This is a genomic window from Burkholderia sp. AW49-1 (assembly GCF_053427845.1).
Genome location: NZ_JBSAXF010000003.1, coordinates 1 through 227,027, shown reverse-complemented (window position 1 = coordinate 227,027; position 227,027 = coordinate 1). Strand labels below are relative to the sequence as shown.

The 227,027-nt window shown below is 67.3% G+C and carries 219 protein-coding genes and 5 pseudogenes (1 of these 224 running past the window's edge); 110 read left to right on the top strand and 114 right to left on the bottom strand.

The genetic code is table 11. The features are described from left to right. Positions 1-906 carry the 5' portion of a DHA2 family efflux MFS transporter permease subunit gene (locus tag ACV22W_RS07660; protein ID WP_448018625.1) on the bottom strand. 684 nt of this gene lie to the left of the window's left edge, so only the first 906 of its 1,590 coding nucleotides appear in the window; the start codon lies at positions 904-906; its stop codon lies off the left edge, out of view. Positions 907-991: 85 nt separating this feature from the next. Beyond that, a complete protein-coding gene (locus tag ACV22W_RS07655; protein ID WP_448018624.1) occupies positions 992-2,386 on the bottom strand; it encodes an HlyD family secretion protein in 1,395 nt (464 codons plus the stop codon). A 614-nt stretch (positions 2,387-3,000) separates the two neighbouring features. Here ACV22W_RS07655 and ACV22W_RS07650 point away from each other — a divergent pair. Next, positions 3,001-3,909: a manganese catalase family protein gene (locus ACV22W_RS07650; protein ID WP_448018623.1), complete on the top strand. Its 909-nt coding sequence runs from the start codon at positions 3,001-3,003 to the stop codon at positions 3,907-3,909. Between the two features lie 133 nt (positions 3,910-4,042). Next, positions 4,043-4,519, top strand: a complete 477-nt coding sequence (locus ACV22W_RS07645) for an NUDIX hydrolase (protein WP_448018737.1) — start codon at positions 4,043-4,045, stop codon at positions 4,517-4,519. On the opposite strand, the gene ACV22W_RS07640 is transcribed toward ACV22W_RS07645, so the two are convergent. From ACV22W_RS07640 to ACV22W_RS07610, 7 genes are all read right to left on the bottom strand, one after another. Beyond that, the gene (locus tag ACV22W_RS07640; protein ID WP_448018622.1) at positions 4,494-4,979 is read right to left on the bottom strand and encodes a DUF1641 domain-containing protein; all 486 of its coding nucleotides are present in this window, start codon (positions 4,977-4,979) and stop codon (positions 4,494-4,496) included. The two genes, ACV22W_RS07645 and ACV22W_RS07640, sit on opposite strands and share 26 nt — an antisense overlap. Before the next feature lie 122 nt (positions 4,980-5,101). Next, positions 5,102-5,584: a BON domain-containing protein gene (locus ACV22W_RS07635; RefSeq protein WP_448018621.1), complete on the bottom strand. Its 483-nt coding sequence runs from the start codon at positions 5,582-5,584 to the stop codon at positions 5,102-5,104. 505 nt (positions 5,585-6,089) lie between these two features. Beyond that, positions 6,090-6,488 (bottom strand): CopM family metallochaperone, encoded by a 399-nt coding sequence (gene copM / locus ACV22W_RS07630; protein ID WP_448018620.1) that lies wholly within the window; start codon positions 6,486-6,488, stop codon positions 6,090-6,092. A 61-nt stretch (positions 6,489-6,549) separates the two neighbouring features. Continuing rightward, positions 6,550-8,220, bottom strand: a complete 1,671-nt coding sequence (locus ACV22W_RS07625) for a GMC family oxidoreductase (RefSeq protein ID WP_448018619.1) — start codon at positions 8,218-8,220, stop codon at positions 6,550-6,552. Then, positions 8,210-8,869, bottom strand: coding sequence for a gluconate 2-dehydrogenase subunit 3 family protein (locus tag ACV22W_RS07620; RefSeq protein ID WP_448018618.1), 660 nt, complete (start codon positions 8,867-8,869; stop codon positions 8,210-8,212). Before ACV22W_RS07620 ends, ACV22W_RS07625 begins: the two co-directional genes overlap by 11 nt. Beyond that, the gene (locus ACV22W_RS07615; RefSeq protein WP_448018617.1) at positions 8,866-9,717 is read right to left on the bottom strand and encodes a hypothetical protein; all 852 of its coding nucleotides are present in this window, start codon (positions 9,715-9,717) and stop codon (positions 8,866-8,868) included. Before ACV22W_RS07615 ends, ACV22W_RS07620 begins: the two co-directional genes overlap by 4 nt. 44 nt (positions 9,718-9,761) lie before the next feature. Then, positions 9,762-10,862 carry an enolase C-terminal domain-like protein gene (locus tag ACV22W_RS07610; protein ID WP_448018616.1) on the bottom strand — a complete coding sequence of 367 codons (1,101 nt, stop codon included), beginning with the start codon at positions 10,860-10,862 and terminating at the stop codon, positions 9,762-9,764. Between the two features lie 162 nt (positions 10,863-11,024). Here ACV22W_RS07610 and ACV22W_RS07605 point away from each other — a divergent pair, with 162 nt between their 5' ends. Then, positions 11,025-12,851 carry a thiamine pyrophosphate-requiring protein gene (locus ACV22W_RS07605; protein WP_448018615.1) on the top strand — a complete coding sequence of 609 codons (1,827 nt, stop codon included), beginning with the start codon at positions 11,025-11,027 and terminating at the stop codon, positions 12,849-12,851. An 81-nt stretch (positions 12,852-12,932) separates the two neighbouring features. Here the strand turns inward: ACV22W_RS07605 and ACV22W_RS07600 are convergent, their stop codons facing one another. Then, on the bottom strand, positions 12,933-14,711 hold the full coding sequence (locus ACV22W_RS07600) for a glycoside hydrolase family 15 protein (protein WP_448018614.1): 1,779 nt from the start codon (positions 14,709-14,711) through the stop codon (positions 12,933-12,935). Positions 14,712-14,716: 5 nt separating this feature from the next. After that, the gene (locus ACV22W_RS07595) at positions 14,717-15,700 is read right to left on the bottom strand and encodes an SDR family oxidoreductase (RefSeq protein WP_448018613.1); all 984 of its coding nucleotides are present in this window, start codon (positions 15,698-15,700) and stop codon (positions 14,717-14,719) included. A gap of 271 nt (positions 15,701-15,971) precedes the next feature. Here ACV22W_RS07595 and coxB point away from each other — a divergent pair, with 271 nt between their 5' ends. Genes coxB through ACV22W_RS07575 form a run of 4 tightly spaced genes read left to right on the top strand, consistent with a single transcriptional unit; the run spans position 15,972 to position 21,673 of the window. Then, complete coding sequence (gene coxB, locus ACV22W_RS07590) at positions 15,972-17,018, top strand: cytochrome c oxidase subunit II (protein WP_448018612.1); 1,047 nt, start codon at positions 15,972-15,974, stop codon at positions 17,016-17,018. A 13-nt stretch (positions 17,019-17,031) separates the two neighbouring features. Beyond that, positions 17,032-19,668: a cytochrome c oxidase subunit I gene (gene ctaD / locus ACV22W_RS07585; RefSeq protein ID WP_448018611.1), complete on the top strand. Its 2,637-nt coding sequence runs from the start codon at positions 17,032-17,034 to the stop codon at positions 19,666-19,668. Next, positions 19,665-20,066, top strand: coding sequence for a cytochrome C oxidase subunit I (locus tag ACV22W_RS07580; RefSeq protein WP_448018610.1), 402 nt, complete (start codon positions 19,665-19,667; stop codon positions 20,064-20,066). The genes ctaD and ACV22W_RS07580 overlap by 4 nt, the downstream gene beginning before the upstream one ends. Continuing rightward, positions 20,057-21,673 (top strand): cytochrome c, encoded by a 1,617-nt coding sequence (locus tag ACV22W_RS07575; protein ID WP_448018609.1) that lies wholly within the window; start codon positions 20,057-20,059, stop codon positions 21,671-21,673. The genes ACV22W_RS07580 and ACV22W_RS07575 overlap by 10 nt, the downstream gene beginning before the upstream one ends. 73 nt (positions 21,674-21,746) lie before the next feature. Here the strand turns inward: ACV22W_RS07575 and ACV22W_RS07570 are convergent, their stop codons facing one another. From ACV22W_RS07570 to ACV22W_RS07530, 9 genes are all read right to left on the bottom strand, one after another. Further along, the gene (locus ACV22W_RS07570; RefSeq protein ID WP_448018736.1) at positions 21,747-22,145 is read right to left on the bottom strand and encodes a RidA family protein; all 399 of its coding nucleotides are present in this window, start codon (positions 22,143-22,145) and stop codon (positions 21,747-21,749) included. A 116-nt stretch (positions 22,146-22,261) separates the two neighbouring features. Then, the gene (gene benD / locus ACV22W_RS07565; protein ID WP_448018608.1) at positions 22,262-23,038 is read right to left on the bottom strand and encodes a benzoate diol dehydrogenase BenD; all 777 of its coding nucleotides are present in this window, start codon (positions 23,036-23,038) and stop codon (positions 22,262-22,264) included. Continuing rightward, positions 23,035-24,057 carry a benzoate 1,2-dioxygenase electron transfer component BenC gene (gene benC / locus ACV22W_RS07560; RefSeq protein WP_448018607.1) on the bottom strand — a complete coding sequence of 341 codons (1,023 nt, stop codon included), beginning with the start codon at positions 24,055-24,057 and terminating at the stop codon, positions 23,035-23,037. Before benC ends, benD begins: the two co-directional genes overlap by 4 nt. A 39-nt stretch (positions 24,058-24,096) precedes the next feature. Then, the gene (gene benB, locus ACV22W_RS07555) at positions 24,097-24,585 is read right to left on the bottom strand and encodes a benzoate 1,2-dioxygenase small subunit (RefSeq protein WP_448018606.1); all 489 of its coding nucleotides are present in this window, start codon (positions 24,583-24,585) and stop codon (positions 24,097-24,099) included. After that, positions 24,582-25,940 (bottom strand): Rieske 2Fe-2S domain-containing protein, encoded by a 1,359-nt coding sequence (locus ACV22W_RS07550; RefSeq protein WP_448018605.1) that lies wholly within the window; start codon positions 25,938-25,940, stop codon positions 24,582-24,584. Before ACV22W_RS07550 ends, benB begins: the two co-directional genes overlap by 4 nt. Before the next feature lie 116 nt (positions 25,941-26,056). Then, a complete protein-coding gene (gene catA / locus ACV22W_RS07545; RefSeq protein ID WP_448018604.1) occupies positions 26,057-27,001 on the bottom strand; it encodes a catechol 1,2-dioxygenase in 945 nt (314 codons plus the stop codon). Between the two features lie 73 nt (positions 27,002-27,074). Next, on the bottom strand, positions 27,075-27,365 hold the full coding sequence (gene catC, locus ACV22W_RS07540; protein ID WP_448018603.1) for a muconolactone Delta-isomerase: 291 nt from the start codon (positions 27,363-27,365) through the stop codon (positions 27,075-27,077). Positions 27,366-27,410: 45 nt separating this feature from the next. Next, positions 27,411-28,547, bottom strand: a complete 1,137-nt coding sequence (locus ACV22W_RS07535) for a muconate/chloromuconate family cycloisomerase (protein WP_448018602.1) — start codon at positions 28,545-28,547, stop codon at positions 27,411-27,413. 521 nt (positions 28,548-29,068) lie between these two features. Continuing rightward, positions 29,069-30,253: a sugar transporter gene (locus ACV22W_RS07530; RefSeq protein WP_448018601.1), complete on the bottom strand. Its 1,185-nt coding sequence runs from the start codon at positions 30,251-30,253 to the stop codon at positions 29,069-29,071. 201 nt (positions 30,254-30,454) lie between these two features. On the opposite strand from ACV22W_RS07530, the gene ACV22W_RS07525 reads away from it, so the two are divergent. Beyond that, a complete protein-coding gene (locus tag ACV22W_RS07525) occupies positions 30,455-31,129 on the top strand; it encodes an HAD family hydrolase (RefSeq protein WP_448018600.1) in 675 nt (224 codons plus the stop codon). Positions 31,130-31,230: 101 nt separating this feature from the next. On the opposite strand, the gene ACV22W_RS07520 is transcribed toward ACV22W_RS07525, so the two are convergent. Then, the gene (locus tag ACV22W_RS07520) at positions 31,231-31,473 is read right to left on the bottom strand and encodes a DUF6566 family protein (protein ID WP_448018599.1); all 243 of its coding nucleotides are present in this window, start codon (positions 31,471-31,473) and stop codon (positions 31,231-31,233) included. Between the two features lie 179 nt (positions 31,474-31,652). On the opposite strand from ACV22W_RS07520, the gene ACV22W_RS07515 reads away from it, so the two are divergent. The 5 genes from ACV22W_RS07515 to ACV22W_RS07495 all read left to right on the top strand — a co-directional run bounded on the left by ACV22W_RS07515 (position 31,653) and on the right by ACV22W_RS07495 (position 36,496). Further along, the gene (locus ACV22W_RS07515; protein WP_448018598.1) at positions 31,653-32,348 is read left to right on the top strand and encodes an MgtC/SapB family protein; all 696 of its coding nucleotides are present in this window, start codon (positions 31,653-31,655) and stop codon (positions 32,346-32,348) included. Next, positions 32,345-32,683 (top strand): hypothetical protein, encoded by a 339-nt coding sequence (locus ACV22W_RS07510; RefSeq protein ID WP_448018597.1) that lies wholly within the window; start codon positions 32,345-32,347, stop codon positions 32,681-32,683. The genes ACV22W_RS07515 and ACV22W_RS07510 overlap by 4 nt, the downstream gene beginning before the upstream one ends. After that, positions 32,680-34,899 carry a VTT domain-containing protein gene (locus ACV22W_RS07505; RefSeq protein WP_448018596.1) on the top strand — a complete coding sequence of 740 codons (2,220 nt, stop codon included), beginning with the start codon at positions 32,680-32,682 and terminating at the stop codon, positions 34,897-34,899. The genes ACV22W_RS07510 and ACV22W_RS07505 overlap by 4 nt, the downstream gene beginning before the upstream one ends. Then, positions 34,890-35,657, top strand: coding sequence for an endonuclease/exonuclease/phosphatase family protein (locus ACV22W_RS07500; protein ID WP_448018595.1), 768 nt, complete (start codon positions 34,890-34,892; stop codon positions 35,655-35,657). Before ACV22W_RS07505 ends, ACV22W_RS07500 begins: the two co-directional genes overlap by 10 nt. A 350-nt stretch (positions 35,658-36,007) precedes the next feature. Then, positions 36,008-36,496, top strand: coding sequence for a phage protein NinX family protein (locus ACV22W_RS07495; RefSeq protein ID WP_448018594.1), 489 nt, complete (start codon positions 36,008-36,010; stop codon positions 36,494-36,496). Positions 36,497-37,037: 541 nt separating this feature from the next. Here the strand turns inward: ACV22W_RS07495 and ACV22W_RS07490 are convergent. From ACV22W_RS07490 to ACV22W_RS07435, 12 genes are all read right to left on the bottom strand, one after another. Then, positions 37,038-37,409 carry a Mor transcription activator family protein gene (locus ACV22W_RS07490; protein ID WP_448018593.1) on the bottom strand — a complete coding sequence of 124 codons (372 nt, stop codon included), beginning with the start codon at positions 37,407-37,409 and terminating at the stop codon, positions 37,038-37,040. Next, positions 37,406-37,846, bottom strand: a complete 441-nt coding sequence (locus ACV22W_RS07485; protein ID WP_448018592.1) for a gp16 family protein — start codon at positions 37,844-37,846, stop codon at positions 37,406-37,408. Before ACV22W_RS07485 ends, ACV22W_RS07490 begins: the two co-directional genes overlap by 4 nt. Then, positions 37,830-38,171 carry a DUF2528 family protein gene (locus ACV22W_RS07480; RefSeq protein ID WP_234461145.1) on the bottom strand — a complete coding sequence of 114 codons (342 nt, stop codon included), beginning with the start codon at positions 38,169-38,171 and terminating at the stop codon, positions 37,830-37,832. The genes ACV22W_RS07485 and ACV22W_RS07480 overlap by 17 nt, the downstream gene beginning before the upstream one ends. A gap of 92 nt (positions 38,172-38,263) precedes the next feature. Next, positions 38,264-38,536, bottom strand: a complete 273-nt coding sequence (locus ACV22W_RS07475; RefSeq protein WP_448018591.1) for an HU family DNA-binding protein — start codon at positions 38,534-38,536, stop codon at positions 38,264-38,266. Positions 38,537-38,599: 63 nt separating this feature from the next. Further along, entirely contained in the window at positions 38,600-39,217 is a 618-nt protein-coding gene (locus tag ACV22W_RS07470; protein ID WP_200524650.1) for a DUF3164 family protein, read from the bottom strand. Positions 39,218-39,340: 123 nt separating this feature from the next. Then, the gene (locus ACV22W_RS07465; protein WP_448018590.1) at positions 39,341-39,550 is read right to left on the bottom strand and encodes a hypothetical protein; all 210 of its coding nucleotides are present in this window, start codon (positions 39,548-39,550) and stop codon (positions 39,341-39,343) included. After that, positions 39,547-39,876: a hypothetical protein gene (locus ACV22W_RS07460; protein ID WP_448018589.1), complete on the bottom strand. Its 330-nt coding sequence runs from the start codon at positions 39,874-39,876 to the stop codon at positions 39,547-39,549. Before ACV22W_RS07460 ends, ACV22W_RS07465 begins: the two co-directional genes overlap by 4 nt. 1 nt (position 39,877) lies before the next feature. After that, the gene (locus ACV22W_RS07455) at positions 39,878-41,092 is read right to left on the bottom strand and encodes an AAA family ATPase (protein ID WP_448018588.1); all 1,215 of its coding nucleotides are present in this window, start codon (positions 41,090-41,092) and stop codon (positions 39,878-39,880) included. Then, positions 41,089-42,888 (bottom strand): DDE-type integrase/transposase/recombinase, encoded by a 1,800-nt coding sequence (locus ACV22W_RS07450; protein WP_448018587.1) that lies wholly within the window; start codon positions 42,886-42,888, stop codon positions 41,089-41,091. The genes ACV22W_RS07455 and ACV22W_RS07450 overlap by 4 nt, the downstream gene beginning before the upstream one ends. A 16-nt stretch (positions 42,889-42,904) precedes the next feature. Beyond that, positions 42,905-43,840 (bottom strand): DUF3102 domain-containing protein, encoded by a 936-nt coding sequence (locus ACV22W_RS07445; protein ID WP_448018586.1) that lies wholly within the window; start codon positions 43,838-43,840, stop codon positions 42,905-42,907. A 13-nt stretch (positions 43,841-43,853) separates the two neighbouring features. Further along, positions 43,854-44,159 carry a helix-turn-helix domain-containing protein gene (locus tag ACV22W_RS07440; protein WP_205785098.1) on the bottom strand — a complete coding sequence of 102 codons (306 nt, stop codon included), beginning with the start codon at positions 44,157-44,159 and terminating at the stop codon, positions 43,854-43,856. Then, positions 44,156-44,635, bottom strand: a complete 480-nt coding sequence (locus ACV22W_RS07435) for a hypothetical protein (RefSeq protein ID WP_325097147.1) — start codon at positions 44,633-44,635, stop codon at positions 44,156-44,158. The genes ACV22W_RS07440 and ACV22W_RS07435 overlap by 4 nt, the downstream gene beginning before the upstream one ends. A gap of 120 nt (positions 44,636-44,755) precedes the next feature. Between ACV22W_RS07435 and ACV22W_RS07430 the strand changes: the two genes are divergently transcribed. Further along, on the top strand, positions 44,756-44,992 hold the full coding sequence (locus ACV22W_RS07430) for a hypothetical protein (protein ID WP_448018585.1): 237 nt from the start codon (positions 44,756-44,758) through the stop codon (positions 44,990-44,992). A gap of 48 nt (positions 44,993-45,040) precedes the next feature. On the opposite strand, the gene ACV22W_RS07425 is transcribed toward ACV22W_RS07430, so the two are convergent. Further along, entirely contained in the window at positions 45,041-45,286 is a 246-nt protein-coding gene (locus tag ACV22W_RS07425; RefSeq protein WP_325097149.1) for a DNA-binding protein, read from the bottom strand. 93 nt (positions 45,287-45,379) lie between these two features. Between ACV22W_RS07425 and ACV22W_RS07420 the strand changes: the two are divergent. From ACV22W_RS07420 to treY, 46 genes and pseudogenes are all read left to right on the top strand, one after another. Then, positions 45,380-45,571 (top strand): annotated as a pseudogene (locus ACV22W_RS07420) (helix-turn-helix domain-containing protein); the annotation flags it as partial. Between the two features lie 42 nt (positions 45,572-45,613). Continuing rightward, complete coding sequence (locus ACV22W_RS07415; protein ID WP_325097150.1) at positions 45,614-45,811, top strand: hypothetical protein; 198 nt, start codon at positions 45,614-45,616, stop codon at positions 45,809-45,811. A 3-nt stretch (positions 45,812-45,814) separates the two neighbouring features. Then, positions 45,815-46,648 carry a hypothetical protein gene (locus tag ACV22W_RS07410; RefSeq protein WP_448018584.1) on the top strand — a complete coding sequence of 278 codons (834 nt, stop codon included), beginning with the start codon at positions 45,815-45,817 and terminating at the stop codon, positions 46,646-46,648. Between the two features lie 65 nt (positions 46,649-46,713). Further along, positions 46,714-47,235 (top strand): hypothetical protein, encoded by a 522-nt coding sequence (locus tag ACV22W_RS07405; protein WP_325097152.1) that lies wholly within the window; start codon positions 46,714-46,716, stop codon positions 47,233-47,235. Positions 47,236-47,261: 26 nt separating this feature from the next. Further along, positions 47,262-47,525, top strand: a complete 264-nt coding sequence (locus tag ACV22W_RS07400) for a hypothetical protein (protein WP_325097153.1) — start codon at positions 47,262-47,264, stop codon at positions 47,523-47,525. 66 nt (positions 47,526-47,591) lie between these two features. After that, positions 47,592-47,939, top strand: coding sequence for a putative holin (locus ACV22W_RS07395; RefSeq protein WP_060340152.1), 348 nt, complete (start codon positions 47,592-47,594; stop codon positions 47,937-47,939). Positions 47,940-47,941: 2 nt separating this feature from the next. Next, complete coding sequence (locus ACV22W_RS07390; protein ID WP_448018583.1) at positions 47,942-48,553, top strand: transglycosylase SLT domain-containing protein; 612 nt, start codon at positions 47,942-47,944, stop codon at positions 48,551-48,553. Continuing rightward, positions 48,550-49,149, top strand: a complete 600-nt coding sequence (locus tag ACV22W_RS07385; protein ID WP_448018735.1) for a hypothetical protein — start codon at positions 48,550-48,552, stop codon at positions 49,147-49,149. Before ACV22W_RS07390 ends, ACV22W_RS07385 begins: the two co-directional genes overlap by 4 nt. Next, positions 49,146-49,484, top strand: coding sequence for a hypothetical protein (locus tag ACV22W_RS07380; RefSeq protein WP_200524630.1), 339 nt, complete (start codon positions 49,146-49,148; stop codon positions 49,482-49,484). Before ACV22W_RS07385 ends, ACV22W_RS07380 begins: the two co-directional genes overlap by 4 nt. Beyond that, the gene (locus tag ACV22W_RS07375; protein WP_006485389.1) at positions 49,481-49,813 is read left to right on the top strand and encodes a hypothetical protein; all 333 of its coding nucleotides are present in this window, start codon (positions 49,481-49,483) and stop codon (positions 49,811-49,813) included. Before ACV22W_RS07380 ends, ACV22W_RS07375 begins: the two co-directional genes overlap by 4 nt. A gap of 1 nt (position 49,814) precedes the next feature. Further along, positions 49,815-50,360 carry a DUF3486 family protein gene (locus ACV22W_RS07370; protein ID WP_059598248.1) on the top strand — a complete coding sequence of 182 codons (546 nt, stop codon included), beginning with the start codon at positions 49,815-49,817 and terminating at the stop codon, positions 50,358-50,360. Beyond that, entirely contained in the window at positions 50,357-51,859 is a 1,503-nt protein-coding gene (locus tag ACV22W_RS07365; protein WP_448018582.1) for a terminase large subunit domain-containing protein, read from the top strand. The genes ACV22W_RS07370 and ACV22W_RS07365 overlap by 4 nt, the downstream gene beginning before the upstream one ends. Next, a complete protein-coding gene (locus ACV22W_RS07360; protein ID WP_448018581.1) occupies positions 51,856-53,331 on the top strand; it encodes a DUF935 domain-containing protein in 1,476 nt (491 codons plus the stop codon). The genes ACV22W_RS07365 and ACV22W_RS07360 overlap by 4 nt, the downstream gene beginning before the upstream one ends. Continuing rightward, positions 53,324-54,160 (top strand): phage head morphogenesis protein, encoded by an 837-nt coding sequence (locus tag ACV22W_RS07355; protein WP_325097159.1) that lies wholly within the window; start codon positions 53,324-53,326, stop codon positions 54,158-54,160. Before ACV22W_RS07360 ends, ACV22W_RS07355 begins: the two co-directional genes overlap by 8 nt. Further along, positions 54,157-54,684: a phage virion morphogenesis protein gene (locus tag ACV22W_RS07350; protein ID WP_448018580.1), complete on the top strand. Its 528-nt coding sequence runs from the start codon at positions 54,157-54,159 to the stop codon at positions 54,682-54,684. Before ACV22W_RS07355 ends, ACV22W_RS07350 begins: the two co-directional genes overlap by 4 nt. A 213-nt stretch (positions 54,685-54,897) precedes the next feature. Continuing rightward, the gene (locus ACV22W_RS07345; protein WP_448018579.1) at positions 54,898-56,016 is read left to right on the top strand and encodes a peptidase; all 1,119 of its coding nucleotides are present in this window, start codon (positions 54,898-54,900) and stop codon (positions 56,014-56,016) included. A gap of 45 nt (positions 56,017-56,061) precedes the next feature. Beyond that, complete coding sequence (locus ACV22W_RS07340) at positions 56,062-56,985, top strand: major capsid protein (RefSeq protein WP_325097162.1); 924 nt, start codon at positions 56,062-56,064, stop codon at positions 56,983-56,985. 74 nt (positions 56,986-57,059) lie between these two features. After that, positions 57,060-57,392: a DUF2190 family protein gene (locus ACV22W_RS07335; RefSeq protein ID WP_325097163.1), complete on the top strand. Its 333-nt coding sequence runs from the start codon at positions 57,060-57,062 to the stop codon at positions 57,390-57,392. A gap of 1 nt (position 57,393) precedes the next feature. Then, positions 57,394-57,846, top strand: coding sequence for a gp436 family protein (locus ACV22W_RS07330; protein WP_448018578.1), 453 nt, complete (start codon positions 57,394-57,396; stop codon positions 57,844-57,846). Next, the gene (locus ACV22W_RS07325) at positions 57,846-58,310 is read left to right on the top strand and encodes a Gp37 family protein (protein ID WP_325097165.1); all 465 of its coding nucleotides are present in this window, start codon (positions 57,846-57,848) and stop codon (positions 58,308-58,310) included. Before ACV22W_RS07330 ends, ACV22W_RS07325 begins: the two co-directional genes overlap by 1 nt. Next, the gene (locus ACV22W_RS07320) at positions 58,307-58,552 is read left to right on the top strand and encodes a hypothetical protein (RefSeq protein ID WP_448018577.1); all 246 of its coding nucleotides are present in this window, start codon (positions 58,307-58,309) and stop codon (positions 58,550-58,552) included. Before ACV22W_RS07325 ends, ACV22W_RS07320 begins: the two co-directional genes overlap by 4 nt. A 3-nt stretch (positions 58,553-58,555) precedes the next feature. Continuing rightward, a complete protein-coding gene (locus ACV22W_RS07315) occupies positions 58,556-59,989 on the top strand; it encodes a phage tail sheath subtilisin-like domain-containing protein (protein ID WP_448018576.1) in 1,434 nt (477 codons plus the stop codon). A 2-nt stretch (positions 59,990-59,991) separates the two neighbouring features. Continuing rightward, positions 59,992-60,516: a phage major tail tube protein gene (locus tag ACV22W_RS07310; protein WP_325097168.1), complete on the top strand. Its 525-nt coding sequence runs from the start codon at positions 59,992-59,994 to the stop codon at positions 60,514-60,516. A 124-nt stretch (positions 60,517-60,640) separates the two neighbouring features. Continuing rightward, positions 60,641-60,967: a phage tail assembly protein gene (locus ACV22W_RS07305; RefSeq protein ID WP_325097169.1), complete on the top strand. Its 327-nt coding sequence runs from the start codon at positions 60,641-60,643 to the stop codon at positions 60,965-60,967. Further along, a complete protein-coding gene (locus tag ACV22W_RS07300; protein WP_448018575.1) occupies positions 60,939-61,088 on the top strand; it encodes a hypothetical protein in 150 nt (49 codons plus the stop codon). Before ACV22W_RS07305 ends, ACV22W_RS07300 begins: the two co-directional genes overlap by 29 nt. A gap of 9 nt (positions 61,089-61,097) precedes the next feature. Continuing rightward, positions 61,098-63,710 (top strand): phage tail tape measure protein, encoded by a 2,613-nt coding sequence (locus ACV22W_RS07295; protein WP_448018574.1) that lies wholly within the window; start codon positions 61,098-61,100, stop codon positions 63,708-63,710. Position 63,711: 1 nt separating this feature from the next. Next, positions 63,712-64,602 carry a phage tail protein gene (locus tag ACV22W_RS07290; RefSeq protein WP_448018573.1) on the top strand — a complete coding sequence of 297 codons (891 nt, stop codon included), beginning with the start codon at positions 63,712-63,714 and terminating at the stop codon, positions 64,600-64,602. Next, positions 64,602-64,811 carry a tail protein X gene (locus tag ACV22W_RS07285; RefSeq protein ID WP_448018572.1) on the top strand — a complete coding sequence of 70 codons (210 nt, stop codon included), beginning with the start codon at positions 64,602-64,604 and terminating at the stop codon, positions 64,809-64,811. The genes ACV22W_RS07290 and ACV22W_RS07285 overlap by 1 nt, the downstream gene beginning before the upstream one ends. Further along, complete coding sequence (locus ACV22W_RS07280; RefSeq protein WP_325097173.1) at positions 64,799-66,004, top strand: phage late control D family protein; 1,206 nt, start codon at positions 64,799-64,801, stop codon at positions 66,002-66,004. Before ACV22W_RS07285 ends, ACV22W_RS07280 begins: the two co-directional genes overlap by 13 nt. Continuing rightward, entirely contained in the window at positions 66,001-66,603 is a 603-nt protein-coding gene (locus tag ACV22W_RS07275; protein WP_448018571.1) for a phage baseplate assembly protein V, read from the top strand. Before ACV22W_RS07280 ends, ACV22W_RS07275 begins: the two co-directional genes overlap by 4 nt. Before the next feature lie 53 nt (positions 66,604-66,656). Further along, complete coding sequence (locus ACV22W_RS07270; RefSeq protein ID WP_448018570.1) at positions 66,657-67,010, top strand: GPW/gp25 family protein; 354 nt, start codon at positions 66,657-66,659, stop codon at positions 67,008-67,010. Continuing rightward, the gene (locus ACV22W_RS07265; RefSeq protein WP_325097176.1) at positions 67,007-68,158 is read left to right on the top strand and encodes a baseplate assembly protein; all 1,152 of its coding nucleotides are present in this window, start codon (positions 67,007-67,009) and stop codon (positions 68,156-68,158) included. The genes ACV22W_RS07270 and ACV22W_RS07265 overlap by 4 nt, the downstream gene beginning before the upstream one ends. Further along, on the top strand, positions 68,151-68,729 hold the full coding sequence (locus tag ACV22W_RS07260; protein WP_448018569.1) for a phage tail protein I: 579 nt from the start codon (positions 68,151-68,153) through the stop codon (positions 68,727-68,729). Before ACV22W_RS07265 ends, ACV22W_RS07260 begins: the two co-directional genes overlap by 8 nt. Continuing rightward, positions 68,729-69,817, top strand: coding sequence for a gp53-like domain-containing protein (locus ACV22W_RS07255; RefSeq protein WP_448018568.1), 1,089 nt, complete (start codon positions 68,729-68,731; stop codon positions 69,815-69,817). Before ACV22W_RS07260 ends, ACV22W_RS07255 begins: the two co-directional genes overlap by 1 nt. A gap of 2 nt (positions 69,818-69,819) precedes the next feature. Beyond that, the gene (locus tag ACV22W_RS07250) at positions 69,820-70,263 is read left to right on the top strand and encodes a phage tail assembly chaperone (protein ID WP_448018567.1); all 444 of its coding nucleotides are present in this window, start codon (positions 69,820-69,822) and stop codon (positions 70,261-70,263) included. Positions 70,264-70,399: 136 nt separating this feature from the next. After that, on the top strand, positions 70,400-70,648 hold the full coding sequence (locus ACV22W_RS07245) for a Com family DNA-binding transcriptional regulator (RefSeq protein ID WP_448018566.1): 249 nt from the start codon (positions 70,400-70,402) through the stop codon (positions 70,646-70,648). Next, positions 70,590-70,769 (top strand): hypothetical protein, encoded by a 180-nt coding sequence (locus ACV22W_RS07240; protein WP_448018565.1) that lies wholly within the window; start codon positions 70,590-70,592, stop codon positions 70,767-70,769. The genes ACV22W_RS07245 and ACV22W_RS07240 overlap by 59 nt, the downstream gene beginning before the upstream one ends. Next, complete coding sequence (locus ACV22W_RS07235) at positions 70,766-71,893, top strand: GNAT family N-acetyltransferase (protein WP_448018564.1); 1,128 nt, start codon at positions 70,766-70,768, stop codon at positions 71,891-71,893. The genes ACV22W_RS07240 and ACV22W_RS07235 overlap by 4 nt, the downstream gene beginning before the upstream one ends. Next, complete coding sequence (locus ACV22W_RS07230; protein ID WP_448018563.1) at positions 71,884-72,495, top strand: formyltransferase family protein; 612 nt, start codon at positions 71,884-71,886, stop codon at positions 72,493-72,495. The genes ACV22W_RS07235 and ACV22W_RS07230 overlap by 10 nt, the downstream gene beginning before the upstream one ends. A gap of 257 nt (positions 72,496-72,752) precedes the next feature. Next, positions 72,753-76,145, top strand: coding sequence for a maltotransferase domain-containing protein (locus ACV22W_RS07225; protein WP_448018562.1), 3,393 nt, complete (start codon positions 72,753-72,755; stop codon positions 76,143-76,145). Then, entirely contained in the window at positions 76,145-79,555 is a 3,411-nt protein-coding gene (gene treS, locus ACV22W_RS07220; RefSeq protein ID WP_448018734.1) for a maltose alpha-D-glucosyltransferase, read from the top strand. The genes ACV22W_RS07225 and treS overlap by 1 nt, the downstream gene beginning before the upstream one ends. Then, entirely contained in the window at positions 79,552-81,753 is a 2,202-nt protein-coding gene (gene glgB, locus ACV22W_RS07215; RefSeq protein ID WP_448018561.1) for a 1,4-alpha-glucan branching protein GlgB, read from the top strand. The genes treS and glgB overlap by 4 nt, the downstream gene beginning before the upstream one ends. A 32-nt stretch (positions 81,754-81,785) precedes the next feature. Further along, complete coding sequence (glgX, locus tag ACV22W_RS07210; RefSeq protein ID WP_448018560.1) at positions 81,786-83,900, top strand: glycogen debranching protein GlgX; 2,115 nt, start codon at positions 81,786-81,788, stop codon at positions 83,898-83,900. Between the two features lie 9 nt (positions 83,901-83,909). Beyond that, a complete protein-coding gene (gene treZ, locus ACV22W_RS07205) occupies positions 83,910-85,781 on the top strand; it encodes a malto-oligosyltrehalose trehalohydrolase (protein WP_448018559.1) in 1,872 nt (623 codons plus the stop codon). Next, positions 85,778-88,033 (top strand): 4-alpha-glucanotransferase, encoded by a 2,256-nt coding sequence (gene malQ, locus ACV22W_RS07200; RefSeq protein WP_448018558.1) that lies wholly within the window; start codon positions 85,778-85,780, stop codon positions 88,031-88,033. Before treZ ends, malQ begins: the two co-directional genes overlap by 4 nt. Further along, positions 88,030-90,804, top strand: coding sequence for a malto-oligosyltrehalose synthase (treY, locus tag ACV22W_RS07195; RefSeq protein ID WP_448018557.1), 2,775 nt, complete (start codon positions 88,030-88,032; stop codon positions 90,802-90,804). Before malQ ends, treY begins: the two co-directional genes overlap by 4 nt. Before the next feature lie 69 nt (positions 90,805-90,873). Here the strand turns inward: treY and arsH are convergent, their stop codons facing one another. The 5 genes from arsH to ACV22W_RS07170 all read right to left on the bottom strand — a co-directional run bounded on the left by arsH (position 90,874) and on the right by ACV22W_RS07170 (position 93,982). Next, positions 90,874-91,596, bottom strand: coding sequence for an arsenical resistance protein ArsH (gene arsH / locus ACV22W_RS07190; RefSeq protein WP_448018556.1), 723 nt, complete (start codon positions 91,594-91,596; stop codon positions 90,874-90,876). 20 nt (positions 91,597-91,616) lie between these two features. Continuing rightward, on the bottom strand, positions 91,617-92,687 hold the full coding sequence (arsB, locus tag ACV22W_RS07185; RefSeq protein WP_448018555.1) for an ACR3 family arsenite efflux transporter: 1,071 nt from the start codon (positions 92,685-92,687) through the stop codon (positions 91,617-91,619). Between the two features lie 66 nt (positions 92,688-92,753). Further along, positions 92,754-93,248 (bottom strand): arsenate reductase ArsC, encoded by a 495-nt coding sequence (locus ACV22W_RS07180; RefSeq protein WP_448018554.1) that lies wholly within the window; start codon positions 93,246-93,248, stop codon positions 92,754-92,756. A gap of 23 nt (positions 93,249-93,271) precedes the next feature. Continuing rightward, positions 93,272-93,607 (bottom strand): ArsR/SmtB family transcription factor, encoded by a 336-nt coding sequence (locus ACV22W_RS07175; RefSeq protein WP_059816985.1) that lies wholly within the window; start codon positions 93,605-93,607, stop codon positions 93,272-93,274. A gap of 123 nt (positions 93,608-93,730) precedes the next feature. Then, positions 93,731-93,982: a hypothetical protein gene (locus ACV22W_RS07170; protein WP_448018553.1), complete on the bottom strand. Its 252-nt coding sequence runs from the start codon at positions 93,980-93,982 to the stop codon at positions 93,731-93,733. Between the two features lie 117 nt (positions 93,983-94,099). On the opposite strand from ACV22W_RS07170, the gene ACV22W_RS07165 reads away from it, so the two are divergent. After that, complete coding sequence (locus ACV22W_RS07165) at positions 94,100-95,350, top strand: phosphatidylserine decarboxylase family protein (protein ID WP_448018552.1); 1,251 nt, start codon at positions 94,100-94,102, stop codon at positions 95,348-95,350. 41 nt (positions 95,351-95,391) lie between these two features. Here ACV22W_RS07165 and ACV22W_RS07160 read toward each other — a convergent pair whose 3' ends face one another. The 5 genes from ACV22W_RS07160 to ACV22W_RS07140 form a co-directional block, all read right to left on the bottom strand. After that, entirely contained in the window at positions 95,392-95,616 is a 225-nt protein-coding gene (locus tag ACV22W_RS07160) for a hypothetical protein (protein WP_448018551.1), read from the bottom strand. Between the two features lie 264 nt (positions 95,617-95,880). After that, positions 95,881-96,222, bottom strand: a complete 342-nt coding sequence (locus ACV22W_RS07155) for a DUF1488 domain-containing protein (protein ID WP_448018550.1) — start codon at positions 96,220-96,222, stop codon at positions 95,881-95,883. A 3-nt stretch (positions 96,223-96,225) separates the two neighbouring features. Then, positions 96,226-96,774 (bottom strand): type 1 glutamine amidotransferase domain-containing protein, encoded by a 549-nt coding sequence (locus ACV22W_RS07150; protein ID WP_448018549.1) that lies wholly within the window; start codon positions 96,772-96,774, stop codon positions 96,226-96,228. A 288-nt stretch (positions 96,775-97,062) separates the two neighbouring features. Further along, entirely contained in the window at positions 97,063-97,428 is a 366-nt protein-coding gene (locus tag ACV22W_RS07145) for a DUF3022 domain-containing protein (RefSeq protein WP_448018548.1), read from the bottom strand. Positions 97,429-97,517: 89 nt separating this feature from the next. Then, on the bottom strand, positions 97,518-97,949 hold the full coding sequence (locus ACV22W_RS07140; protein WP_448018547.1) for a hypothetical protein: 432 nt from the start codon (positions 97,947-97,949) through the stop codon (positions 97,518-97,520). A gap of 144 nt (positions 97,950-98,093) precedes the next feature. Between ACV22W_RS07140 and ACV22W_RS07135 the strand changes: the two genes are divergently transcribed. Together ACV22W_RS07135 and ACV22W_RS07130 are read left to right on the top strand one after the other, a co-directional pair. Continuing rightward, positions 98,094-98,450, top strand: coding sequence for a DUF3175 domain-containing protein (locus tag ACV22W_RS07135; protein WP_448018546.1), 357 nt, complete (start codon positions 98,094-98,096; stop codon positions 98,448-98,450). Positions 98,451-98,492: 42 nt separating this feature from the next. Further along, on the top strand, positions 98,493-99,815 hold the full coding sequence (locus ACV22W_RS07130; protein WP_448018545.1) for a cation:proton antiporter: 1,323 nt from the start codon (positions 98,493-98,495) through the stop codon (positions 99,813-99,815). Between the two features lie 14 nt (positions 99,816-99,829). On the opposite strand, the gene ligD is transcribed toward ACV22W_RS07130, so the two are convergent. The 10 genes from ligD to ACV22W_RS07080 form a co-directional block, all read right to left on the bottom strand. After that, positions 99,830-102,643, bottom strand: a complete 2,814-nt coding sequence (gene ligD / locus ACV22W_RS07125; RefSeq protein ID WP_448018544.1) for a DNA ligase D — start codon at positions 102,641-102,643, stop codon at positions 99,830-99,832. A 24-nt stretch (positions 102,644-102,667) separates the two neighbouring features. Continuing rightward, the gene (ku, locus tag ACV22W_RS07120; RefSeq protein ID WP_448018543.1) at positions 102,668-103,693 is read right to left on the bottom strand and encodes a non-homologous end joining protein Ku; all 1,026 of its coding nucleotides are present in this window, start codon (positions 103,691-103,693) and stop codon (positions 102,668-102,670) included. Between the two features lie 219 nt (positions 103,694-103,912). Beyond that, positions 103,913-104,299 (bottom strand): DUF3022 domain-containing protein, encoded by a 387-nt coding sequence (locus tag ACV22W_RS07115; RefSeq protein WP_448018542.1) that lies wholly within the window; start codon positions 104,297-104,299, stop codon positions 103,913-103,915. Continuing rightward, positions 104,296-104,457, bottom strand: coding sequence for a DUF1328 family protein (locus tag ACV22W_RS07110; protein ID WP_006767422.1), 162 nt, complete (start codon positions 104,455-104,457; stop codon positions 104,296-104,298). The genes ACV22W_RS07115 and ACV22W_RS07110 overlap by 4 nt, the downstream gene beginning before the upstream one ends. A gap of 54 nt (positions 104,458-104,511) precedes the next feature. Further along, the gene (locus ACV22W_RS07105; RefSeq protein WP_059536983.1) at positions 104,512-104,700 is read right to left on the bottom strand and encodes a DUF3008 family protein; all 189 of its coding nucleotides are present in this window, start codon (positions 104,698-104,700) and stop codon (positions 104,512-104,514) included. Between the two features lie 71 nt (positions 104,701-104,771). Further along, positions 104,772-106,205, bottom strand: a complete 1,434-nt coding sequence (locus ACV22W_RS07100; RefSeq protein ID WP_448018541.1) for an RNA polymerase factor sigma-54 — start codon at positions 106,203-106,205, stop codon at positions 104,772-104,774. A gap of 225 nt (positions 106,206-106,430) precedes the next feature. Next, positions 106,431-106,742: a hypothetical protein gene (locus ACV22W_RS07095; RefSeq protein WP_448018540.1), complete on the bottom strand. Its 312-nt coding sequence runs from the start codon at positions 106,740-106,742 to the stop codon at positions 106,431-106,433. Positions 106,743-106,792: 50 nt separating this feature from the next. Next, positions 106,793-107,104, bottom strand: coding sequence for a hypothetical protein (locus tag ACV22W_RS07090; RefSeq protein ID WP_448018539.1), 312 nt, complete (start codon positions 107,102-107,104; stop codon positions 106,793-106,795). Positions 107,105-107,121: 17 nt separating this feature from the next. Continuing rightward, positions 107,122-107,376: a hypothetical protein gene (locus tag ACV22W_RS07085; protein ID WP_448018538.1), complete on the bottom strand. Its 255-nt coding sequence runs from the start codon at positions 107,374-107,376 to the stop codon at positions 107,122-107,124. A 201-nt stretch (positions 107,377-107,577) separates the two neighbouring features. Next, positions 107,578-107,880: a hypothetical protein gene (locus ACV22W_RS07080; RefSeq protein WP_448018537.1), complete on the bottom strand. Its 303-nt coding sequence runs from the start codon at positions 107,878-107,880 to the stop codon at positions 107,578-107,580. A gap of 154 nt (positions 107,881-108,034) precedes the next feature. On the opposite strand from ACV22W_RS07080, the gene ACV22W_RS07075 reads away from it, so the two are divergent. From ACV22W_RS07075 to ACV22W_RS07065, 3 genes are all read left to right on the top strand, one after another. Then, positions 108,035-108,289 carry a hypothetical protein gene (locus ACV22W_RS07075; RefSeq protein WP_448018536.1) on the top strand — a complete coding sequence of 85 codons (255 nt, stop codon included), beginning with the start codon at positions 108,035-108,037 and terminating at the stop codon, positions 108,287-108,289. A gap of 88 nt (positions 108,290-108,377) precedes the next feature. Next, a complete protein-coding gene (locus ACV22W_RS07070) occupies positions 108,378-108,809 on the top strand; it encodes a CBS domain-containing protein (protein WP_059537001.1) in 432 nt (143 codons plus the stop codon). Positions 108,810-108,900: 91 nt separating this feature from the next. Then, a complete protein-coding gene (locus ACV22W_RS07065) occupies positions 108,901-109,383 on the top strand; it encodes a PRC-barrel domain-containing protein (protein ID WP_059537005.1) in 483 nt (160 codons plus the stop codon). A 58-nt stretch (positions 109,384-109,441) separates the two neighbouring features. On the opposite strand, the gene ACV22W_RS07060 is transcribed toward ACV22W_RS07065, so the two are convergent. Together ACV22W_RS07060 and ACV22W_RS07055 are read right to left on the bottom strand one after the other, a co-directional pair. After that, complete coding sequence (locus ACV22W_RS07060; protein WP_448018535.1) at positions 109,442-110,320, bottom strand: SDR family oxidoreductase; 879 nt, start codon at positions 110,318-110,320, stop codon at positions 109,442-109,444. A 19-nt stretch (positions 110,321-110,339) separates the two neighbouring features. Then, positions 110,340-111,056 (bottom strand): GNAT family N-acetyltransferase, encoded by a 717-nt coding sequence (locus ACV22W_RS07055; RefSeq protein WP_448018534.1) that lies wholly within the window; start codon positions 111,054-111,056, stop codon positions 110,340-110,342. Positions 111,057-111,168: 112 nt separating this feature from the next. Here ACV22W_RS07055 and ACV22W_RS07050 point away from each other — a divergent pair, with 112 nt between their 5' ends. Beyond that, on the top strand, positions 111,169-112,131 hold the full coding sequence (locus tag ACV22W_RS07050; protein ID WP_448018533.1) for a GlxA family transcriptional regulator: 963 nt from the start codon (positions 111,169-111,171) through the stop codon (positions 112,129-112,131). 135 nt (positions 112,132-112,266) lie between these two features. On the opposite strand, the gene ACV22W_RS07045 is transcribed toward ACV22W_RS07050, so the two are convergent. After that, complete coding sequence (locus tag ACV22W_RS07045; RefSeq protein ID WP_448018532.1) at positions 112,267-113,199, bottom strand: LysR family transcriptional regulator; 933 nt, start codon at positions 113,197-113,199, stop codon at positions 112,267-112,269. A 210-nt stretch (positions 113,200-113,409) separates the two neighbouring features. Here ACV22W_RS07045 and ACV22W_RS07040 point away from each other — a divergent pair, with 210 nt between their 5' ends. The 5 genes from ACV22W_RS07040 (at position 113,410) to ACV22W_RS07020 (ending at position 118,460) form a co-directional block, all read left to right on the top strand. Continuing rightward, positions 113,410-114,276, top strand: a complete 867-nt coding sequence (locus tag ACV22W_RS07040; RefSeq protein WP_448018531.1) for an NmrA family NAD(P)-binding protein — start codon at positions 113,410-113,412, stop codon at positions 114,274-114,276. 218 nt (positions 114,277-114,494) lie between these two features. After that, complete coding sequence (locus tag ACV22W_RS07035; RefSeq protein ID WP_448018530.1) at positions 114,495-114,902, top strand: MAPEG family protein; 408 nt, start codon at positions 114,495-114,497, stop codon at positions 114,900-114,902. 45 nt (positions 114,903-114,947) lie between these two features. After that, positions 114,948-115,886 (top strand): PLP-dependent cysteine synthase family protein, encoded by a 939-nt coding sequence (locus ACV22W_RS07030; protein WP_448018529.1) that lies wholly within the window; start codon positions 114,948-114,950, stop codon positions 115,884-115,886. A gap of 444 nt (positions 115,887-116,330) precedes the next feature. Continuing rightward, positions 116,331-117,626: a tricarballylate/proton symporter TcuC gene (gene tcuC, locus ACV22W_RS07025; protein ID WP_448018528.1), complete on the top strand. Its 1,296-nt coding sequence runs from the start codon at positions 116,331-116,333 to the stop codon at positions 117,624-117,626. 51 nt (positions 117,627-117,677) lie between these two features. Beyond that, a complete protein-coding gene (locus ACV22W_RS07020; protein WP_448018733.1) occupies positions 117,678-118,460 on the top strand; it encodes a substrate-binding domain-containing protein in 783 nt (260 codons plus the stop codon). 24 nt (positions 118,461-118,484) lie between these two features. Here ACV22W_RS07020 and dctA read toward each other — a convergent pair whose 3' ends face one another. Together dctA and ACV22W_RS07010 are read right to left on the bottom strand one after the other, a co-directional pair. Continuing rightward, positions 118,485-119,807 (bottom strand): C4-dicarboxylate transporter DctA, encoded by a 1,323-nt coding sequence (gene dctA / locus ACV22W_RS07015; RefSeq protein ID WP_448018527.1) that lies wholly within the window; start codon positions 119,805-119,807, stop codon positions 118,485-118,487. Between the two features lie 43 nt (positions 119,808-119,850). Then, positions 119,851-120,774 carry a LysR family transcriptional regulator gene (locus ACV22W_RS07010; RefSeq protein WP_448018526.1) on the bottom strand — a complete coding sequence of 308 codons (924 nt, stop codon included), beginning with the start codon at positions 120,772-120,774 and terminating at the stop codon, positions 119,851-119,853. Positions 120,775-121,240: 466 nt separating this feature from the next. Here ACV22W_RS07010 and ACV22W_RS07005 point away from each other — a divergent pair, with 466 nt between their 5' ends. Beyond that, complete coding sequence (locus tag ACV22W_RS07005) at positions 121,241-121,888, top strand: UdgX family uracil-DNA binding protein (RefSeq protein ID WP_448018525.1); 648 nt, start codon at positions 121,241-121,243, stop codon at positions 121,886-121,888. Continuing rightward, complete coding sequence (locus ACV22W_RS07000) at positions 121,885-123,192, top strand: NRAMP family divalent metal transporter (protein ID WP_448018524.1); 1,308 nt, start codon at positions 121,885-121,887, stop codon at positions 123,190-123,192. Before ACV22W_RS07005 ends, ACV22W_RS07000 begins: the two co-directional genes overlap by 4 nt. 127 nt (positions 123,193-123,319) lie before the next feature. Here ACV22W_RS07000 and ACV22W_RS06995 read toward each other — a convergent pair whose 3' ends face one another. The 7 genes from ACV22W_RS06995 to ACV22W_RS06965 all read right to left on the bottom strand — a co-directional run bounded on the left by ACV22W_RS06995 (position 123,320) and on the right by ACV22W_RS06965 (position 128,028). After that, entirely contained in the window at positions 123,320-123,931 is a 612-nt protein-coding gene (locus ACV22W_RS06995) for a hypothetical protein (RefSeq protein WP_448018523.1), read from the bottom strand. Between the two features lie 59 nt (positions 123,932-123,990). Next, positions 123,991-124,602, bottom strand: a complete 612-nt coding sequence (locus tag ACV22W_RS06990) for a DUF4142 domain-containing protein (RefSeq protein ID WP_448018522.1) — start codon at positions 124,600-124,602, stop codon at positions 123,991-123,993. 28 nt (positions 124,603-124,630) lie between these two features. Continuing rightward, the gene (locus ACV22W_RS06985) at positions 124,631-125,488 is read right to left on the bottom strand and encodes an SDR family oxidoreductase (protein WP_448018521.1); all 858 of its coding nucleotides are present in this window, start codon (positions 125,486-125,488) and stop codon (positions 124,631-124,633) included. Between the two features lie 100 nt (positions 125,489-125,588). Continuing rightward, entirely contained in the window at positions 125,589-126,155 is a 567-nt protein-coding gene (locus ACV22W_RS06980; protein ID WP_448018520.1) for a hypothetical protein, read from the bottom strand. A gap of 67 nt (positions 126,156-126,222) precedes the next feature. Then, complete coding sequence (locus tag ACV22W_RS06975) at positions 126,223-126,522, bottom strand: DUF2795 domain-containing protein (RefSeq protein ID WP_448018519.1); 300 nt, start codon at positions 126,520-126,522, stop codon at positions 126,223-126,225. A gap of 46 nt (positions 126,523-126,568) precedes the next feature. Further along, on the bottom strand, positions 126,569-127,597 hold the full coding sequence (locus ACV22W_RS06970) for an SDR family oxidoreductase (RefSeq protein WP_448018518.1): 1,029 nt from the start codon (positions 127,595-127,597) through the stop codon (positions 126,569-126,571). Positions 127,598-127,623: 26 nt separating this feature from the next. Continuing rightward, positions 127,624-128,028 carry a BON domain-containing protein gene (locus ACV22W_RS06965; protein ID WP_448018517.1) on the bottom strand — a complete coding sequence of 135 codons (405 nt, stop codon included), beginning with the start codon at positions 128,026-128,028 and terminating at the stop codon, positions 127,624-127,626. Positions 128,029-128,271: 243 nt separating this feature from the next. Here ACV22W_RS06965 and ACV22W_RS06960 point away from each other — a divergent pair, with 243 nt between their 5' ends. Together ACV22W_RS06960 and ACV22W_RS06955 are read left to right on the top strand one after the other, a co-directional pair. Continuing rightward, entirely contained in the window at positions 128,272-129,585 is a 1,314-nt protein-coding gene (locus ACV22W_RS06960; protein ID WP_448018516.1) for a glycosyltransferase family 4 protein, read from the top strand. After that, complete coding sequence (locus ACV22W_RS06955) at positions 129,585-130,628, top strand: UDP-glucuronic acid decarboxylase family protein (RefSeq protein ID WP_448018732.1); 1,044 nt, start codon at positions 129,585-129,587, stop codon at positions 130,626-130,628. Before ACV22W_RS06960 ends, ACV22W_RS06955 begins: the two co-directional genes overlap by 1 nt. Before the next feature lie 41 nt (positions 130,629-130,669). Here ACV22W_RS06955 and ACV22W_RS06950 read toward each other — a convergent pair whose 3' ends face one another. Then, positions 130,670-132,973: a hybrid sensor histidine kinase/response regulator gene (locus tag ACV22W_RS06950; protein WP_448018515.1), complete on the bottom strand. Its 2,304-nt coding sequence runs from the start codon at positions 132,971-132,973 to the stop codon at positions 130,670-130,672. Between the two features lie 103 nt (positions 132,974-133,076). Here ACV22W_RS06950 and ACV22W_RS06945 point away from each other — a divergent pair, with 103 nt between their 5' ends. Together ACV22W_RS06945 and ACV22W_RS06940 are read left to right on the top strand one after the other, a co-directional pair. Continuing rightward, positions 133,077-133,784, top strand: coding sequence for a PIG-L family deacetylase (locus ACV22W_RS06945; protein ID WP_448018514.1), 708 nt, complete (start codon positions 133,077-133,079; stop codon positions 133,782-133,784). Further along, positions 133,763-134,686: a glycosyltransferase family 2 protein gene (locus tag ACV22W_RS06940; RefSeq protein WP_448018513.1), complete on the top strand. Its 924-nt coding sequence runs from the start codon at positions 133,763-133,765 to the stop codon at positions 134,684-134,686. Before ACV22W_RS06945 ends, ACV22W_RS06940 begins: the two co-directional genes overlap by 22 nt. A gap of 16 nt (positions 134,687-134,702) precedes the next feature. Here ACV22W_RS06940 and ACV22W_RS06935 read toward each other — a convergent pair whose 3' ends face one another. Further along, complete coding sequence (locus tag ACV22W_RS06935) at positions 134,703-136,070, bottom strand: sigma-54-dependent transcriptional regulator (protein ID WP_448018512.1); 1,368 nt, start codon at positions 136,068-136,070, stop codon at positions 134,703-134,705. Between the two features lie 350 nt (positions 136,071-136,420). Between ACV22W_RS06935 and ACV22W_RS06930 the strand changes: the two genes are divergently transcribed. Beyond that, positions 136,421-137,476, top strand: a complete 1,056-nt coding sequence (locus ACV22W_RS06930; protein ID WP_448018511.1) for a sigma-54 interaction domain-containing protein — start codon at positions 136,421-136,423, stop codon at positions 137,474-137,476. 26 nt (positions 137,477-137,502) lie between these two features. Here ACV22W_RS06930 and ACV22W_RS06925 read toward each other — a convergent pair whose 3' ends face one another. The 11 genes from ACV22W_RS06925 to ACV22W_RS06875 form a co-directional block, all read right to left on the bottom strand. Continuing rightward, the gene (locus tag ACV22W_RS06925) at positions 137,503-138,453 is read right to left on the bottom strand and encodes a glycosyltransferase (RefSeq protein ID WP_448018510.1); all 951 of its coding nucleotides are present in this window, start codon (positions 138,451-138,453) and stop codon (positions 137,503-137,505) included. Then, positions 138,443-139,519: a glycosyltransferase family 9 protein gene (locus tag ACV22W_RS06920; RefSeq protein WP_448018509.1), complete on the bottom strand. Its 1,077-nt coding sequence runs from the start codon at positions 139,517-139,519 to the stop codon at positions 138,443-138,445. The genes ACV22W_RS06925 and ACV22W_RS06920 overlap by 11 nt, the downstream gene beginning before the upstream one ends. Next, a complete protein-coding gene (locus ACV22W_RS06915) occupies positions 139,516-140,517 on the bottom strand; it encodes a glycosyltransferase family 2 protein (RefSeq protein WP_448018508.1) in 1,002 nt (333 codons plus the stop codon). Before ACV22W_RS06915 ends, ACV22W_RS06920 begins: the two co-directional genes overlap by 4 nt. Continuing rightward, positions 140,514-142,259, bottom strand: a complete 1,746-nt coding sequence (locus tag ACV22W_RS06910) for a carbamoyltransferase family protein (protein ID WP_448018507.1) — start codon at positions 142,257-142,259, stop codon at positions 140,514-140,516. The genes ACV22W_RS06915 and ACV22W_RS06910 overlap by 4 nt, the downstream gene beginning before the upstream one ends. Positions 142,260-142,262: 3 nt before the next feature. After that, positions 142,263-143,465 carry a glycosyltransferase family 9 protein gene (locus ACV22W_RS06905; RefSeq protein WP_448018506.1) on the bottom strand — a complete coding sequence of 401 codons (1,203 nt, stop codon included), beginning with the start codon at positions 143,463-143,465 and terminating at the stop codon, positions 142,263-142,265. Beyond that, positions 143,462-144,073, bottom strand: coding sequence for a D-glycero-alpha-D-manno-heptose-1,7-bisphosphate 7-phosphatase (locus tag ACV22W_RS06900; protein ID WP_448018505.1), 612 nt, complete (start codon positions 144,071-144,073; stop codon positions 143,462-143,464). Before ACV22W_RS06900 ends, ACV22W_RS06905 begins: the two co-directional genes overlap by 4 nt. Then, positions 144,064-144,816, bottom strand: coding sequence for an SDR family oxidoreductase (locus ACV22W_RS06895; protein WP_448018504.1), 753 nt, complete (start codon positions 144,814-144,816; stop codon positions 144,064-144,066). The genes ACV22W_RS06900 and ACV22W_RS06895 overlap by 10 nt, the downstream gene beginning before the upstream one ends. 177 nt (positions 144,817-144,993) lie before the next feature. Then, the gene (locus tag ACV22W_RS06890) at positions 144,994-145,521 is read right to left on the bottom strand and encodes a hypothetical protein (RefSeq protein ID WP_448018503.1); all 528 of its coding nucleotides are present in this window, start codon (positions 145,519-145,521) and stop codon (positions 144,994-144,996) included. Continuing rightward, positions 145,463-148,279: an ABC transporter transmembrane domain-containing protein gene (locus tag ACV22W_RS06885; protein ID WP_448018502.1), complete on the bottom strand. Its 2,817-nt coding sequence runs from the start codon at positions 148,277-148,279 to the stop codon at positions 145,463-145,465. The genes ACV22W_RS06890 and ACV22W_RS06885 overlap by 59 nt, the downstream gene beginning before the upstream one ends. 46 nt (positions 148,280-148,325) lie before the next feature. After that, positions 148,326-149,198, bottom strand: coding sequence for a BON domain-containing protein (locus ACV22W_RS06880; protein WP_448018501.1), 873 nt, complete (start codon positions 149,196-149,198; stop codon positions 148,326-148,328). A 302-nt stretch (positions 149,199-149,500) separates the two neighbouring features. Continuing rightward, positions 149,501-149,866, bottom strand: coding sequence for a chemotaxis protein (locus ACV22W_RS06875; protein ID WP_448018500.1), 366 nt, complete (start codon positions 149,864-149,866; stop codon positions 149,501-149,503). Positions 149,867-150,168: 302 nt separating this feature from the next. Here ACV22W_RS06875 and ACV22W_RS06870 point away from each other — a divergent pair, with 302 nt between their 5' ends. After that, positions 150,169-151,758 (top strand): PAS domain-containing hybrid sensor histidine kinase/response regulator, encoded by a 1,590-nt coding sequence (locus ACV22W_RS06870; RefSeq protein WP_448018499.1) that lies wholly within the window; start codon positions 150,169-150,171, stop codon positions 151,756-151,758. A 4-nt stretch (positions 151,759-151,762) separates the two neighbouring features. Here ACV22W_RS06870 and ACV22W_RS06865 read toward each other — a convergent pair whose 3' ends face one another. The 5 genes from ACV22W_RS06865 to ACV22W_RS06845 form a co-directional block, all read right to left on the bottom strand. Next, positions 151,763-152,095: a four-helix bundle copper-binding protein gene (locus ACV22W_RS06865; RefSeq protein WP_448018498.1), complete on the bottom strand. Its 333-nt coding sequence runs from the start codon at positions 152,093-152,095 to the stop codon at positions 151,763-151,765. A 29-nt stretch (positions 152,096-152,124) separates the two neighbouring features. Next, positions 152,125-153,330, bottom strand: coding sequence for a zinc-dependent alcohol dehydrogenase (locus ACV22W_RS06860; RefSeq protein WP_448018497.1), 1,206 nt, complete (start codon positions 153,328-153,330; stop codon positions 152,125-152,127). 262 nt (positions 153,331-153,592) lie between these two features. Next, positions 153,593-155,128 carry an FAD-dependent oxidoreductase gene (locus ACV22W_RS06855; RefSeq protein ID WP_448018496.1) on the bottom strand — a complete coding sequence of 512 codons (1,536 nt, stop codon included), beginning with the start codon at positions 155,126-155,128 and terminating at the stop codon, positions 153,593-153,595. Between the two features lie 297 nt (positions 155,129-155,425). After that, positions 155,426-155,878 carry a phosphate-starvation-inducible protein PsiE gene (locus ACV22W_RS06850; RefSeq protein WP_448018495.1) on the bottom strand — a complete coding sequence of 151 codons (453 nt, stop codon included), beginning with the start codon at positions 155,876-155,878 and terminating at the stop codon, positions 155,426-155,428. Beyond that, positions 155,875-156,087 (bottom strand): hypothetical protein, encoded by a 213-nt coding sequence (locus ACV22W_RS06845; RefSeq protein ID WP_448018494.1) that lies wholly within the window; start codon positions 156,085-156,087, stop codon positions 155,875-155,877. The genes ACV22W_RS06850 and ACV22W_RS06845 overlap by 4 nt, the downstream gene beginning before the upstream one ends. A gap of 410 nt (positions 156,088-156,497) precedes the next feature. Here ACV22W_RS06845 and ACV22W_RS06840 point away from each other — a divergent pair, with 410 nt between their 5' ends. From ACV22W_RS06840 to ACV22W_RS06825, 4 genes are all read left to right on the top strand, one after another. Beyond that, on the top strand, positions 156,498-157,571 hold the full coding sequence (locus ACV22W_RS06840) for a Dyp-type peroxidase (RefSeq protein ID WP_448018493.1): 1,074 nt from the start codon (positions 156,498-156,500) through the stop codon (positions 157,569-157,571). Further along, positions 157,564-158,379, top strand: a complete 816-nt coding sequence (locus ACV22W_RS06835; RefSeq protein ID WP_223963448.1) for a family 1 encapsulin nanocompartment shell protein — start codon at positions 157,564-157,566, stop codon at positions 158,377-158,379. Before ACV22W_RS06840 ends, ACV22W_RS06835 begins: the two co-directional genes overlap by 8 nt. A gap of 100 nt (positions 158,380-158,479) precedes the next feature. Continuing rightward, complete coding sequence (locus ACV22W_RS06830) at positions 158,480-158,749, top strand: hypothetical protein (protein ID WP_059537134.1); 270 nt, start codon at positions 158,480-158,482, stop codon at positions 158,747-158,749. 492 nt (positions 158,750-159,241) lie between these two features. Beyond that, on the top strand, positions 159,242-161,521 hold the full coding sequence (locus ACV22W_RS06825; protein WP_448018492.1) for an FdhF/YdeP family oxidoreductase: 2,280 nt from the start codon (positions 159,242-159,244) through the stop codon (positions 161,519-161,521). Between the two features lie 145 nt (positions 161,522-161,666). Here ACV22W_RS06825 and ACV22W_RS06820 read toward each other — a convergent pair whose 3' ends face one another. Further along, the gene (locus ACV22W_RS06820; protein WP_448018491.1) at positions 161,667-163,088 is read right to left on the bottom strand and encodes a purine-cytosine permease family protein; all 1,422 of its coding nucleotides are present in this window, start codon (positions 163,086-163,088) and stop codon (positions 161,667-161,669) included. Between the two features lie 325 nt (positions 163,089-163,413). Between ACV22W_RS06820 and ACV22W_RS06815 the strand changes: the two genes are divergently transcribed. Further along, complete coding sequence (locus ACV22W_RS06815; RefSeq protein WP_448018490.1) at positions 163,414-164,337, top strand: LysR family transcriptional regulator; 924 nt, start codon at positions 163,414-163,416, stop codon at positions 164,335-164,337. Positions 164,338-164,403: 66 nt separating this feature from the next. Here the strand turns inward: ACV22W_RS06815 and argE are convergent, their stop codons facing one another. The 4 genes from argE to ACV22W_RS06795 form a co-directional block, all read right to left on the bottom strand. Then, positions 164,404-165,567, bottom strand: coding sequence for an acetylornithine deacetylase (gene argE, locus ACV22W_RS06810; RefSeq protein ID WP_448018489.1), 1,164 nt, complete (start codon positions 165,565-165,567; stop codon positions 164,404-164,406). Continuing rightward, positions 165,560-166,237: a DUF1028 domain-containing protein gene (locus ACV22W_RS06805; RefSeq protein ID WP_448018488.1), complete on the bottom strand. Its 678-nt coding sequence runs from the start codon at positions 166,235-166,237 to the stop codon at positions 165,560-165,562. The genes argE and ACV22W_RS06805 overlap by 8 nt, the downstream gene beginning before the upstream one ends. A gap of 8 nt (positions 166,238-166,245) precedes the next feature. Continuing rightward, positions 166,246-166,683 (bottom strand): RidA family protein, encoded by a 438-nt coding sequence (locus ACV22W_RS06800; protein WP_448018487.1) that lies wholly within the window; start codon positions 166,681-166,683, stop codon positions 166,246-166,248. Between the two features lie 125 nt (positions 166,684-166,808). Then, positions 166,809-168,155, bottom strand: coding sequence for a flavin-containing monooxygenase (locus ACV22W_RS06795; protein ID WP_448018486.1), 1,347 nt, complete (start codon positions 168,153-168,155; stop codon positions 166,809-166,811). 500 nt (positions 168,156-168,655) lie between these two features. On the opposite strand from ACV22W_RS06795, the gene ACV22W_RS06790 reads away from it, so the two are divergent. Both ACV22W_RS06790 and trpS read left to right on the top strand, forming a co-directional pair. Continuing rightward, entirely contained in the window at positions 168,656-168,826 is a 171-nt protein-coding gene (locus tag ACV22W_RS06790) for a hypothetical protein (RefSeq protein WP_448018746.1), read from the top strand. A gap of 209 nt (positions 168,827-169,035) precedes the next feature. Next, on the top strand, positions 169,036-170,049 hold the full coding sequence (gene trpS, locus ACV22W_RS06785; RefSeq protein ID WP_448018485.1) for a tryptophan--tRNA ligase: 1,014 nt from the start codon (positions 169,036-169,038) through the stop codon (positions 170,047-170,049). Between the two features lie 119 nt (positions 170,050-170,168). Here the strand turns inward: trpS and ACV22W_RS06780 are convergent, their stop codons facing one another. From ACV22W_RS06780 to ACV22W_RS06765, 4 genes are all read right to left on the bottom strand, one after another. Further along, complete coding sequence (locus tag ACV22W_RS06780) at positions 170,169-170,582, bottom strand: VOC family protein (protein ID WP_448018484.1); 414 nt, start codon at positions 170,580-170,582, stop codon at positions 170,169-170,171. 90 nt (positions 170,583-170,672) lie between these two features. After that, positions 170,673-171,593, bottom strand: a complete 921-nt coding sequence (locus tag ACV22W_RS06775) for a bestrophin family protein (RefSeq protein WP_448018483.1) — start codon at positions 171,591-171,593, stop codon at positions 170,673-170,675. A 176-nt stretch (positions 171,594-171,769) separates the two neighbouring features. Further along, positions 171,770-172,777, bottom strand: a complete 1,008-nt coding sequence (cydB, locus tag ACV22W_RS06770) for a cytochrome d ubiquinol oxidase subunit II (RefSeq protein ID WP_448018482.1) — start codon at positions 172,775-172,777, stop codon at positions 171,770-171,772. Between the two features lie 3 nt (positions 172,778-172,780). Then, positions 172,781-174,181 (bottom strand): cytochrome ubiquinol oxidase subunit I, encoded by a 1,401-nt coding sequence (locus ACV22W_RS06765; protein ID WP_448018481.1) that lies wholly within the window; start codon positions 174,179-174,181, stop codon positions 172,781-172,783. A 409-nt stretch (positions 174,182-174,590) separates the two neighbouring features. Here ACV22W_RS06765 and fdhD point away from each other — a divergent pair, with 409 nt between their 5' ends. From fdhD to moaD, 5 genes are all read left to right on the top strand, one after another. Next, the gene (gene fdhD, locus ACV22W_RS06760) at positions 174,591-175,460 is read left to right on the top strand and encodes a formate dehydrogenase accessory sulfurtransferase FdhD (RefSeq protein ID WP_448018480.1); all 870 of its coding nucleotides are present in this window, start codon (positions 174,591-174,593) and stop codon (positions 175,458-175,460) included. Next, positions 175,460-176,674 carry a molybdopterin molybdotransferase MoeA gene (locus ACV22W_RS06755; protein WP_448018479.1) on the top strand — a complete coding sequence of 405 codons (1,215 nt, stop codon included), beginning with the start codon at positions 175,460-175,462 and terminating at the stop codon, positions 176,672-176,674. Before fdhD ends, ACV22W_RS06755 begins: the two co-directional genes overlap by 1 nt. Positions 176,675-176,876: 202 nt before the next feature. Beyond that, a complete protein-coding gene (gene moaA, locus ACV22W_RS06750; protein ID WP_448018478.1) occupies positions 176,877-177,995 on the top strand; it encodes a GTP 3',8-cyclase MoaA in 1,119 nt (372 codons plus the stop codon). A gap of 46 nt (positions 177,996-178,041) precedes the next feature. Then, positions 178,042-178,605, top strand: coding sequence for a molybdenum cofactor biosynthesis protein MoaE (locus ACV22W_RS06745; protein WP_448018477.1), 564 nt, complete (start codon positions 178,042-178,044; stop codon positions 178,603-178,605). A gap of 61 nt (positions 178,606-178,666) precedes the next feature. Then, the gene (moaD, locus tag ACV22W_RS06740) at positions 178,667-178,924 is read left to right on the top strand and encodes a molybdopterin converting factor subunit 1 (RefSeq protein ID WP_448018476.1); all 258 of its coding nucleotides are present in this window, start codon (positions 178,667-178,669) and stop codon (positions 178,922-178,924) included. A 58-nt stretch (positions 178,925-178,982) separates the two neighbouring features. Here moaD and ACV22W_RS06735 read toward each other — a convergent pair whose 3' ends face one another. Then, positions 178,983-179,645, bottom strand: a complete 663-nt coding sequence (locus ACV22W_RS06735; protein WP_448018475.1) for a glutathione S-transferase family protein — start codon at positions 179,643-179,645, stop codon at positions 178,983-178,985. A gap of 169 nt (positions 179,646-179,814) precedes the next feature. On the opposite strand from ACV22W_RS06735, the gene ACV22W_RS06730 reads away from it, so the two are divergent. The 9 genes and pseudogenes from ACV22W_RS06730 (at position 179,815) to ACV22W_RS06690 (ending at position 189,952) form a co-directional block, all read left to right on the top strand. Further along, positions 179,815-180,780 (top strand): helix-turn-helix transcriptional regulator, encoded by a 966-nt coding sequence (locus ACV22W_RS06730; protein ID WP_448018474.1) that lies wholly within the window; start codon positions 179,815-179,817, stop codon positions 180,778-180,780. Positions 180,781-180,821: 41 nt separating this feature from the next. Then, positions 180,822-181,121: a hypothetical protein gene (locus ACV22W_RS06725; protein ID WP_448018473.1), complete on the top strand. Its 300-nt coding sequence runs from the start codon at positions 180,822-180,824 to the stop codon at positions 181,119-181,121. Between the two features lie 339 nt (positions 181,122-181,460). Next, a complete protein-coding gene (gene acnB, locus ACV22W_RS06720) occupies positions 181,461-184,046 on the top strand; it encodes a bifunctional aconitate hydratase 2/2-methylisocitrate dehydratase (protein WP_448018472.1) in 2,586 nt (861 codons plus the stop codon). 335 nt (positions 184,047-184,381) lie between these two features. After that, positions 184,382-184,504, top strand: a pseudogene (locus ACV22W_RS06715) (IS3 family transposase); the annotation flags it as partial. 217 nt (positions 184,505-184,721) lie between these two features. Then, positions 184,722-185,504: a hypothetical protein gene (locus ACV22W_RS06710; protein ID WP_448018471.1), complete on the top strand. Its 783-nt coding sequence runs from the start codon at positions 184,722-184,724 to the stop codon at positions 185,502-185,504. A gap of 701 nt (positions 185,505-186,205) precedes the next feature. Continuing rightward, complete coding sequence (locus ACV22W_RS06705; RefSeq protein ID WP_448018470.1) at positions 186,206-187,093, top strand: hypothetical protein; 888 nt, start codon at positions 186,206-186,208, stop codon at positions 187,091-187,093. Positions 187,094-187,434: 341 nt separating this feature from the next. Further along, positions 187,435-188,031: a TetR/AcrR family transcriptional regulator gene (locus ACV22W_RS06700; protein WP_448018469.1), complete on the top strand. Its 597-nt coding sequence runs from the start codon at positions 187,435-187,437 to the stop codon at positions 188,029-188,031. Between the two features lie 50 nt (positions 188,032-188,081). Further along, positions 188,082-189,563 (top strand): annotated as a pseudogene (locus ACV22W_RS06695) (MFS transporter). An 80-nt stretch (positions 189,564-189,643) separates the two neighbouring features. Beyond that, positions 189,644-189,952, top strand: coding sequence for an EthD family reductase (locus tag ACV22W_RS06690; RefSeq protein ID WP_448018468.1), 309 nt, complete (start codon positions 189,644-189,646; stop codon positions 189,950-189,952). Positions 189,953-190,024: 72 nt separating this feature from the next. Here ACV22W_RS06690 and ACV22W_RS06685 read toward each other — a convergent pair. The 3 genes and pseudogenes from ACV22W_RS06685 to ACV22W_RS06675 form a co-directional block, all read right to left on the bottom strand. Next, positions 190,025-190,468, bottom strand: a pseudogene (locus tag ACV22W_RS06685) (response regulator transcription factor); the annotation flags it as partial. Next, positions 190,414-191,838: an aminotransferase-like domain-containing protein gene (locus tag ACV22W_RS06680; RefSeq protein WP_448018467.1), complete on the bottom strand. Its 1,425-nt coding sequence runs from the start codon at positions 191,836-191,838 to the stop codon at positions 190,414-190,416. The gene ACV22W_RS06680 and the pseudogene ACV22W_RS06685, both read right to left, overlap by 55 nt. A 682-nt stretch (positions 191,839-192,520) precedes the next feature. Continuing rightward, positions 192,521-193,933: an aminotransferase-like domain-containing protein gene (locus tag ACV22W_RS06675; RefSeq protein WP_448018466.1), complete on the bottom strand. Its 1,413-nt coding sequence runs from the start codon at positions 193,931-193,933 to the stop codon at positions 192,521-192,523. A gap of 231 nt (positions 193,934-194,164) precedes the next feature. Between ACV22W_RS06675 and ACV22W_RS06670 the strand changes: the two genes are divergently transcribed. After that, a complete protein-coding gene (locus ACV22W_RS06670; RefSeq protein ID WP_448018465.1) occupies positions 194,165-195,394 on the top strand; it encodes an NAD(P)/FAD-dependent oxidoreductase in 1,230 nt (409 codons plus the stop codon). Between the two features lie 36 nt (positions 195,395-195,430). After that, on the top strand, positions 195,431-196,579 hold the full coding sequence (locus ACV22W_RS06665; protein WP_448018464.1) for a branched-chain amino acid ABC transporter substrate-binding protein: 1,149 nt from the start codon (positions 195,431-195,433) through the stop codon (positions 196,577-196,579). A gap of 31 nt (positions 196,580-196,610) precedes the next feature. On the opposite strand, the gene ACV22W_RS06660 is transcribed toward ACV22W_RS06665, so the two are convergent. The 11 genes from ACV22W_RS06660 to ACV22W_RS06610 all read right to left on the bottom strand — a co-directional run bounded on the left by ACV22W_RS06660 (position 196,611) and on the right by ACV22W_RS06610 (position 210,113). Next, positions 196,611-197,522, bottom strand: a complete 912-nt coding sequence (locus ACV22W_RS06660) for a hypothetical protein (protein WP_448018463.1) — start codon at positions 197,520-197,522, stop codon at positions 196,611-196,613. Between the two features lie 60 nt (positions 197,523-197,582). Beyond that, positions 197,583-197,906, bottom strand: a complete 324-nt coding sequence (locus ACV22W_RS06655; RefSeq protein ID WP_448018462.1) for a TfoX/Sxy family protein — start codon at positions 197,904-197,906, stop codon at positions 197,583-197,585. 90 nt (positions 197,907-197,996) lie between these two features. Then, on the bottom strand, positions 197,997-199,733 hold the full coding sequence (locus tag ACV22W_RS06650) for a phage integrase family protein (protein WP_448018461.1): 1,737 nt from the start codon (positions 199,731-199,733) through the stop codon (positions 197,997-197,999). 98 nt (positions 199,734-199,831) lie between these two features. Then, positions 199,832-201,097: an MFS transporter gene (locus tag ACV22W_RS06645; RefSeq protein WP_448018460.1), complete on the bottom strand. Its 1,266-nt coding sequence runs from the start codon at positions 201,095-201,097 to the stop codon at positions 199,832-199,834. A 15-nt stretch (positions 201,098-201,112) separates the two neighbouring features. Next, positions 201,113-201,901 carry a peptidylprolyl isomerase gene (locus tag ACV22W_RS06640; RefSeq protein WP_448018459.1) on the bottom strand — a complete coding sequence of 263 codons (789 nt, stop codon included), beginning with the start codon at positions 201,899-201,901 and terminating at the stop codon, positions 201,113-201,115. Between the two features lie 9 nt (positions 201,902-201,910). Then, on the bottom strand, positions 201,911-202,594 hold the full coding sequence (gene narI, locus ACV22W_RS06635; RefSeq protein ID WP_448018458.1) for a respiratory nitrate reductase subunit gamma: 684 nt from the start codon (positions 202,592-202,594) through the stop codon (positions 201,911-201,913). Between the two features lie 24 nt (positions 202,595-202,618). Continuing rightward, positions 202,619-203,314 carry a nitrate reductase molybdenum cofactor assembly chaperone gene (narJ, locus tag ACV22W_RS06630; RefSeq protein ID WP_448018457.1) on the bottom strand — a complete coding sequence of 232 codons (696 nt, stop codon included), beginning with the start codon at positions 203,312-203,314 and terminating at the stop codon, positions 202,619-202,621. After that, entirely contained in the window at positions 203,311-204,840 is a 1,530-nt protein-coding gene (narH, locus tag ACV22W_RS06625) for a nitrate reductase subunit beta (RefSeq protein ID WP_448018456.1), read from the bottom strand. The genes narJ and narH overlap by 4 nt, the downstream gene beginning before the upstream one ends. Beyond that, positions 204,837-208,616: a nitrate reductase subunit alpha gene (locus ACV22W_RS06620; protein ID WP_448018455.1), complete on the bottom strand. Its 3,780-nt coding sequence runs from the start codon at positions 208,614-208,616 to the stop codon at positions 204,837-204,839. Before ACV22W_RS06620 ends, narH begins: the two co-directional genes overlap by 4 nt. Before the next feature lie 810 nt (positions 208,617-209,426). Continuing rightward, the gene (locus tag ACV22W_RS06615) at positions 209,427-209,618 is read right to left on the bottom strand and encodes a DUF2964 family protein (protein WP_059537270.1); all 192 of its coding nucleotides are present in this window, start codon (positions 209,616-209,618) and stop codon (positions 209,427-209,429) included. A gap of 15 nt (positions 209,619-209,633) precedes the next feature. Next, positions 209,634-210,113 (bottom strand): universal stress protein, encoded by a 480-nt coding sequence (locus tag ACV22W_RS06610; protein ID WP_448018454.1) that lies wholly within the window; start codon positions 210,111-210,113, stop codon positions 209,634-209,636. A gap of 265 nt (positions 210,114-210,378) precedes the next feature. On the opposite strand from ACV22W_RS06610, the gene ACV22W_RS06605 reads away from it, so the two are divergent. Next, positions 210,379-211,140 (top strand): 2-keto-4-pentenoate hydratase, encoded by a 762-nt coding sequence (locus tag ACV22W_RS06605; RefSeq protein WP_448018453.1) that lies wholly within the window; start codon positions 210,379-210,381, stop codon positions 211,138-211,140. A 136-nt stretch (positions 211,141-211,276) separates the two neighbouring features. Further along, positions 211,277-212,683 (top strand): 3-deoxy-D-arabino-heptulosonate 7-phosphate synthase, encoded by a 1,407-nt coding sequence (locus tag ACV22W_RS06600; RefSeq protein ID WP_448018452.1) that lies wholly within the window; start codon positions 211,277-211,279, stop codon positions 212,681-212,683. 177 nt (positions 212,684-212,860) lie between these two features. Here the strand turns inward: ACV22W_RS06600 and ACV22W_RS06595 are convergent, their stop codons facing one another. Continuing rightward, positions 212,861-213,697, bottom strand: a complete 837-nt coding sequence (locus ACV22W_RS06595; protein WP_448018451.1) for an alpha/beta fold hydrolase — start codon at positions 213,695-213,697, stop codon at positions 212,861-212,863. Positions 213,698-213,964: 267 nt separating this feature from the next. After that, positions 213,965-214,798, bottom strand: coding sequence for an oxidoreductase (locus ACV22W_RS06590; RefSeq protein WP_448018450.1), 834 nt, complete (start codon positions 214,796-214,798; stop codon positions 213,965-213,967). A 94-nt stretch (positions 214,799-214,892) separates the two neighbouring features. Between ACV22W_RS06590 and ACV22W_RS06585 the strand changes: the two genes are divergently transcribed. From ACV22W_RS06585 to fucP, 3 genes are all read left to right on the top strand, one after another. After that, complete coding sequence (locus tag ACV22W_RS06585; RefSeq protein ID WP_448018449.1) at positions 214,893-215,864, top strand: AraC family transcriptional regulator; 972 nt, start codon at positions 214,893-214,895, stop codon at positions 215,862-215,864. 432 nt (positions 215,865-216,296) lie between these two features. Further along, complete coding sequence (gene rbsK, locus ACV22W_RS06580) at positions 216,297-217,223, top strand: ribokinase (RefSeq protein WP_448018448.1); 927 nt, start codon at positions 216,297-216,299, stop codon at positions 217,221-217,223. 43 nt (positions 217,224-217,266) lie between these two features. Continuing rightward, positions 217,267-218,640 carry an L-fucose:H+ symporter permease gene (gene fucP / locus ACV22W_RS06575; RefSeq protein ID WP_448018447.1) on the top strand — a complete coding sequence of 458 codons (1,374 nt, stop codon included), beginning with the start codon at positions 217,267-217,269 and terminating at the stop codon, positions 218,638-218,640. Positions 218,641-218,678: 38 nt separating this feature from the next. Here the strand turns inward: fucP and deoR are convergent, their stop codons facing one another. Continuing rightward, positions 218,679-219,449 (bottom strand): DNA-binding transcriptional repressor DeoR, encoded by a 771-nt coding sequence (gene deoR / locus ACV22W_RS06570; RefSeq protein WP_448018446.1) that lies wholly within the window; start codon positions 219,447-219,449, stop codon positions 218,679-218,681. Between the two features lie 146 nt (positions 219,450-219,595). Here deoR and deoC point away from each other — a divergent pair, with 146 nt between their 5' ends. After that, on the top strand, positions 219,596-220,276 hold the full coding sequence (gene deoC / locus ACV22W_RS06565; protein ID WP_448018445.1) for a deoxyribose-phosphate aldolase: 681 nt from the start codon (positions 219,596-219,598) through the stop codon (positions 220,274-220,276). 135 nt (positions 220,277-220,411) lie between these two features. Here deoC and ACV22W_RS06560 read toward each other — a convergent pair whose 3' ends face one another. Continuing rightward, positions 220,412-223,933 (bottom strand): pyruvate carboxylase, encoded by a 3,522-nt coding sequence (locus ACV22W_RS06560; protein WP_448018444.1) that lies wholly within the window; start codon positions 223,931-223,933, stop codon positions 220,412-220,414. 772 nt (positions 223,934-224,705) lie between these two features. On the opposite strand from ACV22W_RS06560, the pseudogene ACV22W_RS06555 reads away from it, so the two are divergent. After that, a pseudogene (locus ACV22W_RS06555) lies at positions 224,706-224,822 on the top strand (TetR/AcrR family transcriptional regulator); the annotation flags it as partial. Between the two features lie 69 nt (positions 224,823-224,891). On the opposite strand, the gene ACV22W_RS06550 reads toward ACV22W_RS06555, so the two are convergent. Together ACV22W_RS06550 and bktB are read right to left on the bottom strand one after the other, a co-directional pair. Then, on the bottom strand, positions 224,892-225,746 hold the full coding sequence (locus ACV22W_RS06550; RefSeq protein ID WP_448018443.1) for a 3-hydroxybutyryl-CoA dehydrogenase: 855 nt from the start codon (positions 225,744-225,746) through the stop codon (positions 224,892-224,894). A gap of 39 nt (positions 225,747-225,785) precedes the next feature. After that, positions 225,786-226,979, bottom strand: coding sequence for a beta-ketothiolase BktB (gene bktB / locus ACV22W_RS06545; protein WP_448018442.1), 1,194 nt, complete (start codon positions 226,977-226,979; stop codon positions 225,786-225,788). Positions 226,980-227,027: the final 48 nt, after the last annotated feature.

The following is a 227,027-nucleotide window of genomic DNA, read 5'->3' as shown; positions in this document are numbered from 1 at the left end:
CACGATCACCGCGCTGCCGTACAGCACGGCCGCGAACGTCGCGATCGTCACGCAGCCGAGTGCGAAATTGCGGTCGCGCAGGCACGACAGATCGACCACCGGTTTCCTTGCGCGCAGCAGCCACATCGTCGCGCCGATCAACCCGAGTGCGGACAGCGCCGCGAAGATGCGGATGAAGTTCGAGCCGAACCAGTCGTCGTCTTCGCCACGGTCGAGCATGACCTGCAGGCAGCCGAGCCCGATCGCGATCAGCCCGATGCCGATGTAGTCGACGGAAATGCCGCGCTCGGCACCACGACGCCACGGCGGATCCTCGACGAGCTGCATCACCGCGAGCACGGTCAACGCGCCGATCGGCACGTTGAGCAGGAACACCCAACGCCATGAGAAATGATCGGTGATCCAGCCGCCGAGTGTCGGCCCGAGCACCGGCGCGACGACGATCGCGATCGCCGAGATCGAGAACGCGCGGTTGCGCTGTTCGGGAGGAAACGTGTCGAGGATGATCGATTGCTGGTTCGGCTGCAGCCCGCCGCCGAACAGCCCCTGCAGCACGCGGAACACGATCAGTTCGCCGAGATTGGTCGCGACGCCGCACAGGAACGAGCATACGGTGAATGCGGCGATACACAGCACGAAGTAGCGCTTGCGGCCGAGCAGCCGCCCGAAGAACCCCGAAATCGGCAGCACGATGCCGTTCGCGACGAGATACGACGTGAGCGTCCAGGTCGCCTCGTCGTAGCTCGCGGACATCGTGCCGGCGATATGCGGCAGCGCGACGTTCACGATCGTCGTGTCGAGCACTTCCATGAACGCGGCGAGCGTGACGACGATCGCGACGACCCACGGGTTCGCGGCCGGCCGCCATGCACCGGACGATACCGGTCGGTCCGGCGGCCGGTTCATCGGCCGGCCCCGCGTGACGAGACGAGCGTATGGATGTCGTGCATCGGATCGCTCCGGTGATGGCGGGCCATCGCGCGGCGGCCGGTCATTTAAGGTGCACGGTCGGTTCGGCCGACAAGCCGAGACCGAGCGGCGGATTGCGCGGCGGCGGACCGTCGAGGACGATCTTCACGGGCACGCGCTGCACGATCTTCACGAAGTTGCCGGTCGCATTCTCGGCCGGGAATGCGGAGAAATGCGCGCCGCTGCCGAGCTGGATGCTGTCGACGTGGCCGTGCAGATCGAGATCGGGATACGCGTCGACCGACACGTCGACGCGATCGCCGATACGCATCCGCTCCAGTTGCGACTCCTTGAAGTTCGCGGTGATCCAGATACGCGGCGTGACGATCGAAAAGATCGACGTACCCGCCTGCAGGTATGAGCCCAGTTGCACGTTCCTGCGCGTGACCCAGCCGTCGGACGATGCTCGCAGTTCGCAGTACGACAGATTCAGGTCGGCCGTGTCGAGTTGCGCACGCGCCTGGAGCACCTGCTGGCGGCGCTCCTCGACGGCCGTTTCGGCTTGCCGGATCTGTTGCGGCACGAGGCTCGCGGTACGCGCCTGCGCCTGGGCCATCGCGACGTTCGCATCGGCGCTCGCACGCTGCGCGTCGGCCGCGTCGATCGCCTGCTGCGACGTCGCACGCGCATCGACCGCGCGTTGCCGTTCCTGCGCGGCGAGCGCCTGACGGTACGCGGCTTCCGCCGATTCGATCTGTGCGCGGGCCTGCCGGTACTGCGCCGGAAACTGGACATGCGCGATGTCGAGCTGCACGCGCGATGCATCGAGCTGGGCCTGCGCCAGTCCGAGCTGCGCGCGCGCCGCGTCGACCTGTGCGCGATAGTCGCGCGGATCGATCTCGACGAGCACGTCGCCGCGATGCACGTACGTGTTGTCGTCGACCGCGAGCCGCGTCACGTAACCGGAGACGTGGGGCGCTATGGCCACCGCATTGCCGTCGGTGTACGCATCGTCGGTGCTTACCTGGTCGCGCGTCGCGAGCCACCAGACGATCCCCGCGATCACCAGCACGAACAGCACCGCGCCGAGGATGATCAGCGGCTTCCTGCCGGGCCGCTTGCGCGCGCCTTCGCCATTGTCGCCATCGCCGCCGGTGCGGCCGCCGCGATCGTCGCGCGGATGACCGTCGCCTCCGCCGCCGCCCGGTGCATCGGTGTTTCGCTCGTCATGGCGACGTTGCCCGACGCTGCCGCCGTTGCCTGCGTCGGCGTTGCCGTCGCCCGCGCGGTAGACGGTCGGGCGCGCAAACGCGGTCGATGCGCCGGACATGGCCCGTGCCGCGTCCGGTGCTGGACACAGTGTCGAAAAACGTACCGGCCCCGTCCGACTGCCGTATCGTCCCGCCATGAACGTGCGCCGGAACGCGACGCGCAATCGCTCATGGACGGGCATCGGGAACAGGGTCGCATCGGGCATGAAATATCGCTCCGGGCAGCGTCCGCGTGCGGTATTGCACGCGCCGGCCTCAAGCGCGCAGGCAAGCAAGCGGCGCGCCCGGCGCTCACGCAGCTTGCCGGATGCAGCCGGCACGAGCGATGCGTGGCAATCGCAATCCGATCACCATGACAGGCAACCCGATGAAACGATCGTCTTCGCTCGACACCGATTCGCAAGGACAGGACCGCGGCGACAGCACGCCTGGCCCGGAAGGCAAGCGACGCGGCACGGACACGGCGCCGCCACGCAGCGCGCGCGATCCCGCAGAAGGCAAGCCGCAAGCGCCCGATGAGCGCCGGCCAGCGCCGTTGCCCGACGCGTCAGCGCGCCGCGACACGCGCTAGCCGGGCATCGTCCATGCCGTCCGGCCGCGCAGAAATGACAACGCGTTGAAAAATCGCGGGCGCACGCGTCGCGCCCGACATGACCCGACATGACCAATGCACGGCAGCAATGTCGCCATGCGCCCGCGAGCATCGGGCCTCTCTCCCCGAAGCGTGCGGAACGCGGCCTCGCTTCGCCGCACCACCGCGGGCGCGCCTCGTGCTCGGCCTCCGTCGCAGGTGTCGTTCATTTCTCAACACGGAGGTTTCATGTTCATCCACAACGCACGGCTTCAGTACACGGTGCGCGTCGGTGCGCCGAATCCGGGGCTCGCCAACCTGCTGCTGGAACAGTTCGGCGGCCCCCAGGGCGAACTCGCCGCCGCGATGCGCTATTTCACGCAGGCGATCACCGAAGAGGATCCCGGCCGCACGGACATGCTGCTCGACATCGCGACCGAGGAACTGAGCCATCTCGAAGTCATCGGCTCGATGGCCGCGATGCTGAACCGGGGCGCGAAGGGCGAGCTCGCCGAAGCCGTCGACGAACAGGTCGAGCTCTACCGCAAGCTGCACGGCGCGGGTAACGACAGTCACGTGACGCAGGTGCTGTACGGCTCAGGCGCGCCGCTGACCAATTCGGGCGGCGTGCCGTGGTCGGCCGCGTACATCGACACGATCGGCGAACCGACGGCCGACCTGCGCTCGAACATCGCGGCCGAAGCGCGCGCGAAGATCATCTACGAGCGGCTCATCAACGTGACGGACGATCCGGGCATCCGCGACGCACTGGGTTTCCTGATGACGCGCGAGGTCTCGCACCAGGTGTCGTTCGAGAAGGCGCTGTACGCGATCACCGGCAATTTCCCGCCGGGCAAGCTTCCGCCGAAGCCCCCGTTCGACCGCGTGTACTTCCGGATGCAGGATGGCGAGCCGGTGCCGGGCCCGTGGAATCGCGGCGACTCGCTCGCGGTTCGGCGCGGCGAGCCGGCCGTCGACGGCGGCGACGGCGCCGCGAAGGGTGCAGTGGAGCCGCAGCAGTCGCAGGCGCTCGAAGCGATGGCGCGGCGACTCGCGTCCGACCCGCGCTGCGATCCGGTGACGGGAGCCGAGCTTGGCGCAGGCGCGCCGCGCGACAGCCCGGCGCCGCCGGGCAACGTCCCACCGGCCAAACGCTGAGCGGCACCGGCGTATTCGCAGCGTGCGCATCGGGTCGCCTGCGTCGCATCCGCGAAGATACGGCGATGCGGCGCGGGCACGCCCGTTGCTCGATGGGGTCATGGACCGCACCCTTACTCGTCACTCGCTGGACATGACACTTCCCGATCCGGCCGACTTCCCGGTGCGCGCGGTGCCGCTCGCGCCGCTTGCGAAGGAGCGCGCGACGATCGTGTGCCATCGCAATGATCGGGTATTGCTGGTCGCGCGCCGCTCGTCGTCGCGCTGGACGCTGCCGGGCGGCGTGATCCGGCGCGGCGAATCGGCGCTCGACGCCGCGCGTCGCGAATTACAGGAGGAAACGGGACTCGCCGATCTCGAGCTCGCGTATTTCTTCTTCGTGGACGGCAGCGTGAAGCGTCATCACGTCTTCGCCGCGCGCATGCCGCCCGGTCGCCATGCGTACCCCGGCCACGAGATCGCGCTATGCCGCTGGGTCGGCTTCGACGCGGTCGCGCGCTGGCCGGCGAGCACGCCGACGCAGCGCATCGTGCATCAGCTCTCGGCGCTTTGCGGGCAGCCCGGCCGGCCCACGCTCGCCACGGTCACGCGCCGGTCGGCCGCTCGCTGACCGACGGGCTCGCCGGATTGTGCGGCGCGCGCGCGAGCCCTTGGGCGAACACCTTCAACGCTTCGAGCAGCGGCGTCAGCGCATCCCACAGCGCTTCGTCGTGCAGCAGCCGGTACGCGCCGCGCACGCCGGGCGCGACGTGCTCGTGCTCGTCCGGCTTCCACGCGCCGACGTGATGCAGTGCATCGGCGGCCGCGAACACGGCCCTGCCGAACTGCTCCGGCGGGATGCGCGACAGCGCCATCAGCAGCGCGGCGAGATTCTGCACGCCACTTTGCATGCCGGGCTTGTCGAACGCGTCGACGAACGTCTCGGCCATCTGCGCATTCGCGCTGACGACTTCGTTCGCGAAACGCAGGAAGCCATGGCGGTGGAGGCTGCCCAGCAGGCTTTCGAGCGCGTGGTGCGCATCGGGCTCCGGTGGCGGAGGCGTCGTGGCGGAAATCGGGCGATCGGACATCAGCTGTTCTCCGGATGAGGCGCGGCGTGGCCGACGTGGAGACAGCCGCGCGCGCGCCGAATTCGTGTCGTGCGTCGTTTACCGCGTTTGCCGGGCCCGTCGGCGCGCGGCCGATGGCGGCGTCAGTGCATCTGGCCGCCGGGCGGCACCTTGTATTCACTGCGCGCGCCCATCGCGTCCTCGACGGTGTGCACGCCGCGCAGCGCGGCCACACCGTCGACGACAGCATGCCGTTCCGCTTCGTCCACCTGCCCGCTCAGGCGCACATGCCCGTGCTCGACGGTCACGTCGACGTCGCGCGGATGCCCGACCAGATGGCCCAGCGCGGCACGCACGCGTTCGGTGACCTGAGCGTCGTTCGCGTCGCCCGCGAGCCAGTCGGCACGCAGTCCCGCGATCGCGCCGCGCCCATGGTCGGCCGCGCGCTTGGCCTGCGCATTCGCGTAGTCGACCACGCCGTGCCGGCTTGCGGCGGCCTTGTCCCGCACGTACGCGCGGCGCCGCCGGCCGGATGCCGGATCGAGGAAGTACATCGCCGCCGCGCCGCACGCAACGGCCACCGCGAGATTCAACAACGGATTGATCGAGCGAGTTCTGGAAGTCATGAGAGCACCATAGTCGATACCCGGAACCGCCGGGCTTCGTCGCCCCCGCAGCATGTGCCGTTCCTCGCGGTGCCGGCGCCGCCGCGGCGCTGCGCACCCGCCCGTGCGACATCCGGAGCGCTTGACCCACGCTGCAACCGTGCGATCGAAATGACAAGTGCTTGAAAATTCCGCGTTCGCTGAACGCCGTCGGCAACCGGAACGCCGAGCGTGAAAGCTGGTGGGCATCGTTGACGGGGCGGGAATGACGCGGTACGGGATCCGGCCGCCCGCTGCAAGCGCAGTCAATGCATGAGCGTCGGGCGACACGGCGCCGTTGCGTCGCGCGCGCATCCGTGTCGTGGGCGGGAATGCGATTGACCGTTAGTTGCGATCTAGAGATCGCACATCCGGGTCTCGCCCGCCCGATTGCGGCGCCCATCGTCGGTCATGCCCGCGCCTTGGCGCGCACGTGCTGCGTCGCCGCTCAACTGCCGATATCGGTGGCCCTGATGATGGCCCGCACTCACGGCTTCGCGCCATGTTCCTTCTGCCAGCGCTCCATCAACGCGATCTCGTCGCGCTGCGCGGCGACGATGCGCGTCGCGAGTTGCCGCAGCGTGGGGTCCTTGCCGTACTTCAGCTCGACCTGCGCCATGTCGATCGCTCCCTGGTGATGCGGCGCCATATGCGACACGAAATCGCGATCGGCGTCGCCGGTGTATCGCGCGCCCTCCATCGCATCCATCATCTTGCTATCCGCGCGCTTGTACGCCTGTGTCGACGTGTCGGGCACGTGCGCGGTGTCGGGCGGGCGCAGTTGGCCCCAGGCCGGCGATACGGCTGCGGCCGCGGAGACGGCCAGCAGCACGCACGCGGCGCAGTGCCGGGTCGCGCGGGCCGGGCGGCGAATGAAAACGTCCATGTCGTGACTCCTGGATGATTGAACGGCAGGTGCATGGCGGGAAACCGTATGGCGGAAGGCCCTACCGCCACCGTGCGCGCGCATGCGCGTCGCCGCGCGCGACGAGCGCGCGGATGCGATCGGCCGTGCGGCAGGCGATCGCCTGGATCGTCAGCGACGGATTCACGCCGCCGACGGTCGGAAACACCGAACCGTCGCAGACCCACAGGTTCGGGATGTCCCAGCTGCGGCAGTCGGCATCGACGACGCTCGTCGCCGGGTCGTCGCCCATCCGCGCGGTGCCCGCGAGATGACAGGTATCGTCCTGCTCGTGCCAGATGTCGCGCGCACCGGCGGCTTCCAGCGAACGTCCCATCTGCGCGAATGCGTGACGCATCATCCGGCGGTCGTTGTCGTCGTACGAATAGGTGACACGCGCGATCGGCAGCCCGAACGCGTCGCGCTCGTCGGCGAGCGTCACGCGGTTGTCGGCGCGCGGCAGCGTCTCGCCGACGATCTTCAGTCCGGCCTGGAAGTTGTAGCGCGCCATTTCGCGCTTCAGCGCGTCACCCCACAACCCGCGCCCGGCGAGCTTGCGCGCCCATTCGATCGGCAGCGGCCCCTGGCTCATCCAGCAGTAGCCGCCGAAGAAATCCTTGCCTTCGTCCGCGTAGTTCCAGTGCTCGGTGATCGACAGCGACGGCGGCCCCTTGTACCAGCGCACCTCGTCGTCCATCGTTCCCCACGATGCCTGGTTCAGTTGCGCCATCATGTAGCGGCCCACGAGGCCCGAGCTGTTCGCGAGCCCTTGCGGATGGCGTCCGGTCGCCGACAGCAGCAGCAACCGCGGCGTCTCGATCGCGTAACCCGCGACCACGACGTTGCGCGCGCGCTGGAAATGCGTGCGCCCGTCGCGCCGGTAGTGCACGCCCGTCACGCGGTCGCCTTGCGCCTCGATCCGCAATGCCATCGCGAGATCGCGCACTTCGGCGCCGGCCGCGACCGCGCGCGGAATCCACGTGACGAGCGCGCTCTGCTTCGCGTTCGTCGCGCAACCGGTAATGCAGAAGCCGCGATACACGCACGGATGTGCGCGGCCGCGCGGCGCGGACAGCGTCGCGAGCGGCGTCGGCGTCCAGTCGATGCCGAGTGCCTCCGCGCCGCGCGCGAGCACGAGCGCGGCCGCGTTGAGTTCGTGCGCACGATACGGATAGCGCGGGCGCGGCGGGCCCCACGGGTAGCGCACCGGCCCGCTGATCTTCAGCGCCTGCTCGACCTCGCGGTAGTAGCGCCACATCTCGCGCCAGTCGAGCGGCCAGTCGACGCCGTAGCCCAGCGCCGTGCGCGAGCGGAACCACTCGGGCCGAAAGCGCAACGACACCATCGCGAAGTGGACGGTGCTGCCGCCCACCGCGCGGCCGCTGTTGTTGGTGCCGAGCGTCAGCGGATCGGCGCCGTCGCAGATCCGCTCGTCGGTCCAGAACAGCTTGTGCTGGTGCGACTCGTCCGATGCGAATTCCTCGAGCGGCCGCCACCATGCGCCCGCATCGAGCGCGACGACCGAAAAGCCGTGTTCGGCGAGCCGGCACGCGAGCGTGCCGCCGCCGGCCCCAGTGCCGACGATCACGAAATCAACCGGCTCGTCGTCGCGGAACATCCGCATCGGCGACCAGCCGCCGACACGCAGCGGATCGGGTGCGCGACCGTCGCGGCCGCGCGGCTCGCTGGCGGACAGCGGATCGTCAGCGGCCATCCCGATCGCCCTCCCCGTCCACGCGCGCTTCCCACGGGTCGCGCCGGTTGAAATCCATCCGCACGTAGCCGCGCGGGCTCGCCGGCCCGCCGAAGCCGATCTCGTTCCATGCGAACGGGTGGCTGTAGTACGCGCCGCAGAGGTCCATCAGCACGCGCTTCGCGAAAAACGTGCGTGGATCCATCCCGGCCCACGCCGATTCGACCTGCCGGTCGATCATGCCGTGCTGGATCGCACGCAGCAGCGCATCGGCCGCGTTCCCGTCGAGCGACGCGAACGGGCGATCGTGCGCATGGCGCGCCATCGCGTCGAGCGCGGCGAGCCCCGTATGCCACGCGGCACGCAGCGGCGGCAGACGCGCATCGCGATAGCCGTCGCCTTCGTCGGCCGCGAGCCGTGCATCGATCAGCGCGGCGGTCGGCACCGTGCAGGCGCCGCCTTGCTGCTGCGGCACGATGCGCGCGCACAGCGCGTCGAGCGTCGCGAACCGCGTGGCATCGAGATGGCGCGGCGCGGTCGCGGCGACGCGCAGCCGTGCGTCGATCGCGCGGCGCGTCGCGTCGTTCCACGATGGCGTGTCGCGCTTGGCCATCACGTCGTATCCGGAATAGCGCGGCAGCGCGACGGCCTTGTCGTTCGCCGGTTTCATCGCGCCTCCCGTTCGGCGAGCGCCGTCGCGGCGAGACCGGCGATCGCGAGCGCGGTGAAGCTCGGCGGCGCCGGCAGCGGCGGCCCCGACAGCAGGTTCTGCGACCAGTTGCGCCAGCCGCCCATCTGGCGTGAGATGCCGCGCGCATGAAACGCGACGCCGACGAAGCCGAGCACGGCCGTCGCGCGCATCGACCAGCGGCAGAAACGCCGGTCGCCGATCGGCGGCGACAGTGCGAGGTGCGCGGCCGTCAGCGCGGCCACGGGCGGCACGACGAGCGGCATGAACATCGCGCGATGCTGGAACGCGCCGCGAAAATGCAGCAACCCGACTTCGCCGAGCGTGCCGACGAGCCCCGCGGCGACCAGGCCGGCCAGTGCACGGCCGGCCGGCAACCCGGCGAGGCGCGGGGCGTCGGCCGGGCACGCGCGCAGCCGTTCCCCGGCCGCGCCGAGCATGCCCGACAGCAGCAGTGCGAACGGAGCGCCGAGCGGCGCACCGTAGAACAGGTTGTGCCAGCTGAACCCGCCCGGCCGCTTCGTCACGTTGTACGCATGGAACGCCGCCCCGGCGATGCCCACGGCGGCCGACGCCACGTGCACCGCGTCGCGCAGCCGGTGGCGTTCGGGCGTGTCGTCGGCGTGGCCGTGCACGCTCGCGAGCACCGACAACGTCGACGCCACCAGCGGCGCGATCATCGCGCGGTTGTGGATCGTGCCGCGATAGTGCTCGACGCCACTGTCGGCGAGCACCGAGCCGGCGAGCAGCAGCGCGCTGCGGTTCAGCAGCCGCGCGGCATCGGCCAGCAACGTGTCGTGTTCGGCCGCGCGCAGTCGGGCGTGTCGCATCGGTCCTCCTTGTTCGTGATGGTTGTCCCGAGCTTCGGATTCGTTCAGATCGCGAAATCCGCCACGTCGGCCGCACGCAATTCGAGGCCGAGCCCGGGACGCCCGGCGTCGATCTCCAGCGCGCCATCGACGAGCGTCGGCGCACCGTCGAACATCATCCGTTCGATCCGCACGTGATCGTGGAACCACTCGACATGACGCATGCGCGGCGCGACGCAGCCGACGTGCCGGTGCAGCGCCGGCGCGCAGTGGGCGGACAGGTCGACGTGATGCGCATCGGCCAGCGCGGCCGCCGCGAGAAAACCGCTGACGCCGCCGCAGCGCGTCGCGTCGGCCTGCAGCACGTCGACTGCGCGGCCTTCGAGCAGGCGCCGGAAATCGTCGGGCGTGTACGCATACTCGCCGGCCGCGACATCGACCCGCGCGCCGACGTGCTCGCGCACGAATCGCAGGCCGTCCACGTCGTCGCTGCTGACCGGCTCCTCGAACCAGCGTATTGCGCAATCGGCCACCGATTCCGCGAACGCGAGCGCGGTGCGCGCCGCATACGCGCCATTCGCATCGACGAACAGGTCGACGTCGGCGCCGAGCGCATCGCGCGCCGCTCGCACACGCGACGGATCGCGCGCGTCCTGCATGCCGATCTTGATCTTGCACGCGCGGATGCGTTCACCGCGCCAGCCGTCGAGCTGCGCGGCGAGCGTCGCGTCGTCGTAGGTCGTGAAGCCGCCGCTGCCGTACACGGGCACGCGGTCGCGCAGGCGGCCGAGCAGGAGCGCGAGCGGCACGCCGGCGAGCTTCGCCTTTGCGTCCCACAGCGCGATGTCGAGCGCGGATATCGCGGTCGCCGCGACGCCGGCCCGCCCGACGTTGCGCACCGCGCGCCACAACGCGTCGACGGCAGCCGGGATGTCGACGAGCGGCCGGTTTCGCAACACGTTCGCCAGCAGCGACATCGCGAGCGGCGCCGCGCTCGCGTCGGTGTACGTATAGCCGAGCCCCGTCACGGGCCCCGCGTCGATCTCGACGACGACGATCGTCGTCCCGTGCCATGCATGGGTGCCGTCGGCCTCGGGCCGGTCGGTCGGTATCCGGTACGCGCGGGCGCGCACGCCGTCGATCGTCGGTACCGCGGAAAGTGCCATCGTTGCGCTCCGGATTGCCTGGCCTTTTGCCTGCAGCGCCTGCGTGCAACGCCCGTGCCCGATGCGGCCGCGCGGCACACGCCTTGCGCGACGCCCGGCAGCGCCGCGCACGACGATCGCATGCGCGGCTCATCGGCTCTTCCCGAACCAAGGAGAAACGGCATGGCGACAGTGGCGGATTTCATCGTCGAACGGCTGTACGACTGGGGCGTGCGCCGCGTGTACGGCTACCCGGGCGACGGCATAAACGGCTTCTTCGGCGCGCTCGGCCGGACCGGGGGCAAGATCGAATTCATCCAGGCGCGCCACGAGGAGATGGCGGCCTTCATGGCGTCGGCACATGCAAAATTTACAGGCGAGCTCGGCGTGTGCGTCGCGACCTCGGGCCCCGGCGCCTCGCACCTCGTGACCGGCCTGTACGACGCGCGGCTCGACCACATGCCGGTGCTCGCGATCGTCGGTCAGCAGGCGCGCGCGGCGCTCGGCGGCCACTACCAGCAGGAAGTCGACCTGCCGGCGCTTTACAAGGACGTTGCGGGCGCATTCGTCCAGCTTGCCGTCGTGCCGGGCCAGGTGCGCCATCTGGTCGACCGCGCGGTGCGCATCGCGCTCGGCGCGCGCACGGTGACCGCGCTGGTGCTGCCGAACGACCTGCAGGAGCTCGACTACGCGCCGCCGAAGCGCGCGCACGGCACGGTGCACTCTGGGGTCGGCTACACGGCGCCGAAGGTGGTGCCGTATGCCGACGACCTGCAGCGCGCGGCCGACGTGCTCAATGCCGGCAAGAAGGTCGCGATGCTGGTCGGCGCGGGCGCGCTGCGCGCGACCGACGAGGTGATCGCGGTGGCCGACCGGCTCGGCGCAGGCGCCGCGAAGGCGCTGCTCGGCAAGGCCGCGCTGCCGGACGACCTGCCGTGGGTCACGGGCTCCATCGGGCTGCTCGGCACGAAGCCGAGCGACGAACTGATGACCGAATGCGACACGCTGCTCGTCGTCGGCTCGGGCTTCCCGTACTCGGAATTCCTGCCGAAGGAAGGCCAGGCGCGCGGCGTGCAGATCGACCTGAAGGCCGACATGCTGAGCCTGCGCTACCCGATGGAGGTCAACCTCGTCGGCGACAGCGCCGAGACGTTGCGCGCGCTGCTGCCGCTGCTGAAGGAACGGCACGATACGGGCTGGCGCGACCAGATCGCGAAATGGAACGCGGACTGGCACGAAACGCTGGCCGCGCGCGCGGCCGCGAAGGCGAGCCCGGGGCGCGGCGTGAATCCGCAGCGCGCATTCACCGAGCTGTCGCCACGGTTGCCCGACGACGTGATCCTGACGAGCGATTCGGGCTCCTGCGCGAACTGGTATGCGCGCGACCTGATGATGCGGCGCGGGATGATGGGTTCGCTGTCGGGCGGGCTCGCGTCGATGGGCGCGGCCGTGCCGTACGCGATCGCCGCGAAGTTCGCGTATCCGGTGCGCCCGGTGATCGCGATGGTCGGCGACGGCGCGATGCAGATGAACAACATGGCCGAGCTGATCACGGTCGCGAAATACTGGCGGCAATGGCCCGACCCGCGCTGGATCTGCATGGTGCTGAACAACGAGGACCTGAACCAGGTGACGTGGGAACAGCGCGTAATGGAAGGCGATCCGAAGCTCGACGCATCGCAGCAGATACCGAACGTGCCGTACTACCGCTTCGCGACGCTGCTCGGGCTGAAAGGCATCTACGTCGACGATCCGGAACAGCTCGGCGCCGCGTGGGACGAGGCACTCGCGTCGGACCGCCCGGTCGTGCTCGAGGTCAAGAGCGATCCGGAAGTGCCGCCGCTGCCGCCGCACGTGACGCTGCAGCAGGCGAAGCATTTTGCCGAAACGTTGGTGAAGGGCGACCCGCGCGAAGCGAACGTGATCGTCGAGACCGCACGGCAGGTACTGTCGGCCGTGCTGCCGGGCAACGGCGAGCGCGGTGGCAAAGGAGGCAGACACGAGTCGTAGCACATGAGTGGCGAGACGGTACGGAGCATGCGTGCACGCATCGTGTCGCTGCGCCCGTCGTGCGCGGTGCGGTGCGGCACGTCAGCCTGTATCGACGTCGTCGCGCCCGTCGCCCTGCAGCGCGAGCGCCGTGTTGACCAGCCCGACCTGCGCAAGCGTGAACGGAAAATTCCCGCACATGCGCCGCGCCTTCACGTCGTACTCCTCCGACAGCAGCCCGACGTCATTGCGCAGGCCCAGCAGCCGCTCGAACAGCGCGTGCGCGTCGGCGTCGCGGCCCTGCATCCGGTATACCTGCGCGAGCCAGAAGCCGGCCGAGACGAACGCACCCTCGTTGCCTTCGCAACCATCCTTGAAACGCGGCGGCCGGTAACGGAACGGCAGGCCGTCCTCGACCAGCTCGCGCTCGATCGCTGCCACCGTCGCCGCGACGCGCGGATCCGATGCATCGAGCATCCCCGTCAGCGGAATCAGCAGCAGGCTCACGTCGAGCCCGTCGCCGTCGTAGCGGTCGACGAAGCGGCCGAGTTTCGGGTGGTAGCCGCGCGCCAGCACGTCCGCATGCACGGCATCGGCCCAACGGCGCCACTCGTCGAGCGGCGCGTGATGGCCGAACGCGCGCGCGGAGCGATACGCGCTTTCGACGGCCGCCCACACCATCACCTTCGACGACGTGAACGGATGGCGGCCGTTGCGCACTTCCCAGATCCCCTCGTCCGGCTCGCGCCAGATCGTCGCGAGATGGTCGAGCAGCCGCCGCTCGAGCGTCCACGCATCGTCGTCGGGCGGCAGCCCGTGCCGGCGCGCCTGATACAGCGCGGCCAGCACTTCACCGTAGACGTCCAGCTGCAGTTGTTCGGCCGCCGCGTTGCCGAAGCGCACCGGCCGCGCGCCTTCGTAACCGGCCAGGTGCGCGGCTTCCCATTCGTCCGCGCGCCGGCCGCCGTCGGCCGCGTACAGCACCTGCAATTGCGCCGGGTGATCGGCGATCGCGCGCACCAGCCAATCTCGCCAGCGCGCAGCCTCCTCGCGGTAGCCGCAGCGCACCAGCGCGCGCAGCGTGAAGCTCGCGTCGCGCAGCCAGCAGAACCGGTAATCCCAGTTACGCACGCCGCCGAAGCGTTCGGGCAGCGAGCTCGTCGGCGCCGCGACGATGCCACCGGTGCGCACGCTCGACAGCAGCTTCACCGTGATCAGTGCGCGTTCGATCGCGTCGCGATACGGGCCTTGCGCCGCATTGCACTTCGACCAGACGCGCCAGAACGCCTGCGTGTCGCGCAGCGACGCGTACGGATCCGGCACCGACGGTGGCCGGTCGTACGAACGCGCGTAGCTGATGCAGAAATCCGCGCGCTCGCCCGCGGCGATTCGCTGCGTGCCGACGAGCCGGTCGTCCCGCACGTCGAGGTGCACGTCGGTATCGAGCCACATCGCGTCGCCGCCCGTCATCATTCGCCAGCGCCGGCCGAGACGGCGGCACCAGGGCAACGCGTGGCCGTAGTCGAAGCGCACGCCGAGATCGACGTCGAGCTCGACCGTGCCGCGCTCGCCGCGCACGCTGCGGATGACGCACGGATCGGGCGCATCCCAGCTCATCCAGTCGATCATGGCGACACAGCCCGACGACGTCTCGAACGTCGTTTCGAGCACCGCGGTGCCCGGCAGGTAGCGGCGCGTCACGCGCGCATCCGGCTCGCGCGGCGCGATACGGAAACGGCCGTTGTCGGGCGTGCCGACGAGGGCGGCAAAGCACGGCGGCGAGTCGAAGTCCGGCCAGCACAGCCAGTCGATGCTGCCGTCGAGCCCGACGAGCGCGGCGCTACGGCCATCGCCGATCAGCGCGTAATCCTCGATCCGCATCGCGCTCACCGGTTCAGCTTGCGCGCGGCGACGAAACCCGCCGCGAGCACCGCGCATATCGCGCCGAACGCCAGCGCGCGCGACGCGCCGAGCCCGGCCTCGGCCCCGCTGCGGTGCGCTTCCGAACCGAAGGCGCCGCGCGTCGCATGGTGGCCCGGCAGGGTGTGCCACAGGTTCGATTCGCGCGGGCCGGCCGGCGCCTCGCGTTGCTGGCCGCGCACGGCCGTATGCGCAAGATAGCGGTCGAAGCAGCCGGGCGCGAGGCCGTTGGCGACGATCGCGGCGAGCGACGACCAGCCGACCCAGCGCTCGCGGCACGGATGGCGCGCGGCCTGCACGATCGCGTCGGCCGCCACTTCCGGCGCATAGACGGGTGCGACCGGGCGCGGTGCATGCGGCAACGCGGATTCGGCCCAGTCGAACTGCGGCGTATCGATCGCGGGCAGTTGCACCATCGTCACGCGCACGCGGCTGCGCGCATGCAGCAGCTCACAGCGCAGCGCATCGGTGAAGCCGCGAATCGCATGTTTCGCGCCGCAGTATGGTGCCTGCAGCGGAATCGACCGGTACGCGAGCGCGGAGCCCACCTGCACGATCGTGCCCCGATTGCGCGCCGCCATCCGCGCGAGCGCCGCGCGCGTGCCGTACACGCAGCCGAGATAGGTGACCTCGGTCACGCGTGCGTAGTCTTCCGGTGCGATCTCGTCGAACGGAGCGAACACGGTCACCATCGCATTGTTGACCCACACGTCGAGGGGGCCGAGTTCGTTCTCGATGCGCCCGGCGGCGGCGTCGAGCGCGGCGGCATCGCTGACGTCGACGGCGATCGGCAGCGCCTCGACGCCATAGGCGCGCACTTCGCACGCTGTGTCGTGCAGCGCACGCGGATCGCGCGCGAGCAGCGCGACGTTCGCGCCGCGCCGCGCAAACGCATGGGCGGTCGCGCGGCCTACGCCGGCGCTCGCACCCGTGATCGCGACGGTCTTCACGGTCGATTCCTCCGGTTTTTCTCGCGGTGGGCGGCACGCAGCCGGGACATACCCCGAGCGGCCTGCCGGAACACGATCGCCGTAGCAAGCGATGTGCCGCGCACCGTGCCGCGGGCGCGCCGTGAACCGTCGCCAAATTTACAAGCCGGCTGTAACGCGCAGCACGTTGCACGCGCAACGCCCGGACAGCGATGCTGACGCGGCGCACGCACGGGAATTGCTCCGCCGCGAACGACTGTCGTCACGCCGCCGAATCCAGCAAGGAGTCGTGTTGCCCATCCCGACGCTCGAGAAAGCACGTCGTATCGTTCGTATCGCCGCGACCGCGTGCCTCGTCGCCCCCGTCGCCTCGGGCGCGGCCAGCGAACCCGACGCACCGGCCGGGCCGCTGCCGCTCGCTTACGTCGCACATGCGGCGGGCCCGGCTGCCCGGCCGGTATTCGTGCTCGGCTGGGCGCTGGTCGCGCTGTGCACGTTCGTGTGCATCGCGATCGCGGTGCTGCTGCTGATCGCGATGTTTCGCCGCCGCACGCTTGCAGGCGGCGGCCACGACAGCGGGCTGGCGATCGTCACGTTCGGCTCCGCGGTCTCGATCGTGCTGCTGTTCGGCGCGTTGGTGTACATGCTGCGCGTGCTCGGCGCGGTGGCGTCGCCGCCGCATCCGCCCGCGCTCACGATCGTCGTGACCGCGCACGACTGGTGGTGGGCCGTCCGCTATCCGGACGACGCGAGCGGCACCGCGTTCGTCACCGCGAACGAAATCCATATCCCGGTCGGCGAACCCGTCGCGGTCGAACTGAAAAGCGCGGACGTGATCCATGCGTTCTGGGTCCCGCAACTGGCCGGCAAGACGCAGACGATTCCCGGCCAGACGAATCACCAGTGGCTGCAGGCCGACCGGCCGGGCGTGTACCGCGGACAGTGCTCGCAGTACTGCGGTGCGCAGCACGCGCACATGGCGTTCGAGGTCGTGGCCGAGCCGCCCGACGCGTTTCGCGCGTGGCTCGCCGCGCAGCGGCGGCCGGCGCCCGCGCCCGCCGTCGGCGCCGAGCGGCGCGGCCGGCAGGTATTCGACACGCGCTGCGCGGGTTGCCACGCGGTGCGCGGCACCGACGCGGCCGGCGACGCGGGCCCCGACCTGTCGCATCTCGGGTCGCGCCGGCTGCTCGCGGCCGGCACGCTCGACAACACGCCCGACAACCTGCGGCGCTGGATCGCACATGCGCAGCAGATCAAGCCGCAGACGCTGATGCCGTCGTTCGCGCTCACGCCGCGCGACGCCGACGATCTCGCCGCCTATCTCGCAACGCTGCACTGAACGGAGGATGACGATGGCCGTTGCCCGCGACACGCCCGCTCCGCTCAGCCGCGTGCCCGACCTCGGCGAAGCACCGCCGGGCTCCACGCACGAGCGCGAACTGGCCGCGCTATGGGAATCGGAGCCCGGCTGGCGCGGCTGGCTCGGCACGGTCGACCACAAGCGCATCGGGCTGCGCTACATCGTCACCGCGTTCGCGTTCCTGCTGCTCGGCGGCGCCGAGGCGCTCGTGATGCGCATCCAGCTCGCGCGGCCGAATGCGACGGTGCTCACGCCCGCGCAGTACGACTCGCTGTTCACGATGCACGGCGTCACGATGATTTTCCTGTACGCGCTGCCGGTGCTGTCCGGCTTCGCGAACTACCTGTGGCCGCTGATGCTCGGCTCGCGCGACATGGCGTTCCCGCGACTGAACGCGTTCTCGTACTGGGCGTTCCTGTTCGCCGGCCTGTTCCTGTATGCGAGCTTTCCGCTCGGCGCCGTGCCGGACGGCGGCTGGTTCAACTACGTGCCGCTCACGTCGCTCGATTACAGTGCCGGTGCGAACATCGACATCTACGCGCTCGGCATGATCCTGCTCGGCATCTCGACGACCGGCGGCGCCGCGAACTTCGTCGTCACGCTGCTGCGGATGCGCGCGCACGGGATGTCGATCGACCGGCTGCCGATCATCGTGTGGGGCACGCTCACCGCATCGGTGGCAAACCTTGTCGCGGTGCCGTCCGTCAGCCTCGCGTTCCTGCTGCTGTGGCTCGACCGCAATGCCGGCACGCACTTCTTCGACGTCGCGAACGGCGGGCGGCCGCTGTTGTGGCAGCACCTGTTCTGGATGTTCGCGCACCCGTGGGTGTACGTGGTCGTGTTGCCCGCGATGGGGATCGTGTCGGACGCGCTGCCGACTTTCTGCCGGCGGCCGCTCGTCGCGTACGAGGCCGTCGCGGTATCCACGGTGGCGACGATGCTGATCGGCTTCGAGGTGTGGGTCCATCACATGTTCGCGACCGGCATCGCGCCGCTCGCGCTCGCGTTCTTCGGCGCGGCGAGCATGCTGATCTCGGTCCCGAGTGCGGTCGCGGTGTTCGCGTGGCTCGCGACGATCTGGACGGGCCGTCCGGTGTTCCGCACGCCGTTCCTGTATTTCGCGGGCTTCGTGCTGATGTTCGTGATCGGCGGCGTATCCGGCGTGATGACGGCCGCGGTGCCGCTCGACTGGCAGCTGACCGATACGTATTTCGTCGTCGCGCACCTGCACTATGTGCTGCTCGGCATCAACGTCTTCCCCGTGCTCGGCGGCGTCGCGTACTGGTTCCCGAAATTCACCGGGCGGATGATGAACGAAGGCCTCGGCAAGCTGACGTTCTGGATCGTGCTGGTCGGCTTCAACCTCGGCTTCTTCCCGATGCACGTCTCCGGGCTGCTCGGGATGCCGCGCCGCATCTACACCTATCCGTCCGGGATGGGCTGGGACACGTCGAACCTGCTGACGACGATCGGCTCGTTCGTGTTCGGCATCGGAATCGTGATGTTCGTCGTCAACGCGCTCGTCAGCGCGCGGCGCGGCGCGCGCGCCAGCGAGAATCCGTGGGGCGCGGCCGGGCTCGAATGGTCGGTCGCGTCGCCGACACCCGTATACAACTTCGCGGTGCTGCCGCTCGTCGCGTCGCGGCACCCGCTGTGGGAAACGCGCGAGGATCCGATGCGCACCAGCCTGCGCGTCGGCTACCGGCTCGCCGACGGGCGCGAGGCGCTCGCGGTCACGCCGCTCGCGGCGAAACCGAGTGCGATCCTGAAGATGCCCGAGGACAGCTGCGTACCGTTCGTGCTCGCGCTGCTCGCGACCGCCGTGTTCGCTGCGATGCTGGCGCGCTCGCCGACGCTCGTGTGCGCGGCCGTCGCCGGTTGCGCGATCGGGACCGCCGTGTGGCTGTGGCCGCGTCGCACGCTCGGGCAGCGTGCGCACCTGCCGGCCCGCGATACCACCCAGGCGCCTGCAACGGCCGGCCTGCATCCGGCCGAACCGCGCTCGGCGACTGCGCCGTCCGGTGCGCCGGTCGCGTGCGTCGAACCGCTGCCGGTGGGCAGTTGCGGCGAACGCGCGGGCGGCTGGTGGGGTGTCATCATGCTGATCGTGACCGAGGCCGGACTGTTCGGCTACTTGCTGTTCTGCTATTTCTACCTGCAGTCGCAGTCGGCCGCGCCATGGCCGCCCGAAGGGATGCCGAAGATCGGGCTGGCGGCCGGCAACACCGTCGTGCTGCTGTCGAGCAGCGTATTCGTGTGGCTCGCCGAGCGCGCGGTGCGGGCCGACCGGCGCCTGCGCGCGGCGGCCGCGCTAGCAATCGCGCTGCTGCTCGGCGTCGCGTTCGCGCTCGTCCAGCTGCACGAGTGGCGCGACCATCCGTACGGACCGACCGCGCACCTTTACGGCAGCCTGTACTTCACGATCACCGGCTTCCACCTCGCGCACGTGGCGGCCGGTCTCGTCATCCTCGCGCTGCTCGCCGGGTGGACCGCCGCCGGTTTCTTCGGCCGCGAACGGCGCGTCGCGCTGACGGTCGGCGGGCTCTACTGGCACTTCGTCGACATCGTCTGGTTGTTCATCTTCACCGCACTGTACGTCTCGCCGTACTGGCTCAGGAGCGCGGGATGAACGGAGCGCGACGCTCATGGACACCCTTGCTCGCGATCGCGGCCGGCCTGATCGGCGCGCCCGCGCTGTGGTTCGCGCAGATGCTGGCATCCGAGACGCTCGCGTCGACCGCATGCTATCCGCTCGGCGTCGCGCAGGCGGTGCCGCGCTGGGCGCACGTGGGCGTGTGGCTCGCGCTGATCGCCGCATGCGCGTTCGCGCTGGCGACGGCGTTCGCCGCCTGGCTCGTGCGCACGTGGCAACGCCGGCACGATGCGAACGTGCTGGCCGCGACGCGCGACGACAGCACGCGGTTCCTCGCGCGCTGCGGGATGCTCGCCGCGCTCGGGTTCGTGATCGGTCTCGTGTTCACCGGAATCGTCACCGCTTTCGTGGGGCCGTGCAGTCCATGGCGCTGATCTCGTTCGCGTCGTTCGTCGCTTCACGCCGCCGCACGGGCGTCGCGCTCGCCGTGTGCGCCGCGCTAGGCGCATGCGACATGCAGCAGGACGAACACGCGGCGCCCGCCGGCGATCCAGCCGAAGCCGCGTCTCCGGCGGAGGCGCCCGAGCCTGCGTCGGGCTGGCGTTTCGTGCGGCTACGCGCGCCGGCAGCCGATGCCGGCGCGTCGATGTCGGACCGGGTGAACCGCGATCCGCGGCTGGCGCAGCGGCGAGACACGGCGGCCGCCCAGGTTTCGGCTACGCCGTCGGACGCTTCATCGGCTTCGCTCCCGGCGTCGGCGTTGTCCACATCACCCGCATCATCCGCGTCGGCAGCTTCCGCCGCCCGCCGCCCGGTGGTTGCCGCCGCGGCCGCAAGCGCCGATGCCGCGACGATCGCGCGCGGCCGCTATCTCGCGCTCGCCGGCGACTGTGCCGCCTGCCACGATGCCGCCGACCACACGCCGTACGCCGGCGGCCAGCCGGTCAATTCGCCGTTCGGGCCGATCTATGCTCCGAACATCACGCCGGATCCCGTGCACGGGATCGGCAACGACACGCTGCGCCAGTTCGACGACGCGTTGCGGCGCGGCGTGCGCGCGGACGGCAGCCGGCTGTATCCTGCGATGCCCTACCCGTCGTTCGCGCGCTTGTCCGACGACGACGTGCGCGCGTTGTATGCATATTTCATGCGTGGCGTCGCGCCGTCGGCGAACGCGGTAATAATCACGCGGCTGCCGTTTCCGTTCGACCAACGCTGGGCGCTCGGGCTGTGGAGCGTGGCGTTCGCGAACCGCGACCGGTTCGCGCCGCAGTCGTCGCGATCGGCGGAATGGAATCGCGGCGCTTATCTCGTGCAGGGGCTCGGCCACTGCGGCGCATGCCACACGCCGCGCGGCCCGGCTTACAACGAGCGCGGCTACGACGAACGCAGCCCGACGTTCCTCACCGGCGGCATCAACGATCACTGGTTCGCACCGAACCTCACCGGCGCGGACGCGGACGGCCTCGGCCGCTGGACGGCCGACGATCTCGCCGCGTTCCTGCGCAGCGGCCACGCGGTGCGCGGCGCGGTGTTCGGCGCGATGGCGCCCGTCGTCGGCGAAAGCACCGCGCTGCTGACGGATACGGATCGTCACGCGATCGCCGTGTACCTCAAATCGTTGCCCGCGCAGCCGACCGCCGCGACGAATCCGCTCGGCATCGGCGTGCCGCGGCTGACCGCGGCAGGGCCGCGCCCGGAAGGCGGCCAGCAAGCGCCGGGGGCCGGCGTATATGCGGGATTCTGTGCGCGTTGCCACGGCGCGGAAGGCGCGGGGGTGCCCGATCGCGGGCCGCCGCTCGCCGGCAATTCGGCCGCGCTCGCCGCCGATCCGACCAGCGCGATCCGGATCGTCGTCGAAGGCGCGCGGCCGGCGCCCGGCACGCACGGACCGGTGCAGCGGATGCCGGAGATGCGCGGCGCGCTGACGAGCGGCGAGATCGCCGCGGTGGTCAGCTATGTGCGCGGCGCGTGGGGAAATCGCGCCGCGCCGGTGTCGGAGCAGGACGTGAGGCGGTTGCGCGCGGCGATCCGGCGGTAGACGGGCCGGACGTCAGCATCCGACGCGTGCGGCATGCGGTGGGACGGCGTCGTCTCGCCAGCGGCGGCCGCGACTATCCCTGCAGCACGGCAACCGCCTTGATTTCGACGATATAACCGGGCGCCCCGCCGAGCATGTGCGCGCCGACCGCGGTCCACGCGGGCCGCGGATGCGCATGGAAATAACGGTCGCGCATCGCCATGAACAGGGGCAGGTCGCGCATGTCGGTATGGAACGTCGTCAGGTCGACCACATCGTCGAGCGATGCGCCGGCCGCCTCGAGCACGACCTTGAGGTTCTCGAACGCCTGCACGATCTGCGCTTCGCGTTCCTCCACCAGTTGCATCGCCGCGTCGCGACCGATCTGGCCGGACACGTACACGGTATCGCCCACCTTGATCGCCGGTGCATAGCCGATCTTTTCGTACACGGCTTCCATTCCGGCGGGGATGATCGCTTCGCGTTGCCGCATGAGTGCCTCCGTGGCCGGGCTTTCCGTGCCGGCCGGTTGTTCGATGGTCATCGCGCGCACGCCTGACCCTAGCACGCGCATGTCTGAAGCTGCGCGTGAACGGGCACCCCCGCCGCTCAACCCGTGTCGCCGCCCGCGACCGGCAGCACCGTGCCGGTGATGTAACTCGCCTCGTCCGACGCGAGGAACAGGATCGGTGCGATCTGTTCATCGAGCGTGCCGTAACGCTTGAAGAACGTCGAATCGGTCACCTGCCGCACCGCTTCGGCCATCCACGCCTGTTCCCGCGCGTTGTCGCCGGCCGCATTGCGCGGCACGCGGCGCGGCGGCGCCGTGGTGCCGCCCGGCGCGGTCGCGACCACGCGGATGCCGTGCTCCGCGTATTCCATCGCGAGCGCCGCCGTCAGCGCATTGACACCGCCTTTCGCGGCCGAATACGGCACGCGGCGAATGCCGCGCGTCGCGTTCGACGACACGTTGACGATCGTGCCGCCGCCCCCGGCCAGCAAGTGCGGCAGCACCGCGTGGCAACTGTAGAGCGTCGGCATCAGCGAGCGGCGGATTTCCGCGTCGATCTGCTCGGGCTCGAACTCGGCGAACGGCCGCATCCGGATCGCGCCGCCGACACCGTTGATCAGCACGTCGATCCGGCCGAACGTCGCGACCGCGTACGCCATCGCCGCACGTGCGCCGTCGTAGGTCTCGAGATCCGCAACGAATCCGGCCGTGTTGCCGCCCGGCGCCTCGGCGGCCACCTCCGCCACGAAGTCCGCGCGATCGACGAACAGCACGCGGCCGCCCTCTGCCGCCGCGCGCAGCGCGACGCCGCGGCCGATGCCCTGCGCCGCGCCGGTGACGACGACGACCTTTCCGGAGAATCGTTGCATGATCATGCCGCCTTTGCCGTCACGTTCGGGGTGAACTTCTCGTAGTGGAAGCTGTTCGGCTTCACGCCTGCGTCGTCGAAATACTGGCGCACCGCGTCGACCATCGGCGGCGGTCCGCACAGGTAGACGTCCACGTCGCCGTCGTTCAGCGCATCGGCCGGAATGTGCTGCGTGACCCAGCCCTTGCGCGGATGGCTCGACGCCGCATCGGCAACGACCGTCGCAAAGCTGAAGTTCGGCAGCTTCGCCGCATACGCTTCGATCGCGTCGACCAGCACCAGGTCGAGATCGCGCGTCACGCCGTAGATCAGATGCACCTTCTGCTGCGAGCCGTTGCGTGCGAGCACCTCGAGCATCGACAGGAATGGCGCGAGGCCCGTGCCGCCCGCGAGGAACAGCAGCGGCCGCGCCACTTCGCGCAGGTAGAAGCTGCCGAGCGGCCCGTTCAGTTCGAGCGTGTCGCCGGGTTTCGCCGATTCGAGCCACGTGCTCATCACGCCGCCTGGAATCTTCTTGATCAGGAATCCGATCTTCGTGTCGCCCGGCGCGGACGAGAACGAATACGACCGGTGCTGGCCGCTGCCCGGCACGCCGATGTTCACGTACTGGCCGGGCAGGAACACGGGAGCGGCCGCATCGACGTCGAGTTCGAGCACGATCGCCGCGTCGTGGTGCGGCTCGACCTTCGTCACGGTCGCGGCGAACGCGCTGTGCCCCGTCTTGCACGCGACCGACGAGCTCGGCACCGCGATCACGCAATCGCTTTGCGGCACCATCTGGCACGTCAGCACGAGGCCGCCGTCCTTCTCGTCCTCGGTGAGCGCGTCGTCGATGTAATCGTCGCCGAGGTCATAGCTGCCGCTCTCCGCGCGGCACTTGCAGGTGCCGCACACGCCGTCGGAACAGTCCATCGGCAGGTTGATCTTCGCGCGGAACGCGGCGTCGAGCACCTTCTCTCCGGCCTTGCAGTCGATGAAGCGGGTGACCCCGTCCTCGAAGTTCAGTGCAATCTTGTAGGTGGACATGACATCGTCTCCCTGTGTTACGTATCGAATCGATCGGCGTCAGACGTGGTATACGTCGAGCACCTGCCGGATGTAGTCGTTCTTCAGCACGATCTTCTTGTTCGAGATCAGCCATGCGTCGCCCGAGCGGCGCAACGTGACGAACATCGTGCCGAAGAAGTGATCGGTCACGCGGTAGCGGTGGTTCAGCGTGTGGAAGTTGTAGCGCACGTCCACCTCGCCGTCGCGCTCGGCCAGCACCTCGACGTTCGTCACGTTGTGGCTGGTGCGCGGCTCGGGCGTCGACGCGCCGCTGCGCTCGGTCTTGATCCGGAACACGCGATCCTCGAGGCCGCCGCGATCCGCGTAGTACATCAGCGAGATCTGGCTGCGCGGATCGTCGGTGGGCCGGTCGTCGTCGTCCCACGCGGGCATCCAGTACGTGACGTCTTCCGTGTAGCAGGTCAACCACTCGTCCCACTCGCGGTCGTCGAGCAGGCGCGCTTCGCGATACAGCGCCGCGCAGATGGTCTGGTAATCGATGTTCATGCTTGCACCTCCCCGCGTTCCTTCTTCAGTGCATCGCGCATCACGTGCACCCAGTGTTCGTGCTGGCACACGAACAGCCCTTCGTCCTCGCTGCGCTCGCCCGACATGCGCGGGTTCAGCCCCATCCTTTTCGCGTTCTCGTCCGGCCCGTCGATCCACAGCGGCGCGCCGCGCGACAGGTCGTTCCACATCGCCGTGATGCCCGCATAGCCGGCCTGGCACGCGCGGAACTCCTCGAGGTCGTCCGCCGTGCCCATTCCGGTCACGTTGAAGAAGTCCTCGTACTGGCGAATGCGCGTCGTGCGGTCGGCTTCGCTCTCGCCCTTCGGCGCGAAACAGAAGATGCTGACTTCGGTCTTGTCGACGCCGAGCGGACGCACCACGCGGATCTGCGTGCTGAACTGGTCCATCAGGAACACGTTCGGGTACACGCACAGGTTGCGCGTCTGGTTCACGATGAAGTCGGCCTGCACGTCACCGACGCGCGCCTTGATCTCGTCGCGGTGCTGGTACACGGGCCGCACCTCGGGGTTCATCGTCTTGGTCCACAGCAGGATGTGGCCGTTGTCGAAGCCGTACACGCCCGCGACCGACTTGCTCCAGCTGTTCGCGTCGACGGCCTTGGTGCCGTCTTCCTTGCGGCGGCCCATCGTGGCCGCGTAGTTCCAGTGCACGGTGCTCACGTGATAGCCGTCGCAGCCGTTCTCCATCTGCATCTTCCAGTTGCCTTCGTAGATGTAGGAGGAGTTGCCGCGCAGCACTTCGAGCCCGTTCGGCGCCTGGTCGACGATCTGGTCGATGATCACGCGCGCCTCGCCGAGATAGTCCTCGAGCGGCTGCACGTCGTCGCGGAGGCTGCCGAACAGGAAGCCGCGATAGTTCTGGAAGCGCGCGACCTTCTTCAGGTCGTGCGAGCCGTGCGTGTTGAACTGCACCGGATACTCGGTCGTCTTCTCGTCCTTCACCTTCAGCAGCTTGCCGGTGTTCGAGAAGGTCCAGCCGTGGAACGGGCACGTGAAGCTGCCCTTGTTGCCGTGCTTGCGGCGGCACAGCATCGCGCCCTTGTGCGCGCACGCATTGATCACCGCGTGCAGCTCGCCCGTCTTGTCGCGTGTGATGACGATCGGCTGGCGGCCGATCCACGTCGTGTAGTAATCGTTGTTGTTCGGGATCTGGCTTTCGTGCGCGAGGTACACCCAGTTGCCCTCGAAGATGTGCTTCATCTCGAGCTCGTACAGCGCCTCGTCCGTGAAGATGTCGCGGCGGCAGCGGAAAACGCCGGCCTCCTTGTCGTCCTGCACGGCGGTGGCGAGCAGGTGGTCCAGTTCGGTGGTGTGGTCGATCGTGGCGGACATGTTGGTTCCTCCTGTGCGCGTGCCGGGTCCTGCAAGCACGCTCGCATCGGTATCGATTGAATCTCGCGGGGACCCGGCCGGGGGCGGCGCAGCCGCGCCGCCGTGCCGTCGGGCGGTTATGCCGTGGCGGAAGCGCGCAGGCGTTCGACGATCTGGTTGTCCTTGCCCTCGACGCGCGGCGTCAGGGCGAAGTTGAACTCGATGTCCTGGTAGGCGTCGGCCTTCAGCCCGAGCGCGGCGCCGCCGGTCTTGCCGGTGACGGGCGGAATCAGCTCCTCGCGTGTCGCATACGCGAAGTCGTCCCAGATCAGCGGGTCGCCGTCGATGTTGAACTGCGTCGTCAGCTTGCGGTGGCCGTCGCTGGTCACGAAGAAATGCACGTGCGCCGGGCGGTTGCCGTGACGGCCGAGGCGGTCGAGCAGCTGCTGCGTCGCGCCCTGCGGCGGGCAGCCGTAGCCGACCGGCATCAGCGTGCGGAATTCGTACTTGCCGTCCGCGCCCGTCTTCACCGCGCCGCGCAGGTTGAAATCGCTCTGCGCGCCGGTCGGGTCGAAGTGCGAGTAGAAGCCGTGCGAGTTCGCGTGCCAGCACTCGACCAGCGCGCCGGCCACCGGCCTGCCGTCGAGCCCCGTGACCGTGCCGTGGATCACGAGCGGGCCCGCGCCTTCGTCGGCGTCGATGTCGATCTTCGCGACGCCGTCGCGCACCGGCGCGCCGCCGACGTACAGCGGGCCTTCGATCGTGCGCGGCGTGCCGCCGTCGAGCCCGATCGCCTCGTCCTCCGCGTCCATCCGGATGTCGAGAAACTTCTCGAGACCGAGGCCGGCCGCGAGCAGCGCCGCCTCGCCGTCCTGACCGAGCTTGTTCAGGTAGTTCACGCCGGCCCACACTTCGTCGGGCGTGATGTCGAGATCGTCGATCGCCTTGAACAGGTCGCCGAGCAGCCGCAGCACGACCTGCTGCGTGCGCGCGTCGCCGCCGTTGGTGCCGTTGGCGCCCGCGTTCGACGCGGCCTTCAGCAGATCCTGCACTTCCTTGGTTTCGAATACTTTGACGCTCATGATGGTGTCTCCACGTGTATTTTGGGGAAAGGTGACCCGGTGCCCGCCGTTGCGGAAGAGGCGGCTCCGTGGCTCAAACGTCGCCGTCGTATACCGACGACGGGTGGCGACACAACGGCGTCACCGAAATCTTCATGTACGGGAACAGCGGCAGGCCGGTCAGGATCTCGTGCAGCTCGGCGTTGCCGGACACGTCGAACACGCTGTAGTTCGCGTATTCGCCGGCGATGCGCCAGATGTGGCGCCACTTGCCGCTGCGCTGCAGGTCTTGCGAATACGCCTTCTCGCGGGTCTTGATCTCGTCGGCCACGCCGGCCGGCATGTCGGCCGGGAGATTGACGTCCATGCGTACGTGGAAAAGCATCGTGATGTCCTGGTGCGTGATCGGGTTGTCGAGGGTTGCCGCGGGTCAGCGGGAGATTTTCGTCAGCCCGTCGCGGGTGAAACGCGCGACCTTCGCTTCGTCCAGCTCGATGCCGAGGCCCGGGCCGCTCGGCACGGTCAGTTCGAAATCGCTGTAGTCGAGCGGGGTCGTGAGAATCTCTTCGGTAATCAGTAGCGGTCCGAACAGTTCGGTGCCCCACTGCAGGTTCGCGAAGCTCGCGAACAGATGCGCGGACGCGACCGTGCTGAACGCGCCTTCGAGCATCGTGCCGCCGTACAGCTCGATGCCGGCCGCGTCCGCGATCGCCGCGACGCGCTGCGCCGCGAAGAGGCCGCCGTTCTGCTCGATCTTGATCGCGAACACGTCCGCGCCGTGATGCTTCGCGATCTCGAACGCGCTGTCCGGCCCCTGCAGGATTTCGTCGGCCATCAGCGCGACCGGGAAGCGGCGCATCAGCCGTTCGAGCGCCGCGGCCGACGCGACCGGCTGCTCGACCAGTTCGCAGCCGGCATCGGCGAGCGACGGAATCGCGCGCGCGGCCTGCGTTTCGCTCCACGCCATGTTCACGTCGACGCGCACCGATGCGCGCTCGCCGACCGCCCGCTTGATCTCGGCCACGTGCCGGATGTCCGCGTCGAGCGCCTTCGCACCGATCTTCAGCTTGAACACGTTGTGGCGGCGCAGGTCGAGCATCCGCTCGGCTTCGGCGATATCGGTCGCCGTGTTGCCCGATGCGAGCGTCCACGCGACCGGCAGGCGATCGCGCCGGCGGCCGCCGAGCAACTCGCTGACCGGGACGCCGAGGCGCTTGCCGTGCGCATCGAGCAGCGCGGTTTCGAGCGCGCTCTTCGCGAAGTGATTGACCTTCGCGAGCTTGCCGAGGAATGCCATCAGCGCCTGGATGCGCGTCGCATCCTTGCCGACGATGGCCGGCGCGAGGTATGCGTCGATCGCGAGTTTCATCGCTTCCGGGCTTTCCGGGCCGTAGGCCATCCCGGCGATCGTCGTGCCTTCGCCGGTGCCCGTCACCCCGTCGCTGCAGGTCACCTTCACCAGCATCAGCGTCTGGCCGTGCATCGTGGCGACCGACAGCTTGTGCGGACGGATCGTCGGCAGGTCGACGAGGCGGGTTTCAATGCGTTCGATGGTGACGGGAGACATGGGGCACGCTGCGTGTGGGGAGTTCATGGAACGGATTTATACGCGGCGGCGAAATGGACCGTCCAATACTTTTGGTCTCGCTTTTTCATACCTGACAGGTATTGGAATTCGCTGTCGATCGCGAAATATTGCATCGCGCCATACCCGTTTTGTCTGGTTGGCGGGGCTGCAAGGCTTGATGGAAGGAGCGGGACAGGTTTCCGGGGCGCCGCCTGGCGAGCGGTGAAATGCGGGGGGCTGGCGACAGGCGAGGTCGACGGAAATCGAGCCCCGGGCCGACGGGATCAGGGTTTTCCTGATGGGAATGCGGTGTGGCCGGCCGCCCGTGTTCCGCACGAAGGCGGCGCGATCCGGCCACGCCCCCGGGGCCAGATCAGTGCGGTGGCAAAAAACGCCTGAAGCGCTTCCACAAGGTCTTCGATGTCTGATGATCGCCAGCCACGCGGGCGGCCAGAAAGCCTCGCGCAAAGGCCGCGCCCGGCGCGGCATTCGGCATGCCGTGCGACGACGCCGACGGCGGACTACGCCACCGCCCGCCGCTCGTGAAGCCGCAACGCGGCCCATGCGACGCCGGCGGAGAAGATGCCGACCACCCCGCCGAACGTGCCGATCCACGGCAGGCCGAAATCCCCGGCGATATGGTTGCCGAGCAGCGCGCCGGCGCCGATGCCGACGTTGTACAGCCCGGAAAAGATCGACACAGCGAGATCGGTCGCCTCGGGCGCGAGCTTCAGCACCCACGCCTGCATCGCGAGTCCGAAGCAGACGATCGCGCCGCCCCACACCAGCGTATGAACCGACAGCGTGACGATGTTCAGCGCGCTCGGGAACAGGATCAGCAGACACGCCGACAGCGCGATGATCGACGCGAGCAGGAAGTCCGCCGGCCGCTCCGGAAACACGCGGTTGAAGCAGACCGCGGCCGGCATGCCGGCGACGCCGAACAGGATCAGCACATAGGTAATCCGGCTGCTGCTCGCATGATTGACGCTCTGCACGAACGGCTCGATGTACGTGTACGACGTGAAATGCGCGGACACGACCAGCACGGTGATCGCATACAGCGATACCAGCGCCGGCTTCCTGAGAAACATGCCGATGCTGGACAGCGAGCCGGCGCCCTGGCTCGGCAGCGCCGGCAGCGTCATGCGCAGCATCAGCAGCGCGACGGCTGCCGCGCCGCCGATCACGAGGAACGTCACGCGCCACCCGAGCGCCTCGCCGATCACGCGCCCGAGCGGAATGCCGGCGACCATCGCGATCGCCGAGCCCATCGCGAGCAGGCTCAACGCGCGGCTTTTCCGGTCGCTCGGCGCGAGCCGCACGGCCAGCGGGACGGAAATCGACCAGAACACCGCATGCGCGCACGCGATGCCGAGCCGGCCGATCATCAGCACCGTGAAATTCCACGCGACGCCGGTGACGACGTGGCTGCCGATGAACACCAGCAGCGCGCAGCTCAGCAGCTTGCGCCGCTCGACGTGACGCGTGACGAACGTCAACGGCAGCGACACGACCGCGACGGCCCACGCGTAGATCGTCAGCATCAGGCCGACGTCGGTCGGCTGCATCCGCAGGCTGTCGCCGATCGCGCTCAGCAGCGCGACGGGCACGAATTCGGTGGTGTTGAAGATGAAGGCAGTGAGTGCCAGGGCCAGGACGCCCCACCACGACTGTTCGGAACTGACGGCGTCCGGAGTTGCCATACGGGAATTCGACGAGGGTTGGGGGCGCGTGCGGCGCGGGCAGCCGGCCCGGCGCATCGGCGCGATTGTACCAGCGGCAAATGACACGCCGCCGCCGGCCGCGCCGCCGGGACACGGCGATGACACGGCCGCGCGCCGATAATGCGTCGAAGGACTTTTCGCGGACGATTCGCCCGAATTTCATTGGGCCAGGAGATTCACATGCGCATTGAAACGTCGTTTCTGTTCGATCTCGACGGCACGCTCGTCGACAGCGTCTACCAGCACGTGCTCGCGTGGAAGGAGGCGCTCGATGCGGAGGGCATCGAGCTGTCGGTGTGGCGCATCCACCGCAAGATCGGGATGAGCGGCGGCCTGTTCCTGAACCAGCTGCTGCGCGAGACGGCCGGCGACATCGACGCCGAGCGCGTCGAACGGCTCGCGCGGCTGCATGCGTCCGCGTACCAGCGGCTGCGCGCGCAGGTCCGGCCGCTGCCTGGCGCGCGCGAGCTGCTGGCCGCGCTGTCGAACGCGGGCATCCGCTGGGCGATCGCGACCAGCGGGCGGATGGAAACGGCCGCCATCAACCTCGAGGCGCTCGGCGTCGATCCGGCGAAGAACGTGGTCGTCACGCGCGATCAGGTCAAGTATGCGAAGCCGGACCCCGATCTGTTCCTGACGGCCGCCGCGAAGCTGAACGTGCCGATCGAGCATACGGTGGTGGTCGGCGACAGCATCTGGGACATGCTCGCCGCGAGCCGCTGTCGCGCGCTGGGCGTCGGGCTGCTGTCGGGCGGTTACGGCAGCGACGAGCTGGAACGCGCGGGCGCGCTGCGCGTGTATGACGATCCGGCGGATTTGCTGTGGCACCTCGACGAGATCGCGGCGCGGCCGTAATGCCGGCATCGTCCGCCTGACCCGCGGCGTCCGGCGTCCGGCGACTTCTTCGTCGGCGTGTCGCCCCGGTGCACGCGACCGGCCGCGCCGGTCGGGTCGGATCAATCGTCGTCCACGCGCTTGTCGACCAGATAACGCCCTCGCTCGACGCCCGCGCGCAGCGCCTCGTCCTCGGTCTTCCATTCCGGGCCGACCGGCTCGGGCACGTAGAGCTCGATGCGCGCGCCGTCGACATACACCTGCACTTCGTCATCCCACGCGCCGCGCGCGTTGCGCCGCGCCCAGACGCGAATCTCGTGGCCGCGATACGGGTCGCGCACCTGTGCGTCCTGTTGATGCTCCATGCTGGCCCCCTGTGCTTATCTGCGATGGCGATGCAAAAAATGCGCGCCGCACGATCGCCGCGCGCGCCGTCGGCCCCGTGCGCACAAGCCGTGCCCGCTGTCCGGCAGCCCGGCACGCACCTTGCGTCCCTTTTGCGCACGGACCGCTCCGGAACGCCACACAAAAAAGGGAGGCCACGATGATCGGCCATTTGGAACTCCTCGGACGCCTGCTGCTCGCCGCGCTGCTCGGCAGCGTGGTCGGGCTCGAACGCGAACGGCTCAACTGGGCCGCCGGCCTGCGCACGCACATGCTGGTATGCGTCGGCTCGGCGCTCGTGATGCTCGTCTCCACCTTCGGCTTCGAAGACGTGCGCGGGCAAAACGGCGTCGTGCTCGATCCTTCGCGGGTCGCGGCGCAGGTGGTCTCGGGCATCGGCTTTCTCGGCGCCGGCTCGATCCTGCTGCGCGGCGAAGTCGTGCGCGGGCTGACGACGGCGGCGAGCCTCTGGGCGGTGGCCGGCGTCGGCCTCGCGGCGGGCGGCGGCATGTACGTCGGGTCGATCGGCGCGACGGCGATCGTGCTCGCGATCCTCGCGGGCGTGAAGCCGATCGAGCGCCGCTTCATCGCGCAGCGGCAGCAGCGCACGCTGCGGCTCGTCGTCGAGCGCGGCGGCCTGACGCTCGGCACGCTGCACGACACGCTCGGCACCGGCCGCGTGCGCGTGAAGCAGTTCATCGTCCAGCAGTCCGACGACGATCCGGATACCGACGACATCTCGGTGTCGTTCTCGCGCACGAGCGGCGCGGAATTTGCGGCGATCTGCGAAGCGCTGCAAGGCATCGCCGGCGTGCGGACCTGCAGTCCCGACACCTCGCCAAGGAGTTTCGCGTGACCCAGACCGAACTGCTCTCCTACCTCGTGACGAGTCAGCTGGCCGCGCGCATGCGCGGCGGCACCTGGCTCACGACCAGCCAGGTGGTCGGCGCGCTGCGCGCATGGCTCGCATGCCGTCACGCCGAATGCGGCTGGCTCGACCGGATCCGGATCGCGAACGCGTCCACCACGATCGCGCAAGGCATCTACGAGATCGCGGCCGCGTACGGCGACCCCGACAGCGGCGAGCGCATCCGGATCGACGCCGATTCGCCGGAACTGCTGGCGCTGCGCGCACGTTGCGACGCGTTGCTGCAACGTATCGACGGCGCCCCGGACGTCGATGCCCGATGATCGTGCCGGACCGCATGCCGCGCGCCGCATTCGCGACGGCGGCCCGCGACGACGCGGTTGCCGCCCCCTCGCACACGAACGAGCCGGCAAGACACGGGCTGCTCGAATGCGGGCGCAACTGCGACACGATCCGCGACGCGGACCGCTTCGCGATGCTGGTGGACGGCGACGCATATTTCGCGACGCTGCGCGCCGCGCTGCGGCGAGCGCGCCACACCGTCTTCATCGTCGGCTGGGACGTAGATAGCCAGATGCAGCTGTCACCCGCCGACGCCAGTGACGGCCTGCCCGATACGCTCGCCGCATTCCTGCACGCGCTCGCGGCCGCGCGGCACAACCTGCGCATCTACGTGCTCGCGTGGGACTTCGCGATGATCTACGCGCTGGAGCGCGACTGGCCACCCGTCTATCGTGCGGCGTGGCGGGCGCACCGCGGCATCCGCTTCCGGCTCGACGACACGCATCCGCGCGGCGCGTCGCATCACCAGAAGCTCGTCGTGATCGACGACCGGCTCGCCTTCGTCGGCGGGCTCGACCTGACGCGCGAACGCTGGGATACGCCCGCGCACGCGGCCGACGACCCGCGCCGGCGCGATGCACGCGGGATGCCGTACGGGCCGTTTCACGATGTGCAGGCGATGTTCGACGGCGAGGCGGCCGCCGCGATCGGCGAGCAGGCACGCTCGCGCTGGCTCAATGCTTGCGGACGTCCGATCGCGATCCGCGCGCAGCGGCACCTCGAGCGTGACGAAGACGACGATCCGTGGCCGCCCGGCGCGCGCGTCGACATGCGCGACGTGCGGCTCGGCATCGCGTATACGGCGCCGGGCCACCGCGGTCGCGAGCCCGTGCTGCAGGTGCGCGCGCTGGTCGAGGATACGATCCGCGCCGCGCGCCGCCACCTGTACATCGAAAACCAGTATTTCACCGCGACGGTGGTGCGCGAAACGCTGTCCGCGCGGCTGGCCGACGCGCACGGGCCGGACGTGACGGTCGTCGCGCCGCGCATGCAGAGCGGCTGGCTGCAGGAAGCGACGATGGGCGTGCTGCGTGCGCGGCTGCACGCAACACTCCAGTCCGCCGACCGCTTCGGCCGCTACCGGCTGCTGTATCCGCATGTCGACGGCCTCGGCGACACGTGCGTGAACGTGCACAGCAAGATCCAGATCGTCGACGACGAATGCATCGTGATCGGCAGCGCGAACCTCAACAACCGGTCGATGGTGCTCGACACCGAATGCTGCATCGCGCTCGTCGCGGCCGGCGAGGCGCACATCCGTGCCGCGATCGCCGGGCTGCGCGACCGCCTGCTGGCGGAACATCTCGACACGACGCCGGCGGCAGTGGCCGCTGCGTTCGCGGAAGCCGGCCGGCCGAACGCCGCGCTCGACCTGTTGCGCGCGAAACCGGGCCGCACGCTGCGCACGCTCGACCCGGCGGTGGCGCCGCAGCTCGACGCGCTGGTGCCGGTCAGCGCGCGGCTCGACCCCGAGCAGCCGATCGAGCCGGACCGGTTCGTCCGCGAATTCGTGCCGCGCGAACAGCACCGCTCGCTGACCGCGCGCTTTTTCGTGCTCGGCGCGGCCGTGCTGTTGATCGCCGCACTCGCGCTCGCGTGGCGCTTCTCGCCGCTCGGCAAGGCGCTGAACGTCGCGTCGCTCGCGCAAGCGGCCGCCCACGCCGCGCAACTGCCGGGCGCACCCGCGCTGCTGCTGGCCGGCTACGTGGCCGCGGCCACGCTGTCGGTGCCGATCACGCTGCTGATCACCGTCACGGGCCTCGTGTTCGGCGCGTGGCCGGGTTTCGCGTATGCGTCCGTAGGCACGATGGCGGCCGCCGCCGCGACCTACGGAATCGGCCGCTGGCTCGGACGCGACGCGGTGCGCCGGCTCGCCGGCGCGCGCGCGAACCGGCTCAGCGAACACATCGGCCGGCGCGGCGTGGTCGCGATGGCCGTGCTGCGGCTGCTGCCGGTCGCGCCGTTTACGATCGTGAACCTGGTTGCCGGCGCATCGCACATCGGCCTGCGCGACTTCCTGGTCGGCACCGCGATCGGCATGCTGCCCGGCATCGTGCTGACCGTCACGTTCGCGCACCAGCTGACTGCCGCGTTCAGCCATCCCGGGCCACGCGCGTTCGCGTGGCTCGCGGCGATCGGCGTCGCGTTGGTCGGCGTGTCGGTGCTGCTCGTCAGGGTGCTGCGACGATGGCGCTGAGCCGGCAGCCGGCCCCGCCGCCGGACGTCGTCACGTCGGACGGCCCGCCCGCCGCCGCGCCCGGTGGTCGCGACCTGCGGATCGCGACGTACAACATCCGCGGCGGCTACGGCGCATGGCCCGCGCGCGCGGCCGACCAGATCGCGGCAGTCATCCACGAACTCGACGCCGACGTGATCGCACTGCAGGAAGTGCCGCTCGGCGGGTCGCGCGCACCCGACGTGCTCGCGCACCTGCGCGACGCGACCGGCATGCACGCGGCGGCCGGTCCGACCATCGATACGCCGGAGCGCCGCTACGGCAACGCCGTGCTGTCGCGCTGCCCGATCCGCTCGGCACGCACGCTCGACCTGTCGTTCCACCAGCGCGAACCGCGTGGCGCGCTCGATGCGGACATCGACTGCGGCGCGGGCACGCTGCGCGTGGTCGCGACCCATCTCGGGCTGTCGGCGAACGAACGCAGCGCGCAGGTGCAGCGGCTGCTCGCCGCGTTCGACACCGGCACGATGCCGGTGATCCTGATGGGCGACATCAACGAATGGTTCGTGCGCGGCCGCGCGTTGCAGACGCTGGTCACGCGGTTTCGCCGCGCGCCGGCGCCGCGCACGTTCCCGACGCTGTGCCCGATGTTCTCGCTCGACCGGATCTGGATCCATCCGGGCGAGTTGCTGGGCGACGTGACCGTGCATCGCAGCATGCTGGCCCGGCATGCGTCGGATCACTACCCGCTCGTCGCGCGTATGCGCTTGACGTCCTAGAGCCTGTTCACGCTAATAACTGGCTTGCGCTGGCCCCCAGAAGGGCCGAGCGCAAGGAATGCGACGAAGCGAATACTCGACGTATTCGCAAGGAGCATGACGCAGCGATCGGCCCTTCTGGGGGCCAGCCCCACGAATGAATTTTTTCGGAACAGGGGAACGAGCGTTGCCGGCCGCATTGCGGCGTCGCACGTCGCTTGTTTGGCTCGGCCAAACGGCGCTCCGTGCTCCTTGCACTACGACCGGCAAGGCACGTTCGCAAGCCCGTTATTAGCGTGAACAGGCCCTAGCCTGGCACGCCGCTTGCGCACGGATCCCACCGCGCTGACGAACCCTGACGGAGCTTGCCCATGCGAACCGACGAACTCGCCGGAACGGCCCTCGACTACTGGTGCGCGCGCGCGTTGTGCGTGGACGACGAAGATACGCTGTGCTTCACGGCCGTCGAGCCGCAACTGATCGTGACCGCCGCGTGCGATGCGTTGCGGCGCCTCGACGCGCAATTCGCGCCGTCGGCGTCGTGGGCCGACGCAGGCGCGGTGCTCGATCGCGTCGGCGACCTGCGCATCGCGCGGCGCGGCGACGGCCTCGAATGCGACGCATGCTTCATCGACGGCCCGTCGACCTGCGCGGCGCGCGCGCCCGACCTGCGCACCGCGCTGCTGCGCGCATTCGTACGGGCGCGCTTCGGCAACGACGTCGATACCCCACCGTCATTCGCGCACCGGATCGAGCATGGCGCGCCGGTGCGTTACGACCCCGGGGAACCGCTTCCCGAAGCGGACGACGATCCGGCCACCGGCGACAGTTCGGACATCCGCTCAATACCGCGCATGTGACGGCATCGAACGCCGGCGCCGCCGCGCACGTGATGCAGCGACCGTACAGCGTTCATGTAAAAACGACAGGGGTATCGCACCCTGCGTCCCGCACGCACGTTGCCGCGCGGGGCGCGGCGCCGCGGGCACGCGGTTTGCGGCGCACGGCCGTTACCGTTCGCCGCCGCCCGCCCACGCTGAAGAGAGGTGAGATATTTCCAAGGGAGAACGCGCGATATTTCCGGTATGACGCGGGATGGGACGGGATCACACGGAACGGCGCTTGCAAACCACTTGCGTAGGTTGAAACAGAAATATATCTCTCTGGGGCAAGGCCCGCGAGGGCCGCGTCAGGCCGAAGGCAAGGCTCGCGAGGAGACAGTGGTCAACGGTGGAACCGCGTAGCGGTTGTCCCCGCCCTTGTGGTGGGGGCAACACCGTTGTCCACTGGCGGACGCGGGATTTACGACGACACTTGCGGACCGATCCTGCGGCACTACATCGACGGCTGCGGAGAAGTCTGAGGGGCGGCTACCTACCTGTCAAGGCAGCCTCCTCAGGCTCAATCGGTAGAAGTGGGGCTTGCAAACAGGTCGCGTTGACGAGCGGCGGTCTCCTCGCGCCGGACCGCCTTGATGATCTTGTAAATCCACTGGAGTGACACACCGAACTTCCGCGCCAGCTCGGCATGGTTGTCGCCGCGGAATTCGTCGAAAATCTGCCGATCGCGCTGAGACAGCCGGTACGACACGCCCATCGGAAAATAGATGTTCTGGCCGCCCCAGTGGCCGGCCATGCGATCGGCGATCTCGCGCCCGAGCTGGTTCGCCTGGTCGGCGCCGATATCGGCCAGCTCGATCAGGGCCTGGGCGACCTGCAGAGACAGGTCGACCAGCAGTTCCGGCCCTTTACTTTTGAACGTTTCGTCCTTCATACGGCCTCCGTCGTCCTGTCACGCCATTTTTTGAGGTGCTCAATTACACGGGATGCCTGGGCGGAACTGAGCCATTCGAGCGCGTCGACGTGCGTCATGCGCTTTACGAAAGCGCCAAGCGCTTCCTCAGACCGGTTCTGCACGACGCCCCGATCCGCCAGCTCAATCCAGATGCCGCGGATCATCTTCGATTGCTCGTCGTCCGCCTGACCGCGCACGCTCTTTTTGGAACGCACCTTAAAGCCGCAGCGCTTCAGGTGTTCCAAAACCCTTTCCAGTTCTGGAACGGTCAGGTTGGCGGCGGATTCCTTCTTTCCAATCTGCATCAGGACAGCACGGTAGCTGTCGTCGGGCATCGCAAGATCACGCTTTGCGACGTGAATCAGGCGGATGAGCTTTTGCCGAGCCTGAGGCCCGCGATCAGATTTCGAGTACATCGATGTCGTCCGCTTCGAAGGAAAATTCGTCGTATTCAACGACGCGCAGGCCGCTCGATCCATCTACCGGCGGGAACCCCTCGATGCGACCGGCGTTAAACGCATCCTTCGGAGAAATTTCCTCAACGGTGGCCGCGAAGAAGCGCGCAGCAAACAGCTTCAGAAACGCCTGGAGCGGGCCGTGCCGCTCGATGTCTGCATCACCCTCGGACCAGAATCGAACCAGCTCGCAGAGCTTCTCTTCGGTCAGGATGTTGTGATCCACATCCACCACGATCTCGTAGCTGAAGTCGTGCGTCAGCACGTATTTTTTAATGTTCGTCATGTCGTCCCTCGCCGTGCGATTGCTTTGTGTCCTGGTCGATCGCCGCACGGGTCGACGCCCATCGCATCAGGCGTCGCCGCGCAGCTCGACGATTACTTGACGGCGTCCTTCAACCCCTTGCCGGCCTTGAACTTCGGTGCTTTCGACGCAGGGATCTTGATTTCCTCGCCCGTCGCAGAGTTTCGCCCGGTGCGGGCTGCCCGCGCGCCGACGCTGAACACGCCGAATCCCGTCAGCGTCACCGTGTCGCCCTTGCGCAGCGACTTCGTAATGCCTTCGAGAACGGCTTCCAGCGCAAAGCCGGAGTCGGCTTTCGTCAGGCCCGTTTCCGCTGCCACGTGATTGATCAGGTCCGATTTGTTCATAAATGCTCCGTATGGTGGATACCGCGAGTCGCTCGCGGCCGGCGAAATTGCTCGGTGTCGCGGTTACGCGTTCGCGATGTCGAGCGGAATCTGTACGTATTGATCGGTGTCACCGACGCGCTCGTAGACGCGGACATACGATTTGCTGCCGATCACCTGGAGCGCCTCGCCGATCGCTCGCATCGCTTCCAGCCAGCGAGGATCGGTAATGTCCAGTCGGCGCAGCGCGAGCACGCGCCCGGTGTTGATCTGGCCTTCCTTGTCGGTCGCAAACGCCTGCGTCACGATCGCCTGTATCTCGGGGCGCGCATCCAGGGTCCAGTCACGAAGACACTCGTCGATCATGGATTTGGCTGCCTGCAGGCGTTCATCGAACGCGATGCGGTCCTGGATGGCGCGCTGGATGCGATAGCGGCCGTCGAACGAGTACAGCGTGACGTTGCCCTTCTTGCCACCAACTTTCGAACCGTATTCCTCCGCGGAAAGGTCGATAAAGGCGGAGATATCGCCGAAAATCCGGGCCTTCAGGTCGACGAGTCCCTTCGATCTCGCTTTGGCTTCGTCGGCCAGCTCGCGTACTAGGCGATCACGCTCGCGGTCGATCGGTTTGATCATGGTTTCGGGAATCAGGCAGCCTTTCGCGTCCTGCCAGTAACCGTTCGGAATCTGTTTCTGTTCCATGTGTTGCTCCAATTCGGTTGGTAAATGAAGGCTCGTCAGCGAGTCCACCAGCGACGTATTTCCTTGCGGCAGAGGCAGACGAGAAAGATGATTCCGATGACGATAACGACGGTGTCGCTCATATCAGGAAGCGAGTTTCATGGTCAGCACGTTCAGCCGTTCGTTCGCGTAGCGGATGGTCAGACCCGGATCGATCTGACCGAAGTCGGCGCGATGCTTCATACCCGCCAGATAGCCTTGCAACAGACTGATAGCGCTTGTGCTACTGGCGAGCTGGTCGACGAAATCAAGCTCGGCTTTGGTTGACCAGCCATGAACATGTTCGGTATTCATGCGGCGACCTCCCATGTCACGCGGACGCTCATGAAAATGACGTGGGCGAACTGCCGATTGCCAAGTCGCTGGATAGAGACACCGCCCGCACGCTCCCGCAGTACGTCGGACGACTTCGCGAGGTACGGACCGATCTGGATCGTCGGCCGGCCGCCGTCGTGGGGCGCAATCTCTTCGGTCACCACCCGGTATCCCAGGCCACGCAGCGCCCGCGCGCAAGCGTTGAGCAACGTGAGACGCGAGACGCACTCCGCGTCAAAAACCCGCGTGCCGTCAGGCAGCAGACTCCGCGGTGCGGGCGGGTTCATTTGCACAATCGCGCCCATGTCAGACCCCCTTGATCACGTCCGCAGTGACAACCGGCACGCCCAGGCCCGCGGCGAGGTTCATCGCGGCCGTCAGGAGGTTCCCAACCGCGAGCGGGTACAGCAGCGACACCGTTTCGGCACGATCGCGTCGCGTGCTGGTCATCGTGAGCCGAGCGCGCAGCGCGTCGACGCCGCTGGCGTCGATCACGTCGCCGATCGGCTTGTCGAGGCGGCCGAACTTGAACCGGAGGTATTCGTCCAGGCGCGGGCCGTCGAGCGGGGCCAGCTCGACCATTTCGCATCGCTGCACGACTTCCCGGACGTCCTGGTTGCGCTCGGACAGCTTGACCTTCAGCTCCGGCTGGCCGATCAGGATGATGGACAGCAGCTTCTTAAAGCCCATCTCCAACTCGAAGAAGCGCTTCAGGTGCTTGAGCGTCGCGATCGGCAGCGCGTGCGCCTCGTCGATCACGAGGCAATGCTGGTAGCCCGCCGCGTGGCTTTCCTTCAGCGCCTTGTGGAGCTGCGCGAAGCGGGCTTCCGGGCTGCTCTTGACCTTCTCCAGCGGGGCCACGGCGGCCATGATCGCCTCCGCGATGTGCGTCGCCTTCAGCGTCTTGCCTTTCTGGTCGTTGTCCTCCATCGCCAGAACGTACGGCTTGATGACGATGATCGGATGGCTCTCGCGCATCACGCGGTCTTCGAGGTCGCGCATCAGCGTCGTCTTGCCGCCGCCCGATTCCGCGACGACGGCCAGGAGTCCGCCATGCTTCGCGGTCTGGAACATTGCCTCGCGCACGTAGCGAATATCAGGGCTGACGAACATGTCTTCGTGCGACTGAATGTCATCCGCGAACGGGTCACGGAACAGGCCGAAGTGCTTACGTGTGGCTGGTGCGAGAACCTGTTTGCGCAGTAACATGGATTCCTCCTGGTTGAGATCGGTATTGCTGTTCGGCTGGGAGACCGGGTGGCCCGTCGTATCCGCCAAGACATCGGTCGGGTCACCCACCTTTTGCACTTCATCAAAAACACCTGAGCCCGCGTCCGACACCCCTTTGTTCTCCAGGTAGTCGAGAATTCGCTCCCGCAGGTCGAGGTCGTCGAGGCTGCGCGGCCATACGCCGTGATTCACGATTTGAGCGACCGCCGCCTGCGACAGATTCAGGTGTTCCGCAAGTTCGGCCTGCTTGATTGAGGCGCGTTGCAGAACGCTTTTCAGGACCAACATCATTGACCTCCTGCCGCTGCACGAACGAGCTGCAGCGGTTGCTGTTGACCCGCACGCGGGCCGGTAAGCTCGGCGACGATCGCGTCGAGCTGCTCTTGAGGTACGCCGTCCGGATAGCGCTGTTGCAGCCAGCGGAATCGGTCGGCGCTCCAGTCGACACCGGCAGCTTCGACAGCCGCCTTTATCTGCTTTGCCGCCTCGATTAGCGAAAGCGGCGCCAGTTCGATGCGCGGCGCAACGAGGTCGTGTTCCGTGCCGCGGCGCGGCAGGTACGTCGGAAGATCGGCTTCGTCGAGGTGCTTGTACGGGTCCAGCCGGCCGCCGAACGGCAGTTCCTTCGCCTTGCGGGCTGCTTCCGCGTCCGCACGTGTGGCGGCACCCGTGACGATCTGCTCGATCTCGGCGACCGCGTGCTGCGCGGGCGTATCGGCGTGCCGACGGTAGGTTTCGCCGATCAGCGCAGCGCTTTCGGCAAAGCCGAGTTCATTGCGCACAACGACCGGTACAACGTAGTACGTCTCGTGCCCGTCCTCGCCGGTCATGACGACCTGGGCGGCATCGCCGCGCCAAGGGTTGCGCGTGATCATCAGCTTCTCGCCGACCATGACGCCCGGCACCGACGACACGTCGTATTCGTCGCCACGGAACGACACACGCAGCTTCGGCGTGACCTTGCGGCTTTCCGGCGCAGCGACGGCCAGCTCGCGGCAGACGTCGAGCGACGGGGCCTTGATCAGCTGCTGGGCAGTGATCCGCATCCACACCTGACTGCGGGTCGCGCCATGGCGGCTATGGGTCGCGGTCGCGTTGAAGTGCATCCGCCAGCGCTTGGCGAGCGCGTTCAACTCGTCGAGGCTTGTCACCGGCTGGAACTTTAGGCCCGGCTCGAACTTGCGTTCGATGATGTTCCGCGCGTTCTCCACCTGCCCGGTAGCGCGCGCGTTGCCGACCTTGTGCACGACCAGCTCGATGCCAAGCGACCGGCACAGGTTGCGCGTCATCGCGGCCGTGTTAGCGGAACCGGCGTCGAGCATCAGGATGCGCGGCACACCATGCAGAAGGTCGGCGCCGCCGCGTTCCTGCATCGCGTTGATCAAGGTCGCGCAGAGGTTCTCGCCGGATTCGGCACCCATCACGTACTCGGTGTAAATCCAACCGCTCGCGTGGTCGGTGATTTCGTAGCTCCACACGCGATCGGCGGCGATGCGGGCGAGGTTGCGCGGCTTGTTCTTGTAGAACTCGGCGTGATCCATCACACGCAACCCGTTCGCGCGCTGATCGACGGCCGGCTTCAGGTAGTACAGAACGCACAGGCTCGCGTCGATCTGCCACACATGGTTGGGATGCTCGCTTGCCAGCTCGGTCACCGGGGCCGGCGCAAGCAATTGGTCCGGATGCACGCCGTACACTCGCAACGCACGCTGAATGGTGCTTTCCGACAGCGGCCGCAGTTCGCCCGTGGACTCGTCGAGGTACTCGGCACGGATCATCCCGTTCGCCCGCAGCGTTTCTACCGCGTCGGCGACGGAATACAGGCGCTTGCCGTTCTTCCGGGTCGACTCCATGAGCAACGCGGAAATGGTCATTGCCTCGGCGCGCGTCAACGCGCTCTGGCCGGCGTCAGCACGGCGCTTGCGCTGCGGGGTCACGGTGGCTTCCTTGAGTTTGCGCATCAGGGTTGCGATGGAAAGGCCCAGCTCGCGGCAGGCAGCGTCGTAGATCGCACGTTTGTTGCCGTGACCCGCTGCACGCGCGGCGTGCGCGATAGCCACAATGCGTTCGTTCAAGACGGCACTCATCGTCGCGAGCTCCGGGTCATTGGGTGATGTGGGCGCCGTCCGCCGATGAACCGGCGGCGGTATCACGCAGCCATTCGGGGACGTCCTCGCCGTCCGCCGCGGCCTTCACATCGAACTCGCTTCGAAGCTGGTTGAGCGACAGTTGGATTTGACCGAGCACGCCGGCCATGAAGTCGTCGTGGGGCATGCTGTGCGCCTCGGTGTGTTGCACCAGTGTCTCGAACGCCGAGCGCAGATTGCCGCGAATGATCGACTCGGCCTCGAAGGCGATCGCGCTGGTCTCCTTGCGGATTTCAGCGCCTTCCTCGTCGGGGGCGACCGGCTTGACGCGCTTTTGCTTTCCGCTCAGCTTCGCCGCGAGCTCGTCGAGCTTGCTGTTCTTGTCCGACAGCAGCCGCGATTGAGCATCAGCGTTTTCATGCGCTTCCCGAAGCGCGGCGCGCAGTTCGCGGCTAGTCATGCGGTCGATGTCATCGAGCGTCATGCCGGCGACGGTGCCGCCGTCCGCGAGCGCTGCGAGATCATCGTCGTCTTCAGCGACCAATTCGAAGAGTTTGGTTTTCCCCAAAACCGACAGCGCTGTCGCTTTTGTCTGAAGCGCCGGCGACAAATACTTCACTGCTGCCTTCATCATGCGCTGAGCCGCACGCTCATGAATTCCGAGGGCGTTTTCGACGATCACCACGAATTCCCCATGCGGCTCATTCTCTTTCAGGAGAATCAAGCGCTTTCCCGCTTCGAGCATGGCCTCAGCCGATTGAGCCATGTAGAAACGGGCCTCGTTCACGACTCGATTGCGCTCATAAGGCAGGCCGTCGCCGAATTGCTCGGCGACTATCGCCGACCGAGCCGCTAACGCGTTCGCGGCTTCGGCCATCGCAGGCAGACCGGGAGTCTGCTCGTCCGTCACAACAACAGCCTGCGGCTGCACATTCGAGGGTTTCCGTGCCATGTGCTGCTACTCCTTATCGAGGGGTGGCCAACCGAGTGGCCAGTTCATCAAGGCGATTCCGGGCAGCGTCGAGGCTGCGCGCGATCGCCATTGCGTGTTGTGCGAATCGAACCGAAGGCCGGATTCGCCCGGTCTCCGGGATGCGCTCGGCGAATCCCATCGCCTCCAGCGTCGCGACGTAGCGCGTGATGTTCGACGGTGACAGGCTCGTAGCCTTGGCGAGTTCGCCCGGTGTCAGTCCGTGCGCGAAATGGCCGAGCAGGACATTCAGAACTTCCAGCACCTTCTCGGCGGACTTCGTGGTTGCGTTCGCAGTCATTCAGCGGTCCCAAGGTCGAGTTCGGGCTGTACGTGCCGTTCGACGTTGCCGCGATGCCAAGCGAGCCCTTCCATGGCGCTCTGGATAATCGCGATCGTTTCGTCCGCGTTGGCGGCACCTGCATAGAAATCGAGCAGTTGCCCGACAGCGGCGTTGAGCGTGCGCTGCAGGACCTGCATGTCCTCGGCCGTGGCATCGCGACCGGTCGGGATGTCGATGATCAGACGGCCGGCGCTGGCCGCCACCCAGCGGGTGACAAAATCGGCGCCGCATGCTTCTTCGAACGGCCGAACCAGCGCGATCGGCATGCGCCCCGACTGGAACCACTTATAGAGGGTCCAGTGGTCAGCGAGCCCCATGTGCTCCGCGATGCGCTCGACGCTCAGGTTGCGGCGGTCGCGCGCATGCTCCTTACAAAGCTCAAGCGCGTGCCGGAGGCTATGCGGCTGAATGCGTTTCCAGTTGCGGCGGCTCATTTGGAACCTCCGCCCGCTGCGTTGTTAAACGGGTTCCAAACAAAATCCCGTTTTGCAGCTATGCAACGGCTTTGCGACTCGTAGAATCGAAAGCAGTTAATCTTCTGGTGATAAAGTTCCATGACGGACTCGAATTTCGAAGAACTGGCGGCTCGGACCGACGCAATCGGACAGACGGTTTTGCGGCTTATCGCGCAGCTCGAGGTAGACGATCGGCTCGACGGTCCGCGGTTTTCGCAGACTTTGCGGCGCGTCGCGGCTGCCCGGAGTCGTGAGCCGGAGCCGGTACACGTCCGTTGCGGCGAGGTGATGCAGCAACTGGCCCGGATGCTTGACGAGGCGCGAGCCCGCCGATGACGGGGGCGTGGACAGGAAACCCCAGGGCGTCGGTGCACATGCTCTGCCTCACGCAGCGACGCGGTGGTGGCGGATCGGCGCTAGCGCTTTTGCCGGATCCGAACAGATCTCGCCGGCCTTGATGCCGAGCTTGACGGCGATCTCGTGCGCTTGCCCGCGGACGCACTTCTTCCGGCCGCCCAGGACTTCGAAAACGAGATTGGGAGAGAATTTGTTGGCGATCGCCCACTGGGTGATCGAGATACCTTTCGATTGAAGCTCTGCGCGGGCTTCAGCGGCGGTACGCAGTTTCATAAACGCTCCGGTTAAGGGGCCGTCGGCGCTGCATTCGGTGCCGACTAGGTTGCCGTTCGTGGTGGGACGGTGTGAGTGAAGTATGGGACATAAATGTCCCATTTGCAAGGGGCTTGTGTGTCTCAAACTGTCGGGGATCGGATCAAGGCAATCCGCGGTGCTCGCGGGGTTTCCGAGTTCGCCGCCGAATTGGGCGTAAATCGAAAGACGGTGACTCGGTGGGAGGCCGATGAGGCGCTCCCAGACGGTGGATCGCTGCTTGTGCTACGGACACGTTTTGGAGCGGACCCTGGGTGGGTTCTTTCCGGAACGGGGGAAAGCCCAAGCGTGTCTACGCTGACGCCTGAGGAGCAATTGCTGCTTTCCAGATACCGTAGCAGCCCAGCGGAGCTACGCGATGCTGCATTGCGCGTGTTGCTCGGCGGCGGTGCTGAAAAGCCAGGGAAATTTGCTGGTTCGATGCAGGTGTTTCATCACGCTCCAACCGGGGACATTGCCGGGCGTGATATCAAGAAGAAAAGGTGAGTTGTGGAAACAGACGAGGCCAAGCAGGAATTTCACGGGGCGGTCGGTGATGTTGCCGGCCGTGATGTTGTCAACCATAACTACAGTCAAGGTCGGCTGCTCACTAAAACCGAGCGCGCCGATCTAAACAAACTCGTCCGGCAACTAGAAATCGAGTTCGGGACACCGGGCTGGCAAACCTGGAAGTTTCTCCACCGCACTATCGGCGTGGAGAACATTGAAACCATGTGCCTGATTCACCGCGATCCCGCCGAGACGATTCTTGGGCTGTTGCTTGATCGCGCCAAGCTGCTGCAGGCAAGCGCGAACCATGACCCTGTCGCAAAGAGCTTGATCGAACAGCTGGAAGAAAAGGCCAGCACACTTGCTGACTTGGAGACGCGGTTCAAAAAGCAAGCTGAGGCAATGCGGATCCTGCGGTCGGAGCTGACTAAGGCAGAAGGCAAAGCGAACAAGAACTTTGACAGTGCATCTCGATTGACAAATGCGACTGAGGAGCTCCAGAAGAAGCTCGAGACCAGTCAAGGACGAAATCGGGAGCTGTCAACATCCCTTGAGCAGACGAAGCAACGCCTTGCGGCGGGACGGCGAAATCTCGCCGTTCTCGCGGTGGCACTGGTGGTTGCCATGACGTGCGGCGCTATTATCTGGCGCAAAGCAAATACCTTGACGGCGGCGCTTGAGTTATTGGAGTCCAAACAATGTATGTATTCAGGAAAGCCCTACGCGATCGGCAGCGTCATCGATAACGCCAACGCGCCAGATATCGAGTGTATTGCTGATCCGAAGGGGGGGCTGCCAAGCTGGCGGCGGATCGAAAGTCCACGCAGAAGGTAACGAGGGTCACGGGTTGAGTGCGCGCCCGTGTTGGCGGCGATTTTTAAAAAAGAGGAACAACAAAAATGAAAAAGATGGCCATCAGTATGGTCACGGCACTACTCCTTTCCGCCTGCGGCGACGAACCGCCCAAGACGGTTAAGGATATCGATAGCAGTATCGTCAGCGCGGCCGAGGTTAAGGACGGTGGCAAGACCGTACTGCGAATCGTCTGGAAGCTGGCTGGTATGTCTGCGGGAGCTGACATGTCGAGCGCCGCGCTGGGTATTGAGCGGGTCATCAAAGGGATAGTCACGTATTTCCCTAACCAGCATGCAGACGAAGTTCGCATTGTTTTGAATGCCGGGATGGTGGACCGCTATGGCAACCAAAGCCGTGCCGATCTCTACGAGATTCCGTTTGAGATGAGCGAAATCCGTAAAATCAACTTTGACTCCGGCAGCTTCAGCCATTGGGCTCTCCTCAATCTGAGCGGGCAGCCCAAGTTGCTGCATCCGACTGGAATGGAGTTAATCGCGGCGTATTGCAAGGAGGAAAACAATGCCAAATATGCCGACGAATTTTGCCTGAGAGGACAGCGACTCTGACGGACGTCTTGGCGCTCGAACCTGCGATGAACTATGCTGGATGTCTCTTCGCCGAGGGACAAGGTATGCTCATCCACCCTGTAATTGCCGCGTTCGAACGCCAAGCCAAAATCCTCGACGTGACAGGCGATCGGGAAGACGCGGACGATGCAATCGCGTTGCTTGCCGGATGGATTGACCTGTCGCTTGAGCGCCTGACCGAAGCCGACGTCAGCGCCCTCGTAAGGGTCGGCGGGCTGTTGTATCGCGATGGCCTGAATCGCAGAAACGCCCCGCAGACTGACCGCTAAAGCGGATTAAAAGACCTCCCCGTGTATGCCGTCCAAGATGACGGCATATCCACTACGGGAGGTCATATGCCCTTCATCAAGCGCTTTCCGCGGCTGACGAGCTGGCTCGTCGCCGCGATCATCCTCGTTGCAGCCATCGCGCTTTTCTCGCCGCAGCAACTGCCCGTCGCACTCTACAAACTGAGTCTCGTCAGCCTCGCGGCCGTCGTCGCGTACTGGCTCGATCGCGGGCTTTTCCCGTACGCGCGCCCGGACAGCTATCTCGAACATGACTGGCGATACGGCTCGTTCGAGGTGGCAGGCGAAGCGGACTATCGCGTCGTCGCAGGCTACGAGCTGGTGTTCGCTGCGGCCATGCTTCGCCGCGCGGTGATCGTTCTCGGCGTCGTGGTTGGCGTCGCGCTGGGCCTCTGATCATGCGCGTGCTGATCGCCTTTCTCGTCGCGCTGCTCGGCGCCGCCGCGCCGGCGGCCGCGCAAGTGCCCGCCGAGGCGCTGGCGTACCGTGCCGAGCTGACGCGCAACGCACGCGCCGTCTGGGGCATGGATGCGCCGGTCTCGTCGTTCGCGGCGCAAATCCATCAGGAAAGCCGCTGGCGCGCGGACGCCGTCAGCGTCGTCGGTGCGCGCGGGATGTCTCAATTCATGCCGTCGACCGTCGATTGGATCGCCGGCGCCTATCCGGCCGAGCTGGGCGAGGCGCAGCCGTTCAACCCGTCCTGGTCGATTCGTGCGCTCGTGCGGTACGACCGGCACCTCTGGGAGCGCATCACGGCCGCCGGCGCGTGTGAGCACATGGCGATGACGCTGTCGGCCTATAACGGCGGCCTGGGCTGGGTCTATCGCGATCGGCGCGTAACGGCTGCCGGCGGTGCGGACCGGCAGCGGTGGTTCGGCCATGTCGAGCGCTTTAATGCCGGTCGGCACGCGGCCGCCTTCCGTGAGAACCGCGGCTACCCGCGCGTGATCCTGCGCACGTTTGAGCCGCGTTACGTGAAGGCCGGATTCGGGCCGGGAGCGTGTTCATGAACTTTCCTGTCCTGCTTTCACGCGGCCGGTGTGTCGCGGCGGCAGCCGGCGCCGCCGCGATCGGTGCACTGGCGGCTGGCGCGGTCGCTTTCTTCGGCGGTTACCACGCCGGGGCACTTGCCGGCGACGCGAAGGTCGCGAAGCTCGAACGCCAATACGCGGACGGCGCACGCGACGCCGTCGAACAAGCGCGCATCAAGGAACGCGCGGAGACGCAGCGCGCGGCGGCGCTCGCCGGCGACCTGTTCGCCGAGAAAGCCCGGCACGCGCTCGAATCCGACGAACTGAAACGGAGAATTGCCAGTGTCACGAGCCAATACCGCCCGGCGCCGGATGCGCCTCTTCAGGATTTGCCTCGCTGCGTGTTCACTGCCGGCTTTGTCGGCGTGTGGAACGCCGCCGCCGGCGCCGATGGTGTGCCCGCGACCGGTGCTGCCGCCGGAGCTGTTGCGCCGGCCGGTGCCGATGGCGCCCTTGATTCCGGGGTACGCCAGGACGACATCCTCGCCCACCACGTCGACGCCAGCCGCCGCAGCCGCGACATCGAATCGCAACTGAACAAGCTGATCGACTACATCGAGGGAGAAAAGCAGTGACGTTACAGGTGGAATTCTGGCAACTGGTGTCGATGCTCGCGACGTTCATCGGCCTTCTGATCGGGGCCGGCAAGGTATTGCTCGTGCAGGTCGAGCGTCACCAGTCCGAGCGCGATCAGAACCAAGAAAAGCAAATTAAGGCGGTGCTTGAGCAGATCAGCCGGCAGGCGGACAACACGGCGCGCCTGGAGCGCGATTTTCTGCGATTCCAGGCGGATCTACCGCTGCAATACGTGCGCCGCGAAGACTACGTGCGCAACCAGACCGTCATCGAAGCGAAGCTCGACGCGATCGCGCTCAGATTCGAAAACTTACAACTCCGGGGAAATCAATGACGCCCACCAATCCGCTGGGAATCGACCACGCCAAGGTGCGCCGCGAATCGCTGCGCTGGTATCTGATTCTGGCGCTGTACAACGCGCGGCCCGAGGAAGTCGTCGAGGACGTGATCCAGATGACGATGCGCTCGATCTTCGCCGACATCACGGCACTCGAAGTGCGCAAGGAACTCGACTACCTCGCCGATCGCGTGCTGGTGAAGCTGCGCAAGGAACCGTCCGGCCGCTGGTGGGGCGACCTCACGCGCTACGGCGTCGACATCGCCGAGTACACGATCGATTGCGAGCCGGGCATCGCGCGGCCGGCCAAGTACTGGAGCCAGTGACATGGGGCGCAGCAGCGGCGTGCAACGCCTGCCGAAGGCCGTGCGCGAATGGCTCGAAAGCGCGCTCGTCGAGGGCAACTTCACGGGCTACCAGGAGCTGGAGCAAACGCTTCGTGACAAGGGCTACCAGATCAGCAAGTCGGCGATCCACCGGTATGGGCAGCGTATCGAGCGGCGCTTCGCTGCGATCAAGGCGAGCACGGAGGCCGCGCGCATCCTGACCGAAGGCGCGGCCGACGACCAGGACGCACGCTCCGAGGCCGTCATCGCGCTCGTGCAGACGGAAATGTTCGAGTCCATCGTCAACCTGCAGGAAGCGACCGACGAAGACGCTGATCCGGGCGAGCGCATTGCGTTGCTGTCCAAGGCCGCGAAGAACATCGCGACGCTGGCCCGCGCGAGCGTGAACCAGAAGAAGTTCCGCCTGGAGGTCCAGGCGCGAGCGGAAGCGGCTGCGGCGGCCGTCGACAAGGTCGTCAAGAGCGGTGGCCTGTCGGACGACGCGGCTGACGCGATCCGTCGTCAGATTCTGGGGATTGCCGGATGACGATCGTCGACACCCGTGCGGATCGCGCGCCCGCCGTCCTGCTGCCGTATCAACAGAAATGGGCCGCCGACACGTCGCCCGTCAAGGTCTGCGAGAAGTCGCGGCGCGTTGGCCTGTCGTGGGGCGAAGCGGCCGATTCCGCGTTGCTGGCGGCCAGCCAGCGCGGCATGGACGTTTGGTACGTCGGTTACAACAAGGACATGGCGCAGGAGTTCATCCGGGACTGCGCCGATTGGGCCAAGTTCTACAGCCTCGCGGCCGACGAGATCGAAGAAACCGAAGAGGTGTTTCAGGACAAGGACGGCGACAAGTCGATCCTCGCGTTCGTGATCCGCTTCGCATCGGGCTTCCGCGTGACGGCGCTGTCGTCGCGTCCATCGAACCTGCGCGGCAAGCAAGGCCGCGTGATCATCGACGAAGCTGCGTTCCACGAGCAGCTCGGCGAGCTGCTGAAGGCGGCGATGGCGCTCTTGATGTGGGGTGGTCAAGTCCACATCATTTCGACGCATGACGGCGTCGACAACGCGTTCAACGAGCTGGTCACGGACGTCCGTTCTGGCAAGAAGCCGTACAGCCTGCATCGAATCACGTTCGCGGATGCGGTTCAGGACGGGCTCTACCAGCGGATCTGTTTGCGCAAGGGCGAAGCCTGGACGACCGAAGGCGAAGCCAAGTGGGTCAAGGATATTCGTGCGTCGTACGGCGCCGATGCCGAGGAGGAACTCGATTGCGTGCCGAAGAACAGCGGCGGCGCATGGCTTTCGCGCGCGCTGATCGAGTCGCGCATGTCGCCCGATACGCCGGTGTTGCGCTGGGCCTGCAAACAGGGTTTCGAGGTGCTTCCCGATCACATCCGCGCAGCCGAATGCCGCGATTGGCTCGAAGCGACGCTCGGCCCGCTGCTCGCGGCGCTCCCGGCCGACGCCCGCTCGTACAACGGCGAGGACTTCGGACGGACTGGCGACCTGACGGTCCACGTGCCGCTGATCGAACAGCAAAACCTCGTTCGCCGCGTGCCGTTCATCGTCGAGCTGCGCAACGTGCCGTTTCGGCAGCAGGAGCAGATCGCCTTCTACCTGCTCGATCGGCTTCCGCGCTTCACGGGCGGCGCCTTCGACGCGCGCGGCAACGGCCAGTACCTCGCCGAAATCGCGATGCAGCGCTACGGCGCATCGCGTATCCAGCAAGTGATGCTGTCCGAGTCCTGGTATCGCGAGCACATGCCGCCCGTGAAGGCCGCATTCGAAGACGGCACGCTCGACGGCCTTCCGAAGGATGCCGACGTTCTCGCGGACCTGCGCGCCGTGCAAGTCATCAAGGGCGTGCCGCGCATCCCGGATGTCCGTACGACCGGCCAGGACGACGGCAAGCGCCACGGCGACGCCGCTGTTGCGGTCGCGCTGGCGTATTACGCGAGCCGTGAACTGAACAAGGGGCCGGTGACCGCCAAGTCGCGGCGGCGCCGCTCCAGCGTCCGAATGACAGAGGGTTACGCATGAGCAAGGGTTTGTGGGTCAGCCCCACCGAGTTTGTTACGTTCGGCGAGCCGGACAAGTCGCTGTCGTCGCAGATCGCGACGCGTGCGCGGAGCATTGATTTCTTCGCGCTCGGCATGTACCTGCCGAATCCGGACCCGGTGCTCAAGGCGCTGGGTAAGGATATTCGCGTCTACCGCGAGCTGCGCGCGGACGCGCATGTCGGCGGCTGTGTGCGTCGCCGCAAGGCGGCCGTGAAGGCGCTCGAATGGGGCCTCGACCGAGGCAAGGCGAAGAGCCGCGTCGCGAAGTCGATCGCCGACGTCTTCGCGGACCTCGACCTGTCCCGGATCGCGACCGAGATGCTGGACGCCGTCCTGTACGGCTATCAGCCGATGGAAATCACCTGGGGCAAGGTCGGCAACTACATCGTGCCGGTCGACGTCGTCGGCAAGCCCGCCGACTGGTTCGTCTACGACCCGGAAAACCAGCTCCGCTTTCGGAGCAAGGAACACTGGGTCCAGGGCGAAGAGCTGCCGGCGCGCAAGTTCCTGGTACCGCGCCAGGAAGCGACGTATCTGAATCCGTACGGCTTCCCGGACCTGTCGATGTGCTTCTGGCCGACGACGTTCAAGAAAGGCGGCCTCAAATTCTGGGTGCAGTTCACCGAGAAGTACGGTTCGCCGATGCTGGTCGGCAAGCATCCGCGCAGCGCGTCCGATGGCGAAAAGAACCTGCTGCTCGACTGCCTTGAAGACATGGTGCAGGACGCGGTCGCCGTCATCCCGGACGATTCCAGTATCGAGATCAAGGAAGCGGCCGGCAAGACCGGTAGCGCCGACGTCTACGAACGCCTGCTGCACTTCTGCCGCGGCGAGGTGTCGATTGCCTTGCTCGGGCAGAACCAGACCACCGAGGCGACGTCGACCCGCGCATCCGCGCAGGCCGGGCTTGAGGTGACGGGCGACATTCGCGACGGCGACAAGGCAGTCGTCTGCGAGGCGATGAACATGCTGATCCGCTGGATTTGCGACCTGAACTTTGACGGCGCCGATCGGCCTGTCTTCGACATGTGGGAACAGGAGCAGGTCGACGAGATCCAGGCAGGCCGCGATGAGAAGCTCACGCGCGCCGGCGCGCGCTTTACTCCGGCGTATTTCAAGCGGGCGTACAACCTGCAGGACGGCGACCTGGACGAACGGCCGCTGCCGGTGTCGGCCATCGACGCCGTGGCTGCCGCATCCTTCGCGGAGTTCGAAGCGCCCGACCAGGACGCGCTCGACGCCGCGCTGAACGCATTGTCCGCCCGCGACCTGAATGCTGATGCACAGGCGCTGGTCGCGCCGCTTTTAAAGCGGATTGCGAACGGCGCGAGCGCCGACGAGCTGCTCGGCATGCTGGCCGAGCTGTATCCGAGCCTCGACGCGGACGCGCTCCAGGAACGTCTTGCCCGTGCGATCTTCGTCGCGAATCTCTGGGGACGTCTCCATGCCTGAAGCGGTTGATCTCGGCTACTGCATGAAGCTGCCGCCGAAGAAGGCGATCGAGTACTTGCGCAGCAAGGGTTACGAGATCACCTGGGATTGGGAAGAGCTTTGGCAGGACGCCCAGGCGAAAGCGTTCACGGTCGCCAAGGTCACGCGCCTGGACATCCTGCAGGACATTCGCAACGCGGTCGAAACCGCAATCAGCGAAGGCAAGACGCTGCGATGGTTCACGAAGGAGCTGACGCCGGTCCTGCAATCCAAGGGCTGGTGGGGAAAGCAGGAACACGTCGACCAGGAGACCGGCGAGATCACCCAGGTTCAGCTCGGCAGCCCGTGGCGCCTGCAGACCATCTACCGGACGAACCTGCAGACCGCCTACATGGCCGGCCGCTACGCCGAGCAAATGGCGAACGTCGACGATCGGCCGTACTGGATGTACGTCGCGATCCTCGACAGCCGCACGCGCCCGAGCCATCGGGCAATGAACGGCAAGGTGTTCCGTTACGACGATCCGTTCTGGCAGTCGTTCTATCCGCCGAACGGCTGGGGCTGCCGGTGCCGCGTGGTGGCGCTGTCGCACGACGAGATCATCGTGCGCGGCATCAAGGTCGAGGCGGCCGGCGACCGCCTCGGCAAGACGCTCAAGTTGGTCAACGAGAAGACCGGCGAGATGCGCGAGGTCGCGACGTTCCGCACCGTCGACCCGGTCACGCGCCGCGAAATCGTCGTGTCGCCGGACGTCGGCTGGAGCTACAACCCCGGCGCCGCGGCGTGGCAGCCTGACCTGTCTCGATACACGGGTGATCTCGGCACGATCGCCAGGAGGGAATTGCAGTGAGCGATTTCGTGAATTTCCAGATTGACGACTCGGCCCTGCGCACGCGCCTGCTCCAGCTTGAGCAGGCCGGCCATCAGAAGGCCGGCGCGATGCGCAAGATCGCGCAGGCGTTGGTGTCGGTCACCGAGGAAAACTTCGCAGCCCAGGGGCGGCCGCGCTGGCAGGCGCTGTCGGAAGCGACGATTCACATGCGCGTCGGCGGCAAGAAGGCGTACAAGAAAAACGGCGAGCTGACCTCGGCCGCGTCGCGCCGCAAGGCCGGGCTGGTCATCCTGCAGGACAGCGGGCAAATGGCCGCGAGCGTCTCGACCGATCACGACGACGATTCGGCCGTCATTGGCAGCAACAAGGAGTACGCCGCGATTCAGCAGTTCGGTGGACAAGCCGGTCGCGGATTGAACGTCACGATTCCCGCCCGGCCGTGGTTGCCGGTCACGGCCGATGGTGAGCTGCAACGTGAAGCGGTTGAGCCGGTGCTCAACACGATCCTGCGCCACTTGATGGACGCAGCGAACCGCCGCTAACCTGCCGACGATCGATCGGCCGCTGCGCGCCTCCGGACCACCCGAGGCGCGCAACGATAGCCACAGCGCCCTGACGCTGGCCCGTAAAGTTTTATAAAGGCTTTATGGGTTTGGTTCGAACCTGCCGCGCTCCCCGCATCGCGCGTATCGCTCCGGCGCAATCGTAAAGCCGATTAAAAGACCCGTTCCGTTCGCCGCCCGATGATGGGCGCCATGAACGCGAAACCACTCCACATTTTCCGGGCAGGCACGCAGACCGACATGAGCGGTCGCGTGCTTGATTTCGCCGAAACGGATCTCGCCGCGACGGCTGCTGCATACGACCCGAAGGTCCACGAAGCGCCGATCGTCATCGGCCATCCGCGCGACAACGCGCCGGCGTGGGGCTGGGTTGCATCGCTCTCCGCGGCGGCCGGCAACCTGCAGGCCGAACCCACACAGGTCGATCCCGCATTCGCCGAACTCGTCGGCGCCGGGCGCTACAAGAAGATCAGCGCCAGCTTCTACCACCCCGACTCGCCGCATAACCCGGTGCCGGGCGTCTATTACCTCCGTCACGTCGGCTTCCTCGGTGCGCAGCCGCCGGCCCTCAAGGGCCTGCGCGACGTCAATTTCAGCGACGGCAACGAAGGCGTCGTCGAGTTCAGCGACTGGGGCCAAGAACTCAATGCGGGCCTCTGGCGCAGCCTGCGCGAATGGCTGCTGACGCAATTCGGCCGGGACACGGCTGACCAAGTCATCCCCGATTGGCAAATCGAGTCGATCCGCGAAGTCGCGCGACAAGACGATGCACCGACCAGCGCATTCGCCGAGCGCGGCGCTGCAACCGTACCCACCACCACGAAGCAGGAGAAAGACGCAGTGACCCCTGAGCAAAAGGCCGCACTGGAGGCCGAAAACAACCAGCTCAAGCAGCAGCTCGCCGACGCGCAGGCGCGTGAGCGCAAGGCGGCGGACGACCGCCGCCACGGCGAGCACGTGTCGTATGCCGAGCAGCTCGTCAAGGGCGGCACGCTCGCCCCGAAGCACAAGGATGCAGTCGTCGCATTTCTCGACTTCACGGCACGTGAGCCGTTCGAGTTCGGCGAAGGCGATGCGAAGCAGCCGCTGGCGAGCGCATTCCGCTCGTTCCTCGGCGACCTGCCGAAGGTCGTCGAATTCGGCGAGCACGCAACGCGTGAGCGCGCTGGTGTGACGACGACGGGCGTCGACACCGTCGAGTACGGCGAGAACGTCGATCCGAAGCGCGCCGAGCTGGACGGCCGCATTCGCGCATACATGCGCGAGCACAAGGTCGACTACGCGGCGGCCGCAAACGCGGTGATCCGCTAACAACCGGCGAAAGCCACTGCAAAGGCCATTGAGCCAGGAGAAATGATGGGACGTCTCTCGAAACTGCGAATCGTCGACCCCGTGCTGACGAATCTCGCGATCGGCTACACGAACGCCGAATTCATCGGCCAGAGCCTGATGCCGGTCGTCGAAGTGGAAAAGGAAGGCGGCAAGATTCCGAAGTTCGGTAAGGAATCGTTCCGCCTCTACAAGACGGAACGTGCGCTGCGTGCGCGGTCGAACCGCATGAACCCGGAAGACATCGGCAGTGTCGACATCGTGCTCGACGAACACGATCTCGAGTATCCGATCGACTATCGCGAAGATCAGGAATCGGCGTTCCCCCTGGAACAGGCCGCCGTCCAGACCGCGACCGAGGCGATCCAGTTGCGCCGCGAAAAAATGGTCGCGGACCTCGCGCAGAACCCGAACAGCTACGCGGGGGGCAACAAGAAGCAACTCAGCGCGACCGAGAAGTTCACCGCGGCCAACAGCGATCCGGTCGGCGTCATCGAGGACGGCAAGGAAGCGATCCGCACGAAAATCGGCCGCCGGCCGAACACGATGGTGATCGGCGCGTCGGCCTACAAGACGCTGAAGGCCCACCCGCAGCTCATCGAGAAGATCAAATACTCGATGAAAGGCATCGTGACCGTCGACCTGCTGAAGGAAATCTTCGAGGTCGAGAACATCGCGGTCGGCGAGGCCATCTACGCCGACGACAAGGACCGCTTCACGGACATCTGGGGCGCCAACATCGTGCTCGCCTATGTGCCGCTGCAGCGCGGCGGCCAACAGCGCACGCCGTACGAGCCGTCCTACGGCTACACGCTGCGCAAGAAAGGCAATCCGGTCGTCGACACGCGCATCGAAGACGGCAAGCTCGAACTGGTGCGGAGCACGGACATCTTCCGGCCGTACCTGCTCGGCGCGGACGCTGGCTACCTGATCTCGGGCATCAACGGCTGATCGCTCGCGGCACCGAATCCCGTACTGACCACGTCTCGCCTTCGGGCGAGACCCACCCGAACGGAACATGACTCATGAAAACGCATCAACCGATCCTTACCACGTCCGTTACCGCTGTCGCCGGCCTGAACCGCTTCCAGTTCGTCGGCTTCGATGGTGGCGTGTGCGCAGCCGGCGCGAAGGCGCTCGGCGTTGCCGAAACGACCGCCGATGTCGGCGAGCAAGCGCCGGTCAACCTGCTCGGCGTCATCCTGGTCATGGCCGGCGCGCCGGTCGACGAGCATGCCGAGGTCGAGTCGGACGCAGCCGGTCAAGCCATTCCGAAGGCGACCGGCGCATCGAACGGCTACGCGCTCGATGCGGCGACGGCCGCCGGCGACGTCATCCGCATCCTGCGGGGCATTTGACGTGCGTTATTGCACGCTCGCCAACCTGAAGCTGGCCGTGCCCGAACGGACGCTCATTGAGCTGACGAACGACACGACCACCGACTACGGCGCACCGGCGCCGACGACGATCAATACCGACATCGTCGAAAGCGCCGTGCGCCAGGCGGAGGAAATCGTCGACGCCCACTTGCGCGGCCGCTACAACCTGCCGCTCTCGCCGGTGCCGACGGTCATCAAGGATGTCACGGTCAATCTGGCCCGGCACTGGCTGTATGCCCGGCGACCGGAAGGCGCCGCACTGCCGGACACCGTATCGCAGACCTTCAAGGCGTCGATGCACATGCTGGAGAAGATCCGGGACAACAAGCTGACGATCGGCGATCCGAGCGGCACGGCGACGCCCGAACCCGGCGAGATGAAGGTACGCGCGCGCCGTCGCGAGTTCGGCTCGGACCTGCTGGAGCGCTACTGATGGCGACGACGCTTGAAATGGTCGACGCCGTCGTAATGAGGCTGCGCACCAAGCTGCCGGCGCTAGTGACCGAGTACTTCCCGGAGCGCCCGGACGATTACCGGCTCAACCATGCGATCGGCGCGTTGCTGGTCAGCTATCCGGGCAGCCAGTACGACACGACTGTGGACACCGACATGGTTGTTCAGCCGCGGCGGGTGAAGTTCGCAGTCGCGATCGTGCTGCGCCAGCTCAACGGCCGTGGCGGTGCGATCGACGTGCTCGATCACGTTCGTACCGCGCTGGTGGGCTTCCGCCCGCCGGACTGCAAAAAGCTCGCGGCGGTCAGCGACAAGTTCCTTGGTGAGTCGGCCGGCTTGTGGCAGTACGTGATCGAGTTTTCGGCGGGTGCCGTGATTGTCGAGGACGCGGAGCCGAACGACGGACCGCTGTTGACGCAAGTTACCTACGAGGAGGAATCGTGAAATACCAGTACAGCGGACCTACCAGCGGCGCCACGCTGCAGGACGGCAAAGACGTCCAGGAAGTGATGCTTCATACGGGCGCAGAAGTCGAGCTGCCCGAGGACCACGAGTACACGGCGACGCTGCTCGCGATGGGCTACCTGAAGCCGGCCGCAGCGCCGTCGACCAAGCCCGCGCGCCCCAGTGTGCCGGAAGATCAACCGAAGACCACGGCAAACGCCGTGGCCGTCAAGGGAGCGTGAGCGATGGCCGCAAACTATTTGCATGGCGTCGAGACCATCGAAAAGGAAACCGGCTCGCGGCCCGTCAAGGTCGTGAAGTCGGCCGTCATCGGCCTGATCGGCACCGCGCCGATCGGGCCGGTCAATACGCCGGTGCAGTCGCTGTCCGACGTCGACGCCGCCCAGTTCGGGCCGCAGCTCACGGGTTTCACGATCCCGCAAGCGCTCGACGCGGTCTACGACTACGGCAGCGGCACGGTGATCGTGATCAACGTGCTCGATCCGGCGGTACACAAGAGCAACGCGCCGAGTGAGCCCGTCACGTTCGACGCGGCAACCGGCCGCGCAAAGCTCGCGCATCCGGCCGCGGCGAATCTGGTGCTGAAGAACGATTCGGGCAGTGCGACGTACGCTGAAGGGACCGATTACGCCGTCGACCTGATCAACGGCATCATCACGCGGATCAAAACCGGCACGATTCCGGCTGGTGCGACGGCGGCCAAGGCGACGTACGACTACGCGGACCCGACGAAGGTCACGGCCGCGGACATCATCGGCGCCGTGAACGCGGCCGGCATGCGTACTGGGATGAAGGCGCTGAAGGATACGTACAACCTGTACGGCTATTTCTCGAAGATCCTGATCGCGCCGGCGTACTGCACACAAAACTCCGTCTCGGTCGAGCTGGAGGCGATGGCCGTCCAGCTCGGGGCGATCGCTTACATCGATGCGCCGATCGGCACGACGCTCGCGCAGGCGCTGGCCGGCCGAGGGCCGGCGGGCACGATCAATTTCAACACGTCCAGCGACCGCGTACGCCTCTGCTATCCGCACGTGAAGGTCTACGACGCCGCGACCAACGCGGAACGCCTGGAGCCGCTCTCGTCGCGCGCCGCGGGCCTGCGAGCACGCGTTGACCTGGACAAGGGCTACTGGTGGTCCAGCTCGAATCAGCAGCTCGTCGGCGTCACGGGCGTTGAGCGGCCGTTGTCGGCAATGATCGACGATCCGCAATCGGACGTGAACATGCTCAACGAACAGGGCATCACGACCGTGTTCAGCTCGTACGGCTCGGGCTTGCGCCTGTGGGGCAACCGGTCTGCTGCATGGCCGACCGTGACGCACATGCGCAACTTCGAGAACGTGCGGCGCACCGGCGACGTCATCAACGAATCGCTGCGGTATTTCAGCCTGCAATTCACCGACGCGCCGATCGATCAAGGGTTGATCGACTCGCTCGTCGAGTCGGTGAATGGCTTCGGCCGGAAGCTGATCGGCGACGGTGCGCTGCTCGGCTTCAAGGCATGGTTCGATCCGGCCCGCAACCCGAAGGAGGAACTCGCGGCCGGCCATCTTCTCATCAACTACAAGTACACGGTGCCGCCGCCGCTCGAACGCCTGACGTACGAGACCGAGATCACCTCGGAGTACTTGCTCACCCTGAAGGGAGGTAACTGATCATGGCGGGTGGCGTCACAATCAACCGGATCACGAACGCCAACGTGTATCTGAGCAACAATTCGATGCTCGGCAAGGCGGAAGAAATCAAGCTGCCGGACGTCCAGGCGATCATGGCCGAGCACAAGGCGCTCGGCATGATCGGCAAGGTCGAACTGCCGGGCGGCCTGGACAAGCTCGAAGGCGAGATCAAGTGGAACTCGCTTTATGCCGATGTGGCCAAGGCGATGGCGAATCCGTTCAAGGCCGTTGCGCTGCAATGCCGCTCGAACATCGAGACGTACGGCGCCCAGGGCCGCGTGCGGGAAGTCAGCCTCGTGACGTACCTGACCGTGAGCTTCAAGAAAAACCCGCTCGGTACGTTCAAGCAGCACGAGAACGCGGACTTCAGCTCGGCGTTCGGTGCGACCTACATCAAGCAGGTCATCGACGGCGAGGAAGTGCTGGAGCTGGACTATCTGGCGAACATCTTCCGCGTCGGCGGCGAAGATATGCTGGCCGACTTCCGCGCCAACATCGGCGGCTAACCCAACACCTCCGCAGTCGTTGTCGTTTTGGCCCGCTTCGGCGGGCTTCTTTTTTGGTACTGCGTTAAAAGCGCCTTCGCGCGCGCGAATCGACAATGTGTGCTCTACCACCACGGAGCACATCGTGAAAATCCCCCTCAAATTCCCCGTCAAACTCGCCACCGGCCAGACGCTCACCGAGCTGACGCTCAATCGCGGCAAACGGAAAGACATGGCCGCCGCCGCGAAGTACAGCACCGATGCCGGCGACCAGGAGGACTTTCTGCTCGCCCGCTTGACCGGTCTCACTGTCGAGGATCTCGGCGAGCTCGATCTGGCTGACTCAAAGCAGCTCATGGATGCCTTTCGCAGCATGGTTGAGGGAGGGGATTCCGCCCACGATGCGCTCGCGGCAGGCGCAGCCAGCTCGAACTCCGGAGCCGATGGACACAGTGCTTCGGCCGCTGGATGAGGTGTTGCTGCTGGCGTTGAAGATGCAGCCGTCCGAGATCGCAGAACTCGAAATGGACGACTACTGGCATTGGGTCGACGCTGCGGAACGTGAGATCAAGCGTCGCACGGACGCGCAATAGGCGAAGAGTATGGCAAGCAACTTCTTTATTGGCGTACGGATCGGCGCGACGCTACTCGGTAGCTTCGGCGCAGCATTTTCTAGCACCCGAACGACGCTGAACGGCCTCGGCCGCGTCGCTGATGATCTGCGGGCGAGGCATACCCGGCTGGGCGATGTGATGGCACGAGCCATGGCCCATCCGATGCGCAACATCGCCCAGTTGCGAAGCCAGTACGAGCGTCTCGGTCGGACTATTGATCAGCTCAACGCGAGACAGGCCGCGCTCGCGACCCGCCTCGCACGAGGCGCCGCGTTGCGCGATCAACGTCAGGCGCTTGGTGCTGACATGATCGGTACCTACGCAACTGCGGCCGCGACCGCCGCGCCGGTCATCGGGGCGGTCAGACGCGCAGCAAATTTTGAGGCTGGCCTGCGCGACATCGCGATCACCGGCAACCTGACGCGCGACGAAGAATTCCGGATCGGCGAAACGATCCGGCGCGCGGCACTTACGACGAGCCAAGGGCATAGCGCCATTTTGGAAGGCGTCGGCACGTTGGTTGCCGCTGGTATGGACGCACGGGAAGCCGGTCAAAAGTCTAGCCTGCTGGGCCGCGTTGCAACGGCTACGAACGCGGACATGAAGGATCTGGCCGGCATGGTCTATTCATTCTCGGAGACGCTGGGAATAAAGGGCGACGCAGGGTTGAAAGAGGCGTTCAACCGCGCCGCATACGGCGGCAAGCTCGGCCGGTTCGAGCTGAAGGATATGGCGAAAGCGCTTCCCGCTCTTACAGCTTCGTTTGCGTCCAAGGGGATCAAGGGCCAAGACGCGCTGACGCAGATCATCGCCAGCCTTGAAGTCGGCCGAGAAGGCGCCGGTACTGGCGACGAGGCGGTGACCAACTTGACGAACTGGCTGTCGCACATGAACTCACAGTCGACCATCACGGCCTACCAAAAGGCCGGCGTCGACTACCAGAAGTCGATGTCTAACCTCGTCGCCGGCGGCTATTCGAGCTATGAGGGTTCGCTGCAGATCGCGCAGAAGTTCATCGCCTCGCGTGGCGACGCCTTCATGAAGCAATGGAAAGCCGCCGGCGCCAAAGGCGATGAAGAGGCGCAGCGCAAGCTGATGGAGAGTTTCGGGTTGAACGAGGTGTTCCAGGACATCCAGACCATCAATCACCTGCTCGCGATGCGCCAGGGCTGGGACAAGTATCAGCAGAACAAGAAGGAAATGGGTAGCGCGCAGGCACTGAACACCATCGACCAGGACTACGCGCGCCGCGCGGAACTGGCGACAGTCGCGTGGGCCCGCTTCAAGACCCAGATCGCCGATCTCGGGATCACGGTCGGCAATGCGCTTCTCCCATCCCTCACAAACTTGATGAACTCGATGACACCCCTCATCGAGCGAGTCTCCCATTTCGCTTCGGCCAATCCCGGGGTGATCAAAGGCATCGTCGGATTCGCGGCCGCAATAATCGGCATGAAGATGGCGACGCTCGCCGCTGGCTGGGCGCTGAACTTCTTCGTCAAGTCGCCAATCAATTCGGTAGCCACAGCGCTGACCACTGTTGGCGCGAAGTGGACGCTGATGAAAGCACTGTGGATTGGCGGTGGCTCGCGCCTCTCATCGGTGTTTCAGCTTTTCGGGTTGAGCACAGGTGCAGCGGGCAAGCTCGCCGCGTGGCTCGGTCGAGTCGGGGGCATGTTCATGCGACTTGGCCGTGGCGCGCTGGTGGTCGGCCGCATCCTCCTTCCCTTCGGTCAGGGCATGTTGATGACGATCGTCGGCCCGCTGCGCTTGCTCACCCAGGGCGGGATGTGGCTCGGTCGTGTCCTGGGCGGCCAGCTCGTGAACGGCCTCATGATGGCCGGTCGCGCGGTGCTCTGGCTCGGCCGCGCGCTGATGCTCAATCCGATCGGCATTGCGATTACTGCGATCGCGGTCGGCGCGTACCTCATCTACCGCTACTGGACGCCGATCAAGCAATTCTTCGGGGGCATCTGGAATTCGATTCGTACCGCGTTCGCGGGCGGAATCGGTAGCGTGATGCGCCTGATCATCAACTGGTCGCCGCTCGGCCTGTTTTATCGCGCATTCGCGGGCGTGCTTGGGTGGTTCGGCGTTCGACTCCCGAAAACCTTCACCGATTTCGGCTCGCACCTGATCGACGGCCTGGTCAACGGCATTCGTAATCGCTTCACCTCCGCGAAAAACACGCTGGTCGAGTTCGGCAGCAACGTGAAGGCGTGGTTCGCGAACACGCTGGGGATTAAGTCGCCGTCCCGTGTGTTCATGGGCTTTGGCGACAACATCGCCCAAGGCGCCGCGATCGGCATCGGCCGCTCGTCGGCGATCGCCGCGCGCGCGGCCGCCGGCATGGCGACGCAGGCCGCGGCCGCGGCTTCCCTGCAGCGCATCAATGCGGCGCGCGGAGGTGCACCGGCCGGCGCATCGGTAGCCGGCTCTGGGATCACGGTTCATTTCTCACCGACGATTACGGTCCAGGGCGGCTCGCCTGATGGTGTGAAGGATCAGGTCAAGCAAGGGCTCAACCTGTCGTTGCGCGACCTGGAGCGCATGCTCGACGACCTGCTCGCGAAGCGCGAGCGACGCGCGTACAGGAGCTGACGTGTTTGCAATTCTGGGTGATATCGAATTCGACCTGATCGGATACTTCGACGGGTTCGACGCGACCTTTGGCGCAGACTACGCCGAGCACGCGCTTATCCAGGGCAAGCCGCGGCTGCAGCGCATGGGTGACAAGCTCGACGAGATCCGGATCGCGCTGTCGTTTCACTATTGGTACTGCGACCCGGAAGCCGAGCTGGCAAAGCTGCGCGCGTCGGTGAGCGCGAAACAGGCGATGGCACTCGTTTTCGGCAATGGCGACTACAAGGGCTGGTTTGTGCTGACCGAGGTTCAATCTACCAGCAAGCAGACCGACACGTCCGGCACCGTGCTGTCCCTCGACGCGACGATCACCCTGCGCGAGTTCGTCGGCGACAAGAAGAACCCGCTCAAGCCGCAGGCCGTACAACCCAAGGTGCCGCCGGCGGCTGCGCAGGCGGTTTCCAGCGTCACATCGGCGGTGGCCACCGCGCGAGGCACGATCCAGCAAGCAGTGACCTGGGGGAATCAGGCGCAGTCCGCGATGCGGGTGGCGGTCGATGCGGTCAAGGTCGTCCAGAAGCTGAAAGACGATCCGTTCTCCGCGTTGAGTCGCTCGTCGGGCGTGCTGACCAACATCAAGCAAGCGGCCGATCCGCTGGCGAAGCTTTCGCCGGCGCTGGCGTCTCTGACCGACCAGATTCCCGAGGCGGCCGGCATCCTGCGCGCGAGCAATACCGCGCTGGATGCAGTCCGATCGGCGCAAGGCGGCTTGGCGAACGCGACGATCGGGACGATTACCGGCGCGATTGATCGGGCCGCCGGGCAGCTCGCTACGGCGACCGGCGCACTGAGTTCCGCCGCGCCGGGTCTGAGCAAACTGGCCGCGCAAGTCGCGACGCGGAGGATTTGATGTTTTTGACCCACATCACAACCGAAGGCGAACGGTGGGACCAGATCGCTTACCGCTATTACGGCAACCCATTCGCCTACGAGCGAATCATCGCCGCGAACCCGGACGTGCCGATCACGCCGGTCCTCGCGAGCGGCATTGCGCTATCGATTCCAGTCGTAGCGGCCGACGACGTACCCGATGAGGAACTTCCGCCGTGGATGCGGTGATCGATACCCCGACGTCGGTCGCCGACGTCCCCGAGCCCGTTTTCACGCTCGTGTACGAGCAGAAGAACATCACGAACGACATCGCGCCCTACGTGGTGTCGGTGTCGTATACCGACTTTCTGTCCGGCCAGTCCGACGAGATCGAAGTCGTGCTCGAAGACACGGACGGACGTTGGCTTGACGCGTGGTATCCGGGGAAAGGCGACGCGCTGACGCTGAAGATCGGCTACACGGGCGCGCCGTTGCTCGCGTGCGGCCGCTTCGAGATCGACGAGATTGGCTTCGACGAACCACCGTCGACCGTGACGATCCGAGGGCTCGGTACGGGCGTGAAGGCGTCGGTGCGGAGCCGCAAGGCAAAGGCGTACGAGCACACGACGCTTGCAACGATCGCAGCGCGCATCGCCAAGCGGAATCACCTGACGCTCACCGGCCGCATTCGAGACATCCGAATCGATCGTGTCACGCAGTATCAGGAGCAGGACGTGGCGTTCCTGACGCGGCTCGCGCGCGAGTACGGGTATGCGTTCAAAATTTCGGGCAGCAAGCTCATTTTCAGCGAACTCGCCGACCTGAGAGGATCGGACTCCGTCCTGCAGTTCAAGCGCGCCGACCTGAAGTCGATTCGCTTGCGCGACAAGATCAAAGACGTCTACGCGCAGGCCAAGGTCGGCTATCACAACCCGAAGACGAAGAAGCTCGTCGTCTACGGCGTGACTGGCGATTCCGTGGGCGTCGTCGGCCAGTCTGAGGCGGCTGCGGGTAAGCGGAAACAGTCCGGGCAGTCGACGAGCGGCGACACACTACGGCTGTCCACGCGCGCCGGCTCGAAGGCAACGCTGCAGACGAAGGCACGTGCGGCGCTTGACCAGGCGAACCTCAAGCAAACAGGTGGATCGGTCGAGATGACCGGCGACACGAAGTTGGCGGCCGGCGCATCGATCGAGCTGCTCGAACTCGGGAAGCTGTCCGGCAAATACCTGATCGAATCGGCGCGGCATCGTCTCGATCGCGGCGGCGGCTACCAAACCGAAGTCGAGCTGAAGCGCTCGGCGCTCGCCGTCCAGGCCGGCAAAGGCGGCGGCACGGCGAAAAAATCCACCAAAGGGCTCCAGGTCTACGGCGTCACTGCAAAGGGCGACGTCGGAGTCGTTGGAACCACGCCCGTTGCAGCGAAAGGCAAGAAGAAATGAACGACACACTCGACGAGTTCGGCGCGACGATCAAATTCGGTACGGTCAGCGCCTCGAAGCCCGGTTTCGCGCGCGTGCGGCTGACCGACCTCGGCAATATGCGCACCATGTGGTTGCCGATCGCGTACCCGAAGACGCTGGAGGATCAGGTTTGCTGGACCTACGATAACGGCGAGCAGGTCGCCGTGCTGCTCGACAGCCGCGGCGAGGACGGCGTCATCGTGGGCGCCGTCTACTCCGATGCCGACCGGCCGCCGGTGAGCGACCCGAACAAGTTCATCGTGCGCTTCAAGGACGGCGCGATGCTCGAATACGACCGCGCGACTCACACGCTGACGTGCTCGGGCATGCAGACGGTAGTCGTCGACTCGAAGTCAGAGATCCTGCTGCGCGCCGGCGACAAGGTGACCGTCGACACGCCGGAGGCCGAGTTCACGCGCAACGTCACGATCAAGGGCAAGCTGACCTACCAGGGCGGCATGGCCGGCTCTGGCGGCGATGGCGCGACGCTGTCGGGCAATATGAAAATCGACGGCAATGTCGATGCCACTGGCACGATCATGGACACCGGCGGCAACTCGAATCACCACAGCCACTGAGCTTTTAGCCGGCTTTAATATCCTCCCGACTGGTCGCGCGGCACCATTGCCGCATGACCCAGCTCTCCGAAATCACCTCCGTTCACTGGCAGCCGGCTCTCAACCGCGATGGCGTGGTTGAGGGCGTGGACGATATCGATCAGGCGATCCGTCTAATTCTCGGGACGCCCCAGGGCAGCGATCCGCATCGCCCTGAGTTCGGTTCCAAGCTCTACCTATACCTCGACATGCCGATCGACCGCGCCACGCCGCACGTCGTGCGTGAGTCGGTCGACGCGATCCGCCGCTGGGAGCCGCGCTGCGAAGTCGTGCGCGTCATCCCGTCGATCGCGGAATCGCGCGAAACGATTCGCGTGCAATGGCGGCTTGCTGACGGGGTCATCCGCGAGACGGAGGTACCGCGATGACGCTCGACGAGCCGGATTTCATCGCCCGCGATCCTGAGATCATTACGGCCGAGATCGTGGCCGACTACGAGGCGCGCACCGGGAAAACGCTGTATCCCGCGCAGGTTGAGCGCGTCATGATCGACATCATCGCGTACCGCGAAACCCTCGTTCGCGTCGGCGTGCAGGAGGCCGCGAAACAGAACCTCGTCGCGTTCGCCCGCGCCCCCATGATTGACTACCTTGGCGAGCTGGTCGGCGTGAGCCGGCTGCCGGCGCAGCCCGCGAAGACAACGCTGCGGTTTTCGGTCGACGCCCCGCTGCCGTCGAATCTCCTGATCGCCGCCGGCACGCGTGTCGAGACGAGCGATGGCGCCGTTTCGTTCACGACCGACGTCGACGCGACGCTCGTCGCCGGCCAGTTGTCGATCGACGCGGCCGCGACCTGCGAGACGGCTGGGGCGATCGGCAACGGCTGGCAACCGGGTCAACTCGGCGCACTGGTCGATGACCTGGGCGACGTCGACGTGACGGTCGCCAACATCAAGGTCAGCGCGGACGGGTATGAAGAGGAAGACACTGACCGGCTGCGCGAGCGAATCAAGCTGGCCCCTGAAGCCTTCAGTACGGCCGGGTCGCGGCTTGCCTACGTGTTTCACGCAAAGAGCGCGCACCAATCGATCGTCGACGTCGGCATCATCAAACCGGTGATGGAAATGCGTGACGGGCGGCTCGTCTCGGTCAACGGCGTACCGCCGGGCTGTGTCCAGGTCTACCCGCTGGTCGACACCGGCCTGCCAAGCGACGCGATTATCCAGCTCGTTGAGGATTACTTGGACGATGAGCGCAAGCGACCGCTGACCGACTACGTCGACGTCCGGCCGCCGACGCCGGTCGACTACGCGATCGACGTCCGATTGACGCTGTACAAGGACGCCGACGCCGATACGGCCGTCGAGCTCGCACGTACGGCGGCGCAGACGTACCGTGACGGCCGAGCGGCCGGCTTGGGGCGCGACATCGTCCCGCGTCAACTCAGTGCCGCCGTGCAGGTCCAAGGCGTGTACGACGTCGATCTACCCGGCCTCGAGCTACGCGTGCTGAGCGCCAGCGAATGGGCGCGTTGTACGAGCGTGAGCGTCGTGCCGACCGGGGTGGCAAATGGCTGATCTGTTACCGCCGGTGCTGGCAAAAGACAAGCGCTTCAAGGCGCTCGCGCAGCTGGTCGAGCGGCTCGACAACGTCGACCTGTCGCCGCTTCTGGTCTATCTGATCGACGGCGTCGACCCGTCTGCACTGCCGTTCCTTGCCGACCAGTTTTCCGTCATGGGCGAAGACGGCTGGAATCTCGCCGAGTCGGACGATGCAAAACGTGCGCTCATCAAGGGCGCGATCGAGCTGCACCGCTACAAGGGCACGCCGTGGGCGGTTCGCGAAGTCATTCGTCGTCTGGGCTTCGGCGAGGTCGAGCTGGTCGAGGGTATCTCGCGCGTGTACTACGACGGCAAGCGCCGTTACAACGGCTGGATGGTGCACGGCGATCCCGGATTGTGGGCCGTCTACCGGGTGATCTTGCTCGATCGAGCGATCACGAATGATCAAGCGGCGTTGCTGCGTACGACGCTCGACGCGTTCGCACCGGCGCGCTGCGTGCTGGCAAGCCTTGAATACCGGGGCGTGCCGGTACGTTACAACGGCGCCGCCCGCTACGACGCGCAATACAACCACGGGAGCAGTTAATGGCCAAACTCGTCGAATCTTCCCAATGGGAGGAAGACCTTTACCAAATCGAAACGTCAGACCCGGTCGAAGGCGGGCCGGACGGTGTTTCCAACAGGCAGGGGAAGCAGCTCGGCGGCCGCACGCGCTACCTGAAGCAACAGGTCGAGCAATCGCAGTCCGGTCTTACGCAGCACGTCGCCGCTGCTGATCCGCATCCGCAGTACGCAACAAAAGCTGACGTCGCGCAGGAACTCGGCAATCTGGTCGGGCAGGCACCGGAGACCCTCGATACGATCAACGAGATCGCGCAGGCGCTCGGGAAGGATCCGAATTTCGCGACGACCATCACGAATCAGTTGGCGCTGAAAGCGCCGATCGACTCGCCGGTCTTCACCGGTACGCCGAAGGGGCCGACGCCGCCGCAGTTTGACAGCAGCACGAAGCTGGCGACGATGGCTGCGCTGCAGCGTGCACTCGGCAGCGCGTCGAGCATGAAGACAGTCGGCGCTCCGGCCATTATCGATTTGACGTATGCGGGGGCCGATGTTGTCTTGTACGGCAATGCCGGCCCATTCACCCAGTCGCTTCCCGCCGTCAGCACTTACCAACCCGGGGTAGGAATGCGCTTTTATAACGCGTCTGCCTTTCCGGTCACGATCCAGACGGCTGGGGGCGACAAGTTTTCGGCGTTGGGCGGCACGGTGGCATCAATCGTGGTGGGAGCCGGGGACAGCCTTGCCATCGCCGCATACGGAACGAGCAATTGGGAGGTAATGGGCGGATCAGCCGCCTTGCAGTGGAGCTCGCTGTTTAGCTCGTCGGTTGTGGCCAGCGGTTATCAGAAGCTGCCGAGCGGACTGATTATTCAATGGGGGCAATCGACAACAAATTCGTCCGGGGCGGTGACGGTTACGTTTCCGCTCACGTTCCCGAATAGCTGCCTTCAGTTTGTTGGAACGCCGACCGCTTCGTCGGCAAGCAACTATCTTGTCACCTGCGGCACGCCGTCTGCGTCCAACATTTCTGTATTCGGGACGGGAGCCGGTGCGGGGTCAATGCCAGTCGCCGCAGGTATTGGATTTCGATGGATCGCAGTGGGGTACTGATCATGGGACAAAAACAAGCAGCGTACGACGCCAAAGGCGGCATCATTGCCTTCTACGACACGGTGGACAGCCCGGCCCCTCAAGGCGAATCTGTCATCGACATTACTGATGTGCAATGGCTTGCGCTTATCGACGCGCAGGCGGTGGGCAAATGTCTTATCGTCGACAGTGCCGGGAAACCCGCCGCGATCGACCCGCCGCCTCCGACGCGCGCAGAGATCGCCAATGCCAAGCGCGCAGACCGCGACGCAGCTCTTGCCCGGACCGACTGGCTTGTTGCCCGACATCAAGACGAAAAACTGATCGGCGACGGGACCACGATGACGGCGGAGCAGTTTGCCGCGCTCGTGAAATACCGGCAGGCGCTGCGTGATTTTACCGACGCACAGGGATGGCCGAACATCGACCTGCCGACGGCTCCGTTGTTTGTCACCTCGGCGACGTAAAAGACGGGGCGGCCGTCACAGGTGTTGGAGCACCGTTGACGGCCGCCGCATCACTGCCAGTGCCAGTGAATTAGCCAAGGCCCCGCCACCTTCCGGAAGGCGAGGCCATTCTATCTTATGGAAAGGGCTTTCACATATGGCAAACAATCAGCCTGGGCCGGCATCGTATTCGGTTGCCGGCGCACTCGATATCAGATGCGGCCAGTGTCGCCGCAAACTGGCTTCAGGCCGGTATATCGAGTTGAGCATCAAATGCCCCCGCTGCGGGGCGATTAACCATCTGAGGGCCGCGAGCCCCGAACCAGCGCGCCATCGAGCGCCCAAACATGTGGAACTTAGTAATGGGCGCGAAAACACATCCCCCGGCCAAACAGCCGGGCCGTAACGGCTACAAATACAAGGCGCAGTTTGGAATCGTCGTCACCTGTCGCGACGAAGCCGAGCAGCAGGCGACCTATCAAGCGCTGCGTAAGCTGGGTTACAAGCTGAAGGTGGTCTGCGTATGAAAATCGCCGTACACCATCGCTGCGCAAACTCTGCGTCATACCGCTCGGCACGCGTCAAGTCGCTATTCAACGTTGACGACGGCTCTCGCTTCGACCTTGAGGCGGATCTGTCGATCGACGACGCTGATTGGCAAATCGGCGTGATTGTCGGTCCGTCCGGCTCCGGCAAAACGAGCATCGGCAAAGCAATCGGGCCGATTTATACGCCGCAGTGGCCGGCGCGCCGCCCGATCGTCGACGCTATCGCGCCGCGCGCCTCATTCGACGCCGTCACGGGCGCGTTGTCGGCCGTGGGTCTCGGGAGCGTGCCAACGTGGTTGCGGCCGTTTGCCGTGCTCTCCAACGGCGAGCAGTTTCGAGCCACGCTCGCGCGGCTCATATGCGAAGCCCCGGAGCTCGCGGTCGTCGACGAGTTTTCGTCCGTTGTCGATCGACAGATTGCCCGCGTCGGCGCCGGCGCGTTCGCCAAGGCATGGCGCCGCACGCGGGGGCGCGTCGTGCTGCTGTCGTGCCACTACGACATTCTCGAATGGGTGCAGCCGGACTGGGTCTTTGACACCGGTACCGGCCAATTCGAACGGGGGCGTCTTCGGCAGAGACCGCCGATCGACCTGGACATCCAACAGACCGACTGGCGTTACTGGCCACTGTTTGAGCCGCATCACTATCTGAAGCTGCCGCGCATGATCGCCGCGACGAACTACGTCGGATGGATCGGTGGCGAGCCGGTCGCGCATGTCGCCGTGACGACGCGCCAAGGGATGATCGAGGCGCGGGCCTGCCGCCTTGTGGTTATGCCGGAGTGGCAAGGCGCAGGGGTCGGTATGAGGTTCCTAAACGCCGTGTGCGAAGCGTGGGCGCGGGGACAAAACCGATACGGGCTAAAGCTGCGCTCGCTGTTCCATACCAGCCACCCAGGGCTTGCGGCCGCGTTGCGCCGCGACCAGAAGTGGACGCAGGTGTCCGCATGCCTCGTCGGTGACAACCGCCGACGTTCGATCGAGTCGATGTCGGCAAGCATGGCGCGGGCCGGCCGCTCGGAGAAGGCAACGAGCGGCTACGGCGGGCATTTCCGCGCGGTACAGGGCTTCCGCTACCTCGGGGAGGACGCAGCATGCGCTTGATGATCGTCGGGCAAAAATGGCTCGGGGCCGAGCTGCTAAAGCAATGCGTCGCCGCGGGTCACGAGGTGACGTCCGTGGCGGCGCCGGCCGCCGACGGCGAGGAATACGACCGGTTGTATTCGGCGGCGCAGCAGCTCGGCGTGCCGGCGTCTATCGTCGGCCGGCAACTCGACCCGTCGTCAGTGCCGGAGGGCGTTGACCTGATCCTTGCGGCGCACGCGCACGCTTTCGTGCCGCGCGCCGCTAGAGATCGCGCCCGATTCGGGGCGCTGGGCTATCACCCGTCGTTGTTACCTCGTCACCGCGGCCGCGACGCGGTCCGCTGGGCGATCCACATGCGGGAGGCCGTCACTGGCGGGACCGTGTATTGGATGGACGATGGGGCCGATACTGGCCCGATTGCCGCGCAAGAGTGGTGTCACATCCGATCGGATGACACGCCGGCGACGCTCTGGCGCAGGGAGCTTGGTCCGATGGGCTTGAGGCTGTTTGCGGCGGCTCTGGCCATGCTCGAACGGGGCGAATGCCCGCGGCTGGAGCAGGATCCGGCGCTCGCGACATGGGAGCCGGCAATTCATTCGAAGCCGCTGGCCGCCAGTTAGGCGATAATCGACCGCTCACACGGTGTCGGCTTCGTGCGGTTAGGTGTCCCGCAAGGCCCTGCTGACGATAGCCCGCCCCCCCGAGTGCCAGCCGGCCGCGTATGCGGTGTATGGGGATGGTCGATACTCGTGTGAGCCTTTCCGCCGACTTGCTGGCAAACGTGCAATTCTTTTCCACCAATCGCAAGACAAACCGACCCGAATTTATCGCGCGGCGACGCGCTCAAATATCGCGCCGCGCTTCACCACGCCATGCCATGAACGTCACGCCCCCCTTTGCCCCACACCTCTACTTCTGCGACGCCCGCCTCGTCGGTCCGCTCGATGCGTGGCCCGACACGTTCGCCCACATCGCGGGCATGGGTTTCGACCACGTGCTGATCGGCGGCTTCTGGGCCGCCAGCGTCGCGGGTTTTCCGCGTCATGTCGCCGACTTCCACCGGCCGGCCGCGACGTTCGCGACGCGCGCCGGCGCACTCGAGACGTTCTCGCGGCTCGCGCAGATCGCGCACGGCCACGGGCTGCGCGTGATGCTCGAAGTGATACCGGACCGCATCGCGCGCGACAACCCGCTGCGCGCCGAGCATCCGGACTGGTACGTCGAGCGCTCGCACGACGACGCGCTGATCGATCCGCGTCGCGCCGCGCATGAACTCGACGTCGCGCATGCACAGGTCGGCGAGGACGCGACACACGACGCGCTCGCCGCGTGGTGGTGCGCGCATCTCGCCGCGTTCGCGGACGCCGGCGCGGCCGGCTTCCTGATCGACGCGCCGCATCATCTGCCGGCCGCGTGGTGGCCCGGCTGGCGCGCGGCGCTGCGTCGCGCGCGCCCGGACGTCGCCGTGCTGGCCGGCGTGCCCGGTCATGCACGCGACGCGCTCGCGCAATTCGAGGCGGCCGGCTTCGACGCGGTGTTCTCATCGGTACGCTGGTGGGATCTGCGCTCGCCGTGGTTCGCGGACGAACACCGGCTGCTGCGGCGCATCGGCTCGCCGATCGCGTTTCCCGACGCCTACGACGGCCCGCGTCTCGCCGACGACTGGCACGACGCGCCGGACGAGGCGGTCGCCCGCGCGTATCACCGCGCGCTGTGGACCGCGGCGGCGGTCGGCACCGGCTGGCTCGTGCCGATGGGCTTCGAGCGCGGCGTCACGCTGCCGCTGATGGCGCGCGACGCGGACGCCACGCGCTATCGCGCCGCGTTCGACGATGCGCGCTTCGACCTGTCCGGCGCGATCGCCGACGCGAACGCATGGCGCCGCGCGACGCCGCTCGCGGCCGAGCGCGGCGAAATCGCGCAACTGAGCGCGCCCGGCGCAGCCGCGACCGCGCTGTTGCGCGGCACTGGCCCGTCGCTCGAGCACGACGACGCGGCACTGCTGATCGTGCTGAATCCCGATCTCGATGCCGAAGCGCCGGTCGATCCCGCCACGATCCTGCCCGGCGTGCCGGGCGGCTTCACGCACGTCGCGACACCGGACGGACCGCATCGGCATGCGCTCGTCGCGCTGCCCGCCTTCACGCTCGAACCCGGCGGTCATGCGTTGCTCGACGCGTCGCACGCACCGCCCGCGACCACGCGCGCCGATGCCGCCGACGAGCGCACCGCGCTGTCCGCCGCACTCGCGGCCGACCGGATCGCGATCGAGCGCGTCGAGCCGGCCGTGGACGGCGGCCGCTTCGCGATCAAGCGCGTGATCGGCGAAACGCTGGTTGTGCACGCATCGATCTTCTCGGACGGTCACGCGCATCTCGCGGCCGCGCTGCAATGGCGCGCGGACGACGAGGACGACTGGCGCGAAGTGCCGTTCGTCGCGGAGCCGAACGATCGCTGGCACGCGCGCATCGCGCTCGACCGGCTCGGCCGCCATGCGTTCCGCGTGATCGCGTGGCGCGACGACTGGGCGTCGCTCGCCACCGACATCGCGAAGAAACACGCGGCCGGCCAGGACGTGACGCTGGAAGTGCGCGAGGCACAGCTGCTGCTCGCCACCGCGCTCAAGCTTGCCGCGCCCGCCGATCCGCGCGCGGTCCGGCAAATGGAGCAGCTCGCGGCCGACTTCAAGGACGCGTCGCACGAACACCGGCTTGCACTGATCGGCGACCCCGCGCTGGCCGACGCATACGCGGCGCTGCGCTACCGCCCGTTCGCCACGCACGACAAGACCGTCTATCCGGTCGAGGTCGAGCGCCGTGCCGCGCGCTTCTCGAGCTGGTATGAGATGTTCCCGCGCTCGGCGAGCAACGATCCGCACCGGCACGGCACGTTCGACGACGTGATCGCGCAGTTGCCGCGCATCCGCGACATGGGCTTCGACGTGCTGTATTTCCCGCCGATCCATCCGATCGGCACGACCGCGCGCAAGGGCCGCAACAACACGCTGAAGGCCGGCCCGGACGACGTCGGCAGCCCCTATGCGATCGGCTCGCCCGACGGCGGCCACACGGCCGTGCATCCGCAGCTCGGCACCCTCGCGTCGTTCCGCACGCTGGTCGATGCGGCGCGCGCGCAAGGACTGGAGATCGCGCTGGACTTCGCGATCCAGTGCTCGCCCGACCATCCGTGGCTCGCCGCGCATCCGGGCTGGTTCGCATGGCGGCCCGACGGCTCGCTGCGCTTCGCGGAAAATCCGCCGAAGCGCTACCAGGACATCGTGAATCCCGACTTCTACGCGCAGGATGCACTGCCCGACCTGTGGCTCGCGCTGCGCGACGCGGTGCTGTTCTGGGTCGACGCGGGCGTGCGGATTTTCCGCGTCGACAATCCGCACACGAAGCCGCTGCCGTTCTGGGCATGGATGATCGCCGACGTGCGCGGCAAGCATCCGGATGTCGTGTTCCTGTCGGAGGCGTTCACGCGGCCGGGGATGATGTACCGGCTCGCGAAGGTCGGCTTCTCGCAGTCGTACACATATTTCACGTGGCGCGAGACGAAGCGCGAGTTCATCGATTACCTGACCGAGCTGACGGCCGGCCCGCCCCGCGAGTTCTTCCGGCCGAACTTCTTCGTGAACACGCCCGACATCAATCCGCGCCACCTGCAGAACGCGCCGCGCTCGCAGTTCGTGATCCGCGCGGCGCTCGCGGCGACGCTCGCCGGCTCGTGGGGCCTGTATTCGGGCTTCGAGATCGGCGAATCGGCGCCGCTGCCCGACAGCGAGGAATACGCGGACGCGGAGAAATACGAGCTGCGCGCGCGCGACTGGAACAAGGCCGCGCACATCGGCGCCGAAATCGCGCGGCTGAACCGCGCGCGACGCGAGCATCCGGCACTGCAGACCCACCTCGGCCTCACGTTCGCCGACGCGGACAACGACCAGGTGCTCGTGTTCGTGAAGGCGACGCCCGCGCACGACAGCGTCGTCGCGGTCGCGATCAGCCTCGACCCGTGGCATCCGCAGGCCGCGAACTTCACGCTCGACGCGTCGCTGTGGCGCGGCTTCGGGCTCGTCGACGGCGAACCGCTCGACGCGCTCGAACAGGACGCCGCGCATGCCGAAACCTGGCGCGGGCATCGCCAGTACGTGTCGCTCGACCCGCACGTGCGGCCGTATGCGATCTGGCGGCTCTCGCCGTCTCCCGGCGCCGCGCGAGCGGCGGCGCCCGAGCCGGGCGACGCCCGACATCCTTCCGGAGCACACGCATGATGAAACGCGAAGACTCCCTCGACGACGTGCGCCGCGCGCAGTTCCCGTCGCTCGCACCGGCCGGCACGCCGCGCCGGCGCCGGTCGCGGCGCCGCGCGCCCGCGCTCTGCGCGGATGATCCGCTGTGGTACAAGGACGCGATCATCTATCAGGTGCACGTGAAGTCGTTCTACGACTCGAACAACGACGGGATCGGCGACTTCCCCGGCCTGATCATGAAGCTCGACTACATCGCCGAGCTGGGTGTCGACACGATCTGGCTGCTGCCGTTCTACCCGTCGCCGCGCCGCGACGACGGCTACGACATCGCGGATTATCGCGACGTGCACCCCGACTACGGCACGCTGGCCGACGTGCGGCGCTTCATCCGCGAAGCGCACGCGCGCGGCATCCGCGTGATCACCGAACTGGTGATCAACCACACGTCGGACCAGCATCCATGGTTCCAGCGGGCACGGCGCGCGAAGCCCGGTTCGATGCATCGCGACTACTACGTGTGGTCCGACACCGACACGAAATACACCGGCACGCGGATCATCTTCCTCGATACCGAAACGTCGAACTGGACGCACGACCCGATCGCCGGCCAGTATTACTGGCACCGCTTCTACTCGCACCAGCCGGACCTGAACTTCGACAACCCGGCCGTCGTGCGCGAGGTGCTCCAGGTGATGCGCTTCTGGCTCGATCTCGGCATCGACGGGATGCGGCTCGACGCGGTGCCGTACCTGGTCGAGCGCGAAGGCACCAACAACGAGAACCTGCCGGAGACGCACGCGATCCTGAAGCGCATCCGCGCGACGATCGACGCCGAGTATCCGAACCGGATGCTGCTCGCGGAAGCGAACCAGTGGCCGGAAGACGTGCAGGAATACTTCGGCCGCGAGGACGAATGCCACATGGCGTTCCACTTCCCGCTGATGCCGCGCATCTACATGTCGATCGCGAGCGAGGATCGCTTCCCGATCGTCGACATCATGCGGCAAACGCCGGCGCTCGCGCCGAGCAACCAGTGGGCCGTGTTCCTGCGCAATCACGACGAACTGACGCTCGAGATGGTGACCGATTCCGAGCGCGACCTGCTGTGGCAGACCTATGCGTCCGACCGGCGCGCGCGTATCAACCTCGGCATCCGGCGCCGTCTCGCGCCGCTGATGGAGCGCGACCGGCGCCGCATCGAGCTGATCAACTCGCTGCTGCTGTCGATGCCCGGCACGCCGGTGATCTACTACGGCGACGAACTCGGGATGGGCGACAACATCCACCTGGGCGACCGCGACGGCGTGCGCACGCCGATGCAATGGTCGTCGGACCGCAACGGCGGCTTCTCGCGCGCGGACCCGGAACTGCTGGTGCTGCCGCCCGTGATGGGCTCGCTGTACGGCTACGACGCGGTCAACGTCGAGGCGCAGACGCGCGACCCGCATTCGCTACTGAACTGGACGCGGCGCATCCTGTCGACGCGCCGCGCGACGCAATCGTTCGGGCGCGGCACGATCCGCTTCCTGCGGCCGGAGAACCGCAAGGTGCTCGCGTACCTGCGCGAACTCGAAGGCCACGAGACGGTGCTGTGCGTCGCGAACCTGTCGCGCTCGTCGCAGGCGGTCGAACTCGACCTGTCCGAATTCGCGGGCCGCGTGCCGATCGAGATGACGTCGGACTCGCCGTTTCCGCCGATCGGGCAGCTCACTTACCTGCTCACCTTTCCACCGTACGGGTTCCTGTGGTTCGTGCTGTCCGAGCACGGCCGCGAGCCGTCGTGGCGGCAGCCGCACGCGGAGCCGCTGCCCGAATACGTGACGATCGTGATGCGGCGCGGCGACGTGCGGCCCGACGTCGGGCAGCTGCATACGCTCGCGCACGATGCGCTCGCGTCGTGGCTCGCGAGGCGGCGCTGGTTCGCGTCGAAGGACCGCAAGATCGGCGATGCGTGGCTGAATGTCGTCACACCGATGCCGGACGAGCCGTTCCAGTATGCGGAGGCATGGGTGTCCGCGAGCGATGGCGGCGTCGAACGCTACGTCGTGCCGCTGGCTGCCGCATGGGGCGGCGAGACGTCGCATCCGCTGTTCGCGCAACTCGCGCTCGCGCGCGTGCGGCGCGGCCATACGGTCGGCTACCTGACCGACGCGTTCGCGCTGCCCGCGTTCGCGCGCGGGATGCTGCGCAAGCTGCGCGACGGCGCGACGGTGCCGACGTCCGACGGCGGCCGCCTCGACTTCCTGCCCGAACATGCGCTCGCCGCGCTCGATCCCGGCGACGCCGCGGAGGTGCGCTGGCTCGCGGCCGAGCAGAGCAACAGCTCGCTCGTGATCGGCGACCAGATCGTGCTGAAGCTCGTGCGCAAGGTCGCGCACGGCATCCATCCGGAAGCGGAGATGAGCCGCCACCTGACGCGGATCGGCTATGCGAACACCGCGACGCTCGCCGGCGAAGTCGTGCACGTCGATCCGGACGGCTCGCCGCATACGGTCGCGATCCTGCAGCGCTACGTCGACAACCAGGGCGATGCGTGGACGCGTTCGTTCGACTTCCTGAAACGCGCGGTCGACGAGCTCGCGCTGCCCGCCGTCGCAGACGGCGAAGCGGCCGAGCCCGACGAGGAACCGGACGCGCTGCTCGGCTACGCGGCGTTCGCGGGTATCGTCGGCACGCGGCTCGGCCAGCTGCACGTCGCGCTCGCGCAGCCGTCGGACGACCCGGCCTTCACGCCGGAGCGCGCGACGCCCGAACACGTCGACGGCTGGTGCCTCGACGCGATCGCGTCGTTCAGGCACGCACTCGACGTGCTGGCCACGCGACTCGATGCGCTCGATCCGGCCATGCGCGCGGCCGCCGATACGCTGCTCGCGTCGCGCGACGCCGCCGTACAGGCGCTCGGCGAACTGGTGCCGCGCACGCTCGACGCGCGATGCACGCGGATTCACGGCGATTTCCATCTCGGCCAGGTGCTCGACGTGCAGGGCGACGCGCTGCTGATCGACTTCGAGGGCGAGCCCGCGCGGCCGCTCGAGCGGCGTCGCGCGAAGTCGCATCCGCTGCGCGACGTGGCTGGCTTCCTGCGCTCGCTGTCGTACGTGAGCGCGACCGCTCAGTTCGCGATCGAAAAGGCGCCGCCGCAGGCGGCCGGCCGCAAGCGTGCGCTGTTCGACCGCTTCGGGCAGGCCGCCGCCGACCGCTTCGTCGAATGCTATCGCGCGGCCGCCGACCAGGCGCCCGAACGCTTCGTCGACCCGCGCTACGCCGATCGCCTGCTCGCGCTGTTCCTGATCGACAAGGCGTCGTACGAACTCTGCTACGAGGCCGCGAACCGGCCCGACTGGCTCGGCGTGCCGGTCGGCGGGCTCGCCGCGCTCGTCGAACGCCTGCTCGACGCGGACGGCACACCCGACAACGGAGGCACCCGATGACCGACACGCTGTTCGACCGCCGCGATATCGATGCGCTGCTCGCCGGCCGCCATCCGGACCCGTTCGCGTGCCTCGGCCCGCACGGGGATGCCGGGCGGATCGTCGTGCGCGCGCTGCTGCCCGGCGCGCGGCGCGTGCGTGCGGTGACGCCCGACGGCGACGAACTCGGCACGCTCGCGTGCGTCAACGACGCCGGCTGTTTCGCTGGGACGCTCGCGCACGACGGCCATTACCGGCTTGCGATCGACTGGCCCGACACGCGCCAGGTGACCGACGACGCCTATGCGTTCGGCATGCTGCTCGACGACGCGGCGCTCGCGCGTTTCGCGGCCGGCGACCCGGCCGCCGTGCTCGACTGCCTCGGCGCGACGCCCGCGCGCATCGATGGCGTCGACGGCGTGCGCTTCGCGGTATGGGCGCCGAACGCGCAACGCGTGTCGGTGGTCGGCGACTTCAACACATGGGACGGCCGTCGGCATCCGATGCGGCTGCGCCGGCCGTGGGGCGTCTGGGAGCTGTTCGTGCCGGGCATCGGCGCCGGCGAGCATTACAAATACGAGCTGTGCGCGAGCGACGGACGCGTGCTGCCGCACAAGGCCGATCCATGCGCGCGCGCGACCGAGGCGCCGCCGCGCACGGCGTCCATCGTCGCCGACACGGCGGCGCTCGACGCGTTCGCGTGGCACGACGACGGCTGGCTGCACGCGCGGCCGCACGCGGACCGCCGCTTCCGCATCCCGTGGTCGATCTACGAGGTGCACGCGGAATCGTGGCAGCGCGTGCCCGAGGAAATGGACCGCAGCGCGACCTGGGACGAGCTCGCCGAGCGGCTGATCCCGTACGTGCACGGCATGGGCTTCACGCATGTCGAATTCATGCCGATTTCCGAGTATCCGTTCGGCGGCTCGTGGGGCTACCAGCCGCTCGCGCAGTTCGCGCCGTCCGCGCGCTTCGGGCCGGTCGACGGCTTCGCGCGCTTCGTCGACCGCGCGCATGCGGCCGGCATCGGCGTGATCGTCGACTGGGTGCCCGCGCACTTCCCGAACGACCCGCACGGTCTCGCTCAGTTCGACGGCAGCGCGCTGTACGAGCACGCCGATCCGCGCGAAGGCATGCATCCCGACTGGAACACCTGCGTGTTCAACCTCGGGCGCAACGAGGTCGGCGCGTTCCTAGTCGCGTCGGCGCTCGCGTGGGCACGGCGCTATCACGTCGACGGAATCCGCGTCGACGCCGTCGCGTCGATGCTGTACCGCGACTATTCACGCAAGGAAGGCGAATGGGTGCCGAACGTGCATGGCGGGCGCGAGAATCTCGAATCCGTCGCGTTCCTGCGCACGCTGAACGACACGCTGCACGGCGCGCTCGCGCCGCAGGGCGTCGTCACCTTCGCGGAGGAATCGACCGCGTGGCCGGGCGTCACCGCGTCGACCGGCGACGGCGGGCTCGGCTTCGACTTCAAGTGGAACATGGGCTGGATGCACGACACGCTCGCGTATCTGCGCGAGGATCCGATCCATCGCCGCTATCACCACGACCGGATGACGTTCGGGCTCGTCTATGCGTTCTCCGAGCGCTTCGTGCTGCCGCTGTCGCACGACGAGGTCGTGCACGGCAAGGGCTCGCTCGCCGCGAAGATGCCCGGCGACGCGTGGCAGCGGCTCGCCACGCTGCGCGCGTACTTCGGCTTCATGTGGGCGCATCCCGGCAAGAAGCTTCTGTTCATGGGCAGCGAATTCGCGCAATGGGCCGAGTTCGCGCACGACGCGACGCCGCACTGGGACCTGCTCGACGCGCCCGCACATCGCGGCGTGCAACGGCTCGTGCGCGACCTGAACCGCGTGTACGCGGCCGAACCGGCGCTGCATGCGCTCGACTGCCACGCGGAAGGCTTCGCGTGGCTGATCGGCGACGATCGCGACAACAGCGTGTTCGCGTTCGCGCGCCGTGACGATGTCGGCCGCCTCGTGGTCGCGGTCAGCAACTTCACACCGGTGCCGCGCGCCGGCTATCGCATCGGGCTGCCCGCGCCCGGCCAGTGGCGCGAACTGATGAACACCGATGCGGCCGTGTACGGCGGCACCAATGCCGGCAACGACGGCGCCGTGTGGGCGGAAGCCGTGCCCGCGCACGGCGAGTCGTGGTCGGCCGCGTTGCGCCTGCCGCCGCTCGCGACCGTATGGCTGAGTCCGGCCTGACGCCCGGCGACCTCGACACGGAGACCCTTCCCATGCCGACCGCCCTGCCATCCCGACTCGAACCCGGCCGCGCCTATCCGCTCGGTGCGACCTGGGACGGTCTCGGCACCAACTTCGCGGTGTTTTCCGCGCACGCGCAGCGTATCCAGCTGTGCGTGTTCGACCCGACCGGCCGCAAGGAACTCGCGCGGCTCGACCTGCCCGAATGCACCGACGAGGTGTGGCACGGCTACCTGCCGAACGCGCATCCGGGCACCGTGTACGGCTTTCGCGCGGACGGCCCGTACCAGCCGCAGCACGGCCACCGCTTCAATCCGACCAAGCTGCTGCTCGACCCGTACGCACGCAAGCTGGTCGGTCATTTCCGCTGGTCCGACGCGCTGTTCGGCTATCGCGTGCATTCGAACCGCGCGGACCTGTCGATGGACCGCCGCGACTCCGCGCCCGCGATGCCGAAGGCCGTGGTCGTCGACGAGGCGTTCGACTGGCGCACCGACCGGCGTCCGGACGTGCCGTGGCGCAGCACCGTGATCTACGAGGCCCACGTGCGCGGCGCGTCGATGCGTCGCGCCGGGCTGCGCGCGCCGGAGCGCGGCACCTTCGCATCGCTCGCGCATCCGGCGTTCATCGATCACCTGCTGTCGATCGGCGTGACCACCGTGGAGCTGCTGCCCGTGCACGCGTTCCTGCAGCAGCGCGCGCTCGTGAACCGCGGACTGCGCAACTACTGGGGCTACGACACGGCCGCGTTCTTCGCGCCGGAGCCGTCGTATCTGTCGACGCGGCGGCTCGACGAAATGCGCATCGCGATCCGGCAGCTGCACGCGGCCGGCATCGAGGTCGTGCTCGACGTCGTCTACAACCACACGTGCGAAGGCAACGAGCTCGGCCCCACGCTGTCGTGGCGCGGCCTCGACAATGCGAGCTACTACCGGCTCCGGCCGGACGACCCGCGTTACCACGTCGACGAGACCGGCTGCGGCAACACCTTGAACATGTCGCACCCGCGCGTCGTGCAGATGGTGATGGACTCGCTGCGCTACTGGGCCACCGCGTTCAACATCGACGGCTTCCGTTTCGATCTCGGCGTGACGCTCGGCCGCGAGGATCACGGCTTCGAGCCGGGCGCGGGATTCTTCGACGCGCTGCGGCAGGACCCGGTGCTCGCGCAGCGCAAGCTGATCACCGAACCGTGGGACCTCGGGCCCGGCGGCTATCAGCTCGGCCGCCACCCGCCCGGCTTCGCCGAATGGAACGACCGCTTTCGCGACACCGTGCGGCGCTTCTGGCGCGGCGACGCCGGGCAACGCCCCGAACTCGCCGCGCGGCTCGCGGGCTCGGCCGACCTGTTCAATCATCAACGGCGCCATACGTGGGCATCGGTGAACTTCGTCACCGCGCACGACGGCTTCACGCTCGCCGATCTCGTGTCGTATGCGCACAAGCACAACGACGCGAACGGAGAAGACAACCGCGACGGCCGCGACGACAACTGCAGCGCGAACTGGGGCGTCGAAGGCGCGACCGACGATGCGTCGATCCGCGACCTGCGCGTGCGCGTCGCGCGCTCGATGCTCGCGACGCTGTTCACCGCGCTCGGCACGCCGATGATCGTCGCCGGTGACGAATTCGGCCGCACGCAGCACGGCAACAACAACGCGTATTGCCAGGATAACGAACTGTCCTGGCTCGACTGGGACCTTGCACGCAGCGACGACGGCGTGCAGATGATGCGTTTCGTATCGCGACTCGCCGCGTTGCGGCGCATGTATCCGGTGATGTCCGCGCCGCGCTATCCGTCCGGCGACCGCGAGGGCGCGCCCGGCATGCACGAGATCGACTGGTTCGACGAACGCGGCGGCGCGATGAGCGTGCCGGCGTGGGAGGACGGCGAGCGCCGCGCGCTGACGATGCGCCGTGTCGGCACCGGCCGCACGGGGCGCACCGAGGCCTTGCTCGTGATGCTGAATGCATCGACCCACGCCATCACGTTCAAGCTGCCCGCGCCCGTGCTCGACTACCGCGTGCTGCTCGACACCGCGACACCCGACGCCGGCCCGCGCTCGTGGCCGGAGGCCGGCCTCGACGTGGCCGCGCACGCCGCCGTGATCGCGGTCGCGGCCGTGCCGCACGCCCAGCCCTCGTGAGGAAACGCCATGACGTCACGTATCGCCCATCCGCCCGGCACGCATGCATTCGCGTCGTCGTTCGGCGCGGCCTGCATCGACACTACCCACACGCGCTTCCGCCTGTGGGCGCCCGCGAGCCGCACGGCCTCGGTCGAACTGCACGGCGAGCAGCGCGTCCCGATGCCGGCCGTCGGCGACGGCTGGTTCGAGGTCGTCGCACCATACGGCCCCGGCACGCTTTACCGCTTCCTGCTCGACGACGGTCTCGCCGTGCCCGATCCCGCGTCGCGCTTCCAGCCCGATGGCGTGCATGGCCCGAGCCAGGTCGTCGACCCGACCGCATACCGCTGGCGCAACGATGCGTGGCGTGGCCGGCCGTGGCACGAGACGGTGCTGTACGAACTGCACGTCGGCGCGTGCGGCGGCTATGCGAACGTCGAGCGACGCCTGCGGGAGATCGCCGCGCTCGGCGTGACCGCGATCGAGCTGATGCCCGTCAACGCATTCCCCGGCGCCCGCAACTGGGGGTACGACGGCGTGCTGCCGTTCGCGCCCGACGCGTCGTACGGACGGCCCGAGGAGCTGAAGGCGCTCGTCGATGCGGCGCACGGGCTCGGGCTGCAGGTGTTGCTCGACGTCGTGTACAACCATTTCGGCCCCGAAGGCAACATGCTGCCGCGCTATGCGCCGGAATTCTTCCGTGCGGACAGGCAGACCGCGTGGGGGCCCGCGATCGACTTCTCGCGGGCGCAGACGAGCGCATTCTTCATCGACAACGCGCTGTACTGGCTCGACGAATTCCGTTTCGACGGCCTGCGCATCGACGCCGCGCATGCGATCGACGACGACGCGTGGCTGCGCGCGCTCGCGCGCCGCGTGCGCGCGTATGCGGGTGACGCGCGTCACGTGCACCTGGTGCTCGAGAACGAACGCAATGCGGCGAGCCTGCTCGGGCCCGACGTCTTCGACGCGCAGTGGAACGACGATTTCCACAACAGCGCGCACGTGCTGCTGACCGGCGAGCGCGACGGCTATTACCGCGCGTACGCCGATGCGCCGCTGCGCCATCTCGCGCGCACCCTCGGCGAAGGGTTCGCGTACCAGGGCGAGCCGTCGCCGCTGCACGACGGCTCGCCGCGCGGCGAGCCGAGCGCGCACCTGCCGCCGACCGCGTTCGTCTCGTTCCTGCAGAACCACGACCAGATCGGCAACCGCGCGTTCGGCGAACGGCTGCGCGCGCTCGCGAACGACGACGCGGTACGCGCGGCCACCGCCCTGATGCTGCTCGCGCCGCAGATTCCGCTGCTGTTCATGGGCGAGGAAGACGGCAGCACGCAGCCGTTCCAGTTCTTCACCGACTATCGCGGCGCGCTCGCCGACGCGGTGCGCGAAGGCCGGCGCCGCGAGTTCGCCGCGTTTCCCGCATTCGCCGATCCCGCGCATCGCGACGCGATTCCCGATCCGAACGACGTCGGCACCTTCGTGCGCTCGTCGCCCGGCCATGCCGGTGAGGACGCATGGCCCGACGCCGACGCGTGGCGGTGTTTCTATCGCAGCGCGCTGACCGTGCGCGCGGCGCTCGTGACGCCGCACCTGCCGGGCACCCGCGCGCTCGGCGTCGAACTGCTGGCCTGCAACGGCGACGGCGCTGCGGAGGCGCTCGTCGCACGCTGGCGGCTCGGCGACGGCAGCACGCTGACGATCGCGTTCAATCCCGGCTCGCACGACGCGATGCTGCCCGCGCTGCCGGTCGGCAAGATCGTGTTCGAGACGCCGCCGCGCGCGCGCGACCGGCTGGCCGACGCGCGGCTGCCCGCGTGCACCTGCATCGCGTGGCGCGACGGCGCGGTGAACCACGATGCGCTGAGCCACCGCTCGAACGGGCATACGCGGCCATGACGACCGACGTCGCGATCGCCGATCTCGCGCGTGCGGCCGGGCTGGAGCCCGACTGGGTCGATTCGGGCGGCGTCGCCCGGCGAGTGGACGACGACGCGCTCGTCGCGCTCGTCGATGCACTCGGCTGGCCGTGCGGCACGCCGATCGAGCGGGTCGACAGCGCGGCGGCGCTCGCCGACGCGCACGACGCGACGCCGCGCGTCGTGACCGGCGACGCCGGCGTGCCGCTCACGCTGCCGCGCGATGTCGCACCGCCCGGCGCGCGCTTCCGGATTTCACTCGAATCGGGCGGACACGTCGACGGGCGCGTGACCGGCGCGGGCGAACACGGCACGCTGCCGCCGCTCGCGGTGCCCGGTTATCACGCGCTCGACATCGGCGAGCAGCGGATCGGCCTTGCGATCGCGCCGCCGCGGACCCGGCCGTTCGATGCCCGCGACGACGCGCCGGACACGCGGCGCCGCTGGGGCATCGCGGCCCAGATCTACAGCCTGCGCCGCCCGGGCGACGACGCCGCGGGCGACTACACCGCGCTCGCCGGCCTCGCCACGCGCGCGGCGCGGCACGGCGCGCACGCGGTCGCGACCAGTCCGACGCATGCCGGGTATCCGGCGCTGCCCGAACGCGACAGTCCGTATTCGCCGTCGTCGCGGCGCTGGCACAACGTCGCGTATCTCGACTGCGATGCGGTGCCGGGGGCCGACATCGTGCGGCGAACGCGCGGTGCGGCGCCGGACATCGCCAACGCGGGCGACACGCCGCTGATCGACTGGCCGCACGTGCTGCCGCTGAAGCTGCGTCGGTTGCGCGCGTGCTTCGACGCGTGGCGCGCGAACGGCGAGCCGTCGCGCGACGCGTTCGAGCGGTTCCGCGCGACAGGCGGTGCGGCGCTCGACGCGCATACGCGCTTCGACGCGCTGCAGGCGTTCTGCATCGAACACGGGATCGGCGCGGACTGGCGGCAATGGCCCGCGCAATGGCGGACGCCGGCGTCGGCCGAGGTCGACGCCTTCGCCCATGCGCATGCCGAGTCGATCGCGTTCCATACGTTCTTGCAATGGTGCGCGTCGGACGCGCTCGGCAACGCGCAGCATGCGGCGCGCGATGCGGGGATGGCGATCGGGCTGATCGCCGATCTCGCGGTGGGCTCCGACCAGGCCGGCAGCGATGCGTGGGCGCATGGCACGACGTTGCTGCGCGGCGTGTCGGTCGGCGCGCCGCCCGACCTGTTCAATGCGGACGGCCAGGCCTGGGGCGTGACGACGTGGACACCCGCCGCACTGCGCGCGAACGGCTTCGCGCCGTTCTTCGAGCTGCTGCGCGCGGCCTTCGCGCATGCGGGCGGGATCCGCATCGATCACGTGCTCGGCTTCGCGCGGATGTGGATCGTGCCGGAGGGCCGCTCGCCGCGCGACGGTGCGTACCTGCGCTATCCGGTCGACGATCTCGTCCGGCTGGTCGCGCTGGAGGCGGCACGGCATCGCGCGGTCGCGATCGGCGAAGATCTCGGCACGGTGCCGACAGGTTTTCGCGAGCGGCTTGGCGCGCAGGGCATCGCGGGGATGCGCGTGCTGTGGTTCGAACGTGAAGCCGATCGCGCGTTTCGGCCGCCGTCGGCGTGGGATCGCGACACGATCGCAATGACGTCGACGCATGATCTGCCGACGGTGGCCGGCTGGTGGCGTGGCGTCGATCTCGAATGGCGGCGGGTCGTGGCCGGGGTGGATGCGGATGCCGCTGCGGCCGAGCGTGGACGCAACGACGGCGACGACATCGGTCGCGCCGCGGCCGCACTGGGCTCGGGCCGCGACGAACGGAACGATCCGGTCATGCGTGACGATACGCCGGCCACGGATGGCAGCCACGGCGCGCCCTCCGCGCGGAACACTGCGTCGCCCGCTCCAGACCTCACGGCCGCCCGGGCCGAACGCACCGCCGACCGCGCGATGCTGTGGCGCGCGTTGCAACGAGCGGGCTGCGCACCGGCGAGCGACCCGATCCCGCCCGCCGATACGCCACCCGTCGACGCCGTCCTCGCGTACGTCGCGCGCAGCCCGTCGCCGCTCGCGATCGTGCCGCTCGAGGATCTGCTCGCGCTGCCCGAGCAGCCGAACCTCCCCGGCCCGCCACGCGGCCATCCGAACTGGCTGCGCCGGCTGCCGCGCACGGTCGACGCGCTGTTCGATGCAGACGTGCGCACGCGAATCGCGGCGATCGAGCGCGCACGCCATGCATCGGAGGACGACGCATGACCCCGCGCGCGACCCTGCGATTGCAGTTGCACGCAGGCCTCACGTTCGACGACGCGGCCGCACACGCGGACTATTTCGCGCGGCTCGGCGTGAGCCACCTGTACCTGTCGCCGATCACGACGGCCGAGCCCGGCTCGACGCACGGCTACGACACCGTCGACCATCGCGCGATCAGTGCGGAACTCGGCGGCGACGCCGGTTTCCGCCGGCTCGTCGACGCGTTGCGTGCGCGCGGCCTCGGCGTGATCGTCGATATCGTGCCGAACCACATGGGTGTCGGCGGCGCATCGAACGACTGGTGGAACGACGTGCTCGAATGGGGGCAGGCGAGCCCGTATGCACGCTACTTCGACATCGTCTGGCATCCGCCCGATGCGGCGCTCGACGGCAAAGTGCTGCTGCCGTGCCTTGGCGCGCCGTACGGCGACGCGCTCGCGGCCGGCGACATCACGCTCGGCGCCGATCCGTCGACCGGGCGCTTCTTCATCGCATGCCCGGGCAGGAGGTTGCCGGTCGCCGCCGCAACTTATGCAGAAATTTTGCGCATCGCCAATCGCGCGGACCTCAACGCACTCGCCGAACGTTTCGCTTCCGCGGCGATGCGCGGCAGCGCGCGCCTCGCGGATGCGCATACTGCGCTGCGCGACTACGCCGCCACCCACGGCCCGCATGCGTTCGACGCGATCCTGCGCGGCGCCGATCCGCGCCGCGCGCGCTCGCGCGCGTGCCTGCACCGGCTGCTCGAACGCCAGCATTACCGGCTCGCATGGTGGCGCACGGCCGCCGACGAACTGAACTGGCGGCGTTTCTTCGACATCGCGACGCTCGCGGCCGTGCGCGTCGAGGACGAAGCGGTGTTCGACGCGGTGCACGCGCTGCCATTGGAACTTCATGCGGCCGGCTTCATCGACGGGCTGCGCGTCGATCACGTCGACGGCCTCGCCGACCCGCGCGCGTATTGCCGGCGCCTGCATGCGCGGCTCGCCGCGCAGCGCGACGAACGGCCGTATGTCGTCGTCGAGAAGATTCTCGCGCCGGGCGAGACGCTGCGCGAGGACTGGCGCGTCGACGGCACGACCGGCTACGACTTCATGAACGACGTAGCCGCACTGCTGCATGACCCGGCCGGCGCCGCGCCGCTCGCCGCGCACTGGGCAGCCGTGTCGGGATCGGCGCGCTCGTTCGCTCGGGAAGCGGTGGCCGGCAAGCGGCGCGTGCTGACTCGGCAGCTGGCGGGCGAGCATGAACGCGTCGCGCTGGCGTTGCACCGCGTCGCCCGCGCCGCGCCCGCCACGCGCGACATCAGCAGGATCGCGATCCATCGGGTACTGGGCGAGCTCGCCGTGCATCTGCCCGTGTACCGGATGTACCCGACCCTCGGCGAAGAGCCGGCCGCCTCCGATCGTCGCGTGCTGGCGCGCGCGTACGACGCGGCCTGTGCGGCGATCGATCCGTCCGACCGCTACGCGCTCGATCGCGTCGCCGGCTGGCTCGGGCTGCCCGGCACGCGCGTGCCGCGCGCGGATGCCGCGGCGCTGCACGCGGCGCGTGTCGCGTTCGCGCAGCTCACCGCGCCGCTTGCCGCGAAGGGCGTCGAGGACACGGCCAACTATCGCTACGGACGGCTGCTGTCGCGCAACGAAGTCGGCGCCGATGCCGGCGAGTTCAGCCTGTCGCGCGGCGCGTTCCACGCACGCAACCGGCGTCGCGCGCGCACCGTGCCGCATACGCTCGTCGCGACCGCGACGCACGATCACAAGCGCGGCGAGGATGCGCGCGCGCGGCTCGCGGTGTTGAGCGAAGTGCCGGACCTGTGGCGCGCGATGTCGCTCGACTGGTCCGCATTGAACCAGTCTCGGCGCGGCGCCGCGCATCGCGACCTTGCCTGGACGCCGGGGCCTTCCGCGGAGGCGATGCTGTACCAGACGCTCGTCGGCTGCTGGCCGCCGGGGCTCGCACCCGACGACGCGGCCGGACTCGCGGCGCTCACGGAACGCGTGGTGCGATGGCAGACGAAGGCGCTGCGCGAGGCGAAACGGCATACGGACTGGCTCGCGCCGGACGCGGGCTACGAGCGCGCTTGCGAGGCATTCGTCCGCGCGATCATGACGCCGCACTGCACGGGCGATTTCGTGCACCGACTGCATGCGTTCGTCGCGCGAATCGCGCCGGCCGGCGTCGTCAACGGTCTCGCGCAGGCGACGTTGCGGATGGCGTCGCCGGGCGTGCCCGATCTGTATCAAGGTACCGAGTCATGGGATCACTCGCTCGTCGATCCGGACAACCGGCGCGACGTGCCGTTTGAGAAGCTGGCGGCCGAGCGGGTCGACGAGCCGGTCGCCGCGTACCTGCGCGACTGGCCCGATGCGCGGGTAAAGCGCGCGCTCGTCGAGCGGATGCTCGCGTTGCGCACGCGCTGGCCGAGGACGTTTACAGATGGCGCGTACGTGCCGCTGCGCGTGCGCGGAAAACTCGGGCGGCATGCGGTGGCCTTCGCGCGTCGCGACGAGGCTGCGACGGTCGTGGTCGCGGTGACGCGGCTTGCGTGCCGCCTACTCGGCGAAGCACCGGAGTTGCCGCGCGTGGAACCGCGGGAATGGGGCGATACGGCAGTAGTCGTGCCGCACGGCGCCGGCGAGCGGTGGATCGATTGGCTGAGCGACGGAAGCGAAGTCGCGGCGCCGGACGGCGTGATCCGGCTCGATCGCTGTCTGGCCGCATTGCCGGTTGCGGTGCTGGTGGCCATCGATACGAAGGGCCCGCGAACGTAATCGGTTTTCTGCGAAGGCGGCCAGCGCCTCGAGGCCCCCTTCTCACCGCGCTCCAGTTACCCGTAAGGTTCAGATCGCCCGCTGATTCACCCGATTCGACAATGCCTCCGCGCTCTCCTTGCGCTCGCTGTACCGGTCGACCAGATACGGACCGATGTCGCGCGTCAGCAGCGTGAACTTCACCAGTTCCTCCATCACGTCGACCACGCGATCGAAATAGGCCGACGGCTTCATCCGCCCCGCTTCGTCGAATTCCATGAACGCCTTGGCTACCGACGACTGGTTCGGGATCGTCAGCATGCGCATCCAGCGCCCGAGCACGCGCATCTGATTCACCGCGTTGAACGACTGCGAGCCGCCGCTGACCTGCATCACCGCGAGCGTCTTGCCCTGCGTCGGCCGCACGGCGCCGACCGTCAGTGGAATCCAGTCGATCTGCGACTTCATGATGCCGGTCATCGCGCCGTGCCGTTCCGGCGAGCACCACACCATCCCTTCCGACCACTGCACCAGTTCACGCAGCTCGACGACTTTCGGGTGGCTCTCCGGCGCATCGTCGGGCAACGGCAGGCCGCTCGGATTGAACACGCGCACCTCGGCACCCATCGCCGTGAGCAGACGCTCGGCCTCCTCGACCAGCAGGCGGCTGAACGAACGCTCGCGCAACGAACCGTACAGCAGCAGGAAACGCGGCGGATGCGTGGACGGCGACGCCGGCCGCAAGCGGCTTGCGTCCGGCACGCGGAAGAGTTCGGGGTCGAGTTGCGGCAGGTCGGTCAGGCGGTCGGTCATGGATGGATTCCGTGGTTGGCTCATGCGCGCTCGTACCAGCCCTTCGACCGGTTCACGATGCGCACCACCAGCAGCATGACCGGCACCTCGATCAGCACGCCGACAACGGTCGCGAGCGCCGCGCCGGAGTGAAAACCGAACAGGCTGATCGCGGCCGCGACGGCGAGCTCGAAGAAATTGGATGCGCCGATCAGCGCGGACGGGCACGCGACGTTGTGCTTCTCGCCCACCGCGCGGTTGAGCCAGTACGCGAGCGCCGCGTTGAAGAACACCTGGATCAGGATCGGCACCGCGAGCAGCGCGATCACCAGCGGCTGCTTGAGGATCGCCTCGCCCTGGAACGCGAACAGGAGCACGAGCGTCGCGAGCAGCGCGGCGATCGACCACGGGCCGATCCTCGCCATCGCGGCATCGAACGCCGCCTGCCCGCTCCGCAGCAGCCGCTTGCGCCAGAGCTGCGCGAGGATCACCGGAATCACGATGTAGAGCAGCACCGACGTGAGCAGCGTCGCCCACGGCACGGTAATCGCGGACATCCCCAGCAGCAGCCCGACCAGCGGCGCGAACGCGATCATCATGATGCTGTCGTTCAACGCGACTTGCGACAGCGTGAACAGCGGATCGCCGCCCGTGAGCCGGCTCCACACGAACACCATTGCCGTGCACGGCGCGGCGGCCAGCAGGATCAGGCCGGCGACGTAGCTGTCGAGCTGGTCCGCCGGCAGCATCGGCGCGAACAGCTGGCGGATGAACAGCCAGCCGAGGAAAGCCATCGAGAACGGCTTGACGAGCCAGTTCACGGCGAGCGTGACGCCGATCCCCTTCACGTGCTGCCGCACTTCATGCAGCGCGCCGAAGTCGACCTTCACGAGCATCGGGATGATCATCACCCAGATCAGCAACCCGACCGGCAGGTTCACCTGCGCGTACTCGATCCGGCCGATCCGCTGGAACAGGCCGGGCAGCACCTGGCCGAGCGCGATGCCGGCGACGATGCACAGCGCGACCCAGAGCGTCAGGTAGCGTTCGAAAAAATTGATCGCCGGCTTCGCGGCGGCGTCGCAAGGCGGGAGGGTGTTGGACGTATTCATCGGACAGGATTCGATGCTGGAAAAATGCACGGCGCACACGAGTTCGCGCGCGCCCCGTGCGGGCGCTCAGTTCCGCGAGATGTCGGTCAATGCCGCCTGGAGTTCGGCGTCGCTCATCCGGTCGAGCGGCAACGCCAGCAGTTGCAGCATCCGGTAACCGATCGCCTCGCGCGTCAGTTCGAACGCGAGCCGCTTGCCTGCATCGCCGCCCTCGGCGTTCGACGGATCGGCGTAGCCCCAGTGAACTTTCACCGGGCTGCCGGGCCAGTACGGGCAAGCCTCCGCAGCCGCGCTATCGCATACCGTGATGACGACGCGCATCCGCGGCGCGCCGTCGCCGACGAATTCGTCCCAGCGCTTGCTGCGGTATCCGCCGACGTCGACGCCGGCGCGCGTCAGCGCGTCGAGCGCGAACGGATTGAGCCGGCCGCTCGGCGCGCTGCCGGCGCTGTAGGCGCGCACGTCGCGGCCGAGTTTCGCGGCCCAGTGATTGAGCATGCCCTCCGCGAGCACGCTGCGGGCGGAGTTGTGGGTGCAGAGGATCAGGACGTTGGTGGTCATCGGGGGGGGGGCGGGAGGTGTGCTTACGTTGGGTCGGAGCAGGCGGTCGAACAGGCGGAGGCCGGCGTGCACGGATTGCCACCGCAGCAGTTCTCGGTCAGGTAGCCGATCAGCCCGTTCATCGTCGCGAAGTTCGCGCAATAGAACACGAAGCGGCCTTCCTGGCGGCTCGTGACGAGTTGCGCGTGGGCCAGTTCCTTCAGATGAAACGACAGCGACGATGGCGGCACGTCGAGCAGCGTCGCGATTTGCCCGGCAGGCAGGCCCGACGGGCCGGCCTGCACGAGCGCGCGGAATACGGCAAGGCGCGACTCGTGCGCGAGGGCCGACAGGGCGGCGATGGTCTGGTTCGTTTCCATTTTTCGATAATACTTGAAATATGGAAACGATGATACAGCGCGACTCTCACGATGGCTCACGATCACTCGCGACCGATCGCCAGCGCCCGACGCGACCGGCGCACGAGCAACAAGCGCTCGAGGTCACGACCACTCTTCCGGCGGCATCGCCCCGCTGTCGTCCTCCCAATGCGCTTCGGCGGCCTCGTGACCGCTGCTCGGCGCGACCGGGCCATTCCCGCCGCTGCGTTCGGCCCGCCGAGTATCCTGACGTGACGTCGATGCGCGCACCCGTGCCCGTGTGCGGGTCGGCGCCACGGTCCGCTGTTCGCCGCCGCGGCGCTCGTCGGTCTGCGCCGCATCGTTCGTCTGTCGCACATTCGAAGCTGCGTTCATGTGTCCTCTCCTGAGTCGGTGAAAGCATCCGTCGCCCGAGCGCAGCAATTTCGATGCCGCGCACCGGGCAAGCGCCTTGCTATCTGCGTTCGTATCGCAACCTTGCCGGAGGTGACCATGCCGACCGATCCCAGCCCGTCGCCCGTCACACGGCATCGCCTCGGCGAATGGATGGCCCGCGAGGAATCGCACATGGCCGCGTATCGCGAAGCAATCGCGAACGACGCACGCGCGCATGCGGGCGAACGGCTGCGCACGCCGGCCGTGCAGGAACTGGCGCGGCTGTTCGACGACGACGCGGTGCTGCGCATGTGCCTTACCCGCGCGATCGACGAGGCACGCGAAGCGGGCCGCACGCTCGGCTACGCATCGATCGGCGAACTGATGACGGTGATCGATCACCTGATGACCTACACGCCGCCGTTCAGCGAAACGAGCCTGATCGTATGCCCGCTGAATGCGTTCCTCGACTGGCCGATGTGCATGCCGTCGGGCCACGCGGCGTTTCGCGATGCGACGGTCAACGCGCACCTGAAGCAGGTGCTGAACGTGTGGTGCGACTTCCTCGGCGGCCCGCATTCGCGCACGCATCTCGACACGTCGCCACCCGACGGCTGGTTCTGCGCGGAAGCGCGCAAGCGCCTCGGCCTGTCGCAGTTCCAGTATCGCGAAGACCAGCCACACTGGGGCTTCCACTCGTGGAACGACTTCTTCACGCGACGCTTTCGCGCGGGCGCGCGGCCGGTCGCGGCGCCGGACGATGCGCACGTGATCGTCAGCGCGTGCGAGGCCGCGCCGTATCACACCGCTTCGAACGTGAAGATCCGCGACACGTTCTGGGTCAAGGGCCAGCCTTATTCGCTGCGCGACATCTTCACGCCCTCGCGGCTGGCGCTCGCCGAACGGTTCGTCGGCGGCGATCTGTATCAGGCGTATCTGAGCGCATACAACTATCACCGCTGGCACGCGCCGGTGCGCGGCACCGTCACGCATGCGTACCGGGTCGACGGCACCTACTATTCCGTCGCCGAGGCGGAAGGCCCGGACCCGGCCGGCCTCAACGACTCGCAGGGCTACATGACGGCCGTCGCCGCGCGCGCGATCGTCGCGATCGACTGCGACGATCCCGGGATCGGGACCGTCGCGGCCGTGTTCGTCGGAATGGGTGACGTCTCGTCCTGCATCGTCGAAGTCGTACCGGGGCAGCGGGTCGACAAGGGCGACGAGATCGGCTATTTCCAGTACGGCGGCTCGACCTGTTGCCTGCTGTTCGAGACCGGCGTGATCGACCACTTCCCGTCCGCGCCGCCGTTCGACGGCGATGCACCGGTCGTGCAGGTCAACGCGCCGGTGGCGATCGCCCGCTGAACCGTGCGCCGGCCACGCGAACGGGCGTCACGCATCGCGTGTCACGCGTCGTGACCGCCGGCATCGCGGCCGTCGTGCCGCTGCACGCACCGGACGACGATCAGCCCGTCGTCGGTCAGCGCGGGGCGGCGTGTGCCCGATGCGTCCGGACGCAAGACGATCAACTGTCGTTCGACCAGCGCGACGATGTCGTCGCGGTCGGTCTGGATCTGTTCCGGTGCGCGATGCACCAGGAACAGCGCGGCGAATTCATGGGCGGTCAGCATGCTTGGTTCCCCGTTGACGGCTTCCCGCGATGCAGCGGCGGCATCGCGGCGACGCACGGCGCGAAACGTGCGCCGGCGACGAGGGAAGCATGCAGGGAGCGTGCCAGGCGGGGGGACGCGGCCGCCCCCCGTGCGCGAGGGGCGCGCGGCGCGATGTGTCACCGCGAACCGCGTGACGGCCGCTGCAAAGTTTTCAACGACGTGTAAGCGAGGACACGCGCGCTACGCCAGCCGGCCCGCGCCGGCATCCCGCAGCCGCGCGGATCAGGACTTCCTCGAACGGAACAGCCCGGCCCTCGCCGTTTTGCCCGCCGCCTTGTCGCGCACGCGGAAATAGCCGCTGTGCAGTTCCACGCCGCCCTTGCCGTCCGCGAGCACTTCCTCGCACGCGGCCTCGATGCGCGCGCGGCCGCGCTCGAACGCGTCGCGCAGGTCCGCTTCGAGCGCGGAGCGCGCGCCGAAATGGTCCTCGAGCGCTTCGACCGTGATCGCGCACGTGAGCGGCTTCCCGTCGACCTCGACGACGAAACGCATCTGCAGCGCCGCGCCGTCGAACTCGGGTGGCGCGTCGGTCAGCGTCACGTGATGGACGGAATCGGCCGCCATCGCTCAGCCTCCCCGCGACGCGAGACACTGCACCAGCGCGCCGTTGAATGCGGGCAAATCGTCGGGCTTGCGGCTCGTGATCAGGTTGCCGTCGCACACGACCTGTTGGTCGACCCACTTGCCGCCCGCGTTGCGGATGTCGTCCTGCAGGCTCGGCCAGCTCGTCATCGTGCGGCCGTCCACCAGCCCGGACGATACGAGCAGCCAGCCGCCGTGACAGATCGCGGCGATCGGCTTGCCCGCACCGACCGCGGCCGTCACGAATTCGCGCGCGGCCGGCAGCATCCGGATCGCGTCGCCGTTGACGACGCCGCCCGGCAGCACGACCGCGTCGTAGTCGCCTTCGCGCGCATCGTCGAAGGTACGGTCGACCTTCACGCGCTCGCCCTTGTCGACGTGCCTGAGCCCCTGGATCTCGCCGCGCTTCTGCGAAATCACGTCGACCTGCGCGCCTTCGGCCGCGAGCGCGCGCTGCGGCTCGACGAGTTCGGCTTCCTCGAAGCCGTCGACCGCGAGTATCGCCACCTTGCAATGGTCCAGCTTGCCGATCATGGAGCGCCCCCTTGTTGATGTTGCGGCACCGGTCGTGCCATGCCCGTCGCGCAGCAATCTGCGTGCCGCGCATGGGACCGCCACCGCGCGCGCCACCGCATCCATGGGGCGCGACCCGCAATCGCCGATTGGCCGCACGCGCGCGCGCCGCCGCGTGACGCGTGGGGGCCGACGTCACGCCGCGCCATGCGGCGTCTGCAAAGATTTCAACGCGATGTAACGCGAGTGCCGCCCGGCGCCGTCATGCACGGCCGCTCCCGTGCGCGGGTCACATCTGGCTCGAAGCGCTCATTGCAGATGACGCGCCGCATCGAGCATCGCGTCGGTCAGCTCGACCGTCAGCGTCAGGTCTTCAGTGACGTCGGGCAGCGTGTCGAGCGTGGCCTGCACGGCATCGTGCAGCATCGCGTGCACGCGCATCCGCGCGCCGTCGTCGAGATCCGCATAGCGCTCCATCGTGTCGCAGTCGAGTGCGAGCACCACGGCGTGCCGCGCGGTATCGGGCGGCGCATCGGACGCCGGCGCCCAGGCCGCATGAAACGTGATCCTGCCGGTCTCGATGTCGAGATGCACCGTCGTATCGAGATCGTCGGTATCGACCGCGTCGGTGTCCAGTTCGTCGCGGTCGAGCGAGATCCGGGAATTCGATTGCATGATGTCCTCCTGCGTGGTGGCGGTGCCGGCCCCGCGGCCGACGCCCGCCATCGCGCCGCGCCGGTCGCACCGGCGCGACACCGTGATCGTCAATAGCCGCTGGAACCCGCGCCGCCCGTACCGCCCGTACCGCCCGTACCGCCTGCGCCGCCGCCCGCACCCGTCGCGCCCGCCCCCGCGCTTCCGCCGCCATTGGAGCCGCCCGTGCTGCCGCTGCCGCCGGTGCCGGCACCGCTCGGGCCGCCCGGCTTGGTGCGCACATGCGGGCGCGCGTGCGAACGCATGGCGCGCGGCTCCTGCATGCGGGTCGCGGGCGGCGGCGCCGCCGTATTGCCGTTCGACATGCTGCCGCCGGTGCCCTGTGCCGATGTGTCCGGTGGCGACAGGATCGGCGCGCCGGTGCCCTCGTCGGAACGCTGCGAATTCTGTGCCCACGCGGCCGGTGCGGCCGCGACGAGTGCGAAGGCCGCGCACGCAAGGATCCGGCGCGCGCCAGATTTCGATTCGAATACTGGCTTCATGGAACGTTCTCCCTCAATGGAATGGCTCTGTTGTGGAATTTCCTGCGTCCCTGGTTCAGCAAGGCACGTGCCGTCGGCGACGCGCGGCACGCGATTTGCGCATTCCACGACCAGCCCCATCCCGATCCCGTACGGAGCCCTGTCATGCCTTCAGCTTCCGCTTCCCGTCCGCACGGCAAACGCGCGACGCGCCGCCCGGGCCGTGGACGCAGCAACGATCCGCATCACCGCAAACGCTGGTCCGCCGACGTCATGAAAAAGAGCGATGCACTGGACATCGAACCCGAGATCTTCAAGTCCGACGATCCGGGCGAGATCGCGGCGTCGCTCAAGCGCTCGGCCGAACACAGCCGCCGCCGCAAGGCGCCGCCGTTCCAGTCGGCGATGTCGATGCTCAACTTCTATCTGAACCGCGCAGGCCGCAACCTGCCGAAAACGCGCCGCGCGACCCTCGAACGCGCGAAGCGGAAACTGCGCGAGGCGTTCGGTCGCAAGCCCTGACGCGCCGCACCCGCTCCGTATCGACCCTTTCCACCTGCACGCATGCATGAAACGCTGTGGTACCTGATCGTCGGCGCGGTGCTGATGGGCATGGGCGTCGCGACCTCGGCGCTGCGTCACCTGCCGTGCAGCAGCGCGATGATCTATCTCGCACTCGGCGTCGCGCTGGGCCCGTCCGGCGCCGGGCTCCTGCATCTCGACATCGAACGCGACGCGTCGCTGTTGCGCGAGATCGTCGAGGTCGCGCTGCTGGTGTCGCTGTTCGCGATCGGGCTGAGGCTGCGCGTGCCGCTGTCCGACACGTTGTGGCTCGTGCCCTGCCGGCTCGGCTTGCTCGCGATGATCGTCACCGTGCCGCTGCTCGCCGGCTGCGCGGTGCTGACGCTCGGGCTCGGCTGGGGCCCCGCGCTGCTGCTCGCGGCGATCCTCGCGCCGACCGACCCGGTGCTCGCGCACGAAGTGCAGGTACACGATCCAGGCGACCGCGACCTGGTGCGCTTCGCGCTGTCCGGCGAAGGCGGGCTGAACGACGGCATCGCGCTGCCGTTCGCGCTCGCGGGCCTCGCGCTGTGCGGCGCGCCCGACACGCCGCACGCGCGGCCGGCGCTGACGGGCGCGTTCGCGCTGGCCACGCTATGGGGCATCGCGGGCGCGGCCGCGATCGGCGGCGTGCTCGGCGCGGCCGCCACCAAGGCGATCGGCTGGCTGCGCACCCGGCACGCGCAGGCGCTCGGCTTCGAAGGCTTCTTCGCGCTCGCGCTGATCGTGCTGTCGTTCGGTGCCGCGCAGCTCGCGAACACCTTCGGTTTCATCGCGACGTTCGCCGCGGGCGTCTCGATGCGCCGTGTCGAGCATCGCGCGAGCGGCGACCGGCGCCCGCGCGAAGTGATCGGCCGGATCGATTCGGAAGACGTGGTCGCGACCGAGAAGCATCCGGAGAAGGTGCACGCGTTCATGACCGAATCGGTGCTGGACTTCACGATCGAGCTCGAACGGATCGCCGAGGCGCTCATCATGACGATGATCGGCAGCGTGCTCGCGACGCTGTCGGCACCGCTCATGACGTGGGGCGCTATCGCGCTCGCCCTCGTGCTGTTCGTCGCCGTGCGGCCGCTCGCCGTGCTGCTGTCGCTGACCGGCTCGCACGCGACCCACGCGCAGCGGCGGCTGATGGCCTGGTTCGGGATACGCGGGATCGGCTCGTTCTATTACCTGCTGTTCGCGCTCGAACACGGGCCATCCAGCGCGGTGCGCCCGCTCGCGGCGCCGGTGCTGGCCGTCGTGTCGGCGTCGGTGATCGCGCACGGCGTATCCGCGACCCCGCTGATGGACTGGTATTACCGCCTGCAGCAGCGCCGGCGCTGACCGCGCCGGCGACGTCACGACCCGTCGAGTCGCGCGCGCATCTGCGCGGAGATGCGCTGCCGCGTGTCGTCGTAGCCTTCCCACGGATCGCGCTGGAGCCGGTCGAGCCGTTCGTGCAGCGTGGCGATCGTCCATTGCGCGCCGCCCGTCGTATCGGGCACCTCGTCCCAGCGCAGCGGCACCGACACGCCCATCCCGGGCCGCGCACGCGCCGAGTACGCCGCGATCGTGCTCGCACCGCGGCCGTTGCGCAGGTAATCGATGAAGATCTTGCCGCGACGATGACGCGGGCCCATCGTCGCGGTGAAACGGTCGGGCAGCGCGCTCGCGACGTGTTGCGCGACGGCGCGCGAGAAGTCCTTCACGTCGTCCCATCCGAGGTGCCGCGTGATCGGCACGACCACATGCAGCCCCTTGCCGCCGCTCGTCTTGCAGAACGACGCGAGCCCCAGCTCGTCGAGCAGTCCGCGCACCAGTTGCGCGGCCTCGATCATCGCGCTCCACGGCAGCGCGGGATCGGGATCGAGGTCGAACACGATCCGGTCGGGCCGCTCGATGTTCGACGCGTGCGCGTTCCACGTATGCAGTTCGATCGTGCCCATCTGCGCGGCGCCGAGCAGCGCGTCGACGCTGTCGAGCGACAGCAGCGGACCGTGCCCCGGATCGAGCCCGGCATGTTGCGTGACGAACGGAATCTCGCGGCGTTCCGCGTGCTTCTGGAAGAACAGCTCGCCGGCGATGTCGCCGGGCGCGCGCACGAGCGACACGGGTCGCCCCTTCAGGTCCGGCAACAGCCACGGCGCGACCCATTGCCAGTAATGCGCGAGATCGATCTTGCGCGTGCCGCTTCGCGGGTCGAGCACGCGGTCGGGATGGGTGATGCGCACGCGGCCGAGCTGATCCGGGCCGGCATCGGTGCCCGCCGTGCGGGTGGATGACCGTGAACGCGCGTGGTGTTCGCGGCCATTCGCTTCATGATCCGCGTGCGACGCGTGCTTGCGGAGATGTTTGTCGTCGTGCGTGGTTCGCTGTCGATCCATCGTCATCTCCGTTTTTGCATTTTCCGTCTGTTTCGGCACTTCGCGGACGATCTGCGTGGCCGGCTTGTCTTCGCGCAGCGCGATGAACGCGGCCTGCCGCACGATGCCGTCGCCGGTCCACTCCGCGAACTCGCATTCGGCGACGAGCGTCGGCTCGATCCAGTGCACGCGCGTGCGCGAGCGTTCGCGCGGCGGTGGATCGAACGGCGCTGTGTCGCGTTCGTGCTTGCGCAGGATCGCGGCAAGCCGGTCGAGCATGCGGGCGTCGAAGCCGGTGCCGACGCGGCCGACATAGCGCAGCGGTGTCGGCCCGCGCCGCCGCTTGCCGGCCGGCGCCGGTTCGTGCACGCCGAGCAGCAGCGCGCCGAAGCCGTGGCGGCTGCCCGACGGCTCGGTATAGCCGCCGATCACGAACTCCTGCCGACGCCGGCATTTGAGCTTGATCCACGCAGGCGAACGTCCGGCCCGGTAGCGCGAGTCCGCGCGCTTGCCGATCAGCCCTTCCAGGCCGGTATCGCATGCGCTCGCGATCAGCGACGCGACGTCGTCGCCGAGATCCGGCGAAAAGCGCAGTCGCGCGGGGTCGCTGTCGGCCAGCAGCGGTTCGAGCAGCGCACGGCGTGTGGTGAGCGGCGCGTCGCGCAGGTCGTAACCGTCAAGACACGGCAGATCGAATACGAACAGCGTGACTGCATCCGAGCGCCCCGCGCCGAGGGCGTTCTGCAGCGCCTGGAAATCGGGGAGGCCGTGCGCGCCGAGCACGACGGCCTCACCGTCGAGCCATGCGTCGTCGACGTCGAGCGCGGCAAGCGCATCGCGTTGCACGCGCAGCTTCGCGGTCCAGTCGCGGCCTTCGCGCGTCATCAGCTTCACATGCCGGCGTGTGCCCTTGCCCGCGATACGCGCGAGGATCCGGTAGCCGTCGAACTTCAGTTCGTAGCGCCAGTCGCCCTCGGCGGGCGGCCCGTCGACCAGCGTCGCGAGTTGCGGCGCGACGCGCTCCGGCAGCGGCGCGCGCACCGCGCCTTCGATCCCGGACGGATCGGCGGGCGTGCGGTCATGATCGTCGTGGTCGTCATGCCGCGTGCCCCGTCCATCGCGTTTTCCGGCCTTGTCGCCGCGGCCGCGCGGCGTCCGGCGCGCATGCTTCGGGCCGTCGGACGATTCCGCGCGCGCCGCAGACGCCGCGCCATCATGCACACTCCCCGGCCGCTCGCCGACGACGTCGAATTCGTCCGCGTCGCGCGCGTCGTCGTCGCGCTCCTTGATCAGCAGCCACTGCTCCTGTCGCCCCTGCTGGCGCCCGCTGCGCACGAGCGCCCAGCCGCCGTGCAGCTTTTCGCCGTCGAGCCGGAACGTGAGCTTGCCCGCGCGATAACCGTCACGTGCCTGCGCGAGGCCGCCGTCGGGCGTCCACGTGCCTTCGTCCCATACGACGACCGACCCCGCGCCGTAATGCCCGGCTGGAATCTCGCCTTCGAACGACGCATATTCGAGCGGATGATCCTCGACATGCACGGCGAGACGCTTCACCGACGGATCGAAGCTCGGCCCCTTCGGCACGGCCCACGACTTCAGCGTGCCGTCGAGTTCGAGCCTGAAATCGTAGTGCAAGCGCCGCGCATGATGCTCCTGGATCACGAAGCGCAGCGGATGGCCGGTGCCCGCGCGCGTGCGCCGGGCAGGTGCTGCATCCGCCTTCGCATGCCGACGTCCGCGCGCGCCTTCCGGTTCCGGCGTCGCGTCGAAGTGGCGTTTGCGACGATAGGGATCGAGCTTGCCGGGCATCGCATCACCTCGCTTCGCGCGGCGTCATGCGGCGTGCTTGCGGCGCGCGGTGGCTTTCTTCACCGCATGCTCGCCGTGCGCGGCACGTTTCGCGGCCGGCCGTTTCGCCGCCGCGGTTTTCGTGGCCGCGTCCTTCACCGCGGTTTTCGAAGCCGGTTTGTGGCGCCCGCCGCCGCGCGACGACGACGATGCCTCATCCGTATTCGCGTCCTCGTCGTCGCCCGCGTCGCGCAAATCCGCCGCACGCGCTCCGCCACCGCCCTTCAGGCTGCGTTTCAGCAACTCGGTGAGGTCGACCACGTTGGTCGCCGCCCGGCTCGTCTGCGCCGGCCGTTCCTCGATCTCCTCGATCTTGCCCGCGCGCACCTTGCGCTCGACCAGCTCGAGGATGTCGTCGCGGAACGTGTCGTGATACTCGTCGGGCATCCACTTGCCGGCCATGTCGTCGATCAGCTTCTTCGCCATGCCGAGTTCGCGCGCGGTCACGCCCGCGCCCTTCGCGTCGCCCGCCGGCACCGACAGTTCGCCGAGCGGCCGCAATTCCTCCTGCCAGCGCAGCGTGTCGAGCGCGAGCAGCGGCCCGACCGGAATCAGCGCACCGAGATGCTGCCGGTCGCGCATGACGACGAGCGCAATGCCGATCTTGCCGCTGTCCTTCAACGCGTCGCGCAGCAGCGCATAGACCTTCTCGCCCTTGCGGTCCGGCACGAGGTAGTACGGCGTGTCGAGATAGAGGAACGACACCGCGTCCTCGTCGACGAAGGTCAGGATGTCGACGGTCTGCGTGGATTCCGGGTTCGCCGCGCGGATTTCGTCGTCGGTCAGCACGACGTAGCGTTCCTTCTCGTATTCGTAGCCGCGCACGATGTCCTCACGCGTGACTTCCTTGCCGGTGCGCTTGTTGATCTGCCGGTAGCCGACCGGATCCATCGAGCGCTTGTCGAGCAGACGGAACGACGGCTTCACGGTGCGCGTCGCGGGAAACAGCTGCACGGGCACATGAACGAGCCCGAAGCTGATCGCGCCTTTCCAAATCATCCGCGGTGCCATGCTGTCCTCCTTGCCGCTTGCACGCTCGTCCGGCGAATCGGCTCTCCCGTGCGACGCTTCGCACGCCGGCGCGCACGTCCTTGTACCGGCCCGCTGAAGGACGGCGGCGTGCCGCGCCGCGTCGTGGCGCACCCGGCGCCGTCACGGGAAAACGGGCGGGCCGCGCGGCGCCTGCCGTGACCGCCCGCTGCGGTGTTGCGGTGAGCGGCTGCCGCGCCGTCAGGGCGCGCGCAGCGCGCGATCGAGTTCGTCGCGCGTCACGTCGAGCGCGACGCTGCATTCGATCTCGGCGTCCTCGACGCGCGGTTTCTGTTCATCGACCGCGCGCCGCGCCATGTCGCACACATGGGTCCGGACGCGCAACCGGTCAGCCGTACCGAGCGATGCATAGCGCGTGAGCACGTCGGGATCGAAACGCAGGTCGACCGCGCAGCGCCATTGACGTGCGTCGTCATCGGACGGCACCCGCACCCACGACACCTGGATCGTCAGTCGCCCGGACGCGTCGTCCGCATGCACGACGAGCGTGGACTGCGACGGGAATCCGTTCGCGAGCGCATGTTCGAGTTCCGCGATGCGCTGCGAACGGTCGGGGGCGATCGTCATCGGCGCACGACTCCCAGCAGCAGCGTGACCAGAAAGATCACGACGAAGATGTAGAACAGGATCTTCGCGATCTCGGCCGCGCCTGCCGCGATGCCGCCGAAGCCGAACACGGCGGCGATGATCGCGATGATGAAGAAGATGATGGCGTATCGAAGCATGAATGCCTCCTGGAGTCCTGAATAACGGCGATCGTCGGCGCTGGTCGCCACCGATCAAGAATCGTGCTTGTGCCTGGGTTTGCCGTGCGCCGGCGTCGAGGCCATTTTTTCGAGTTCCTTCTCGCTCATCGACTTGGCCATCGACTTCGCAGGCGGCTTCAGGTCCTTCATCTTGGTGTCGCCGCGCTTGGCCGACAAGGCGGCCCCCGCGGCACGCTGCTGGGCCTGGGATTTGGCTGGCATGGCTTTTCCTCCTCTCGGTGGTGCGCGCGGACATCGCGATTGGCGAGCCGCACGCGGTTCGGACGGTATCGTCATGCGGCGTCGCGCCGACGCAGTTCAGCGGGCGGAATCTTCATCGCCTGGCGATACTTGGTCACCGTCCGACGCGCAAGAAGGATGCCGCGCCCCGCGAGGTTCTGCGCGAGCGCGACGTCCGACAGCGGATCGGTGTGGCGCTCGGCCGCGATCATGTCGCGGATCAGCACCTTCGCGGCCGACGCCGAGCACACACCCTTGCCGGCTGCTTCCAGCTTGCGCGGGAAGAAATGCTTGAACTCGAACGTGCCGTGCGGCGTTGCCATGTACTTGTTGCCCGTCGCGCGCGACACGGTCGATTCGTGCAGGTCGAGCGCCTCGGCGATGTCGCGCAGCACCAGCGGCTTCATCGCGATCTCGCCGTAGCGGAAGAAATCGCGCTGCCGCTCGACGATGCATTCGCCGACACGCTGGATCGTATCGAAGCGCTTCTGCACGTTGCGGATCAGCCAGCGCGCTTCCTGCAACTGCTGGCCGAGCGGCGAATCGCGCTCGCCGCTCGACTGCGCGAACAAGGTTGCATAGCGCTCGTGCAGCCGCGCGCGCGGCAGCACGGCCGGATTGATCGTCACGATCCATTCGTCGCGCACCTGGCGCACGATCACGTCGGGAATCACGTAGTCGCCGCGTGTGCTGCCGTAGTGATTGCCGGGACGCGGATCGAGCGTGCGCACCAGCGCGCAAGCGGCCTGCATCGTCGACTGGCTGCAGCCCAGGCGTCGCTGGATTTCCGCCGTCTCGCGCCGCGCGAGCCGTTCGAGGTGCTCACGCGCGATCGCTTTCGCCTCCGCGAGCGCCGGCGTGCCGGCCGGGATCGCATCGAGTTGCAGCACCAGGCATTCGGACACCGAGCGTGCGGCGATACCCGGACGGTCCAGCATCTGCACGAGCCGCAGCGCGACCGCGAGATCCTGTTCCGACAGCAGCAGCGCGGGATCGGCGGCGACCAGCAGCTCGGCCAGTTCCTGACGCAGATAGCCGTCCTCGTCGAGCGCATCGATCACGATGCGCGCCGCCTCGCGGTCGCGCTTGTTCAGCGGATAAAGGCGCAGTGCATCGTGCAATTGCTGGTGCAGCGACGGCTCGGCCGCCATCCACTCGCCGGGCGACAGGTCGCTCGCGTCGTCGGCCTGGCGGCTCGTGCCGCGCGGCGCCGGAGCGGCCGTATACGACACCTCGCCGTCAGGCGGACGCACGTCCTCGCGCTCGGGCGGCGGCTCGGGCGGTGCGGCTTCGGCGGTCGGTTCGGGCGCATCGGCGGCGGCTTCGTCGTCGCCCTGGCCATCTTCGAGAAACGGATTCGAGTCGAGCGCCTGCCGCAATTCCTGCTGGAATTCGAGCGAAGACAACTGCAGCAGGCGAAGCGACTGCTGAAGCCTCGGCGTGAGTGCCAGATGCTGTCGCATCTGGAGCGCAAGCGTGACGGACATCGATGCCCTCCTGACGGTGTGCGGAATTGCGTTCGGACGAATTCACGCAGCTTCCATGCCAAGGCGGCGAAGCCCCCTCCGTCGCGGCTTTCGCGGGTTCGCACCCCGCGGGCGGCAGTTTTGGGCGCCGCCTTTTTACAAGTGCCGGCAAGTTAGGGGCACGGAATTCGCGCCGGGCGGGCACACCGGCAACGCGCCGGCGTTGCCGTGCGCGGCCGCCGCGCGTCAATACTGCATCGGCGGCGGCGTGCCCGGCATCGTCGGGCCGCCCTGCACGCCGTTCGGGCCCGGCGGCGGCACGTCGGCCGATTCACCGCCGGCCGCACCCGCCGGCAGCGTGTTGTAGGGCGACGGACGGGTGTCATAGCGCGTATTCGCGTCCGGCATCGTCGTGGTCGGCGACGCACCATGGCCGTCCGGCGGCGCCGGCGGCGCGCCGCGCGCGCCGTAAGGGCCTTGCGGTTGCGTGCATGCACCCAGCGCGCACGCGGCGGCGAACGCACAGGCGCCCACACGCATCGTCTGGATCGGTTTCATCGGAATCCTCCGTTGAGTCGGCGGCAGCGGGCCGGCCGTGGCGACACGGCTCAGAGCCGGTTGAAATGAAAATCGCCGGCATACGCGTTCGGCGCGCGGCGCGCCATCATCGTGTCGAATTCGGCGGCGACACGGGCCAGCGCGCCGCGTTGCCGCTCGGTACCGGCCTGCTCGAGCGCCGTGAATGCGTCGGCGTCGAAGGTGACGGTCAGCGACGCCGGATGGCCATCGACACGAAAGCCGAAATGCAATGCGCCGGCCGGCTGCTCCTCGACATGGAACGGCATCGCGCGCGCCTCGAAATGGCGGCCGAACGTCTCGGCCACGTCGCGCAGCATGCCGGGCTTCACGCGGATGCTCATCGTGGCCCCTCCTTGAATCAGATGAACGTGAATCGGATGAACGCCACCGGCGGCACGCCCGTCGGCAGCACGTGGATCGGCGGCTCCCGCGTCGGCGGCTCGCGTTCCGGTGGCGGCTGCATTGGCGGATCGCCTTCCGGATCGTGATACGGCTCGGGCGTGCCGGGCGGCAGGTCGTCCGGCGGCGGTTCGGGGTCCGGCTCGACGTCGGGAATCACCGGCTCGGGCCGGTGCAGCGACTGAGCCGGATTTCGGTCGGCGTCTCGGTTCATGGCATTCGTTCGTTGCGCTGTCGTGACAGCATCGGATTGCGGCACGTTCGCCGCTCGATGCGCTACACACTCGGTGGCCGCAAGCCGCGTGCCGGTCTTTCGTGCCGCTTTTCACCGGTCGACGCGCGAAGGCGCGGGCCGCCGCCCGGCGCGACGTGCATTCGCTACACCGCGCGCTGCAATTCTTTCAAGGCCATCGCGTTACCCGTCGTACGCAGCCATCACGAGCCACAACTCGTGGTCGTCGTCGCGCACCCGCGCGGCGAGCGCATACGGATCGGCCGGCTCGCACGCGCGCTGCAGCGCGAAGCGCGCCGGCTCGGTCGAGCCAAAGGTCTCGTCGAGCGGCCGCACGTCGGCCTTGCCTTCGAACATGCGGCGATCGGGCCGGTAAATCAGCGGCTCCTGTTTCCACGTGATGAAGTGGCTCTTCACGGACTCGAAGCCACCGCCGCAGACGTTGATTTCATAGCGCACTCCCGGCCGCCGTTTCGGAATCGTCATCGTGCCCTCCCGTTCGATGTGCGTGTGCATGCGGCGCGTGGCGCCGCGTGTTGTCGTCGTTGCTGCCGACATGGCAAGTCGCGTGCCGCCGCCATGCAGCGGGCACGGCCGTTGCGCGATGAGCGCCTCATCGTCACCGACACGGAGGCATGGCATGAAGGATTCGACCCGTTCCGGCCGCGACGCGCCGTCGCACGAACCGCATCCCGACCCGTCGCCGCCGCTGAAGGACCAGGACCACACGAAGACGCGCCACTCGGAGCGGCATATCGACGAGCAGCTGGAGGACACGTTCCCCGCGAGCGATCCGCCGGCGACCGGCGGCGTCACGCGCATCGAGCCCGACACGCCGCCGGGCACGCACGACGACGGCCCCTGGCAGGACCCGGCCAAGCGCCGCGACGAATGACCGTCGGCGATTCGACGAACACGCGTGCCGAACGGCACACCGCTTGCTGACCCGTATGGCCCGGACTCAAACCTGCAAGGAGGACTTCATGCATCGCGTCAACGAAATCATGTCGCAGGACGTCGTGCGCATCGCGCCGACCGACTCGATCCGTCATGCGGCGCAACTGATGGAGCGCTATGACATCGGCGCGCTGCCCGTGTGCGACAACAACCGGCTGATCGGCATGGTCACGGACCGCGACCTCGCGGTGCGCGCAATCTCGGCCGGCAAGCCGCCGGAGACGCGGATCCACGAAGTCGCGTCGGGCCCGATCGAATGGTGTTTCGAGGACGATTCGCTGGACGAGATCCAGCACTACATGGCCGACGCGCAACTGCGCCGCCTGCCCGTCGTCGATCACGACAAGCGCCTCGTCGGCATGCTGTCGCTCGCGGACATTGCGACACGCACGGCCGGCCCCGCGCGCGACGACGTCGCGAACACGCTCGAAGGCGTGTCGCAACCGAAGCGTACGTGACGGGGCGATCCTCGCCCTGCCCGACAACCCCGCGCGACCCGCAGGGCCCATCCCGGGCACGGTCGCGCTCCACGCAACCAGGAGGACAACCATGCAGACTTCCGATCGAGGACAGACGCGCATCATCGGCAAGGGCGCCGCGACGGCGGCCGGCCCGGGCCCCGACGTGATGGCGGCCGACACGCTGGAAGGCGACAAGGTCTACACGACCGACGGCGACGACGTCGGCAAGATCAAGGACATCATGCTCGACGTGCGCTCCGGCCGCGTCGCGTACGCCGTGCTGTCGAGCGGCGGCGTGCTCGGCATCGGCGACAAGCTGCTCGCGATCCCGTGGAGCGCGCTCACGCTCGATACCGAACGCAAGTGTTTCCTGCTGTCGGTGTCGTCGGAGCGGATCCGCAACGCGCCGGGCTTCGACAAGGACCACTGGCCGGCGATGGCCGACCCGCAATGGGCCGAGCCGCTGCACGAGTTCTACGGCAGCGCCCCGTACTGGAGCGCGGGCGACGAGCTCGGGCTCACCGATCCGACCGAGGAACTGAACGATCCGCGCACGCGCGGGCGGCACTGACCGTTCGTGATTTGCCGGTGGTTCAGGCGACGGGCCCCGCGAATGCGGGGCCGTACATTCAAGCCCCTGCGGATCGCTCTATCGGTTCGGCGAGATGGGCCAACCCGAGACCCTCGAGCACCTGCGCCTGAATCGATGCTGCTTGAGCGTTGAGTGCGTCGGCGCCGAATGACTGCCCCACGACCAAACGCGACGGGCGCGTGCCCTTCGCTTGCTCGACGAGCCGCACGATTGCGTCGGCGACATCGTGCGGATCCGGCGCGTGGTCGCTCGCGAACAGCGCCATCAACGTCTCGACCATCTTGTCCGGAATCGCGCCGGCCTCACCGTAACCAGGCGCGCGCGCGGAGTCGGCTGGCCGCTGTGCGCTGGCGAAAATATTCGTCGGATAGTTGCTGGGTTGAACGAGAACCGTGTCGACACCCAGCGTCGACAGCTCGTAGCGGTAGCTGTCGGTCAGGGCTTCAATCGCGAACTTCGATGCGCCATAAAGCCCGAAGAACGGAAACGTCACGCGGCCGAGTATCGAGCCGATGTTCACGATCAGGCCTTCGCGCTGTTTCCTGAACGTCGGCAGCACCGCCCTCATCATTCGCTGGATGCCGAATACATTCACGTCGAAGAGTGCCTGTAACTGTGTTGTCGTGAACGCCTCGGAAATACCGGCCGATCCGATACCTGCGTTGTTGATGAGGGCGTCGAGACGACCGGCATTGTCCAGCACGAACGCTACGCCACGCTCGACGGAAGCATCGTCCGTCACGTCGAGTTCGATGACGTGCACGCCTTTTGCTCGAAGGGCATCGGTATGCGGCCGGTTTCGGCCGGCGATGTCGCGCATCGACGCGAATACCCGATGCCCCGCAGCGGAGAGCGTCTCCGCAGTGTCGCGGCCGAAGCCGCTGCTGGCTCCGGTTATCAGAATATTGTTGGCCATGTTGAGTGTTCCCCTGAAGTTAGAGAGCCGCGACCGAATCCGCGTGAGCCTGTTCGATGCGGTTGAGATGAAACGGACGACGTAATTGGAAACCCAGGCGCTCATACAACCGAATCGCGGAAACGTTGTCGCTGAATACGTGCAGAAACGGTGTTTCGCCGCGCTGCTCGATTTCCCGTTGCAAGACGCTCACAAGCCGACCGGCGTGTCCCTTTCCGCGATGCTCGTCATCCACGCAGACGGCGCTGATTTCGACGTACCCTTCGATGCGCATTCGTTCACCGGCCATTGCAACGAGACGCCCCCGTTCGCGAATTCCGATGTAATTGCCCATGGCGATCGTCCGCTTGCCGAAAGGTCCGGGCTTGGTTTTCCGGGCCAGTTCGAGCATATCGTCCGCATCGGCGGAGCCAAGCCGAACGACTTCGTCGTTGTCCGTCCTTCCTGCGTTGCGATGCGGGGCGATCATCTGATGGATCACGCCCATATGCGTCGTGTGAAATCCGTCGACTGGGCCAATCGGTTCGACAGACAGCAACGCGACCTGCTCGTGAGGCCGCAGAAGCGGTTGGAGCGCGCGGTATGCGGAGACCGTTTCGGCAGCCAGCGCGGCAAAAGGCGCGACGTCGGGATGGTAGCGCCGCGCGAGCGCGTCGCCTTGTCCGAGGTGCGCCTGCTTCGTCGTGAGGGCCGACCAGACGGGAGCGTCGAGGCCAGTAAGTTCCGAATCGCTCATGCTTTTTCCCTTTGCCAGGCAGCTGAAATCTTCACCGTATTGCGATGCAGTCTAGGTTTTTCCAGGAAAGCGGGCTATAGTCGCAAATGACATTAATGGATGCATTTACGACATGAAATTATCCATCCTCGCGCTCGAGGGGCTCTTCGACACCGGCCTTACGGTGCTGCTGGATACGTTCGCGATGGCCAACGAACTGGCTGCTGCCCAGGGCTTTGCCGCGCCGCCCTTCGACGTCGGGGTGGTGGGCATGCGCAGACGCGTCCGTACCGCACATGGACTGTCCATGAAGGTGGAACCGGCAAGCAGCGTGCGCCATGTCGACTGGGTGGTCGTGCCCGCGCCCGGCATCAGGCAGCCGGAGCGCTTGATCGAGGCGCTGGAGCGGCCGGACGTGCGCGATGCAATCGCGCATCTTCGTGCGTGGCATGCCGATGGCGTCGGCGTCGCCGCCGCCTGCATCGGTACGTTCGTGCTGGCGGAAGCCGGGCTTCTGGACAATCGCGAGGCGACGACCACCTGGTCACTCTCGCCTTTCTTTCGTCAACGTTATCCGGCGGTGGATTTGAATGATTCGCATATGGTCGTCGCCGCGGACCGCTTGGTGACGGCGGGGTCGGCCATGGGCCATCTCGACCTTGCGCTGTGGCTGCTGCGTCAAGCCAGCCCTGAACTGGCCACGCTCGTTGCACGCTTCATGCTGATCGACAAGCGTTCGTCACAGGCCGAATACATCATTCCGGACTACCTCGCACACGCCGATCCGTTGGTCGCGCGATTCGAGCGATGGGCTCGCGAGAATCTTGCAGAGGGATTTTCGCTTCAGACGGCGGCAGCCGCATTGGCCGTTGGACCACGCACGTTGCAGCGCCGTACCGAGGCGGTACTTGGGAAATCGCCATTGGCGTTCTTCCAGGATCTGCGAATCGAACGGGCGCAGAGTCTCGTGTCGATGGGTTACAACCTGGAGACGATCGCGAGCGAGGTTGGCTACGCGGATTCGGCGACGTTGCGTGCCTTGTTGCGTCGCAGGCTCGGCCGCGGGGTGCGGGAATTGCGTGCCAACAATCGGTAGCGCCCCCCGTGCGGGCCGGCATTGTTCCCCCAACGGTATGAGCCGCGTTCTTGAAGGCCGTCGCCACGCCGACAGCGTCGCCGCCATACGCTGCGAACGGCAAAGCAAGCTTGCGCGGGCCGCGCCTGAACCGCACTAGCGCATGCGGCCGCGCCCGTGAGGGCCCGTCAGCTCGACCACGAAGTCCAGGAACGCGCGAGTCTTCGCCGGCACGTGGTGGCGCGACGGGTAGTACGCGTATAACGGATACCGCTCGTCGGCCCATTCGGGAAAGAGATTGATCAACTGGCCGTCGGCGATCAGGGGCTCGGCGCCCAATAGCAGCATCTGCGCGATTCCAGAACCGGCGACGCACGCGTTGAGCAGCGCGCCGGGATCGTTGACCGTGAGGCGCCCCCGGGTGTCGACCACGATGCGTTTGCGCCCGCGATGGAATTCCCACGTGAACGGCTTGCCTGTTTCGGGATTGCGAAATTCAAGGCATCGGTGGTTTCGGCTTTCAAGGTCCTCGGGTTTTGCCGGTCGTCCGCGCCGAGCGAGATACGACGGCGCTGCAACCGTCACGACGGCGGTATCGAGCAACTTCCTCGCGATCAGGCTGGATGTGCGCGGTTCGCCGAATCGCACGGCGAGGTCGAAGCCGTCCATGACGAGATCGCCCAGGCTGTCTCGCGCGATGAGTTCGATATCGAGTTCGGGATGCGCGTCCATGAATGCATCGAGTCGTTGCCCGAGAATGGCCCGGTAGACGACGGGATCCAGATTGATTCTCAGCTTTCCGCGCACGGCGGAGGCACCGCCTGCGGCGGCCGCGGCTGCTTCCTCGAGCCCGGCGAGATGGGGCATGACCTGCTCGTAAAAACGGCGGCCCTCTTCGGTCAGCGAGACGGAGCGCGTCGTTCGGTTGAAAAGCCGGACGCCCAGCCTTCTTTCCAGCCGCGCAATCGCACGACTGACGCCTGGCGGCGTCATGCCTATTACTTCGGACGCAGCCGCAAACGTTCCGGCATCGACCACGGCCGCGAACACGCTAATGCTGCCGGACAGCTTCTCGCTACTGGATCTCATGGTTGCTCGATGAAATACGGGTGGCCGATCGCGAGCGACCCACTGAAAGCCGACACGCCAACGCCGCGCAGTGCCGCAATGCCGGGCGTCTGCGGCGATCATGCCGAATTGGTGACGCGTTGTCACTTATCTGATGCCATCCATGTCGTTTTGTTTCGCTCGGCGTTTGTCCAGAATGCGACCGGCGTATTCACACATGGAGAATGAGCAATGTATGCAATCACGGGAATCACCGGCAAGGTCGGCGGCGCACTGGCGAGCGAACTGCTGGCCTCGGGCGAGTCGGTGCGCGCAGTCGTGCGCGACGCGGCGCGGGCGGCGGTATGGGCGGAGCGCGGGTGCGAGATCGCGACCGCCTTCATGGATGACCCTTCGTCGCTCGTCGACGCATTCGCAGGCGCGGCGGGCGTTTTCATCCTGCCACCGCCAGTGTTCGATCCGGAGCCCGGGTTTCCCGAAGCGCGGAAAGTGATCGAGGCCGTGTCCGCCGCGCTTCTGAAGGCGCGCCCCGAACGGGTCGTTAGCCTGTCGACGATCGGCGCGCAGGCTGACGAGTTCAATCTGCTCACGCAACACACGCAGATGGAGCAGGCGCTGCGCCAGATGCCGATGCCGGTGACGTTCCTGCGGCCCGGCTGGTTCATGGAGAACGCCGCGTGGGATGTCGCGTCCGCGCGCGACGAGGGGGTCGTCGCCAGTTACCTGCAGCCGCTCGACAAGCCCGTGCCGATGGTCGCCACCGCGGACGTCGGTCGCGTTGCGGCAGAACTGCTCCAGCAGACGTGGCACGGTGTGCGTGTCGTCGAGCTCGAGGGCCCGCGCCGCGTTAGCCCCGGCGAACTCGCACTGGCCTTCGCGCGCGTCCTGGGCCGGCAGGTGCGCGCGGAAGTCGTCGACAGGCGAACGTGGGAGGCACTGTTCCGCGCGCAGGGCATGAAGCATCCGCTACCCCGCATGCGCATGCTGGACGGCTTCAACGAAGGCTGGATCGATTTCGACAGCCATCCTGATGAAATTTTGCGCGGCCACGTCGCACTGGATAGTGTTCTGAGCGAGCTTGTGTCGCGCACGGTCTGAATGGACGCGGTGGGGACGCATGGCGCGTTTGAGCTGCGCCCCCTTTCCATCGTCGCGATCGAACGGCCGCCCGACTCCATGTCGCGCGAGTGTCGTGATTGTCGCTATTAATGTCATTTATGACCATGGCGCACGGCGCCGTCGCGAGGCTAGACTGCGAAGCATTTCCAGCATCCGCAGATTCCTCCTGCGCCTTCAGTCCAATAGAGGCCAACCCGATGACGTTTTCGCCAGAACTTCACCTGCTGACGCTGACCGTAATTGCGACGCTGCTGATGTGGATTCCGTACATGCTTGCGAGAATCACGACGCGTGGGCTGATGGCGGCCTTGAACAATCCGGATCCGTCCTGCCCGGCCGATCCGCCGTGGGCAGAACGCGCACGTCGCGCGCATGCAAACGCGGTCGAGAATCTGGCCGTGTTCGCGCCGCTCGTGTTGATGTGCGCAATGACAGGCGCGAGCAGTGCGGCGACCGTGTTCTCGGCCAAGCTCTACCTGGGTGCGCGGCTGGTTCACTACATCGTGTATGCCGCAGGCATTCCGGTCGTCCGCACGGTCGCTTTCCTGACCGGCTTCGCGGCGACGCTCACATTCGCCGTTGCGTTGCTCCAACGCGCGGGCTAATCGCTGCCGCTGTGCTCCACCTGTTCACCTGTTTCAGAGGTCACCATGAAATCGACTCCGCGCAACATCCTTGACACGATCGGTAACACGTCACTGGTCCCGTTGCGAAACGTTGTTCCCAAGAACGGCGCGCGCCTTTTCGTCAAGCTGGAAAGCCAGAATCCGACGGGTAGCATGAAGGATCGGATCGCCCTCGAGATGATCGAAGCGCCGGAGCGCGATGGGCGCCTGAAGCCCGGCGGCGCAGTGGTCGAATACACCGGCGGCAGCACGGGCGTGTCGCTGGCGCTGGTATGTGGCGTCAAGCGGCATCCGCTGCATCTAGTTTCATCGGATGCGTTTTCGAAGGAGAAACTGGATCACATGCGCTTATTGGGCGCGAAGCTGACAATCGTCCCAAGCGACAACGGCAAGCAAACCGAGAAGCTGACGAAGGACATGATTCGCGAGGCGCATCGAATTGCCGGCGAGACGGGCGCATACATCACGGCGCAGATGGAAAACACCGATCAGCTCAACGCCTATACGAAGATGGCTGACGAGATATGGGAGCAGACCGGCGGTCATCTCGACGGCTTCGTCCAGAGCGTAGGCACGGCTGCGTCGCTGCGCGGAATTTCGCGGCGCTTGCGCGAGCACGATGCATGCATTCGGATCGTCGGTGTGGAGCCGGCAGAATCGGCGGTGTTGTCGGGTGGCTCCACCGGGGCGCACAAGATTGACGGGATCGGTGCGGGTTATGTCGTGCCGCTTTGGCACGACGGTATCGCCGACGAACTCGAGCGTGTCTCCACGGAGGAGGCGAAAGCCATGGCGTTCCGACTGGCCGCTGAAGAGGGGCTTTTCTGCGGTACGTCGACTGGCGCCAACGTAACCGGCGCATTGCGACTCGCCGAACGGCTTGGCCCGGACGCCACGATCGTGACGATCATGTGCGACACGGGCATGAAGTACCTTAATTCGTTCGCGCAAACGATGCGCTGATTGCCCTTTGATGCTCGTCGCGGAGCAGGCAGGTGCGTGGTGCCGCGTAGGGAACCTCCCGTGCAAATCGGGCGTGAGCCGACTGGCCGGTCGGCCGCGTTCGGTACGGGGTGGCTCGAGCGTCTACTTTCGCTAGCAAAGCAGTCACAAGCGTTTATCAGCGGAGCGTCCGCTTAGGGTCGGCAAGCGACGACCACGGAAATCCACGAAGACCCTTTTTTTTGGCTCTTTGACGGATCCCGGCGCCGGCCCAATCCACCGAGGCCGGCGTCGCCCGCCGCCGGCCTTGCATGCGTCCGGCGCGCCGCGCCGCCCGATTGATAACCATACAACATCAATCCTTCCAAAAATCGCACTTATCGTTTGCCCGTCTCCGGGCGAATATTGCCGAAACGACAATCGATCGCTCCCTGCGCATTTCCTGCATTCTCTGGAGACACCCTGATGCACCCCTCGCACAGCCTTCCGACCGCACGGTCGAAGGCCGCCGCGGTATTCCGCGTGACGGCCGGCAACTTCCTCGAGCAGTTCGACTTCTTCCTGTTCGGCTTCTACGCAACCCAGATCTCCGCCGTATTCTTTCCCGCCGCGAGCGAGTTCGCGTCGCTGATGATGACCTTCGCCGTCTTCGGCGCCGGCTTCCTGATGCGGCCGCTGGGCGCGATCGTGCTGGGTGCGTACATCGACGACGTGGGCCGCCGCAAGGGCCTGATCGTCACGCTGGCGATCATGGCGAGCGGCACGATCCTGATCGCGTTCGTGCCGGGCTACGCGACGATCGGCCTGCTCGCGCCCGTGCTCGTGCTGGTCGGGCGCCTGCTGCAGGGCTTTTCGGCGGGCGCCGAGCTCGGCGGCGTATCGGTCTATCTCGCCGAGATGGCCACGCCCGGCCGCAAGGGCTTCTACACGAGCTGGCAGTCCGCCAGCCAGCAGGTCGCGATCGTCGTCGCGGCCGGCCTCGGCTTCGCGCTCAATCACTGGCTGAGCACGTCGGCCATCGCCTCGTGGGGCTGGCGCGTGCCGTTCTTCGTCGGCTGCATGATCGTGCCGTTCATCTTCATGCTGCGCCGCAACCTCGAGGAAACGCAGGCGTTCAAGGCCCGCAAGCATCGTCCGGGCATGAAGGAAGTGTTCGCTACGCTGGCGCGGAACTGGGGCGTCGTGGTTGCCGGCATGATGCTGGTCGCGATGACCACCGCGAGCTTCTACCTCATCACCGTCTACGCACCGACCTTCGGCAAGACGGTCCTGCACCTGAGCACGGCCGACAGCCTGCTCGTGACGCTGTGCGTCGGCGTGTCGAACTTCGTTTGGCTGCCGATCGGCGGCGCCCTGTCCGATCGCATCGGCCGCCGGCCGCTGCTCGTCGGCATGACGCTGCTCGCGATTACCACCGCGTACCCGGCGCTGTCCCTGCTCGCTCATGCGCCATCGTTCGTCAACATGCTCCTCGTGCTCCTGTGGCTGTCGTTCATGTACGGGATCTACAACGGTGCGATGGTCGTCGCCCTGACGGAAGTGATGCCCGTCGAGGTGCGCGTGGCGGGTTTCTCGCTCGCCTACAGCCTCGCCACGGCCGTGTTCGGCGGCTTTACGCCGGCCATCTCGACGGCGCTCATTCACATGACCGGCGACAAGGCCGCGCCCGGTTACTGGATGAGCCTCGCCGCGGTGTGCGCGCTGCTCGCGACGTTCGCCCTGTATCGCCGGCAGACGGCCACGCTGACGCCGGCGCACTGAAGCCTCATGCCGAACGACCCGTCCCGACTCCACACGGCCAACACCATGACCATGAAAAACCTGCTCCTGAAACTCTGCGCGACCGCGTTCGTCGCCACCTCGGCGGTCGCCGCGAACGTGCAGGCCGCCGACCTGCACGTGATGAGCTCCGGCGGCTTCACCGCCGCCTACAAGCTGCTCGGCCCGCAGTTCGCGTCCCGCTCGGGCAACACGCTCGAAACCGCGCTCGGCCCGTCGATGGGCAAGTCGCCTGAAGCGATTCCGAACCGGCTCGCGCGCGGCGAGCCGGCGGACGTCGTGATCATGGTCGGCTATGCGCTCGACGATCTGATCAAGCAAGGCAAGGTAATCGCGGGATCGCGCGTCGAACTGGCCGATTCGCGCATCGGCATGGTCGTGCGCGACGGCGCGGCGAAACCCGACATCAGCACGGCCGAAGGCCTCAAGCAGGTACTGCTGCATGCGAAGTCGATCGCCTACTCGGACAGCGCCAGCGGCGTCTACATCGAGCGCGAGTTGTTCAAAAAGCTCGGCGTCGAGGACCAGGTGAAATCGAAAGCGGCCATGATCCCGCGGATCCCGGTCGCATCCGTGGTCGCGAAAGGCGACTACGAGATCGGCTTTCAGCAGGTGAGCGAACTGCTGCCCGTGAAGGGCGCGGCCTTCGTCGGGAAGATCCCCGAGTCGCTGCAGTCCGTCACGCGCTTCGCGGCCGGCATCCCCGTCGGCGCACAGCACCCGCAGGAAGCGAAGGCACTTCTCGACTATCTCGCGTCGCCCGACGTGCAGGCCGAAGTGAAATCGACCGGGCTGGATTCCGTCTCCGCACACTGAGCACGAACGACGGGAAGGTGCGCGTCAGACCGCCTTCCCGTCGGGCCCTGCGCCGGCCTCCGCTCCATCGGCGCCATTCGGGCCAACCGGTTCGGTCCCGTTCAGCATCCGCGCGAGACGCGCGCGATCGCACGCCCCTTCCCGCATCGAAATGAAGATCACCGCGCACGCGTTGCTGATCACGCTCGTCAGCGCACGCGCCTCGGACATGAAGCGATCGACGCCGACCAGAAGCGCGACGCCGGCAACCGGCAGGTCGGGCATCACGGCGAGCGTCGCGACCAGCGCGACGAGCCCGCTGCCTGAGACGCCGGCCGCGCCCTTCGACGTCAGCAGCATGATGGCCAGCATCGCAGCGATCTGCGGCGCGGAAAGCGTCACGTCGCACGCCTGGGCGATGAACAACGCCGCGAGCGTCAAGTAGATCGCGGTGCCGTCCAGGTTGAACGAGTAGCCGGCGGGCAGCACGAGCCCCACGACGCCCTTGTCGCAACCGAGCGCCTCCAGCTTGACGATCAGCCGGGGCAATACCGGCTCCGTGGACGAAGTCGCGAGGACGATCAGCAACTCCTCGCGGATGTAGCGCAACAACCGCCACAACGCGAAACCGTGCAACCGCGCGAGCGGCGCGAGCACCAGCGCGACGAACAGCACGCAGGCCACGTAGAACGACGCCATCAGCCATGCGAGCGAGCCGACCGAGCCGATGCCGAAGCGCGCCACCGTGAAGGCCATCGCGCCGAATGCGCCGAGCGGGGCGAGCCGCATGATCATCGCAAGCACGCGAAACACGATCTGCGCGACGCCGTCGATCAGCGCCAGCACGGGCCGCCCGGCCTGCGGATACGCGTTCAGCGAAAAACCGAACAGCAGCGACAGCAGCAGCACGGGCAGCACCTCGCCCTGCTGGAATGCGCCGAGCATCGTATCCGGGATCACGCTCAGCGCGAACTCGACGAGGCCGCGCGGTTGCGCATGCTGCGCGTATTGCGCCAGGACGCTCGCGTCGAGATGGCGCACGTCGACGTGCATGCCGGCGCCGGGGCGCAGCACGAACGCGGTCACGAGCCCGAATGCGAGCGCGGCGGCGGTCAGCAGATAGAACAGCACCAGCGCGCGGACGATCGTGCGCCCGATGGCCTTCCCGTTCGCCAGCGACGTGATGCCGGAGACGATCGTGCAGAACACGATCGGCGCGATCATCATCCGCACGAGACCGACGAATGCATCGCTGAGCGGCTTGAGCGTCGCGCCGGCCGACGGCCAGAAGTGGCCGACGCTCACGCCGAACGCCATCGCCAGCAGAACCTGCACGTAAAGCGAACGAAGCGGTCTTGCCAGCCTCATGCTGCGGTCTTCCTCGATGTTCCGGTCGTATTCGTCACGAGCATTACTTCGACGCATCGCTGCGCGGCGCGCCGCCACGCCTGGCGTCGACGACCGCCCGGTGAAACTCCTCCGCGGCGGGCGTCAGCGGGCGACCGCGCCGTTTCACGATGCCCACCCGGCGCTTGACCGAAGGTTCGACGAGCGGCACGCTCGTGAGCAGCGGATGGTCGTGTCCGGGCATCGCCATCGACGGCACCGCGGCAACGCCGAGCCCCGCTTCGACCAGCCCGAGCATGGTCGTCACGTGGCGCGTCTCGCACACGCTCGGCGCGCGCGGCGCGACGCTCGTCAGCGCCTGGTCGAGCAACAGGCGGTTCCCGGACGTCTTGTCCACGGACACGTACTCGTATTCGTAAAGCTCGTTCCAGGTCACGCGCTTCTTGCGCGCGAGCGGATGATCGCGCCGGCACGCGGCAACGAACCGTTCCTGCAGCAGCAGCTTGAACTCGACTTCGGACTCCTGGCTGCCCATGAAGCTCACGCCGAAATCGGCCTCGCCGCTGATGACGGCGCTGAGCACCTCGTTCGCGCTCGCATCCAGCAGCTTGACCCTGATGCGCGGAAAGCGGCGATGATAGCTCGCGATCACGTTCGGCAGAAAATAGTAGGCCACCGACGGCACGCACGCGATCGTCACGTGACCGAGGCGGCTCGACGAGACGTCGCGGATGCCGAGCAGCGCGACATCGAGATCGTCCAGTAGTTGCTCGGCGCTCGGCGCGAACACGCGGCCGACCGTCGTCAGCGTGACGCTGCGCGTCGTGCGCTCGAACAAGCGCACGCCGAGCGCTTCCTCCAGTTTTTCGATCCGGCGACTCAACGCGGGCTGCGAAATGCTGATCGCGTCGGCGGCCTTCCGGAAGCTTCCCAGTTCCACCACCGCGCGAAACGCCTGCAAGTCGGTCAAATCGAAGTTGATTCCCACGGTCCTGGTCTCCGCATCTCGAATGCCGCGTATTTTGCACGATTCGGGCAAGTTCACCCAGCCGGGGGATGCCCGGCCGCGCCGCTCCGGGCGAGCCTCCATGCCGCGTGCGGCGGGCGAATGCGCGCCGCGCGACGCCGCGCGATCCGTTTTACAAGCGCCGTGTAAGCGCCCCGCTCGGCCGCGGCCACCGGCACGGCCGCGCGTCGCCGGCATCGGAATCGTCCTCGGGGTCGAATTGCGTCGCCGCTCGCCTGTAACCGGATGCGGCCAGGACGGCGAGCTGCCCGCATTTCGACTGCATGCGGCATGCCGGTTGCTGCATGAAATGCACAGCATCGATACGGGAGCCGTCAATGCGCGCACTGCCGATGTTCCGACTTGCCCGGCTCTTCGAGCCGCCTGCGATGCGCCGCCGTTCGCACATCGACGCGTGCGCGGCGCCGGGTGGCGCGGGAAGCACCGCATGACGCGCCACGCGCCCGCGAAACGCGCGGCGGTCGCGGTCGTCGTCGACGACGACGCTCCGGCCACGCTCGACGCCTGCCGCCGTTGCGGACTGTGGGAGCATGCGACGCAGCCGGTGCCCGGTGCGGGGCCTGCCGACGCGCGCATCATGCTGGTCGGCGAGCAGCCGGGCGATCAGGAAGACCGGGCCGGCATCCCGTTCGTCGGCGCGGCGGGCCGCATGCTCGACCGTGCGCTCGACGAGGCCGGGATCGAGCGCACGTCCGTCTATCTAACCAACGCCGTCAAGCACTTCAAATGGGAGCCGCGCGGCAAGCGCCGGCTGCACAAGACGCCCGCGCAGCGCGAGGTCGTGGCCTGCCGCTACTGGCTCGAACGCGAGCTCGACGCGCTGGCGCCGCGCGTGATCGTCGCGCTCGGCGCGACGGCGCTGCGCGCGGTGCTGCAGGATAACGAAGCAACGCTCGAGCGGACGCGCAAGCCGGTGCGCTCGCCCGACGGCCGTCTCGTCGTCGCGACCTATCACCCGTCCTACGTGCTGCGCACGCGCGGCGCCGATTCGCGCGAGCACGCGTACCGGACGCTCGTGGACGCGCTGCGCACCGCGTCGCGTCTCGCGCGCGGCGCACCGGGGGACGCCGAATGAGCAACCTGCGCGGCGATGACACGGCGCACGAAACCGCGAGCGCCGTACCCACCGCACGGCCGTGGTACCGACGACTCGGTCCCGGCCTGCTCGCGGGTGCGTCCGACGCCGACCCGAGCAACGTCGCCGTCTATGCGCAGGCCGGCAGCCAGTTCGGCTTCCACATGCTGTGGATGACCGTGATCACGCTGCCGATGATGGTGGCCGTGCAGCTCGCGTCGGCATTCATCGGGCGCGCCAACCGCGAAGGCCTCGTGGCGGCCATCCGCGAGCAGTTCTCCGGCCGCCTCGCCAAGGCCCTGATCGTGACGGTCGTGATCGTCAACGTCGTGAACGTCGGCGCCGACCTCGCCGCGATGGGCGACGCGACCGCGCTCGTCATCGGCGGCCGCAGCTACTGGTATGCGCCCGTCTATGGCATCGCGTCGCTCGCGCTGCAGGTCCTGCTGTCCTACGAACGCTACGCGCGCTGGCTCAAATGGATGACGCTCGGCCTGCTCGCGTACGTGCTCGAACTCGGCTTCGTGCACATCGACTGGCGCAGCCTGCTGCACGCGATCGTGCTGCCGCACATCGCGTTCACGCACGACTATGCGACGACGGCGGTCGCGGTGCTCGGCACGACGCTGAGCCCGTACCTGTTCGTCTGGCAGGCCGCGCTCGAAGTCGAGGAAACCCAGGCCGAGCGGCGCAACGGCGACACCGCGTGCGCACCCGGCGCACGCCGCGAGACCGAGCGGCGCATCACGTTCGACACCTGGACCGGCATGATCGTGACCAACGCGGTGTCGTTCTGCATCATGGTGATCGGCGCGGCCGTGTTCTTCACGAACGGCCGGCACGACATCGGCTCCAGCGCGCAGGCGGCCGAGGCGCTGCGCCCGATCGCCGGCGAAGCGGCATTCATCGTGTTCGCGTTCGGCATCGTCGGCTGCGGGCTGCTCGCGATTCCGGCGTTCGCGGGCAGCGCCGCGTACGGCTGCGCGGAGGCATGGCGCTTTCGGGAAGGCCTGAACGAGCCGGTGCGGCGCGCGCCGGCGTTCTATGCGGTGCTTGCGGCATGCGTGCTAGTCGGCATCGCGATCTGTTTCAGTCCCGTCGATCCGATCAAGGCGCTTTACTGGAGCGCGGTGCTCAACGGCGTCGCGGCGGTGCCGATGCTGGTGCTCGTGATGCTGTTGTCGCGGCGACGCGATGCGGCCGGCCAGCCGGGCAGCGGCATCGCGTCGAAGGCGTTCGGGTGGCTGGCGGTCGTGCTGATGGCGGGGTCGGTGGTCGTGATGGTCGTGGACATGCTGACCTGACCGGAACCGTGGTGTGGTTGCGTCAGCAACCGTTCAGCCATGGAGGAAGACCGGAACGGCGAAGCAACGATATCGGACAGCCGGGCGACCGCGCGAGCGGCGTGGCCCGGTTGTCCGAGGGGCAGGGTTACATCATCTTGCCGCGCGACTTTTCGGCACGCGCCGCATCGGCCGCCGACTCGACCTTCTTCACTTCCTCGGGTGGCGGCAGCACCGCCTTGAAGCCCATCGAATCGATCCACATCTCGCGCGCCCAGCCGCGGGTGTGATACAGGTGATGATCCTCGTCGGCCTCGACTTCGTCGTGCGCGGCCTTCAGCGCCTTCGCCGCGTCGCTGTCGCGCAACTGGTCGGCCGCGTAGCCGATCAGCTCCCAGTTCAGGTGGTCCTTGGTTTCGGCCAGCACCACGCATTCGGCCGCGACGACCTGCGCGACCGCCGGGTCGGCCTGCTTCCTCGCCTGCTCGATCACCTGGACGAGCGACTTGCCGGTCGCCTCCACGGCGGCGCGGCCCGGCGACTTCGTATCCGGATCGAGGCCGAGCGTGCCGAAGACCTTGCGCAGCACCTCCTGGTGATGCATCGTCTCGCGGTGGTACTTCTCCCATTCCTTGTGCAGGTCCTCGTCGGTCGCGCACTGGAGCGCGGCCTCGTAGATCTTCGCGCCGCCAAGCTCGGTCTCGTATGCCTGGCAGAGCAGTTCGAGGATGCCTGCGTGCTTCGATTGCCGTTGTGCCATGACTGCTTCTCCGAAAAAACGGGCCGCCCGCGCGGCCCTGGGGTTGAAACGGGCGCGCGTTACTGCGCGCCCACCTTGCGCTGGAGCGCCTCCGCCATGCTCAGGTGATGCCTGAGCGTCGGCAGCGTGGATGTCGCGAACGCACGCAGTTGCGGGTCCTTGCCATCGCGCGCCTCGTCTTCGAACAGCGCGACCGCCTTCTTGTGCGCGGCCGGGCCGACTGCGGCGACATAGGCGGTGTCGAAGTCGTGCCCGCGCTTGGCGCGCAGCGCCTCGACGTCCGGATCCTGGATCTGGTCGACCTGCGGTTTCATGCCCTTGCGCGCGGCGATCTCGTCGAGCTTCATGCTCGCCTTGCCGTGGTCGGTCACCATCCTTTTCGCGAACGCGCGCACGTCCGCGGACTGCGCCTGTTGCAGCGCGAGCCGGCCCGCCTGCACTTCGGCCTTGCCGGCCAGCGCGGCCTTGTCGACGAATTCCGCATCGGCGCCCTGCGGCGCCCTCGCGATGCCGGCATCGCCCGCGCCGGCCCCCGACGTCGGGTTGATCACGCCGCCCGGCACATGCGAATTCGATGCGGGCGGCTCGCTCGGCATCTGTGCCTGCGCGAATCCCGACACGGCGAGCACGCCCGCGGCGAGCGCCGCGATCGTCCAGTTGGGTTGTTTCATGCGCTTTCTCCTTGTGTGGACAGCGTCGTCACCCGCCGACGATCGAGCCGCCGTTCGGATGCAAGGTCTGTCCCGTCATGTAGCTCGCGCCTTCGGACGCGAGCAGCACGTAGCAGCCGATCAGTTCGTCCGGCTGCCCCGGCCGCTTGAGCGGCACGTTCGCACCGAACTTCGATACCTGTTCGGCGGTGAAGGTCGACGGAATCAGCGGCGTCCAGATCGGCCCCGGTGCGACGGCGTTCACGCGAATATCGCGCTCGGCAAGCTCGATCGACAGCGAGCGCGTGAACGCGACGATCGCGCCCTTGGTCGCCGAGTAGTCGGGCAGCTTCGGGCTGCCGTGATACGCGGTCACCGACGCCGTATTGACGATGCGGCCGCCCGCCTTCATGTGCGGCAACGCGGCCTGCGTGCAGAACATCATTCCGTACACGTTCGTGCGGAACGTGCGCTCGAGCTGTTCCTCGGTCACGTCCTCGATGCCCGGCTGCGGATGCTGTTCGCCCGCGTTGTTGACGAGCACGTCGAGCCGCCCCAGCCGCTCGACCGTGCGCGCGACGGCGTCGCGCGCCTGCCGGCGGTCACCCACATCGCATGCGATCGCCTCGCAGCGCCGCCCCGCCTGCTCGATCAGGCGCTTCGTGTGCGCTGCATCGTCCGATTCGTTCAGGTAGACGATCGCGACATCCGCCCCCTCCTTCGCGAAACCGATCGCGACCGCGCGGCCGATCCCGCTGTCGCCGCCCGTCACGAACGCAACCTTGCCGGCGAGCTTGCCGCTGCCGACGTAGTCGGCCGCTTCGTCGCGCGGCTTCGGCTGCATCTCCCGCTCGCGGCCCGGCTGTTGCGTCTGCGTCTGCGGCGGCGTTGTCCTGGCGGTGGTCATGATTTCCTCCTTGAACGGGTGTCGCGAAGGCATCGCAAACGGCGTGCCGTGTACCGCGTGGCCGCACGTCGAGTGGCACGCGCATGCGGAAACGATTCGTTCAGCGCGGGCTGCCCTGCGTGGTGCCGTCCGGCCGGCGCACCGGATCGAAGTCGCGCCACTCGCCGTCCTGCCAGTCGCCTTCGACGCGCTCGATCGACTGCGCGCCGGTCGCGCGCAGCACGTCTTCCGCGGCGGCCGCGGTCGTTGCCGTCACGCGCGCGGCCAGGACCACGCCGGTTTCGGTATGCGCAAGCGTCCCCTTGCCTTCGGCCTGCTCGCCGCGCATCCGGCCGAGCGCGCCGCCGAATGCGCCGAGATACGCACCGGCAAGCGCGCCGGCGGCCGGCACGAACCAGTAGTGCACGCCGAGCGCATAGACGATCAGCCCGACGATCGCGCCGATCAGCAGTCCGCGCAGCGCACCGACCATCGCGCCGCGGCCGCCCGGCTTCGCGGCCGTATCGGCATACACGTCGCCGCCGATCGGAAAGCGCGCGTGCTGGCCGCCAGGGTTCAGGAAGAAGATCGACACGTCGTCCGGGCCGAATGCGCGCTCGTAAAGGTGGCGCGCGCCACCTTCCGCTTCGTCGAACGTCGTGAAGCGTCCTGCGACGATCATCGCCATGTTCGTGCTCCTCGTGACCGTAAGGTGCCGCGCACGCGACGGCGTGCGCGACGAGACGTGGCGGCGCTCACATCAGCCGCCCGAGCTCCTTCGATACCGATGCCGGCGTGCCGTATTCGCGATCGGGGATCTGCCTGAGCATGTCGAGCACGCGCGGGTCGGCGTGCGACCGCTCCGCGCACTGGACGACATCCGACTTGCTCGCCGGATAGTCCATCCCCTTCAGTGCCTTCTGCACGTCGACGGGGCTCGGCGCCTTGCCGTGGCCCGTCTGGTGGCCGCCCTTGTCGTGATCCTGCTGCGTGCGCTCGCCTTCGTGCGCGCGCGAGTGGCTGTATTCGTGGCCCGTATGTTGTCGGGATGACATGGAAACCTCCTTCGAATGAATAATCGACCAACGGAGAGGCATGCGCTTACGTCGACGCACGCCGCGCGCGTGCCAGCGCGGCAACCACCAGCGCCGCCGCGCCGAGCGCGACCGCACCGGCAACCTTCGGCTGCTGCACCACTGCGTTGTACGCACAACCGCGCAGCACGGGCCCTTCCATTCCTTCGCGCTCGTGCAGCGCGTGGCGGGACTCGTACAACGCGTTGTCGTCGCGCGGGCGCGCGGGGCGCACCGTGCGCTGGCCGCGAGAGAACAGCGTGGCCGCGATGCGGTCGAACAGGCGCGGCGCGTGATACGCACCGGCCGACGTCAGCTTCGCGGCGCCGCCGACGAACAGCGCGCGGCGCGGATGCGCGGCGGCGAACAGGATCGCGTCGGCGACGAGGTCCGGGTCGTAGATCGGCGGCGGCAGCTTCGCCTCGACGTTCATGTAGTTCTTCGCGTGCATCACGAACATCGTGTCGATCGCAGCCGGCTTGATGAGCGTGACGGACACGGGCAGGTGATCCGACTCGATCTCGAGGCGCAACGAATCGGTGAAGCCCTTCACCGCGTGCTTCGACGCCGCATACGCGCTTTGCAGGGGCACCGGCGCATCGGATGCCTCGCTGCCCATGTTGATGATCGCGCCGCCGTGGAAATCGCTCTTGCGCCGGAAATGGTCGGACGCGACGAGCGAGCCGTGCACGACACCCCAGTAGTTGGTGTCGAACAGCCGGCGCTGATCGTCGAGCGGCACCGCCGCCGCCGTGCCGAAGATCGACACGCCCGCGTTGTTGACCCACGTATCGAAGCCGCCATAGCTGTCGGCCGCCATCGCGGCCGCGCGCTGCACATCCTCGAGCATGCCGACGTCGCCGGCGACCGGCACCGCGAGGCCGCCGTGCTGGCGAATTTCCTCGCACAGCGTGTTCAGCGCGTCCTCGTTGCGTGCGAACAGCACCAGCTTCGCCCCGCGCCGCGCGGCCTTGCGCGCGGTGACGAGGCCGATGCCGCTCGTGGCGCCCGTGATCACGATCGTCTGCTCGCCGACCGGTTTGAGCATGCACTTCATCACTGGACTCCTTCTACGGGCCGAGGTTATTTCGGGCGGATGGTCAACTGGTTGCGCACGTCCTGCACGCCGTCGATCTGCTTGACGACGCTGACGGCCTGCATGCGCTGCTGGTCGTCCGGCACGCTGCCGGTCAGCATCACGACGCCGTGGCGCGTCTTCACGTGAATGTCGCCGGCCGACAGGCCGCTCGTGCCGACCAGCTCGGCTTTCGCCTTGGTTGTGATGGTCGCGTCGTGGATCTTCGTGCCGGTGCTCGAATGCGTCGACGACGACATCGATGACGATGCACCGTCGTCGCCGGCGGCGAACACGTTCGGCGCGACGACGGTACAGGCCGTGGCCGCAGCGATCGCGACCGCCATGCCCAGACGCTTCGCCGCACGACGGCGGAATCGCGGGGCGCGTGCTTGCAGCGGGAATACCTTCATCGTGACCTCCTATCGTGTGATGCCGGCATAGCCGGCGGACATCCGGGTGGCGCAAATCGCGTGCCGCGCGCAACACGCCGCGCGCACGCGCGGCACGCTGATCGGACGCCCTTTCATCCAACGCGTTGTAATTTTTGCGGCACATGGGCAGGGCATGCGCCCCGCGAAATGCCGGGTATGGCGATTGCCGGAGAAGGACGCAACGGGGCTCGCCGGCGCGGCCCCGATCTCGGGAGCAACACCATGCAAAGAATTGCGTTGATCAGTGAACATGCGTCACCGCTGGGGGTGATCGGCGGCGTGGATGCGGGCGGGCAGAACATCTACGTCGCGAACGTCGCGAACCAGCTGGCCGAGCGCGGCCTCGACGTCGACGTCTACACGCGCTGCGACAATCCGCACCTGCCGGAAGTCGTGCAGATCGGCCCACGCATGCGCGTGATCCACGTGCCGGTCGGGCCGCCCGCCGATATCCCTAAGGAACGGCTGCTGCCTTACATGGACGCGTTCGCGGACTACATGACGGCGCGTATGCGGCGCGAGTCCGACCCGGTCGACGTGATGCACGCGAACTTCTTCATGTCGGGCGAGGCCGCGCTGCGCGTGAAGAAGCGTCTCGGGATTCCGCTCGTCATGACGTTCCATGCGCTCGGCCGCGTACGCCGGCTGCATCAGGGCGCGGCCGACGGTTTCCCCGACGAGCGCTTCACGATCGAGGACACGCTCGCGCGCCGCGCGGACCGGCTGATCGCCGAGTGCCCGCAGGATGCACTCGACCTGACCACGCACTACCGCGCCGATGCCGCGCGCATCGAGATCGTGCCCTGCGGGTTCGATGCGCGCGAATTCCGGCCGGTGCCGCGTGTCGACGCGCGTGCGCGGCTCGGCTGGCCGCACGATGCATTCGTCGTGCTGCAGCTCGGGCGGCTCGTGCCGCGCAAGGGAATCGACACCGTGATCGACGCGCTCGCACGCATGCCGCGCGACCCGAACCGGCCGACGCGGCTCTACATCGTCGGCGGCAGCCAGGCGACACCCGACCCGGCGTGTGATCCGGAACTCGCGCGCCTTGTCGCGCTCGCGCACGACACCGGCATCGCGGACCGAGTGACGTTCGTGGGCCGGCGCGAGCGCGACACGCTGCACCTGTACTACAGCGCCGCCGACGTATTCGTGACGACGCCGTGGTACGAGCCGTTCGGCATCACGCCGGTCGAGGCGATGGCCTGTGCCGCGCCGGTGATCGGCAGCAACGTCGGCGGCATCCGCACGACGGTGGACGACGGCGTGACCGGCTACCTGGTGCCGCCGCGCGACCCGGCCGGGCTCGCCGAGCGTCTCGTGCAGCTGCGCGCGCGACCGGACCTGTGCGATGCGCTCGGCCGGGCCGGCTATCTTCGCGCGCACCGCTTCTATACGTGGCGCGGCGTGGCCGACCGCCTCGTCGACATCTACCGCGACGTCGCGCATCCGCGCGCCGGCACGGCGGCCAGCAGCCGCCGAACGCCCGTCGCGACCACGCCGGGCGTACTCGCGCACCGCAAGGAGAACGCATGATGAAGGGCTACGATCGCAAACGGGTGCTCGTCACCGGCGGCGCTGGGTTTCTCGGTTCGCATCTGTGCGAGCGCCTCGTGACGGCCGGACACGACGTGCTGTGCGTCGACAATTTCTACACCGGGACGAAGGACAACATCGCGCATCTGCTCGATGCGCCGAACTTCGAGCTGATGCGGCACGACGTGACGTTTCCGCTTTACGTCGAGGTCGACGAAATCTACAACCTCGCTTGCCCGGCATCGCCCGTGCACTATCAGCGCGACCCGGTGCAGACGACCAAGACCAGCGTTCATGGCGCGATCAACCTCCTCGGCCTCGCGAAGCGCGTGAAGGCACGCATCCTGCAGGCGTCGACGAGCGAAGTGTACGGCGACCCCGACGTGCATCCGCAGGGCGAGCGCTACTGCGGCCGCGTGAACCCGATCGGCGTGCGGGCGTGCTACGACGAAGGCAAGCGCTGCGCGGAAACGCTGTTCATGGACTATCACCGCCAGTACGGTGTCGACGTCCGGATCGCGCGGATCTTCAACACGTACGGCCCGCGCATGCATCCGGCCGACGGGCGCGTCGTCTCCAACTTCATCACGCAGGCGCTGGCCGGCGAGCCGCTGACCGTCTACGGCGACGGCAAGCAGACGCGCTCGTTCTGCTATGTCGACGACATGGTCGATGCGCTGGTCCGGCTGATGGCCGAACCGGGCGACGCATGCGAGCCCGTGAACCTCGGCAACGACGACGAGATCGCGATGATCGACATCGCGCGCGAGGTCGTGAGGATCGTCGGCACGACGGTCGCGATCGAATTCTGTCCGCTGCCGTCCGACGATCCGCGCCAGCGGCGGCCCGATCTCGACGCCGCGCACCGGCGCCTCGGCTGGCGCGCGACGACACCGCTCGCGAGCGGGCTCGCGCATACCGCGCGGTATTTCATCCATCGGCAGGTCGTGCATCACACGCCGGGCGATCTCGTGCGCAGCACGCAGATCGCATCGCACATGCTCGCGCAGATCAGCACACGGAACCGGCCGGCGACGACCTGAGCGGGACGGCGTGACGCGCGACGGCCGGTGCCCGTCGCACGTCAGCCGTCGCGCTTCGTCACGCGCGCGATCTTGTGTGCCAGTTCGCGAACGTCGACCGGCTTGCACAGATAGCCGTCGAAGCCCGCTTCGAGCGCGCGGCGCTCGTCGGCAAGCCCGGCGTGCGCGGTCACGGCGAGCACGCGCAGGTCGGGTGGGCTGCCGCCGTTCGCGCCGCGCCGCAACGCGTCGAGCAGCCAGAAGCCATCGCCGTCGGACATCGCGAGATCGGACAGCACGACGGTCGGCTTCACGTCCGCGATGACCGCGAGCGCGTCACGGCCCGACGACGCGATGGCGACGGTCGCGCCGAGGGTGGTCATCGCGGCGGCCAGGCTCGTGCGGGTGGTGGCGTCGTCGTCGACGATCAGGATGCGTTGCGAATCGAGCGTCGGCGGAGCACCCCGGTCATCGCGGTGCGTGGCGCCCCACGCCATCGCCCCCACCGGCTGCCAGCCGCCCGGCAACGTCACGGTGAACGTGGTGCCGCGATTGCGGCCGGCGCTTTCGACGCAGACCTTGCCGCCGTGCAGCTCGGCGATATGCCGCACGATCGACAGCCCGAGCCCGAGGCCGCGCCGCGACGATGCGGGCGACTCGTCCCCGCGGCGGAACATGTCGAACACGTACGGGATGAACTCCGGCGCGATGCCTTGCCCGGTATCGGAAACGGCGAGCGTCGCGCGCGCGGCGTCACGCGACAGCGTGACCGTCACCGTACCGCCGGCCGGCGTGAACTTCAGCGCATTCGCCACGAGGTTGGACAGCATCTGCCGCAAGCGCTCCGCGTCGCCCGACACCACGCATGCGGGCGCGGCGCAGTCGAATTCGAGCGCGATGCCGGCGGACGACGCGGCCGTCTGGAATGCGCCCGTTGCATCGGCGAACAGCCGCACCACGTCCACCGGCATCGAATCGATCCTCAGCTTGCCGGTGGCGAGCGACGACGCGTCGAGGATGTCGCCGACCATGCGCGTGAGCGAACGCGCGCTGCGGTCGATCGCGTCGATCGCCTGGTGCTGCAATGCGTCGTCTCTTGAATTGCGCAGCACCTCGACCCAGCCGTAGATCACGTTCAGCGGCGTGCGCAGTTCGTGCGAGACGGTCGCGAGCAATTCGTCCTTCAGACGGTTCGACGTATCGGCCTGGTCACGCTCGTCGCGCGCCCCTTGCAGCGAACGGTGCGCACGCAGGTCGCGACGACGCTGCGCGCCGGTCTCGCGTAGCGTCACCGACAGCGCGACGCAGTTGCGCGCGTCGCCTTTCACCGGGCGCGCGGATACCGTCGCGCGAAAGCGCCGGCCGTCGCGGCGCACGCACAGCAGCTCGAGCGGGCCGACCGGCTCGCGCATCGCGGCGAACGATTCGGCCAGCGCGTTGCGCGCCAGCCAGCGCATGGCGATCAGCGCTTCGAGCGGCCGCCCGCACGCGTCGTCCTCGTCGTACCCGAAGATCCGCTGCGCGGCCGGGTTCCAGCTCACGATGCGGCCGTGGCCATCGACCCCGACGATCGCGTCCGGCGACGCCTCGACGACCGCAAGTTGCAGCCGTGACTTGTCGGCGAGCACGCGGGCCGTGCCGCCATCGCACAACAGCAGCACCGCGCCGTCGGCGTTGCCGTCCGCGCCGGCGATCGGCGACGCCGCCTCGATGACCGGCACCGGCGTGCTGCCCTCGGAGCCGTGCAGCCAGTGCCGGTCGGACGACGCACGCGCGCCGCCGAGCGCACGGTCGAGCGGCGTCGTCTGCACGCGCCGGCCATCGTGATCGAACACGCGCAGCACGTCGTGCGCGGGCCGACCTGCTGCGTCGTCCGGGCCGCAGCCTGCCAGTTCGGCCGCCGCCGCATTCAGGTAAGTCACCCGGCCTTCCGCATCGGTCGCGATCACACCGTGCGGCAGCGCCTGCAATACGGCTTCGAGCTGCCGCCGCGCGGCGGCTTCCCGCCGGCGCGCGTGCTCGTTCGTGAGCCGCGCGTGGCGCAGCATTGCCGCGACCGAGCACACCAGTGCTCCGACCAGCAAGAAGGTGCCGAGTCGCACGAGGCGTGCCGGCAACGGCTCGGTATAGGCGCCCGGATCGGACAAAAACAGCGTCCAGACCAGCAGCCCGCTCACCACGGTCGACGCGATCCCGAACAGGAACGACGTCGCCCACGCGGCACCGGCCAGCATCGGGTAGTACAGGACGAGCGACAGGTTGACGCCGCCGAAGCGGATCGCCAGCGCCTGCAGCACGGTCGCGATCGCGACGAGCATCACGGCGGTGACGTAACTTCCGGCCTCCGGCCGGGCAATGTCAATCATTGGACACGCTCCTGCCGGCGGAGCGGCGGCAGCGGGCCACGCGCGAACGAACGGGCACGTCGCATGCTCGGCCGCTTGCGTTGACCCGGGAGACCTTCGCGCCATGACCACTCCGACACGCTGGCTCGTCATCTCGCCGCATCTCGACGACGCCGTCTTCAGTTGCGGGCAGTTGCTCGCGCAGGCGCCCGGCTCGGTCGTCGTCACGGTCTTCGCGGGAATACCGGCCCGCGGGACGGCCGCGCCGCCGTGGGATCGGCGCGCGGGGTTCCGCACGGCAGACGAAGCCATGCGCACGCGACGCGACGAGGATCGCCGCGCGCTCGAGATCCTCGACGCGCAGGCGGTGTGGCTCGACTTCCTCGACGACCAGTACGGCACGCCGGCCGCGTCGACGGCGATCGCCGCGCGCGTGGCCGCGTCCATCGCCGCGCATCCGTGCTTCGGCATGCTCGCGCCGGCCGGCCTGTTCCATCGCGATCACCTGCAGGTGCAGCGGGCCATGCTGGCGCTGCTGCGCGACGACGCTCGCTCGGGGGAGTTGTCGCGCGTGTGGCGCTTCTACGAGGACGTGCCATACCGGCGGATCGACGGGTTGATGGCCAAGCGCGTGATCGCCTGGCGCGAACACGGCTGGGTGGGCCATCCGGTTGGCCCGCCGACCGGCAACCGAACGGACGGCGCGGCCGCGAAGGCCGCCGCCGCGAATGCGTATGCGAGCCAGATCGATCTGTTCGAGCCTCATATGCGCGCCGATCTCCAGGAACCCGAAACATACTGGCGGCTCGAATGCGACGGCTCGTCCGCATAACGCCCGCGCATGTCGTGCTGCCGCCAAGCGAAGCGCGCGTGACCGCGGTCGTGCTGACCTGGCGGCGCCCGACGGAACTCGCGCGCACGCTCGCACGACTCTCCAGCCTGCCCGACCGGCCGGCGATCGTCGTCGTCGACAACGGATCGGACCATGCAACCGCGGCGCTCGTACGCAACCGCTTTCCGCACGCAACGCTGGTGCATGCGCCGGCCAATCTCGGCGCGTCCGGCCGCAACCTCGGTGCGGCCGTCGCACGCACGCGCCACATTGCATTCTGTGACGACGACACGTGGTGGGCGCCTGGCTCGCTCGCCGAAGCGGCGAACCTGCTCGATGCGTATCCGCATGTCGCGGCCGTCACCGCGCGTGTGCTGGTTGGCCCTGACCAACGTGAAGATCCAACCTGCGGGCTGATGGCCGACAGCCCGCTCGAGGCGCCCGTCGCGTTGCCGGGCCGGCCGATCCTGGGGCTGCTGGCCGGTGCGAGCGCGTTCCGGCGCGACGCGTTCCTCGCCGCGGGCGGATATCACCCGCGCTACTTCCTCGGCGGAGAGGAAGCACTGCTCGCGCTCGACCTGTATCGAGCGGGGGCGTGGCTCGTCTATGCACCGCGTCTGACGGTTCATCATTACCCTTCAATGCAACGGGACGTGCAGACGCGCGCGAGCGTGGCCGCACGCAACGCGGTGTGGACCGCGTGGCTCAGGTGGCCGGCCGGCGCGGCGCTCGCGCATACGTTCCGCATGCTGCCGCGCCTGCGGCGCGAACGCGGCATCGCGCCCGCGTTCGCGGGCCTGCCGTGGATCCTGCGCGAGCGGCGCACGCTGCCACCGCATGTCGAGCGCATGCGCCGTCGCCTCGACGACGATACGCGTCGCCGCGCGCACGCGCACGGATGAGCGCATCCGCGCGGCATCAGGAGTCCGGCTTCTCCGTTTCGTCCTCCAGTTGCGCGAGCCGGTTGTAGATCGTCTTCAGGCTGACGTCGAGCACCTCCGCCGCCTGCGCCTTCACGCCGCCGCATTGCGCGATCGTGCCGAGAATCAGCTTGCGGTCGACTTCCTCGAGCGGCGTGCCGAACGGCACCGTCACGCGATCCTCGTTCGAGTCGACCATGTTCGAGAGTTCTTCCATGATCGGCGGCGGCAGCGTGTCGATCACGTCCGCGTCGCTGAAGATGCTCGCGCGCTGCACGAAGTTGCGCAGCTCGCGCACGTTGCCGGGCCACGCGTAGGTCTTCAGCGCTTCGCGCGCGGCCGGCGCGAAACGCAGGTTGCGACCGCTTTCCTCGTTGTAGCGCTGCAGGAACGCATCGGCGAGCATCGGGATGTCGTCGCCGCGCTCGCGCAGCGACGGCAGCGGAATCGGAAACACGTTGATCCGGTGATAGAGGTCGGGCCGCAGCTTGCCGTCCGCCATCGCCGCTTCCGGATCGCGGTTGGTCGCCGCGACGATGCGCACGTCGACGTCGATCTCGCGCGTCGAGCCGAGCCGCGTGAGCCGCCCGGTTTCGAGCACGCGCAGCAGCTTGACCTGCGATTCGACCGGCATCTCGGTGATTTCGTCGAGGAACAGCGTGCCGCCGTCCGCGCGCTCGAAGAAGCCCTTGTGCTGCCGCTCGGCGCCGGTGAAGCTGCCGCGGTCGTGGCCGAACATCTCGCTCTCGACGAGATTCGCCGCGATCGCGCCGCAATTCACCGCGAGGAACGGGCCGCGGCGGCGCAGGCTCAAGTCGTGGACCGTCTGCGCGGCGAGCTCCTTGCCCGTGCCCGACTCGCCGGTGAGCAGCACCGACGCTTCGGTACGCGCGACGCGGCCGATCGCATCATAGACGGCCTGCATCGCGGGCGAGCTGCCGAGCATCCGGCCGAAGCGGCCGAGACGCTTCAGCTCGGAGCGCAGTTCGGCGATTTCCTCGTGCAGGGCGGTGGTGCGCGGCACGCGCGCGAAGATGCTGTTCAGCCGCTGCATGTTGAGCGGTTTAACCAGATAGTCGCTCGCGCCGCGCCGCAACGCATCGATCGCGGTTTCGAGGCTCGCATGACCGGTGGTCAACACCATTTCGCAATGCGAGCGCTTGGGCAATGCGTCAAAGAGATCCATCCCGTTGCCGTCCGGCAGTACGAGGTCGCACAGCACGAGATCAGGGGTATGCGTCGAGACGAGCGTGCGCGCTTCTTCGAGTGTCGCGGCCGTGTCGCAGGCGAGCTGCTGCGCCTGTGCGAGCGTCGCGAGCATCATGCGCGTGTCGGCGTCGTCTTCGACGATCAGGACATAAGGCATCGAAGCTCCTTGGTGGTGCGGCTCGGACGCCAGGCGTCGGCCGAAACCGCGGCGGGCATGCGATGCGAGGTACGACGCCGGCACATGGCGACACGTCCGCACTGCATGCGAATGAGCAGACTGGCTGTCCTGCCATCACAAACGAGTGCTTAGCAGTATAGAAGAAGCACGTCGCGCGGTCGCCGCTCATCGAATAAATCTATCTATCGGTCGCGATCGCATTGCAAGATTCAATCTGTAGGCGCAGGCATAACAGGTATGCTTTTTACGTGAAAAACTGGCGTGAGACGGTCATTTTTTCATCTGGTCCTCGACGATTTCGGTCAATACTTCCCAACGCGATATCACTCATGTCGAAATCCGCCGATGACGGCACGCGACTGTTCGGCCGCTCGCAAACGATTCAGAATCTGCTGTTGAAGGTATCGCGCGTCGCCGCTACGCGCGTCAGCGTACTGGTGGTCGGCGAAAGCGGCGCCGGCAAGGACATCGTCGCGCGGCTCATCCACGACATGAGCCCGCGCCGGCGCGGGCCGTTCGTGCCCGTCAATTGCGGGGCGATCCCGAAGGACATCGCGGAATCCCATTTGTTCGGACATGAAAAAGGCAGCTTCACCGGCGCCGTTGCACAACATGTGGGCATGTTCGAAGCCGCCCGCGGCGGGACGCTGTTTCTCGACGAAATCGCGGAAATGCCGGCGGAATTGCAGGTGAAATTGCTGCGCACGCTCGAGTCGAACACGATCATGCGCGTCGGTGGTCACGAAGCGATTCCGCTCGACGTCCGGATCGTCGCGGCCACCCATCACGACCCCGTGGAGGCCGTGCGCAGCGGCCGGCTGCGCGAGGATCTCTTCTACCGGATCGCGACGATCGCGCTGCACGTGCCCGCGCTGCGGCAGCGCGAGGACGACGTCGGCGACATCGCACTACAGATCGTCGACCGGCTGAACGCACGGCACCGCACGCGCAAGCGGCTGTCGATGCAGGCGATGAAGGCGCTGCGCGCGTACACGTGGCCCGGCAACGTGCGCGAGCTGCGCAACGCGCTGGAGCGCGCGTTCATCCTCGCGGACGAGCAGATCGAACTGCAGTTGCCACGCCGCCAGCAGCCGCGCGACGAAGTCCGTCACAACGCGATGACGCTGCATATCGGCACGACGCTCGCGCATACGCAGCAGCGCTTCATCGTCGCGTCGCTGCGTCATTTCAACGGCGACAAGCCACGCACCGCGAAGGCGCTCGGCATCAGCCTGAAGACGCTGTACAACCGCCTCGCGCTATTGTCCGAACACGAGCGCAATGCGGCGAACGGCGCGGCAGCACCGGCGTCGGGGACGAGCAGCGCAAGTGGTACCAGCGCCACCGCGAGCGCGGGCACGCCACCGAGCGCGACAAGTCCGTAGGCGCACCGCCTCGGCGGCTGAACCACTCACGACGCGACGTCGCACAACGCGCTATCCCACTCACGCGCGAACCGCTCGATCCCGAACCGCTCACGCGCATCGCGCTTTGCCGCCGCGCCCCACTCGCGCGCGAGATCCGGATCGCGGATCAGCATGCGCATCGCGTCGATCAATACCGCCGGCCGCGTGTCGGCGACACCATTGCAGCCGCTCTTGACGAGCTGCGCCATCTCCGTCGTTGCGAGCGCAACGATCGGCAGTCCGATCATCATCGCCTCGATCACCGCGAGCCCGAGGCTCGTATAGCGGATCGGATTGAAGAAGAACCGGTAGTGCGACAGGAACTGCGGCAGCGCCGGGTTCGGCACCTCGCCGATGCCGCCGAGTTCGGTCGATCCCATGCCCACCAGATCGAGCGGCACGCTGTGACGCACGGACTCGAACAGGTCCGCGCCGAGACGCCGCCCGCGCCGCGCGATGTTGTTCACGACCGTCACGCCTTTCGGCAGCGTGCCCCGATACTCGACGCCGTCCGGAATCAGCACGCCATGTTCGATCACGCGCGTCGGCGTGACGCCGCTGTCCCACATCAGCGCGTTGAACGGCGTCACGTGCACCAGCAACACGTTCGGGTCCTGCACCGGGTGCAGCGTGTCGGTCGGATGCTCGCGCGGCGGATCGTGTTCGACGAACAGCGCCGGCAACGCCCGCTGCGCGTCGCTCAGGAGCCGCAACCGGTCGTGCGCGTAGTGATTGTGATGCTGGTACAGCACGCAGTCGAACTCGGTGTCGCGCACGCACTCGACGGGCACCTCATACACGTTGTCGCCCCACGGCAGGTGCCCGACCCGCCCCGCGTAACCGGGCGGATGCTGCGGCTTCGTCACGATGTAAAAATCGTGCGGCGCCTGAGACAGGTAATACAGATAGTTGCCATGCACGTGCCAGGTGAGCACGCGCAATCGCTTACGTGACATGACGTCTCTCCTCCGCGAGCAGTTCGCCCGCCCGTTCCATCACGTCGTCGACGCCGATCGCCGTCGCGCATTCGTGTCCGTACGGGCACGTGTCGAACATGCACGGCCGGCAGGCCGGATAATTCGCGAGCACGCGATGCCGTACGGCGTCGAGCGGCGCCCAGCGGGCCGCGTCGCTGCCGCAGGCGACGACGATGCTCGGCGTGCCGAACGCCGCCGCGACATGCGACACGCCCGTGTCGTTGCACAGCACGAGCCGCGCGCGGCCGACCAGCGCGGCCAGCGCGCCGAGCGGCGTGCGCCCGCACAGGTTCACGCACGGCCGCGCGAGATGTTCGACGAACGCACCGGCCAGCGCCAGTTCCGCGCGCGTGCCGGTCAGCACGACCTGCCAGCCGTCGTCCGCGAGTTGCCGTGCCACGCTCGCGAAGCGCTCGACCGGCCAGCGCCGCGACGCCATCCGCGCGCCCGGATGAACGATCACGTAGCGGCCCGGATCGAGCGCATGTTCGTCGCACAACACATGCCAGAGCGCATAGTCGAGGCCACCGAGCGGAAATTCCAGGTAATCGCCCCAGTCCGGATAGCCGAGCTTGCGCGTCAGCGACAGGTAGCGCGTGACCTCGGGCTCGCCGTCGCGCCAGACGACCGAGTAGTCGAGCGCGGTCGTGCCGCCGTCGGGCGGCACGAAGCCGGCGGTGCGCGTCGCACCGAGCGACGCGACGATCGCGTTGGTCTGCGCGCCGCTGCCGTGCAACTGGATCGCCAGATCGAAGTCGCGCGCACGGCACTCCGCGACGAACGCCTCGCGCGCGGCCGGCTCGGCGTCCGGCTGCTCGCCCAGGCCCGGCGCGCCGGGAAACGCGATGAAGTTGTCGATGTAATCGGAGAAGCGCGACGCGAACTCGCGCGCCCACGGCAATCCGATCAGCGTGATGCGCGCGTGCGGCTCGCCGCGCCGCAGCGCGCGCAGCGCCGGCACTGCGCACAGCATGTCGCCGAGCTGCAGCGCGCGGAATACCGCGATGCGTGCCGGACCGGACGACGAAACGGATTCGAGCATCATAGGAAAAACACCCGGAAGTGAAGTGCGCCGCGCACGCGCCAATACAGCGACACGGGCGGAATCGCGATCGACGTGACGATCATCTCGGCGACGTGCGACGGCGTGAGCCGCGTGCCGCGCAGCCGCTTCACGCAGAACGCGGCCGTGATCACGGCCCAGGCCACCGCGCACGCAATGCCCGGCGCGCGCCATCCGGCCGCGAAGCAGCCGATCGCGCCGCACGCGAACACCACGGCCGCGTAGTAATTCCATGGCGGCATCGCACGGATATGACGCCGGTAGGTCGCGCGATGCTTCTTGTACAGCAGCGCGTCGAAATACACCTTCGATTGCTGGCCGATGCTCGCGCCCCAGCGCGCGGGGCGCACCGGATGCACGATCCGCGCGGCATCGACGTCGACTATCGGTCCCGCGTGCTCGCGCAGCGCGAACATCAGGTCGGCGTCTTCGCGCCATGCGCGCGTGAACCGCTCGTCGAACCCGCCGACGCACTCGAGCGCCGTGCGCCGCACGAAGCAGTTCGCCGTCGCGAATTCCGCACGCGCGAGGCCGGCCGCGTCGCGCTCGTAGTCGGTCGGACGCGCTCGCAGCGGCACGTCGATCCGGCCCGCAGCGGCTACCGCCGCCGGTTCGGCCAGCAGCGCGGCCGCGCCATGACGCAGCCAGGTCGGATCGGGAATCGTGTCGTCGTCGGTGAACGCGATCAGCGCGCCGCGCGCGCTGCGCCAGCCGATGTTGCGTGCGCCCGCCGGCCCCTGCGTATCGGGCGCGGTCATGTAACGGATCACCGGCACATCGTTCATGCGTGCGCGGCATGCGTCGACGGTCTCCCATGCGCCGCCGGCCGGGTCGTCATCGACGACGACGATCTCGTAGGTGGTCGGATCGAATACCTGCACGCACAGCGCTTCAAGGCACCGCTCGAGCAGGTCGGGCCGCCGATACGTCGGCACGACGACCGACACGATCGGCGGCAGTTGCACGTCGCGCATGTTCATCGCGGCTTCTCCAGCAGGAACGAGCCGATCACGAGCGCGTCGAGCGGTGAAGTCCAGAAGCACTCGATCGCGTCGCGCGGCGAACAGACGATCGGCTCGCCGCGCGTGTTGAACGACGTGTTGACGAGCACCGGCACGCCGGTCAGCGCGTCGAACTCGGTCAACAGCGCATGCAGCAGCGGATGCTGGTCTTCATCGACGGTCTGCACGCGCGCGGTGCCGTCGATGTGGCGCACCGCCGGAATCGTCGCTTCCGCCCCCGGCGCAACGTCGTACACGAACAGCATGAACGGCGCGCGCAGCGGCATGCGCCGGCCGCCATTGAACCACTGATGCGCCTTGCTTTCGAGCACGACCGGCGCGACCGGCCGGAAGTCCTCGCGATCCTTGATCCGGTTCAGCTTGCGCTGCATGCCCGGATCGATCGGTGACGCGAGGATCGAGCGCGCGCCCAGCGCACGCGGCCCGAACTCCATGCGGCCCTGGAACCAGCCGATCACGCGGTTCGCCGCGAGGAGCGCAGCGGTCTGGGCGGCGACGTCCGCGAGCCGCCGGTACGGCAGTTGCGCTTCCTTCAGGAAGGCTTCGATCGCGTCGTCGCTGTATGACGGCCCGAGATACGCGTGATCCATCCGCCACTCGCCGCGCATCCCGCGCATCCGGAAGTCGGTCCACAGCGCGGCGCCGAGCGCGGTGCCCGCATCGCCGGCGGCCGGCTGCACCCACACGTCGTCGAACGGGCCGCGATCGCGAATTTTCGCGTTCATCACGCAGTTCAGCGCGACGCCACCCGCCATCGCGAGCTGCAGCTCGCCGGTCTCGGCGGCGAGCCAGTCGACCGCCTGCAGCGTCGTCTCCTCGAGCACCAGCTGCAGCGCGTGCGCGATGTCGCAATGATGCGGCTCGATCGGGCCGCCGCGCTCGCGCGGCGCGCCGAAGCGTGCGCCGAGATCGGCATCGGCGATCTCGTAGCGGCCGTCGCCGTTGTAGCTCACCAGCTTGCGCATCTCGTCGGCGAACACCGGCTTGCCGTACGACGCGAGCGCCATCACCTTGTACTCGTCGGACGAATGCAGGAAACCGAGGTAGCGCGTCACGCGCTCGTAGAGCAGGCCGAGCGAATGCGGCAGGTTGACCTGACCGAGCCGCCGGTACGACTGGCCGTCGAACACGCCGTAACTCGTTGTCGCGCGTTCGCCGCGCCCGTCCATCGTCATCACCGCGCAATGCTCGTACGGCGCCGCGAGAAACGCGCTGGCCTCGTGCGCGAGATGATGCTCGATGAAGTGCCAGCGGAACGGCCCGTCGTGCGCGACACCGCGAAAGCGCCGCTGCAAATGGTGCGGCGCGCCGCCGGCGAGCTGACGCGGCGCGTTCACGATCGACGACAGGAACAACGGATGCCATGGTGACACGCCATCGGCGCGCGGCGCATGCGCGGACGGCGCAAGCGGCAGAGTCAGCGCCGTCTCGGTGCCGTGACGATCGAGCTCGAGCCACGGATCGTACGAATACGCGACGTGGCCGACGTCCGCGAGCGCGATGTCCGCTTCCGCGAGACAGTAATCGATCGCGTGATACGGCAGCTCCCACGTCGAGAACGGTACGGGCCGCTTCGCGTGCTTCACGTGCGTGAAACGTTCGTCTTCGGCCGCCGCGATCACCGTGCCGTCGCGCACGAGGCAGGCGGCACTGTCGTGAAAGGCGGCGTTGATGCCGAGCGTATAGGTCGGAGCGGGCATGCGTCAGGTCCTCGTGATGACATGCGCGAACGGAATCACGTTCGACGAGTTCGCCGCGGCCGGCTCCGCACCGCGCACGGCGGCCAGCGCGGCCGCGCGTTGCGCATGGCGCATGCTGCCGCGCAACAGTGCATGCGTGGCCTCGACGACGTCGTCGACGCTCACGCCGAGCAGGCACGGATGGCCGGGCTGGTTGCATACGCTGCGGTAGCAGTTGCGGCACGGCACGTCGACGTTCAACGCGCGGTGCGGCACGCGCCATGGCGTGTGCTGCGGATTGGTCAGTGCGTACAGGTCGACGACCGGCGTGCCGAGCGCGGCCGCGAGATGCACGGGGCCGCTGTTGTTCGACAGCAGCAGGTCCGCCGTCTCGATCAGCGCGCCGAGTTCGCCGAGCGGCAGCGTGCCGGCGAGCGCGACGGCGCGCGGCCCCGCGCGTTCGCACACGGCATCGACGAGCTCGCGCTCCTCGGCGCTGCCCGTCACCGCGATGCCGTCGAACAGCGCCGCGAGCCGCGCGGCCGCGGCGCCGAAGCGCTCGACCGGCCAGCGGCGCGACGCCGCGCTCGCGCCCGGATGCACGACCAGCCAGCGCGCGCGCGACGTGCCCGGCCGGCGAGGACCGCCGATCCGCTGCAACGCGGCGCGCAGCCGCAGGTGCAACGCGCGTCGCGCCGCATCGCCCGGGTCGAACGCCATCCGCCAGTCGGAGGTCTTCGCGCCGATCGAGCGCACCAGCGCAAGCTGGCGCGCGACCTCGTGGCGCACGTGGGAATCCGGCTCGGTTTCGGGCACGCGATCGGTCAGCAGTTCATAGGGATTCTCGCGGCAATGCGCAAGCCTCAGCGGGATGCCGGCGAGCCAGCACATCATCGCGGCGGGCAGCGGGCTCTGGCTGTACACGGTGAAGATCACAGCCGCGTCGAAGCGGCCGGCCAGCAGCCGGTCGATCATGTCGAGATCGGTCACCGGATCGCCGTGCGCGTCCGGATGCTTGACCCATGGCGCGTCATACGTCCACACGTCGTCGACCATCGGCAGGTGCTTCGCCAGCGCGGCGCCCGTACGCGACGTCAGCAGCGTGAGCCGACGACCGTGCCCGCTTTCCTTCAGTGCGCGCAGTGCGGGCGTCGTCATCAGCACGTCGCCGAGGCTGTCGAGCCGCAAGCACAGAATGCGTCGCGCACGATCCCAGGCGGCACTCATCGCCGCACCCACGAGCCGTGACGGCGCACGGCCTCGCGTACCACGATGTCGGCGGCGAGATCGAGGCGATCGACCACGTGGCGCGGCGTGCGCGCGGCATCGAGCCGCCACTCGGTCTCGTTGCCGCAGTCGACGAGTATCGTGCTGCAGCGCGCGGCGCGGCCGGCCTCGACGTCGTCGAGAATGTCGCCGATCATCCAGCTCCATTCCGCGACCGCCCCGAGCGTGGCGATCGCGCGGCGCACCATCGCGGGGCGCGGCTTGCGGCAGACGCAGTCGCACGTGTAGCGCGGCACGCTGCCGGCCGGGTGATGCGGGCAATAAAAAAAATCCGCCAGGGTCGCGCCGTTCGCTTCGAACAATTCGGCGAGACGTTGGCGGACCGCGCCAAGCTCCGATTCGGCAAAGTAGCCGAGTGCGACGCCCGGCTGGTTCGACACGACCGCGATCGGCATGCCCGTCGCGCCGAGCGTGCGCAATGCGCGCGCGGCGCCCGGCGCCAGCCGCATCCGCTCGGGGTCGACGTTGTATGGCACGTTCTCCAGCAGCGTGCCGTCCTTGTCGAGCAGCACCGCGCCGGGCAGCCGTCGCTCACGCGTCAGGGCCATGACGTCTCCTTCATCGGCAACACCATCAGTTCCGGCACGACGGTGCCCGGCGGCTGCGTCAGCACGAACCGCACGGCAGCCGCGACGTGCTCCGGCGGCTGCAACGTGTCCTCGTCGATGTCGGGGAAGCGGTCGAGCAGGAACGGCGTGCGCATCCCGCCCGCGACGATCGCCGACACGCTCACGCCGGCCGGCCGCAACTCCGCATGCAGCGCATGCGACAGCCCGAGCAGCCCCCACTTCGTCGCGTGATACGCGGATGCATTCGGCCATGCGCGTTTCGATGCGGTGGACGCGATGTTGACGATGTGCCCCGCGCCGCGCGCCTTCATCATCGGCACGACCGCGTGGCACATCAGGTACGGGCCGAACAGGTTGGTCATCAGCACCTGTTGCCAGGCGGCGACGCTGACCTCGTCGAGCGGTGCGGTCACGTCGATCGCCGCGTTGTTGACGATCACGTCGAGATCGCCGAGCGCCTCGCGCGCGTCGTGCACGACCTGCAGCACCGACGCCTCGTCACGCACGTCGAGCGGCCTTCCGACCGCCTGGCCGCCATGCCGCTCGAGACGGTGCGCGACGGCCGCCGCGCGATCGCCGTCGAGATCCGCGACGATCACGTGCGCGCCATGTTGCGCGAGTTCCTCGCAGATGGCTTCGCCCAGGCCGCGGCCGCCGCCCGTCACGAGCGCGGTGCGGCCGGCGAGCGGCGGTCGGGCTGGATCGTGAGTCGCGTTCAACATGCACCTCCTGCGAGTGTCCGAAGAATCGTGGCCGTGACGCTTGTCGTGACAAGCGCCGGTGCAGGAGGTACAGCGAGAACCGTGCCCGTCTGCGCACGGCCGCGCCGCATCGGACCGTCGCGCCCGCCGACGGGCTTTTTTATAAGCTGCTGTAAAAACCGGCGCGGCCCGCGCCGCTCAGATCGCGAGCCCGTCCGGCGTCGCCTGCGCGCGGTGCTTCGCGAGCGCGCGCAGGCAATGCGCGATGCAGCCCGCGAACGCCTCGTCGAACCACGGCTGCGCGCCCGACACGCCGACCACGATCCCGTGCTGCGCGACGCCGCCCCACAGATTCGTGTCACCGGCGCGCAGCCGGTATGGCTCCAGCGCCTGCACGACATGGCCGTCGCGGCCGGTTTCCCACGACAGCCGCGCCTTCGCGCGTGCGTATGCGCGATAGTCGGCGTCCCAGTCCTTCGGACCGGGCAGCGAAAACTCGTACAGGATCGCGTCCTCGAACGCCGCGTCGTGCGGCCCGAGCGCCGGATCCATGATCACGATGTGCAGGCACCCGCTATCGCCGACGAAATCGCTCTCCAGCGCGGCCGACAACGTCGGCAACAGCAGTTCGACGGCCGCGACCGCGGCCTGGCGGTCGGCGAACGCGCTACCGGCGCGACGTTCGGTCAGGGCTTCGGGTGTCGCCGGGTTCGGAAGGTTCGGCATGGATGTCTCCAGAGGAAAACGCGAGCGCGCGCAGCGTCGCGATCAGGTCGGCCGCTGCCGCGGGCTTGGTCAGGTATGCATGGAAACCCGCTTCGACCGCGCGCGTGCGGTCACGCTCGCGCGCATGGCCTGACAATGCAATCGCTTCGAGCGGCGCGCGGCCGTCGCGCCCGCGCTCGGCATCGAGCTGGCGCACGCGGCGCATGACCGTGTAGCCGTCTTCCTCGTCATCGCCGAGGTCGATGTCGCACACCAGGAGCGCCGGCCAGTCCGCGCGACGCGCGCGCCACAGCTCGTCGAGCAATGCCTGGCCGGACGCGAACACGCGCACGTCCGCGCCGGCGACCTTCAGTAGCGCGGCAAGCGCTTCGCGCGCCTCGTCATGATCGTCGACGCATGCGATGCGCAGGCCGTCGAGCGGTTTCGCGTCCGCGGTCGCAACGGCGTCCGGCCCGGGATCCGGTGCGGCGGCGGTCGGTTGCATCGACGCCGGTGCAACCGCGCACATCGGTAGCGACAAGTGCAGCGTCACGCCGATGTCGCCGCGCTCCCGCACGACGTAGCCGCCCGCGTCCTCTATCGCGCTTTGCAGTTGTTCGAGATCGACCAACGACAATTCCGGCACCTCGACGCCCGCGCACGTGATCGTGATCCGCGCCTCGGGGTCGTGCCGTGCGGTCCGCACCTCGATCTGCCCGCCGCCGCTCGCATTGATCCCGGCGCGGCACAGCGCCCACACGAAGCGCCGCAGCGCGGCCGGATCGGCCTTGACGACCAGATCCTCGCTCGACAGCTCGCGGAACACCGGCACGCCGCGTCGCGCGGCGGCATCCGCCAGCGCGTCGAGCACCTGCGCCACCAGCGGATTGATCCGGACCGGCTGCCGCGCAAACGTCGCCTCCGTGCGTTCGAGTTCACGCTGCTTCGCTTGCAGCGACCACATCTGCGCGTATACGCCATCGCTCGCCAGCAGTTCGTCGTGCGTGCCCTGCTCGACGAGCCGGCCGTGCTCCATCACGAGAATCCGGTCCGCGTCGACGACCGTCGACAGCCGGTGCGCGATGACGAGACTCGTGCGGTGCCGCGCGATGCGGGCCAGCTCCTGCTGGATTGCGCGCTCCGAGCGCGTGTCGAGCGCCGACGTCGCCTCGTCGAACACGACGATCGGCGGCGCCTTCAGCAGCGCGCGCGCGATCGCGACACGCTGCCGTTCGCCGCCGGACAGCCGCACGCCGCGCTCGCCGACCCGCGTGTCATACGCGTCGGGCAGCCGCTCGATGAACGCGTCGAGCTGCGCGCCGCGCGCGGCCGCGATCACGTCGCCGCGCGTCGCGTCGCGCTTGCCGTACGCGATGTTGTAGGCCAGCGTGTCGTTGAAGAGGATCGTGTCCTGCGGCACGATGCCGAGCGCGTCGCGCAGGCTGCGCGCGGTCACGAGGCGCAGGTCCTGGCCGTCGATGCGGATCGTCCCCGCATCGGGCTGGTACAGCCGGAACAGCAGCCGCGCGAGCGTCGACTTGCCCGAGCCGCTGCCGCCGACCACCGCCACCGATTGCCCGGGCTCGACGCGAAACGACACGTCCCACAGAATCTGCCGGCTCGGCTCGTAGCCGAAGTCGACATGCTCGAACGCGATCGCGCCGCCGCGCACCACGAGCGGCTGCGCACCCGGCACGTCGCCCTCCTCGCCCGGCTTGCCGCGCGCGTCGAGCAGCCCGAACAGTCGCTCGATGTTCGTCATCGCATCGTTCGCTTCGCGGAACACGAAGCCGAGCGCGTTCAGCGGCAGGCTGATCTGGATGATGTACGCGTTGATCAGCACGAGATCGCCGATCGTCATCGTGCCGCGCGCGACATGCTGGCCGGCGAGCAGCATCACTGCCGCGATGCCCGCGCCGATGCAGGCGCTCTGCCCGATGTGCAGCGTCGACAGCGCGTACTGGTTGTCGATGCCGGCCTCGCGCCATGCGTCGAGCACGCGTTCGAGCCGGTCGCGCTCGACGTCCTCGCGCGCGAAGTACTTGACGGTATCGACGTTGAGCAGGCTGTCGACCACGCGCGCGTTCGATTCGGCCTCGAGCGCGTTCACGCGACGCTGGTAGCGGATCCGCCGGCGCGTGAAGACGGCCGTGTATGCCGCATAGACGGCGAACGTGACGAGGATGATCGCGGTGAAGCCGCCGCCGTACTTGCCGATCACGATCACCAGCACCGAGCCGATCTCGATCGCGGTCGGCACGACGGTAAACACCGCGACGCCGAGCAGGTAGCCGATGCCGGCCGTGCCTTTCTCGAGGTCGCGCACGACGGCGCCTGTCTCGCGCTGCGAATGAAAGCGCGCGCCGAGCTGGTGCAGGTGACCGAACGTGCGGACCGTAAACGACGCGACGGTGTGCTGCGTGACCTGCACGAAGGTCATGTCGCGCACTTCGTTCAGCGCGTTCGCCGCGAAGCGCACGACCGCATACGCGAACAGCAGCAGGACCGGCAGCGCGATCGGCTGGCCCGCCGCACGGCCGAATCCGTCGACGATGTCCTTCAGCAGCAGCGGCACCGAGACGGCCGCCGCCTTCGCGAGCACGAGCAGCACGATCGCCGCCAGCACGCGCGCGCGGTAATGCCAGATCGCGCGCCACAGCTCGACCGCGATGCGCACGCGCAGGCCGCGCGCGTCGCGTGAATCGCGGTGGCGGCCGCTGCCGGCCGAGTCGCGATCGTCGCGATCGTCACGCGGCCGGTCATCAGTGCCGGCCGTCATGCGCGCGATGCCTGTGTGCGCGGCCGAATCGGCCTCGTATCGGCGGTCAATGGCGCGGTTCTCGGCCCGTGTCGCTGCCCGGTTCGGGGTCGCGCACCGCAGGCTGCGTCGGCGTGACCGTGCGCTGGGACGGATGCAGCACCATGCCCGTATCGCGTTCGTCGTCGTTGCGTTGCACGCGCACACGATTCTCGATGTCACGCACGCACATGCAGCTGTCCGCGATGTCCTCGATGTCGTGCTTCATCCAGCGTGACGGCACGGTCCCGTCCAGTTCGACGCGGCCGTCACGCACCTGCACGGAAACGTCGCTCACGTCGATGTCGAGTGCATGCGCGAGCCGCTCGCAAACGTCCTCGCGAATCCGCTCGTCCGAGCGCGTATAGCCTTTCGGGCCGCGACGGCGGCGCATTGCGTCGCGTTGCGCATCGCTGCCGAAGCGCGACAGGTCCGGTGCATCGGCACGGCGCGGATCGCGCGCATCGTAGTCGCGCTCGCCGCCGTACCCGCTCATCCGGGGATGGCCGCCGAACCCCGGCCGATCGCCATGGGCGCTTTCACGCCCGGTGCCGCCCTCCGCTCGGCGGCCACGGTTGCCGTAGCCGTGCGCTGCCTCCCACGCAGGATCGCGCGCACTGCCCGGCGCGGCGCGCCAGTCGGCGTCGCGGCCGTGCTGTTCCGCCGGCGAGCGTGCCGAGCGCTCGCTCCATTCGCTGCCCCAGTCTTCCGGGCCGACGTCCTCGCTCGCGAAGTGCCGGTACGGGGATTCATAGTCGGCATCCTGCCGTCCGAACTCGTCGCCGCGGAAATCGCGTTCGTCGGTGCCCCCGCCGGGGCCCCGATACGCGCGTTCGCCGCGCTCGTGCCAGTCGGGCGGGCCGCTCCGTTCGGCTTGCCGTCCGGGATATCGTCGTTGCATCGTGTCTCTCCTTGTTCGCGGCTGTGCCGCGCACGGCCCCATGTCGCGCCGCGGCGCGCGTCGGTCAACCGGTTGCAAGTCACGTGCCGCGTGGCCTACCGCCGTTGAGTAGCCGCTTGGCGGATCGCACGGCGGCGCTTCGATGTCGATGTTCCCGTCCGCGCCGTGATCGCCGCACCTGGCGCCCAATGCTCGCGGACGGGCGACGCTGACCGGTCACGCGTCGCAGCACGTCGCTTGCCAGGCCTCCCTATCTGCAACGGGATTGCAGATTTTGCTCGGCCGCTCGTCCTGCAACGACCCTATACGTTGCCCGTGCCGGGCTCCTCCGGCGCATCCGGATCGTCGATGCCGCCGGGCTCGCTCAGCCGTTCCGTGCGATCCGGCTCGATGTCGGCGCCTTCCTCGAGCCCCGCATCGCCATCCGCGGACGCGCGTTCGCCGGTGCCCGCGCGGTCCGTATCGCTGTCGAGGGCCGCGTCGCCGCGCTCCAGCGCGTGCTCGTCGAGCGGCGAATCGACGTCGAACGGATGGCGCCGCGCGCCCGCCGTATCGCTGCCGCTGTCGGACGAGTCGCTCGGCCCCAGCGCGCGGCCGTCGCGGCCGCGCCGCGCGTTCTCGTCATCCGGGCCGGCCGGTTCGTTGTCGGGGTTCAGTGTGCTGTTCATGTCGGTGTCCTCGTGTAGCCGCAAAGCGTCGCGCTGCTTCCGGCCGGGCTTACGCGTCCGGCCCGCCACGGCGTGCGGACCGGACGGCGATGCAATCGCCATGCCGCACGCCGCCACCCGGCCCCCGCCAACAGGATTTCCCGCCCCGCGCGCGGCGCGGCACGGGCCATGCGCCCCCATTGATCAGGTGAATTGACCTCCCTTATGCTTTCGGGGTGCCAATCCGATTTGAATGGCCGCGGCCGGCCCCGCCGGCTGCGGCGGGGCGGCGTTCCTCCGCCCGCATCCGACTTGCCGTTCCGATGAAGACATTCGACACCGTTTCCGATCCGCCCCCGCCGCTCGGCCCCAACGACGCGCGCGATCTGCTGCATCGCTTCGCCGAGTTTCGCTTCGAGACCGTCGTCGGCGCGATTACCGACTACGCCGTGTTCATGCTCGACCCGCACGGCAACGTCGCGACGTGGAACGCGGGCGCCGAGCGCATCAAGGGCTATCGCACGGCCGACATCGTCGGCCACCATTTCTCGCGTTTCTATCCGCCCGACGCGATCGCGGACGGACGGCCCGCGTTCGGCCTCCGGGAAGCTGTCGCGCACGGCCGCTTCGAGGACGAAGGTTGGCGCGTGCGCAAGGACGGTTCGCTGTTCTGGGCCAGCGTGACGATCACGGCCGTGCACGACCATGCCGGCCAGCTCGCCGGCTTCATCAAGATCACGCGCGACATGACCGAGCGCAAGCGGCTCGCGGAACTCGAAGTGTCGACGCACCGGCTCAGCGTGTTCATCGCGATGCTCGCGCACGAGTTGCGCAATCACCTCGCACCGCTGCGCCATTCGGTCGGCGTGCTGCAAAGCCTGCCCGATCCGGCGCCCGCGCTCGCGCAATGCCGCGACGCCGTGCATCGCCAGATCGGACAGTTGACGCGGCTGGTCGACGACCTGCTCGATGTCGGGCGCATCACCGCCGGCAAGGTCGAACTCGACGATGCGCCGGTGACCGTGCGCGACCTCGTCTGCCGCGGTGTGGAAAGCGTCCAGTCGAAGCTGGCCGCGCGCGTGCAGCACATTCGCGTCGACCTGCCGGACGATCCGCTGGTGGTGCGCGGCGATGCCGCGCGGCTCGTGCAGGTGCTGCACAACCTGCTCGACAACGCGTCGAAATTTTCACCGCAGGGCGGGCGCATCGACGTCGGCGCGCACGCCGAAGGTTCGTTCGTCGCGATCCGCGTCACCGATCATGGTGTCGGCATCGCGCCAGGCTCGCTCGAATCGATCTTCGATCTGTTCGAACAGGAAGGCGTGCCCGGCCGACGCCCGTCGGAAGGCTTCGGGCTCGGCCTCGCGATCTGCCGGTCGTTCGTCGAGCTGCACGGCGGGATGATCGCCGCCGAAAGCAGCGGCCCCGGCCATGGCGCGACGTTCACGGTGCGGCTGCCGATCGAGCATGCGACGCGTGCGACGCCGGGCGATGCGCCCGCACCGCGCTCCACCAAGCAGCCGGCCGGTGCGCCGCTGCGCATCGTCATCGTCGACGACAACCGCGACTCCGCCGACACGCTCGCCGTGCTGCTGCAGGTGAAGGGCCATGCGCCGCGCGTCGCGTACAACGCGGACGACGCGCTGGCGCTCGCGGCCGACGTCGTTCCGCACCTGATGCTCATCGACCTGTCGATGCCCGACGTCGACGGCTTCACGCTGCTGCACGAACTGCGCGCGATCGACGTGCTGGCCGACACGACCTGCGTCGCCTTGTCCGGCCATGCGAGCCCGGCCGACCTCGCACGCACCGCGAGCGCGGGCTTCGACGATCACCTCGTCAAGCCCGTCGAGATGGCGGTGCTCGACGCGCTGCTGCAGCGCGTCGCCCGCCAGGTTCACGATACGCGCTGAACGCTCAGGCCATTGCGCGGCACATCGCGGCGCAGGTGTCGCATGCCAGCGCGCAGCGGCGGCAATGGTCGTGCGCGTGCTGCAGGCATTCGGCGGCACACAGATCGCAGGCAAGCGCGCAAAGTGCGCATACCTGGGGCGCGAGCACGCTGCCGCGCGCCATCGCACCCGATGCAAGGCGACACACCTGCGCGCACTCGATGTCGAGCGCGATGCAGGCGGCGAGGGTGTGCGGTTCGGGTTCCGCCAGGCACCCCGCGATACACGCATCGCACGCATGTGCGCATGCGTCGCACGCGGCCATGCAGTTGGCGTAGCGATCGTCGATCTCGTTCATCACGGCTCTCCTTCTTCCGGTTCGCATCGTCATGGCGTCAGCTTCACCTTCATCCAGCCCGGCTCGCGCACGTCGAACGCGCGATACGCGTCGATCGCGTTCGTCAGCGGCTCGCAGCGTGTCAGCACGGATGCCGGGTCGAACGCACCGCTGCGCACGAGCTCGATCAGCTTCGGCGTGATGGTCCGGTGATTGCAGTTGCCCATCTTGATCGTCAGGTTCCGGTTCATCGCCTCGCCGACCGGAAACACGCGCGCCTGCGGCGGATACACGCCGATCACCGCGACCGTGCCGGCCTTCGCGACCACGCGCACCGCCCATTGCAGCACCTGCGACGGCCCGTCGCCGGGTATCCAGTTGCGGCCGTCCGGCTTGCGGCGCGGTGCGACGGCATCGACTTCCGCGTCGAACGCGCGCGCCGCGTCGCGATCGGCCGCGGCCGGCCCGTGCGTCGCGCGCATCGCGTCGACGCCGACCGCGTCGATCGCACGATCGACGCCAATCCCGCCGGTGAGTCGCAGCACGGTGTCGACGGGATCTTCCTCGGAGAAGTCGACGGTCTCGGCGCCTTGCGCGCACGCCATCTCGAGCCGCGACGCGATGCGGTCGATCGCGATCACGCGCCCGGCGCCCATCAGCTTCGCGCTCGCGATCGCGAACTGGCCGACCGGCCCGGCGCCGAACACCGCCACCGTGTCGCCCGGCTTCACTTCCGCGAGCTGCGCGCCGAAGTAGCCGGTCGGGAAAATGTCGGACATCAGGATCGCGCGGTCGTCGTCGATCGCGTCGGGCAGCCGGATCAGGCTCGCGTTCGCGAGCGGGGTGCGCGCGTATTCGGCCTGCAGGCCGTCGAACGGGCCCGTATCGGCCGGGCCGCCGTAGAACGCGGTGCCCGCGCGCGGCCCGCCCGGGTTTGCGACGTCGCATTGCGCGGTGTAGCCCGCGCGGCAGTACACGCAGCTGCCGCACGCGATCGTCGACGGAATCAGCACGCGATCGCCGCGCTTCAGGTTGCGCACGTCGCGCCCGAGCGTCTCGACGACGCCGACGCCCTCATGGCCGAGGATCGTGCCCGGCTTCATCCCGCCGAGCGTGCCGCGCACCATGTGCAGGTCGGTGCCGCAGATCGCGCTGGCCGTGAGGCGCACGACCGCATCGGTCACGTCGGCGACTTCCGGGTCGGGTACCGTATCGATGCGAATGTCGCCGATGCCGTGAAATACGACTGCTTTCATGTCAGGCCCTCCTTGTCGAAAGCGGAAACGGTTCAGATACCGTCGCGCTGTTCGAGCAAGGCGCGCGCCCGTCGGCGCCGGCAACGCCGGACGGTTCGCGATCGCGGCGTCGCGAATGCGTTGATGGAGAAACCGAAGTCGCGGTTCACCTGGTGCTGGCCGATTCGACAGTCTGCGCGCAGGTCGCGACGACGCAGCGACCGTTGCATACGCAACACCGTGGCCGGCGCGTGCACCGCTCGACGCACGGCCGGCGGCCCGCTCACGCGTGCGTCGCGCCCTGCTGCTCGAGCGCCGCTTCCGCGCGCAGGCAATCGAGATCGCGGCCGATCGTCACGACCGCGAGCCGTGCGTTGCCGCGCCAGTACGTCACCGAACCATCGTGCGCGCGCAGGTCGCCGTCGATCTCGACGCGGTCCCATTGCTCCGCATGCCCGACATAGCGCACCGTCAGGTCGTAGTGCTGGCTCCAGAAGAACGGCACCGCGTCGAACGGCTGCTGCCGGCCGAGCATGTTGCGCGCGGCGGCGGTTCCCTGTCGCTCCGCGACGACCCAGTGCTCGACGCGAATGCGTTCGCCCGTCAACGGATCGGGCCAGCGCGCGATGTCGCCGGCCGCGTAAATATCCGGCGCGCTCGTCTGCAGGAAACGGTCGACCGTCACGCCGCGATCGACGGCCAGCCCCGCATCCTGCGCGAGCGCGACGTTCGGATGCACGCCGATGCCGACCAACACGACGTCCGCCGGCAGCACGTCGCCGTTCGACAGCGTGACGCGATCCGGCGCGATCTGCGCGGGCGTCGCGCCGAGATGGAACGCCACGCCGTGCGACTCGTGCAGCGCGCGGATCGTATCGCCGAGCGCGTCGCCGAGCACGCGCGCCATCGGCCGCGCATCAGGGGCGACCACCGCTACGTCGAGCCCGCGCGTGCGCAACGCGGCGGCGGCTTCCAGGCCGATGAAGCTCGCGCCGACCACGACGCAGCGCCGCGCGGTCTTCAGCTTGCCGATCAGCGCATCGCAATCGGCGCGCGAGCGCAGCACGCAAACGTGCGGAAGATCGGCGCCCGGTACGGTCAGGCGGTTCGGCTCGGCACCGGTGGCGAGTAGCAGCGCGCCGTAGCCGAGGCGGCTGCCGTCCGCGAGCTCGACCGCATGTTGCGCGGGATCGATCCGCCCGACGCGCGTGCCGCAGTGCACGTCGATGCGCTGGTCGGTATAGAACGACGCCCCGCGCAGCGGCAGCCAGTCGGCTTCCGCCGTGCCGGCCAGATAGTCCTTCGACAGGTTCGGTCGATCGTACGGCGGCTCGCTGTCCGCACTCAGCAGCGTGATCGCGTGCGGGTAGCCTTCCTGCCGCAGCGTCACGGCCGCCGCGATAGCGGCCGCGCCACCGCCGACGATCACCACCGATTCGGGCAATCCGGGCGCATTCGACACGGGCGGCGACGCGGCAGGCTGCGCGCCGATCACGACCGCGCGGCCGTCCCGACGTTCGATGCGCCAGCACGTCAGGCCGTCGAGCGCCGGCGCGCGCAGCCGTTCGCCGGTGCGCAGGCAGAACGCCGCGTGATGCCACGGGCAGCGAATCGTGTCGCCGACCAGCAGCCCGTCGGCCAGCGGTGCGCCGTAGTGAGGGCATTGCGCGCCCACGGCAAACAGTGCGTCGGCGCGGCGCACCAGCAGGACCGTGTCGTCGCCGACCTGGCCCTCGATCATCGCGCCATCGGCGATGTCATCGAGCGAAATGCCCTGCGCAAGATCGGGGCGTGAAGACGATGCGTTGCTTCCGGACATGGCGCGGCTCCCGGCTGAGGTGACGAATCCATTATCGGCGTCCTCCCTGAAAAGAGCAGGTACGGACGACCCCGCGGCGCACGCAAACGCGGACCATGGTTCGTATGCGATCCGCGACAGGGATCGAACGCCATCGACGTTGCAGCGCAACACGCGGGCTACGCGTGCGCGAGTGTCCGGCGGCCCGAAGCAATCCGCATGCCGGGCACGGCGAGCTTGCCGGCTGTGTCCATTTCAACGGTCGCACCGATATCGATGTGGAATGCTTCGTTCTTCTCCGACCAGGTGCGCGCGGTGCTACCGACGCGTGTGCGCATCGTCCTCGACATCGTCTGCTTCCGCCGGAAAGCGATGCTGACCGAAGCTGAGGATCAGTACGCCCACCGCAAGCAGCACGATGCCGGACGTGGTCATCAGCATTCGCTCGGGACTGTCGGTGGCGCCGCGCAGGATCAGGTCGCGCGCGAGCGACGTCATCGCGATGAACAGCGGAAAGCGCACCGGCAGCCGGCCGAGCCGCAGGTAACGCACGTCCATCGCGAGCACTTCGAGATACAGGAACATCAGCAGCAAGTCCGTCAGCGACACCTCGCCCGCGAGCACGACCTTCCACGCTTCCTGCGTCATCGCGAACGCGGTGGCGAGACCGATCACGATCAGCCCGGCCAGCTCGGCCGCATGGAGGAAGTGTCCGAAGCGGCGGCGAATGCGCTCGGCGGCCCTATCGGCGGAAACAGTGGACGTATTCAACGCGATGACCCATGCAATGGCGTAGACGGCGTAGATGGCGTAGCCGATGCTCCGTCGACACGGCGGATGGTTTCGAGCGGTTGAAAGCCGCCGACAGGCGAATCGTGAACGGTTGCGCACGCATCGATCCGGTCGGTAGCCTGCGCGTCGCCGAGCTTCAAGTTGGACGCCGCGCCAAAAATGCGCATCGCTTCCAGCAGGTTCATCATGATGGTCCTCGTCGGCGGGCGGAGCGAACCTAATCTACTGCACGCGCCCCGCCCGCTCAAGAGCACAGCGCCGCGCGCTACAAGAGTACAGCTGCACGCCCGCTGTGCAAAACCGGACCCCGGTCAATCCATTCGAATGACAGATCGCCGATACGTGTTCCAAAGACCCGCCGAAGCTGCTAGATTGCATGCTCGACGACGTTACGCGGTGCGACGAGGTCACGCGCCGGGCGAACGCGCGGCCCCCGTGCCCGCCCCCTTGCGCGCACGCGTGGAAGCCGCCGCGGTGGCCCGTTGCGCGATGCACGCGCAACGTCCTTCATTCGCATGTCACAAAGAGAACAGTCGCATGGCACAGTCCAACCGTTCGTCTTCGCGCGCCGCGGCATTCGCGGCCCGTCCGTCCCGACATGACTGACCGGCAGGCCGCGATGCAAACCCGCCCCCCGCTCTCCCAGGCCGTTCACAGTCCGATCACGCGTAGCGCGATCTTCCTCGTCGCAACCGTCAATCCGGGCGCCGACCGCGCCGACACGATCCGCGCATGGTGCGGCGACATCGCCGCGCTCGTGCGCTCGGTGGGCAAGCGCGTGCCGGGCGGCAACCTGTCCTGCGTGTGCGGCTTCGGCGCCGACGCATGGGATGCGCTGTTCGGCGATCCGCGCCCCGCGTCACTGCATCCGTTCCGCGAATTCGGCGCCGGCCAGCGTGTCGCGGTCGCGACGCCGGGCGACATCCTGCTGCACATCCGCGCCGAGGCGATGGACCTGTGCTTCGAACTCGCCACCCAACTGCTCGGCGCGCTCGGCGACGCGGTCACGGTCGTCGACGAGGTGCACGGCTTCCGCAACTTCGACCAGCGCGCGATGATCGGCTTCGTCGACGGCACCGAGAACCCGGAAGGCCGCGAGGCGGTCGACTTCACGGTGATCGGCGACGAGGATTCGGCATTCGCGGGCGGCAGCTACGTGATCGTGCAGAAGTACCTGCACGACATGGCCGGCTGGAACGCGCTCGCGGTCGAGACGCAGGAGCGCATCATCGGGCGCACCAAGCTGTCCGACATCGAGCTCGCGCCGGACGTGAAACCGTCGTGCTCGCACAGCTCGCTGACCACGCTCGACGAAGACGGCAAGGAAGTGAAGATCCTGCGCGACAACATGCCGTTCGGGCGCCCCGGCTACGGCGAATTCGGCACCTATTTCATCGGCTACGCGCGCTCGCCGGCGCCGATCGAGCAGATGCTCGAGAACATGTTCGTCGGCCGCCCGCCCGGCAACTACGACCGGCTGCTCGACTACAGCCGCGCGGTCACCGGCTCGCTGTTCTTCGTGCCGTCGGCCGACCTGCTCGAAGCGCTCGCCGATCGCGCCGCACCGGCCGCCGACGCCATCGCCTCGCAGCCGGCACCCACCTCGCCCGAGTCGCGCCGTGACGGCTCGCTGAACATCGGATCGCTGAAAGGAGCCAAAGCCCATGAATAACCTGCACCGCGAACTCGCGCCCGTTTCCGCTGCCGCCTGGGAACAGATCGAGGAGGAAGTGGCGCGCACCTTCAAGCGCTCGGTGGCCGGGCGCCGCGTGGTCGACGTCGAGGGCCCGGCCGGCCCCGCGCTGTCGGCGGTCGGCACCGGGCATCTGCGCGAGGTCGCCGCGCCGCGCGAGCAGGTGAGCGCACGGTTGCGCGAAGTGCGTACGATCGTCGAGCTCACGGTGCCGTTCGAATTGAGTCGCGATGCGATCGACAGCGTCGAGCGCGGCGCGCGCGACGCCGACTGGCAGCCGGCGAAGGACGCCGCGCAACGGCTCGCATTCGCGGAAGACGGCGCGATCTTCGACGGCTACCTGGCCGCGGACATCGTCGGCATCCGCGAAGGTACGTCGAACCGCAAGCTCACGCTGCCGGCCGACGTCGGCGCGTACCCGGACGCGATCAGCGACGCGCTGGAAGCACTGCGGCTCGCCGGCGTCGACGGCCCGTACTCGGTCGTGCTCGGTTCGGATGCCTACACGGCGCTGAGCGAAGCGCGCGACCAGGGCTACCCGGTCCTCGGCCACATCAAGCGCATCGTCAGCGGCGAGATCATCTGGGCGCCGGCGATCAGCGGCGGCTGCGTGCTGTCCACCCGCGGCGGCGACTATGAACTTCACCTCGGCGAAGACGTGTCGATCGGCTACACGAGTCACACCGACAAGGTCGTTCGCCTGTACCTGCGCGAAACGTTCACGTTCCTGATGCTGACGAGCGAGGCATCGGTGGCCGTGGCGCCGCAGGCCACCGCGGCGACCTGACGTCCCGCCCGCGCGCGATGCCTGCCGGGCATCGCGTGCACCGGCCGCGTTGCCGGCCGCACGTTCGTCGTCGCCGAACCATCCTGAATGGAGGCGTGAAATGAGCGAATCGAATGACGCATTACAGGCGCTGCAGGCGTCGGTCGACAGCCTGAAGCAGGCCGTCGACGCGAACGCGAGCCGCCACGCCGGCGACACCGCCGTGCTCTTCACCGTGGTAGCGCTAATGCTGGCCGAGCTGCCGCCCGACACCCGCAACCTGATCGAGGATTCATTCTCCGTCTGGGCCAATGATCTGCAGGATGCAGCCCTGTCATCCGCCGTGAAGCAGATCGCACGACAGCGACTTGCGATGACGCTCTCCGACTGACCCCGCTTCGCCGCGATGCGCGCCCACGTGCGCGCATCGCACGCCGCCACCTTTTCGTATCCCGCACGCCGCACCCGCGTGCACGCTCGTCTGTACTCCTTGCATCTCCCGAGCACATGCATGTGAGGGTGCAATTCGCGGCCGCGCCGATGCGGAACTGTGTCTTGGAGGCCCGGGGCCGATTCGCTATTTTGAACGCAGTCGAAGTAATGCCGCGGGCTCCGCGAAGCGCCGGCGTTGCTGGCGTCGAACGCGGCCGGTCGCCGTACCGGTGCGTGCTGCGCGAGGGCACGGCCTCGGCATGCGCGCAACCGGTCGCGAAGGCATTCGGCAAGACGTCGTCCGGTGCGAGGATGGACGCGCACTGAAACCCGACGGGCCCGGATGCACGGGCCCGCATGACCGGCTCCGTCCGCCGGACGGAGTCGCCCCACGCCGCGACGCGGCGCAACCCGAGCCACCCCGCAGCGGGTCCGGCTCATGGAGATTCACATGACAAATCGACGCGAAGTGCCAGGCATCAGGAAGTACGATGGGCCCGCCGGCGGTTGGGGCGCGCTTCGCGCGACAGCCGAGGCCGTGCGCACGCAAATGGAAACCATCGAGGCGCCGATCGTGCTGATGCGGACCAACCAGCCCGACGGCTTCGACTGCCCCGGCTGCGCGTGGCCCGACAAGGAACACAAGTCGACGTTCCAGTTCTGCGAGAACGGCGCGAAGGCCGTCACGTGGGAAGCGACGACCAAGCGCGTCACCCCCGAGTTCTTCGCGGCGAACACGGTGTCGTCGCTGCTGCGGCTGTCCGACTACGAGCTGGAGAACATGGGCCGGCTCACGCATCCGCTCGTCTACGATCGCGCGACCGACACGTTCCGCGCAGTCGAATGGGACGACGCATTCGCGCGCATCGGCGAGGTGCTGCGCGCGCTGCCGCCCGAGCAGGTCGAGTTCTATACGTCGGGCCGCGCGTCGAACGAAGCCGCATACCTGTATCAGCTCTTCGCGCGCGAGCTCGGCACCAACAATTTCCCCGACTGCTCGAACATGTGCCACGAGCCGACCAGCGTCGGCCTGCCGCAGTCGATCGGAATCGGCAAGGGCACGGTGTCGCTGGAGGATTTCGACCACTGCGAACTGATCATCTCCATCGGCCACAACCCCGGCACGAACCACCCGCGAATGATGGGCACGCTGCACGAGTGCTCGCGCCGCAACGTCCCGATCATCGTGTTCAACCCGCTGCGCGAGCGCGCGCTCGAACGCTTCGCGGATCCGCAGGACATGATCGAGATGGCGTCGTTCGGCTCGACACGCATCGCTTCGACGTACTATCAGGTCGACGCGGGCGGCGACGCCGCCGCGCTGAAAGGCATCATGAAGGCGCTGCTGCGGCTCGAGGCCGAGCGCGGCGACGTGCTCGACCGCGACTTCATCGCGCAGCACACCGACGGCTTCGACGCGTTCTCCGCCGACCTCCAGGCGACGTCGTGGGACGACATCGAGCGCGCGAGCGGCCTGAGCCAGGCGCAGCTCGAACAGGTCGCGCTCGCCTACGCGAAGTCGAACGCGACGATCGTCACGTACGGGATGGGCGTCACGCAGCACAACAAGGGCACGGCGACCGTGCGCCTGATCGCCGACCTGCTGCTGATGCGCGGCAACTTCGGCAAGCCCGGTGCAGGCATATGCCCGCTGCGCGGCCACTCCAACGTGCAGGGCAACCGCACCGTCGGCATCACCGAGAAGCCGTCGGCCGAATTCCTGCAGAAGATCGAGGACGTGTGCGGCTTCAAGCCGCCCGCGCATCACGGGCACGACGCGGTGCAGGCGATGCAGGCCATGATCGACGGCCAGGCCAAGGCGCTGCTGTGCCTCGGCGGCAACTTCGCGGTCGCGCTGCCCGATCCCGAGCTGTCGTTCCCCGCGATGGCGAAGCTCGATCTGAGCGTGCATCTCGGCACGAAGCTGAACCGCTCGCATCTGCTCGTGGCGAAGGAAACCTACATCCTGCCTGTGCTCGGCCGCACCGAGCTCGACATGCAGGCGAGCGGCCGGCAGTCGATCACCGTCGAGGATTCGATGTCGATGGTCCATGCATCGGCCGGCAAGCTCAAGCCGGCGTCCGACCAGTTGCGCTCGGAGCCCGCGATCGTCGCCGGAATCGCGCATGCGACGCTGCCGAACAGCAAGGTCGCATGGCTCGACCTGATCGCCGACTACGACCGCATCCGCGACCTGATCGATCGCACGGTGCCCGGCTTCGAGGCGTTCAACGAACGGATCCGCACGCCGGGCGGCTTCCGCCTGCCGCTGCCGCCCACCGAGCGCGTGTGGCCCACGCCGACCGGCAAGGCGACTTTCTCGGTCTACAAGGGCGTGAAGGAAGACGCCGACGTGCTCGGCGCAGAGCAGGTGCTGCGGCTGATCACGCTGCGCAGCCACGATCAGTACAACACGACGATCTACGGGCTCGACGACCGCTATCGCGGCGTGTTCGGGCGGCGCGACGTGCTGTTCATGAACGCGGCCGATCTCGCGAAGTACGGGCTCGAACACGGCGACCTCGTCGACGTCGAGACGATCACCGCATCCGGCCGCACGCTGCGTCTCGAGAAGATCACCGCGATCGAATACGACATCGCGCCGGGGTCGGTCGGCGCGTATTACCCGGAAGCGAACGTGCTCGTGCCGCTCGACTACATCGACAAGGAAAGCGGCACGCCGTCGTACAAGTCGGTGCCGGTGCGGGTCGCGCGTTCCGCGGGCGTGTGATTCGCGGAGCGGGCGAGGTTGCGATGTCCGGTACGACATGCCGCGCGCCTGAACCTGCTCGCCGCCCCTCTTCCCCGTCTCCCGGCCGCCGCGTCGCATCCGATGCGGCGGCCGCTTCCTTTCGTCACGTCGAGAGACGATCCGTTTACCGCGCCGCCGACGACGGCAGTTGCGCGCCCGTCTGCCGGCGCCGGTACGCGCTGTCGCGCGTCGCGAGCCAGTAGTACAGCGGCGACGTCAGCACCAGCCCGACGAGCCACGACAGGTCGGCGCCGCCAAGATGCGCGGGAATCGGGCCCGCATACATCGGCGTGTTCATGAACGGGATCTGCACGACGATCCCGATTGCATATGCGAGCAGCGCCTGCGGATTGAAGCGGCCATACACGCCGCCGTCCGCCATGAAGATCGACTGAATGTCGTACTTGCCCTTGTGGATCACATAGAAGTCGATCAGGTTGATCGCCGTCCACGGCACCAGCACGACGAGCAGCGCGAGCACGAGATCGACGAGATTGCCGACGAAGTTCGTCGACGCGCCGATCGCCGCGTAGCAGCATGCGACGAAGATCACCACCGACACCACCGCGCGCGTCTTCGCGGTCGGAATCCACTTGTACGCGAAGGTCTGCACCGACGTGATGACGGCGAGCACCGCGCCATACAGGTTCAGCGCGTTGTGGCTGATCACGCTCAGCAGGAACAGCACCAGCATCAGCGGGCCGAGCGGGCCGGTCGCCTGCTTGACCGCATCCATCGTGTCCGCGCCGGCCGGCACCGCGAGCACCGCGACCGCGCCGAAGATGAACGCGAGCGTCGAGCCGATCGTGCAGCCGAGATAGGTCGCCCAGAACGTCGACGCGACGCCGACGTCCTCCGGCAGGTAACGCGAATAGTCAGACACGTACGGCGCGAACGCGATCTGCCACAACGCGGACAGCGACACCGTCGCCAGCCACCCGGCGAAGTCGAAGCCGCCGCGTGTGAGGAAATCGGCGGTGCTCACGTGCGACAGGATCATCCAGAAGCCGACCACGATACCGATGCCGAGCACCCACGTGCCGATCCGGTTCAGGATGTGGATGAACCGGTAGCCGACGATCCCGATCAGCCCGGAACCCACCGCGCCGATCACGATGCCGACGGGCACCGGCACCGACGACGCGATGCCGTGCACCGACTTGCCGGCCAGCACGATGTTCGATGCGAAGAAGCCGACGTACATCACCGCCGCGATCACCGTGACCAGCAGCGCGCCCCATGATCCGAACTGCGCGCGGCTCTGGATCATCTGCGGGATGCCCATCTGCGGCCCCTGCGCCGAATGCAGCGCCATCAGCACGCCGCCGACCGCCTGACCGACGACGATCGCGACGATCGCCCACATCAGGTTCAGGTGAAACATCTGCACGCCGAGCGCGCCGGTCACGATCGGCAGCGGCGCGATATTGCCGCCGAACCAGAGCGTAAACAGGTCGCGCACCTTGCCGTGGCGTTCTGCGGGCGGCACGTAGCCGATCGTGTGTTTCTCTATCATGGGGGACGCGTTGCGGTCCGCGGTCGTCATGGCGAAGTCTCCTGTCCTGCGCGGCGATGCGCGCGTGCCGTGTCAGCCGGCGCGCGCCGAAGCGTGCGCCTGCAATCGGGTCCGGATACGCTGGCGGCGGTCCGCCGCGCGCATGCGCGCTTTTGTCGCGATCCGGATTGGAGACGATGGTGCGCCACGCATGCGGCGCCCGGAAATTACTAAAAATATTTCCGAGACATACGAAAAAGCTCTGCAGCGGAAATGTCGGCGCCGATTTTCTTCAGGTAAGGTGCTACCCGAAACGATGGACCGATTACGCGCTCCGGCGCCGCATGTGCGCCGGGGCCGAGTATCAGGGGTGCCTGTGGCTCACTACACTTTGCGGCAACTGAAATATTTCGTGACGACGGTGGAATCCGGCAGCGTCGCCGAGGCGTCGCGCCAGCTCTTCATCGCGCAGCCGTCGATCTCCAGCGCGATCAAGGGGCTCGAGGAAAGCTTCGGCGTGAAGCTGTTCATCCGTCATCACGCGCAGGGCGTGTCGCTGACGCCATCCGGCACGCGCTTCTACCGGAAGGCGCAGGAACTGCTGCGCATCGCGCACGAATTCGAACAGAACGCGCTCGCCGACAACGACGTGATCACCGGGCAGATCGACATCGGCTGCTTCGAGACCGTCGCGCCGCTCTATCTGCCGCAACTGATCGCGGGTTTTCGGGAGCGCTATCCGGGCGTCAACATCCGGCTGCGCGACGGCGACCAGCAGGAGCTCGTGCAGGGCCTGACGGCCGGCACCTTCGATCTCGCGTTCCTTTACGACCACGATCTCGACGGTACGATCGAAACCGAGCCGCTGATGCCGCCGCAGCAGCCATACGTGCTGCTGCCGGAGAACCACCGGTTCGCGGGCCAGTCGCACGTGTCGCTGCACGACCTCAGCGTCGAGCCGATGATTCTCCTCGACGTGCTGCCGAGCCGCACGTACTTCGTCAGCCTGTTTCGCGAGCTCGGGCTCACGCCGAACATCGTGTTCGCTTCGCCGTCGATCGAAATGGTGCGCGGCATGGTCGGCCAGGGATTCGGCTTCTCGCTGCTCGTCACGCGGCCGCACTCCGAATACACGTACGATGGCCGGCGCGTCGTGACGATCGCCCTCAGCGAAACGGTGAGTCCGTCTGGGCTCGTGAGCGCGCGGTTGAAGCGCGGTCAGCTGACGAAGCAGGCGCAGTCGTTCGTCGAGTTCTGCCGCGAGCGGCTGGCGCAGATCGTCGCGGAATCGGTGCGATAGGAAGAAAAAGCGCACACACCGCGGAACGGCGGTGTGCGAGTCGTGGCATGCCGCTCCGCGGCCGGATCAATCCCCCGAAGCGAGATACGCCGCGAGACGGCCCAGCATCGCGTCGCATCCGTGCAGTTGCTCGACCGTGACGAACTCGTCGGGCTTGTGCCCCTGGTCCATGCTGCCCGGCCCGCATACCACGGTCGGAATACCGGCCTGCCCGAACAGGCCGCCCTCGGTGCCGAACGCGACCGTGCCGAACGCGTCGGAGCCGCTCAGCATCGCGAGCAGCCGCGCGGCTTCGCTGTCCGGCGACGTCGCGAGCCCCGGATACGCACCGAGCGGCTGCAGTCGGATATCGGTATCAGGCTGCACCGCGCGCATCTTCGGCAACAGTTCGGATTCCGCATAATCCTGCAGCTTTCTCGGGACTTCATATGCGTCGAACGCCGGCAGCGCCCGCACCTCGAAGTCGAATTCGCATTCGGCCGGCACGATGTTCAGCGCACGGCCGCCCTTGATCAACCCGGCCTGCACGGTCGAGAAGGGCGGATCGAAGCGGCTGTCGTGATGCTCGGGCCGCGCGAGCGCCACGCCGATCTCGCCGAGCCGGCCGATCAGCTTCGCCGCGTAATCGATCGCGTTGACGCCGAGCGGCGCGTACGCCGAGTGACACGCGGCGCCCTTCACGTGGCAGCGCATCGCGAGCTTGCCCTTGTGACCGAGCACCGGCTTCAGTTCGGTCGGCTCGCCGATCAGGCACAGGCGCGGCCGGTGCTCGCGCGCGGCCAGCGCATCGAGCATCGGCCGCACGCCGAGACAGCCGACTTCCTCGTCATACGAAAACGCGAGATGCACCGGCAAGCGCAGCGGCCGCGCGACGAACGCCGGCACGGCCGCGAGCACCGACGCGATGAAGCCCTTCATGTCGGCCGTGCCGCGCCCGTACAGCCGGCCGTCGCGCTCGGTCAGCCGGAACGGCTCGACCGTCCACGCCTGCCCGTCGACCGGCACCACGTCGGTATGGCCCGACAGCGCGATGCCGCCGCGATCGCGCGGCCCGATCGTCGCGTACAGGCTCGCCTTCGTGCGTTCCGCGTTATAGAACAGCTCGCTCGAGACGCCGAGGCCGTCGAGGTAATTGCCGATGAATTCGATCATCGCCAGATTCGAATCGCGGCTGACCGTCGCGAAGCCGATCAACCGTTCGAGCAATGCGCGGCTCGACGTGTCACTCATCGCCCGGCACTCCGTAGCTCGGCGCGGCAGTCGGGTTCAGCGCGCGTGTCTGGTAATCCTGCATCTGCGGGCGATACGCGTGCCACAGCGCATCCAGTTGCCCGATCGGATCGGCATCGGCCCAGTCGACGCGCAGGTCGACGATCGGCCAGGTCACGTCGCCGACCACCTTCAGTGCCGCCGAATGCACCGGTCCGGCCTCGCCGCCCGCCGCGATCGCCGCGTGCATCGCGGCCAGCAGGCGGTCGGCCAGCAGCCCGGGCGACTGCTCGAACGCACGCGCCATCGCGTCGATCACGCCCCGCGCGGCCAGCAAATTGCCCGCCGCCACGCATTGCACGCCCTCAACCGCATGGTGCGTGCCGAGCGCCTCCTTGCCGGTGAAGCACGCGGTCTGCCCCTGTCCGTCGATCACCGTGACCTGCCGGTACTGGCTCCAGCCGTTCGCGCTGAGCGCGCGGTCGAGCGCGGCCGCCGGTGCGAGCTGCCGGTGCTCGATCAGGTCGAGGATCTGCGGGCCGAGCGCCGGCAGCGTGACGTTCTGCGTGGCGACCGCGCCGACGCCCGCGCGCACCCACGGGCAGCGCGCGCCCACCGCGATGCTCGACGAGCTGATCGCGATACCGAGCTGCCCCGTTTCCGGGCAGCGCCCGACGATGGAGAAAGTCATGTCGCCTCCTATGCGCGGTTCGGCTGCCAGTTGTCCGGGATCACCGCGATCACGTCGATCTCCATCAGCCACTGCGGCTGGCCGAGCGCCGAGACGACGAGCCCCGTCGAAATCGGGTAGACGCCTTTCAGCCATTTGCCGACTTCCTGGTACACGGGCTCGCGATATCGCGGGTCGATCAGGTAGGTCGTCGTCTTCACGATGTGCGTGATGTCGCTGCCGGCTTCCTCGAGCAACTGCTTCACGTTCTTCATCGCCTGCTCGGCCTGCGCGCGCGGATCGCCGAGGCCGATCAGGTTGCCGTCGAAATCGGTGCCGACCTGGCCGCGCACGTAGACGGTGTTGCCGGCGCGTACGGCCTGGCACAGGTCGTTGTCGAGCGTCTGGTTCGGGTAGGTACCCTTCGTGTTGAACATGCGGATACGGGTGTGGGTAGGCTGGCTCATCGAGGTCCTTCGATTGATGGTGGGTTCGCCCGCCGCGCCGGGAGCAGTCGCGGCAGGGTTCCGGTTGTAGCGGGGTCGCCGCGTCCGGGCGCCTTGCCGGGCGCGGAACGTGATGCGAGCGCGTATCAGCCGATCGCGCCGACCAGCGGGCGCGCATCGGCCTGCGCCGGGTGCGACGTGTCCTCGTGCCCGGTGCGCGTTTGCGCGCGGCGTTGCGACGCGTCGTGATAGTCGAGGTACTTGCGCTGCGTGACGATGTGGTCGGCGATGTGTTTCGCGTCATGCCACACGCCCCAGATGAAGCTGGAGCCGCGCCGCGACAGCCACGGCAGGCCGAGGAAATAGATCCCCGGCTCCTTCGACACGCCGCGCTGGTGCTGCGGCTTGCCGTTCGCGGCGAACGCGTCGACGTTCAGCCAGCCGTAGTCGACCGCGTAGCCCGTCGCCCAGACGATCGACGTGACGCCGGCGCCGGCCAGGTCGAGCGCGAGGATCGGCTGCGTGACGCAATCCGGATTCGACAGGATGCGGCGGGCGTCAGGCTCTTCGGGCAGGTCGAGGCCGTTGCGCGCCGCGTACGCGTCGGCCGCATCGAGCAGCGCCAGGTAGTTCTCGTCGCCGCGGGAGAGATTGATCGCGAGATCACGCTCGAACACCGCGACGCCGCCGTCGAACGCCTTCGTCAGCCCCACGAGCGTCACGCCCTGGTGCGCGAGGGCGCGGAAATCGACCGTGTGGCCTCCGCGCGCGCCGCTCACCGCGATCGTCACGTGTTCGCGTCCGGGCGTCGCGACTTCCTTGTCCCATTCGCCGAGCACGCCGAGCCACCAGCAGAAGTCACGGCCGCGATACGCGCGCGGCGGGCGGTCATGCGGGCCGACCGACAGATAGACCTGCCGGCCCGCGCGCTGCAGCTCGTCGGCGATCTGCACGCCCGACGAACCCGCGCCGACCACCAGCGCCGCGCCATCTGGCAATTGCGCCGGGTTGCGATAATCGGCCGAGTGGATTTGCATGAGGCCGGCATCGTCCGGCGCGATCGGCGGGATGACCGGGCGCTGGAACGGGCCCGTCGCGACGACCACGCGGTTCGCCTCGATCGTGCCGTCCGAGGTGTCGACGATGAAACCCGGCTTGCCCGTGTTGCGCACGACGTTCTTCACTTCGACGCCGGTGCGGATCGGCGCATTGAACTTGCGCGCATAGGCTTCGAAGTAGTCGGCGACCTGGTCCTTCGATGCGAACGCATCGGGATCGAGGCCGTCGAATTCGAGCCCCGGAAAACGGTCGTGCCACGCGGGGCCGTTCGCGACCAGCGAATCCCAGCGCCCGGTGCGCCAGCGCTCGGCGATGCGGTCGCGCTCCAGCACGAGATGCGGCACGCCGAGCTTGCCCAGGTGCTCGCTCATGGCCACGCCGGCCTGGCCGGCCCCGACGACCAGCGTATCGATTGAGGTTGTTTCCACTGCCACGGCTGTCTCCTTGAAGTGCGGCTCGCTGCGACGCTCGTGTCGTTGTGCGAGCGGGAATGGAGACATTCTGCTGACAGGCCCGCGTGGGCGAAATGATGTTTTTTGTGGTTGTTGACGAGAAAAAAACTGTCCCAACGCAGCCCCGGACTGAACGCCAAGGCGTCGATCGCGGTCATGCCGGGTGCCATGACGAGCGACATCACCGCAAATTCGAGCGCGACCCGACAGAAGCCCGAACCAGTACGCGTGCCGTGCCGCTTCGACGCCTGTCCCGACAATTCTTGACTGTGTCCATATCGCCAAACTGGTAGGATGCCCGTCACCTGGAATGGACGGCAGCCAAACAGCGTTCAACTGTCCCTTTTTTGACCGCAACCTGCCAGCCCCGCCGCCCCGTCCAGACGACACGGTTCCCCAACCGCACCCAGCCCCCGTTGAACCCCGCAACACCACGGCGCCCCCACCCGGCCCCGTTGCAGCAACCGTTGGAGTGGCGCACGTTGCGCCTGCAAGTAATGAAGAAACTGAAGCAGCACATCCGCACCCTGAGCGATATGGACAGCACGCCGCTGGCACGCGTCTGCGCGCTGCTGCTGATGGCCGGCCTGCTGTACCTGCTGTGGCCGTCGGCCGAAACCGCCTACCTCGCAATGGAGTCGGTCATACGCTGATGCGCACGCCCGCCCCCACGCTACGCTATACTCGCGCAATGGAAACCAAACCTGCCTCGCCGAACGTGCATCGCTGGTGGCGCGCCTGACCCAGGCGGCCCGTTTCCTTTTGCATGTCCCGAACGTGATGCCGCCAGCCATGGCGGCATTGTCGTTTCTGCGCTCACGTCATGGCTGGTGGCTTCGATAACCCGGAGCCAATCCACACCATGACGCACCCGACCCGACCGACCATCCTCACCGGCGACCGCACGACCGGCCCGCTGCATCTCGGCCATTACATCGGCTCGCTGCGCGCTCGCGTGCAGATGCAGCACGAAGCGACGCAGTTCCTGCTGCTCGCCGACACGCAGGCGCTGACCGACAACATGGGCCGCCGCCAGCGCGTCACCGAGAACGTGATCGAGGTCGCGCTCGACTACCTGGCCGTCGGCATCGATCCGGCGATCTCGACGATCGTCGTCCAGTCGCAGGTGCCCGAGCTCGCCGAGCTGTCGCAATACCTGCTCAACCTCGTGACGGTCGCGCGCCTCGAGCGCAATCCGACCATCAAGGAAGAGATCCGCCTGCGCGGCTTCGAGCGTGACATCCCGGCCGGCTTCCTGACCTACCCCGTCAGCCAGGCCGCCGACATCACCGCGTTCAAGGCGACGCACGTGCCGGTCGGCGACGACCAGCTACCGATGATCGAGCAGACCAACGAACTCGTGCGCCGCTTCAACGCGACGGTCGACAAGCCGGTGCTGGTGGAATGCGAGGCCGTGCTGTCGGCGGTCACGCGGCTGCCGGGCATCGACGGCAAGGCGAAGATGAGCAAGTCGCTCGGCAACGCAATCACGCTCGGCTCGACGCCCGACGAGATCGCGCAGGCCGTGAAGGACATGTACACGGACCCGAACCACCTGCGTGTGAACGATCCGGGCCAGGTCGAAGGCAACGTCGTGTTCACGTTCCTCGACGCGTTCGAGCCCGACGTGCAGAAAGTCGACGAACTGAAGGCGCACTATCGCCGTGGCGGCCTCGGCGACAGCGTCGTCAAACGCGTGCTGAACGAACGACTGCAGGCGCTGATCGAGCCGATCCGCGCGCGTCGTCGCGAATTCGAGGCGGACAAGGCGGAGGTGATGGCGATCCTGAAGCACGGCACGATGCATGCGCGCGAGGTGGCCGGCGCGACGCTGGCCGAGGTGAAGGGCGCGATGGGGCTGACGTACTTCGATTGAGCGGCGCGCGCAGCAAACGCGGCCGGGCGGCGAGGCGCGGCGGCATGCCGGCGCCGCGCTTGTCCGCTACCCGCCGGCACAACGCCGTGCCGCTGGCGATCGGTCGTCGGCGAGTGCCGTCACGACCGCCCGTGCGCCGATGGCGCAGCGTGGCACACGGCCTCGATCCGGTTGCCGGCCGGATCGACGACAAAGGCCGCATAGTAGTCGGCGTGATAGTGCGGCCTCAAGCCGGGGTCGCCGTCGGGCCGCCCGCCCGCGGACAGCGCGGCCTCGAAAAATGCATGCACCTGCTGGCGGGAAGCCGCCTTGAAACACCAGTGTCGCTTGCTCGTCCCGATTTCGGCGGGATCCAGATAAATTGCGAGGAAGGTCGATGCGGTGTCGGTGGCACTGCAACGTTCGCCGTAACCGAGCGCGGTGCCGCGGTCATAAACCTTGGTCGCGCCCAGCGCAGCCATGACACCGTCGTAGAACGGGCGGGCCTGGTCGATGTCCGGAACGCCGATGGACACGTGGTCAAGAAGTTGCATGATGTTGGCTCCATTGAACGAGCACGAGTCTACACAAACTTCCTGAATCCACCCCGCCGATGTCGTCTGCGACGCGCGTCGCGGTGCCGCTTACGTGATCTGATACGTCGATGCCGGCACGAACTCCTCCGGCATCGCGCGATCGCCCAGCTCGAGCACCGACCGTTCGATCGTGCGTGCCATCGCATCGAGCGCCAGCGCATTCGGCGCAAGCCCGAACGGCTCCGCGACCTCGTTCGCAATCGCTTCGAGCGCGATCAGCGTGTACGAGATGAACACGCAAATCAGCGGCGTGAAGAATTCCGTCGAATCGACGAGACCGAACGGCAGCAGCACGCAATAAGCGTAGACGGTGCGATGCAGCAGCACGCTGTACGAGAACGGGATCGGTGTCGTCAGGATGCGCTCGCAGCCGCCCACCGCCTTGCCCAACTCCGCCAGTTGCGCATCGAACATCCAGCACGTAGCTTCGCTGCCCGGCGCGCGACCCAGCGCGCGGACGATTCCGCCGCGCAGGTCATCGAGAATCGCGACGGGCTGGTAGCACTTGTGCGCGAATGCGGCGGCCCGCTCGGCGCCGAGGATGCGCTGAAGGTCCTGCTCGGGATCGGTATGCCGCAGCTGATGCTTCAATGCATACGTGAACGCGATCAGCATATCCGCGAGCTGGTTGCGCTCCGCGTCGCCGACGCTGTCGGGCAGGTAGCGCCGCAGCTGCGACGTGACGGTGCGCGCCGCGATCAGCAAATTGCCCCACAGAAGCCGCGCCTCCTTGAAGCGCTCGAAACTCGCGTTGTTGCGAAATGCGAGGAAGATCGCGAGTGCCAGCCCGAACAGCGTGAACGGCGCGGTATTCAGCGGAATCTTCTCGCCGAAGATGCGCCCGTTCGTGAAGACCGCCAGCGTGCTGACGATCGCCATGAACACGAGTTGCGGAATGATCGACTGCAGCACGGAGCCGTTCCATACGAACAGCATCCTGAGCCAGTTTTGTCGTGGTCTGACGATCATGGTGTTGTCTCGACTGCCGATGAAATACGCCATGCGGATCGCCGCCGCCCGATGTGCAGCGGCCCGCGTGTGGCGGGCCGCTGTCCGGTCGTTACCGGGCCGGGTGACGCGATTCACCGCGCTTGCGCGTGATGATACGCCCGCGCACGCTCTGCCCCGTCACAGAGGCGCGCCGGTCAGTGATAACCGGCGTCGCCCTCGCGCACCTTGCCGCGGAACACACGGTACTGCATCGCGTTGTACACGAGGATGACCGGCAGCACGATCACGGTGCCGACGAGCGCGAACAGCTGGCTCGAATGGCTCGACGACGCGTCCCAGATCGTCAGCGACGGCGGCACGATGTTCGGCCAGATGCTGATCACGAGGCCGGTGTAGCCGAGGAACACGAGCGCGAGCGTCAGCAGGAACGGCGTCGCCTCGTGCTCGCGCTTCACCGTGTGGAAGATGCCCCACACGCACGCGACGACGAGGATCGGCACCGGCAGGAACCAGCCGAGGTTGCCGCTGCCGAACCAGCGATGCGCGACGGCCGGCAGCCCGATCACGGTCCACAGGCTGACCACGCCCATCACCGCGAGCAGCACGCCCGCGAGCGGCTTCATCAGCATGCGCATCTTGCGCTGCAGTTCGCCGTCGACCTTCAGGATCAGCCAGCCGCAGCCGAGCGTCGCATAGGTGACGAGCACGCCGATCCCGCAGAACAGGCTGAACGGCGACAGCCAGTCGAACGGCTCGCCCGCGAACTCGTTGTTCACGATCCGGATGCCCTGCAGCAGCGAACCGAGCGTGATCCCCTGGCAGAACGCGGCCAGCGCGGAGCCGCCGATGAACGCGAGATCCCACAGGTGCTGCGTGCGGTTCGCCTTCGCACGCAATTCGAACGCGGCGCCGCGGAAGATCAGTCCGACCACCATCAGGATCAGCGGCAGGTAGTTCGCCGGCAGCAGCGTCGAGTAGACGACCGGAAACGCGCCGTACAGGCCCGCGCCGCCGAGCACGAGAAAGGTCTCGTTGCCGTCCCATACCGGCGCGACGGTATTCAGCATGACTTCGCGTTCGGCCTTCGCGTCGAAGAACGGAAACAGCAGGCCGATGCCGAGATCGAAACCGTCGAGCATCACGTAGATGAACACGCCGAGGCCGATGATCGCGGCCCACACGACAGGAAGATCGATGTGCATGGCTTACTCCGCTTCGGTGACGTTCAGCGGCGTGGACAGCGCGCTCTTGCGCAGCCCCGGATGCCGGTGCAGCTCGATGTATCCGGCCTGGGCGGCCGGCCCGCGCTTCATCAGTTTCATCATGTAGTAGATCCCCGTTCCGAACACCAGGAAATACACGACCACGAAGATCAGCAGCGACACGCCGACCTGCTGCGCGCTGAGCGGCGCGACCGAATCGACGGTGCGCAGCACGCCGTATACAGTCCACGGCTGCCGCCCGACCTCGGTCGTGATCCACCCGGCCAGCAGCGCGACGATGCCCGACGGCCCCATGCACACGACGAACCACTGGAACCAGCGCGTTTCATACAGGCGCCCGCCCTTTCTCAGCAGCAGGCCGAGCAGCGCGGTAAGCAGCATCAGCATCCCGAGGCCAGCCATGATCCGGAAGGTCCAGAACACGATCGGCGAATACGGGCGATCCTGCGCCGGGAATTCCTTCAGCCCGCGAATCTCGCCGTCCCAGCTGTGCGTGAGGATCAGGCTGCCGAGGTGCGGTATCTGAATCGCATAGCGCGTCGTCTCGGCCTGCATGTCGGGCAGACCGACGAGGTTCAGCGCGGTGCCGCCCTTCTCGGTTTCCCACAGCCCCTCGATCGCCGCGATCTTCGCCGGCTGGTATTCGCGCGTGTTCAACCCGTGCGCATCGCCGACGACGATCTGGATCGGTGCGAGCAGCAGCAGCATCCACAACGCCATCGAGAAGCTGCGCTTCACCGGCTCGTCGCGGCGCCCCTTCAGCAGGTGCCACGCACCGCACGCGGCGACGATGAAGCCCGCGACGATGAACGCGGCGATCGTCATGTGCACGAGGCGATACGGGAACGACGGGTTGAAGATGACCTTGAACCAGTCGACCGGCACGACGAGACCGTTCTCGATCCTGTAGCCCTGCGGCGTCTGCATGAAGCTGTTCGACGCGAGGATCCAGAACGTCGAGATCAGCGTGCCGACCGCGACCATCAGCGTCGCGAAGAAATGCGCACGCGGGCTGACGCGCTGCCAGCCGAACAGCATCACGCCGAGAAAGCCGGCCTCGAGGAAGAAGGCAGTCAGGACTTCGTAAGTGAGCAGCGGGCCGGTGATGTTGCCCGCGACGCGCGAGAAGCCCGCCCAGTTCGTGCCGAACTCGTACGCCATCACGACGCCGGAGACGACGCCCATCCCGAAGCCGATCGCGAAGATCTTCGACCAGAACTGGAACATGGATTTATAGGCGGCGTCGCCGGTGATGAGATAGCGCCATTCCAGCACCGCCAGGAAGCTTGCCATGCCGATGCTGATCGCCGGAAACACGATGTGGAACGACACCGTGAACGCGAATTGCAATCGGGCGAGATGGAACGCATCGAAGATTTCCATGACCGTAATTTGCTCGTGGTTGTGAGAACGTCAGCTCGAAGCAGGAAATCGCGCGACGGCTTCGCGACGGCACGTGCAGACATGGACGGATCGCGGGGCACGGCAACGAAGCGTGAATGACGATATCGCGTTTCCGACGATACTCGCAATCGCGCAGACGTGCGCTGAAACTGTGCTCTCCCGGGGGCCGAAGATGTGTGTACGGAAAATCCGTTGCGGGGCCGCGAGGCCCTCAGCTGTACTGCTTTCCGCATTGCGACGCTGTGCATCCGCGTCACGGCCGAACGCCCGTACCATCGGCTCGTGGCCTGCCGGTGGCGAGCCGGCGCGACACCGCGCACCGCCCCGACGCAGAATTCGCGCCCATCGCTCGGCCCACGCGCCGGGCGATCCCCCTGGAGAAAACAGCATGCATCCCAGCGACCGCCCCGACGATCCGGCCGGGAGCCGCGCGTGTCACGTGACGCGTCATCGTGCCGGCGAAGCACGGGACACAGTCGATCGCGTCGTCGACGAAACGCCGGTTGCACTCGTGTTCAACGGCATCGCGCACACGGTGATGATGGCGACGCCGATCGACCTCGACGCACTCGGCCTCGGTTTCGCGCTGAGCGAAGGAATCGTCGAGCGCGCGTCGGACGTCTTCGACATCGAAAGCGAATGCCGGCCCGGCAGCGCCGAAGTACGGCTCACCGTATCGCAGCAGGCATTCATGGCGCTGAAGGCGCACCGGCGCGCGCTCGCCGGCCGCACCGGCTGCGGCGTCTGCGGGATCGAAAGCATCGCGCAGCTCGACCTTCATCCACCGCGCATCGCGGCCGCGGGTGCGGCAGCCGGCATCGACGCCGACGCCGTCGCGCGCGCAGCCCGCGCGTTGCCGGAGCAGCAGCCGCTGATGCGCGCCACCGGCGGCATCCATGCGGCCGCCTGGTGCGATCGCGACGGCGCCGTGCTGGAAGTCTTCGAGGACGTCGGCCGCCACAACGCGCTCGACAAGCTGATCGGCCACCTCGCGCGGCGCCGCGCCGACCTGAGCGCCGGCTTCGTGTTCCTGTCGAGCCGCGCGAGCTACGAGCTCGTGCGCAAGGCGGCACGCGTCGGCATTCCGATGATCGCGACGATCTCGGCACCGACGTCGCTCGCGATCGACGTCGCGCACGAAGCCGGCATGCGGCTGCTCGGCTTCTGCCGCAACGACGGCTTCGTCGGATACGTGTCGCCCGACGCGCTCACGCTACCCGAACGAGCGCGTGCGCAACCGCATGCGCTCACCGCTTGATGAAAACTCTGACCGATTTCGATACCGCCCAACGGCAATTCGCCGCCGCATTCGCGTCGCCGCATGCGGCCATCTCCATTCCAGTCGCGCAGGCGGCCGGCCACGTGCTTGCCACGCCGCTCGCCGCCGCGCTCGACCAGCCGCCCGCCGACCAGAGCGCGATGGACGGCTATGCGGTCCGTCATGCCGACCTCGAACACGGTGAACCGCTGCGCGTCGCGCAGCGCTGCTACGCGGGCGACGCGCCGTCGCCGCTGGCACCGCGCACGGCAGCGCGGATCTTTACCGGCAGCCTGATTCCGCCCGGTGCCGATACCGTCGTGATGCAGGAGCACGCGTGCGAACAGGACGGTCGCGTCACGTTCGACGCACCGCCTCGCAGCGGATCGCATATCCGCCGCCGCGGCGAGGAAGTGCGCGCGGGCGACCTGCTGATGCCGGCCGGTGTGCGGCTCGGCGCGATGCACGTCGGCGTCGCCGCCGCGCAGGGTTGCGCGCGCATCGACGTGCGGCCGCCGCTGCGAGTCGGCATCCTGACGACCGGCGACGAACTCGTCCCGTGCGGCGAGCCGCGTGCGCCCCAGCAGATCTACAACAGCAACGCGCCGATGCTCGCGGCTCTGGTATCGGGAACCGGTGCCGGCGTCACCGCGAGCGAACACGCCGCCGACATGCCAGCCGCCGTCGATCAGGCATTGCGCGAAATGGCCGCGCGCTGCGATCTGGTCGTCTGCGTCGGCGGCGCATCGGTCGGCGACAAGGACTTGCTGCGCCCCGCGCTGACCGCGCTCGGCGCATCGTTCGTGGTGTCGGGTGTACGGATGAAACCGGGCAAGCCCGTCGCGCTCGCGCGGCTCGACGAACGGCCCGTGGTGCTGCTGCCCGGCAATCCGGGCGCGGCGATGATCGCATTCGCGCTGTTCGTCGCGCCGCTGATCCGCTGTCTGCAGGGGCGCGACGACTGCCTGCCGGCCGCACCGTCGCTGCCGATCGACATCGACGTCGAACCGGATGCCCAGCGCGAACGCTTCGTGCGCGTGCGCCGCACCATCGACGCCAGCGGCGCGCCCGTCCTCGACACGCTGCGGCAGCAAGGCGCCGGCGCGCTGCAATCGCTGGTGCAGGCGAGCGGGCTCGCACGGCTGCCGGCCGGTCGACGCATCGCGCGCGGCGACGCCGTCCCGTATTACGATTTCGCGCACTGGCTCGCGTGAGCACGAACGTGAGCAAGCGTCGGCTCGTCGTGCCCACCTTTCGCGCATCCAGGACGACGAACTGTATTCCTGCATTTCGGTCGCGATTGTGTCTCTGCCGATCGAATCCAGCGACCTATCCTCACGATGAGGCTCGTCACGCCCCGTGCGCCGACACTTCGGCACACGCACGGCTGACCGGCGACGCCGTTCCGCTCAATTCATGCAGGCAGACGAATCCATCGTGAATGCCATCGCTTCCGCGCCGGCCACCGCCGCAACCGGCGGCGCATCGCCCGGCGTCTTCTCCCGCCCGCTCGACATGTTCGCGCGGCCGCTGCGCGATCTGCGGCTGTCCGTCATCGATCAGTGCAACTTCCGCTGCGGCTACTGCATGCCGCGCGACAGCTTCGGTGCCGACTATGCGTTCATGCCGTCGTCCGAGCGGCTGTCGTTCGCGCAACTCGAAAAGATCGCGCGCGCGTTCGTTTCGCTCGGCGTCGAGAAGATCCGCCTCACCGGCGGCGAGCCGCTGCTGCGCCGCAACCTCGAAGTGCTGATCGAACGGCTCGCGACGCTGACGACCGTAGACGGCCGGCCCATCGAAATCGCGCTGACGACCAACGGTTCGCTGCTCGCCGCCAAGGCACGCACGCTGCGCGATGCGGGCCTGTCGCGCGTGACCGTGAGTCTCGATGCGCTCGACGATGCCGTATTCCGTCGGATGACCGACACCGACGTGCCCGTGGCGCGCGTGCTGGCCGGCATCGAGGCCGCGCAGGCGGCCGGGCTCACGCCCGTGAAGGTCAATGCGGTGATCGAGCGCGGCGCGAACGACGACCAGATCCTGCCGCTCGCGCGCCACTTCCGTCATAGCGGCGTGGCCGTGCGCTTCATCGAATACATGGACGTCGGCGGCGCGAGCGCATGGTCCGGCGACAAGGTCGTGCCGGCCGCGCGGATGTGCGAACTCATCGAAGCGAGCTATCCGCTCGTGCTCGTCGGCGAACCGGGACACGACGCCACCGCGATCCGCTGCCGGCACATCGACGGCGCGGGCGAGGTCGGTTTCATCGCGAGCGTGTCGCATCCGTTCTGCGGCACGTGCTCGCGCGCCCGCGTGTCGGCCGACGGCCAGCTCTATACGTGCCTGTTCGCGATGCAGGGCACCGACCTGCGGCCGTGGCTCAACGATGCCGCATCGATCGACCGTCTCGCCGACACCGTTCGCGCACGCTGGGTGCGGCGCGACGACCGCTATTCCGAACGGCGGACCACGCGTACGGCCCGGCCGTCGGGCAAGACCTATCCGACCGTGCGCATGTCGCTCGTCGGCGGCTGACGGGCTACCGCGCGAAGCGGAGCGAACCGCCTACTGGAGAACCGCCATGACCAGTTTCACCGAATCCCGTGCCGCGTCATCCGACGATCCGCCGCGTGACGGCGGACAGTCCGGCACCGCCGACCCGCATACCGAGCGGCCGCCGGCGATCGCAGCCGGCTTCGAGGTGCGTGTGCAGTACACGGCGATCGACGCTGGCGCGGAGATCGCGCCGGTCGTTCGCAATCCGAATGTCGGCGCGGTCGTGAATTTCCTCGGCGTCGTGCGCAACGAAGGCGACGTCGACGACGTGGTCGCGCTGGAAGTCGAGCACTATCCCACGATGACCGAGCAGGCGCTCTGGAGCATCGTCGAAGAGGCCAGCGCGCGGTGGCGGCTCGAGGCGGTCAAGGTCGTGCATCGCGTCGGGCGCATTCCGCTCGGCCATGCAGTCGTGATCGTCGTGGTGGCCGCCGCGCACCGCGCACCGGCGTTCGATGCGTGTGAATTCATCATGGACTTCCTGAAGACGCATGCGCCGTTCTGGAAGAAGGAGATCCGGCACGACGGCGTGGCCGGCTGGGTCGAGCCGAAGGCGCATGACGATCAGGCGATGCGTCGATGGGGATGAACGTGCCGGCCGACGCCGTTCCGATTCCGCCGATTCCACCGATCTCGCTCGGGACATCGTAATGAAACTGACGATCAAATACTTTGCGAGCATTCGCGAACAACTGCATACCGACGAGGAAATCGTCGAGATCGATGCGCATGACCTCACCGTCGACACGCTGCGCGCCGCGCTCGCAGCACGCGACGCGCGCAGTGGCGAAGCGCTGCGGCTGGACCGGCCCGTGCGCGCGGCCGTGAACCTCGAGATGGTGACCGGCGGATTCGTCGTACGGGAAGATAGCGAGGTGGCGTTCTTTCCGCCGGTGACCGGCGGGTGACGCGTTCACATCCAGCGGCGACTGACGGACCGTAGCCGCTCGACGCGCGACGGGTTGGCTAATGGAGCCCGCCAAGAAAATCCGGCACCGGATGATCGATCGAAGCGAGATAACCCGCCATCGCACCGGCCACGTTCCGCACGGCCGGACGCGCGGTCATCCGTTCGCGCCAGGTGAGCAGGTTCGGCGTCTCCGCCGTCATCGGCGCGCCCTTGCGCGCGCCGAACAACTGCGCCATGTAGAACGCGATGTCGGCGTACGAATAGGTGCCGGCAAGGAACTCCCGGTCCGCCAGCACGCGTTCCATGCGTCGATAGTATTGCCGCGCTTCGTCGCGTGCGGCCTGTGCCGCGGGATGATCCGGCGTCTCTTCGAGTCCCATCAGCCGGATCACATGCGGAAAGTAGACTTCGTCGCTGCAGTGCTCGAGCTGGCGCGCCACCGCGCGCGCTTTCGGCTGCGCCGGCCAAAGCGCGGGATCGGGCTTCAGGTCTTCCAGGTACTCGAAGATCTGCGTGGAATCGAAAATCTCCAGATCGCCGTCGATCAGCACCGGCACCTGACGCTTCGGATTGATGCGCAAGACGTCCGGATGCTTCGGGTCGTAGCCGCGCTGCTGGCTGAACGGCACCAGCACGCGCTCGAAGGCGATGCCCTTCTCGTGCGCCGCGATCTCGACTTTCGCGCCGAACATGCTCAGCGGACCGGTCATGATTTTCATGTATCGCTCTCCTCGTCGGGTTTCGCGCAGCGGCACTCACGTGAGCACCGCCCGCGTGTCGGCAAGCCCGCGCCCGACTCCGTTGCGCGCAAGCCGATCGCGGATGTGTCCGATCATAGATCCGATAACATGACATCCTGTGTCACGTATTCCGGATGAGGTGCCACACATGAAAGCCAGCCGGCTGTTGTCGATCATGATGATGCTGCAGGCGCGAGGCCGCATGACCGCGCCGGCGCTGGCCGCCGCGCTGGAAGTGTCCGAGCGGACGATCCTGCGAGATATCGACCAACTGTCGACGGCCGGCGTGCCGATCTGGGGCGATCGCGGACGCAACGGCGGCTTTCAGTTGCAGGACGGCTGGCGCACCGATCTCACGGGGCTGACCGAGCAGGAGGCACATGCGTTGATTCTGGCCGGTCTGCCGGGGCCGGCGGGAGAGCTCGGGCTCGACGGGATGGCCGCGTCCGCGCGGCTGAAGATGATCGCCAGCCTGCCGCCGCACTCGCGCGAGCACGCCGATCGTGTCGCGAGCCGGCTGCATGTCGATACCGTGGATTGGTATCGGGCGCAGGAAACACCGGCGCTTCTGCGTGAAGTCGCCGAGGCCGTGTGGCAGTCGCAGCGGATCGAGGTGACGTACGAGAGCTGGCACGGTGTGTCGCGCCGCGCACTCGATCCGCTCGGGCTGGTGCTCAAGGGCGGTGCGTGGTACGTGGTGGCGAAGGTCGCCGGCAAGCGCGATGCGCTGACTTTTCGGCTCGCGAACATTCGGGAACTCGCGGCGTCGCGCCGGCGATTCAAGCGGCCCGCGCGGTTCGATCTGGCCCGGCACTGGCGTGATGCGATGAGCAGGTATGAGGCGGAGCTTTACCGGTTGAGCGCGCACGTCGCGGTGTCGGCGCGCGCAGAGAGCTGGCTGATCAATGCGCGCGTCAAGGTCGCGCCTGTCTCGGATAGCGCCGACGGCACCGCGATTCCGCCGGGATGGAAGGAATTCCTGATGCCGATCGAATCGATCGAGCACGGTGCGCGGAAGCTGCTCGGATATGGTGCGGAATTGAAAGTGCTCGGGCCGCGGGAACTCGTGGTTCGATTGACTGACGAGCTCGCCGCTACGAAGGCGCTGTACTGATCCGCGTCGCCGACGAGCGACGACGCTACAACAATTGCGGCGTGATCGGCGCGAAGCTGCTCGCACCCGCCACGCTCACCGCGCACTTCATCGTGATGCGCGCATTCCCGAAGACATGGGCGGTCGAGATCGCCCGGATCGGCATCGCCATGTTTTTCTTGCTTGCCTTGCTCGTCGCGCCCGCCATCCGCCCGGATCTTGAAGCTTCGTTGAACAAGATCTCGGCATTTCTGCTTTCAGTCGCCCTATTTTTCGCGTACTCGCCACTGCTCGGCTTGTTCGATTGGCGTCTTGGCCGGGCGGGCGGCGCACGGCGCCGATATCGCACCGCCTCGACGTAGCCCGAAAAACCGGGGCGACCGGCCTCGAACGGTCCGCCGCCGGATTTTCCACATAATGAAACCCCGTCGGTCGAGCGGATGCCGCATCCGCGACCTGCCGTACACGCGCGCAGCGCCCGGACCCGCGGTCACTCTCCGCACCAAGCCGCTACCCGATCCGCCGAATTCTTCCTCGAGGGGCGCCACTCCACAATCAACTCTTATATAAGACATAAGACATTTGACGCCTCACCATATTGCGATTAGAATCCCGTCCAAGCAGTGAAGCAGTGTCCGGAACAGCAGCCTCGGCGTGCCTGGAAAGCCCTTCCCCTGAAACGCAATCTCAGCAGGTCCCCCATGCTTGAAAACTTTCGTGCTCACGTGGCCGCCCGCGCCGCGCTCGGTATTCCTCCCCTGCCGCTGACGGCTCAGCAAACCGCCGAACTGGTGGAACTGCTGGCGCACCCGCCCGCAGGCGAAGAGCAGACGCTGCTCGACCTGATCACCCACCGCGTCCCCGCCGGCGTCGACGAAGCCGCGCGCGTGAAGGCCGGCTTCCTGGCCGCCGTCGCGAAGGGCGAGACGGCCTGCCCGCTGATCTCGCGCGAGCGCGCGACCGAACTGCTCGGCACGATGCTGGGCGGCTACAACATCCAGCCGCTGATCGAGTTGCTGTCCGACGAAGCAGTCGCGGCCGTCGCTGCCGACGCACTGAAGAAAACCCTGCTGATGTTCGACCAGTTCCATGACGTGAAGGAACTCGCCGACAAGGGTAACGCGCATGCGAAGGCCGTGCTGCAGAGTTGGGCCGACGCCGAATGGTTCACGAGCCGTCCGGAAGTGCCGGAAAGCTTGACCATCACCGTGTTCAAGGTCACGGGCGAAACCAACACCGACGACCTGTCGCCGGCCCCGGACGCCACCACCCGCCCGGACATCCCGATGCACGCGCTGGCGATGCTGAAGAACGCGCGCCCCGGCATCACGCCGGAAGAAGACGGCAAGCGCGGCCCGGTCAAGTTCATCGAATCGCTGAAGGACAAGGGTCACCTGGTCGCCTACGTCGGCGACGTGGTCGGCACCGGCTCCTCGCGCAAGTCGGCCACCAACTCGGTGCTGTGGTTCACCGGCGAAGACATCCCGTTCGTCCCGAACAAGCGTTTCGGCGGCGTGTGCCTCGGCGGCAAGATCGCCCCGATCTTCTACAACACGATGGAAGACGCCGGCGCGCTGCCGATCGAGCTCGACGTGTCGCAGATGAACATGGGCGACGTCGTCGAACTGCGCCCGTACGAAGGCAAGGCGCTGAAGGACGGCAACGTGATCGCCGAATTCCAGGTCAAGTCCGACGTGCTGTTCGACGAAGTGCGCGCCGGCGGCCGCATTCCGCTGATCATCGGCCGCGGCCTGACCGCGAAGGCGCGTGAAGCGCTCGGCCTCGCGCCGTCGACGCTGTTCCGCCTGCCGCACCAGCCGGCCGACAGCGGCAAGGGCTTCTCGCTCGCGCAGAAGATGGTCGGCCGCGCATGCGGTCTGCCGGAAGGCCAGGGTGTGCGTCCGGGCACGTACTGCGAACCGAAGATGACCTCTGTCGGCTCGCAGGACACCACGGGCCCGATGACACGCGACGAACTGAAGGATCTGGCCTGCCTCGGCTTCTCGGCCGACCTCGTGATGCAGTCGTTCTGCCACACCGCCGCTTATCCGAAGCCGGTCGACGTGAAGACGCACCAGACGCTGCCGAACTTCATCAGCACCCGCGGCGGCATCGCTCTGCGCCCGGGCGACGGCGTGATCCACTCGTGGCTGAACCGCATGCTGCTGCCCGACACCGTCGGCACCGGCGGCGACTCGCACACGCGCTTCCCGATCGGCATCAGCTTCCCGGCAGGCTCGGGCCTGGTCGCGTTCGCGGCCGCCACCGGCACGATGCCGCTGGACATGCCGGAATCGGTGCTGGTCCGCTTCAAGGGCAAGATGCAGCCGGGCGTCACGCTGCGCGACCTCGTCAACGCGATTCCGCTGTACGCGATCAAGCAGGGCATGCTGACGGTCGCCAAGCAAGGCAAGAAGAACATCTTCTCGGGCCGCATTCTCGAAATCGAAGGCCTGCCCGATCTGAAGGTCGAGCAAGCGTTCGAACTGTCGGATGCGTCGGCCGAGCGTTCGGCAGCCGGTTGCACGGTGCACCTGAACAAGGAACCGATCATCGAGTACCTGAACAGCAACATCACGCTGCTGAAGTGGATGATCGCGCAGGGCTATCAGGATCCGCGCAGCCTGCAACGCCGTATCGCGGCGATGGAGCAGTGGCTGGCCGACCCGCAACTGCTGTCGCCGGATGCCGACGCCGAATACGCGGCCGTCATCGAGATCGATCTGGCCGACATCCATGAACCGATCGTTGCGTGCCCGAACGATCCGGACGACGTGAAGACGCTGTCCGACGTCGCCGGCGCGAAGATCGACGAAGTGTTCATCGGTTCGTGCATGACCAACATCGGTCACTTCCGTGCCGCGTCGAAGCTGCTGGAAGGCAAGCGCGACATCCCGGTCAAGCTGTGGGTCGCGCCGCCGACCAAGATGGACCAGAAGCAGCTGACGGAAGAAGGCCACTACGGCGTGTTCGGCACGGCCGGCGCCCGCACCGAAATGCCGGGCTGCTCGCTGTGCATGGGCAACCAGGCACAGGTGCGCGAAGGCGCGACGGTGATGTCGACGTCGACCCGCAACTTCCCGAACCGTCTGGGCAAGAACACGAACGTGTACCTCGGCTCGGCGGAACTGGCGGCAATCTGCTCGCGTCTCGGCAAGATCCCGACCAAGGACGAGTACATGGCCGACATGGGCGTGCTCAATGCCAACGGCGACAAGATCTACAAGTACATGAACTTCGACCAGATCGAAGACTTCAAGGAAGTCGCCGACACCGTGCAGATCTAAGCATGCGGTCGAGCTGCGACGGGCTGTGCCCGTCGTGGCGACACGCGAAGGCGCCGCGGGCTGAATGCCCGAGGCGCTTTTTTTTTGGTTCTTCGTGGATTTCCGGGGGGAGGACGCCGGCGAGGAACGTCGGCGTTCGGCCAACTTGAGACATTCGACGCGGCAGCCTACTTCGTCGACAATCGGAAATCCGAGCGCCGAACGATTTGCGAGGCAACCGACGGTCAGCGAGTGGAGCGTCCATGCGACGTGATGGCCGCGCAAATTAGGGCAGTCGGATAAGTGGTTTGTCCGGGGCCTAAGCCAGCGATAATGCTGGCAAAGGAACCGAGGAAATGACGAAGAGAACCCGACGGACGCACTCAGCGGCGTTCAAAGCGAAGGTAGTGCTGGCAGCGGTCAAGGGCGAGTGGACGTTGGCTGAACTGGCGCAGCAGTTCGATGTGCAAGCGCCACAACCAAGCGCTCATCGCGCTCGTACGGCGCCGCCACGACGTTCTGTTCGCCATGCTGCGCGACGGTACCAATTACCAACCCAAGTCAGCCCCTAACACTTGGCGAAACACATAGCCCCCCCCGGACGGGACGCAATACCTGCTCGAGCGCACGAAGTGGTGCGATTTTTTGTCAAAGAATTGACATCGCAAAGCAAACTCACTTCACATTAAAAATGACATGAATCTATCTTTCGATTATTTTTCAGCCAGAATGATGGTTGCAGGAATCATATTGCTTTCAATATCTCAGGCGGCATTTCCTGCCACGAAAGCAGTAGAATCGACTCATCCAATGTATTACGGCAAGGTAGATGGAGACAGGCTAATATCACTTACAATTCCGCCGCGAGAGCTAATTCGTGATATGAATCCTGTTAACTCCATAAAATCTGAAGCGAATGATTTCAAACAGGCTCGTTATTATTTTCCGAATGCCAACACTCCACTGTCAGTGGTAAAGAATTTAGAGAGAATCTACAGATTCGACCGACGTCGGGATGTTCCTATTGTGTCCTCAAGTCTTGATTGGGTCATCGCAGAATATTTCAAAGCAAACTCTCATGTTCCCATTTGCCGTTTCAGGCTCCTAGGGAAGAGCGTCGAGCGCCAGGAGCAACTTGATTTTTCAGGGAAAGTAGTCAAAATTATTCTGATCGGCTGGGCACCTCGAAATTCAACGGAAGATGAAGAACGGGTCCCTGATCTCTCGGTATTGGGTGAGCACCCCGCATGGATTCGCGTATTGCGAGTGACGCCTGACGGAAGAAAAACTCTGGTCGCAGAGGCCTGGAAAGCGACAGATGTTCCATTCGATGCGCCAACGGATAGCGAACCGAAGGCGAGTGATCTCTATTTTGGATTGCCAAATGGAGCCAGACGCTGGCGTTCGATAGCAGATTTTACGAAATATAACGAAATTGACCTTCACGCAGCATGTTTATCGGGGGCTAAACCGAGGTAGGACGTGATCCTGAAATTATACTTATTTTTCGTAACTGAGCGCCTTGATTGTCGCTTCCGGGTCCGACTTATGCTTCTTATGCATCACGCGCATAGCCAAGATGGTAGTCACGCTCGATCATGGAACGTTGGCCGGCAGGGCCAATATCGCATTCGTTCCTGTCGTCACGACGCCGTCGACAGTGCCTGCCGTTTCGCCAGTATTGCCACCCGTAGAGCAAAGCAAAGATGTCAATTCGAGGTGCCCATCGCACGTGGCTCTTGGCTCCCGAGTTGACGACATTATCGACAATCTCACCGAAATAATGCCGTCACTTCGTCTATGTCCGAAGCAACGTCGTCAATTCGCGTCGTACACTCCCCTGCACGACCGTAGAGGCATGATTTATATACGATTCTCGGTATGCGAATCGTTCACACGCCCTGGACGACTGCATGGGCGGTGGCGGCTCGGCCGCTACCGACGGCTTCCGGCCGAGGCTATGTGAAAACTCGAAACTATCCGGTTTTCGAGTGTCGCTTTACCCCTCCCGAACCGCTTCGAAACCCGTACGTGGCGATCTGGCGAGCCGAGTTTGTCGGCCGGTGCGTTCGGCGCGGGTTGCTGAACAAAACCCGAACAGCTGCAATGGGTCGGCTACAGCCAAGCGCGTTGGGTTGCAGTCGGCCACGAGCCGACCTTCGCCAACGGCCGCCTTGCGGTTGGAAAATCACAAGGGCACTTACGACTTCATCACTATGACACCCGATCAGATTAACGCCGTCTACCAGAATCTCTGCCAGAGGACGCTGAATCCTGCAGAACTTAAGCGGCGACTGGACAGCGTCGTAAACAATTTCACTGCTGTCGACGCTGTCCTCTACTTGCCGATGTATTCGATGGGAATGGGCCAAGCCGGCATAACTCGACGCATTGACGCGCTCCGAGCGCTGCCATTCACGATAGAAGATGCCGTCAGTGGTAGACAGACGGTTGCCGACATTGAGCAGCTCGCTGTTGTCGGCGGAAAAGAATTCGGGATGCGCAGGCGCGTCGAGGAACTCTTCATGCGGGCGAAAGAGATTTCCGCTTATGGAACGGACCGGCTCGCGACGGTTCTTCAACCGAAGAAGAATTGGTCACTCGACGATATCGTAGATCCATTCACGGTCCTCTATACCTTTACAGGTGTCGCAGACAAGGCGGCGCTTCATATCCTGATGGACCTGGGATGGGGAGTGGTAAAACCGGATCGGCATATTTGTCGGTTCGTCAGCAGGCTAGGTGGCCAATGGAAACGATACTTTCCTGACGGCGCTACGGATGATCTCCGCCCAGCGCTCACGCTTCCGTTCGTGAGAGCATGGCAGGACGCTTGCGCACCCTTCTCTTCGAGTGTGCTGGCGCCACCGCCATCGCGCAACGGTGTGATGTTCCCAGGTGTCTCTGAGCTCAGCTCTCGCCAAGTCGATCGCTTGGTTATGTGGTACGCGCAGGACCGAGCGCAGGAGGAGCACGAGTGGCGCCCAAAGCCTGTTTGCGGCAAACAACCGGACTGCCAAAGTTGTTCGGTTCAGGATTGTGACGCGCGCGAGCAAGACTCGGCATGACACAACACTCGACGTACGGAAGTGACATCAGCCCATAGTTTTCGGGAGTCTGCTTTTCGGCTTCGAATCCTGACCGCGGAAGTTCCGGATTGGGATGTGCTCGGATCAAATACATGCCTAGATCGAGCGACCGGTTTGGAGAAAAGCGGCTGACCGCTCCGGGTCGACAAGCGACGACCACTGAAATCCACGAAGAGCTTTTTTGCCCGTCCCGCTTCGATCGAGGATAGTTGCCGCATGATCGTCCGAAGGCGTTCATCACCCTCCCCGGCTGGATCCGCGCGTTGACATAGGAACCAATCGGTCCATATAATGATGCCAAATTGCAGGAGATCTCAGCCATGGCACATCCGACCGGTCTTGGACGTCCGCGCGAATTCGAACTGGACGATGCCGCGCGCGACGCGATGCAAGTCTTCTGGGACCGCGGCTACGAAGGCGCGTCGCTGCCGGATCTGATTGCCGGCACCGGCTTGTCGCGCGGCAGCCTCTACAAGGCGTTCGGCGACAAGAAAGGGCTGCTGCTGGCGGCGCTGGACCTGTATATGGCCGACGGGCTCAAGGCAACCGCCGACATCCTGTCGCAGCCGGGCGCGGTGAAGGACGCCATTCGCGATTCGCTGCTGCGCTATGCGCGTCTTTCGGTCGGCGAGGCGGGCCGACGCGGGTGTCTCGCAATCGCGATGACTACCGAAATGGCGGCCCGCGATCCGGATGTCGCGGAACGTACGGCACGCATGTTCCGGCGTTTGCAGCAGCTTTATGCCGGCGCGATCGTGCGCGGGCAGGCTAGCGGAGAGATTGCCGAACGCGACGAACAGGCGCTCGCGCGTTTCCTCGTCTGTCAGGTCGAGGGAATGCGCGTGCTGGGCAAAACCGGCGTATCGGAAGCGGACATGCTCGCGCTCGTCGACAACACGATGCGCGTTCTCGATTAATTTTTTTTTGGCCAATTTGGAACTGATTGGTCCCATATGGAAGCTCATCCATGACCCGCAACGATTCCGTCTCGCCGGACCCGCGCCGCTGGGCAATGTTCTCGGTCCTGCTCGTCGGCGCATTCCTGCCTCCGCTGGACTTCTTCATCGTCAATGTCGCGCTGCCGTCGATCCGGGGGGAATTGGGCGCGTCGTCTTCGGCCGAGCAATTCGTCATCTCGTCGTACGCCGGCCTGTACGCCGTGACGCTGATTACCGGCGGGCGGCTGGGAGACCTGTTCGGGCGGGGACGCATGTTCTTTCTCGGACTGATCGGATTCGCGACGACATCTGCGCTATGCGGCCTCGCGAGTTCGCCGTGGACACTGATCGTGGGCCGGGCGTTGCAGGGGCTGACGGCGGCCGTCATGGCGCCGCAGGCGCTCGCGTCGATCCAGGCGATCTTCCCCGAATCGGAAAAACCGCTCGCGCTCAGCCTTTATGGCGCGGTCTTCGGGCTCGCCGCGGTCGTCGGACAGGCACTGGGCGGCATCCTGATTTCGCTGAATCTGTTCAATCTCGGCTGGCGGACGATCTTCCTCGTCAACCTGCCGCTGGCGATCCTGGTCGTGCTGTTCGGCATCCCGCTGCTGAAGGAAACGCGCGCGCAGCATGCACGCAAGCTCGACCTCGGCGGCACGGCGCTGTCGATGGCAACGCTCGGCGCGCTGGTCGTGCCGTTGATCGAAGGGCGTGACGCAGGCTGACCGCTATTGGCCTGGATGTCGCTGATGGCGGTACCGGCGCTCGCATGGTTCTTCTGGCGCTACGAGAGCCGGCTCGCCCGCAGCGGCGGCGCCCCGCTGCTCGATCCGGCCGCGCTGCGCGCGCCGGGGCTGGGCCGCGCGCTGCTGATCGCGCTGTTGCTGTACTCGATCGGCGCGTTCTTCCTCCTGTTTTCGATCTATCTGCAAAGCGCATTGCACGTCGATGCGCTGAGCGCCGGCCTCGTGTTCCTGCCATTCGGCGTGGGCTTTCTGCTGGGTCCCTTGTCGACGCCGTACTGCTCACGCATCCTCAGCGCGTACGTCAATCCGTTCGGCATGGGCCTCGAGGTCGTCGGCCTCGTCGGCCTGGCCTGGTTGATCGCCGCGACGCCGCTCGGCATGCCGCTCGCCACGATCCCGCTTGCCGCCGTTCTGTTCATCATCGGTTTCGGGCAAGAGCTCGCGCTGCCGACGCTGATGCGAATGGTCACGGGCCGTGTCGCACCGGCGCTGTCGGGCATGATCGCCGGCATCGCCAGTTCGACCCTGCAGGTCAGCACGTCGCTCAGCGTCGCGATCATCGGCGGAATGTTCTATACGGTCCTCGGCCCGCGTCAGGATCCCGCTGCGATCGCGCACGCGTTCATCGTCGCGATTCTCGGTATCGCGTTCTTCCTGAGCATCGGCGCGGGATTGTGCATCTCGCTCGGCCGGACACCCGCGGTGCGCCCCGCTGCCCGTCCCCACGCCCGAACGACGTTCGGCACCGAACGCAACGAGCCGTGATGCAGGCCTTGACCTGCAACGGTTCGTGCGGCACGCCGCAAGAAAGCCGCTTGTTCCGTCGGTCCAACTGGAGAATGCGCATGCACTTCATCGTTTCCTATCGCCGAGCCGCGGGCACGCGGTTCGATTCCCGCTACTACGCCGAGCAGCACATTCCGCTGGTGGACAAAGCGTGGAAGCCGTACGGGCTTGAATACATCGACGCGTTTTTCCCGTCACGGGAAGACAGCGAACTGATCGTCGTGGCCATGTGCCGCTTCCGGGATCGGGCGGCGCTGGATGCCGCGTTCGCATCCGCGGAGACGGCGAGCGTCATGGCCGATATCGACGCGTTCACCGACATCGAACCGGATCGGTACATCACGGAGGTGTTCGCGCGCTCGGCGTAACCTTCGATCGTGTTCCGGCGCCCTCGCTCGCGTGCGCGACGGCGCCGGGAGCCCTGCGCAATGCCTGTCTCGTCACAGCAGCCCCATCATCGACGGCTTGAGCGTCGCCGCCGCGCGCGTCGAACATTCGAGCTCGCGAAACGCGTTCTCGACACGGGTTCGCACCGTGCTCGGACTCACGTTCAGCAGCAGTGCGATCTGCTTGTTGCTTGCGCCTCGCGAAATCGCGCGCAGCACGTCGATTTCCCGCGCGGACAGGCGCGGGCGATCATGCGGCGCGCGACCCGCGACAGGCGTGACAGCGGGTGCGCCCTCCGTCGGCAGCGCACTCACCGCTTCGCCACATAGCCGGCCGCACGCGACTTCTTCCTTCAACACGTTCGCGGCGGCGGCGACGCTCAACGCCGCGCGCCATGGACGCGCCGAGCGCGATGCGCCCCACGCCACCGACGCCGCCAGCGTTAGCGAATGCACGACGCCGCGAGCTTCCCGACCGCGATCACCGCCTGCTCGATCTCCGGCGACCACGGGCTGCTGTAGTTCAGCCGGATGAAGTTCCGGTAGTTGTCGGTGATCGAGAACATGTAGCCGGGGCCGATCGTGATTCCCTGCTCCAGCGCGAGCTGATACAGCCGCATCGCGTCGACCTGCGCCGGCAACTCGACCCACAGCACGTAGCCGCCGGCCGGGCTCGAGATGCGCGTGCCTTCAGGGAAGAATCGCGACACCATCGCGCGCATCAGGTTTGCCTGCTGCGCATACGCCTTGCGCAAGCGCCGCAGGTGATGCTCGTAGCCGTCCCGTTCGAGAAACTCGGCGATCGCGAGCTGCGGCAGCGACGGCGTGGCCAGCGTGTTCAGGAACTTCAGCTTCTCGACCTGATCGCGATAGCGGCCCGGCAACGCCCAGCCGACCCGGTAAGCCGCCGTCAGGCTCTTCGAGAACGATGCGCAATGCAGCACGATCCCGTTGCGATCGTAGGACTTCAGCGTGCCCGGATGCGACTCGCCGAAATACAGTTCGTTATACACACCGTTCTCGATGATCGGCATGTCGACGCGGGTCGCGAATTCCACCAGTTCGCGCTTGCGCTCGTCGGGCATCTGGAAGCCCAGCGGATTCTGGAAATTCGGCATCACCATGCACGCGGCGATCGGCTGCGACTTCGCGATCGCCGCCAGCGCGGCGATATCGATCCCGTATTCCGGATGCGTCGCGACCTCGATCGCCTTCATCCCCATCCGCTCGATCGCGTGCAGCATCGCGTAGAACGTCGGCGACTCGACCGCGATCGTGTCACCCGGTTTCGCGACCGCCTGCAGGCACAGGTTGATCGCCTCGGTCGCGCCGACCGTCACGATGATCTCGTTCGGATCGACCGACATCCCGTTTTCCAGGTAGCGTCGTGCGATCTGCCGGATCAGGCGCGGATGGCCGGGCGGCAGCCCGTCGGTCACGCCCCACAGCGACTTGTCCCGGCCGGCCGCATACGCGTAGCGGTTCAGCTTCTCGAACGGAAAGAGGCTCGGGTCCGGATACGGCGAACCGAGCGGCACCGCGTCGTCGGTACCGATCGAGCGCAGCGTCGACAGCACGAGCCGGCTCATGTCGACCGACGACGAAATCGCGATCGGCTTCGACGGCCGCAGTTCGCGCACCGGCGCATGGTTGTCGTCGCGACGCAGGTTCACGAAGTAGCCCGACTGCGGACGGCTTTCCAGCAGTCCGCGGCTTTCGAGCAGCAGATATGCGTGCAGCACGGTCGTGATGCTGATCCGATGCTGCTGGCTCGCCTGTCGCACAGACGGAATCCGGTCGCCGTGCCGGTACACGCCCTGGCGGATCAGGCGTTCGATGTCGTCCGCGAGTTTTTCGTAGAGCTTCATCGCGTGCTCCCCGCCGGCCTGCGCCTGCGCGCCGCCGCCCCGCGCACGCCCGATCCGCGCATGTGCCGCCCGCCGACCGGGCTGTCGTGATGCCTGATTGTTCCCTCCGGTTTTGCCTTTTCCATCGCCGTGGCTCGCTTTTGAAGATGCGCTGTCAGGCCCGTGATCTCTGGGCCTGCGACACTGTGCACTTGATGATGGAATCGTAAGAGCAGAACAGTTGATACGGAGTACACACATCGGATACGCACATAAGAGTACAGTTCGGCGCGAATTCGCGACTTCGGGCGAACTGTACGTCTTACGAATTTGGTGTGGGGAGCGGCGATCGGAGAGCAGGACGACGTGACGCGCAGCGCTGTCGGCGCTGGCTGGTCATACCCGGCCGGCCTGACAGGAAAAGGGCGAGGCGGCCCGCGCTGCACCGCCAGGAACATGACACCAGAGTGACGGGGCGTGCCGCACGGGCGTCAGCGAGTCGACCGATGAAGGGCTGGGGGCGAAATGCGGACGCTGTCCGGTGGAGCGACGCGCGGCGGCTGTTCGCCTGTGCCCGGTGCGAGCATCGACGCCCGTCTGCCCGATACGGGGAGCGAGCCGGCAGCTTTCGCCGCTGCGCGCGGCGCCGTGGCGACCGTGGACGAAGCGCTGCCGCAAGGGTTGCCGGCGCAAGCGGCGCGCGTCAGATCGACCCGAACAGCGCGCGCGGCCGGTCCTTCAGCGTGCCGGCCAGAATCCGCAGCCCGTTCACGAGTTCGTCGCGCGTCGCCGGGCACGCCAGGTTGATGCGCACGCCGTGCTCGATTTCCGCGCGATCGACCGCGAACGTCGACGACGGCATCACGATCACGCCACGCGCCTTCGCGTTCGCGGCGAAGTCGTCGGCACGCCACGGCGGCGGCAGCCGCAGCCACACGAACATGCACGCGGGATCAGACTTCAGCTGACCGGCCGGCAACAGCTCCCGCGCCAGATCGACGCGCGCGCGGATCTCCGCCAATTGCGCGCTCATGATCCGCTCGGCCGTGCCGTTCTCGATCCACACCGTTGCGATCAGCATCGACGTCGGCGCGGGCATCCATGCTGTGGTGCGCACCGCTTCCGCGCACAGCGCGACGCTGTCGCGCGGGCAACTCAGGTAACCGAGGCGCAGCCCGGGCGCGAGGATCTTCGATGTCGCGCCGATATGGAACGTGAGCTCGGGACACAGCCCCGCGATCGCCGGCAGCCGGTCGCGCACGAGCGGCCCGTACACGTCGTCCTCGATGATCGTCACGTGATGGCGGCGCGCGACGTCGACGAGCGCCATGCGGCGCGCGAGGCTCATCGTCGTCACGGTCGGGTTCTGCAGGTTCGGTACGACGAAGATCGCCTTGACGGGCATGCGCTGGCAGATTCGCTCGATCTCGTCGGGCAGCAGGCCGTCGTCGTCGGCCGGCGCGCTGACGATCTCGAACTGGAACACCGGCGCGAGCGCCTTCAGCCCGTAATACGTGAGCCGGTCGGCGACGATCACGCCGTCGGTGCCGATCAGGCTGTTCAGCACCGCGTAGAGCCCATGCTGCGCGCCGCTCGTCACGACCACCTGGTCACGCGACGGCGTGAAGCCCGGCGCGGCAAGCCACTGGGCGCCCGCGGCGCGCGCCCAGTCGGGGCCTTGCGGCGGCTGGTATTCCTGCAGCGACGCGAAACGCGGATCGGCCGCCAAGGTGCCGAACGTCTGCGCGAGACTCGCCAGGAATTCGCCGGTCGCCGGCCGGTTCACCGTCAGGTCGATCACCCCGCTGCCCGCCGCGAGCGACGCACGGGCCGGCTCGATGCTCGGCATCGCGCCGCCGGTGACGAGCGAACCGCGCCGCTTGCTGCCGATCACGAGGCCACGCAGCTGCAGTTCCTTGTAGGCACGCGACACGGTCGACACGTTGATGCCGAGCTCGGTCGCGAGCTGGCGCTGCGGCGGCAGACGGCTGCCTGGCGGGTACATGCCGTTGCGGATTTCCGCCTCGATCGAACTCGATACCTCGACATAGGTCGGCCGCTTTGCCTGCGCCGGCGCATCGTCGTCGCGCGCTCCGGAAAGTTTGTCTGCTGCCATGTATCGTCCACATCCACACAAAAAGCGTTTGTCTGCCGTCTAAATCCGTCCAGCGATTGTATATGACATCCCCTTCAGGTCAACCATCTGCCGACAGGTGAGTCGAATCAGTCAGTTGAAATCGGGTAAACGCTAACACCACACAATCTATTTTTGATTGCACACAAAAATTTACTGTGTGATTCTTGATCCCATCTTTGTGTGAATCAGGTGCGGTGAAGGAGAGGCGTCATGGCGAACATCGCCATCGTGGGTGCAGGCTTCATCGGGCTCGGCGCGGCGGCATGGCTGCAGCGCGACGGGCACCGCGTCACGCTGTTCGATCCGGCCGGCGTTGGCCACGGCGCGTCGTTCGGCAACGCCGCGACGTTCGCGCCGTATGGCTGCGTGCCGGTGAACGGTCCGTCCGTGTTCCGCGACATGCCGCACTTCCTGTTCGCCGCCGACAGCCCGCTGCGCATCCGCTGGCCGTATCTGCTGCGCGGCGCGCCGTGGCTCGCGCGATTCCTCGTCGCGTCGACGCCGACGCACCACGCGCGCAGCGCTGGCGCGCTGGCCGCGCTGCTGTCGCGCGCCGCCGACGGCTATGCGCCGCTGCTCGCTTCCACGCGGCTCGCGGCATTCGTGCGGCCGCGCGAATGCCTGTACCTGTATGCACGGCAGGCGTCGTTCGACGCGGCGCAGCCGTCGCTCGCACTGCGGCGCCGGCTCGGCGTGCCGTTCGACACGCTCGACGCGGACGCGATCCGCCGGCTCGAGCCCGCGCTCGCGCCGATCTTCACGCGCGGCGTGCTGTTCCACGGCAGCTGGCATTTCTCGGATCCGTGCGGGTTTCTCGGCGAACTGTTCGCGCATCTGGCAACCGGCGGCGCGACGCTCGAACGCACGCAGGTCGACCGGATCGAGCCCGTCGGCGACGGCGCGAACCTTCATGCGGGCGGTGCGGTGCGTCCCTTCGATCATGTGGTGATTGCCGCTGGCGCCCGCTCGCGCGCATTCGCCGCCGCGTGCGGCGACACCGTGCCGCTCGATACCGAGCGCGGCTATCACGTGCAGTTCGCCGCGCATGAGCAGATCGTCACGCGGCCGGTCGGCTGGGCTGAGCGCGGGTTCTACATGACGCCGCTCGACGAAGGATTGCGCGCGGCCGGCACCGTCGAACTCGGCGGCTTCGACGCCGGCATGAACCGCTCGCTCGTCGCGCTGCTCACGCGTTCCGCACGCGAAGCGCTGCCTTCGCTCGGCGCACCGACGCGCAGCTGGCTCGGCTTTCGGCCCACGCTGCCGGACGGCGTGCCGGTGATCGGCCGCGCACGGCGCAGCGAGCACGTGATCCACGCATTCGGCCACCAGCATCTCGGCGTCACGCTCGCCGGCATCACCGGGCGGATCGTCGCCGATCTCGTCGCGCGACGCGCGCCGCCGCTGGATCTCACGCCATACCGGGCCGCGCGATTCTGACGCGCGCCACGATTTCCACCACTGCAAGGAGGCATCATGAATCGTCGTAACTGGCTGGCATGGCTGGCCGTCTGTTCGCTCGGCACGGCCGCTTCCGCATACGGCGCGGACCCGGAAACCGTCAAGATCGGCTTCGCCGGCCCGCTGACGGGGCCGGTCGCCCGCGTCGGCAAGGATCTTCAATACGGCGCGCAGCTCGCGCTCGACGAGGAGAACGCGAAACATCCGACCATCGGCGGCAAGCCCGTGCGTTTCGTACTCGACGTGCAGGACGACCAGGCCGACCCGCGCATCGCGATCCAGGTCGGGCAGAAGCTCGTCGACGACGGCGTGGTCGGCGTGATCGGCCACTACAACTCGGGCTGCAGCATCCCCGCGTCGGCCGTCTACAAGCAGGCGAACGTCGCGATGATCACGCCCGGCTCGACCAATCCGCAATTGACGATGCAAGGCTTCAAGAACGTGTTCCGCACGATGGGGCACGACGGTGTCGGCGGCGTGGTCGCCGGCCGCTTCGCGGTCGAGCAGCTGAAGGCGAAGCGGATCGGCATCATCGACGACCGCACCGCATTCGGACAGGGGCTTGCCGACGCTTTCGAGAAAGGCGTGAAGGACGCACACGGCAGCATCGTCGGCCGCGAATACACGAACGACAAGGCCGTCGATTTCCGCGGCATCCTGACGACGATGAAGAGCAACAACGTCGACCTGCTGTTCTTCGGCGGCCTCGACGAACAGGGTGCGATGCTCGTCAAGCAGATGCGCTCGCTCGGCATCCGCGCGCAGCTGTTCGGCGCCGGCGCGTTGAAAAGCAATGCATTCCTGAAGATCGCCGGCAACGCGGGCGAAGGCACGCAGGATCTCGAGCCGGGCCCGGCGCTCGACAAGCTGCCGTCCGCCATCGCGTTCGCGCAGCGCTACAAGGCGCGTTTCAACCAGGACGTCGAGCTGTATGCGCCGTTCGCGTACGACGCGGCGCTCGCGATGATCGCGGCGGTCCGCAAGGCCGATTCGGTCGACCGCGGCAAGATCGTCGCGAGCCTGCCGGGCGTGTCGGTCACGGGCGTGACGGGGAAGATCTCGTTCGACGAGCGCGGCGACCTGATCAAGCCGCCCTACACGCTGTTCCGCGTCGAACAGGGGCAGTGGCACAGCATTCGCACGGTTGGCGGCGCGTCGAACTGATCGACGCCGGGCAGCCCGGCAGCGGGCAGCGTCATCGCGCCGCCTGCTGCCGCTGCACCTCCTGCGCCTTCATCTGCAGATACGCGCCGCGCTCGACTTCGTGCAGTTGCTTCGGATACTGCTCGGTCGCGTCGAACCAGCGCGCAAGACGCTGGTCGAGCGGCTTGTCGAGCGTCGCGAGATACGTGTCGATCGCGAGGTAGTAGCGCATCGTGTTGCGCTCCAGCAATCCGCGCACGCCGCCGATGTACTGCGGCTGCGCCGCCGATGCGCCGCTGGCTGCCGTGAACCCGACCTTGTCGCTGCCGACCGTCGCGAGGTACGTCTTCATCGCCATGCGGCCGACGGCGCCGAAGCCGTACGAATACGTCAGGTGCAGGAACGTGCGCGATGCGCCGACCGGCACGGCCTCCAGCGCGATCCGGTAGTCCTTCGTGCCCATCGGGCCGCTGTCGGCGGTCAGGTCGACCTGGAAATAGTCGGGCGTCGCGGCGGCCACGCGGTAGCGGAACTGCACGCGATAGGTATCCGACAGCTTCTGCTCGATCTTGCGGCCGAGGTTCACGTCGAGCACGGGGCCGTCGCTGCCGGTCGACGCGTGACAGTACTTCGTGTTCAGGTGCAGGATCAGCACCGCGCACCAGTTCGCGGGGCCCTGCGCGGGATCGTTGAGCTTGCCGTTCACGACGGAAAACGGATAGTCGACGACGGCATAGATGTCGCCCTTCAGCGATGAAGACGCCTCGGACGATTCGAGGTACAGCGGGCGGTGGAACGGATTGTTCTTCAGTTGCTCGCCGAGGCTGTGATAGCGGTCGAGCAGCGCCGCCGCGCCGTCCGCGCCGAACGACAGCACGCTCCAGCCGACGCACAGGGCCGCGACGAGCGCGTGCCATGCGCGGCGCGCGTAGCGCGGTGCTGGCGGATGTTGGGATGTCTCCATTCTTGTGCTCCAGCGGGGGGCGCGGTGGTCGCGCACATGGTTCACAGAATACGCCGACCGCTATCGACCGCGCTTCACAGGCACCGGAAGCTGCGCAGCAGTGATCCGGATCAGCGCCGACAGCCATTCACGGTCGTCCCAGCGCTCGCCTCCGATGACGAGATGCGGCTTCGCCGTCGGATACGGTGGCGCTTCGTCGCAGGTGCCGAGAAACGCACGCCCGTCAGGCGTCGGCTTGACGAACAACCGGTCGTCGCACACCAGCGCGACCATCTTGCCGTCGCAGTAGATGCCGTATTCGCCGAACATCTTGCGCGCCGACACGGTGCCCGCCGCAACCATCTGCTCGACGACGAAATCGACGGTTCCCTGACTCGATGCCATCCATCCGCTCCATTACCGAATAACCCTTCTGACCGTCACCGACGCGGTGCCGTTCCGTTCGAATCTCGTGGGATCACGCGTGCGCCCTGCTCATTTGTCAGCCGAAAACGCACTCGACATCTGCCGCGCCCGCTTCGCATCGTCACCGTGCAGATAAATCGACGTCGTCGAGATCGACGCATGCCGCAGGTTGTCGCGCACCGTCGTCAGCTCCGCGCCGCGCGCGAGCGCGTGCGTCGCATGCGTATGACGCATCCAGTGCGGGCTCGCCTGGCGCAGCTTCTGCGCGAGCGCGGGGTTGTCGTCATCGACGAGCGCGGCCGTCTGCGTGAAGAAACGCTGCATCACCTTCCACAGCCGCACGCTCGTGATCCCGGCCGCCCCGTCTTCCGCCAGGCTCGGAATCAGCGGCGTATCCGGCCGCCAGCGCACCGGCGTCACCGGCAGCCGCCGCGCGACCAGATGACGATCGAGCGCCGTGCGCGCGAGCGGCGGCAGCGCGACGCGCGCGGCCTTGCTGCCCTTGCCGATCACCTTCAGCCACGCATCGCCGTGCCCATCCGTTTCGATGTCGCCGAGCGTCGCGCCGACCAGTTCGCTCGCACGCAGCCCGGTCGCATAGCCGAAATCGAGGATGAAACGCAGCCGTTGCGCGGCGGCTGGGGTCCAGCCGGACTGCGGTGCACCGGCCGGCTTGCCCTTGCGAAACTCGAGCCCGTCCGCGATCGTGCGCACGAGCAGCCACTCACCTTCCGTGAACGCATGCGACGTGTCCAGCGCATTCGCGCCGCGCGTATCGCGCACCTTGACGCCAGCGAACGGATTCGCGAGCAGATAGCGCTGCTCGATCAGCCAGCGGAACAGCGCGCCGAGGACCGACAGCGTGTACGCGGCCGAACGCGCGGACAATCCGCCCGAAAACGGCCGCCAGTCCGGCGCGCCGCGCGGCCGCACCGGGCCGATCCAGCGTTCGTGCGGCGTGGGGTTTCGCAGGAACGCGCGATACGCGACCGCATCCTCGGTGGTCAGCGACGACAGCGCACGCCCGCGCTCGACGATCGCCCACAGGATCAAGCGCTCGGCCTCTTTCCGGTACGCGCGGCGCGTCGCGGCCGATTCGTGCAGCGACAGCCAAGCGTGCACGGCCGCGTAATCGTTGTCCGCGTCGAGCGTGCTGGTCGCACGCGGCGCGCGGAACGTGCCGGCCGAACCGTCGACTTCGTGCGGCAGCTTCAGTTGCTCCCACGGCACGATGGCGCTGCGCGGCGTCGCCGCGATCAGCGCGCGCGCCCGCTCGGTCAGGTCGGGATGCGCGGAAAAGAACGCCTCGATGTGCCGCGCGCTCGCCATGCCGAGCCCCGCTATTGCGCGCCACCACTGACGCCGCCGCGGAATCCGCACGGTCAGGTCGGCCAGCGTCGCGATCCCGTGCGCGCGCAGCGCGACGACCGCGCGTGCGGGCAGCCACAAGCCGATGTCATCGCTGATCTGCGGCACCGGCGCACGCGCATGGCGCAACATGCCGATCGCATCGGTCGCGGCCTTCGCCATCTGGACGCGCGCGCTGTCGGCATGCGCGAGCTGCCCGGCGAGATCGGGCCGCCCGACCTGCCGCGCGACGCGCACGAGGCGGCGACGAATCCCGCCGATCACGCCGCGCGCCGACCGCCGTTCACCGAGCCGGTCGGGCAGATAGCGTTCGACCGCCTGACGCACGGTCATGCCCGCGTACCACGCACGCAGCGCGGCCAGTTCGTCGGCGTCGGGGAAGCCCGCTGGTGCGGGTGTGGAATCGGAGGAAGGCGATAAGGCGAGGCGCGGTGTCATGGGCGCCAGTTTGACAGAACTGCGGACGCTCGAAAACGCCCGACGTGCTGCAAGATGCGTGCGCGACGCCGGCGGCTGCCGGCATCGCGCACGAACGCTCAGCCCGTCACAGGCGTGCGCCGCACCTCGGACAGATAGATCAGGATCAGCGACACCCACACGATCCCGTAAAGGAACATGAAGCAGGTCGTGCGCACGCGCAGCAGGTCGAGCAGCAGGCCGAACAGGATCGGCAGCAGGAAGCCGCCGAGCCCGCCCGCGAGGCCGACGATGCCCGTGACGACGCCCATGTTGTCCGGGAAATCGTCGGCGACGTACTTGAACGTCGACGCCATCCCGAACGCGAACACGGCACCGAGCACGAAGGTCAGCGCGACGAAGCCGGCCACCGGCATCGACAGATTCAGCGACGCGGTGCCGTCGATCGTGTGAATCACGAAGTCGGTCGCCGGATACGACAGCAGGAACAGGCAGATCCACGCGACCCACAGCCCCCACCAGGTGACCGCATGCGCGCCGAAGCGGTCGGACAGCGCGCCGCCGAGCGCGCGCAGCACGGAGCCCGGCAGCGAGAAGCCGGCCGCGAACGCGGAGGCCATCACGAGCGACATCCCGTATTCGCTCTTCAGGTACTGCGGGATCCACAGCGACAGGGCGGTGAAGCCGCCGAACGTGATCGAGTAGTACTGGCAGAGCCGCCACACGCGCGGATCGCGCAGCACCTTGAACGCGTCGAGCATCGATCCGCCCCGTTTGCCCGCCCCCGGATCGGGCGCCGACGCGACCCAGAAGATCGCGGCCGTGACGAGCAATGCAACCGCGTAGACGCGCGGCACGAAACGCCAGCCATACGCGGACAGCAGCAGCGGAGTGACGAACAGATTGACTGCCGCGCCGCACGTGCCCGCACCGAACACGCCCATCGCGAGCCCGCGCCGCTTCGGCGGGAAGAAGCGCGCGACGTACGGTGTGCCGACCGCGAACGACGCGCCGACACAGCCGAGGAACAGCCCGATCACGAGGAACTGCCAGAGCTGCGTCGCGTAGCTGACGATGTAGACGGGAATCGCGCACACGACGAGCAGCACCGTCATCACGATGCGGCCGCCGAAGCGGTCGGTCCACGTTCCGAGCGGCAGGCGCATCAGCGCGCCGGTCAGCACGGGCGTCGACGTGAGCAGCCCGAATTCCGTGCTGTTCAGGCCAAGATCGGTGCGCAGCTGCACGCCGAGCACGCCGAACATCATCCACACGACGAAACACACCATGAACGCGAGCGTGCTCGCGGCCAGCACCGACCACGCGCGCAGCGGGATGGCCTGCGTGTCCGCGGACAGGCGGAAGTTACCTTGTTGAGTTGCCATACGCAAAACCTCGTTTCATTGGACGAGCGGCCCGTTCGCGCCGTCGAAAGTCACGCCTTCGACCCGCGCGCTGCCCGCGAGTATCGCCACGTACTGCCGCATCGCCCGCTGCCGCACGCGTTCCGACAGGTACGCGGCGATCTGGCCGGCGGCCTCGTCGAACGGCACCACGTCGCCCGGCACGCGGCGCTCGATGCGCACGATGTGGAAGCCGAAGCGGGTATTGACGAGTTTCGGCAGCACGCCGAGCCCGTCCGTGTCGAACAGCGCGGCCTCGAATTCCGGCACGGTGTCGCCGCGCAGGAGCTGCCCGAGGCTGCCGCCGACTTGTGCCGACGGACAATTCGACGATGCGCGCGCGACCGCTTCGAACGTGTCGGGCGCGGCCACCACGTCGGCGAGCGCACGTTCCGCGCGCTGCCTCAGCGGCGCGAGCGGCACGCGGTCGGTCACCGCGAACAGCACGTGGCTCGCATACACGATGTCGTTGCGGCGAAAGCGCGCCGGATACTGCGCGTAGTAGCGCTCGCAATCGGCGCGATCCGGTTCGGGCACGTGCGTCAGCTCGCGTTCGAGCAATGCGTCGACCGCTGTGTCGTCGAGCGGCGCGCCTTCGTCGATCAGCGCGAGCGACACCGCGCGCTGCCGCAGCAATTCGCGCACCGCGAGCGCATGCCGTGCCGCGTCGAGCGGATCGGGCGCGTCGCCGTGATGCTCGGCCTCGGCCGCGATGGCCGCATCGTCGATCGCAATGCCGTTGATCGTCAGCGGCGCGCTCGCGATTTCGGAGAGAACATCGTTCATATGGCCTCCTCAGCGCTTGCGCACGAGCTGGTACGGACGGATCAGGTACGCGACCGACGCGATGCCGCTCCAGATGTGCACCATCCGCGTGAACGGCGACACGAGGAAGATCGTGAAGCCCAGCAGGATATGCAGCCGGTACGTCAGCGGCACGCCGGCCAGCAGACTCGCGATGTCCGGCCGGAACGTGACGACGCCCTTCACGTAGTCGGTGAGCTGCTCGAACATCACGCCGTCCATGTGGCGCGTCGACAGCACGACGGTGCCGAGCCCGAGCGCGAGCTGCACCCACAGCATCAGCACGATCAGGATGTCGGACTTGCGGCTGTTCTTGCGGATGCGCGGGTCGCCGAGGCGTCGCCAGATCAGGATCGTCAGCCCGACGATCGCCGCGACCCCGGCCGCACCGCCCGCCACCATCGCCACGAGCTGGTGCCCGGACGCCGACAGGAATGGCGACACGAGCCAGTGCGGCGCGAGGAAGCCGCCGAAGTGCCCGAGCACGACGACCAGCACGCCCCAGTGGAACAGGTTGCTGCCGAGCCGCAGCATCCCGTGGCGCAGCAGCTGCGACGAATCGCTCTTCCAGGTGTACTGCTCGCGGTCGAAGCGGATCAGGCTGCCGACGAGCAGCACCGCGAGACAGATGTACGGATAGATCCCGAACAGGAACTGATGCAAATAAGCGTTCATGTCTTTCCCCAGTTGGGCCCGCGCTTACGCGCCGCGGGCCGGCCGCTTGTCGTGGAACCGCACCGTCTGCTCGGCTGGTGTCGCCGCACCGACGAAGCGCACCGCCTCGTCCGCATACGACGCGTCGAGCGCGCGGTAATCGTCGGCACTCGGCCGTTCGCCGGCGACGTCGTCGTCCGCGGCCGCGGGTGCGTCGACCGGCGCGAGGCCGGCCATCGGCAGCAGCGCGCCGACGACGAAGCTGTAATGGCTGCCGCGCTGCGCGAGCTGGCCGGCCAGCGCACGCAGGATTTCGCCGGTCTCGCCGAGCAGATTGCGCGCATCGGCCGCCGGCAGCCGCGACAGATATTCGAGGAACACGGGCAGGTAGTCGGGCAACTCGCCCGGATTCAACGTGAGCCCATGCCGGTCGTACATCTGCAGCAGGTCGACCATCGCCTGCCCGCGGTCGCGCGATTCGCCGTGCACGTGCTCGAACAGGTGCAGCGACGTCGCGCGGCCGCGATCGAACAGGGCGACGTAGTTCTCCTGCAGCGTCAGCAGATCACGCTCGCGCACGTAGGCGAAGAAGCGGTCGAGGCCTGCGCGCACCGCCTTCGGCACGCGCACGTTTTCGCGCAGGTGAGCTTCGATCGAATCGAGCACGTCGATGAGCGCTTCGTCGGGATAGTCGAGCAGCGCCGCGAACGCTGCATAGGTCGGATCGGATGCGGTGCTCATCGGGACGCCTCGTGAATCGGGATGGTTTTCGTGCCCTTCTTCGGACTGAACAGGCTGCCCTCCGAACGGCCGTCGGAACAGCCGTTGCCGAACGAGAAGCCGCACGACGCGCGCAGGTCGTATGCATTCTCCGCATACTCGCGGTGCGTCGTCGGGATCACGAAGCGATCCTCGTAATTCGCGATCGCGAGATAGCGGTACATCTCCTCGACCTGCGCGAGCGACAGACCGACCTGGTCGAGCACCCCGCGCGCATCGATGCCGTCGACGTGACGCGCGCGCATGAACGCACGCATCGCGAGCAGCCGTTCGAGCGCGAGCTTCACGGGCGCCTCGTCGCCGGCCGTCAGCAGGTTCGCCAGATAGCGCAGCGGAATGCGCAGCGATTCGACGTCCGGCAGGTAGCCGTTCATCCCGAGCGCGCCGCTGTTCGCGGCCGAGTTGATCGGCGACAGCGGCGGCACGTACCAGACCATCGGCAACGTCCGGTATTCCGGATGCAGCGGGAACGCGATCTTCCAGTCGATCGCCATCTTGTAGGTCGGCGAGCGGCGCGCGGCGTCGAGCCACGCGGCCGGCACGCCGTCGCGCTCGGCCTGCGCGATCACGGCCGGGTCCTCCGGATCGAGGAACAGCGACAGCTGCGCTTCATACAGGTCCTTCTCGTTCTCCGCGCTCGCGGCTTCGCTGATCCTGTCGGCGTCATACAGCAGCACGCCGAGGTAGCGGATGCGGCCCACGCAGGTTTCCGAACACACGGTCGGCTGGCCGGCCTCGATGCGCGGATAGCAGAAGATGCACTTCTCGGCCTTGCCGCTCTGCCAGTTGTAGTAGATCTTCTTGTACGGACAGCCCGACACGCACATGCGCCAGCCGCGGCACTTGTCCTGGTCGATCAGCACGATGCCGTCTTCCTCGCGCTTGTAGATCGAGCCCGACGGACACGCCGCGACGCACGCCGGATTCAGGCAGTGCTCGCAAAGGCGCGGCAGGTACATCATGAAGGTGTTCTCGAACTGCCCGTAGATCTCCTTCTGCACCGCCTCGAAGTTGTAGTCCTTCGCGCGCTTCTCGAACTCGCCGCCGAGGATTTCCTCCCAGTTCGGGCCCCACTCGATCTTCTCGAGCCGCTGGCCGCTGATCAGCGAACGCGGTCGCGCGACCGGCATCGCGCGCGTGTTGCCCGCCTCCTGAAGATGGCCGTAGTCGAACGTGAACGGCTCGTAGTAATCGTCGATCTCGGGCAGGTGCGGGTTCGCGAAAATCTGCGCGAGCAGCCGCCACTTGCCGCCCAGACGCGGCTCGATCCTGCCGTCCGCACGGCGCTGCCAGCCGCCGCGCCAGCGCTCCTGATTCTCCCAGTCCTTCGGATAGCCGATGCCCGGCTTCGTCTCGACGTTGTTGAACCACGCGTACTCCATCCCTTCGCGGCTGGTCCACACGTTCTTGCAGGTCACCGAGCAGGTATGGCACCCGATGCATTTGTCGAGGTTCAGCACCATCGCGATCTGTGCGCGTACCTTCATGACGTTTCTCCATCCCGTACGACCTGTGTTGTCGGGTCGACCGCGGTTTCCTCGCCGTCGAGCCAGTCGATCTTGCTCATCCTGCGCACGATCAGGAACTCGTCGCGATTCGAGCCAACCGTGCCGTAATAGTTGAAGCCGTACGACAACTGCGCGTAGCCGCCGATCATGTGAGTCGGCTTCAGCGCGATGCGCGTGACCGAGTTGTGGATGCCCCCGCGTGTGCCGGTGATCTCCGAGCCCGGCGTGTTCACGATCTTTTCCTGCGCGTGGTACATCATCACCATCCCGGACGGAATCCGCTGGCTCACGACCGCCCGCGCGCACAACGCGCCATTCGAGTTGTAGCACTCGATCCAGTCGTTATCGACCGCGCCGATCGCCTTCGCGTCGTCCTCCGACATCCACACGATCGGGCCACCGCGCGACAGCGTCAGCATCAGCAGGCTGTCGGTATACGTGCTGTGGATCCCCCACTTCTGGTGCGGCGTCAGGAAGTTCAGCACGCGCTCGGGGTTGCCATTCGAGCGCTTGCCGACCATGTGCGCATAGCTCCCCGTGTCGATCGGCGGCTTGTACACGCACAGCGACTCGCCGAACGCACGCATCCACGCATGATCCTGGTAAAGCTGCTGACGGCCCGTCAGCGTGCGCCACGGCACCAGCTCGTGCACGTTCACGTAACCGGCGTTGTATGACACATGCTCGGATTCGATCCCGCTCCACGTCGGCGACGAGATGATCTTGCGCGGCTGCGCCTGGATGTCGCGGAAGCGGATCTTCTCGTCCTCGCGCGCGGCGGCCAGGTGCGTGTGGTCGATGCCGGTGATGCCCGACAGCGCGCGCCATGCCTTCACCGCGACTTCGCCGTTGGTTTCCGGCGCGAGCGCGAGAATCACCTCGGCTGCGTCGAGCGCGGTGTCGATGCGCGGGCGCCCCTGCGTGGCGCCGCCGGCAACCTGATAGTTGAGCCGGCCGAGCAGTTTCACTTCGTCCTTCGTGTCCCAGCCAATGCCCTTGCCCGCGTTGCCGAGCTTGTCCATCAACGGGCCGAGCGACGTGAAGCGTGCATAGGTGTTCGGATAATCGCGCTCGACGGCGATCACCGCCGGCATCGTGCGGCCCGGCACCGGCTCGCATTCGCCGCGCTTCCAGTCCTGCACGTCGAACGGCTGCGCGAGTTCGCCCGGCGTATCGTGCGCAATCGGTGCGAGCACGACGTCGCGTTCGACGCCGAGATGCCCGTCGCACAGTTCGGAGAAGCGCTTCGCGATCCCCTTGAAGATCTCCCAGTCGCTCTTCGATTCCCACGCGGGATCGACCGCCGCCGACAGCGGATGGATGAACGGGTGCATGTCGGACGTGTTCATGTCGTCCTTCTCGTACCATGTCGCGGTCGGCAGCACGACGTCCGAATACATGCAGGTGGTCGACATCCGGAAGTCGAGCGTGACGAGCAGGTCGAGCTTGCCGCGCGGCGCTTCGTCGTGCCACTTCACTTCCTCGGGGCGCGCGCCGCCCGTCGTGCCGAGGTCGTCGCCCTGCACGCCGTTGGTCGTGCCGAGCAGGTGCTTCAGGAAATACTCGTGACCCTTGCCCGACGAACCGAGCAGGTTCGAACGCCACACGAACAGATTGCGCGGGAAGTTGTCGGGGGAATCCGGGTCCTCGCACGCCATCCGCAGCATGCCGGCCTTCAGTTGCCGCGCGACATCGGCGCCCGCCTGCGCCGGGTCGCCGAGACTTGCGCCGACCTTCAGCGGATTGACCGCGAGTTGCGGCGCGGACGGCAGCCAGCCCATCCGTTCGGCGCGCACGTTGTAGTCGATCGGCGAACCGTGGAACTGCGTCTTGTCCGCGAGCGGTGACAGCAGCGCGCCCGGGTCCATCGTGTCGTAGCGCCACTGGTCGGTGTGCGCGTAGAAGAACGACGTCGCGTTCATGTGGCGTGGCGGCCGGTTCCAGTCGAGCGCGAATGCGAGCGCGGTCCAGCCCGTCTGCGGACGCAGCTTCTCCTGGCCCACGTAATGCGACCAGCCGCCGCCCGGCTTGCCGACGCAGCCGCACATGATCAGCATGTTGATGATCGCGCGGTACGACATGTCCATGTGGAACCAGTGGTTGATCCCCGCGCCGATGATCACCATCGACTTGCCTTGCGTCTTGTGCGCGTTCTCCGCGAACTGCCGCGCAACCGAGATCACATCCGCGCGCTTCACGCCCGTGATCGTTTCCTGCCACGCCGGCGTATACGGAAGATCGTCGTCGTAGCTCGCGGCCACGTCGCGCCCGCCCAGTCCCTGGTCGAGCCCGTAGTTCGCGACGAACAGATCGTAGACGGTCGCGACCAGCATCTCGCCGTCGCGCGTCGCGACGCGTCGCACGCCGATCCGGCGCGACAGCTCGGAGCCGTGCTGCGTCGAGTTGAAATGCGCGTGCGGCTGGTTGCCGAAATACGGAAACAGCACGTCGACCACATCGTCGTGTTCGGCCGTGCAGGACAGCCGCGGCGACAGCGCCGCGCCCTTCGACGTCTCGCCGCGCAAGTTCCACTTGCCCTTGTCGTTCGATCCGTCCTTGGCCTGCTGCCCCCAGCGGAAGCCGATCGAGCCTACCGGCACGACGAATTCACCGGTCGCGTCGTCGATCATTACGGTCTTCCACTCCGGGTGCGCGGCCTCGTCGAGCGCATCGTCGAAATCGGATGCGCGCACGAGGCGCTCGGGCACGTAGCCGTCGCCGTGCGGCACCAGGCGCACGAGCGCAGGCATGTCGGTATAGCGCTTGCAGTAGTCGATGAAATAGTCGCTCTTGCCCGCGAGGTGGAACTCCTTCAGGATCACGTGACCCATCGCGAGCGCGAGCGCCGCGTCGGTGCCCTGCTTCGGATGCAGCCACAGATCGCCGAACTTCGCGCCTTCCGAGTAATCGGGGAACACCGACACGACCTTGGTGCCGCGATAGCGCGCCTCGACGAGGAAGTGCGCGTCGGGCGTGCGGGTCTGCGGGACGTTGGAGCCCCACATCATGATGAACGTCGAGTTGTACCAGTCAGCCGATTCCGGCACGTCGGTCTGCTCGCCCCAGGTCTGCGGCGACGCGGGCGGCAGGTCGCAATACCAGTCGTAGAAGCTCAGGCACACGCCGCCGATCAGCGACAGGTAGCGCGAACCTGCCGCATACGACACCATCGACATCGCCGGGATCGGCGAGAAGCCGACCACGCGATCGGGGCCGTGCCGCTCGACCGTGTAAACGTTTGCGGCCGCAACGATCTCGTTGACCTCGTCCCAGCTCGCGCGCACGAAGCCGCCGAGCCCGCGCCGGCTCTGGTACGAGCGCCGCGCGTCGTCGTCCTCGACGATCGAGCGCCATGCGTCGACCGGCGCGAGCGTGCGGCGGCGTTCGCGCCACAGCTTCACCAGCGCGCTGCGCACCATCGGATGCTTGAGACGGTTCGCACTATATAGATACCAGGAGTACGAAGCGCCGCGCGAGCAGCCACGCGGTTCGTGGTTCGGCATGTCGGGGCGCGTGCGCGGGTAGTCAGTCTGCTGGGTTTCCCAGGTGACGATCCCGCCTTTCACGTAGACCTTCCATGAGCACGACCCCGTGCAGTTCACCCCGTGGGTCGAACGGACGATCTTGTCGTGCTGCCAGCGCAGCCGATAGCCGTCTTCCCATTTGCGGTCCTCGTCCGTGACGGCACCGTGTCCGTCGGAGAATGTTGGCCTGGTGGTGGAGAAATAACGCAATCTGTCCAGGAAATGGCTCATGGGGATCTCGTTTTTTCCGGTCTCTTGGCAGACCCTGAATATTTAAGGAGGTGATATCCCGGATGTAAAGGACGATCGGCATTCGGCTCGTTGCGTTCGCCTCCATCCCTTGGCGTCCGGGTCGAATGAATTCTCTTTCGGATCGACATATCACGGCTTGATACAAATCACGATATCGTTGCCCCGGCACGCATCGGTGTTAAATGGGGACCGATGCAGGCGCGTCAATGGCATGCGCGCTACCGGCGCCGTCGCGTCACGCGTTCGCCCATCGCGGCCACGCATGGCCGGAGCGAGGTTCGGGATTGACCGGCATCGTGTGGCGTCGGATCGACCGGTGTTCGCCATTCGGAATCGCCGCGCGGCTCTTGTCACGAAAGACTTCGAATCGGGATTGACGGGTTGCAGGCAGGCGCTCGATCACACGTTCATGCGCGGGAGCCGCATTGTCACGACGTCCCGCGTTTTCGCGGCGCGATGCAATCACGCACGAGTCGCAGCCGCATGCGCGCCACCGGCTGCCGTGCCAGGCCGGATCAATACGGGCATGTCGCCGAAGGAAAGTTGCGAGGACTGGACTCGACCGCCGCGATGAGATGAGAAGCAGCGCGCTCGCGCACGCGCGAATCATTCAATCGAAGCGTGCGGCCTGATGCGGAATCGGCGGGATGGGAGATTGCCGGCCACGAGATGCCAGTCGGGCGGGATTGCGCGAATGCGCCTGGCGTGACGGACCGAGAGAGGCGGAAAGACGGACCGGCGGTGCTGTTGCGGTGCCGGTCCTGCATGAAACCGTGGAAGTGCCGCGCGTCACCCCTCGCCCTTCGGCCCCGGGTTGAGCATGATGACAAAGCCGGCCACGCCGACGATCAATGCGACCGCGCCGCCACGCAGCGCGATCGTTTCGTCGAACAGCAGCCCCGTCACCACGGCCATCATCCCCGCGAGCGACACGAACACGGCGATCGCCGCGACGACGATCCGGTATTGACGGCGTATCATCGCGCGCCCGCCGCGTCAGGCTGCCGCGGCGGAAGCCGGTTCGCCGGCATCGTCGCCGCGAATCAGCAGCACCGGGCACTTCGAGCCACGCACGAAGCGCTCGGCGACGCTCCCGAGCAGCACGCGCCGGATGCCGCGCCGCCCGTGCGTGCCGACCACCGCGAGGTCGATCCCGCGCTCCTTCACGTAACGCTGCAGGCGCTCCGCGACGTCCTCGCCGATACTCTCGGTTTCGACGAGTTCCGCCTCGCCCTTCGCGCCGGCCCGCGCGAGCACCTGTTCGGCTTCACGCAGCACCTTGCGCCCGTCGTCGCGGATTTCCTCGATGAGCGCGTGCGGATCGAAACGACCCGCGTACGTGAACAGCACCGACTTGTCGACCACGTATACGACGCTGACGTGCGTGTCGCCCGCCAGCGCCACCTTCACTGCCTCGGCAAGCGCCTGTTTCGACGAAGCGCTGCCGTCGACGGCCACCATGATCTTCTTGTACATGCGAACCTCGCTGGGGTGAGTTGCCGCGCGCGGTCGCGCGCGGCCATGTCCCCATCATCGGCGGACGGCCGGTTCGAAGCTTGACGGCGATCAACATCCACGAAAAACGCGGCGTGCGGCAAAGCGCCACGCGCAAAAATCGACGCGCCGTCCCCGCGGCCGCACCGCGCAACCGGGCAGCCATGCCGCCGAAGGCGCTATCATCGACGTTACGACCTTCGTCCGGCCCTTTTTTGCCGGCTTACTTTCAACTCGCTCAACCGACATGACAACGACTACCGAACGCGTGGACGGCGCCGCCCAGCATCTCGTCGCCGCCCGCCATGCCGGCGTGCCCGGCCCGCTGCTTCCCGACGCCTTGCGCCCCGAGAACGTCGATACCGCGCTGGCGATCCAGCATCGCGTCGCCGATCTGCTCGGCGAAGCCATCGGCGGATGGAAATGCGCGCTGCCGCCGCCCGACCGCGTGATCGTCGCGCCGATCTTCGCGTCGACGATCCGCGAAGCCGATGCGCCGTATCGCGTCGTCGGCGGCCCGATCGTGCGGATCGAGCCGGAGATCGCGTTCGTGCTCGATCGCGACCTGCCCCCCCGCGCGCAGCCATACGACGAGAACGACGTGCGCGGCGCGATCCGCGAAGTGCGCATCGTGCTCGAGGTGCTGGGTTGCCGTTATGCGGAGCCCGCGCGCGCATCGAAATTCGAACTGCTCGCCGACGGGCAGTTCAACCAGGGATTGTGCGTGGGGCCCGTCGTGCCCGACGGATTGAACGTGCCGCTCGAGACGCTCGCGCTGTCGTTCGAGGGCGCGCTGAATCGCACGATCGACGGCCGTCATCCGGACGGCGATCCGCTCAAGCCGCTCGTATGGCTGGTCAATTTCCTCGCATCGCGCGGCGACGGCGCGCGTGCCGGCCAGATCGTGACGACCGGTTCGTATGCGGGCGCGATCGACGTGCCGCTCGGCGATGCGCTGACGGTGCGCTTCGGCGAACTCGGCAGCCTGTCGGTCACGCTGACGGCCTGACGTCCGGCGGCGGGCAACGCGGCGAACGCACGCAAGCAGATCGACGCGCTGCACGCGATGCAGCATGCGGGCACTGCGTGATACCGTTGCACATCGCCCGTCACGCGCGAACCGCGTGCCCCTCCCGTCATTCGCCATGCCGCCGACACCGCTGCCTGCCCTGCTGGACGAAGTCCTGAGAACCGTCGATCGCCGCTACCGGCTGCCGCCGTTCGCGCGCGCAGCGTCGCTGACCGACGCCGCGAGCCCGGCCGCCATCATCGCCGTCGTGATCGAGGAAGCGCGCCGGATGCAGGCCGACGGCCTCGTGCCCGACCCGGCATTGCAACGCCGCTTCATCGACGCGCTCGCGCGAATGATCGGCGACGCGATGGACGCACGATCCGGCGACCCCGCATTCCAGGCCGCAGTGCTTCGACATGGTGCCGCGGCCGTGCGCGAATACGCATCGCTCGCGGCACATGCCGAACAGGATCGGCGCACGCTGCGTTCGGCCGTCAACACGATCGCCCATCCGGCCCGGCTCGAACGGCGTGCGCAGGCATGGCAACGCGAGCCGCTCGCGCGGCTGCACGCGGCCGCGGCCGGCGCATCGTGGGACGATCTCGATGCCGCGCTGCGGCACCTGCTCGCACAACCGGAGATGGCGACCGACACCGCGTTCGAACAGGACATCGTCAAACTGAAGAACAGCGCCGCGCTCGCCCGGCTGCAGCGTCTCGATGCACTGTCGCCGGATCCGGACGTCCAGCGGTACCGCACGCTGTGGAGCCGCCAGGGGCCGCTCGAAGGCAGTGCGCTCGCCGTCGCGCAAGGTGCCACGTCGCAACAACGGGGCGCGGCCGTCGAAGCGCTGGCCGCGCAGGCGCTCGACGCCCTGGCCGCGCAGCTCGATGCGAGCGACGCGCACCGCACGTATCGCGTGGTCACGTCGATGCGCGTGCCGGCCTCGATACCCGGCAAGCACGACCGCGCGAAAACCGAATGGGATGCGGTGCTGCTCGAGCGCGCGCGCGGCGACGATCCGTCTGCCGCGTGGCACGTCCTGTTTCTCGTCGAAGCGAAAGCATCCGCGGATGCCGCGACCACCGATCTGCCGCGCCTGCTGCGCGGCCTGAGCCTGCTCGCGCAAGCCGATCCGGACACCGTCTATGCGTTCGACACGCGCGAAGGCGCGGTACGCCTGCATGGCGCGTCGCTGCACGCACTGACGATCGACGGCGCGGCACTGCAGCGCGAGGTGCTGTACTGCTGCGATGCGTCGGCAGATCCCGCGCCGCGCCTGCTTGGAGCCGCGAGCCGGATGCAGCTGCTGTCGGCGCCGGCGAGCCTTGAATACGCAAGCGCGCTGGCGCAGCACGCGGATGCCGATCCGCACGGCCTCGGCGTCGTATGGCAAGCGCTGCTGGAACTGCCGTCGTGGCGCGCGGTGTTGCATCAGTACGAATCGCTGCGGCAGGTTCGAGCGCTGATGGTGGGCGTCGACGATCTGCTGGCCGCGATCGAAGGCGATGTCGGCGACAGCGCCGCAAACGATGCGTGACGTGTGACGCGTGCGGTGCGTCGGCTGCACGCGTAATGCCGCCGACGCACCGGCTGAGCGGCTGAGCGGCCAGGCGACGCGGTGTCCTCGCGCCGCGCAACGCACAGGACCGAAGCGAATCGGAGCCGACGCGGCCGGCGCGGCGCAGCCCGCGAAAGCGGGCATGCGCCGATAGCGTTACGACTGGATGAAGGCCAGCAGGTCCGCGTTCAGGACGTCGGCATTGACCGTCAGCATCCCGTGCGAATAGCCGGGATACGTCTTCAGCGTGCCGTTCTTCAGCAGCTTGACCGACTTCAGCGCCGAGTCCGCGATCGGCACGATCTGGTCGTCTTCGCCGTGCAGCACGAGCGTCGGCACCGAGATCGACCGCAGGTCTTCGGTCTGGTCCGTTTCCGAGAACGCCTTGATGCCTTCGTAGTGCGCCTTCGCGCCGCCGATCATGCCCTGGCGCCACCAGTTCTGGATCACGCCCTGGTGCACCACCGCGCCCGGCCGGTTGAAGCCGTAGAACGGGCCCGACGGCACGTCCAGGAAGAACTGCGCGCGATTGTCGGCGAGCGCCTTGCGGAAGCCGTCGAAGACTTCAAGCGGCAGGCCTTCCGGATTCGCGTCCGTCTTCAGCATCAGCGGCGGCACCGCGCTGACCAGCACCGCCTTCGCGACGCGTCCGGCCGGCTCGCCGTGGCGGGCCACGTAGCGCGCGACTTCGCCGCCGCCGGTCGAGTGACCGATATGCACCGCGTTGCGCAGGTCGAGCGCTTCGGCCACCGCGAACGCATCCGCCGCGTAGTGATCCATGTCGTGGCCGTCGGAAACCTGCGTCGACCGGCCGTGGCCACGGCGATCGTGCGCGATCACGCGAAAGCCCTTCTGCACGAAGAACAGCAACTGGGCATCCCAGTCGTCGGAAGACAGCGGCCAGCCATGGTGGAACATGATCGGCTGCGCATCCTTCGGGCCCCAATCCTTGTAGAAGATGTCGACGTTGTCCTTCGTGGTGATGTACGGCATGGCTGCAGGCTCCTTTGGGGTAGGTGGACATCACGTGCCGGCCGGCCACCCGGGCGGGTGCCGGTGACGAACTGCGGCGCGGTGGCACGCCGCGTCGGTCGACGCAGCACCCCAGTGTTGTAGCGGAAAACCGCGACCGTGTCATGAAGCCAATTACATACCGTCATGCATCGGCTCCCGCGGGCAACGGCGCCCCCGGCCTGCGCCCGCAGGCGTGGCTTTCAACGCAACGCTCCGTGTGATGCGTCACGCACGACCGATCGCGCGTCAACCGTCCGTCGACACGGTCACCGCCTCCCACGTGCGAATTTCGTCGTCCAGCGCCGACCATTTGGCGCGCACGAGCCGAAGCGCATCGCTGCCGAGCAGCAGATGGGCCGGTGGGTGGTCCGCCGCAATGACCTCCAGCATCGCGCGCGCCGCCTTCGCCGGATCGCCCGACTGGCGGCCGTTTTTCTCCTCGCGCGCCTGGCGGATCGGATCGAAGAGCGCGTCGTAATCGGCGATCGAACGCGGCGTTCGCGTCATCGAACGGCCGGCCCAGTCGGTACGGAACGAGCCCGGCGCCACCGCCGTCACCGCGATGCCGAACGGCTCGAGCTCCTTGCCGAGCGTCTCGGAAATCCCTTCCAGCGCGAACTTGCTGCCGCAGTAATAGGCAATGCCCGGCATCGTGATGTGGCCGCCCATCGACGTGATGTTCAGGATGCGGCCGCGCCGGCGTTCGCGCATGAACGGCACGACGGCCTTCATCATCGCGACGGCGCCGAATACGTTGACGTCGAACTGCCGACGCATCTCCGACAGCGGCGACTCCTCCATGACGCCTTCGTGCCCGTAGCCGGCATTGTTCACCAGCGCGTCGACGGGGCCGACGCTCGACTCGATTTCCGCGACGACGCCGTCGATGCGCTCGAAGTCGGTCACGTCGAGCACGCGCCCGATGGCCGCACGCGGGGACAGCGCCTCGAACGCCCGTTTTGCCGCTTCGCTTCTCACGGTGCCGACCACCGTGTGACCCTCGGCCAGGGCCGCTTGTGCGAGCGCACGGCCGAAGCCGCTGCTGACGCCGGTGATGAGCATGATGTTGCAGGATGCCATGTGAGCTTCTCCCGAATGTCGATCGAAGCATGCATGTTAGTCTGACGAACTACGTCGAATAAGTCCGATTCCGCTGAATTTCTTGCCTGAAACTATGACTGACGCACCCTCCTCGCCCCGCGCGCCGTCGCCGCCCGCGCGCGGCCGCGAACGCCTGATCGCGTTGCTGCATGCGTTGGCGCCGGACGAAGGCTACAACCTGACCGCGCTGCCGAGCGTGCGCATCCTGCGTTCGAACCGCGCGCTATCCCGCACGCCGGTGCTGTACGACCCGGGCATCGTGATCGTGTGCCAGGGCAGCAAGCGCGGCTATTTCGGCGGCGAACGCTATCTGTACGACGAGGACCACTACCTGGCCGTATCGGTGCCCGTGCCGTTCAGCATGGAAACCGACGCAACGGCGGAGCATCCGCTGCTCGCGCTGTATCTGCACCTCGATTTCCCGATGGCCGCCGAACTGGCCGCGCGGATCGATCGCGAGGGAATCGCCGAACCCGTGCAGGCGCCGAAAAGCATGATGTCGACGCCGATGGACGATGCGATGCACGCGACCGCGCTGCGTTTCGTCGAGGCGATGCACCGCCCGCTCGAAGCGGCCGTGCTCGGCTCCGGGTTGCTGCGCGAACTGTATTTCCGAGTGCTCACCGGCGCGCAGGGGGGCGCGATGAGGAACGCGCTGGCGATGCGTGGACAGTTCGGCCGGATCGGCCGTTCGCTAAGCATGATTCACGCCGACTACGCGCGGTCGCTCGACGTGACGCGGCTGGCCGCGGAAGCCGGCATGAGCGTGCCGAGCTTCCACGCCCACTTCAAGGCGATCACGCAGGTGTCACCGATGCAGTACCTGAAGTCCACGCGGTTGCATCAGGCGCGCCTGCTGATGGTGCGCCAGGACCTGACCGCGGAGGCGGCCGGCCATGCGGTCGGTTATGCGAGCGCGTCGCAGTTCAGCCGGGAATTCAAGCGGCTGTTCGGCCAGACGCCCGCGCAGGAGACGAAGCGCATGCGCGCGCAGTTCGCGATTCCGGCCGCGTTCGACGATGCGGTGTTCGTATCGTCGCATTGAACGGCTGAGCCGCGAGCCGCACGTGTGACTTCGCGGGCCCGCTGCCCGTGCGTGAACCTGGTCGGGACGCGCACGCGCGCCGCGCGCGGCGTTGCGCACCAGACCCGCCAGCGACTTCGGGATGAGCGCGGTCGCGCCCCAGATGTCCTGCGTCTGGTTCGCCCAGTACCGGGGGCCAACCCGTTCCCCGTCACGGTATTGCCGCGGCAGATCGGGGATTCAGCAGCGTCGAGAACGGAAACTCGAAAATCTCCTCCACTTCGGCCGGGGCGGCTTCCCAGGACAGCGAACCCGTTGCCTGCGCCAATCCCACATAGTGACCCACCTAACATCATACGATTGCATTCTCACATTTATTGTGATTTTATTCCCATTCATTGCGGCCGCCGTCGATCGCGCACGCGGCCCACCCATTCCAAGGAAGAGACACCAATGGAGACAATCGCCGTCATCGGCAGCAACATGGTCGACCTCGTGACCTACGTCACGCGCATGCCCGCCCGGGGCGAAACGCTCGAGGCGCCGAACTTCGAGCTCGGCTGCGGCGGCAAGGGTGCGAACCAGGCCGTCGCGGCCGCGCGCCTCGGCGCGCGTGTCGTGATGGTGACGAAGGTCGGCGACGACGTGTTCGCCGACAACACGATCCGCAATTTCGAGCGCGAAGGCATCGACACCACGCACGTACGAAAGGTTGCCGGCGTGCCGAGCGGCGTCGCGCCGATCTTCGTCGAGCCCGATTCGAGCAACAGCATCCTGATCGTCAAGGGTGCGAACCGTCACCTGCGGCCGGCCGACATCGACGCGGCCGCGCCGAAGCTCGTCGAATGCACGCTGATCGTGCTGCAGCTCGAGATCGAGCTCGACACCGTCTATCACGCAATCGCCTTCGGCGCGCGGCACGGCATTCCGGTGCTGCTGAACCCCGCGCCCGCGGTCGCCGGCCTCGATTTCGAACGGATCCGCTCCGTCGAATTCTTCGTGCCAAACGAGACCGAACTCGCGATCGTGTCCGGCATGCCGGTCGATTCGCGCGACAGCGCGACCCGCGCCGCCGAATCGCTGATCGCGCGCGGGCTGAAGCACGTACTTGTCACGCTCGGCAGCGACGGCTCCCTGCTCGTCTCGCGCGACGGCGCACGGCACGTGGCCGGTGTGCAGGTCGACGCGCGCGACACGACGGGCGCCGGCGACGCGTACATCGGCTGCTTCGCGCGCTGCTACGCGGCGACGCGCGATGCGATCGACGCGATGCGCTACGCGTCGGCCTACGCCGCGCATTCGGTCACGGGCCTCGGCACGCAGAAGTCGTACGCCGACGCCGCGACCTTCGAACGCTTCCTCCGCGACGCCGGCCGCTGAACGGCGCCGTCCATCGACGAGACCATCCGGGAAGGAGACACCCGTGAGCCGAGCCAGAATCGAACACACGCCCGACGGCTACTACCTGAACCGCACGCCCCTCTTCGCGTTCACGCTGCTCTGCTGCCTGTTCGCGCTGTGGGGCACCGCGGCGAACCTGAACGACGTGCTGATCGCGCAGTTCAAGAAATCGTTCTTCCTGTCCGATTTCGAATCGGCGTTCGTGCAGTCCGCGTTCTACCTCGGCTACTTCTTCCTCGCGATTCCCGCCGCGACCGTCGTGAAGAAGTTCAGCTACAAGACGACGATCCTCATCGGCCTGCTGCTCTATACGACCGGCTGCCTGCTGTTCTTCCCGGCCGCGTCGATGGCGAAGTACGGGATGTTCCTCGTCGCGTTGTTCGTGATCGCGGCGGGGCTGTCGTTCCTCGAGACGGCGTCGAACTCGTATTCGACGCTGATGGGCCCGCGCGACACCAGCACGCGGCGCCTGAACATCTCGCAGACGTTCTATCCGTTCGGCGCGATGGCCGGCGTCTACATGGGCAGCTTCCTGATCTTCAAGGAAGGCGACGCGTCGCACGCGCAGCTCGCGGCGATGTCCGCGGTCGACGCGCATCGGCACCAGCTCGCGATGATCCAGGCGACGCTCGAGCCGTACAAGTGGCTGATCGTCGTGCTCGCGGCCGTGTTCGTCGTATTCGCGCTGACGCCGTATCCGGCCTGCAAGGGCATCGGGTCGAGCCCGGCCACGCACCGGGTCGACGCACGCGGCACGCTCGCGCGCCTGTTCGGCAATCGGCGCTTCGTCGCGGGCGTCGTCGCGCAGTTCCTGTACGTGGGCGCGCAAGTCGGCGTGTGGAGCTTCACGATCCGGCTCGCGATGCAGATCGGCGGCCTGAACGAGCGCGGCGCATCGCACTACCTGCTCGCGACGTTCTTCGCGTTTTTCGTCGGCAAGCTGATCGCGACGCTCGTGATGAAGCGCGTCGGCCCGGCCAAGGTGCTGATCGCGTACGGCGTGCTGTGCATCGCGCTGCTCGCCTATACGATCGGCGTGCACGACATCACGGCCGTGTACGCGGCGATGTGCGTGAGCGTGTTCCTCGGCCCGTGCTGGCCGACGATCTACGGCCTGACGATCGACGGCCTCGGCAAGGACACCGAATACGGCGGCTCGATCCTCGTGATGAGCATCGTCGGCGGCGCGGTCGTGCCGCTGATCCAGGGGCTGATCTCCGATCGCACGGGCGGCAACATGCAGCTCGCGTTCGTCGTGCCGCTCGCGTGCTTCGTCGTGATCGTCCATTACGGGTTCTACTGCCTGCGCCACCTGCCGGCGGCGACGCCCGACGCGGCGGCCGACAGCGACGCATCCGCGCGCTACGCCGAAACGCGCAACACGTCAGGCGCCTGACGATGCGACGCGGGATCGAACTGCGCCGCCGCGCCGCATCAGGTCACGAGCGCGATCCCGTGTTCGCGGATCGTCGTCTCGTACCGGCGGCTCAACTGCCCGTCGGAGATCACGTAGTTGAAATCGGTCAGGTCAGCGAAATACGCGGCGCGCACTTCGTCGAACTTCGTGTGATCGACGAGCAGGAAACGGTTCTGCGCACGCGCCATCACCTTCTTCTTCGCATCGACTTCGTGGAAGTTGAAGCACGTGACGCCGCAGCGATCGCTGACGCCGGCCGCCGAGATGAACGCCTTCGACACGCGCACCGTGTCGAGGATGCCCGTCTCGGCCACCGCCTCGAACACCATGTTCTTGCGGTGATACACGCCGCCGCACAGGATCACGCTGCAATGCGGTTTCTGCTGCAGCTTCGCGAACACGTTCAGCGAATTGCAGACGGCGGTGAATTCGAGGTCGTCCGGAATGAAATCGACGATGAACGGCGTGGTCGAGCCGCAGTCGACGAAGATCGTGTCGCCGGTCTTCACGAACTGCGCGGCGAGCTTGCCGATGCGGCGCTTCTCCTCGGTCTGCCGGTTGTTCTCGGCGCTGATCAGGTATTCGCCGATGTCGCTGCGCTGCGCGGCGAAATGGCGTGTCACGTAGCCGCCGATCAGGCTGAGGCCGTGCGGATTGTCCGCGAGGTCGCGGCGGATCGTCATTTCCGACACGCCGAACAGATCGGCGACTTCCCTCAGATGAATCGCGTTCTGCCCTTGCAGCACGTTCATCAGCGTCTTGATCCGTTCGCCCTTCTTCGTTTCCATGCCCGTATCCTGCCTGCCCGTCCCACGCGTCGCTCGTCGTGCCGGGCGCGCGGGCCCGGCCGGAATGTCGTATTTGTAACAAACCGATGTGAAAACATCAACTTTCCGTGTACCTTTGCGGCACACGATCCGTGGAGTTTCGACACATGCCGCTTTCCAACGCCCAGCTCGCCCAAACCATCGATCACACGCTGCTCGCGCCCGACGCGAGCGACGCGCAGATCCGCGAACTCTGCCGGCAGGCGGCCGAGCATCGCTTCTATTCGGTCTGCGTGAATTCGGCGAACGTGCCCCTCGCCGCGCGCGAGCTGGCCGACACCGGTGTGCTCGTGTGTGCGGTGGTCGGCTTCCCGCTCGGCGCGGGCCTGTCCGCCGCGAAGGCGTTTGAAGCGTCGGCCGCGATCGCGGCGGGCGCGCGCGAGATCGACATGGTGATCAACCTCGGCGCGCTCAAGAGCGACCGCGCCGACGACGTGAAGGCCGATATCGATGCCGTACACCGTGAGTGCGGCACGGTGCCGCTCAAGGTGATCCTCGAAACGGGGTTGCTGACCGACGACGAGAAGGTGCGCGTGTGCGAGATGTGCCGCGACCTCGGCGTCGCGTTCGTGAAGACGTCGACCGGCTTCGGTCACGGCGGCGCGACACTCGAGGACGTCGCGCTGATGCGCCGCACGGTCGGCCCCGTGCTCGGCGTGAAGGCGTCGGGCGGCGTGCGCGACCGCGCGACCGCGCTTGCGATGCTCGAAGCCGGCGCGACGCGGCTCGGCACGAGTTCGGGCGTGGCGATCGTCACCGACCGGGGCGGCAGCGACGCGGCGTACTGACCGGTGGCGGGCCGGCTGGCCGCGCATCGGCGCGCAGCCAGCCGACGCCGGACAGTTCGGCGCGCCTCCCCGCCAGGCGGCGTGCCGGTTGCAATGCACCGCTCGATCACCACGCAAGACCGATCGCGGCAACCCTCATTGCGTCGGGTCTTTCAACTCGATCAGCAGATCCTTCGCCGCGACCCGATCACCCGGCTTCACATGCACGGCCGCGATCTCGCAGTCGCGCTCCGCCGCGATGTGCGTTTCCATCTTCATCGCCTCGAGCGCGATCAGCGTCGTGCCAGCCGACACACGCTGCCCCGGTTGCACGGCCACCGTCACGACCGAGCCCGGCATCGGCGCGGCCACGTGCAGCGGATTCGCCGGGTCGGCACGCTGCAGGCCATGACGCTCCTTGCCCGCCTGCACGACGCTCTTCTGCTCGACCAGCGCCGAACGCGACTGACCGTTCAGCTCGAACAGCACCTTCACGATGCCGTCCTGCGCATCGGCGTGCTGGCCCTGCAGCGACACGAGCAGCGTCTTGCCCGGCTCGATGTCGATCGCCACTTCCTCCTGCGGCTGCAGCCCGTACAGGAACGCCGGCGTCGGCACGACCGACGTGTCGCTGTATGCACGCACGTGCGCGTAATAGTCGACCGTCTGTTTCGGATACATCAGGTACGACGCGAGTTGACGGTCGTCGAGCGGCTGCTCGCACGCGGCCTCGGCCTGCTTGCGTACCGCGTCGAGATCGACCGGCGGGATCTGGTCGCCGGGACGATACGGCGCCGGCGGCTCGCTCTTGAGCACCTTGCGCGACAGGTCCGCCGGGAAGCCGTCGGGCGGGAAGCCCAGCTCGCCCTTGAACAGCGACACGACCGACTCGGGGAATGCGATGTCCTTGTCCGGGTTGTGCACGTCGTCCACGGCGAGGTCATTCGCGACCATCATCAGCGCCATGTCGCCGACCACCTTCGACGTCGGCGTGACCTTGACGATGTCGCCGAACAGGCGGTTCACGTCCGCATACGCGCGCGACACCTCGGTCCAGCGATGATCGATGCCGAGCGAGCGCGCCTGCTCGCGCAGGTTCGTGTACTGGCCGCCGGGCATCTCGTGGCGGTACACGTCGGCCGTGCCCGCGCGAATCTCCGATTCGAACGGCGCGTAATACCGGCGCACGCCTTCCCAATACATCGAGGCTTCGTGCAGGCGGTCCTGGTCCAGCCCCGGATCGCGTTCGCCGCCGGCCAGCGCCGCCGCGATGCTCGACAGGTTCGGTTGCGACGTGAGCCCGCTCATCGCATCGAGCGCGCCGTCCACCGCATCGCAGCCCGCACCGACCGCCGCGAGCACCGACGCCGCGGCGATCCCGCTCGTGTCGTGCGTGTGGAAATGCACCGGCAGCCCGGTTTCTTCCTTGAGCGCCTTCACGAGCGTGGCGACCGCCTGCGGACGGCAGATGCCGGCCATGTCCTTGATGCCGAGCACGTGCACGCCGGCTTGCTGCAATTCGCGCGCGATGCCGACGTAATACTTGAGGTCGTACTTCGCGCGCGACGTGTCGAACAGGTCGCCGGTGTAGCAGATCGCGCCTTCGCACAGCATCCCGCTCTCGCCAACCGCATCGATCGCCACGCGCATGTTGCGCACCCAGTTCAGCGAGTCGAATACGCGGAACACGTCGACGCCCGCGCTCGCGGCCTGCTGCACGAAGAAGCGCACGACGTTGTCCGCGTAGTTCGTGTAGCCGACCGCGTTCGAGCCGCGCAGCAGCATCTGGAACAGGATGTTCGGCACGCGTTCGCGCAGCAGCGCAAGGCGTTCCCACGGGTCTTCCTTCAGGAAGCGCAGCGCGACGTCGAAGGTCGCGCCGCCCCAGCATTCGAGCGAGAACAGCTGCGACAGCTCGCGCGCGTAGAACGGCGCGATCGGCAGCATGTCGGCGGTGCGCATGCGCGTCGCGAACAGCGACTGGTGCGCGTCGCGCATCGTCGTGTCGGTCAGCAGCACCTGCTTCTGGTCGAGCATCCAGCGCGCGAACTTCTCGGGGCCGAGCTCGCGCAGGCGATCGCGCGTGCCTGCCGGAATCGGCATCGCCGTATCGACCTTCGGCAGCACGGGCTTCGACAAAGGCAGCGCCGGCAGCGTGCGGCCGCTCATCTCGGCATTGCCGTTCACGTTCAGCTCGCCGAGATAACGCAGCAGCTTCGTCGCGCGATCGCCGCGCTTCGCGAATGCGAGCAATTCAGGTGTCCTGTCGATGAATCGCGTCGTCACGTCGCCCGCGATGAAGGCCGGGTGATTGATCACGTTCTCGAGGAACTGCAGGTTCGACGTGACGCCGCGAATCCGGAACTCGCGCAGCGCGCGATCCATCCGGTGGATCGATTCGGCGGCCGTCGGCGCCCAGGTCGTCACCTTGACCAGCAGCGAGTCGTAATACGGCGTGATCACCGCGCCGCCATAGGCGGTGCCGGCGTCGAGGCGCACGCCGAAGCCCGCCGCGCTGCGATACGCCGTGAGCCGACCGTAGTCGGGCAGGAAGTCGTTCTCCGGGTCCTCGGTCGTGATCCGGCATTGCAACGCGTTGCCGTTCAGCGGAATCGCCTGCTGAGCGGGCACGCCGGCCGCACGTTCGACGATCGCGCCGTCGCCGTTCACGACGTCCTCCGCCAGCCCGATCCGGCCGCCTTCCGTGATGCGAATCTGCGCCTTCACGATGTCGATGCCGGTGATCATCTCGGTCACCGTATGCTCGACCTGGATGCGCGGGTTCACCTCGATGAAGTAGAACTGGCCGGTGTCGGCATCCATCAGGAATTCGACCGTGCCCGCATGCGTGTAACCGACCGCGCGCATCAGGCGCAGCGCGGATTCGCACAGTGTCTGCCGGCCTGCGTCGTCGAGATACGGCGCCGGCGCGCGTTCGACGACCTTCTGGTTGCGCCGCTGCACCGTGCAGTCGCGCTCGTACAGATGCACGACCGTGCCGTGCAGGTCGCCGAGCACCTGCACCTCGACGTGCCGTGCGTTGCGCACGAGTTTTTCGACGTATACCTCATCGTTGCCGAATGCGGCCAGCGCCTCGCGGCGCGCGACCGGCAGCAGGGTTTCGAGGTCCTGAGCGTTTTCCAGCACGCGCATCCCGCGCCCGCCGCCGCCCCAGCTCGCCTTCAGCATCAGCGGATAGCCGACTTCCGCGGCGAGCGCGCGGCACGCATCGAGATCGTCCGGTAGCGGCTCGGTCGCGGGCATCACGGGCACGCCGGCCGCGATCGCGGCATTGCGCGCGGCCACCTTGTTGCCGAGCGTGCGCATCACGTCGGGCGAGGGCCCGATCCAGCGGATGCCGGCGTCGATCACGGCCTGCGCGAAGTCCGGGTTCTCCGACAGGAAGCCGTAGCCGGGGTGGATCGCGTCGACCTTCGCCAGCCGCGCGACGCGCAGGATGTCGTCGATGTCGAGGTACGCGGCGAGCGGCTTCTTGCCTTCGCCGATCAGGTAGCTCTCGTCCGCCTTGAAGCGGTGCAGCGCAAGGCGGTCTTCCTTCGAATACACCGCGACCGTACGCATGTTCAGTTCGGCGGCGGCACGCATCACGCGAATCGAGATTTCCGAGCGGTTCGCGATCAGGATGGACTGGATGGGGGTAGGCGTCACGGCGGCCATGGAAAGTGAATGGTTGAATTGAGCGCGCCGACGCGCCGTCGGCCGCCCGCCTGCTTCGCTGGGCGGCATGCGGACTCACGCGTCGGTCATTCGAGGTTGCATCGTCCCGGCTTTCGCCAGTCGACATGTTCGCCAGATCGCCGGATGGCCGCTATCGACATCGCGACGACGAATAGCATCCAGCCGACCAGCGGGAAATAAGGGACCGGCTGGCCGGTCGGTCGTCGATCGCCGGTCGAACCGTGGTGAGCCCGTGATACGACCTGCGCTCGCGACAAGATCAATCGCGGTGGTCGAAAAGCGGTGCGTGATCCATCCAGTCGTAGCCCGCCGTTCCCTTTGCCCATGCCCAATTCGGCTCGGGGCGCCGTTCACTGGACGATTCGCGCGTCGTCGCGGATCGATCCGCGTCCGCCTCGCGCTCCGTCGCTACACGACGCGCGTCGTCCCCCGATACCGTGTTTCGTTTACCGCTGCCAGTCATTGCATTCACCTTACGATTGAAAAGCGAGTCGCCGCTCGAACCGTCCGCTTCGTTTCCTCCGGAACGACCGGTCAGACGAAACGGAGATCGAGCATGTCGTCCGGTTAACGCAAAAACCAGGCCACGTCCGTCATCGGACGGACGGCGTTGATGTACGGGGATCGGATGCGAAGCGCGGGCCGGTACCGACGCAGATATGGAATCGAAGTTTCAGTTCTGAAATCTCGCGCGCCGGAGCGGGTCGGCTGCGCGGATCGATGGGCCGGGAGACATCAGTGCTTCAGGGCGATGATGATCCAGGTCGCCGCGGCCGTGCGCCATGCGATCACGTTGCAACCGAAGGCAGCCCGGCAGCTGCTCGCGATGTTCAAGCGGACATTGCCACAGGATCTGGCGGTGCTCGACATCCAGGCGTGCCGTGCAAAGCAAACGGCCGCCCGAAGGCGGCCGCGTGAAGAGGTATCGAGATGCCGCTTACTTGCTGTAGTCGTACACCCCGCGCCCCGTCTTGCGCCCCAGCCGCCCCGCCGACACCATCTCGCGCAGCAGCGGGCAAGCACGGTACTTCGTGTCGCCGAAGTCCTTCAGGAACACGTCCATCACCGCGAGACACACGTCGAGCCCGACGAGGTCCGCCAGCGCGAGCGGCCCGATCGGATGGTTCGCACCGAGCTTCATCCCCGCGTCGATCTCCTCGGCCGACGCGATGCCTTCGGCCAGCACGAAGAACGCTTCGTTGATCATCGGCACGAGGATCCGGTTCACGACGAAGCCCGGCGCATTGCGCACGCCGATCGGCGACTTGTCGAAACGCTCGGTCAGCGCGCGCACGGCGGACGCGGTCGCGTCGCTCGTCTGCAGCCCGCGGATGATCTCGACGAGCGGCATCAGCGGCACCGGGTTGAAGAAATGCATGCCGACGAAGCGCGACGGATCGGCGAGCAACGCCGCGAGCGACGTGATCGAGATCGACGACGTGTTGGTCGCGATGATCGCGTCGGGCCGCGCGACCGACTCGATCTGCTTCAGGATGCGGCTCTTCAGCTCGACGTTCTCGGTCGCGGCTTCGATCACGATGTCGACCGCGGCGAGCTTCGCGTAATCGGTCGACGTCGAGATGCGCGCGAGCGCGGCGTCGCGTGCGGCGGCGTCGAGCTTCTCCTTCGACACCAGCCGCTCGAGGCTGCCCTTCAGTGCGGCGACACCCTTGTCGAGCGCCGCATCGCTGACGTCGATCATGACGACGTTGAGTCCTGCAACGGCGGCGGTCTGCGCAATGCCGTTGCCCATGGTTCCGGCGCCCACGACGCCGACGGTTTCGATTGCCATGACGATTCCTGTGTGTTTCGGGTGCTGAGCGGTCGATTATCAGATGTTCTCGAAGATCGCCGCAATCCCCTGGCCGCCGCCGATACACATCGTCACGAGCGCGTAACGCCCGCCGATGCGCTTCAGCTCGTACAGCGCCTTGACCGTGATCAACGCGCCCGTCGCGCCGATCGGGTGACCGAGCGAAATGCCCGAGCCGTTCGGGTTGACCTTGGCCGGATCGAGGCCGAGCTCCTGCGTGACCGCGCATGCCTGCGCGGCGAACGCTTCGTTCGCCTCGATTACGTCGAGATCGGTGATCTTCAGGCCCGCGCGCTCGAGCGCCTTCTGCGTGGCCGGCACCGGGCCGATGCCCATGTACGCCGGATCGACGCCCGCATGCGCATACGCGACCAGACGCGCGAGCGGCTTCACGCCTTGTGCGCGCGCGGCATCCGCGCTCATCATCAGCACCGCGGCGGCCGCATCGTTGATCCCCGACGCGTTGCCGGCCGTCACCGTGCCGTCCTCCTTCACGAACACCGGCTTCAGCTTCGAGAAATCGTCCGGACCGGCGTCGTGACGCACGTGCTCGTCGGTGTCGAACGCGACCTCGCCCTTCTTCGTGCGGATCGAGATCGGCAGGATCTGGTCCTTGAAGCGGCCTTCCGCGATCGCGCGCGCCGCGCGACGATGCGATTCGAGCGCGAGCGCGTCCTGCGCGTCACGCGTAATGCCGTACTTGCGTGCGACGTTCTCGGCCGTCACGCCCATGTGAATCGTCTGGAACGGGTCGTGCAGCGCGCCGAGCATCATGTCGACGAGCTTCGCATCGCCCATGCGCTGGCCGAAGCGCGCGGACGGCACCGTGTACGGCGCACGGCTCATGTTCTCCGAACCGCCGCCGATCGCGACGTCGGCATCGCCGAGCATGATCGTTTGCGCGGCCGAGACGATCGCCTGCAGGCCCGAGCCGCACAGACGGTTCACGGTCAGCGCCGGCGTGTGCTGCGCGACGCCGCCGTTGATCGCCGCGACACGCGCGAGATACATGTCCTTCGGCTCGGTGTTCACGACGTGGCCGAACACGACATGCCCGACCGCGTCACCCGAGACGTTCGCACGCGACAGCACTTCGCTCACGACCTTCGCCCCGAGATCGGTCGGCGAGAAATCCTTCAGGCTCCCGCCGAAATCGCCGATCGCGGTACGGACACCACTCACCACCACGACTTCCTTCGCTGCATTGCTCATCGTCTCACTCCGGTTCGTTCGCGCCCGTGGGCGCGGGGATGCGTTTGC

Coding starts and splice junctions, on each gene's coding strand:
- ACV22W_RS07655 (WP_448018624.1), bottom strand. CDS start 2,386: ATGCCCGATGCGACCCTGTTCCCGATGCCCGTCCATGAGCGATTGCGC.
- ACV22W_RS07650 (WP_448018623.1), top strand. CDS start 3,001: ATGTTCATCCACAACGCACGGCTTCAGTACACGGTGCGCGTCGGTGCG.
- ACV22W_RS07645 (WP_448018737.1), top strand. CDS start 4,043: ATGACACTTCCCGATCCGGCCGACTTCCCGGTGCGCGCGGTGCCGCTC.
- ACV22W_RS07640 (WP_448018622.1), bottom strand. CDS start 4,979: ATGTCCGATCGCCCGATTTCCGCCACGACGCCTCCGCCACCGGAGCCC.
- ACV22W_RS07635 (WP_448018621.1), bottom strand. CDS start 5,584: ATGACTTCCAGAACTCGCTCGATCAATCCGTTGTTGAATCTCGCGGTG.
- copM (WP_448018620.1), bottom strand. CDS start 6,488: ATGGACGTTTTCATTCGCCGCCCGGCCCGCGCGACCCGGCACTGCGCC.
- ACV22W_RS07625 (WP_448018619.1), bottom strand. CDS start 8,220: ATGGCCGCTGACGATCCGCTGTCCGCCAGCGAGCCGCGCGGCCGCGAC.
- ACV22W_RS07620 (WP_448018618.1), bottom strand. CDS start 8,869: ATGAAACCGGCGAACGACAAGGCCGTCGCGCTGCCGCGCTATTCCGGA.
- ACV22W_RS07615 (WP_448018617.1), bottom strand. CDS start 9,717: ATGCGACACGCCCGACTGCGCGCGGCCGAACACGACACGTTGCTGGCC.
- ACV22W_RS07610 (WP_448018616.1), bottom strand. CDS start 10,862: ATGGCACTTTCCGCGGTACCGACGATCGACGGCGTGCGCGCCCGCGCG.
- ACV22W_RS07605 (WP_448018615.1), top strand. CDS start 11,025: ATGGCGACAGTGGCGGATTTCATCGTCGAACGGCTGTACGACTGGGGC.
- ACV22W_RS07600 (WP_448018614.1), bottom strand. CDS start 14,711: ATGCGGATCGAGGATTACGCGCTGATCGGCGATGGCCGTAGCGCCGCG.
- ctaD (WP_448018611.1), top strand. CDS start 17,032: ATGGCCGTTGCCCGCGACACGCCCGCTCCGCTCAGCCGCGTGCCCGAC.
- ACV22W_RS07580 (WP_448018610.1), top strand. CDS start 19,665: ATGAACGGAGCGCGACGCTCATGGACACCCTTGCTCGCGATCGCGGCC.
- ACV22W_RS07575 (WP_448018609.1), top strand. CDS start 20,057: ATGGCGCTGATCTCGTTCGCGTCGTTCGTCGCTTCACGCCGCCGCACG.
- ACV22W_RS07570 (WP_448018736.1), bottom strand. CDS start 22,145: ATGCGGCAACGCGAAGCGATCATCCCCGCCGGAATGGAAGCCGTGTAC.
- benD (WP_448018608.1), bottom strand. CDS start 23,038: ATGATCATGCAACGATTCTCCGGAAAGGTCGTCGTCGTCACCGGCGCG.
- benC (WP_448018607.1), bottom strand. CDS start 24,057: ATGTCCACCTACAAGATTGCACTGAACTTCGAGGACGGGGTCACCCGC.
- benB (WP_448018606.1), bottom strand. CDS start 24,585: ATGAACATCGATTACCAGACCATCTGCGCGGCGCTGTATCGCGAAGCG.
- ACV22W_RS07550 (WP_448018605.1), bottom strand. CDS start 25,940: ATGTCCGCCACGATCGACCACACCACCGAACTGGACCACCTGCTCGCC.
- catA (WP_448018604.1), bottom strand. CDS start 27,001: ATGAGCGTCAAAGTATTCGAAACCAAGGAAGTGCAGGATCTGCTGAAG.
- catC (WP_448018603.1), bottom strand. CDS start 27,365: ATGCTTTTCCACGTACGCATGGACGTCAATCTCCCGGCCGACATGCCG.
- ACV22W_RS07535 (WP_448018602.1), bottom strand. CDS start 28,547: ATGTCTCCCGTCACCATCGAACGCATTGAAACCCGCCTCGTCGACCTG.
- ACV22W_RS07530 (WP_448018601.1), bottom strand. CDS start 30,253: ATGGCAACTCCGGACGCCGTCAGTTCCGAACAGTCGTGGTGGGGCGTC.
- ACV22W_RS07525 (WP_448018600.1), top strand. CDS start 30,455: ATGCGCATTGAAACGTCGTTTCTGTTCGATCTCGACGGCACGCTCGTC.
- ACV22W_RS07520 (WP_448018599.1), bottom strand. CDS start 31,473: ATGGAGCATCAACAGGACGCACAGGTGCGCGACCCGTATCGCGGCCAC.
- ACV22W_RS07515 (WP_448018598.1), top strand. CDS start 31,653: ATGATCGGCCATTTGGAACTCCTCGGACGCCTGCTGCTCGCCGCGCTG.
- ACV22W_RS07505 (WP_448018596.1), top strand. CDS start 32,680: ATGATCGTGCCGGACCGCATGCCGCGCGCCGCATTCGCGACGGCGGCC.
- ACV22W_RS07500 (WP_448018595.1), top strand. CDS start 34,890: ATGGCGCTGAGCCGGCAGCCGGCCCCGCCGCCGGACGTCGTCACGTCG.
- ACV22W_RS07495 (WP_448018594.1), top strand. CDS start 36,008: ATGCGAACCGACGAACTCGCCGGAACGGCCCTCGACTACTGGTGCGCG.
- ACV22W_RS07490 (WP_448018593.1), bottom strand. CDS start 37,409: ATGAAGGACGAAACGTTCAAAAGTAAAGGGCCGGAACTGCTGGTCGAC.
- ACV22W_RS07485 (WP_448018592.1), bottom strand. CDS start 37,846: ATGTACTCGAAATCTGATCGCGGGCCTCAGGCTCGGCAAAAGCTCATC.
- ACV22W_RS07480 (WP_234461145.1), bottom strand. CDS start 38,171: ATGACGAACATTAAAAAATACGTGCTGACGCACGACTTCAGCTACGAG.
- ACV22W_RS07475 (WP_448018591.1), bottom strand. CDS start 38,536: ATGAACAAATCGGACCTGATCAATCACGTGGCAGCGGAAACGGGCCTG.
- ACV22W_RS07470 (WP_200524650.1), bottom strand. CDS start 39,217: ATGGAACAGAAACAGATTCCGAACGGTTACTGGCAGGACGCGAAAGGC.
- ACV22W_RS07465 (WP_448018590.1), bottom strand. CDS start 39,550: ATGAATACCGAACATGTTCATGGCTGGTCAACCAAAGCCGAGCTTGAT.
- ACV22W_RS07460 (WP_448018589.1), bottom strand. CDS start 39,876: ATGGGCGCGATTGTGCAAATGAACCCGCCCGCACCGCGGAGTCTGCTG.
- ACV22W_RS07455 (WP_448018588.1), bottom strand. CDS start 41,092: ATGATGTTGGTCCTGAAAAGCGTTCTGCAACGCGCCTCAATCAAGCAG.
- ACV22W_RS07450 (WP_448018587.1), bottom strand. CDS start 42,888: ATGAGTGCCGTCTTGAACGAACGCATTGTGGCTATCGCGCACGCCGCG.
- ACV22W_RS07445 (WP_448018586.1), bottom strand. CDS start 43,840: ATGGCACGGAAACCCTCGAATGTGCAGCCGCAGGCTGTTGTTGTGACG.
- ACV22W_RS07440 (WP_205785098.1), bottom strand. CDS start 44,159: ATGACTGCGAACGCAACCACGAAGTCCGCCGAGAAGGTGCTGGAAGTT.
- ACV22W_RS07435 (WP_325097147.1), bottom strand. CDS start 44,635: ATGAGCCGCCGCAACTGGAAACGCATTCAGCCGCATAGCCTCCGGCAC.
- ACV22W_RS07430 (WP_448018585.1), top strand. CDS start 44,756: ATGACGGACTCGAATTTCGAAGAACTGGCGGCTCGGACCGACGCAATC.
- ACV22W_RS07425 (WP_325097149.1), bottom strand. CDS start 45,286: ATGAAACTGCGTACCGCCGCTGAAGCCCGCGCAGAGCTTCAATCGAAA.
- ACV22W_RS07405 (WP_325097152.1), top strand. CDS start 46,714: ATGAAAAAGATGGCCATCAGTATGGTCACGGCACTACTCCTTTCCGCC.
- ACV22W_RS07400 (WP_325097153.1), top strand. CDS start 47,262: ATGAACTATGCTGGATGTCTCTTCGCCGAGGGACAAGGTATGCTCATC.
- ACV22W_RS07395 (WP_060340152.1), top strand. CDS start 47,592: ATGCCCTTCATCAAGCGCTTTCCGCGGCTGACGAGCTGGCTCGTCGCC.
- ACV22W_RS07390 (WP_448018583.1), top strand. CDS start 47,942: ATGCGCGTGCTGATCGCCTTTCTCGTCGCGCTGCTCGGCGCCGCCGCG.
- ACV22W_RS07385 (WP_448018735.1), top strand. CDS start 48,550: ATGAACTTTCCTGTCCTGCTTTCACGCGGCCGGTGTGTCGCGGCGGCA.
- ACV22W_RS07375 (WP_006485389.1), top strand. CDS start 49,481: ATGACGCCCACCAATCCGCTGGGAATCGACCACGCCAAGGTGCGCCGC.
- ACV22W_RS07370 (WP_059598248.1), top strand. CDS start 49,815: ATGGGGCGCAGCAGCGGCGTGCAACGCCTGCCGAAGGCCGTGCGCGAA.
- ACV22W_RS07365 (WP_448018582.1), top strand. CDS start 50,357: ATGACGATCGTCGACACCCGTGCGGATCGCGCGCCCGCCGTCCTGCTG.
- ACV22W_RS07360 (WP_448018581.1), top strand. CDS start 51,856: ATGAGCAAGGGTTTGTGGGTCAGCCCCACCGAGTTTGTTACGTTCGGC.
- ACV22W_RS07355 (WP_325097159.1), top strand. CDS start 53,324: ATGCCTGAAGCGGTTGATCTCGGCTACTGCATGAAGCTGCCGCCGAAG.
- ACV22W_RS07345 (WP_448018579.1), top strand. CDS start 54,898: ATGAACGCGAAACCACTCCACATTTTCCGGGCAGGCACGCAGACCGAC.
- ACV22W_RS07340 (WP_325097162.1), top strand. CDS start 56,062: ATGGGACGTCTCTCGAAACTGCGAATCGTCGACCCCGTGCTGACGAAT.
- ACV22W_RS07335 (WP_325097163.1), top strand. CDS start 57,060: ATGAAAACGCATCAACCGATCCTTACCACGTCCGTTACCGCTGTCGCC.
- ACV22W_RS07325 (WP_325097165.1), top strand. CDS start 57,846: ATGGCGACGACGCTTGAAATGGTCGACGCCGTCGTAATGAGGCTGCGC.
- ACV22W_RS07315 (WP_448018576.1), top strand. CDS start 58,556: ATGGCCGCAAACTATTTGCATGGCGTCGAGACCATCGAAAAGGAAACC.
- ACV22W_RS07310 (WP_325097168.1), top strand. CDS start 59,992: ATGGCGGGTGGCGTCACAATCAACCGGATCACGAACGCCAACGTGTAT.
- ACV22W_RS07300 (WP_448018575.1), top strand. CDS start 60,939: ATGGACACAGTGCTTCGGCCGCTGGATGAGGTGTTGCTGCTGGCGTTG.
- ACV22W_RS07295 (WP_448018574.1), top strand. CDS start 61,098: ATGGCAAGCAACTTCTTTATTGGCGTACGGATCGGCGCGACGCTACTC.
- ACV22W_RS07285 (WP_448018572.1), top strand. CDS start 64,602: ATGTTTTTGACCCACATCACAACCGAAGGCGAACGGTGGGACCAGATC.
- ACV22W_RS07275 (WP_448018571.1), top strand. CDS start 66,001: ATGAACGACACACTCGACGAGTTCGGCGCGACGATCAAATTCGGTACG.
- ACV22W_RS07270 (WP_448018570.1), top strand. CDS start 66,657: ATGACCCAGCTCTCCGAAATCACCTCCGTTCACTGGCAGCCGGCTCTC.
- ACV22W_RS07265 (WP_325097176.1), top strand. CDS start 67,007: ATGACGCTCGACGAGCCGGATTTCATCGCCCGCGATCCTGAGATCATT.
- ACV22W_RS07260 (WP_448018569.1), top strand. CDS start 68,151: ATGGCTGATCTGTTACCGCCGGTGCTGGCAAAAGACAAGCGCTTCAAG.
- ACV22W_RS07255 (WP_448018568.1), top strand. CDS start 68,729: ATGGCCAAACTCGTCGAATCTTCCCAATGGGAGGAAGACCTTTACCAA.
- ACV22W_RS07250 (WP_448018567.1), top strand. CDS start 69,820: ATGGGACAAAAACAAGCAGCGTACGACGCCAAAGGCGGCATCATTGCC.
- ACV22W_RS07245 (WP_448018566.1), top strand. CDS start 70,400: ATGGCAAACAATCAGCCTGGGCCGGCATCGTATTCGGTTGCCGGCGCA.
- ACV22W_RS07240 (WP_448018565.1), top strand. CDS start 70,590: ATGTGGAACTTAGTAATGGGCGCGAAAACACATCCCCCGGCCAAACAG.
- ACV22W_RS07235 (WP_448018564.1), top strand. CDS start 70,766: ATGAAAATCGCCGTACACCATCGCTGCGCAAACTCTGCGTCATACCGC.
- ACV22W_RS07230 (WP_448018563.1), top strand. CDS start 71,884: ATGCGCTTGATGATCGTCGGGCAAAAATGGCTCGGGGCCGAGCTGCTA.
- ACV22W_RS07225 (WP_448018562.1), top strand. CDS start 72,753: ATGAACGTCACGCCCCCCTTTGCCCCACACCTCTACTTCTGCGACGCC.
- treS (WP_448018734.1), top strand. CDS start 76,145: ATGAAACGCGAAGACTCCCTCGACGACGTGCGCCGCGCGCAGTTCCCG.
- glgB (WP_448018561.1), top strand. CDS start 79,552: ATGACCGACACGCTGTTCGACCGCCGCGATATCGATGCGCTGCTCGCC.
- glgX (WP_448018560.1), top strand. CDS start 81,786: ATGCCGACCGCCCTGCCATCCCGACTCGAACCCGGCCGCGCCTATCCG.
- treZ (WP_448018559.1), top strand. CDS start 83,910: ATGACGTCACGTATCGCCCATCCGCCCGGCACGCATGCATTCGCGTCG.
- malQ (WP_448018558.1), top strand. CDS start 85,778: ATGACGACCGACGTCGCGATCGCCGATCTCGCGCGTGCGGCCGGGCTG.
- treY (WP_448018557.1), top strand. CDS start 88,030: ATGACCCCGCGCGCGACCCTGCGATTGCAGTTGCACGCAGGCCTCACG.
- arsH (WP_448018556.1), bottom strand. CDS start 91,596: ATGACCGACCGCCTGACCGACCTGCCGCAACTCGACCCCGAACTCTTC.
- arsB (WP_448018555.1), bottom strand. CDS start 92,687: ATGAATACGTCCAACACCCTCCCGCCTTGCGACGCCGCCGCGAAGCCG.
- ACV22W_RS07180 (WP_448018554.1), bottom strand. CDS start 93,248: ATGACCACCAACGTCCTGATCCTCTGCACCCACAACTCCGCCCGCAGC.
- ACV22W_RS07175 (WP_059816985.1), bottom strand. CDS start 93,607: ATGGAAACGAACCAGACCATCGCCGCCCTGTCGGCCCTCGCGCACGAG.
- ACV22W_RS07170 (WP_448018553.1), bottom strand. CDS start 93,982: ATGAACGCAGCTTCGAATGTGCGACAGACGAACGATGCGGCGCAGACC.
- ACV22W_RS07165 (WP_448018552.1), top strand. CDS start 94,100: ATGCCGACCGATCCCAGCCCGTCGCCCGTCACACGGCATCGCCTCGGC.
- ACV22W_RS07160 (WP_448018551.1), bottom strand. CDS start 95,616: ATGCTGACCGCCCATGAATTCGCCGCGCTGTTCCTGGTGCATCGCGCA.
- ACV22W_RS07155 (WP_448018550.1), bottom strand. CDS start 96,222: ATGGCGGCCGATTCCGTCCATCACGTGACGCTGACCGACGCGCCACCC.
- ACV22W_RS07150 (WP_448018549.1), bottom strand. CDS start 96,774: ATGATCGGCAAGCTGGACCATTGCAAGGTGGCGATACTCGCGGTCGAC.
- ACV22W_RS07145 (WP_448018548.1), bottom strand. CDS start 97,428: ATGCAATCGAATTCCCGGATCTCGCTCGACCGCGACGAACTGGACACC.
- ACV22W_RS07140 (WP_448018547.1), bottom strand. CDS start 97,949: ATGAAGCCAGTATTCGAATCGAAATCTGGCGCGCGCCGGATCCTTGCG.
- ACV22W_RS07135 (WP_448018546.1), top strand. CDS start 98,094: ATGCCTTCAGCTTCCGCTTCCCGTCCGCACGGCAAACGCGCGACGCGC.
- ACV22W_RS07130 (WP_448018545.1), top strand. CDS start 98,493: ATGCATGAAACGCTGTGGTACCTGATCGTCGGCGCGGTGCTGATGGGC.
- ligD (WP_448018544.1), bottom strand. CDS start 102,643: ATGCCCGGCAAGCTCGATCCCTATCGTCGCAAACGCCACTTCGACGCG.
- ku (WP_448018543.1), bottom strand. CDS start 103,693: ATGGCACCGCGGATGATTTGGAAAGGCGCGATCAGCTTCGGGCTCGTT.
- ACV22W_RS07115 (WP_448018542.1), bottom strand. CDS start 104,299: ATGACGATCGCCCCCGACCGTTCGCAGCGCATCGCGGAACTCGAACAT.
- ACV22W_RS07110 (WP_006767422.1), bottom strand. CDS start 104,457: ATGCTTCGATACGCCATCATCTTCTTCATCATCGCGATCATCGCCGCC.
- ACV22W_RS07105 (WP_059536983.1), bottom strand. CDS start 104,700: ATGCCAGCCAAATCCCAGGCCCAGCAGCGTGCCGCGGGGGCCGCCTTG.
- ACV22W_RS07100 (WP_448018541.1), bottom strand. CDS start 106,205: ATGTCCGTCACGCTTGCGCTCCAGATGCGACAGCATCTGGCACTCACG.
- ACV22W_RS07095 (WP_448018540.1), bottom strand. CDS start 106,742: ATGAAACCGATCCAGACGATGCGTGTGGGCGCCTGTGCGTTCGCCGCC.
- ACV22W_RS07090 (WP_448018539.1), bottom strand. CDS start 107,104: ATGAGCATCCGCGTGAAGCCCGGCATGCTGCGCGACGTGGCCGAGACG.
- ACV22W_RS07085 (WP_448018538.1), bottom strand. CDS start 107,376: ATGAACCGAGACGCCGACCGAAATCCGGCTCAGTCGCTGCACCGGCCC.
- ACV22W_RS07080 (WP_448018537.1), bottom strand. CDS start 107,880: ATGACGATTCCGAAACGGCGGCCGGGAGTGCGCTATGAAATCAACGTC.
- ACV22W_RS07075 (WP_448018536.1), top strand. CDS start 108,035: ATGAAGGATTCGACCCGTTCCGGCCGCGACGCGCCGTCGCACGAACCG.
- ACV22W_RS07070 (WP_059537001.1), top strand. CDS start 108,378: ATGCATCGCGTCAACGAAATCATGTCGCAGGACGTCGTGCGCATCGCG.
- ACV22W_RS07065 (WP_059537005.1), top strand. CDS start 108,901: ATGCAGACTTCCGATCGAGGACAGACGCGCATCATCGGCAAGGGCGCC.
- ACV22W_RS07060 (WP_448018535.1), bottom strand. CDS start 110,320: ATGGCCAACAATATTCTGATAACCGGAGCCAGCAGCGGCTTCGGCCGC.
- ACV22W_RS07055 (WP_448018534.1), bottom strand. CDS start 111,056: ATGAGCGATTCGGAACTTACTGGCCTCGACGCTCCCGTCTGGTCGGCC.
- ACV22W_RS07050 (WP_448018533.1), top strand. CDS start 111,169: ATGAAATTATCCATCCTCGCGCTCGAGGGGCTCTTCGACACCGGCCTT.
- ACV22W_RS07045 (WP_448018532.1), bottom strand. CDS start 113,199: ATGAGATCCAGTAGCGAGAAGCTGTCCGGCAGCATTAGCGTGTTCGCG.
- ACV22W_RS07040 (WP_448018531.1), top strand. CDS start 113,410: ATGTATGCAATCACGGGAATCACCGGCAAGGTCGGCGGCGCACTGGCG.
- ACV22W_RS07035 (WP_448018530.1), top strand. CDS start 114,495: ATGACGTTTTCGCCAGAACTTCACCTGCTGACGCTGACCGTAATTGCG.
- ACV22W_RS07030 (WP_448018529.1), top strand. CDS start 114,948: ATGAAATCGACTCCGCGCAACATCCTTGACACGATCGGTAACACGTCA.
- tcuC (WP_448018528.1), top strand. CDS start 116,331: ATGCACCCCTCGCACAGCCTTCCGACCGCACGGTCGAAGGCCGCCGCG.
- ACV22W_RS07020 (WP_448018733.1), top strand. CDS start 117,678: ATGAAAAACCTGCTCCTGAAACTCTGCGCGACCGCGTTCGTCGCCACC.
- dctA (WP_448018527.1), bottom strand. CDS start 119,807: ATGAGGCTGGCAAGACCGCTTCGTTCGCTTTACGTGCAGGTTCTGCTG.
- ACV22W_RS07005 (WP_448018525.1), top strand. CDS start 121,241: ATGACGCGCCACGCGCCCGCGAAACGCGCGGCGGTCGCGGTCGTCGTC.
- ACV22W_RS07000 (WP_448018524.1), top strand. CDS start 121,885: ATGAGCAACCTGCGCGGCGATGACACGGCGCACGAAACCGCGAGCGCC.
- ACV22W_RS06995 (WP_448018523.1), bottom strand. CDS start 123,931: ATGGCACAACGGCAATCGAAGCACGCAGGCATCCTCGAACTGCTCTGC.
- ACV22W_RS06990 (WP_448018522.1), bottom strand. CDS start 124,602: ATGAAACAACCCAACTGGACGATCGCGGCGCTCGCCGCGGGCGTGCTC.
- ACV22W_RS06985 (WP_448018521.1), bottom strand. CDS start 125,488: ATGACCACCGCCAGGACAACGCCGCCGCAGACGCAGACGCAACAGCCG.
- ACV22W_RS06980 (WP_448018520.1), bottom strand. CDS start 126,155: ATGGCGATGATCGTCGCAGGACGCTTCACGACGTTCGACGAAGCGGAA.
- ACV22W_RS06975 (WP_448018519.1), bottom strand. CDS start 126,522: ATGTCATCCCGACAACATACGGGCCACGAATACAGCCACTCGCGCGCG.
- ACV22W_RS06970 (WP_448018518.1), bottom strand. CDS start 127,597: ATGAAGTGCATGCTCAAACCGGTCGGCGAGCAGACGATCGTGATCACG.
- ACV22W_RS06965 (WP_448018517.1), bottom strand. CDS start 128,028: ATGAAGGTATTCCCGCTGCAAGCACGCGCCCCGCGATTCCGCCGTCGT.
- ACV22W_RS06960 (WP_448018516.1), top strand. CDS start 128,272: ATGCAAAGAATTGCGTTGATCAGTGAACATGCGTCACCGCTGGGGGTG.
- ACV22W_RS06955 (WP_448018732.1), top strand. CDS start 129,585: ATGAAGGGCTACGATCGCAAACGGGTGCTCGTCACCGGCGGCGCTGGG.
- ACV22W_RS06950 (WP_448018515.1), bottom strand. CDS start 132,973: ATGATTGACATTGCCCGGCCGGAGGCCGGAAGTTACGTCACCGCCGTG.
- ACV22W_RS06945 (WP_448018514.1), top strand. CDS start 133,077: ATGACCACTCCGACACGCTGGCTCGTCATCTCGCCGCATCTCGACGAC.
- ACV22W_RS06940 (WP_448018513.1), top strand. CDS start 133,763: ATGCGACGGCTCGTCCGCATAACGCCCGCGCATGTCGTGCTGCCGCCA.
- ACV22W_RS06935 (WP_448018512.1), bottom strand. CDS start 136,070: ATGCCTTATGTCCTGATCGTCGAAGACGACGCCGACACGCGCATGATG.
- ACV22W_RS06930 (WP_448018511.1), top strand. CDS start 136,421: ATGTCGAAATCCGCCGATGACGGCACGCGACTGTTCGGCCGCTCGCAA.
- ACV22W_RS06925 (WP_448018510.1), bottom strand. CDS start 138,453: ATGTCACGTAAGCGATTGCGCGTGCTCACCTGGCACGTGCATGGCAAC.
- ACV22W_RS06920 (WP_448018509.1), bottom strand. CDS start 139,519: ATGATGCTCGAATCCGTTTCGTCGTCCGGTCCGGCACGCATCGCGGTA.
- ACV22W_RS06915 (WP_448018508.1), bottom strand. CDS start 140,517: ATGAACATGCGCGACGTGCAACTGCCGCCGATCGTGTCGGTCGTCGTG.
- ACV22W_RS06910 (WP_448018507.1), bottom strand. CDS start 142,259: ATGCCCGCTCCGACCTATACGCTCGGCATCAACGCCGCCTTTCACGAC.
- ACV22W_RS06905 (WP_448018506.1), bottom strand. CDS start 143,465: ATGAGTGCCGCCTGGGATCGTGCGCGACGCATTCTGTGCTTGCGGCTC.
- ACV22W_RS06900 (WP_448018505.1), bottom strand. CDS start 144,073: ATGGCCCTGACGCGTGAGCGACGGCTGCCCGGCGCGGTGCTGCTCGAC.
- ACV22W_RS06895 (WP_448018504.1), bottom strand. CDS start 144,816: ATGTTGAACGCGACTCACGATCCAGCCCGACCGCCGCTCGCCGGCCGC.
- ACV22W_RS06890 (WP_448018503.1), bottom strand. CDS start 145,521: ATGCCGAACCTTCCGAACCCGGCGACACCCGAAGCCCTGACCGAACGT.
- ACV22W_RS06885 (WP_448018502.1), bottom strand. CDS start 148,279: ATGACGGCCGGCACTGATGACCGGCCGCGTGACGATCGCGACGATCGC.
- ACV22W_RS06880 (WP_448018501.1), bottom strand. CDS start 149,198: ATGCAACGACGATATCCCGGACGGCAAGCCGAACGGAGCGGCCCGCCC.
- ACV22W_RS06875 (WP_448018500.1), bottom strand. CDS start 149,866: ATGAACAGCACACTGAACCCCGACAACGAACCGGCCGGCCCGGATGAC.
- ACV22W_RS06870 (WP_448018499.1), top strand. CDS start 150,169: ATGAAGACATTCGACACCGTTTCCGATCCGCCCCCGCCGCTCGGCCCC.
- ACV22W_RS06865 (WP_448018498.1), bottom strand. CDS start 152,095: ATGAACGAGATCGACGATCGCTACGCCAACTGCATGGCCGCGTGCGAC.
- ACV22W_RS06860 (WP_448018497.1), bottom strand. CDS start 153,330: ATGAAAGCAGTCGTATTTCACGGCATCGGCGACATTCGCATCGATACG.
- ACV22W_RS06855 (WP_448018496.1), bottom strand. CDS start 155,128: ATGTCCGGAAGCAACGCATCGTCTTCACGCCCCGATCTTGCGCAGGGC.
- ACV22W_RS06845 (WP_448018494.1), bottom strand. CDS start 156,087: ATGATGAACCTGCTGGAAGCGATGCGCATTTTTGGCGCGGCGTCCAAC.
- ACV22W_RS06840 (WP_448018493.1), top strand. CDS start 156,498: ATGACTGACCGGCAGGCCGCGATGCAAACCCGCCCCCCGCTCTCCCAG.
- ACV22W_RS06835 (WP_223963448.1), top strand. CDS start 157,564: ATGAATAACCTGCACCGCGAACTCGCGCCCGTTTCCGCTGCCGCCTGG.
- ACV22W_RS06830 (WP_059537134.1), top strand. CDS start 158,480: ATGAGCGAATCGAATGACGCATTACAGGCGCTGCAGGCGTCGGTCGAC.
- ACV22W_RS06825 (WP_448018492.1), top strand. CDS start 159,242: ATGACAAATCGACGCGAAGTGCCAGGCATCAGGAAGTACGATGGGCCC.
- ACV22W_RS06820 (WP_448018491.1), bottom strand. CDS start 163,088: ATGACGACCGCGGACCGCAACGCGTCCCCCATGATAGAGAAACACACG.
- argE (WP_448018489.1), bottom strand. CDS start 165,567: ATGAGTGACACGTCGAGCCGCGCATTGCTCGAACGGTTGATCGGCTTC.
- ACV22W_RS06805 (WP_448018488.1), bottom strand. CDS start 166,237: ATGACTTTCTCCATCGTCGGGCGCTGCCCGGAAACGGGGCAGCTCGGT.
- ACV22W_RS06800 (WP_448018487.1), bottom strand. CDS start 166,683: ATGAGCCAGCCTACCCACACCCGTATCCGCATGTTCAACACGAAGGGT.
- trpS (WP_448018485.1), top strand. CDS start 169,036: ATGACGCACCCGACCCGACCGACCATCCTCACCGGCGACCGCACGACC.
- ACV22W_RS06780 (WP_448018484.1), bottom strand. CDS start 170,582: ATGCAACTTCTTGACCACGTGTCCATCGGCGTTCCGGACATCGACCAG.
- ACV22W_RS06775 (WP_448018483.1), bottom strand. CDS start 171,593: ATGATCGTCAGACCACGACAAAACTGGCTCAGGATGCTGTTCGTATGG.
- cydB (WP_448018482.1), bottom strand. CDS start 172,777: ATGCACATCGATCTTCCTGTCGTGTGGGCCGCGATCATCGGCCTCGGC.
- ACV22W_RS06765 (WP_448018481.1), bottom strand. CDS start 174,181: ATGGAAATCTTCGATGCGTTCCATCTCGCCCGATTGCAATTCGCGTTC.
- fdhD (WP_448018480.1), top strand. CDS start 174,591: ATGCATCCCAGCGACCGCCCCGACGATCCGGCCGGGAGCCGCGCGTGT.
- ACV22W_RS06755 (WP_448018479.1), top strand. CDS start 175,460: ATGAAAACTCTGACCGATTTCGATACCGCCCAACGGCAATTCGCCGCC.
- moaA (WP_448018478.1), top strand. CDS start 176,877: ATGCAGGCAGACGAATCCATCGTGAATGCCATCGCTTCCGCGCCGGCC.
- ACV22W_RS06745 (WP_448018477.1), top strand. CDS start 178,042: ATGACCAGTTTCACCGAATCCCGTGCCGCGTCATCCGACGATCCGCCG.
- moaD (WP_448018476.1), top strand. CDS start 178,667: ATGAAACTGACGATCAAATACTTTGCGAGCATTCGCGAACAACTGCAT.
- ACV22W_RS06735 (WP_448018475.1), bottom strand. CDS start 179,645: ATGAAAATCATGACCGGTCCGCTGAGCATGTTCGGCGCGAAAGTCGAG.
- ACV22W_RS06730 (WP_448018474.1), top strand. CDS start 179,815: ATGAAAGCCAGCCGGCTGTTGTCGATCATGATGATGCTGCAGGCGCGA.
- acnB (WP_448018472.1), top strand. CDS start 181,461: ATGCTTGAAAACTTTCGTGCTCACGTGGCCGCCCGCGCCGCGCTCGGT.
- ACV22W_RS06710 (WP_448018471.1), top strand. CDS start 184,722: ATGAATCTATCTTTCGATTATTTTTCAGCCAGAATGATGGTTGCAGGA.
- ACV22W_RS06700 (WP_448018469.1), top strand. CDS start 187,435: ATGGCACATCCGACCGGTCTTGGACGTCCGCGCGAATTCGAACTGGAC.
- ACV22W_RS06690 (WP_448018468.1), top strand. CDS start 189,644: ATGCACTTCATCGTTTCCTATCGCCGAGCCGCGGGCACGCGGTTCGAT.
- ACV22W_RS06680 (WP_448018467.1), bottom strand. CDS start 191,838: ATGAAGCTCTACGAAAAACTCGCGGACGACATCGAACGCCTGATCCGC.
- ACV22W_RS06675 (WP_448018466.1), bottom strand. CDS start 193,933: ATGGCAGCAGACAAACTTTCCGGAGCGCGCGACGACGATGCGCCGGCG.
- ACV22W_RS06670 (WP_448018465.1), top strand. CDS start 194,165: ATGGCGAACATCGCCATCGTGGGTGCAGGCTTCATCGGGCTCGGCGCG.
- ACV22W_RS06665 (WP_448018464.1), top strand. CDS start 195,431: ATGAATCGTCGTAACTGGCTGGCATGGCTGGCCGTCTGTTCGCTCGGC.
- ACV22W_RS06660 (WP_448018463.1), bottom strand. CDS start 197,522: ATGGAGACATCCCAACATCCGCCAGCACCGCGCTACGCGCGCCGCGCA.
- ACV22W_RS06655 (WP_448018462.1), bottom strand. CDS start 197,906: ATGGCATCGAGTCAGGGAACCGTCGATTTCGTCGTCGAGCAGATGGTT.
- ACV22W_RS06650 (WP_448018461.1), bottom strand. CDS start 199,733: ATGACACCGCGCCTCGCCTTATCGCCTTCCTCCGATTCCACACCCGCA.
- ACV22W_RS06645 (WP_448018460.1), bottom strand. CDS start 201,097: ATGGCAACTCAACAAGGTAACTTCCGCCTGTCCGCGGACACGCAGGCC.
- ACV22W_RS06640 (WP_448018459.1), bottom strand. CDS start 201,901: ATGAACGATGTTCTCTCCGAAATCGCGAGCGCGCCGCTGACGATCAAC.
- narI (WP_448018458.1), bottom strand. CDS start 202,594: ATGAACGCTTATTTGCATCAGTTCCTGTTCGGGATCTATCCGTACATC.
- narJ (WP_448018457.1), bottom strand. CDS start 203,314: ATGAGCACCGCATCCGATCCGACCTATGCAGCGTTCGCGGCGCTGCTC.
- narH (WP_448018456.1), bottom strand. CDS start 204,840: ATGAAGGTACGCGCACAGATCGCGATGGTGCTGAACCTCGACAAATGC.
- ACV22W_RS06620 (WP_448018455.1), bottom strand. CDS start 208,616: ATGAGCCATTTCCTGGACAGATTGCGTTATTTCTCCACCACCAGGCCA.
- ACV22W_RS06615 (WP_059537270.1), bottom strand. CDS start 209,618: ATGATACGCCGTCAATACCGGATCGTCGTCGCGGCGATCGCCGTGTTC.
- ACV22W_RS06610 (WP_448018454.1), bottom strand. CDS start 210,113: ATGTACAAGAAGATCATGGTGGCCGTCGACGGCAGCGCTTCGTCGAAA.
- ACV22W_RS06605 (WP_448018453.1), top strand. CDS start 210,379: ATGACAACGACTACCGAACGCGTGGACGGCGCCGCCCAGCATCTCGTC.
- ACV22W_RS06600 (WP_448018452.1), top strand. CDS start 211,277: ATGCCGCCGACACCGCTGCCTGCCCTGCTGGACGAAGTCCTGAGAACC.
- ACV22W_RS06595 (WP_448018451.1), bottom strand. CDS start 213,697: ATGCCGTACATCACCACGAAGGACAACGTCGACATCTTCTACAAGGAT.
- ACV22W_RS06590 (WP_448018450.1), bottom strand. CDS start 214,798: ATGGCATCCTGCAACATCATGCTCATCACCGGCGTCAGCAGCGGCTTC.
- ACV22W_RS06585 (WP_448018449.1), top strand. CDS start 214,893: ATGACTGACGCACCCTCCTCGCCCCGCGCGCCGTCGCCGCCCGCGCGC.
- rbsK (WP_448018448.1), top strand. CDS start 216,297: ATGGAGACAATCGCCGTCATCGGCAGCAACATGGTCGACCTCGTGACC.
- deoR (WP_448018446.1), bottom strand. CDS start 219,449: ATGGAAACGAAGAAGGGCGAACGGATCAAGACGCTGATGAACGTGCTG.
- deoC (WP_448018445.1), top strand. CDS start 219,596: ATGCCGCTTTCCAACGCCCAGCTCGCCCAAACCATCGATCACACGCTG.
- ACV22W_RS06560 (WP_448018444.1), bottom strand. CDS start 223,933: ATGGCCGCCGTGACGCCTACCCCCATCCAGTCCATCCTGATCGCGAAC.
- ACV22W_RS06550 (WP_448018443.1), bottom strand. CDS start 225,746: ATGGCAATCGAAACCGTCGGCGTCGTGGGCGCCGGAACCATGGGCAAC.
- bktB (WP_448018442.1), bottom strand. CDS start 226,979: ATGAGCAATGCAGCGAAGGAAGTCGTGGTGGTGAGTGGTGTCCGTACC.